Origin of the sequence: Klebsiella sp. 141161 (genome assembly GCF_050600815.1) — a bacterium.
Lineage (GTDB): Bacteria > Pseudomonadota > Gammaproteobacteria > Enterobacterales > Enterobacteriaceae > Klebsiella > Klebsiella aerogenes.
In genome coordinates, this window is sequence record NZ_JAQIRN010000008.1 from 57,672 (window position 1) to 239,888 (window position 182,217).

Here is a 182,217-nt window from a genome sequence, read left to right on the forward strand (position 1 = left end):
GGGACGGTGTTTACTTCATTTTTTATTTCGGTGTTACCTATTTTTATTGTGTTGAAGTAATAGAAAAAAGGTGTCGGATTGTTAATGAACAATTTATTGCCTGATTTACGCCATTGGAGTTTTGCCGCTTCTGTATTTGGCTTCATATCAAACAGCGATTTTGGCCGGTATACCAGACGCATACGGTGGCGAACCGCTAGCTGAATCGTATTGTTTTTGGCATTGGTGTCATCAGCTGGCGGGATAGCCATAATATTGAAATAAAATATAGATTCTCGATCTGTTGGCGCAGTAACATTATTGGTTGAAAACAAACGCACGGTATTTTGCTGTTTTGCTTCGAGTCGGAATAGTGGCGGAGTCGCCGTGAAAGAGGGTATTTGCCCTTTTGGGGTCTCAATCCACGACTTAATTAAGTAAGGAATACCGTCTTTGTTCTCAATCTGCGCGGTGATTTCGCGAGCGCCCTCTTTGTAAAGATAGCGAGTTGACTCGATAACGATACCAGCATGTGCAATACCGCTAATCAATAAAAAAAAGGGAATGAAAAGTTTAAATAAGGTGCTTGACATAGCATTTCTCTAAACGGAAAAAGGGCTCGCCAGATGGCGAGCCCTCTAAAATAGAATTAGATGGTGTAGTCGATAGTAAAGGTTGCAACGCCTTTAACCGGACCTTCGGTTACAGCAGTTGTGGCATTTACTTTCACATAACCAGCGTAGTAGTTCAGGGAAGTGACGGAACCGTCAGTGTAGGTTTCGGACATGGTTTGGGAACCATCGAAGGCTACGCGAGAACCATCGCTGACTTTCGCGATACCGATACCGATACCGGCAGCGCCGTCGTCAGCGGTGTTGTCCAGAATGGTCGCGTTGCTGCTGGTGGTACCAGTAACAGCAACAGTCAGGCCAGTTGCCGGATCTTTGCTGCCTTGGGCGCAATCAGAAACATCAAAACCAAACTTCTGGCTTTTGAAAAGGGTGTTTGCAGCCTGAGCGTTCGCTTCGCTGGTGGTAACAGAAGTCAGACGAACGATGCCGTTGTTCAGAGTACCAGTCGGGGTGACTACGCAAGAAGCGGAGGAGTCATTGACTTCACCCAGAACGGTCACTTCAGCAGTGTTAGCGGCCATTGCCTGAGCACTCAGAACTGCAGATGCAGCAACCATTACAGCTACGATTGTTTTTTTCATTTATTTGTCCATGTATAAATACGTAATCCTTGAAATAGATATCGCTCTAATTGCTAATTATTGGTTGGTCTAATAATTCAATAATTGCCCCAAGAACTACACTATCCCATCTCTGTACTCCTTGTTGTCCCTTACGCTAATAAGCAGGTGTTAGCCTGCATTTAGCTTAAGACGGGAGCACTGAGGAATCTAATTCGCCGTTGGTGAAAATGCATGTGAATTTTAATTGAATAATCTTTTTAATGACTAAAGGAACGATTCACATTTTTATTCGAACTATAAGTGATAGCGTTGATTCGATGAATGTTGTGCGGTATCTCTGGCTTCCATTCAGTTTAAATATCATGTTAGTCTTATCTTTGATGCAAAATCGAGACTCAATGATTGATATATGAAGCCATCTAATAGCAGGCCTGTTCAAGGCTATTCGCGCAACATTAAAGATGGGATTTCATTAATTTCATGTTTATTTCACATAGCTAATGAAAAAGGGAAGACATTATGGCATTTAGTGAATTCATCATTAATGATGAAGTTATTTTTGACGTGAATATGAGTGAGTTGCGAACTGTTAATGAAAATGGCACTACCGTTAACTTAAATGGACCAACGGCGCGTTGTTTATTGTTGCTGATAGAAAGTAATGGCAGGATCATTTCACGTGAGGAATTTCTGGAAACTGTCTGGAAAACAAGGGGGGTAATAGTTGCGCAAAACACGTTTTACCAAAATATCTCATTGCTCAGAAAATCACTGGTAAAGGCCGGACTATCTCAGGATATCATTATTACCGTCAGGCAGCGCGGGTTTATCCTTGCCACGGATGCGGTAATCACTCCAGTTACCACAACGCAAGAGATAATAGCGAGCCCATCAACGAATGTAGATGATTCTGCAAGTGATAGGGAGAGCATAGAGAGCGAAATGTACGAAGTTAAAAATACCGTTAATGCTAATCGAAGCGAAAGTCGCAGAGGAACTACGTTTAAATTACCTAAATGGATCGTGGTGATGTTTATTGTTATGGTCGCAACTAATATACTTTCACTGCTTTTTTAGATGCTCTATTAGCGCATCATTTAATAGATACGCGTATATATAATTATAAATGTTAAGCAAACACCGCTTTCTGGATAACGCTGGTGAAAAATGTTATATCTTTTATTTGCCAGGCGAACATACTTGTCATTTAAGTATCTGCCGGACAGGGCCGGCAGAAAAACTTAGTTTTGTTGCTTTAAACCTAAATCCAGCGGCGTTTTACTCGGTTCGCCGCCGATTTCACGTGCCAGCCTTGGCACCATATATCCGGATACCAGCGTTAATAGCTTACGCATGATTGCCCGGGCCTCCTCGTCTTCGACCATGAAGTGGGCTGCGCCCTGGACTTTATCAAGCACGTGCAGGTAGTAGGGCATCACCCCGGCATCGAACAGCGCGTTGCTGAGGTCCGCCAGGGTTTGTGCGTTGTCGTTAACGCCGCGCAGCAGGACGCTTTGGTTGAGCAGCGTCACGCGCGCTTGCCGTAGCAGCGCCATTGCCGCCCGAAATTCCGGGCCGATCTCATTGGCATGATTGATATGGTTAACCAACAGGATCTGCAGCGAGGAGGCGTTAAAGCGAGCCGCCAGCCCTTCGGTGATCCGCGCCGGAATGACAATCGGCAAGCGGCTATGGATGCGTAACCGTTTAATATGCGGGATAGCTTCCAGTTGCGTCAGTAACCAATCCAGTTCGTGGTCTTTGGCCATCAACGGATCGCCGCCGGAAAAAATAATTTCATCAAGCTGCGGATTGGCGGCAATGTACTCGAGCGCTGCCTGCCAGTTGCGTTTATTGCCCTGGTTCTCGGCATAGGGGAAGTGGCGGCGGAAGCAGTAGCGGCAGTTGACCGCACAGCCTCCTTTCACCAGCAATAGCGCCCGGTTGCTATATTTATGCAGCAGGCCTGGTACAACGCTGTGTTGTTCTTCCAGCGGATCGGTGGAAAAACCAGGGGCGGCAACAAACTCTTCTTGTGCGGTAAGTACCTGACGAAGAAGGGGATCGTTTGGGTTGCCCTTTTCCATACGTGCAATAAACGCGCGCGGTACGCGCAGCGCGAAGAGACGCTTCGCATCACGTCCCGCCAATAGGTTTGCATCTGTTTCCAGATCTAAAAGATGCAATAGTTCATCGGGACTGGTCACAACATCGGCAAGTTGCGTGATCCAATCTTCTCTGGATGGGGTATTTAGGGTTACAATATGCGCCATTTTGTGGCTTAGCTACCAAGTTAAACAATTTCAGAGGGCCTTATGGCGACTTACTATAGCAACGATTTTCGTGCTGGTCTTAAAATCATGATGGATGGTGAACCGTATGCGGTTGAAGCCAGTGAATTCGTTAAACCAGGTAAAGGTCAGGCATTCGCACGCGTTAAGCTGCGTCGTCTGCTGACCGGCACCCGTGTAGAAAAAACGTTCAAGTCCACCGACTCTGCAGAAGGCGCGGACGTTGTCGATATGAACCTGACTTACCTGTACAACGATGGTGAGTTCTGGCACTTCATGAACAACGAAACCTTCGAACAGCTGTCCGCTGATGCTAAAGCTATCGGCGACAACGCGAAATGGCTGCTGGATCAGGCTGAGTGCATCGTGACCCTGTGGAACGGTCAGCCTATCGCTGTCACGCCGCCGAACTTCGTTGAACTGGAAATCGTTGAAACCGATCCAGGTCTGAAAGGCGACACCGCAGGTACTGGCGGCAAGCCGGCGACTCTGTCCACTGGCGCTGTGGTTAAAGTTCCGCTGTTCGTTCAGATTGGCGAAGTCATCAAAGTAGATACCCGCTCCGGCGAATACGTATCTCGCGTGAAGTAATTCATGCTGTGAGACGGTGGGCGCAGCCATGCTGCTGCGCCTCCAGTTTCATGTCAGGATTAACATGAACCGGACGCTCAAATTTCTCATTTTGCTGCTGCTCAGCGGCGCGCTGCTTACTGGATGTAATACCGCCCGCGGTTTTGGCGAAGATATCCAGGGGTTAGGGCACGCGATTTCTCACGCCGTCAGCTAGTCTCATTTCATCTGCCTTCCCTGCAATTCATTTTGCGCAGTTCAGCCTGAACCTCTTTTTCTCTTAAAAAACGCGACTATCCCTTCATTCTGAATCAGTTTGGCTATGCTTATAGGGCAAGAAAACAAAAACTGTTTATAAGGATGATATTATGGTGAAAAAAACGATTGCGGCGTTCTTTACTGTTTTGGTCCTTTCCTCCGTGCTCACCGCATGTAACACCACGCGTGGTATCGGTGAAGACATTTCTGACGGCGGCAGCGCTATCTCTGGTGCGGCGACCAAAGCTCAGAATTAAACATTACCGGTACGGCCTCGCGCCGTACCGGTCTTCACATTCACGGCGCCGTTGTTTATAATCCCGGCGTTTTCAACCACCTTGCGGGACGACCCGTGAGCGTATCTCATTCGGGGACGGCCCCATTACTGGAGCCATATGTCCTGGATCATTCTCTTTATCGCCGGTTTGCTGGAAGTCGTGTGGGCCGTCGGCCTCAAATACACCCATGGGTTTAGCCGTCTGCTGCCAAGCGTGATTACCATCGCCGCTATGGTCGTCAGTATGGCGCTGCTATCGTGGGCGATGAAATCACTGCCGGTGGGTACCGCCTATGCGGTGTGGACCGGGATCGGCGCCGTAGGCGCAGCGATAACCGGCATCGTGCTGCTGGGTGAATCCGCAAGCCCGATGCGTATCGCAAGCCTGGCTTGTATCGTCATCGGCATTATCGGGCTGAAAATCAGCGCACATTAATAGCGCTGGTTAACCCAAATCAGTTTGCTCACGTCGAAGCCCTGCCGGGTGGCGATATCCAGCATCTGCTGTTTTACCTGCGGCGAAATCTTCGGCGTACGCGCCAGTAGCCACAGGTAATCGCGATCCGGCCCGCAAACCAGCGCATGGCGGTACTCTTTATCCAGCGCAATCACGTTGTAGCCGCCATAGAAAGGGCCGAAGAACGAGACTTTTAGCGCCGCGCGGTTCGGATCGCCGGTGAACCAGGCCACGCCGTCTGTTTTCTGCCAGATGCCGCGGTCAGGGTTATAACCTTTATTGACCACATCAATGCCGCCATCGCCGCGCAGGCTGTAAGTCGCCGTAACCTTTTCCAGTCCGCTTTCGAAATGATGATCGAAGCGGCCTATTTCATACCAGGTGCCGAGGAAGCGTTGGCTTTCGAATGGGCTGACGACGGTCACGCCAGCGGGAGGAACGGGATTGCTGCACGCAACGCTCAGCAACGACGCGATAACCACGGTTAACACTGGCAGCAGACGCATAGGTACCTTCCTTACCGCTTTTTCTCTAAGTGTAGATAGCGGCAGGAAAAAAGTAGGGAGATTTTGTCGATAAGCGAGCCCGGTAACAGATTGCTACCGGGCGAGATGTCGCATCAGATAAATAACACGCCGACCAGGGTAACGACGGTTAAAATCGCCGCCAGGCCATAGAAGACCCATTTGCCGTTCGGTACGTGGATTTTCAGATCATGCATCGCATGGTGGATACGGTGCAGGCCGCACCACAGCGGCAGAACAATCATCAGAAAGATGAAAAGGCGGCCGATGAAGCTATGGGCGAAGGCGTAAACGCGTTCGTAGCTAAAAGCATCGCCAGGGGCGAGTCCCAGCGGCAGCAGAATGCCGACCAGTAGCACCATCACCGGCGCGATAATCGCCCCCCACATGCCGCCTGCGCCAAACAGCCCCCAGAACACCGGTTCATCGGAACGTTTGGGATTGGGATTAATCATATCAGCCTCCTTACCAGAACAACGCGACAAACAGGATCACGATGCTAACCAGCGCCGTTACCGCCCACAGCCCTTTAATCAGCGGCTCAGGCCCCATTTTCTCGCCTTTAATAATGATGTTGGCGGCTTTCGGCGCCAGCTCAAACCAGGTTTTGGTGTGCAGCAGCGCCGCTGCCAGGGTGATCAGGTTGAGGATCACCACAATCGGGTTTTGCAGGAATGCCACATAGCCATCCCAGCTTTCGGCGCCGTGCTTAAGGGCGAACAGGCCGTAAATCAGCACGATGCTGAACCAGACCGTCGGCACCGCCGTCCCTTCACGCAGCATATAGAAGCGATAAAATGGCAGCTTCTTCCACCAGGTGGAGGTCATGGGCCGCACGTAGGGTTTGCGTTTAGTCGTCATAGTGCACTCCTTAGCGTGGTTTCAGGGTGGCGATCAGGAAGTCTTTCGAACTTTCTACCTTGCCCTGCTGAATGGCGGCCGCCGGATCGACATGCTTCGGGCAAACTTCGGAGCAGAAGCCGACAAACGTACAGCTCCACACGCCGTTCTGGCCGTTAAGCTGCGCCATACGTTCCTTTTTGCCGTGGTCGCGGCTGTCTTCGTTGTAGCGATGGGCGAGGGTGATCGCCGCCGGGCCGATGAACTCCGGGTTCAGACCAAATTGCGGACAGGCGGCATAGCACAAACCGCAGTTGATGCAGCCGGAGAACTGATGGTATTTCGCCATCTGCGCGGGAGTCTGCTTATTCGGCCCCTGCTCCGGCGTGCGGTTATTTCCGATGATATACGGCTTAATCGCTTCCAGACTTTCGATAAAGTGGGTCATATCGACCACCAGATCGCGCTCGATCGGGAAGTTGGCCAGCGCTTCTACCTTCAACCCTTTGGTATAGTCGCGCAGGAAGGTTTTACAGGCCAGTTTTGGCACCTTGTTGACCATCATGCCGCAAGAGCCGCAGATCGCCATGCGGCACGACCAGCGGTAGCTTAAATCCGGCGCGAGGTTGTCTTTGATATAGCCCAGCGCGTCGAGCAGCGAGGTTTGTTCGTCGTAGGGGACTTCATAGAAAGCGCTGTGCGGCGCGGTATCGACTTCCGGGTTGTAGCGCACCACTTCAATTTTCAGTTTGTTCATCTCAGCCATGGGTCGTCTCCTTCTTCTCAGCGGCTTCCGCTTCGGCGCCATACACGCGTTTAGCCGGCGGCAGAGTGGTGATCTTCACATCGCCATACTCCAGACGCGTGCTGCCGTCGGCCTCACGGAAGGCCAGCGTATGCTTGAGGAAATTGACGTCGTCGCGTTCAGTACAGCCTTCATCGAGACGTTGGTGGGCGCCGCGGGACTCTTTACGCGCGATAGCGGAGTGCGCCATACATTCGGCGACGTTGAGACCATGGCCCAGCTCAATGGTGTAGAGCAGGTCGGTATTGAATACGCTGGAGGTGTCGGTGATACGCACGCGCTTAAAGCGCTCCTGCAGCTCGGCCAGCTTATCGATGGTTTTTTGCATCAGCTCCGGCGTGCGATAGATACCGCAGCCTTCTTCCATCGACATACCCATTTCATCGCGGATTTTGGCCCAGTTTTCATTGCCTTGCTGGTTAACGAGGTCTTTAAGACGGTTTTCAACGTCGTTGACCTGCGCATCCAGCGCCGCGTTGTTAGCTTCGCCCGCGGCCATCGCGCGCTGCATGGCTTGCTCACCGGCAAGGCGGCCAAAGACCACCAGCTCGGCAAGCGAGTTGGATCCCAGACGGTTGGCGCCATGGAGACCGACGGAGGAACATTCGCCGACGGCGAACAGGCCCTTGATGCGGGTTTCGCACTGCTGGTCAGTTTCGATGCCTCCCATCGTGTAGTGGGCGGTCGGACGCACCGGAATGGGTTCTTTTACCGGATCGACGCCGACATAGGCTTTCGCCAGTTCGCAGATGAACGGTAGGCGTTCAAGCAGTTTCTTCTCGCCGAGATGGCGCAGGTCGAGATAAACCACGTCGCCGCGCGGCGTCGAAATGGTGTTGCCTTTGCGCCACTCGTGCCAGAAGGCTTGAGAAACTTTATCGCGCGGGCCGAGTTCCATGTATTTGTTTTTCGGCTCGCCGAGCGGCGTTTCCGGCCCCATACCGTAATCCTGCAGGTAGCGGTAGCCGTTTTTATTCACCAGAATACCGCCTTCGCCGCGGCAGCCTTCGGTCATCAGGATCCCCGAACCCGGCAGGCCGGTTGGGTGATACTGGACGAACTCCATGTCGCGCAGCGGGACGCCGTGGCCCAGCGCCATGCCCATGCCATCGCCGGTGACGATGCCGCCGTTGGTGTTATAGCGATAGACGCGGCCAGCGCCGCCGGTAGCCATGACGACCGCATTGGCGCGAATTTGCACCAGCGTGCCTTCCATCATATTCATTGCCACCAGGCCGCGGGCCTGGCCGTCATCGACGAGAATATCCAGCACGAAGTGCTCGTCGAAACGTTGAATTTGCGGGAACTGGAGGGAGGTCTGGAAGAGGGTATGCAGCATATGGAAGCCGGTTTTATCGGCGGCGAACCATGTACGTTCGATTTTCATCCCGCCGAAGCGGCGAACGTTGACGCTGCCGTCCGGACGGCGGCTCCACGGGCAGCCCCACAGCTCAAGCTGGGTCATTTCCGTGGGGCAGTGGTGTACGAAATAGTCTACGACATCCTGTTCACAGAGCCAGTCGCCGCCGGCGACGGTGTCGTGAAAATGGTATTCAAAGCTATCGTGATCCTGCGCGACCGCCGCAGAACCGCCTTCGGCGGCGACGGTATGGCTACGCATTGGATAGACTTTTGAAATCAGTGCGATTTTGGCTTTTGGATTAGCCTGCGCAGCGGCGATGGCTGCGCGAAGACCTGCTCCGCCTGCGCCAATGACGACAAGATCGGCTTGAAAAGTTTGCACGACATTCCTCCAGTTTTTGTGTATTTCGCCGCCGGGCTGGCGAAAAAGTATCACTGCTCCTTTATAGGTAAATGAGTATAGCCATAGGGATGTTGGGGAAAATTGACGCGTTCGATTTTTTTATCAATCCGTGCGCTGATTTATCAATTTTATTTATGCAATTAAGTTAGCAATAAATTATCAGGATGTAATATCGCCGCCGGATTGCACAAAATTTGTTTCACTCGACGGTTGCGAGTAGACTTCGTGCCCTTGTATGAAATCGGAGAAAAGTACCATGAGCGAGACGGCAACCTGGCAGCCGAGCGCATCCATTCCAAATCTGTTAAAACGTGCGGCTGTAATGGCGGAAATTCGCCGTTTCTTTACCGACCGCGGCGTGCTGGAGGTGGAAACGCCTTGTATGAGTCAGGCAACGGTGACCGATATCCACATGTTCCCGTTTGAAACCCGTTTCGTCGGCCCCGGCCACTCTCAGGGTCTGAATCTGTATCTGATGACCAGCCCGGAATACCACATGAAGCGGCTGCTGGCCGCCGGGTGCGGGCCGGTTTTCCAACTGTGCCGTAGCTTTCGCAATGAAGAGATGGGCCGTCACCACAATCCAGAGTTCACCATGCTGGAGTGGTACCGTCCGTGCTACGACATGTATCGTCTGATTAACGAAGTTGACGATTTACTGCAGCAGGTGCTCGAGTGCCAACCCGCGGAAAGCCTCTCTTATCAACAGGCCTTCCAGCGCTATCTGGAGATCGATCCGCTGTCGGCGGACAAAACCCAGCTGCGTGAAGTGGCGGCAAAACTCGATCTCAGTAATATCGCCGATACGGAAGAAGATCGCGATACGCTGCTGCAGCTGCTGTTCGCCATGGGCGTAGAGCCGCACATCGGTAAAGAACGTCCGACTTTCGTCTATCACTTCCCGGCAAGCCAGGCTTCGTTGGCGCAGATCAGCACCGAAGATCACCGCGTCGCCGAGCGCTTTGAGGTCTACTACAAGGGGATGGAGCTGGCGAACGGCTTCCACGAGCTGACCGACGCACGCGAACAACAGCAGCGTTTTGAGCAGGACAACCGCAAACGTGCGGCCCGCGGCCTGCCGGAGCAGCCCATCGATTATAACCTGCTGGCCGCGCTGGAAGCCGGACTGCCGGATTGTTCCGGCGTCGCGCTGGGTGTAGACCGCCTGGTGATGCTGGCGTTAGGTGTAGAGACCATCGGCGAAGTGATCTCATTCACCGTCGATCGCGCCTGATTAATTACGCTTCCCTTTCATGAGGAGAGGGAAGCCGTTTCCCGCCGTTAGCGTTATCCCCTTCATTCAAAGATTTTTACAGTTCTCTCCGCTGCATTAGCCCTAATAACCACAATTTCAAACTGGATTATTGCTAGGATCCGCGTTCAATTTCTGCTTACCTGGCGACGTTGTTCGGCGACGCTCACGTTTGGATCGATTTATGCCTCAACAAATCAAGAAGATGAGCCTGATTGGGCTGATATTAATGATCTTCACTTCGGTGTTTGGCTTTGCCAACAGCCCTTCGGCGTTTTATCTGATGGGTTATAGCGCGATGCCGTTTTATCTTTTCTCGGCGCTGTTTTTCTTTATTCCTTTTGCCTTAATGATGGCGGAGATGGGCTCGGCCTATCGTAAGGAAGAGGGCGGGATCTATTCGTGGATGAACCGTAGCGTCGGGCCGCGCTTTGCATTTATTGGCACCTTTATGTGGTTTTCATCCTATGTGGTGTGGATGGTCAGTACCGCGGCGAAAATTTGGGTCCCGTTTTCGACCTTTCTCTTCGGCGCGGATAAAACCCAGAGCTGGGCTTTTGCCGGCTTAACCTCGACGCAAACCGTCGGCGTGCTGGCCGCCTGCTGGATGGTGCTGGTGACGCTGGTGGCGGCGAAAGGGATAAATAAGATTGCCAAAATTACCGCCGTGGGCGGCATCGCGGTGATGTGCCTTAATCTGGTACTGCTGCTGGTGAGCGGGGCGATTCTGCTGCTGAACGGCGGCCATTTCGCACAATCGCTGGATTTCACGGCGTCGCCGAACCCGGGATATCAATCCGGGCTGGCGATGCTGTCTTTCGTGGTGTTCGCCATTTTTGCCTATGGCGGGATTGAAGCGGTCGGCGGACTGGTGGATAAAACCGAGAAGCCGGAAAAGAACTTTGCCAAAGGCATTATCATCGCCGCGCTGGTGATTTCGATCGGTTACTCGCTGGCTATTGTGCTGTGGGGCGTCAGCGCCAACTGGCAGCAGGTCTTGAGCAACCACAGTACCAACCTTGGCAATATCACCTACGTGTTGATGACCAGCCTCGGCGCGACGCTTGGACAAGCGCTTCATCTGTCGCCGCAGGCGGCGGCGCTGACCGGCGTATGGTTTGCGCGCATTACCGGGCTGTCGATGTTCCTTGCCTATACCGGCGCATTCTTCACCCTGAGCTATTCGCCGCTGAAGGCGATCATTCAGGGGACGCCGAAAGCGCTGTGGCCGACGATGATGACCAAAGTCAACGCTAACGGCATGCCGGCTAACGCCATGTGGCTGCAGTGTCTGCTGGTGAGTCTGTTTATTTTGCTGGTCTCTTTCGGCGGCGATACCGCTTCAGCGTTTTATAACAAGCTAACGCTGATGGCTAACGTCTCGATGACCTTGCCGTATCTGTTCCTGGCGATCGCGTTCCCGTTCTTTAAGGCCAAAGCCGATCTCGATCGTCCATTTGTGATGTTTAAAAGCCGGGTGAGCACGCTGCTGGCGACGACGATAGTGGTACTGGTGGTAGCGTTCGCCAATATCTTTACCGTTATTCAGCCGGTGATGGATTCCGGTGACTGGAACAGTACGCTGTGGATGGTCGGCGGGCCGATTTTCTTCTCGCTATTGGCACTAGGGATCTACGAGAACTATCGTCAGAGAACGGCGGTACAGGTAGCGCTGGCGGAGGGTTAAGAAAGAGAATGCCCGGTGAAGCGCTCACCGGGCTAGTTAATGCTTACAAACTTCCTGGCGTACGGCTGCTTTTACCCGCTGAGTTCAGCGGCTGGCTGCTGCGCAGACCATCCAGGCTTTCCAGGCGCATCTGGAACGGTGGGAACGGCATGTCGATGCCGTGTGCGCGGTAACCCGCCAGAATCAGCTGATGCAGCTCATGACGCAGCGGCATACGGTGACCCATCTCGGCGGCGTAAATACGCAGCTCGAAAATCTGTATCCCCTGCTGCAGGTCAACGAGAAACGCTTCCGGCGCCGGGGTATCAATCACCAGCGAGCAGCGATGAGCGGCGGTCAACAGAATCTGCGTGACCTCTTCCGTATTGGCCTCCGCGGGCGCCGGGATAGTCAACACCACGCGAGTGACCGAATCCGACAGCGACCAGTTGATGAACTGTTCGGTGATGAACGCTTTGTTCGGCACGATGATTTCTTTACGGTCCCAGTCGCTGATGGTGGTGGCGCGGGTATTAATTTTCGTCACGCTACCGGTCAGGCTGCGGATAGTGACCGTATCGCCGATACGGATCGGTTTTTCAAACAGGATGATCAGGCCGGAGATAAAGTTGGCGAAAATTTCCTGTAGACCAAAACCAAGACCGACGCTGAGCGCCGCCACCAGCCACTGCAGTTTCGACCACTCAATACCAATCATCGAGAAGCCGACCAGCCCGCCAATTAGCATCAACAGATATTTGGTGATGGTGGTGATGGCGTAGCCGGTACCCGGCGTCAAATCCAGATGTTGCAGAATCGCCAGCTCCAGCAGCGCCGGGAGATTGCGCACCAGCTGGGTGGTGATAATCAGCACCAGAATGGCGATCAGGACGGCGCCAAGAGTAATGGGTTCAAGACTTTCGACGCCCTGTACCGTGGAGGTCACATCCCATAGCGAGATATTTTCGAGGAAGCCGAATGCCGAGTGAATTTCCGACCACAGAATAATCACCGACAGCAGGGCGATTAGCATCAGCAGCGAGCGGACCAGGCGCAGGGACTGGGTACTGATGGCGTCGAGGTCGACTTCGCTGACTTCCGCTTCGACCGAGCCTTCTGTGCTGGTGGAGTGGGCGGTATCTTCTTCGCCGCGGGCGCGCTGGGCGAGGATTTCCGCACGGCGGTGTTTGGCGCGATCGAAGGCCAGACGCCGACGCTGAATCAACATCCAACGGCGAATAATATGGTAAACCACCAACAGCAGGAACCAGATGGCGACCGAGGTTTCCAGTCGCGCCAGTAGCGCCTGCGAGGTGGCAAGATAGCCCACTGCCGCCGCCAGCATCGCGATCAGCGGCGCGCCGAGCAGCAGGTTCCACAGCAGACGGTTCACCATGTTCTCGCCGTCGCCTGCTTTATCAAGATACAGCGGGATCCCGGCGTGCTTCAGGCTCAAGGTAACCAGCGCCAGCGCGCCGCATATCAGCATGAAGCACAGGCGGCCCAGAGAGGCCGAGAATTCACGGTCGTTGAGATTATCGAACATGATCAGCGCCATAATCAGCGGTACGATCAACCCGATGCTCATCAGGTAGTAGCGCATGGCTTTGGCGACGCGGTTACGCGGCCAGCCGAAGTGGGCGATGAACAATCCATTCGGCCGGGCGAAGGTGGCGCAAATCATCACCACCCACAGCAGCGGCACGGTGGCGGTCACGCCGTCGCCAATGGCGACCGCCAGCGGGAAGGGCCAGGCCGCCTGCAATCCGTAGCCGAGCGTCATCCACAATACCGGCAGCGGAGATGCCACCAGAATTGACCAGAACACGGTACGCAGCGTCAGCCAGAAGTGATCCTGCGTCACCTTGCCAATCCGCGCGCTGGAGCGCTCAAGGAAGCGGGTAAAGTGGCGTCGCGAATAGATACTGAAGCCCACCAGCACCAGCGCGCCAAAAAGCGGGAACAGCGTCTCTTTGCTGGTCAGCATCATGACGCTGGCCTTGCCGAGCTGGTTGATGGTATCAAGCGAGATCAGACGACGCAGATCCTGCACCACTTCCAGCGGCCAGGAGAAGCCAATTGGGCTGACGTCCGAGGTCCAGAACAGATAGCGGTGGGTTGCTTCGTTAATCTCTTTCAGCGCGTCTTCTAACTGGCCGTTGGCGACCTTCAGTTTCGTCAGTTCGAGCAGCAAGGTATCGCCGCCGCGTAGAAGCGAGTTAAGCAGCTCGCTCTGGGTACGCAGCTGCGCCTGCAGGATGCGGTTTTGTTCCGCGGTGAGCGGCTCGCCGTCGGCCTGGCGAATCAGCCGTAGCTGCGCCTGCTTGCTGAGCAGGTCTTCGTAATGCAAGCGCTGCACGCGCAACTGGGCCGTTTCAGTATCTAACTGCTGTGGGCGCGGGCGCTCCGGCAGACGGGCGACCTGGGCGCGTAGCGCTTCGCCGAGTAGATTCGATGATCCCAGCCACTGCGACTGTTCGCGCAGGGTGTTCAGCGCCTGGCGCACCTGGAGCGTTTGATTGGTTGCTTGCCGCTGCTGCGAGGCCACCAGATCCAGGCGCTGAACCTGCTGGTTGAGCGCCTGCGATAGTTCGCGGTTAATTTTGAACTGGTCGGTGATCCCCGGCGGCAGGTTTTCGCTGTTTTCCGCCAACAGCTCGGTGCTTTCCAGCGCCTTTTCCGCTTCGCGTTGGCGCTGGCTATTCTGCTGATTACGCAGCGCCTGCAGGTAGGCATCGAGCTGTTCGCTCTGTTTCTGCGCCAGCTCAGAGCGGATGCGCGACAGTTCCTGGCGGTTGTTAGCGGAGAGTTGGGCCAGATCCAGCTCGTCGACCAGCGCTTTCAGACGCGCGGATTCCGCCTGCAGACCGAGATTTTGCGCCTGCGCCAGCGGCGTATTGCCGGGCTGCGCGCCGACGCGACGTTCAATCTCATTAAGCTTGCGGCGGGCGTCGGTTTGCTGCTGTGGTAATTGATTAAGGGAGTCGGCGATTTCCCGCGCCCGATCCTGCTCCTGCTGCGCCTGGCGGCTGGCTTCCAGCAGTTGGCTGCTGACCTGCAGGATCTCCTGATTCAGCGCGTCGGCGGTGAGGGCGGTAGGTACCTGGTGCGGCGTTTCGCTGACATTCGCTAACTGAGCGCGGAGCGTTTGAAACAGTTTGGGGAAATTATCGATAACGTCCTGGTACTGGCGAGCGCGCTCAACGGAGGCGTTGCGCTCCTCCAGCGCATTCAGCGCGGCTTGCAGGACTTCGACGGTTTCAGGCTGGGCGGGTTTCGCCGCCTTCGCCTGTTCCAGTTCCTGGGTAATTTGTTTGACGTCCGGGGCCGTCGCTGCGTACGCCCCGAAGCTGAGGCTCAAGGCCAACAGAAAAGTGTATATCAGGCGCACGGCGTAACCCTTTGTCGTCCGGAATTAACCTTCGTCTTGTTTATCGTCAACCAGCGGGCTGGCGCGGTGTTCGGCGCGGATCTCTTCTTCCGGCAACGGCGCAGGTTCCACGGAGATATCAGCTTCTACGGCCGTCGCCAGCGGTTCGCCGATTTTGGTGACTGACAGGCTTTGCAGTTGTTCAACCAGCTTCACCTGGCCTGGCGCAAACAGGTTAATCACCGTTGAGCCCAGCTTAAAGCGGCCCATCTCCTGGCCCTTCAGCAGCGCAACGGAGCCTTCGCTTTCGCCTGCAGGCCAGGTCCAGCGTTTAATAATACCTTCCCGCGGCGGCGTTACGGTGCCGGACCAGACGGTCTCGATGCTGCCAACAATCGTTGCGCCGACCAGAATCTGCGCCATCGGACCGAATTCAGTATCGAACAGGCAGATAACGCGCTCGTTGCGGGCAAACAGGTTCGGTACGTTTTGCGCCGTCAGGTGGTTGACCGAGAACAGATCGCCTGGGACATAGATCATCTCGCGCAGGATGCCGTTGCACGGCATATGCACGCGGTGATAGTCGCGCGGCGACAGATAAGTGGTGGCGAAGCTACCGTTACGGAACAGGTCGGCCATCTGGTAGTTACCCGCCAGCAGGGCCTCCAGGGTGTAATTGTGGCCTTTGGCCTGCAGAATTTTGTCATCTTCGATAGCGCCAAGCTGGCTGATAACGCCGTCAGCCGGCATCACCAGCACGTTGGGATCGGTGTTGAGCGGGCGAACATCGTCACGCAGCGGGCGGACGAAGAAGTCGTTGAAGGTGCGGTAAGCGGCAGTATCCGGCTTCTGCGCCTCTTTCATATCGACTTTGTAGTATTTGACGAACAGATCGATAACCAGTTTAGTCAGCCAGCCTGCTCGTTTACTTGCCCCCCAGCCTGCGAGGCGGGTGAGCCACAGTTTAGGCAGAATGTATTGCAGTGAGAGTTTAAACGAGTTTAACAAGGTAGCCTCCAGGCCGTTAATTGTCGTTCCTGACCCCGCTTTGGCGCGGGGTACTGAAAAGGGGGACGATTCTATACGTAAACTTCAGCGAATTGTATCCGCGCCGTCTTGCCGGCAAAGCGATTACGTATAGCGACGACAGCTTAAATGTCAGTCGTCGGTTGATGAAAAGCTTTTACGCGTTTTTACCTGCACCTGTTCCATACTTTCCAGGATGCGGTGATAGTTGGCGAAACGGCTTTCGGCGATAGCGCCTTTTTCTACCGCTTCGCGAATGGCGCAGCCTGGGTCGGTGTCGTGCTTGCAGTCGCGATACTTGCAATGGCCTAAATAATCATGGAATTCGACAAAGCCGTTGGTGATTTGTTCCGCGTCAAGATGCCACAGGCCGAACTCGCGCACGCCTGGGGAGTCAATCACATCGCCGCCGTGCGGGAAGTGATAAAGACGTGCGGCGGTGGTGGTGTGCTGGCCGAGCCCTGAAACATCAGAGACGTCGTTCGTCAGGATTTGCTCATCCCGCAGTCCCAGCAGCGTGTTCAGCAAGCTGGATTTACCCACCCCGGACTGGCCGGCAAAGATACTGATACGCCCGGTCAGGGCCTCTTCAAGCGGCTTCAGGCCGTCCTGAGTCTGGCTGGACACCATCAAAACCGGATAACCGATCTGGCGATAGATATCCATCTGCTCATTGACGAAGGCCATACCCTCCTCGTCCAGCAGGTCTATCTTATTCAGTACCAGCAGCGGTTCGATATTCTGCGCTTCGCAGGCCACCAGATAGCGGTCGATAATATTGAGCGACAGTTCGGGTAAAATGGCCGAAACCACGACGATTTGGTCGATATTTGCCGCGATAGGCTTCACGCCGTCGTAAAAGTCCGGGCGCGTCAGCACCGAGACGCGTTCATGTACCGCTTCGACGATGCCTTTGACGTTGACCCCGTCGGCGGCGTCTTTGCCTGGCCGCCAGACCACGCGGTCGCCGGTTACCAGAGAACGAATGGTCCGGCGAATGTTGCAGCGGTGGGTCGTGCCATCCGCGGATTCGACATCGGCATGCATACCAAAACGGCTGATGACGATACCTTCAGAAGGCTCGCCAAACAGGTTGTCATCGTAGTCGGCCTTCTCCGAAGTCGTTTTCAGGCGGCGCTGGTGGTTGGCCTTAACGCGGCGCTGCTGGCCTTTGGAGAGCTTATTTTTACTCAATCGAACTGGCTCCTGGTCGCCCTGATGGGGCAAAACCTCTATGATACACGCTATTTTAGATGAATATAGTCACGCAAGAAGGGTGGAAAATAGCATGAGTGCAGATGAAAACAACCTGATTTGGATCGATCTTGAGATGACGGGGCTGGATCCCGAGCGCGATCGCATTATCGAAATCGCCACCCTGGTCACCGACGCGAATCTTAATATTCTGGCAGAAGGCCCGACCATTGCCGTGCACCAGTCTGATGCTCAGCTGGCGCTAATGGACGAATGGAACGTGCGCACTCATACCGGCAGCGGGCTGGTCGATCGCGTGAAGGCCAGTACCGTGGGCGACCGTGAAGCGGAACTGGCCACTATTGAGTTTCTCAAGCAGTGGGTGCCGGCGGGGAAATCGCCAATTTGTGGCAACAGCATCGGTCAGGACCGCCGCTTCCTGTTCAAATATATGCCGGAACTGGAAGCTTACTTCCATTATCGCTATCTCGACGTCAGCACCCTAAAAGAGCTGGCGCGCCGCTGGAAGCCGGAAATCCTTGATGGGTTTAAAAAGCAGGGCACTCACCAGGCGATGGACGATATCCGCGAATCCGTCGCCGAGTTAGCCTATTATCGCGAGCATTTTATTAAGCTCTGAAGCGTCAACGGGGCCGACATGGCCCCGTTCTTTTTGATGTGTTACTTAAACCACTTTTGTTCCATCTGCTGGAACTCCGGCGACGCCTTCACGACCTCCAGCGCGTCATTAATCTGCTTAAGCAACTCCGGGTCGTCTTTGCGTACCGCGATGGCATATTGTTTGCCGTAGTAGGCCGGGTCGGTGGCGCGCTCTTTCATCTCGGCGTAATCAGGATTATCCGCCAGCCACTGGTCCATCGTCGCTAAATCGCCGATCGCGCCGTCGACTTCGCCGCTTTTCAACGCCATCAGCGCCTCGCTATCGCTGCCAAAGGCGACGGTTTGAATGCCTTTTTGTTTATCGCGTAGATAACGCTGATGAACGCTGCCCTTGACCACGGCGAGCTTTTTACCCTGCAGGTCGGCAAACCCGTGGGCGGCGTCTTTTGCCGTGACTACCACCCCGGAGAGCTCCTGGCGATAAGGCTGAGTGAAGGCGACCTGCTTTTCACGCATCGGCAATACTTCAACGCCGGCGATAATAGCGTCGAACTTTTTAAAGCGTAGCGCCGGGATGAGCGTATCAAAGCGCTGCGGCGTGAATTTACATTCCGCCTGCATCTGTTTACACAGCGCATTGGCCAAATCAATGTCAAAACCCGTAGGTTGGCCTTTGCCTTTGACGGTCTCAAACGGCGGATTGGCGGTTGTGGTGCCAAAATGGAGCGTCTCGGCAGAAGCTGTTCCGATGATTGATGTGGTCAGCAGCAGGACGGAAAGCGCTTTTTTCATTCTGAATCCCTGATAGTCGTCATGGTGGACCTTTTCGCGGATAGCCACCGCGGTGTCATGCGGGCGATTTTGCGCCATTCGCGCGGGGGGAAAAAGATATTTTGCTAATTATGGCGGTTATTTATACAATTCAGTGGGCTGTATGGCGAGAAAATGTCCATTCAAACAAAAAACGAAAAAAAGTGCTCGCCAGGGGGTTGCAGGTGAATCGAATTCTCGTATAATGCGCCTCCCGTAACGACGCAGAAATGCAAATTACGACGCCATCGAAATATGGCAAAAAAGCAGTAACGCGGGAATAGCTCAGTTGGTAGAGCACGACCTTGCCAAGGTCGGGGTCGCGAGTTCGAGTCTCGTTTCCCGCTCCAAAATTTGAAAGCAGCACCATACCAAAACATAGTTTTCAGGTTACCGACAGGTAGATTGAAAACCAATGTAAGCGGGAATAGCTCAGTTGGTAGAGCACGACCTTGCCAAGGTCGGGGTCGCGAGTTCGAGTCTCGTTTCCCGCTCCAAAATTTGAAAGACACACCATACCAAAGCATAGTTTTCAGGCTACCAGCAGGTAAATTGAAAACCGATGTAAGCGGGAATAGCTCAGTTGGTAGAGCACGACCTTGCCAAGGTCGGGGTCGCGAGTTCGAGTCTCGTTTCCCGCTCCAAATTTCTTCCTTTATCCAATTTATCCACAGTGCGAAATCGCGCCGGGGATGATTTTCATTACCTATCCAAAAATACTGTAAACAGAGTTATCCACAGGCTGTCGTTTGGCTGACTGCGCGACAAATGCTTCACTTTGTAAATAGTATTATTGTATCTGATTGAAATTTAACATTTAAATTTCATTTCAAACTGTTAATTCGATCACTTGACGTACGTCTGCCCGTTGAAACGCAATGTTTTTTTGTTTTTATTCACAGCCTGTGAATGAATCAGGCGTCGCGCGGTAATCCTTTCTCGACCACCCGGACCAGGCGTAGTTTCTGCGGCAACTGCACTTCGACAACGTTGGCGTTTCGCTTTTCTATCTGCTGCGCAACCGCCCATTCAATGTGTTCATCGAGAAGTGGGTGCTCACCTCGGCGACTTTCCAGCGCGACCAGATTGGCTTCATTCCACGGGGCATTACCGAGCGCGACGGCGATATTGCGTAGCCAGCGTAAGTGACCGATACGGCGTATCGCCGATCCCTCAGTGACTTTCAGAAACCAGGCTTCGCTCCAGGCGAACAGCTCAATCAGCTGCGGCGCATGTAGCGCTTTACGCGGGCTGAAGTCCTCTTCATCGGTAAGCTGTGAAAAACGGTTCCACGGACAAATCAACTGGCAATCATCGCAGCCGTAAATACGGTTGCCGATAAGCGGACGAAATTCTTCCGGGATAGCGCCTTCTAGCTCGATGGTCAGATAGGAGATGCAGCGCCGTGCGTCAACGGTATAGGGCTCGACGATGGCGCCGGTGGGGCAGATAGTCATACAGGCGACACAACGCCCGCACTCTTCGGCAACCGGCTGGTCTATCGGCAGTGGCAGATCGATAAGCAACTCGCCCAGGAAGAAAAACGATCCGGCGTCGCGGCTTAAGATAAGTGAGTGCTTACCTGTCCAGCCAAGGCCCGCTTTTTCAGCGATTGGCCGCTCCAGGATAGGCGCGGAATCGACAAACGGTCTAAAATTGAGCGAAGCACACTGTTCCTGAATCATCTCGCCGAGTTTTTTCAGGCGGTTACGTAGCAGCTTATGATAATCACGCCCCAGGGCATAACGGCTGACGTAACCCAGCGTGGGATCTTTCAGAGTGCTGGCGAAAGCAGCATTGGCGGGCAGATAGTTCATGCGCACGCTAATCACGCGTAGCGTACCGGGCAGCAGTTCATGCGGCCGGGCGCGCATCATGCCGTGGCGAGCCATCCATTCCATTTCGCCATGGTATTGTTTATCCAGCCATGCCTGTAGTTTAGGTTCGCTGGCGCTGAGATCGGTATCGGTAATACCGACCTGCTGGAAGCCAAGCTCGGTGCCCCATTGTTTGATTTGCTGCGCTAACTGATTGAGATCGAGGGGCTGTGACATGATGGACCATACAATGACGAAAAACCCTGACAGTATACCACACATCGTGTGGCCAGCGGAGACGCTGCGCCAGGCGGAAAGAGAGGCGGCGGATAGTCTCGGGCTGACGCTTTTTGAATTGATGCGGCGTGCCGGCGAGGCGGCGTTTCAACTGGCCCGAAGCCTTTATCCCGCCAGCCAGCACTGGTTGATTCTTTGCGGCCACGGCAATAACGGCGGCGACGGCTATGTCGTCGCGCGACTGGCGCAGGCGCAGGGCATCGCGGTAACGCTACTGGCGTTGGAAAGCGATAAGCCGCTGCCGGAAGAGGCGCAGGCCGCGCGGGAAGAGTGGCTCAATGCCGGCGGCGTCATCCACGCCGCCGATAGCGCCTGGCCGGATGATATCTCATTGATTATTGATGGCCTGCTCGGCACCGGTCTGCATAGCGCGCCGCGTGTTAACGTCGCCGGGCTGATTGAACTGGCGAACGCCTATCCCGCGCCGGTTATTGCGCTTGATATCCCCTCCGGGCTGAACGCGCAAACCGGCGCGACGCCTGGCGCGGCGATTCACGCCGCCCATACCCTGACGTTTATCGCGCTAAAACCTGGACTGCTGACCGGCAATGCCCGCGACGTCGTCGGGCGCTTACATCATCATGCACTCGGCCTGGAGCGCTGGCTTTCCGGGCAAAACACCGCTATTCGTCGTTTTTCCGCAGCGCAGCTGGCAGGATGGCTGCCGCCGCGTCGCCCGACGTCGCATAAAGGCTCGCATGGTCGGCTGGTGATTATCGGCGGCGATCGCGGCACCGCTGGCGCCATTCGTATGGCGGGTGAGGCCGCGCTGCGTGCCGGCGCGGGTTTAGTACGCGTGCTGACCAGGGCGGAAAATATCGCGGGGATCGTGACTGCCAGGCCGGAATTGATGGTTCATGAGCTGAACGGCGACACCCTTACCGAGAGCCTGGAGTGGGCGGATGTCGTGGCGATTGGCCCCGGTCTTGGGCAAAGCGAATGGGGGAAAGCGGCGCTGCGGCAGGTAGAGAATTTTCGCAAACCAATGGTCTGGGATGCCGACGCGTTGAACCTGCTGGCAATCAATCCCGATAAACGTCACAATCGCGTGTTAACCCCGCATCCTGGCGAAGCCGCCCGTTTATTGAATATCAGCGTGGCAGAAGTTGAAAGCGATCGCTTACATTCTGTACAACGTCTGGTAAAACGGTATGGCGGCGTGGTGGTGCTAAAAGGCGCAGGAACCGTAGTGGCGAATGACGCGGGTGAAATCGGTATCATTGATGCCGGTAATCCCGGAATGGCCAGCGGCGGGATGGGCGATGTGCTCACCGGCATTATCGCCGCGCTGTTGGGACAGGGGCTGACCCCGTATGATGCCGCTTGCGCAGGCTGCGTGGCGCACGGCGAAGCCGCAGACCGGCTGGCCGCCAGAGATGGCGCCCGCGGGATGCTGGCGACCGATCTTTTTTGCACGCTAAGGCGTGTTGTTAACCCGGATGTGATTGACCTAGACCATGATTAACCGTGTGATTCCTTTACCCGACGAGCAGGCGACATTAGACCTTGGCAACCGCGTAGCGCAGGCCTGTACCGGCGCGACGGTTATCTATCTGTATGGCGATTTAGGCGCGGGTAAAACCACCTTCAGCCGCGGTTTTCTACAGGCCCTTGGCCACCGCGGCAATGTCAAAAGCCCAACGTATACGCTGGTGGAGCCTTACACCCTCGAAAATCTGATGGTGTATCACTTCGACCTGTACCGCCTGGCGGATCCTGAGGAGCTCGAATTTATGGGGATCCGCGATTACTTCGCTAACGATGCCATCTGCCTGGTGGAATGGCCGCAGCAAGGCGCGGGTGTACTGCCTGACCCGGATGTCGAAATTCACCTGGATTACCAGGCGCAAGGGCGTGAGGCGCGCGTAACGGCGGTCTCTTCATTGGGTGAGTCTTTATTGGCGCGTTTAGCCATTTAGCCTAAAGGATGACGGGATGAAGTATCGTATAACCAGTTGGCTGGCCGCCGCTCTGATGCTGTTCGGCACTCAGGCGTCCGCGGCAAGTTTATCCGATATCCAGGTCTCAAACGGCGATCGGCAGGCCCGCATCACGCTAAGTTTTGTCGGCGATCCCGAATATTCCTTCACCCCGCAAGGTAAGCGCGTGGTGGCGTTGGATATCAAACAAACCGGCGTGCTTCAGGGGCTGCCGCTGCAGTTTAGCGGTAATAATCTGGTCAAAAGCATTCGCTCTGGCTCGCCTCAGGATACGCAATCGCTGCGTCTGTTGGTCGATCTGACGGAAGATGGTAAAACGCGGGCGGCGAAGCAGCAAAACGGCGCCAACTATACCGTCGTCTTTACCATTAACGCCGATGTGCCGCCGCCCCCTCCGCCGCCGCCAGTGGTAGCGAAACGGGTCGAAGCGCCGGTTGTGGCGCCGCGTCCGAGCGAGCCGCCTCGCAATCCGTTTAAAAACTCTGGTAGCGACAGAACCACGGTGGTCACCAGCAGTCAGCCGGCGATGACTAACAACCAGACCATCAGCCGACCGGCGGCGCGTACCGTCTCATCTGACGAAAAAATAATTATCGCTATTGATGCCGGTCACGGCGGCCAGGATCCTGGTGCTATTGGGCCGGGCGGCACCAAAGAGAAAAACGTCACGATTGCTATCGCCCATAAGCTACGGGCGTTGCTCAACAACGATCCACAGTTTAAACCGGTGCTGACCCGCAACGGCGACTACTTCATCTCGGTCATGGGGCGTTCGGACGTGGCGCGCAAACAAAACGCCAATTTCCTGGTCTCTATCCATGCCGATGCGGCCCCGAATCGCGATGCGACTGGCGCATCGGTGTGGGTGCTTTCTAACCGCCGCGCTAACAGCGAAATGGCCGGCTGGCTTGAACAGCATGAGAAACAATCCGAACTTCTGGGCGGCGCGGGCGATGTGCTGGCGAATAGCCAGTCGGATCCTTATCTGAGCCAGGCGGTGCTGGATTTACAGTTCGGCCATTCCCAGCGCGTCGGTTATGATGTGGCGACCGATGTACTCAGCCAGCTCCAGCGGGTTGGTAATCTGCATAAACGCCGCCCGGAGCATGCCAGCCTTGGCGTTCTGCGCTCGCCGGATATTCCGTCGATCCTCGTAGAAACTGGCTTTATCAGTAATAACGGCGAAGAGCGCCTGCTGGGTAGCGATGATTACCAACAGCAGATTGCAGAGGCGATTTATAAAGGGCTGCGTAACTATTATATGCAGCACCCGCTGCAATCAGCGCCGCGCGGCACGGCTGCGCAAACCGCCAGCGCCAGTTCGCCTGGCGGGTCGTTGATTAACTAAGGAGAAGGTCATGCCGATTCAGGTTCTACCGCCGCAGCTCGCCAACCAGATTGCCGCTGGCGAGGTGGTGGAACGTCCGGCGTCGGTCGTTAAAGAGCTGGTCGAAAACAGCCTTGATGCCGGCGCGACCCGTATCGACATTGATATCGAACGCGGCGGCGCGAAGCTTATCCGTATTCGCGATAACGGCTGTGGGATCAAAAAAGATGAGCTGGCGCTGGCGCTGGCTCGTCACGCCACCAGTAAAATCGCCTCGCTGGATGACCTTGAGGCGATCATCAGTCTTGGCTTTCGCGGCGAAGCGTTGGCCAGTATCAGCTCTGTCGCCCGCCTGACGTTGACTTCGCGTACCGCGGAGCAGCAAGAGGCATGGCAGGCCTATGCTGAAGGGCGCGACCAGGCGGTGACGGTGAAACCGGCGGCGCATCCGATAGGCACCACGCTGGAAGTGCTGGATCTGTTTTACAACACTCCCGCGCGACGCAAGTTCATGCGCACCGAAAAAACCGAGTTTAATCATATTGATGAAATCGTCCGCCGCATCGCGCTGGCACGTTTCGATGTAACGATTAATCTCAGCCATAACGGCAAAATGATGCGCCAGTATCGCGCAGTGGCGGAAGGCGGCCCGCGTGAACGCCGCCTCGGCTCGATTTGCGGCGCGGCGTTTCTGGAACACGCGTTGGCCATTGAGTGGCAGCATGGCGATCTGACGCTGCGCGGCTGGGTTGCCGATCCGTTGCATACCAATCCGGCATTAGCGGAAATCCAGTACTGCTACGTCAACGGGCGTATGATGCGCGACCGGCTGATCAACCATGCCATTCGCCAGGCCTGTGAAGACAAGCTGGGCGCTGACCAGCAGCCGGCGTTTGTGCTGTATCTGGAGATTGACCCGCATCAGGTTGATGTCAACGTGCATCCGGCGAAGCACGAAGTACGTTTCCATCAATCGCGGCTGGTGCATGATTTTATCTATCAAGGCGTACTGAGCGTGCTGCAGCAGCAACTGGATGCGCCGTTGGCGGAAGAAGACGAAGCGCCCGCGTCGCGGCCGGTGCCGGAAAATCGCGTAGCGGCGGGCGCTAACCATTTCGCTCGCCCATCGCCTGCCCGGGAACCGGCGGCGGGTTATGATACCCGCGCGCCGCGTGAACCTGCCGCCTCCGGCGGCGGCTATAGCGCAGGCGGCGCCAGCTGGCCCCACGCGCAGCCGGGCTATCAAAAACAGCAGGGGGCGCTTTACCGTCAACTGCTGCAAACCCCGGCGGCGGAAAAGCCACCCGTTGCGCCGGCGCCTGCGGAAAGCCTGGCAGCCCACAGCCAAAGCTTTGGCCGGGTGCTGACTATTATCGGCAGCGATTGCGCGCTGCTCGAGCGCGGCGGCACATTGGCGTTGTTGGCGCTGCCGGTGGCGGAGCGCTGGCTGCGTCAGGCGCAGCTAACGCCGGGCGCGGAAGCGGTTTGCGCGCAGCCGCTGCTGATCCCGCTGCGTCTTAAAGTGAGTGAAGCAGAACGTAAGGCGCTGGAAAAGGCGCAGCCAGCGCTGGCGCAATTGGGTATCGATTTACAAGCAGATGCTCAGCACGTGACGGTCCGCGCGGTGCCTTTACCCTTAAGACAACAAAATTTACAAATCTTGATTCCTGAACTGATAGGCTACCTGGCGCAGCTAACGGCATTCGACGTCGGCGACATTGCCCAGTGGACGGCGCGTAATCTGACGAGCGAGCACGCGCAGTGGAGTATGGCGCAGGCGATTTCGGTGCTGGCGGACGTTGAGCGTTTATGTCCGCAACTGATTAAAGCGCCGCCGGGTGGTCTGTTACAACCTGTTGATTTACATTCGGCGATGACAGCCCTGAAAGATGAGTGATGTAACTGAGGCGAGCCTGCCTAAGGCAATTTTTTTAATGGGGCCGACGGCCTCCGGTAAAACCGCATTAGCTATCGCCTTGCGTAAAGTTTTGCCCGTAGAGTTGATTAGCGTCGATTCCGCCCTCATCTATCGAGGAATGGATATCGGTACGGCCAAACCCGATGCCGCGGAGCTTAGCGCTGCGCCGCATCGGTTGCTGGATATCCTTGATCCGGCAGAGTCTTACTCGGCGGCGGATTTTCGTCGCGATGCGTTGGCGGAAATGGCGGATATCGTCGCCGCCGGGCGCATACCGCTGTTGGTCGGCGGAACGATGTTGTATTTCAAAGCGTTGTTGGAAGGGTTATCGCCGCTGCCTTCGGCGGATCCCGCAGTCAGGGCCAGAATTGAGCAACAAGCAGCAGAGCAGGGGTGGCACGCATTGCACCGGCAGTTACAGGAGATCGATCCCGTGGCCGCCGCGCGTATTCATCCAAATGATCCGCAAAGACTTTCCCGAGCACTGGAAGTTTTTTTCATTTCGGGTAAAACTTTAACGGAACTGACGCAAACGTCAGGAGAGGCTCTGCCGTATCAGGTGCATCAGTTCGCCATCGCCCCGGCGAGCCGTGAACTGCTACATCAACGCATTGAGCAGCGTTTTCATCAGATGTTGGCTTCAGGTTTTGAAGCAGAAGTGCGGGCGCTATTTGCCCGTGGAGATTTGCATACGGATATGCCTTCCATTCGTTGTGTTGGATACCGCCAGATGTGGTCATACCTTGAAGGCGAGGTCTCGTATGATGAAATGGTTTATCGAGGTGTTTGCGCGACGAGACAGTTAGCGAAACGTCAGGTCACCTGGCTGCGCGGTTGGGAAGATGTTCACTGGTTAGACAGTGAGCAACCTGAACAAGCGCTCAACAAAGTATTACAGGTTGTTGGTGCTAGCCAGAACTGAACGTGTACAATTGAACGGTATCGTGCGTAATTTTTTTTAAGAATCGTAAGGTTCTGAGTACAAAACAAGCATACATATAAGGAAAAGAGAGAATGGCTAAGGGGCAATCTTTACAAGATCCGTTCCTGAACGCTTTGCGTCGGGAACGTGTTCCGGTTTCTATTTATTTGGTGAATGGTATTAAGCTGCAAGGGCAAATTGAGTCTTTCGATCAGTTCGTGATCCTGTTGAAGAACACGGTCAGCCAGATGGTCTATAAGCACGCAATTTCTACTGTTGTCCCGTCCCGTCCGGTGTCTCACCACAGCAATAATGCTGGCGGCGGTGCAAGCAACTATCACCACGGTGGTAGCGCGCAAGGTTCTTCTGCGCCGCAGCAAGACAGCGACGACGCCGAATAAGGCTAATGCTGTTTTTCCACGTCGGGGAGCCAGGTTTTCTGCGTTCCCCGCTGGTATTTTATAAGGGGTTTACGCTTGTTTGACCGTTATGATGCCGGTGAGCAGGCGGTACTGGTACACATCTATTTTTCGCAAGACAAAGATATGGAGGATCTCCAGGAGTTTGAATCCCTGGTCTCTTCCGCCGGTGTCGAAGCAATGCAGGTGATTACCGGTAGCCGTAAAGCACCGCACCCGAAGTATTTTGTTGGTGAAGGTAAGGCTGTTGAAATTGCGGAAGCCGTAAAAGCGACCGGCGCCTCGGTCGTGCTGTTCGATCATGCCTTGAGTCCGGCCCAGGAACGTAACCTGGAGCAGCTATGCGAATGCCGGGTTATCGATCGCACCGGTCTGATTTTAGATATTTTTGCCCAGCGAGCGCGTACCCACGAAGGGAAACTGCAGGTTGAGCTGGCGCAGTTGCGCCATCTGGCCACGCGTCTGGTACGCGGCTGGACCCACCTTGAAAGGCAGAAAGGCGGGATTGGTTTGCGCGGACCGGGTGAAACCCAGCTCGAAACCGACCGTCGATTGCTGCGTAACCGTATTATGCAGATCCTGTCGCGACTGGAAAAAGTAGAAAAACAGCGCGAGCAAGGTCGGCGGTCACGCGCCAAGGCCGATATCCCTACCGTCTCGCTGGTGGGATATACCAACGCCGGAAAATCAACGCTGTTCAACCAGATAACCGAAGCGGAAGTCTATGCCGCGGACCAACTGTTCGCCACTCTGGACCCGACGCTGCGCCGTATTAACGTCACAGACGTCGGCGAAACGGTACTGGCAGACACCGTAGGTTTTATTCGTCATCTGCCGCACGATTTGGTGGCGGCGTTTAAAGCGACTCTGCAGGAGACGCGTCAGGCGACGCTGCTGCTGCACGTTATCGACGCGGCGGATGTCCGCGTGCAGGAAAATATTGATGCAGTAAATACGGTCCTTGCTGAAATCGAGGCCGATGAAATTCCGTCATTGCTGGTGATGAACAAAATCGATGTGCTTGACGATTTTGAACCGCGCATCGATCGGGATGAAGAGAATAAACCGATTCGGGTCTGGCTCTCCGCCCAGACCGGGATTGGCGTACCACTGCTTTTTCAGGCGTTAACAGAACGTCTTTCCGGCGAAGTGGCGCAGCATACGCTGCGTTTACCGCCGCAGGAAGGTCGTCTGAGAAGCCGGTTCTATCAGCTTCAGGCGATAGAAAAAGAGTGGATGGAGGATGACGGCAGCGTAAGCCTGCAAGTGCGCATGCCCATCGTGGACTGGCGTCGCCTCTGCAAACAAGAGCCTGCGTTGGTCGACTACGTGGTTTGACCTGGCCTGAAGATATTAACCCCTGTGGGGATATCAAAAACAAATATGGAGCATATACATGGCGTGGAATCAGCCCGGTAATAACGGACAGGACCGCGACCCGTGGGGAAGCAGCAAGAATGGCGGCAACTCTGAGGGAAATGGCAACAAAGGCGGTCGCGATCAGGGGCCGCCCGATCTGGATGATATCTTCCGCAAGTTAAGCAAAAAACTTGGCGGTCTCGGCGGCGGTAAAGGCGGCCAGGGTGGCGGTAATGTGACGCAGGGGCCGCGTGGCCCGATGGGCGGGCGCATTGTCGGCATCGTTGCTGCAGCGGCGGTGATTATCTGGGCAGCCAGCGGTTTCTATACCATCAAGGAAGCGGAACGTGGTGTGGTGACACGCTTTGGCAAGTTCAGCCATCTGGTTGAGCCAGGTCTGAACTGGAAGCCAACTTTTGTCGATAATGTGCAAGCGGTGAACGTCGAGTCGGTTCGCGAACTGGCAGCGTCCGGCGTCATGCTGACTTCCGATGAGAACGTCGTGCGCGTTGAGATGAACGTACAGTACCGGGTGACCGATCCGGAGCGCTACCTGTTTAGCGTGACCAGCGCCGACGATAGTCTGCGTCAGGCCACCGACAGCGCCCTGCGTGGCGTCATTGGTAAGTACACCATGGACCGTATCCTGACCGAAGGTCGTACCGTTATCCGTAGCGATACCCAGCGCGAGCTGGAAGAGACCATTCGTCCGTACAACATGGGTATCACCCTGCTGGACGTCAACTTCCAGACGGCGCGTCCGCCGGAAGAGGTGAAGGCCGCGTTTGATGATGCCATTGCCGCGCGTGAGAACGAGCAGCAGTACATCCGCGAAGCGGAAGCTTATACCAACGAAGTTCAGCCGCGTGCTAACGGTCAGGCGCAGCGTATCCTCGAAGAGGCGCGTGCGTATAAAACCCAGACCGTACTGGAAGCGCAGGGTGAAGTCGCTCGCTTTGCGAAGATCCTGCCGGAATATAAAGCCGCGCCGGAAATTACCCGCGAGCGTCTGTATATCGAAACCATGGAAAAAGTGCTGAGCCATACCCGCAAAGTGCTGGTTAATGACAGCAAGGGCGGCAACTTGATGGTTCTGCCGTTGGATCAGATGCTGAAAGGCGCCACTGGTGCGCCGGCAAAGAGCGATAGCAGTGGCGCAAGCGATCTGCTGCGCCTGCCGCCTGCGTCCAGCTCAAGCAGCGCCAGCACTTCATCAACCTCGAGTTCAACCGGGGGTACCATTATGGACCAACGCCGCGCCAACGCGCAGCGTAACGACTACCAGCGTCAGGGGGAATAACGATGCGTAAATCTGTTATCGCGATCATTGTCGTCGTGCTGGTAGTGCTCTACATGTCTGTCTTCGTGGTGAAAGAAGGCGAGCGTGGCATTACGCTGCGCTTCGGCAAAGTTCTGCGCGACGATGAGAACAAGCCGCTGGTGTATGCGCCGGGTCTGCACTTCAAGATCCCGTTTATTGAATCCGTGAAAATGCTGGATGCGCGTATCCAGACCATGGACAACCAGGCTGACCGCTTTGTTACCAAAGAGAAGAAAGATCTGATCGTCGACTCCTATATCAAGTGGCGCATCAGTGACTTCAGTCGTTACTATCTGGCGACCGGCGGCGGCGACGTCTCCCAGGCCGAAGTTCTGCTGAAACGTAAGTTCTCTGACCGTTTGCGCTCTGAGATTGGTCGTCTGGACGTGAAAGACATCGTGACTGATTCACGCGGTCGTTTGACCCTGGAAGTGCGTGATGCGCTGAACTCAGGTTCTGCAGGTACAGAAGATGAAGTTTCGACGCCGGCAGCCGATGACGCTATCGCTAAAGCGGCAGAGCGTGTAGAAGCTGAAACTAACGGTAAGGTTCAGGTGATCAACCCGAACAGTATGGCGGCGCTGGGTATTGAAGTCGTTGACGTACGTATCAAGCAGATCAACCTGCCTGCTGAAGTGTCTGAAGCGATCTACAACCGTATGCGCGCCGAGCGTGAAGCGGTTGCTCGTCGCCATCGTTCACAAGGTCAGGAAGAGGCGGAAAAACTGCGCGCGACCGCGGACTATGAAGTGACCAAGACTTTGGCGGAAGCAGAGCGTCAAGGGCGTATCCTGCGCGGTGAAGGCGATGCCGAGTCGGCAAAACTGTTTGCCGATGCATTCAGTCAGGATCCGGGCTTCTATGCCTTTATCCGTAGCCTGCGTGCTTACGAGAAGAGCTTCCAGAGCAACCAGGACGTGATGGTTCTCAGCCCGGATAGCGATTTCTTCCGTTACATGAAGTCACCGGATTCCGTGCGTAAATAAGCCGGGTCGGTGTGAAATCAGAAGGCGCCTTGCAAGAGGCGCCTTTTTTCATGCCATTGATTGTGATTTTTCTCTCAGCTAGTGGTTTCATATTGCCTATGAAATGCCGGAGAATGTGAAGAAAGAAAAAGGGTTTGCGGTAATACTCACCGGCGCCAAACTGGCGGCGGTTTTGTTTTTCTATAAGGGTCATCAATAATGAATGCAACAATTTGGCTGGCACTGGCGCTGGTTTTAGTTCTCGAAGGTCTTGGCCCACTGCTTTATCCCCGCGCCTGGCGCAAGATGGTAGCGACCATGAGCCAACTGCCGGATAATTTATTGCGTCGCTTTGGCGGCGGTCTTGTGGTAGCTGGCATCGTCATCTACTACATGTTGAGGAAATCGATTGGCTGATCAAAAAATAATCGGATTACCCTCATTTTGAGTGCAAAAAGTGCTGTAACTCTGAAAAAGCGATGGTAGAATCCATTTTTAAGCAAACGGTGATTTTGAAAAAATGGGTAACAACGTCGTCGTACTGGGCACCCAATGGGGTGACGAAGGTAAAGGGAAGATCGTCGATCTCCTGACTGAACGGGCTAAATATGTTGTGCGCTACCAGGGTGGCCATAACGCAGGCCATACTCTCGTAATCAACGGTGAAAAAACCGTCCTCCATCTTATTCCATCAGGTATTCTCCGCGAGAATGTAACCAGCATCATCGGTAACGGTGTTGTGCTGTCTCCGGCTGCGCTGATGAAAGAGATGAAAGGTCTGGAAGACCGTGGTATCCCTGTTCGTGAGCGTCTGCTGCTGTCCGAAGCCTGTCCGCTTATTCTCGATTATCACGTTGCGCTGGACGTGGCGCGTGAAAAAGCACGCGGTGCGAAAGCTATCGGTACGACCGGTCGCGGTATCGGCCCGGCTTACGAAGATAAAGTCGCTCGTCGCGGCCTGCGCGTTGGCGACCTGTTTGATAAAGCCACCTTCGCTGACAAACTGAAAGAAGTGATGGAATATCACAACTTCCAGTTGGTGAACTTCTATAAAGCAGAAGCGGTTGACTACCAGAAAGTGCTGGACGATGTGATGGCGATTGCCGACATCCTCACCGGCATGGTCGTTGATGTTTCCGATCTGCTGGATCAGGCGCGTCAGCGCGGCGACTTCGTGATGTTCGAAGGCGCGCAGGGCACGCTGCTGGATATCGACCACGGTACCTATCCGTATGTAACTTCCTCCAACACCACTGCTGGTGGCGTGGCGACCGGTTCCGGCCTGGGCCCGCGTTATGTGGATTACGTTCTGGGGATCATCAAAGCTTACTCTACTCGTGTAGGCGCGGGTCCGTTCCCGACCGAGCTGTTTGATGAAACCGGCGAGTTCCTGTGCAAGCAGGGTAACGAATTCGGCGCCACTACCGGCCGTCGTCGTCGTACCGGCTGGCTGGACGCTGTTGCGGTACGCCGCGCGGTGCAGATTAACTCCCTGTCCGGCTTCTGCCTGACCAAACTGGACGTCCTGGACGGCCTGAAAGAAGTGAAAATCTGCGTCGGCTACCGTATGCCGGACGGCCGTGAAGTGACCACCACTCCGCTGGCTGCCGACAACTGGGAAGGTATCGAGCCTATCTACGAAACCATGCCGGGCTGGTCCGAAACCACCTTCGGCGTGAAAGAGCGCAGCGGTCTGCCGCAGGCAGCGCTGAACTACATCGCTCGTATTGAAGAGCTGACCGGCGTGCCGGTTGATATCATCTCTACCGGTCCTGACCGTACTGAGACTATGATTCTGCGCGACCCGTTCGACGCGTAATCATCATCCAGGGGCGCCGTTCGGGCGCCCTTGTTTTTGCAGTTCGCCCGCCCCATTTCAAATAAATTAGCGGCCTGAGCGCTGGCTGGTTTATCATCAATAGAGTTAATACCCGCGGATTCACCGCTTTCCCCTTACCCTGAGGTTGATGTGCAGTTAACGAGTTTCACCGATTATGGATTACGCGCGCTGATTTACATGGCGTCGTTGCCGGATGACCGAATGACCAGTATTTCCGAGGTGACGGATGTCTATGGCGTTTCCCGTAATCATATGGTCAAAATAATCAATCAGTTAAGCCGTGTTGGCTACGTGACGGCCGTGCGGGGAAAGAATGGGGGGATTCGCCTTGGCAAGCCGGCTAAAATGATTCGCGTGGGTGATGTTGTACGCGATCTGGAGCCGCTATCGCTGGTGAATTGCAGCAGCGAATTTTGCCACATTACTCCCGCTTGCCGCCTGAAACAGGCACTTGCCGAAGCCGCGCAAAGTTTCCTGAAGGAACTGGATAACTACACGCTGGCCGATTTGGTTGAAAAGAATCAACCGCTATATAAATTATTACTGGTGGAAGAAAAGCGCTGAGTGATTCGCGCCGCAGCGTAAAGAGAACTCACAAAGCGGCGGCGTGCGCCACCCAGAGACTTTCATCGGAGATGACAACGGAGGAACCGATATGTCACAAGACCCATTCCAGGAACGCGAAGCTGAGAAGTACGCGAATCCAATCCCGAGCCGGGAATTTATCCTCGAACATTTAACCAAACGTGAAAAACCGGCCAGCCGTGATGAGCTGGCGATTGAGTTAAATATTGAGGGCGAAGAACAAACTGAAGCGCTGCGTCGCCGCCTGCGTGCGATGGAACGTGACGGCCAGTTGGTCTTCACTCGTCGTCAGTGCTATGCGCTGCCGGAGCGTCTCGATTTAGTCAAAGGCGTCGTTATTGGCCACCGCGACGGCTACGGCTTTTTACGCGTCGAAGGGCGCAAAGACGACCTGTATCTTTCATCTGAGCAGATGAAAATGTGTATTCATGGCGACCAGGTACTGGCCCAGCCGCTGGGCGCGGACCGCAAGGGCCGTCGAGAAGCGCGTATCGTTCGCGTTCTGGTGCCGAAAACCAGCCAGATCGTCGGCCGTTACTTCACCGATGCCGGTGTAGGCTTCGTGGTGCCGGACGACAGCCGTCTTAGCTTCGATATCCTGATCCCGCCTGAAGAGATTATGGGCGCGCGTATGGGCTACGTGGTGGTGGTCGAGCTGACCCAGCGTCCAACCCGTCGTACCAAGGCGGTAGGCAAAATAGTTGAAGTGCTGGGCGACAATATGGGCACCGGCATGGCCGTTGATATGGCGCTGCGTACCCATGAGATCCCTTACGTTTGGCCGCCGGCGGTGGAAAAACAGGTTTCCGGCCTCAAAGAACAGGTGCCGGAAGAGGCAAAAGCCGGGCGCGTTGATTTGCGCTCCCTGCCGCTGGTTACCATTGATGGCGAAGATGCCCGCGACTTCGATGACGCGGTGTACTGCGAGAAAAAACGCGGCGGCGGCTGGCGTCTATGGGTGGCTATCGCCGACGTGAGCTACTATGTGCGCCCTGGTACGCCGCTGGACGGCGAAGCGCGCAGCCGCGGGACGTCAGTCTACTTCCCTTCGCAGGTCGTACCGATGCTGCCGGAAGTGCTGTCCAACGGCCTGTGCTCGCTGAATCCGCAGGTCGATCGCCTGTGTATGGTCTGCGAAATGACGATCTCGTCAAAAGGTCGACTGACCGGCTTTAAATTCTATGAAGCGGTGATGAGCTCTCACGCCCGTCTGACCTACACCAAGGTTTGGCATATGCTGCAGGGCGATCAAGAGCTGCGCGAGCACTATGCGCCGCTGGTGAAGCATATTGAAGAGCTGCATAACCTCTACAAGGTGCTGGACGGCGCCCGTGAAGAGCGCGGCGGTATCTCATTTGAAAGTGAAGAAGCTAAATTCATCTTCAACGCCGAGCGCCGTATAGAGCGTATTGAACAGACTCAGCGTAACGATGCGCACAAGCTGATTGAAGAGTGCATGATCCTGGCGAACATCTCAGCGGCGCGTTTCGTTGAGAAAGCGCAGGAGCCGGCGCTGTTCCGTATTCACGATAAGCCAAGCACCGAAGCGATTACCGCCTTCCGTACCGTGCTGGCGGAGCTGGGGCTGGAACTACCGGGCGGCAACAAGCCGGAGCCGCGCGATTACGCTGAGCTACTGACTTCCATCGCCGATCGCCCGGATGCGGAAATGCTGCAGACGATGCTGCTGCGTTCCATGAAACAGGCGGTCTACGATCCGGAAAACCGCGGCCACTTCGGCCTGGCGCTGCAGTCATACGCCCACTTCACCTCGCCGATCCGTCGTTATCCTGACCTGTCGCTGCATCGCGCTATTAAGTATTTACTGGCGAAAGAGCAGGGACATAAAGGCAATAGCACCGAGACCGGCGGCTGGCACTACAGCATGGAAGAGATGCTGCAACTGGGCGAGCACTGCTCGATGACCGAGCGCCGCGCCGATGAAGCGACGCGCGAAGTGTCCGACTGGCTGAAGTGCGACTTCATGCAGGATCAGGTGGGCAACACCTTCTCCGGCATGATCGCAAGCGTCACCGGCTTCGGCTTCTTCGTCCGCCTGAACGATCTGTTTATCGATGGCTTGGTACATGTCTCCTCGCTGGATAATGACTACTATCGCTTCGATCAGGTAGGGCAGCGGCTGATCGGCGAGTCCGGCGGCCAGACTTACCGCCTGGGCGACCGCGTGGAAGTGCGCGTCGAAGCGGTCAATATGGATGAGCGTAAGATTGATTTCAGCCTGATTTCCAGCGAACGCGGCCCGCGTAATGTCGGCAAAACCGCACGCGAAAAAGCGAAGAAAGGCGCGCCGGGTAAAAACGGCGGCGGCCGTCGTCGTCAGGTTGGCAAGCAGGTAAACTTCGAGCCGGATAGCGCCTTCCGTAAGGAAAAAGATAAAGCTAAAGCCAAACCGAAAGGCGAGAAGAAAGCGAAAAAGCCTTCGGCGAAAACGCAGAAAATCGCCGCCGCGACCAAAGCCAAGCGCGCGGCGAAAAAGAAGATCGCCGAGTGATTGACGCCCCTTCACCCTGAAGTCTGCTGGCGCAGGACAGGGTGAAGGGGGCGGATAACAGAACCTAAAACGAGTACATCAATGAGTGAAATGATTTACGGCATCCATGCGGTGCAGGCACTGCTGGAACGCGCACCTGAGCGTTTTCAGGAAGTTTTTATTCTGAAAGGCCGTGAGGATAAGCGTCTGCTGCCGCTGATCCATGCCCTTGAAGCGCAGGGCGTGGTGATTCAGGTTGCCAGCCGCCAGTACCTCGATGAGAAAAGCGAAGGCGCGGTGCATCAGGGCATTATTGCCCGCGTGAAGCCGGGACGTCAGTATCAGGAAAACGATCTGCCGGATCTGCTGGCGCAGTTCGATCAACCGTTCCTGCTGATCCTCGACGGCGTCACCGATCCGCACAACCTCGGCGCCTGCCTGCGTAGCGCCGACGCCGCTGGCGTGCATGCGGTGATTGTGCCGCGCGATCGTTCCGCTCAGCTCAACGCTACGGCGAAGAAAGTCGCCTGCGGCGCGGCGGAAAGCGTGCCGCTGATTCGCGTCACCAATCTGGCACGTACCATGCGTCTGTTGCAGGAAGAAAACGTGTGGATCGTTGGTACCGCGGGCGAAGCCGACCATACGCTCTACCAGAGCAAAATGACCGGCCCGATGGCGCTGGTGATGGGCGCGGAAGGCGAAGGCATGCGCCGTTTGACCCGTGAGCATTGTGATGAGCTGATCAGCATCCCGATGGCGGGTAGCGTCTCTTCGCTGAACGTCTCCGTCGCCACCGGTATCTGCCTGTTTGAAGCGGTGCGCCAGCGCAGCTAAGCCGCCGCTGGCGAGGTGGGTTAGTCATCCAGCGCCCGCAGATGATCGTTCTTATTGAGCGTCATTAGCGCAGCGATGCTGACGACGGCTGTCGCCATCACGTAGTACGCCGGAATGTCCAGATTACCGGTCTGTTTAATCAGGCCGGTAATAATCAATCCGGCGCAGCCGGAAAACACGGCATTCGATAGCGAATAGGCTAACCCCAGCCCGGTATAACGCACCTTGGTAGGAAACATCTCCGCCAGCATAGCCGGTCCAGGCCCGGCCAGAATCCCCACCAGTCCACCCGCAATCAGCACCACGATACCTTTCACCAGCAGCGTGCTGCTTTCCGCCTGCAATATTTTCAGCAGCGGCAGCGCCAGTACCAGCAGCAATACCGCAGCCGCGACCATTACCCGCCGACGTCCCCACTTATCGCTGAGCATCCCGGCAGGCAAGATGGTGATGGCGAAACCAATGTTGGAGATCACCGCAATTAGCAGCGCCTGATTAAAACCGGTGTGTAGCGCGGACTGGAGGTACGAGGGCATGATCACCAGGTAGGTATAACCCGCCGCCGACCATACCATCAGCCGGCCAATGCCGGTGAGAATCGCTTTGAGCGTCTGGCGCAAACTGGCGCGGGTTTCCAGGGACGGCGTAGCCTGCTGCTGGCGCAAAAAACCCGGCGTCTCTTCCATTTTTACGCGTAGCCACAGCGCGACGATGCCCATCGGTATAGCGAGGAAGAAGGGGATTCGCCAGCCCCAGTCATGCAATGCTTCGGGGCTGAGCGCGGTGGAAATCAGGGCGACCACGCCAGCGCCTGCCAGCAGCCCCAGCGCGACGGTAAAAGATTGCCATGCGCCATACAGTCCGCGCTTACCTTTAGGGGCGAACTCGGTCATCAGCGATACCGCCCCGCCGTACTCGCCGCCGGCAAAAAGCCCCTGAAGAATACGTAATCCGGTCAGAATAAGCGGCGCGGCAATACCGATGCTGGCGTAAACCGGCACCAGTCCGATAGCCGTGGTGGCGAGCGTCATCAGTACCAATACGATAATCAGCGTCGGCTTGCGGCCGATACGGTCGCCGAGGCGGCCAAAAACGATGGCGCCCAGCGGGCGAAAGAAAAACGCAATCGCGAAAGAGGCGTAAGTCAGAATCAGCCCGGTCAGCGGCGCTTCTCCGGTCATTTGGAAAAAATTTTTCGCAATTACGGTCGCCAGAAAGCCATAGACCGCGAACTCGTACCATTCAATAAAGTTACCGATAGAACCGGCGATCAGCGCGCGTTTTTGCGCTGCCGATGTTGTGCTGGCGGTGTGCATAGGAAGCCCCGACTAATACAAAACAGTAACGAATGAATAAATTATTCCATACATTTTTAATGAGAAAATTTTAAATTCTTATGCCTGTGATGGGCTTCACGAAGGCGGAGCGGTTTTTTTGTGAGCGTCTATGCGGGCGACCATACTTACTGTCAGAGCCATTGACGGAGGGAGACATTATGCACTGGCAAACGCATACCGTATTCAATCAACCGACGCCGCTGTGTAACAGCAATCTGTTTTTGTCTGATACCGCGCTTTGTGAGGCGGTGGTGCGTGAAGGCGCCGGCTGGGATGGCGATCTGCTCGCCAGCATCGGCCAGCAGTTGGGCACGGCGGAATCGCTGGAGTTGGGGCGCCTGGCCAATAGTAATCCGCCGGAACTGCTACGCTACGACGCCACCGGCGCCCGATTGGATGACGTGCGGTTTCATCCCGCCTGGCATTTGCTAATGCAGGGACTGTGCGCCAACCGGGTGCATAATCTTGCCTGGCAGGAGGATGCCCGCGCGGGTTCGTTTGTTGCTCGTACCGCCCGCTTTATGCTGCATGCCCAGGTGGAGGCGGGAACGTTATGCCCGATAACCATGACCTTCGCCGCAACGCCGCTGCTGCAGCGCGCGCTGCCCACCGTCTTTAGCGACTGGCTGCCGCCGTTGCTCAGCGACCGCTATGACCCGCATCTGGCGCCCGGCGATCAGAAGCGTGGGTTGCTGATTGGTATGGGAATGACCGAAAAACAGGGCGGTTCCGATGTGCTCAGTAATACCACCCGGGCGGAAAAAACGGCGGAGGGATTCTATCGGCTGGTGGGCCATAAATGGTTCTTCTCGGTGCCGCAGAGCGATGCGCATTTGGTATTAGGCCAGACGCCAGGCGGGCTCTCCTGTTTCTTTGTGCCGCGTTTTTTACCCGATGGTCAACGCAATGGCGTGCGTCTTGAGAGGCTGAAAGATAAATTAGGCAACCGCTCTAACGCCAGTAGCGAAGTGGAGTTCTTTGACGCCTGCGGGTGGCTGATAGGCGAAGAAGGCGACGGCGTGCGGCAAATTCTCAAGATGGGCGCGTTGACCCGCTTCGACTGCGCCGCCGGTAGCCATGCCCTGATGCGCCGCGCTTACTCGGTGGCGCTGTATCATGCGCTGCAGCGTCAGGCGTTCGGCAAAAATCTGGCCGATCAGCCGATGATGCGTCAGGTGCTGGGCCAGATGGCGCTGCGTCTTGAAGGACAAACCGCTTTTCTGTTCCGTCTGGCTCGCGCCTGGGATCGGCGCGACGATGCGCATGAAGTGCTATGGGCTCGTTTATTTACCCCGGTCGCCAAGTTTGCTATCTGTCGCGCCGGTATACCGTTTGTCGCTGAGGCGATGGAAGTGCTGGGCGGTATCGGTTATTGCGAAGAGAGCGAACTCCCGCGCTTATACCGTGAGATGCCGGTGAATAGTATCTGGGAAGGCTCCGGCAATATTATGTGTCTCGACGTGATGCGGGTGCTTGGCAAGCAGCCGGCGGCGTTAGAAATGCTGGCAGCGGAGTGTGCTGAGGTTAAGGGGCAGAACCGGCATTATGACCGCGCGTGGCGACAGCTTCAGCAACTCTTACGGCGACCTGTTGAGGCGCAGGGACGAGAAATAGCGCGTCTGGTGTATTGCTTGGGGGCGGGCGCGCAGATGCTGCGCTTTGCGTCGCCGCCGCTGGCCCAGGCATGGTGCCGGATGATGCTGGATCCGCGAGGAGGTATCCGCCTGGACGCGCAACTGCTGGACGATGCGCTGCTGCGGGCGATGGGGCGCGGACGACAGCCTTCTCAGGCGTAGAGAATAGCCTGCACTCGCCAGCTATCCGGCTGCGGCTCTTCATACATCTGAACGATACGATACCAGGAAGCGCCCTGCTCATCGGCTTTTACGGCAATGGCGTGCTCGACATCCTGCTGACTGCCGGAAATATTATTGACGGAAATCAGACCAATTTCGTTCAGGCCGGTGACGCAATCCGCACTGGCGAATTCGGCTGACTGAGCGGAAGTATTGGCCGTCGCGGTGGTCAGCAACAGGCTGGGTAAGGTCAGTGATCGTTTCATCGTCAGCTCCATTTCACGTAATCCCGAGGGCAGTCCGTTTGCTAACGTTCTGCCAAAAGGCTGGCTGAACGTTATTATGCGCAGGAGAACGTGAATGGACGCAAAGCAGTGTAAAGCTGGTTAAAAACGCATCACACCGCTATTTATGATACAGAACCGCTTGCGAATACCACTGGCCGGGAACCATGGTGTCATCGATCATGACGATGACGTAGTAATCCGCTTTTGCGGCTTCTGCTTTGGCTTTCAACGCGGTCTCGACATCCATCGGCGAACCGTACATCAGAACGCTGACGGTACCTATCTTTTGCAGGCCCTCAGTCTGATTGCGACGAATCTCCTGCGGATGATCGCTTGCCGGCGGCGGCGCCTCCGGCGTACCCTGCAGGACGCTACATCCGCTTAAGGCGAGAGCCAGTAACCACGGTGTAAACCTACGCATGACCATATCTCGTTTCCTGATAGTGATAGTGTAGTGGTAGCCTGAACATCATTTCTGGGGAATGTTCCCGAATTGTTATCTATCGCGCGATTTTCGAATGAAAATGTTATGAAAGCGTAACCGAGCTCTCAACATTATAAATCGTGCTCAACGCAAAGCTTTGACGAATGTTTTGGTGCGAGACGCCGTGCCACTATAAAGAAGGAGACGATAGTTGATTACACTCGAAATGCGCAATCTGGCAGGCGGTGAAGTGATTCACGCCTGTCCGGCTGGGATGGCGGATAAGCCTCTGCCGGTTATCGTCTTCTATCACGGTTTTACCTCTTCCAGGCTGGTCTACAGCTACTTCGCCGTCGCGCTGGCCGAAGCCGGGTTCCGGGTGATTATGCCGGATGCCGCCGAACATGGCGCACGTTTTCGCGGCGACGAGGAGGGGCGAATGCAGCGTTTTTGGCCGATCCTGCGACAGAATTTTCTTGAATTTCCCGCCCTGCGAGACGCGATTATCGCTGAGGGATGGCTGGAAGATGAACGGCTGGCGGTGGCCGGCGCATCAATGGGCGGCATGACCGCGCTCGGTATCATGACCCATCATCCAGAGCTAAAATGCGTGGCCTGCCTGATGGGCTCAGGCTATTTCAGCAGCCTCGCGCAGACGCTGTTTCCGTCGCCCGGATTCGATACGGCAAGCCTGGCGGAGTGGGACGTGACTCATCAGTTAGCGGCGCTAGCCGACAAGCCGCTGCTGCTGTGGCACGGCGACGCAGACGACGTGGTTCCGCCCGGCGACACATTTCGCCTGCAGCAGGCGTTAACGCAGAGCGGCCTGGCAACTAACCTGACCTGCCAGTGGCAAAAGGGCGTGCGCCACCGCATTACACCGGAAGCGCTGGACGCGACCACCGCCTTTTTTTTACAGCACCTTTAAACGCGGATAACCTGCACGCCCTGATCCTCAAGCTGCTTGAGGATCGTTTCATCGGCCTGCTTGCCGGTGATAACCAGGTCGATTTGGCTGGCCTGGCTGAACAGCATCCCGGCGCGTTCGCCGACTTTGCTGCTATCGACCAGTACCGCCAGTTTGCCAACGACGTTAAGCATTTTCTGCTCGGCCATCGCGGTCAACATATCGGTTTTGTACAATCCCTCGGCGGTTAACCCTTTGCCGCTGGTGAACATCCAGTGCCCGGCATACAGGCTGTTTTCGCTACCCTGCGGGCTGAGGGTGATGAAGTGGCTGTGGTTATATTGCCCCCCCATAATGATCACGCTGTCATGCTCCTGGTCAATCAGATAGTTGGCCAGCGGCAGGTAGTTGGTGATGATCTGCACCGGTTTGCCGCATAATTCGCGGCCAAGCAGGAAGGCGGTGGAGCCGCAGTTGATAACGATGCTTTCGCCCGGAGAAACCAGTTGCGAGGCGGCGCGGGCAATCCGCACTTTCTCATCGTGGTTTTGCGCCTGATGAATGTTCATTGGCGACCAACGTGGGCGCTGTTCGCTGATGGCTTCCGCGCCATTACGGACCTTTTTCAGCTTGCCGTTTTCATCCAGCTTATTGATATCGCGTCTTGCCGTCGCCGGAGAGATGCCGAGGCGGGAGATTACCTGTTCAACGGTGACAAATCCCGTTTGCGCCAGCAAATCCAGTAAAATTTGATGTCTTTGCGCTTCAGTCATGAGCGAATCCGATTAAAAGTGACAAGCAAAGATGATATTTGAAATTAACGCTAAATACTAATGTGGAAAGGGAATTCCGGCGGGCGCGCCCGCCGGAATACGCTTACAAGAAGGATTTGAACGGCAGGTCCGGCTCAATGGTAAAGCAGTCATCGAATCCGCGTGGGTAGTGGTATTCGAAATTGTCTTTATCCAGCGGCCAGGTAAATTTACCGCCGACCTGCCAGATAAACGGCTTGAAGCCGTATTTCAGACGATCTTTTTTCATCTCCCACAGTACGCGGATCTCTTGCGGGTCCGCCTGGAAGTTAGACCAGATATCGTGGTGGAACGGGATAACCACTTTGGCATTTAGCGATTCCGCCATGCGCAGGATATCGGCGCTGGTCATTTTGTCGGTGATGCCGCGCGGGTTTTCCCCGTAGGAACCGAGGGCGACGTCAATCTGATGATCGTTACCGTGCTTTGCATAGTAGTTGGAGTAGTGGGAGTCGCCGCTGTGGTACAGGTTGCCGCCCGGCGTTTTGAACAGATAGTTGACCGCGCGCTGGTCCATGCCGTCCGGCAGCACGCCGGCGGCTTTTTGATCGGCAGGCAAGGTAATGAGGGCCGTACGATCGAATGCGTCGAGCGCGTGGATCTCAATGTCTTTGATCTTCACCACATCGCCCGGCTTCATGACGATGCAACGTTCTGCCGGAACGCCCCAGCCAATCCACAGGTCAACGCAGGTTTTTGGTCCAATAAACGGCACATCGGCGGCGCAGTTTTGCATCACCGCGGCGGCGACGTTAACGTCGATATGATCGTTGTGATCGTGCGTCGCCAGCACGGCGTCAATTTGGCGGATGGCGAAAGGATCGAGCACGAATGGCGTAGTGCGCAGGTTCGGCTGTAGTTTTTTCACCCCGGCCATGCGCTGCATCTGGTGGCCGGTTTTCATCAGCGGATTACCGTGGCTCTGCTTACCGGTACCGCACCAAAAATCGACGCAAATATTAGCGCCGCCTTCCGATTTTAGCCAAATGCCGGTGCATCCCAGCCACCACATGGCAAAGGTGCCCGGCGCAACCTGCTCTTGTTCGATCTCTTCATTCAGCCAGCTACCCCATTCCGGGAAAGTGCTCAAAATCCAGGATTCACGGGTGATGGTTTGCACTTTACTCATCGATCTCTTCCTCTTTTATTTCAAAAGTAATCAATTGGTGATTTGTTTTGATTGATACTGGCACTGTTTTTTCAGGAATGCAATCGGCTATTTTCAAGAAAAAGCGGTGAGAGCGTTGCGCTAACGCGCTGATAAACCCTGAATTTAATATCAAGCATGTATGTATATTGTTGATATTAGTGGTTTGTTTGGTTATGTCGTGACGTAATGGAAAATACACGCACAAAAAATATGATTATTTGCGTGATGCGTCACATTTAATCAAATTCAATCTTGTTGTGATTGTTTTTGATTATTAGAGTGAGGGCGACGACAACTGCTGAGCGTCATGCGCGTTCAAAGCCTTCCTCTTCTGGAGTGTGTTATGGAGATCCTCTACAACATCTTTACCGTCTTCTTTAATCAGGTAATGACTAATGCCCCGCTGCTGCTGGGTATCGTGACCTGCCTTGGCTATATCTTGTTGCGTAAAAGCGTCAGCGTGATTATCAAAGGCACGATCAAAACCATCATTGGTTTCATGCTGTTACAAGCCGGCTCCGGCATTCTTACCAGCACCTTTAAGCCGGTGGTGGCGAAAATGTCAGAGGTTTATGGCATCAATGGCGCGATTTCCGATACCTACGCCTCAATGATGGCGACCATCGACCGGATGGGCGAGGCCTACAGTTGGGTGGGGTATGCGGTGCTGTTGGCGCTGGCGCTAAACATCTGTTACGTCCTGCTGCGCCGCATTACCGGCATCCGCACCATCATGTTGACTGGCCATATCATGTTTCAGCAGGCGGGGCTGATTGCGGTCTCTTTCTTCATCTTCGGCTACTCCATGTGGACGACCATTATCTGCACCGCGGTGCTGGTCTCCCTGTACTGGGGTATCACCTCCAACATGATGTTCAAGCCGACTCAACTGGTTACCGACGGCTGCGGCTTCTCTATCGGCCACCAACAGCAGTTTGCCTCGTGGATTGCCTATAAAGTGGCGCCGTATCTGGGGAAAAAAGAGGAGAGCGTCGAAGACCTCAAGCTGCCGGGCTGGCTCAATATCTTCCACGACAACATCGTCTCTACCGCGATTGTGATGACCATTTTCTTTGGCGCCATTCTGCTCTCGTTTGGTATCGATGTTGTACAGACGATGGCGGGCAAAACCCACTGGACGGTCTATATCCTGCAGACTGGTTTCTCCTTCGCCGTGGCCATTTTCATCATTACCCAGGGCGTGCGCATGTTCGTCGCCGAGCTGTCCGAAGCCTTCAACGGCATCTCTCAGCGCCTGATTCCCGGCGCCGTGTTGGCGATTGACTGCGCCGCTATCTATAGCTTCGCGCCGAATGCCGTGGTCTGGGGCTTTATGTGGGGCACCATCGGTCAACTGATTGCCGTTGGTATTCTCGTCGGCGTTGGCTCCTCCATTCTGATCATCCCGGGCTTTATCCCAATGTTCTTCTCTAACGCGACGATTGGCGTTTTTGCTAATCACTTCGGCGGCTGGCGCGCGGCGCTCAAGATCTGTCTGGTGATGGGCATGATTGAAATCTTCGGCTGCGTATGGGCGGTGAAGCTGACCGGGATGAGCGCCTGGATGGGCATGGCGGATTGGTCAATCCTGGCGCCGCCGATGATGCAGGGCTTCGCCTCGATAGGGCTGGCGTTTATGGCCGTCATTATTCTGATTTCACTGGCTTATATGTTCTTCGCCGGCCGCGCGCTGCGCGCCGAGGAAGATGCGGAAAAACAACTGGCAGAAGCCTCTGCTCAATAAGGAGTTCTGATTATGACCGTACGTATTCTGGCTGTGTGTGGCAACGGGCAAGGTAGTTCCATGATCATGAAAATGAAGGTGGACCAGTTCCTGACGCAATCAAACATCGACCACACGGTGAACAGCTGCGCGGTAGGTGAGTATAAAAGCGAGCTAAACGGCGCGGATATCATTATTGCCTCGACCCACATCGCAGGCGAAATCACCGTTACTGGCAATAAATACGTGGTTGGCGTGCGCAACATGCTGTCGCCTGCGGATTTCGGCCCAAAACTGCTTGAAGTGATCAAAGCCCACTTCCCGCAGGACGTGAAATAAGGAGCCGCCATGAAACTTCATGATTCTCTGGCGCAGAACCACTCCATACGCCTGCAGGCGGAGGCGGAAAGCTGGCAGGAGGCGGTGAAAATCGGTGTCGATCTGCTGGTGGCCGCCGACGTAGTGGAACCGCGTTACTACCAGGCGATCCTCGATGGCGTCGCGCAGCATGGTCCCTATTTTGTTATCGCGCCGGGGCTGGCGATGCCGCACGGCCGTCCGGAAGAGGGCGTTAAGAAAACCGGCTTTGCGCTGGTGACGCTCAAAAAACCGCTGATTTTCAATCACGAAGATAACGACCCGGTCGACATTCTGATCACCATGGCGGCAGTTGACGCCACCACCCACCAGGAGGTGGGCATCATGCAGATCGTTAACCTGTTTGATGACGAAGCCAATTTCGACCGTTTACGCGCCTGCCGCACCGAGCAGGAAGTGTTGGATTTAATTGAAAACGCCACTGCGGCGGCTGTTTAAGAGGGAGTTTATACGATGTCTCAGTTACCAATGTTGCAGGTTGCGCTGGATAACCAAACCCTGTCTCACGCCTATGAGACCACCCGACTGATCGCCGAAGAGGTGGATATCATTGAAGTCGGTACTATTCTCTGTGTTGGCGAAGGGGTGCGCGCGGTGCGCGATCTGAAAGCGCTGTACCCGCATAAAATCGTGCTGGCGGATGCCAAAATCGCCGATGCCGGAAAAATCCTGTCGCGGATGTGCTTTGAGGCCAACGCCGACTGGGTGACCGTGATCTGCTGCGCCGATATCAACACCGCCAAAGGGGCGCTGGATGTCGCCAAAGAGTTCAACGGCGACGTGCAAATTGAACTGACCGGTTTCTGGACCTGGGAGCAGGCGCAGGCGTGGCGCGACGCGGGCATTCAGCAGGTGGTCTATCACCGCAGCCGCGACGCGCAGGCCGCGGGCGTGGCGTGGAGCGAGGCGGATATCAGCGCGATTAAGCGCCTTTCCGATATGGGCTTCAAAGTCACCGTGACCGGCGGGCTGGCGCTGGAAGACCTGCCGCTGTTCGCCGGTATCCCTATTCACGTCTTTATTGCCGGGCGCAGTATCCGCGATGCCGCCTCGCCGGTGGAAGCGGCTCGCCAGTTTAAACGCTCTATCGCCCAGCTGTGGGGTTAAGGAGCGGCTATGTTGTCGAAACACATTCCGCTCGGTATCTATGAAAAAGCGCTCCCCGGCGGGGAGTGCTGGCTGGAGCGGTTACAGCTCGCGAAAACCCTCGGTTTTGACTTTGTCGAAATGTCGCTTGATGAAACCGATGCTCGTCTCGCCCGGCTGGACTGGAGCCAGGAGCAGCGCCTGGCGCTGGTCAAGGCGGTAGCCGAAACCGGCGTCCGGGTACCATCGATGTGCCTTAGCGCCCATCGTCGTTTTCCGCTCGGCAGCGAAGATGACGCGGTGCGTAATCAGGGACTGGACATCATGCGTAAAGCCATCCAGCTGGCGCAGGATGTGGGGATTCGGGTGATCCAACTGGCGGGCTACGATGTTTATTATCAGCAGGCGAATGATGAGACTCGACGCCGTTTTCGCGAAGGCCTGAAAGAGAGCGTAGGGATGGCCAGCCGGGCCCAGGTGACGCTGGCGATGGAAATCATGGACTATCCGCTGATGAACTCGATCAGTAAGGCGTTGGGCTATGCTCACTACCTGAATAATCCGTGGTTCCAGCTTTATCCGGATATTGGCAATCTGTCGGCGTGGGATAACGACGTACAGATGGAATTGCAGGCCGGCATGGGGCATATCGTGGCGGTACACGTCAAAGATACGAAGCCCGGCGTCTTCAAAAACGTGCCGTTTGGTGAAGGGGTCGTCGATTTTGAACGTTGCTTCGAAACGCTCAAGCAGACAGGTTACTGTGGTCCGTATCTGATTGAAATGTGGAGCGAAACCACCGATGACCCGGCGGCGGAAGTCGCAAAGGCTCGTGACTGGGTGAAGGCGCGGATGGCCCGCGCAGGCCTGACGGAGGCGGCATAATGCAGCAGCTTAAACAGCAGGTATTTGCAGCTAATATGGATCTGCCGCGCTACGGGCTGGTGACCTTTACCTGGGGCAACGTCAGCGCAATCGACCGGCAGCGTGGGCTGGTGGTGATTAAGCCCAGCGGCGTAGCCTACGAGTCAATGACCGTCGATGATATGGTGGTGGTCGATTTGCAGGGCAACGTGGTGGAGGGGCGCTGGCGTCCCTCTTCTGATACCGCTACCCACCTTGCGTTGTACCGCCGTTATTCCGGCCTCGGCGGGGTGGTGCATACCCACTCGACGCACGCTACCGCCTGGGCGCAGGCGGGGCTGGCAATCCCGGCGCTCGGTACCACCCACGCGGACTACTTCTTCGGTGATATCCCCTGCACCCGGGCGCTCAGCGCACAGGAGGTGGAAGAGGCCTATGAGCTGAACACCGGGAAGGTGATTATCGAAACGCTGGGCGAGGCTAACCCGTTACATACGCCAGGGATTGTGGTCTATCAGCACGGTCCCTTTTCCTGGGGGAAAGATGCCCACGAGGCGGTGCACAATGCGGTGGTGATGGAAGAAGTGGCGCGAATGGCGTGGATCGCCCGCGGGATTAATCCGCAGCTACAGCCCATCGACGGCTGGCTAATGGAGAAACATTTTCTGCGTAAACACGGGCCTGACGCCTACTACGGGCAGAAGTAAGCTACGCGCTCCGGGGCTTTCACCTCAGGGTGAAGCAACTGGTCTGGCCCCGGAGCCGTTTTTAACCCTGACGATAGGACGATGGCATACAGCGCATGCCGATGAGCGTGACCACGCAAATCATCGCGCCGGCGTAAAACGTCGAGGCTGCGCCGAAGGTTTCCCACAGTACCCCTGCGCCGGTACTAGCCAGCAGCAGCGCCAGGCCGCTCATCAGGTTAAACATGCCGAATGCCGTACCGCGTAGTTCCGGCGGCGCGGTATGCGCAACCATGGCCGCCAGTAGGCCTTGAGTCATCCCCATGTGAATCCCCCACAGCGCGACGCCGATCAGCAGCGTGCTCCAGTGGCCGCTGAGCGCCAGCACGATATCGGCGAGGATCAGCACCAGCAGCCCCCATTGCAGCAGTTTACTGTGACTCATGCTGTCAGAGAGCTTACCGAACGGGTAAGCCGTGAGGCTGTAGACCAGGTTCATCGCGACCATGACCAGCGGAATAGTAAACAACGGGATCTCCATCTGCTGGGCGCGCAGCACCAAAAAAGCTTCGCTGAAGCGGGCGAGGGTGAAGATACTGCCGATCGCCACCACCCACCAGTAGGCGGCGGAGAGCTTTTTCAGGTTTTCGCGCTTCAGCGGATTGCTACGTTTGTGCGCGATGGCGGATTTCGGCTCCTGCAGGCCAAAGCCCAGTAGAGCAATGGATAGTACGGCGGGAATGACCGCCACCCAGAAGATAGCGTGAAAATCGTTGGCCCAGATGAACATCAGCAGCACCGCCAGCAGCGGGCCGAGAAAGGCGCCGACGGTATCCAGTGCCTGACGTAGCCCGTAGGCCGCGCCACGGATCTCCGGCGGCGTTACGTCGGCGACTAGTGCATCGCGCGGCGCTCCGCGGATACCTTTTCCGACGCGGTCGATCATGCGGGCGCTAAATACCACCCCGGCGCTCGGCGCGAGGGCAAACAGCGGCTTGCTGATCGCCCCCAGCCCGTAGCCAAGCAGCGCCAGCCCTTTGCGTTTGCCAACGTAGTCGCTAATAACGCCGGAGAAGACTTTGAGAATTAAGGCGGTGGCTTCGGCCAGCCCTTCGATAAGACCGATGATAATGACGCTGGCGCCGAGCGTGGTGGCCATAAACAACGGTAGTAGGCTGTGGATCATCTCTGACGAGACATCCATTAACAGGCTGACGCCGCCGAGTACCCAAACTCCTTTAGGGATGCGACCTAACGTCGCGAAACGCGGGACCATCAATCACTCCTGATTAACAAACGGTGAATTGATGATTAAATCAGGTTGCGATGACGCTGGTAAGTCAGTTTGGAAAATAATTCTCAATTGCGTTTACGTAGGCTTTCGCTTCGCCCCTCATGAGGAGAGGCGAAGCATCGACCTGGGTTAGCGGTAAATAGCGGCGCTGGCATGAATAAGGCCATTGCTCTGCGGTTCGTGAATCAGGATTGGCTGGAAGTACTTCGCTCCCAGGGCATCGCTTTCCTGGTTCAGGGCCTGGTCGGCCTCTTGTTCGCTAGCCATATTATGGTTGATATAGATTACGCCCAGACTCTGCACATCATCCATGTTGCGAGCCTGACGCCCATCGATTTTGATGGCTGCCAGCGCGTTGGCGCTAAGGAGTAGCGCAGCCATTACGGCGATGATAATGCTTTTCATAGAACGCTCCTTACTGACAGTACGGGTAAAACGCTGGACTCCTCTTGCTGGTGTCTGGCTATTGATTAAATTGTAATCGCTGGCGCGTCGCCTGATAGCGACCTTTTCTGATGCAGTTGTTCAAAAAAATGCCGCGTTCGTTATTGGTTAATTTTAAATCACTCACTTAGCCCAGCTTGGCGCTTAGTGCGAATTATTTGTGCAAATGCGCTTGTGTTCCTGGGGGGGCGCAATTAGAATGACGCGTCAATTTTTCAGCCGCCCTTTAACACGTTCCTTGCCTCCATGGGCCGCGGCTGACCCAGACAGGAGGCTGAATAATCCGTAAGGAGCAATTCGATGCGTCATTACGAAATCGTTTTTATGGTCCATCCTGACCAGAGCGAACAGGTTCCGGGCATGATCGAACGTTACACTGGTGCAATCACTGCAGCAGAAGGTACGATCCACCGTCTGGAAGACTGGGGCCGCCGTCAGCTGGCTTATCCGATCAACAAACTGCACAAAGCTCACTACGTTCTGCTGAACGTTGAAGCGCCGCAGGAAGCGATCGATGAGCTGGAAACTAACTTCCGCTTCAACGACGCCGTTATCCGCAGCATGGTAATGCGTACTAAGCACGCTGTTACCGAAGCATCTCCGATGGTTAAAGCGAAAGACGAGCGCCGTGAGCGTCGTGAAGATTTCGCTAACGAAACCGCAGATGATTCTGAAGCTGGGGATTCTGAAGAGTAATCCTGATGACCAACCGTCTGGTGTTGTCCGGCACCGTGTGCAGGATGCCCCTTCGAAAGGTCAGCCCGTCAGGAATTCCTCATTGCCAGTTCGTGCTTGAGCATCGTTCTGTGCAGGAGGAAGCCGGTTTTCACCGGCAGGCGTGGTGCCAAATGCCCGTTATTATTAGCGGACACGAGAACCAGGCCATTACTCACAGTATAACGGTCGGTAGCGCAGTCACCGTTCAAGGGTTCATTAGTTGCCATAAGGCAAAGAACGGCTTGAGTAAAATGGTTCTGCATGCCGAGCAGATTGAATTGATAGATTCTGGAGACTAGCCATATGGCACGTTATTTCCGTCGTCGCAAGTTCTGCCGTTTCACCGCGGAAGGCGTTCAAGAGATCGACTATAAAGATATCGCTACGCTGAAAAACTACATCACCGAAAGCGGTAAGATTGTCCCAAGCCGTATCACCGGTACCCGTGCAAAATATCAGCGTCAGCTGGCTCGCGCTATCAAACGCGCACGCTACCTGTCCCTGCTGCCGTACACTGATCGTCATCAGTAATCGGTCACGGTCCATTAATACGACTTTGAGAGGATAAGGTAATGCAAGTTATTCTGCTTGATAAAGTAGCAAACCTGGGTAGCCTGGGTGATCAGGTAAACGTTAAAGCGGGCTATGCTCGTAACTTCCTGGTACCACAGGGTAAAGCTGTTCCAGCTACCAAGAAAAACGTTGAGTTCTTCGAAGCGCGCCGCGCTGAACTGGAAGCCAAACTGGCTGACGTTCTGGCCGCTGCTAACGCACGTGCTGAAGCAATCAACGCACTGGGCACCGTTACCATCGCGTCCAAATCTGGCGACGAAGGTAAACTGTTCGGTTCCATCGGTACTCGCGACATCGCTGACGCTGTTTCTGCAGCTGGCGTTGCCGTTGCGAAGAGCGAAGTTCGCCTGCCGAACGGCGTTCTGCGCACCACCGGTGAGCACGAAGTAGACTTCCAGGTTCACAGCGAAGTCTTCGCTAAACTGGTTGTTAACGTTGTAGCTGAGTAATTTTTTACTCAACTCACGTCGATGCGCCGGCCTTGTGCCGGCGTTTTGCTTTTTAGCGCCTGCCTGATTTTTATCTGGTATGGTAGCTATTCTCGCCACTTTCTGGATGATAAAATAAAACATGATTTTATTTCCGGTAAAGTTAATGGACGCTTCCTCTCCGACCCCCTCGATTTTTGCTAATAAAAAAGTAGCTTATGTCTGCGCGACGCTATGCTGTCTGCTGTGGGGCAGTTCTTATCCCGCGATAAAAAGCGGTTATGAACTTCTGCACATCGCCACCGATGATGTCCCCTCAAAAATTGTTTTTGCCGGCTATCGCTTCCTCTTTGCGGGCTTATTGTTGCTGCTGTTTGCGCTGGCGCAGCGCAAACCCATCGCCCGACTCAATGGCCGCCAGTGCGGGCAGCTGGCGATGCTGGGGCTAACGCAGACCGCTATCCAGTACGCCTTCTTCTACGTCGGCCTGGCATTCACCACCGGAGTGAAGGGATCGATTATGAATGCCACCGGGACGTTCTTCAGCGTTCTGCTGGCGCATTTTATCTACCAGAATGACCGGCTCAGCTATAACAAAACTATCGGCTGTGTGCTGGGCTTCGTCGGCGTGATGTTGGTGAACTTCAACACCTCATTGGGCGATTTTAATTTTGTCTGGCAGGGCGATGGATTTGTCGTGCTGGCGGCGTTCATCCTCTCGGCGGCGACGCTCTACGGCAAACGCATCTCGCAAACCGTCGACCCAACGGTGATGACCGGCTGGCAACTGGCCTTCGGCGGCCTGGTGCTGGTGGCGGGCGGGTATTTGACCGGCGGGGAGCTACGGATGCACAGCCTGACCGCAGCGATGATCCTTGGCTATTTAACTCTGCTGTCGTCGATAGCTTTCGCACTATGGAGCGTGCTGCTCAAGCACAACCGCGTCAGTATGATTGCGCCGTTTAATTTTGTTATCCCGGTGGCCGGAACGGTGCTGTCAGCGGTCTTTCTTGGCGAGAATATCTTTGAGTGGAAGTACGCGATCGCGCTGGTGCTGGTGTGTGTAGGGATCCGCTGGGTGAACAAAAGCCAGGCGCGTTAGGCCGGGAGTACAACCCGGCCTAAGCGAAGCGTTTATCGCGCGCGCACGAAGCTGCCGTTCGACTGGCGGGTGAACAGCACCTGCTGGCCGTTGCCGGTATCAATAGTGAGGCCGGTGACCACGCCGTTGGCGTTCTGGCGAATTTGCACTGTTTGTCCACTTTGCAAGGTGCTTAATGGTTTGCCGGCGCCTTCGACCTGCGCCATGGCATAGACGTCAGTGGCTGGCAGTCCGTGGTCGCGGAACAGCTGCGCCAGCGTTTTGCCGGATTCAATCCGGTAGGTGCGCCACTGCTGTTCAATGCCCGGAGCAGACTGCTGCTGCGCCGGTTGTTGATACGGCTGAGAAGAGGAAGCGGTTTGCGTCTGGTCTGGCTGTTCATCCTGAATGGCTTCAGGCGCCACAGGCGCAACCTGGTCGGCATCGCTGACCGTCGGTGTATTGGTGATTGGCGGAAGCGGCACGGCCTGATTGCCCGAACCTTGCGGCTGAGACTGGGACTGCAGATCGAGATTAGCTTCGCGGCTGGCCTGGGTCGGCGTGCTGTTATCGCCGGAGGGGAGCAGGAAACCAATAATGACCAGCAGGAAGCCGGCAATGATGCCGCGGCGATGCATGGGCGGTAGCGGATCCATGAGACGAAGTTGATCCGGGGCGTGCCAGATCTTCGCCAGGGTAGATGTCAGTTCAAAGCGCCCGGGCATGGCTTTCCTCCTGCTCCGCATATTTTTATCCTGCTTATGAGTATAGACGGCTAACGTCCTGAAGGTAGAGGTTAACCTGATATCGCCTATTGTTTCTGTTTCGCTGAGATTTGTCATCATCCACCGACAAAGTTTTACCCATTCCTCTATGGCTGTTATGCTTTCGAACGCTTTTCTCAAGATGTTTATCACCCAAAAAAGGAACAAAGATGGCAACCCCGACTTTTGACACTATCGAAGCGCAGGCAAGTTACGGTATCGGCTTGCAGGTTGGACAACAACTGAGCGAATCCGGCCTGCAGGGGCTGCTGCCGGAAGCGCTGGTTGCCGGCATTGCCGATGCGCTGGAAGGTAATCAGCCGCAGGTGCCGGTTGAAGCCGTACACCGCGCGCTGCGTGAAATCCATGAACGCGCTGACGCCGTGCGTCGCGAGCGCTTCCAGGCGATGGCCGCTGATGGCCAGAAATACCTCGATGAAAACCGTGAAAAAGAAGGCGTGAACAGCACTGAATCCGGCCTGCAGTTCCGCGTACTGACGCAGGGCGAAGGCCCGATCCCGGCGCGCACCGACCGCGTACGCGTTCACTACACCGGCAAACTTATCGACGGTACCGTGTTCGATAGCTCCGTGGCCCGCGGCGAACCGGCTGAATTCCCGGTGACCGGCGTGATCGGCGGCTGGATCGAAGCGCTGACCCTGATGCCGGTGGGTTCCAAATGGGAGCTGACCATTCCGCACAACCTGGCTTACGGCGAGCGCGGCGCGGGTGCTTCTATCCCGCCATTCAGCACCCTCATCTTCGAAGTTGAGCTGCTGGACATTATATAAGCACCAGGGGCTTCCTCTCCTGTCAGGGGGAGGGAGCCAACAAAAATAGTGCAAAATCCTTAAGTTATAAATTTATTGGAATTTTGTATTGCATATAAGTTCGTTGAGTGTATTTTTGTGAGCTGTTTCGCGTTACATTGGTGATATAACACTCACTTTAAACATAAAATTAACATTATATCTAAATCATAGTATTCATCCCTCCGATTCTTACCTAATATCGATAAACCCTCTTGCCAGGGTTGCGACAAATGACAGGCCAACAGAGCCTGAACAACACAGACAGGTACAACAGGAAGAAAATCACATGGTAGATCAGGTCAAAGTCGTTGCCGACGAGCAGGAGACGACTGAACAATCGCTACGGCGAAATCTCACTAACCGGCATATTCAGCTTATTGCTATCGGCGGGGCGATCGGCACCGGGCTGTTTATGGGTTCCGGCAAGACCATCAGTCTCGCCGGGCCATCCATTATTTTTGTTTATATGATCATCGGTTTTATGCTGTTCTTCGTCATGCGCGCGATGGGCGAATTGCTGCTGTCAAACCTCGAATATAAATCATTCAGTGATTTCGCCTCCGACCTGTTAGGGCCGTGGGCGGGGTATTTTACCGGCTGGACCTACTGGTTCTGCTGGGTGGTCACCGGGATGGCGGACGTTGTCGCCATCACCGCCTACGCGCAGTTCTGGTTCCCCGGACTTTCTGACTGGGTCGCTTCGCTGGCGGTTATCCTGCTGCTGCTGGGCCTGAACCTCGCTACCGTGAAGATGTTTGGCGAAATGGAGTTCTGGTTCGCGATGATCAAAATCGTCGCCATCGTGGCGCTGATCGTGGTCGGCCTGGTGATGGTGATGATGCACTTTAAATCGCCGACCGGCGTTGAAGCCTCATTCGCGCATCTGTGGAATGACGGCGGCTGGTTCCCGAAAGGCCTCAGCGGCTTCTTTGCCGGTTTCCAGATAGCGGTATTCGCCTTCGTGGGTATTGAGCTGGTGGGTACCACCGCGGCGGAAACCAAGGACCCGGAAAAATCGCTGCCGCGGGCGATCAACTCCATTCCGCTGCGTATCATTATGTTCTACGTCTTCGCGCTGATTGTGATTATGTCGGTGACACCGTGGAGCTCCGTCGTGCCGAGCAAGAGCCCGTTCGTTGAACTGTTTGTTCTGGTCGGCCTGCCGGCTGCCGCCAGCCTGATCAACTTCGTGGTACTGACTTCCGCCGCCTCTTCCGCTAACAGCGGAGTGTTCTCCACCAGCCGTATGCTGTTCGGTCTGGCGCAGGAAGGTCAGGCGCCGAAAATGTTCGCCAAGTTGTCTAAACGTGCGGTGCCGGCGAAGGGCTTAACCTTCTCCTGCATGTGCCTGCTGGGCGGCGTGGTGATGTTGATGGTCAACCCGAGCGTGATTGCCGCGTTCACCATGATCACCACGGTGTCGGCAATTCTGTTCATGTTCGTCTGGACCATTATCCTCTGCTCTTACCTGGTCTATCGTAAAAAGCGTCCGCAGCTGCACGAGAAGTCCATCTATAAGATGCCGCTGGGTAAAGTGATGTGCTGGGTGTGCATGGCCTTCTTCGTCTTCGTACTGGTGCTGTTGACGCTGGAAGATGATACCCGCGAGGCGCTGATGGTCACCCCGCTGTGGTTTGTTCTGCTGGGCGCAGGCTGGCTGTTTGCCGGTAAAAAACGTCTGGCGAAATAAAAAAGGCCACCCGGAGTGGCCAATAAACTGACAATGTCGAGAGGGCGCCTGCGGGCGCCTTTTTTTATGATTTTCCGGCGAGGGCACGCGGGAACAGCACGTTATTTTCCAGACTGATGTGCTCCATCAGGTCGTCAATCATCTCGTTAATGCCGTTGTACATCGCTTTCCAGGTGGTGCAGGCTTCCGGCGGCGGTGTCACGTTATGGGTGATGTGCTTGATGACTTCCAACAGTTCGCCCGCCTCGTCGTGCTCGCTTTCCATCACGCTGATAGGACCACCGGCCTGGGTTCCCATCCCCTGTTTGATCATCGGGAACAGAATCTGCTCTTCTTTCATCATGTGGCTGGAGAGCTCCTGGTGCAGCATGGTCAGGTATTTAGTTAGCCCTTTTGGCACGTTCGGTTTATCGGCGTGGACGCGTTCAACCTTGGTTGCCTGCAGGATCAGTTCCGGCAGCTGTTCACGGTGACGATCATGATAGCGAACGATGATGTGGTCGATGATGTCGGTGAACGGCGCGGCGCGCCAGTCGCGCTCGATCGGCTGCTCGGCCAGTTTTGCCAGTTCGGCTTCAATCGCCGCGACGTCCAGCGCTTTGCGCGCCGCCGCGCGATCCAGGGTTTGTTTGCCGCCGCAGCAGTAATCCATATCGTATTTACGGAACAGCGCGGAGGCGCGCGGGATGCTCAGCGCCAGCTCGCCTAAAGGTTGGTCACGGAAAGCCATAGCAGTTACCTCGTCATCAAGAATATAAGATGTATATTAAATGCATCTTTAATCCATGGGAATACCCCTTTAGGATACCAGGCTATTTTTTTGGCTCGACGCGCAGTTCCTGCAGAACCGGTTTTTCCGGGCGGGCGCGAACCGCCGACACCACACCGAGCACCAGCAGCAGGATCCCGCTCAGCGTCAGCAGCGGAGGCAGACTCTGGCGTAGCAGGAAGGTGTACAGCAGACCGGCCAGCGTCTCGAAGACGATCAGCGGCCCGAGGATCACCGTCGGCAGGCGCTGGCTGGCAATGTTCCAGCACAGTGCGCCGACCCACGAGCAGAGCACGGCGATCGCCAGCATCAGGACGATGAACACCGCCGGGCGCGGGCCGAAGGGGAGCGGGAAGTCGCTATGCTGGCCCTGCAGCCATCCGCAGGCGGCAATATAACCGACCAGCGATACCGGCAGGGTGACCAACGCCTGCGCGGTGGCCCACATCATCGGCGGCTTATCCGGGTTTTCACGCAGCCAGCGGGCGTTGCGCAGGGCGTACCACGCCCAGCAGACGACGGCGATCAGCGCGAGAACAATGCCCGAACCATAGCGCCACGGGCTGAAATCAGGAAGCCCGTGCTGCAGCTCCGCCACGTTGACGCACACCAGCCCCAGGGCGATACAGATTAGCGCCGGAAATAGCCGCCGCCACGGTAGCTTGCCATCGCGCTGGCTATACAGTAGGTTGGCGCACACCGGCAATACTACCGGCAGGGTGCCGATAATCATTGTCGAGACCGGCGCGCCGGTGCGCTGAATGGCGCTGGCAAGACAGAAGTAATAGATCAGGTTCCCCATCATGGTCAGCGCCAGCGCGGTCCACCAATCCTTGCCGTTCAGCTGCCGCAGACGCGCGCGGCCGAGCCACGCCAGCGGCAAGGCGATAAGTCCCAGCGCCAGATAGCGCCCCATCGACTGCAGCACCGCGGGATATTCCGGCACCAGCAACGGGCCGACGAAAATCAGCCCCCACATTAACCCCGCCAGCAGGGCATACAACACGCCGCTAATCATGATGACATCCATCTTCAGTTTGCTTGCGCCAAGTGTAGGAGGGCGCGAGGGTAAGAATATTGTATGAGATTGCGCTTTAGCGCCCGGCGACCTGTTTTTGATAACGCACCGGCGTGATGCCGTAGCGACGGGTGAAGGCGCGGGTTAAATGTGACTGGTCGGTTAATCCGGCGGCGATGGCCACTTCGGCGGCGGGCATGCCGTGGGTCAGAAACGCCTTGGCGCGCCACAGGCGAATCGCCATCAGCATCTGGTGCGGGGTAACGTGAAAGTGGGCTTTAAACTGGCGCTGGAAGTGATAGGGGCTGAGCGCTGCCACCTGCGCCAGTTCATCAAGGCTGACGGCGCGCATATAGTTATCGTGCAGGTAGTCGCGTACCCGATCGAAGCGGTGCGCCGCTTCCGGCGCCATTGGCGCATGGTGAGCCAGCGGGCGGAAGGTATCAACCAGGTCGAGTAGCATCCCTTGCTGCGCCAGCGGATCGTCAGCGTGCCACAGGCCGTAAATCAGTTGGCCGATTTGCCGGGCGCGCTGCGGCTCCTGGCGCACGACCTCACTGAACCACCAGTGGCGAACGCCGGTGAAGGCTTCCAGCCGATCCGGCTCCAGATAAATCATCCGGTAGCGCCAGCCTTCGGCGGTTTCCGCCTCGCCGGTATGGAGCTCATCCGGATTCATGGTGACGATGGAATTGGCTGAAGCGACGTGCTGACTACCGCGATAGCGAAAGCGTTCGGCGCCTTGTTCAATCACGCCGATGCCGAAGGCTTCGTGGGTATGCGGTTCAAAGGCATAACGAGAAATATGGGCGTGATAGAGCTCTACGCCGGGAAGTTGTTCGAGATGGCGAAAGCGCGCGCGGTCTTTTTCATCGCTAAATTGTGGTGGTACGCCCTGCATGCCGTGTCTCCCGACGATTCATCCCTTCAATATTAGAGATGAAGCGCCGGGACGCAACCGCAAAAACTGACAGGGATTGGTTAGATGATGCCTTTTACGCTATCGGCAAGCGACGTGGTCGGGCGGCCAATCAGTTTGCTCAGGGTGCGGCTGTCGTCAAACAGTCCGCCTTTCGACGCGCCGGTATCGGAATCCGCCAGCATATCGGCAAGCCCGGCCGGCAGGCCGACGTTCTTCAACGCGGCGGCGAAATCGGCTTCGCTGAGGTTCTGATAAACCACATTTTTCCCGCTTTGCTTGCTCAGCTCGGCAGCCAGTTCGCTCAGAGTCCAGGCGTTGTCTCCCGCCAGTTCGTAAACTTTCCCGGCATGGCCCTCGCCGGCGATAACGTGGGCGGCGGCGGCGGCATAATCGGCACGGGTGGCGGAGGCGATTTTACCCTCCCCGGCGGCGCCAATAAACACGCCGTGTTCCAGCGCCGGCGGCGCGCTGGCCAGATAGTTTTCGGTATACCAGCCGTTGCGCAGCAGCGCGTAAGGAATACCGGAATCAGCCAGCATTTGTTCGGTTTCGATATGTTCACCGGCCAGGCCCAGCGGTGAGGTATCGGCGTGCAGCAGGCTGGTATAGGCGATAAATTTCACCCCAGCGGCTTTGGCGGCGTTGATGACGTTACGGTGCTGGACGGCACGCTGGCCGACCTCGCTTGATGAGATTAATAGCAGTTTATCAACCCCCTGCAGCGCGGCAGTAAGCGCGGCTTCATCGCCGTATTCGGCCTGGCGCACAATCACGCCCTGCTGGCTGAGCGCTTGCGCTTTCGCCGGGTTGCGGACAATCGCCACAATCTGGCTGGCGGGGACGGTTTTTAACAGATCATGCAGTACGTGCTGGCCAAGCTGGCCGGTGGCGCCGGTAATCGCGATCATAGTTCTTCTCCTTCGTGTTCATTGGCAGTTGTGGTAAGCTAACACCTTAACTAACTTTTAGTAAGTACGTACAAAAAGGTAAGTATAAAATGGCCGAACCGACGCTGAGCGACAAACTGCGCAACGGGGATCTGTTTGCTGAACAGTGCCCGTCGCGTGATGTGCTAAAACACGTGACCAGCCGCTGGGGCGTGTTGATTCTGGTGGCGCTTCGCGAGGGGACTCACCGCTTTAGCGATCTGCGGCGCAAAATGGGTGGCGTCAGCGAAAAAATGCTGGCGCAATCCTTACAGGCGCTGGAACTGGATGGCTTTATCGACCGCGTCTCGTATCCGGTGGTGCCGCCGCATGTTGAATATAGCCTGACGCCGCTCGGTCTGCAGGTGAGCGAGAAGGTGGCGGCGCTGGCGGACTGGATCGAGCTGAATCTCCCCGCGGTGCTGGCTAACCACGGGGAGTGAAAAAGTATCACTCTCTGTAACCCCGGATAGTGGCTGGCGCCTTATCCGGGCTACCAGCCACCTCCGCTTTGTAGCCCCGGTAAGCGCAGCGCCACCGGGGAGCTGTACCCGGATAGCGGCTGGCGCCTAATCCGGGCTACCAGCCAGCTCCGCTTTGTAGCCCCGGTAAGCGCAGCGCCACCGGGGAGATATACCCGGATAGCGACTGGCGCCTAATCCGGGCTACCAGTCAGCTCCGCTTTGTAGCCCCGGTAAGCGCAGCGCCACCGGGGAACAGGCATTATTGACTCAAATCCAGCTGATAAATAGCGAAACCGATATCATCGGTCGCTACCTGCCGCATCGGATACTGTGCTTTCTCTTTGATAAACGCCGCGGCTTTGTCGCCAGGCGAGGTCTCAAAGCGAATATCCAGCGGCGTTTTGCTGTGAATCGGCGCCAGACGCCAGTTGTTATCCGCCGCCGGATGGATCGCACCATCCTTCTTCGACTGCGCGCCAATCCACGCCGCCAGCACCGAACGGTTTTCGTCCGGGGAGGCAAAAGCGATATGGTCGTCGCCGGTACCGGCGAATTTGCCGCCGTAGGCGCGATAGTTATTGGTGGCGACGAGGAAGGTGGCCTGCGGATCGATAGGCTTACCGTTAAAGGTCAGGTCTTTAATGCGTTCTGACTGCGGGTGAATCATCTGGCACTCGCCGTCGTAGCGCGCCGGTTGACTCACATCGATCTGGTAATTTACGCCGTCAATCACGTCGAAGTTATAGGTGCGGAACCCGTCCCAGTTAATCAGCGACTGCGGTTTGCTGCTGGCGGGGTCAATCTGGTTAAACTGCCCGGCTGAGCATTCGAGCCACTCCTTGACCTCTTTACCGCTTACCTTCATCACCACCAGCGTGTTCGGGTAGAGATAGAGGTCGGCGGCGTTACGGAAGGTGAGCTGGCCTTTTTCCACTTCGACAAAGCTTGCTGGATCGTTTTTACGCCCGCCTACTTTAAACGGCGCGGCGGCGGAGAGTACCGGCAGTTTAGCCAGATCCGGATCGCCCTGGATGTAGTGCTCGACATAGGCCTTTTGCGCCATGTTGACCACCTGCACCGTCGGGTCGTCCTGCACCAGCGCCAGGTAGCTGTACATGTTGTCGGCGGACTTGCCGATAGGCTTGCTGACGAATTCGCGTGTGGCGTCGTGATCGGCTTTCAGCACCGCCACCATTTTACTATCTTCCGCCGCCAGCGACTTTTTCGCTACCGCGTCGTAAATAGGTCGCGCTTCGGCTTTGGCCTGAGCCACTTGCCATTTACCGCTATCGTTATTCAGCACTAAATCGACCACCCCGAGATGATCGCCCCACATTCCCGGCATCACCGCCGGGATCCCGTTCAGCGTACCTTTGGCGATATCTGCGCCTTTAATGGTGGCGAAGTCTTTACCGGGGAACACCGCGTGGGCGTGGCCGAACATGATGGCGTCAACGCCGGGTACCTGGCTTAAGTAGTAGACCGAGTTTTCCGCCATTGCCTGATACGGATCGGCGGAGAGCCCTGAATGCGCGACCACCACGACCACATCAGCGCCTTTCGCGCGCATCTCCGGCACGTACTTGCGCGCGGTTTCGGTGATGTCGTTGACCTTCACCTTGCCGTTGAGGTTGGCTTTATCCCAGGTCATGATCTGCGGCGGCACAAAACCGATGTAGCCGATGCGCAGGGTATGGGGCTGACCATCGCTATCCTGAACCTGGGTATCCTGAATCAGGTAGGGCGTAAACATCGGTTTCCCGGTTTTTACATCAATAATATTGGCATTAACGTAAGGGAACTTCGCCCCGGCTAGCGCTTTATGCAGGAAGTCGAGGCCATAGTTAAATTCATGGTTGCCCAGGTTGCCGACGGCGTAATTCAGGGTGTTCATCGCCTTGTAAACCGGATGCACATCCCCCTCTTTGAGCCCTTTTGCCGCCATATAGTCGCCCAGTGGACTACCCTGAATAACATCACCGTTATCCACCAGCACGCTGTTTTTCGCTTCCGCGCGGGCTTGTTCAATCAGGCTGGCGGTTCTGACCAGGCCGAATTTTTCCGTCGCGGCATCTTTGTAGTAATCGAAATCCATCATATTGCTGTGCAGATCGGTGGTTTCCATGATCCGCAGGTCGACCGTCGCCGCGTTGACGCTGGCCGCCACCAGCGTGGCCAGCAGCGTTGCGCTAAACTTAATCATCAGAGGCGTCCTTTTTTATGAGCAATGGCACAAAAGAAAATGTATTTACATTCTGTTGCTTACAGAATTGTGAATTCTGCCAGAAAAGCGTGAATGGAAACCGCTAGTGTTATCACAGATAGCGGAACTGGTGATGATGCGATATAAATAAAACAACGAGTTAACGCCACTGTAACCAGAAGAGGTGGAGAATGTTAGAACAAGTATGTCAGCTTGCACGGACCGCGGGCGATGCCATCATGGATGTCTACGATGGGAACCAGCCGATGGATGTGAGCAGCAAAAAGGATGATTCTCCGGTTACCGCGGCGGATATCGCCGCGCATAAAGTCATTGTCAGCGGCCTGCAGGCGCTGGATGCCACAATCCCCATCCTCTCCGAAGAGGATCCGCCGGCGTGGGAAGTGCGTCAGCACTGGCAGCGCTACTGGCTGGTCGACCCGCTGGACGGCACCAAAGAATTTATCAAGCGCAATGGCGAATTCACCGTTAATATCGCGCTGATTGAAAACGGTAAACCGACGCTGGGCGTGGTGTACGCACCGGTGATGAAAGTGATGTACAGCGCGCAAAATGGCAAGGCGTGGAAAGAAGAGTGTGGCGTGCGCAAGCAGATTCAGGTTCGCGATGCTCGCCCGCCGCTGGTGGTGATTAGCCGCTCCCATAGTAATGACCCGGAGCTGCAGGAGTATCTGGAGCAACTGGGCGAGCACCAGACCACCTCAATCGGTTCGTCGCTGAAATTCTGCCTGGTGGCGGAAGGCCAGGCGCAGCTCTATCCGCGCTTCGGGCCGACCAGCACCTGGGACACCGCTGCCGGTCATGCGATCGCGGTAGCCGCCGGGGCGCATGTTCACGACTGGCAAGGCAAAACTCTTGACTACACGCCGCGTGAATCCTTCCTCAACCCCGGCTTCCGGGTCTCTATTTATTAAGCAGCTTATGCAGCAGGTCGACGACCTGCTGCACCTCTTGCTGGGTCAGCGCGCCGTCTTTTGCCCACTGAACACGGCCGTTTTTATCTAACACCACAATTGCCGAACTGCCTTCATCGAGCTGCCAGGCTTTGCGCGCGAGGCCATTGCTGTCGACGATAAACTGCGACCACGGATAGAGCTGCTTGTTGCTCTCGATGCTGCTGCGCACGAACATCCCGGAGCCGGGGATCGCGTCGTCGGTATTGACGATGGTGGTGGTCTGGTAGCGGTCGTGCGGCAGGCCAGCCGCCTTAATCGCCTCAATCAGATTGGCATTTTTCTCTTTTGCCGAGGTGCGCCCGGCAATATGCTGGATGACGCGCACTTTTCCCGCCAGCTGCGAGCTATTCCAGTTTTTGTAGCTAAACTTATCGTTATTCAGTATCAGTTCTCCGCGATCGGCGATGCCTACCGGCGCGACGCGCTGACCATCGACAAAATTATGCGCCGAAGCCATAAGCGGTAACAGGAGGGCGGAAACCGCCAGCAACTTACGTAGGGTCATGAGATATCCTTTTTTATATGCAGGTGATCCGACCACTTGGTCTTGTTTAATGATAAGTGCGAATTGTCGCCATTACCCGCAAGCGTGATGCCAGTTTGCGTGCCAACGCACACATTCAATAAAAAACGGAAACTTATACTAACAACTACGTATGCCTGAAACGAAAATTCTGAATTATTGTCATCAAAGGGTAAAAAAACTTCTACAGACTGGGTGACTTCGGAAATCTGGACTATAGTTTTAGGGCATTAAAATTTGCGCTCCCGATACGCGGGCTAACTGTGGCACCGCAGGAGCGTAACCCTGGCAGGAGACAACAATGAAAATTTTCCAACGCTACAATCCGCTGCAAGTGGCGAAGTACGTGAAGATCCTGTTTCGTGGACGGTTGTACATCAAGGACGTTGGCGCTTTTGAATTTGATAAGGGCAAAATCCTTATCCCGAAGGTTAAGGACAAGCTGCATTTCTCAGTGATGTCCGAAGTCAATCGTCAGGTTATGCGTCTGCAAACTGAGACCGCATAACGTGGTATGACGGCACGAAAAAAAACGGCTCCCGATGGGAGCCGTTGATGTTTTCAGGGCCGCTTACGCCGCGCCTTTTTCTTTCTTCGCCGCTTCTTCGATATCAGGCAGTTTCGGTACCAGCACCGTTGGTTTGTTGTCGATACGGGTAACCAGTAGTTGGTCGATACGGTAGTTATCGATATCCACCACTTCAAACTTGTAGCCAGAGAACTTCACCGCATCGGTGCGTTTCGGGATCTTACGCAGCATGAACATCATAAAGCCGCCGATGGTCTCGTAATTATCGGACTGCGGGAATTCATCGATATCCAGCACGCGCATTACGTCGTCGATCGGCGTCCCGCCGTCAATTAACCATGAGTTCTCATCGCGGGCGACGATTTGCTCTTCCAGCCCCTGGCCGACCAGGTCGCCCATCAGGGTGGTCATGACGTCGTTGAGAGTGATAATCCCCACCACCAGCGCGTATTCGTTCATGATCACCGCGAAGTCTTCGCCGGCGGTTTTAAAGCTTTCCAGCGCTTCAGAGAGCGTCAGGGTATCCGGCACGATCAGCGTATTGCGGATCTGCACGCCGCCGGTTAACACCAGGCTCTGATTTGCCAGCACGCGGTTCAGCAGGTCTTTTGAATCGACGTAGCCGATGATGTGATCGATATCCTCGTTACATACCAGGAACTTGGAGTGCGGATGTTCCGCCACTTTATTCTTCAGGCTCTGCTCGTCTTCGTGTAAATCGAACCAAATCACGTTTTCGCGCGGCGTCATCGAAGAGGGGACGGTACGGGATTCCAGCTCAAAGACGTTTTCAATTAATTCGTGTTCCTGTTTACGCAGCACCCCGGCCAGCGCGCCGGCTTCCACCACCGCGTAGATATCATCGGAGGTGATGTCGTCTTTACGCACCATCGGGATTTTAAACAAGCGGAAGATGTTGTTCGCCATGCCGTTAAACAGCCACACCAGCGGGCGGAAGACCAGTAAACAGAAGCGCATCGGGTTGATGATGCGCAAAGCCACGGCTTCTGGCGCAATCATACCGATGCGTTTCGGCGTCAGGTCAGCAAACAGGATGAACAAGCTGGTGACCAGGGTGAAAGAGAAAATAAAGCTCAGCTGCTCGGAAAGCTCCGGCGACATGTAGCGGCTCAATACGCTGTGAAACGCGGGTGAAAATGCGGCATCGCCGACGATACCACCCAGAATGGCCACGGCGTTGAGGCCGATCTGCACGACGGTGAAGAAGGTGCCAGGGTTTTCCTGCATTTTGAGAACGCGCTGCGCATTCACATTGCCTTCATCAGCCAGCAATTTGAGTTTGATTTTACGTGATGCGGCCAGTGAGATTTCAGAGATCGAAAAAAATGCACTGACGGCAATAAGGAAAAGTATTACTAAAATACTGTTTAACATATCTTTTCTGACCGTTGAGGCCAGATCCTCGGAAGGGAAGTGGATAACTCTTTTAATGTGGAATACATAAAAAACCGGTCCGAAGGCGCTGGACCGGCTATGACACAGCGTAGTATAGCGTAAATGTCTGTAAAGCCACCAGAGCGATAATTATTCTCGCCAGCGGCCTCTTCTACAGGATTACGCCTGCGGAGGGAGGCAAACGCCAATCCCGCCGATACCGCAGTAGCCGTACGGATTTTTGTGCAGGTACTGCTGATGATCGTCCTCGGCATAGTAGAACGGTTTTGCCGTGGCGATTTCAGTGGTGATCTCGCGGGTATCGTTGGCGTCGCGCATCGCTGCCTGGTAACGCAGCATGCTGGCCTGCGCCGCTTCAAGCTGTTCCGGCGTCAGCGGGTAGATAGCCGAACGGTACTGCGTGCCGTGGTCGTTACCCTGCTGCATCCCTTGCGCTGGATCGTGGTTCTCCCAGAAAACCTGCAGCAGTTGTTCATAGCTGATGACCTGCGGGTCATATACCACGCGCACCGCTTCCGCATGCCCGGTATCGCCGCTGCACACTTCACGATAGGTAGGGTTTGGCGTGTAGCCGCCGGTATAGCCCGCCGCGGTGCTGTAGACCCCCGGCAATTGCCAGAACAGACGCTCGACGCCCCAGAAGCAGCCCATCGCGAACAGCGCTACCTCCATTCCTTCAGGAACGTTGGTCATTGAGTGGCCGTTAACGGCGTGGAGTGTTGCTACCGGCATCGGCGTGTTGCGCCCCGGCAGCGCATCCGCCTGGGCGACAAGATGCGTTTTATCAAATAGACTCACGGTTGGCCTCGCAATTTGTGGTTAAGGTTGTAACGTCGCGTATCTTTTTAGACAATAAACACGCTCAATACGTCTAAATTTAAACATAAGAATTATTTGGGTTACCGTCACTTTTTCAACCCTTAGTTGTTAGGGTTTTGTTAAGCCGTGGAGCGGCACTTGCGTTTCCTTCGGGGGGAAACAAGGATATTCAGGAGAACACGTGCAACAAATCCGCCAGATATGCGTTACCAGCCTTTTGCTGGTCAGCGGGGTCGCCAGCGCAGCGAATGTGCGTTTGCAGGTTGAGGGGTTATCCGGGGAACTGGAAAAAAACGTCCGCGCCCAACTATCCACGATCCAGAGCGATGAGGTCACGCCGGACCGTCGTTTTCGCGCGCGCGTCGATGACGCCATCCGCGAGGGCCTGAAAGCGCTGGGTTACTATGAACCCACCATCGATTTCGATCTGCGTCCGCCGCCCAAAAAAGGGCGTCAGGTGCTGATTGCCAAAGTGACTCCCGGCGAGCCGGTGCGCATTGGCGGCACCGAGGTGATCCTGCGCGGCGGCGCGCGCACCGACCGCGATTACCTGGATCTGCTGAAAACGCGTCCGGCAATTGGCACGGTGCTCAATCACAGTGATTATGACGGCTTCAAAAGCTCGCTCACCAAGGTGGCGCTGCGCAAAGGCTATTTCGATAGCGAGTTCAATAAAAGCCAGCTCGGCGTGTCGCTCGATCGCCATCAGGCTTTCTGGGACATTGACTACAACAGCGGCGAGCGCTACCGCTTTGGCCCGGTAAGCTTTACCGGTTCGCAGATCCGCGAAGAGTACCTGCAAAACCTGGTGCCCTTTAAACAGGGTGATTATTACACCTCGCAGGATTTGGCGGAGCTGAACCGCCGCCTGGCGGCGACCGGCTGGTTTAACTCGGTGGTCGTCGCGCCGCAGTTTGATAAATCACGTAAAACCAAGGTGCTGCCTCTGCAGGGCGTCGTTTCGCCACGCAAAGAGAACACCGTGGAAACCGGGGTCGGCTATTCGACAGACGTCGGGCCGCGCGTGAAAGCAACGTGGAAAAAGCCGTGGATGAACTCCTACGGCCACAGCCTGACCTCCAGCGTTAGCCTCTCCGCGCCGGAACAGCAGCTCGATTTCAGCTATAAAGTCCCGCTATTAAAAAGCCCGCTTGAGCAGTATTACCTGATGCAGGGCGGTTTTAAGCGTACCGACCTTAACGATACCAAGGCCGATTCCACCACCCTGGCGCTGTCGCGCTATTGGGAGATGTCGAGCGGCTGGCAGCGCGCGATTAACCTGCGCTGGAGTCTGGACCACTTTACCCAGGCTAACGTCACCAATACCACTATGCTGCTTTATCCCGGCGTCTCGGTAAACCGCACCCGCTCCCGCGGCGGCCTGATGCCGACCTGGGGCGATTCCCAGCGCTATTCGGTGGACTACTCCAACACCATGTGGGGCTCGGACATTAACTTTATCGTCATGCAGGCGCAGGACGTGTGGATCCGCACCCTCTATGACCGCCACCGCTTCGTGGTGCGCGGCAACCTCGGCTGGATTGAAGCCGATGACTTCAGCAAAGTCCCGCCGGATCTGCGTTTCTTCGCCGGTGGCGACCGCAGCATTCGTGGTTATAAATACAAGTCGATCTCGCCGAAAGATGACGACGGCAAGCTGATCGGTGCGTCAAAGCTGGCGACAGGCTCGCTGGAGTATCAATACAACGTCACCGGAAAATGGTGGGGGGCGATGTTTATTGACAGCGGCGAAGCGGTGAGCGACATCCGTAAAAGCGATTTTAAAACCGGCGCGGGCGTCGGCGTGCGCTGGCAATCGCCGGTCGGGCCGATCAAGCTGGATATCGCCAGACCTATCGGCGACAAAGAAGAACACGGTTTACAGTTTTATATCGGTCTGGGGCCTGAATTATGAATTTATGGAAGAAGATAAGCCTCGGCGTATTACTCTTTTTAGTGTTGCTGATTGGCGCGGTCGGCTTTTTAGTCGGCACTACTACCGGTTTGCATCTGGTACTGAAAGCGGCGGACCGCTGGGTGCCGGGGCTGGAGATCGGCAAGGTTACCGGCGGCTGGCGTGACCTGACCTTACAGAACGTACGCTTCGAACAGCCGGGCGTAGCGGTGACGGCCGGCCAGTTCCATCTCGGCGTCAAGCTGCGCTGCCTGTGGGATAGCAGTCTGTGCGTTAACGATATCTCGCTGCGTGATATCTACGTCGCTATCGATACCAAAAAGATGCCGCCTTCGGCGCCGGTAGAGGAAGAAGATTCCGGCCCGCTGAACCTCTCGACGCCATACCCCATTACCCTCAGCCGCGTGGCGCTGCATAACGTCAATGTCAAAATCGACGACACCGCCGTTTCGCTGCGCGATTTCTCCACCGGCCTGAACTGGCAGGAGAAAAACCTGACACTGACGCCGACCTCGCTGCAGGGGTTACTCATCGCCCTGCCGAAGGTGGCGAAAGTGGCGCAGGAGCAGGTTGTGGAGCCGAAAATTGACCATCCGAAACCGGAAGAGAAGCCTCTCGGCGAGACGATGAAAGATCTGTTCTCGCAGCCGGTGCTGCCGGAAATGGTCGATGTGCATCTGCCGCTGAATCTTAATATTCAGGAGTTCCGCGGCGAACAGCTGCGCCTGACCGGCGATACCGATATGACCGTCTACAACCTGCTGCTGAAGGTCAGCAGCATCGACGGGCAGATGAAACTTGATGCGCTGGACGTCGATTCCGACCAGGGCAAGGTTACCGCTTCCGGCACCGCGCAACTGCAGGATAACTGGCCGGTCGATATTACTCTCGACAGCACGCTGAACATCGACCCGCTGAAAGGCGAGAAGGTGAAGCTGAAAGTAGGCGGCGAGCTGCGTAAAAAACTGCAGGTCGGCGTTGATTTAGCCGGCTCGGTGGCCATGACCCTGCGCGCCGAAGCGCAGCTGGCGGAAGCCGGTCTGCCGCTGAATATGGAAGTGAAGAGTAAGCAGCTGTACTGGCCGTTTACCGGCGAGAAACAGTTCCAGGCGGATGATCTGCATCTGAAATTCAGCGGCAAAATGACCGACTACACCATGGCGTTTAGTACCGCGGTGAAAGGACAGTCGCTGCCGCCGGCTAAAATTACCCTTAATGCTAAAGGCAATGAACAGCAGGTGAACCTGGATAAGCTGACCGTAGCGGCGCTGGAGGGGAAAACCGAACTGAAAGCGTTGCTCGACTGGCAGCAGGCGATCAGCTGGCGCGGCGAATTGACCCTCGATGGCATTAATACCGCCAAAGAGGTGCCGGACTGGCCGTCGAAGCTGAACGGGATTATCAAAACCCAGGGTAGCCTGTATGGCAGCAGCTGGCAGATGGCGGTTCCTGAGCTGAAAATTACCGGCAACGTGAAACAGAATAAAGTGGATGTCCACGGCTCGCTGCAGGGTAACAGCTATATGCAGTGGAAAGTGCCTGGACTGCATCTGGCGCTTGGCCCAAACAGCGCCGATGTGAAAGGCGAGCTGGGGGTGAAAGACCTCAATCTCGACGCCACCATCGATGCGCCGCATCTCGATAACGCGTTGCCGGGGCTCGGCGGTACGGCGAAAGGTCTGCTGAAGGTGCGCGGCACCATCGATGCGCCGCAGCTGCTGGCGGATATCACCGCTCGCGCTTTACGCTGGCAGGAACTGACGGTAGCTCAGGTCAACGTCAAAGGCGACGTCAAATCCAGCGACCAGATTGGCGGTAATCTTGACGTACGCGTCGATCGTATCAGCCAGCCGGGCGTTAACATCAGCCTGGTGCAGTTGAATGCCAAAGGGACTGAGAAGCAGCATGATTTACATCTGCGCGTACAGGGCGAGCCGGTGTCTGGCCAGTTGACGCTGGCGGGCAGCTTCGATCGTAAAGAGGAGCGCTGGAAGGGCACCCTGAGCAATACCCGTTTCCAGACGCCGGTCGGGCCGGTAGCGCTGACGCGCAACATTGCGCTGGATTACCGTAATCAGGAACAGAAAATCAGCATCGGGCCACATTGCTGGAGCAACCCGAATGCCGAGCTGTGCGTACCGCAGACCATCGATGCCGGCGCCAGCGGGCGCGCGGTGGTCAATCTCAACCGTTTCGATCTGGCGATGCTGAAGCCGTTTATGCCGGAGGCGACCCAGGCAAGCGGCGTGTTTAGCGGTAACGCCGATGTGAGCTGGGATACCACCAAAGAGGGGCTGCCGCAGGGCAAAGTCACCCTCAGCGGGCGCAACGTCAAAGTCACCCAGACGGTCAACGACGCACCGCTGCCGGTGGCTTTCGATACGCTTAACCTCAGCGCCGACCTGCATAACAACCGGGCGCAGTTGGGCTGGCTGATACGCCTGACCAACAACGGCCAGCTTGATGGCCAGGTGGAGGTGACCGACCCGCAGGGGCGGCGTAACCTGGGCGGCAACGTCAACATTAGCAACTTCTCGCTGGCGATGATTAACCCGATCTTCGCTCGCGGCGAGAAAGCAGAAGGCAAGCTTAATGCCCGTCTGCGTCTGGGCGGCAACTTACAGAGCCCGCAACTGTTTGGTCAGATGCAGTTGAGCGGCGTTGATATCGACGGCAACTTTATGCCGTTTGATATGCAGCCGAGCCAGCTGGCGATGAACTTCAATGGAACGCGTTCGACCCTGCAGGGGACGGTGAATACCAAACAGGGGCAGATTGCGCTGAGCGGCAACGCCGACTGGACGCAAATCGACAACTGGCGCGCGCAGATTGCGGCGAAGGGCAGCCGGGTGCGCATTACCGTGCCGCCGATGGTCCGCCTGGATGTTTCTCCGGACGTGGTGTTTACCGCCACGCCAAGCCTGTTTAACCTCGATGGCCGCGTTGACGTACCTTGGGCGCGTATTGTAGTGAACGAGGTGCCGGAGAGCGCGGTGGGCGTCTCTTCCGATGAGGTGATGCTGGATAAAGATCTGAAGCCGATTAAGCCGCAGAGCGCCGGTATTCCGATCAACAGCAACCTGACGATTCACGTCGGCAACAACGTGCGTCTGGACGCTTTCGGCCTGAAAGCGCGTCTGACCGGCGATCTGAAAGTGGCGCAGGATAAGCAGGGGCTGGGGCTCAATGGCCAGATCAATATTCCGGAAGGTCGTTTCCACGCTTATGGTCAGGATCTGATCGTGCGTAAAGGCGAGCTGCTGTTCTCCGGGCCGCCGGATCAGCCGCTGCTCAATATCGAAGCGATTCGTAACCCGGAAGCCACCGAAGACGACGTGATCGCCGGCGTTCGCGTCACCGGTTCTGCCGATCAGCCGAAGGCCGAGATCTTCTCCGACCCGGCAATGTCGCAGCAGGAAGCGCTTTCTTATCTGTTACGCGGTCAGGGTTTAGGCAGCGAACAGAGCGATAGTGCGGCGATGACCTCAATGCTTATTGGAATGGGGGTTGCACAAAGTGGTCAGGTTGTGGGTAAAATCGGCGAGACGTTTGGCGTAAGCAATTTGGCGCTGGATACCCAGGGGGTAGGCGACTCCTCCCAGGTGGTAGTCAGCGGCTATGTGCTGCCAGGTCTTCAGGTAAAATACGGCGTCGGCATCTTCGACTCTTTGGCGACGCTTACTCTGCGTTATCGCCTGATGCCTAAGCTATATATGGAAGCGGTGTCTGGCGTAGACCAGGCTCTCGATTTGCTCTATCAGTTTGAGTTTTAGCAATGCGAATATTTGTTTACGGCAGTTTACGACGCAAACAAGGCAACAGCCACTGGATGACCAACGCCCAGTTGCTGGGCGCTCATAGTGTCGACGATTATCAGCTGTACAGCCTGGGCCACTATCCAGGCGCGGTGCCGGGCGAGGGCACAGTACATGGTGAAGTGTATCGTATCGACGCATCGACGCTGGCCGAGCTGGATGCGCTGCGCACCAAGGGCGGTGAATACGCGCGCCATCTGATCCAAACGCCTTACGGCAGCGCGTGGATGTATGTCTACCAGCGCTCCGTCGAGGGGTTTGCGCAGATTGAGAGCGGAAACTGGTTGGACAGAGACCAGTAATTGAAAACGGCAACGCCACCTTCGGGTGGCGTTGTTTTTTGGCCGTCTGAAACCAGAACAGGCCCATACAAAAACACCGCCCGGAGGCGGTGTTTTTTATGCTGGATAAACAGAATTACTTCTGTTTAGCGCGCTCGAAGGAAGCAACGATTTCAGCTTTAGCCGCTTCAGCGTTGTCCCAACCGTCGACTTTAACCCACTTGCCTTTTTCCAGATCTTTGTAGTGCTCGAAGAAGTGAGTGATCTGGGCTTTCAGCAGTTCCGGCAGGTCGTTCACATCTTTGATGTGATCGTATTCTTTGCTCAGCTTGGTGTGCGGTACCGCAACCAGCTTGGCATCTTCACCGGACTCGTCGGTCATTTTCAGTACGCCAACCGGACGGCAGCGGATAACTGAACCTGGTTCCAGCGGGTACGGGGTCGGGACCAGCACGTCAACCGGGTCGCCGTCCAGAGACAGGGTGTGGTTGATGTAGCCGTAGTTGCACGGATAGAACATCGCAGTGGACATGAAACGGTCAACAAACAGCGCGCCGCTCTCTTTGTCAACTTCGTATTTGATTGGGTCTGCGTTAGCTGGGATTTCGATAACGACGTAGATGTCTTCCGGCAGCTCTTTGCCCGCAGGTACGTTGAGTAAGCTCATGTCTGTTTCCTTTAAAAATGTTTGGCAAACAAGTGCCCGGTATTATAGCCAACTCACATCGAATGTCTTCGCTTCTTTTTGCCTTGATACAGGGGGAAGCGTCTGAATTTCTCTTCCTCAGATAACCCTAAAATCCATAAAGATAGCCACATTCTGAATAAATTTGTGTAACCGTTTTCAATGTCACAAGCCGCGGTTATCCAGAAGGCAAATTTTCGTCATTGGCGCAGGGCATGCCGTTGGGCGGGAAGCCTTATCGCCGCTCAGCTCAGACAAATTGCACCACTTAACATTTTATTTACTTTTTCGAAGTGTGATGTAACGCATTCAGTTACATAACGGATTGTCTATAGTTTGTTCGCAGGTGAGCATTTAACCAACAATAACCCTACGAGGAACATCTTATGTGGAAGCGCTTACTTCTCGTCACCGCGGTTTCGGCAGCTATGTCGTCTATGGCGATGGCCGCCAACCTGACCGTAGGATTTTCGCAGGTCGGCTCTGAATCGGGCTGGCGCGCGGCCGAAACGAATGTTGCTAAGGAAGAAGCGGCGAAGCGTGGTATCACCCTGAAGATTGCCGACGGTCAGCAAAAACAGGAAAACCAGATTAAAGCCGTGCGCTCGTTCATTGCCCAGGGCGTGGACGCGATCTTTATCGCGCCGGTGGTGGCGACCGGCTGGGAGCCGGTGCTAAAAGAAGCGAAAGAGGCCAATATCCCAGTGTTCCTCCTCGACCGTTCGATCGACGTTAAAGATAAGTCGCTGTATATGACCACCGTCACCGCCAACAACGTGCTGGAAGGCCAACTGATTGGCGACTGGTTGGTGAAAACCGTCGATGGCAAACCGTGTAACGTCGTAGAGCTACAGGGCACCGTGGGCGCCAGCGTCGCTATCGATCGTAAGAAAGGCTTCGCCGAGGCGATTGCCAAAGCGTCCAACATCAAGATTATCCGCTCGCAGTCCGGCGACTTCACCCGCAGTAAGGGGAAAGAGGTGATGGAGAGCTTTATCAAGGCGGAGAATAACGGCAAGAACATCTGCATGGTCTACGCCCATAACGATGACATGGTCATTGGCGCGATTCAGGCCATCAAAGAGGCCGGTCTGAAGCCGGGCAAAGATATCCTCACCGGGTCTATCGACGGCGTGCCGGATATCTATAAAGCCATGATCGCCGGCGAGGCGAATGCCAGCGTTGAGCTGACGCCGAATATGGCCGGTCCGGCGTTTGATGCGCTGGAAAAATACAAAAAAGACGGCACCCTGCCTGAGAAGCTGACCATTACCAAATCGACCCTTTACCTGCCGGATACGGCAAAAGAAGAGTTAGAGAAGAAAAAAAATATGGGTTACTGAGCCTTCATGAAAATGCCGGGGGCGCTACGCTTGCCCGGCCTACATTTCGCTCTTTTGTAGGCCGGATAAGCGCAGCGCCATCCGGCGTGATGCAGGGGGAACCATGACCAGCGACCAACACCAGGAGATCCTTCGTACCGAAGGACTCAGCAAATTCTTCCCCGGCGTGAAGGCGCTGGATAACGTCAATTTCAGCCTGCGGCGTGGCGAAATCATGGCCCTGCTGGGCGAAAACGGCGCCGGAAAATCGACGCTGATTAAAGCGCTTACCGGCGTGTATCATGCCGACCGCGGGGCGATTTGGCTGGAAGGGCAGCAAATATCGCCGAAAAACACCGCCCACGCTCAGCAGTTGGGTATCGGTACCGTCTACCAGGAAGTTAACCTGCTGCCGAATATGTCGGTGGCGGATAATTTGTTTATTGGTCGCGAGCCGAAGCGCTTTGGCCTGCTGCGGCGCAAAGAGATGGAAAAGCGCGCCACCGCGCTGATGGCCTCTTACGGCTTCTCGCTCGACGTGCGCGAACCGCTGAACCGTTTTTCGGTGGCGATGCAGCAAATCGTCGCCATCTGCCGGGCCATCGACCTGTCGGCGAAAGTGTTGATCCTCGATGAACCAACCGCCAGCCTGGACACTCAGGAAGTGGAGATGCTGTTCACCCTGATGCGCCAGCTGCGCGATAACGGCGTCAGCCTGATTTTCGTGACCCACTTTCTCGACCAGGTCTATGCCGTCAGCGACCGTATTACCGTGCTGCGCAACGGCAGCTTCGTCGGCTGTCGGGAGACCCGCGAGCTGCCGCAAATCGACCTGGTCAAAATGATGCTGGGGCGCGAGCTGGACCATCAGGCGCTGCAGCGCGCCGGGCGCACGCTGCTTAGCGATAAGCCGGTGGCGGCGTTTGAAGATTTTGGCAAGAAGGGCACGATTGCGCCGTTTACTCTGCAGGTGCGGCCGGGCGAGATCGTCGGCCTGGCCGGGCTGTTGGGATCCGGGCGCACCGAAACGGCGGAGGTCATTTTTGGCATCAAGCCCGCCGACAGCGGTAAAGCGTGGATCAAGGGCAAGCCGCAAACGCTGCGCTCGCCGCATCAGGCTTCCTGCCTCGGCATTGGCTTCTGTCCGGAAGATCGTAAAACTGACGGCATCATCGCCGCTGCTTCGGTGCGGGAAAATATCGTGCTGGCGCTGCAGGCGCAGCGCGGCTGGCTGCGGCCGATCCCGCGCCGTGAACAGCATGAGATCGCCGAACGTTTTATTCGCCAGCTCGGGATTCGCACTCCCAGCGCTGAACAACCGATCGAATTTCTCTCCGGCGGCAACCAGCAGAAGGTATTGCTGTCGCGCTGGCTGCTTACCAAACCCCAATTCCTGATCCTCGATGAGCCGACGCGCGGTATCGACGTCGGCGCCCACGCCGAGATTATTCGCCTGATAGAAACCCTCTGCGCCGATGGCCTGGCGCTGCTGGTTATCTCCTCCGAACTGGAAGAGCTGGTGGGCTACGCCGACCGGGTGATCATCATGCGCGATCGCCAGCAGGTGGCGGAAATCCCGCTTGCCGAGCTATCGGTCCCGGCGATCATGAACGCGATTGCGGCATAAGGAGCCCAGCATGATGCCCAGAACCGTACCACAAAGCGGACAGCCAAAACGGCGCTTTAGCTGGCCGAAAGGGATGCCGCAAATTATCGCTCTCCTGCTGGTATTAGCGGTGGATAGCCTGGTGGCGCCGCATTTCTTCCAGGTGCTGCTGCAGGATGGGCGGCTGTTTGGCAGCCCGATTGACATTCTCAACCGCGCGGCGCCGGTGGCGCTGCTGGCGATTGGCATGACGCTGGTCATCGCCACCGGCGGCATCGATCTGTCAGTCGGCGCGGTGATGGCTATCGCCGGGGCGACCGCCGCCTCAATGACCGTCGCCGGGCACAGCCTGCCGGTGGTGCTGCTCGCCGCATTGGGCGCAGGCGCGCTGGCCGGCCTGTGGAACGGCATTCTGGTGGCCGTGCTGAAGATCCAGCCTTTTGTGGCCACGCTTATCCTGATGGTCGCCGGGCGCGGCGTCGCGCAGCTGATTACCTCCGGGCAGATAGTCACCTTTGATTCACCGGCGCTTTCCTGGCTCGGCAGCGGCTCCCTGTTGCTGCTGCCGACGCCGGTGATTATTGCCGTCGCAACGCTACTGTTGTTCTGGCTGTTTACCCGCCGGACCGCGCTCGGCATGTTTATTGAGGCGGTGGGGATCAATATCCGTGCGGCAAAGAATGCCGGGGTGAATACCCGCATCGTGGTGATGCTGGCCTATGTACTAAGCGGTATTTGCGCGGCGATTGCCGGCATTATCGTGGCGGCGGATATCCGCGGCGCCGACGCCAACAACGCCGGATTGTGGCTGGAGCTGGACGCCATCCTGGCGGTGGTGATCGGCGGCGGTTCGCTAATGGGCGGGCGCTTTAATCTGCTGCTGTCGGTGGTGGGGGCGTTGATTATCCAGGGGATGAACACCGGGATTTTACTCTCCGGTTTCCCGCCGGAGCTCAACCAGGTGGTGAAAGCTGTGGTGGTGCTGTGCGTACTGATCGTTCAGTCGCCGCGCTTTATCGGTCTACTGAAAGGGGTACGCGGCCGTGATAAAACGTAATTTACCTTTGATGATCACCCTCGCGGTATTCGTGCTGGGTTATCTCTACTGCCTGACCCAGTTTCCGGGTTTTGCTTCGACGCGGGTGATTTGCAATATCCTGACCGATAACGCTTTCCTTGGGATCATCGCCGTCGGCATGACCTTCGTGATCCTCAGCGGCGGTATCGATCTGTCGGTCGGGTCGGTGATTGCCTTCACCGGCGTGTTTCTTGCCAAAGCGATCGGCTTTTGGGGGATCTCGCCGCTGCTGGCCTTTCCGCTGGTACTGGCCATGGGCTGCGCCTTCGGCGCGTTTATGGGATTGCTGATCGATGCGCTGAAAATTCCGGCATTTATCATCACCCTCGCCGGTATGTTTTTCCTGCGCGGCGTGAGCTATCTGGTCTCGGAAGAGTCGATTCCTATTAACCATCCGCTGTATGACACTCTGTCCGGGCTGGCGTGGACCATCCCCGGCGGCGGCCGCCTGAGCGCGATGGGGCTGCTGATGCTGCTGGTGGTGGTGCTGGGAATTTTCCTCGCCCATCGTACCCGCTTTGGCAACCAGGTTTATGCTATCGGCGGCAACGCCACGTCGGCCAATTTGATGGGCATTTCCACGCGTAGCACCACCATTCGCATCTATATGCTGTCGACCGGCCTGGCGACGCTTGCCGGCATTGTCTTCTCTATCTACACCCAGGCGGGCTACGCGCTGGCGGGCGTCGGCGTGGAACTAGATGCCATCGCTTCGGTGGTGATAGGCGGCACGCTGCTGAGCGGCGGCGTCGGAACGGTACTGGGGACGCTGTTCGGCGTGGCGATTCAGGGGCTTATTCAGACCTACATCAACTTTGACGGTACGCTCAGTTCATGGTGGACGAAGATTGCCATCGGCATTCTGCTGTTTATCTTCATTGCGCTGCAGCGCGGGCTGACGGTGCTGTGGGAAAATCGCCAGAATGCGGCGGTGACTCGCGTGGGTGGGGTGGTGAATCGCTGACAGGGAACTCCCTTCCCGCAGGGCGGGAAGGGAAGGCAGAAATTAAGCGTCCGGGAACTCTTTAATGAAGTTCTCGACGTCTTCTACCATGTGGTCGTTGCCGACGAAGAACGAACGGCGCTGGTGCAGGCTTTCCGGGATGATATCGAGAATACGCTCTTTACCATCGCTGGCTTTGCCGCCAGCCTGTTCCGCCAGCATCGCCATCGGGTTGCATTCGTACAGTAAACGCAGTTTACCTTGCGGGTGGCTGGCGGTGCTTGGATACAGGTAGATGCCGCCTTTCAGCAGATTACGGTGGAAGTCAGCCACCAGAGAACCGATATAGCGCGAGGTGTACGGGCGCTGGGTCTCTTTATCTTCTTCCTGACAGTACTTGATGTACTTCTTCACGCCCATCGGGAACTTGATGTAGTTGCCTTCGTTGATGGAGTAGGTTTTGCCTTTCTCCGGGAAGCGCATCCGCTCCTGGCTCAGGCAGAAGACGCCGAGTGACGGGTCGTAAGTAAAGGCGTGCACGCCGCAGCCGGTGGTGTAGACCAGCATGGTGGAGGAGCCGTAAACCACATAACCCGCGGCAACCTGTTTGTTACCCGGCTGCAGGAAGTCTTCTTCGGTGACCGGCGTACCGACCGGCGTGACGCGGCGGTAGATAGAAAAGATAGTCCCCACGGAGACGTTAACGTCAATGTTGGAGGAGCCATCCAGCGGATCCATCAGCACAACGTATTTGGCGTGTTCGCACCCTTCGAAGACCACGATTTCATCTTCTTCTTCCGAGGCGATACCGGCGACGATATCACGTGCGCGCAGTGCAGCTTTTAATTTTTCATTCGCGAACAGGTCCAGCTTCTGCTGAACTTCACCCTGAACGTTTTCCGCACCGCTGGCACCCAGGATATCGACCAGACCGGCCTTATTGATATCGCGGTGGATGATCTTGGCGCCCAGTTTTATTGCCGACAACAAAGCAGTCAGCTCACCGGTAGCGTGGGAGAACTCGTGCTGCTTTTCGACAATAAATTCACCTAACGTTTTCATAACTCGTTCCCTGCATTTTTATGTTGAGTAAAACGAACGCAACAATCTTAACAAATAATAAAAAAACTGCGCACAGGTGAATCGCGCCAGCAAATGCAGATTTGCCTGAAATGCATTTCTCAGGGGGCATACATATGGGTAAAATGCGGGTCAGATTAATGAGGGAAGTAACGAATGCGCATTCATATTTTAGGAATCTGTGGCACGTTTATGGGGGGGCTGGCAATGCTGGCACGTTCCCTCGGGCATCAAGTAACCGGCTCGGATGCTAACGTTTATCCGCCAATGAGCACCCTGCTGGAAAACCAGGGCATCGATCTGATTCAGGGCTACGACGCCAGCCAACTGGACCCGCAGCCGGACCTGGTGATTATTGGTAACGCCATGACCCGCGGTAATCCGTGCGTCGAAGCGGTGCTGGAAAACAACATTCCGTACATGTCCGGTCCGCAGTGGCTGCACGATTTCGTGCTGCGCGACCGCTGGGTGCTGGCCGTCGCCGGTACCCACGGTAAAACTACCACCGCCGGTATGGCGACGTGGATCCTCGAAGCCTGCGGCTATAAGCCGGGCTTCGTTATCGGCGGCGTACCGGGGAACTTCGAAGTTTCCGCACGCCTGGGCGATAGCCCGTTCTTCGTGATTGAAGCCGACGAATATGACTGCGCCTTCTTCGACAAGCGTTCTAAGTTCGTTCACTACTGCCCGCGCACGCTGATCCTCAATAACCTTGAGTTTGACCACGCGGATATCTTTGACGACCTGAAAGCGATTCAGAAACAGTTCCACCACCTGGTGCGCATCGTGCCGGGCAAAGGCAAGATTATTCTGCCGGAGAGCGACATCAACCTGAAGCAGGTGATGGCGATGGGCTGCTGGAGCGAACAGGAGCTGGTGGGCGAGCAGGGGCACTGGCAGGCGAAGAAACTCAACGCCGATGCCTCGCAGTGGGAAGTCCTGCTCGACGGCGAAAAGGTCGGCGAGGTGAACTGGGCGCTGGTCGGCGAGCATAATATGCATAACGGCCTGATGGCGATTGCCGCGGCGCGTCATGTCGGCGTGGTGCCGGCGGATGCCGCTAACGCGCTGGGCAGCTTTATCAACGCCCGTCGCCGCCTTGAGCTGCGCGGCGAAGCCAACGGCGTGACCGTCTACGACGATTTTGCCCACCATCCGACGGCCATTCTCGCGACGCTGCAGGCGCTGCGCGGCAAAGTCGGCGGCACCGCGCGTATTCTGGCGGTGCTGGAGCCACGTTCCAACACCATGAAAATGGGCGTCTGTAAAGACGATCTGGCGCCGTCTCTGGGCCGCGCCGATGAAGTCTTCCTGCTACAGCCGCAGCATATCCCATGGCAGGTGGCGGAAGTGGCGGAAGCCTGCGTACAGCCGGCGCACTGGAGCGCCGACGTCGATACGCTGGTGGATATGATCGTGAAAACCGCGCATCCGGGTGACCATATTCTGGTGATGAGTAACGGCGGCTTTGGCGGCATTCATCAGAAGCTGCTGGATAAACTGGCGCAAAAAGCGGCCGCGGCAGAGTAAACGCGAACGCTTCCGGTTACTGCCCTCCGCGTGAGGGCAGTTTTGTTTTCGCCACCAGGGATTGTGTGATGCTGACCTGTGAAAGAGTACTTTCTACCGATTCGCCCCATTTCGCCGCGCTTGACGCGCTGTACGCCCGCGCCTTTCCATGGCACGAACAGCGCGAAAGCGACGCCAAACTTCAGGCGCTGAGCAACCCGCACTATGCGCTGGAAGCGTGGTTTGATGACGGGGGATTTATTGGCCTGAGCGGCTGCTGGCAGTTTGCCGGTTATAGCTATATCGAACATCTGGCGATTGACGACACCCTGCGTTCGCGCGGCTATGGCAAACAGCTGCTGGCGCAGATCCTGACGCGTGCGCCGCTGACTATTCTGGAAATCGATCCGCTCACCAGCGAAATCGCCCATAAGCGGCTGCGTTTTTATCAGTCGATGGGATTCCATGCCAATACCTGGGCGCACCGCCATCCGACCTATCATCAAGGGATCGACGATCATGAACTGCTGGTATTGAGCTATCCGCAACCGATTGATGCGGCGCAGTATCAGCAGTTTGCCGAGGATTTAGGGCGTGAGGTGATGGGGTAGCCCGGATAAGGCGCAACGCGCCGCCATCCGGGAGATGGCGGTTAGCGTGGGGACTAGCCTTCGTTTTCGGCCAGTTCGCGCAGATACTGGAAGATCAGGCGCGCGGATTTCGGCGGCTTGTTGCCTTCTTTCTCTTTCTTGGCATTGCGGATCAGTGAGCGCAGCTGCTGACGGTCAGCGTCTGGCCACAGGTTCAATACCTCTACGACAGCATCATCGCCATTATCAATCAGGCGATCGCGGATTTGTTCCAGCTTATGGAACAGCGCAACCTGCTGGTTGTGACGGTTCTTCAGCTTATCCAGCGCCTGGCGAATCGGATCGACGTCGCGGTTACGCAGCATTTTACCAATCAGCTGCAGCTGGCGGCGGCGGCCTTCTTTCTTGATACGCTGGGCGAGTTCAATGGCGTCGCGCAGGTCGGTATCGAGCGGCAGCTTATCCAGCGCGTTCTTACCAAGGTCTACCATTTCCGCGCCAAGACGCTTCAGTTCTTCCGCATCGCGCTTAATTTCACTCTTGCTGACCCAGATAATTTCATCATCTTCATCTTCAACGTCATCACCGGGCACGTCGTCGAGCCAGTCTTCGGGCTGCTTTGTCATCTCAGGCTCCTTAAAAAAGAGGCTAATGTTACCAGTTAAGGCGCGCACTGAAAAACGGTTCTCTGTTAGACTTCAGTTAACTCCTTCTTACATTATGGCATTAGCAATGAAAGTCATCTCTCAAGTTGCACAGCAGCGTAAGACGCTGGAAGAAGCCGTTAGTACGGCACTGGAACTGGCGGCAGGCAAATCCGACGGTGCGGAAGTCTCCGTCAGCAAGACCACCGGCATCGGCGTCAGCACCCGCTACGGTGAGGTGGAGAATGTTGAATTCAATAGCGACGGCGCGCTCGGCATCACCGTTTATCATCAAAACCGTAAAGGCAGCGCCTCTTCGACCGACCTGAGCCCGGACGCTATCGCCCGTACCGTGCAGGCGGCGCTGGATATCGCGCGTTACACCTCGCCGGACCCGTTTGCCGGCGTGGCGGATAAAGAACTGCTGGCCTTTGACGCCCCGGATCTGGACCTGTTCCATCCGGCGGAGGTCTCCCCCGATGAAGCCATCGAGCTGGCGGCCCGCGCCGAGCAGGCCGCCCTGCAGGCCGACAAACGTATCACCAATACCGAAGGCGGCAGCTTCAACAGCCACTATGGAATTAAAGTGTTCGGTAACAGCTATGGCATGCTCCAGAGCTATTGCTCTACCCGCCACTCGCTCTCCAGCTGCGTGATTGCCGAAGAAAACGGCGATATGGAACGCGACTACGCCTACACCATTGGCCGCGCCCTTGGCGATTTACAGACCCCGGAGTGGGTCGGCAACGAATGCGCCCGCCGCACTTTGTCGCGCCTGGCGCCGCGTAAGCTGTCGACGATGAAAGCGCCGGTTATCTTCGCCAACGAAGTGGCTACCGGGCTGTTTGGCCACCTGGTTGGGGCGATCGCCGGCGGCGCGGTCTACCGTAAATCGACCTTCCTCCTCGACTCCCTCGGCAAACAGATCCTGCCGGAGTGGCTGACCATCGAAGAACATCCGCATCTGCTGAAGGGGCTGGCTTCCACGCCGTTCGACAGCGAAGGCGTGCGCACCGAACGTCGCGACATCATCAAAGACGGCGTGCTGACCCAGTGGCTGCTGACTAACTACTCCGCGCGCAAGCTGGGTATGAAAAGCACAGGCCACGCCGGCGGCATCCATAACTGGCGCATCAACGGCCGCGGCCTGAGTTTTGCAAAGATGCTTAAAGAGATGGGCACCGGGCTTGTGGTCACCGAATTGATGGGGCAGGGTGTCAGTGGCGTGACCGGCGACTACTCGCGCGGCGCATCCGGTTTCTGGGTAGAAAACGGCGAGATTCAGTATCCGGTCAGTGAGATCACCATCGCCGGAAATCTGAAAGAAATGTGGCGTAATATTGTCACCGTCGGCGACGATATCGAAACGCGCAGCAATATTCAGTGTGGTTCCGTGCTGCTGCCGGAGATGAAAATCGCCGGTCAATGACCTGTGTGCCGGGCGCGTCCTGCCGCGCCCGCTTGATATCTTCATAATAAAAAGGAAGTGAGCAATGCGTAAAAAACTGTTAGCGATGCTGGCCGTCTCTGCTTTTGCGCTCGGTTCGGCATCGGCGTTCGCCGACCTTGGCGAAGACATGGACACCCTTGCGGAAAACCTGCAGGTGGTACAGAAAACCTCAGACATTGGCGAGCTGAAAGCGGCGCTGAATAAGATGCGTACCGCTGCGGTTGACGCCCAGAAAGAGACGCCGCCAAAACTGGAAGGCAAAGCGGCCGATAGCCCGGAGATGAAAGATTTCCGCCACGGTCTGGAGACGTTGGTCGGCCAGATCGACGGCGCGCTGAAGTTAGCTGACGCCGGTAAGCTGAAAGAGGCGCAGGCCGCCGCGGAGGACTTCAAAACTACCCGCAATACCTACCATAAGAAGTATCGCTAATCGCCGTTTTCGGGAGGCGTCAGCCGATGTCTCCCGCCTAAAAACCTACCTGTATCACATTTTTCCCTTTTCTTTTTCCGGTCTTTTTCCGCTCAACCTCGAGCATTGTTGTGATGCGTATCACGTCATATCGCCTGTTTTTACATTTATCCGGTGAATATGTGGAGTCGATCACCTAAGCCTTCTCCCTTTCCACTTCGAAGTGGAAAACAACTCGCTACAAACTCCTGACCCCCGGCGCTACTTTGGATTCCAGAGACATCAGCGGGGTAACACAAGTGAATAACGGAGCGGTAATAAACGACGTAGGGGAGCAGGCGGCGCAGACCGAACGCCTGGCTGACAAGATGTTACAGCAGGTCTTCGCCCTGTTAAGCCGTCACGACATCGTCCCTAACGACGTTCAGGAGCAAATGCTGACTTCCCACGTGCGGGCCATGGCCCACCGGTCAATCAGCGGCGAACCGCTACCGGAAGTGGATGCCAGTCTGTTCGAAGAAATTTCTGAAGATTCAATGATGCTGGCCCGCGAAGTGGTCGCGCAGTTCGGCAACCTGCCTGATGAAGAGGCCTGGTTGCTGTCCGTCCACTTCGAAGTCGCAAAAGAAAACCTGTAAGGAGCAAAACATGGAACAAATCACCGTAGTTATTGGCGACCGTCTGGGTAAAGGACAAAAAGTCGCGGCAGGCGCAGAAAAAGCCGGCGCACGTGCAGTGGTCGTCCCTGGCGTTGCTGCAGACATGAAACTTGGCGACATGATGAAAGCGGAAAACGCCTCTTTCGGCATATCCTTCTGCGGCAGCGGCGGCGCAGGCGCGATCACCGCGCAGACCAAGTACGGCTACAAAGCAAAATACGGCATGCGTTCTATTGAAGAGGGCGTCACCGCCATCAACGAAGGCTGCAACGTGCTGGGCTTCGGCTTCATGGATAAAGAAGAGCTGGGCGAGCGTCTGGTTGAAGCCTGGAAAAAGAAATACGGCGCATAAGTATGAAAGAGCAATTCACCACCACGGTGAGGGTTGCAGGCAAAGGCGAAAGCAAATCACGGGCCTTCGCCGATGCCCTGAACCATGTGCAGGCTGCGGTGATGAAGTCATCATCGCGCATCCTACTGCGTATTGAGCCACAGGACGTGACGGTTGTTCATGCGCGCGAAGCGGTACGAAAAGAGGCGTTTCTGTTCATCTTTTTGCGCCGTGAACGACGGACCTACAGCGTGGAGCTGGACGTCACCGTCAACGTGACCGCCATCGATCTCGATAAAGTGGATTTCGTCACGCAAACCTGATTGTTACCAAAGGGTCAGATTATGTTCCTGATAATTTTAATAAAATCGCTCATCATCGGCGGCCTGGTCGGCGTCGGCGTGGGCGCCGGAGCGGCACGCATGTTTCACGCGCCCACCACGCAAGGGATGGGCGCGTTTCGTACCTTGGGCGAGCTGAATTCCTGCGAAGGCGATCCAGCTTCTCACTTCTCTTTTGGTCTCGGCTTCTTCTTTAACGCCTGGGCCTCTTCCGTTGCAGCAGGCTCCTTCACCCAGGACGTTGACCACCGCATTATCCCGAACTGGGGCGCGGCGGCGTTGATGGTGAAAAATCGTAACGTTGGCGAAACGCTACACGATCCGAAAAAAATGGCGATTGCCTGCGGCATCATCGGCATGATCGTCGTCGCCTTCCTTAACCTGACCGCCTCTTCCGTACCGGAAGCGCTGCAGGTCACCGCCGTTAAGGTATTGGTTCCGGCGGCAAACCTGCTGGTGAACACCGTGATGCCGGTGATTTTCTGGCTGGCGGCTATTGATGCCGGTAAGAAATCAGGCTTCTGGGCGACGATTTTCGGCGGCGCGGCGCAGCTGATTATGGGTAACGCCGTACCGGGTCTGGTACTGGGGATCCTGATCGGTAAAGGCGTAGAAGAGAGCGGCTGGAACCGGGTAACCAAAGTGATGATGATCGCCATTGTCGCGCTGTTTGTCCTCAGCGGCTTCTTCCGCGGCTTCGACATGAAGATGCTCGAATCCTTCCATCTGACCGTGCCGAACTGGCTGGACATGATCCACAACTCACTCAGCGGCAAGTAACGGGAGCCTGATAATGGAACAGAATAAAGGTTTTTGGTATGCCGACTGGTCGTTCCCGATCTTTGTTGGCCTGCTCTCCTCCGGCGTCTTCGCCGGGACGCACATGTACTATCTGTACGGCATCGGCGCCTTTAACGAAGTGGCCTTCGTGGCGATGTTGAAGGCAGGGATTGATACCGGCGCGTACGGCGCGGTGGCGGCATTCGGCGCGAGCTTCCTGTTCGCCCGCATCATCGAAGGTTCGCTGGTGGGGATTCTGGATATCGGCGGCGCCATTCAGACCGGTATCGGCCTCGGCGTACCGGCGCTGCTGCTCGGCGCGGGCTTTGTCTTCCCGGTGGCGAACTTCGCCGCGTCGCTGGCAACCGGCCTGATCCTCGGCCTGGCGGTCGGCTACATCATCATTCTGGCGCGTAAGTTCACCATCAACCAGAGCGACTCCACCTACGGCGCTGACGTGATGATGGGGGCCGGTAACGCCTCCGGCCGCTTCCTCGGTCCATTGATCATCCTCAGCGCGATGACGGCGTCTATTCCTATTGGGATTGGTTCTTTGGTTGGCGCACTGCTGTTCTACATCTGGCAGAAACCGATCACCGGCGGCGCCATCCTCGGCGCGATGATCCTCGGTTCCATCTTCCCGATTGCGATTAGCTAATTGCCCGATGGCGCTGCGCTTATTGGCCTACAAGTCAGCGCGATTTGTAGGCCCGATAAGGCGGTACGCCGCCATCCGGCAACAGATTCACTCTTTCATCAGGAGATAGCTATGTTTGATTTACTCCTGCGCCGTGCGCGCCTCGTCGACGATACCCTGACTGATATCGCCATCCAGGACGGGAAAATCGCGGCGCTGGGCGAGATTAGCGCGCCCTCCCGTAAAACCATTGAGCTGAACGGCAACGTTTACGTCAGCGCTGGCTGGATTGACTCTCACGTTCACTGCTACCCGAATTCACCGATTTATCACGATGAGCCGGATAGCGTCGGCATCGCCACCGGCGTCACCACCGTGATCGATGCCGGCAGCACCGGCGCCGACGACGTTGATGACTTCTATCAACTGACCCGCAAAGCGGCGACGGAAGTTTATGCGTTGCTCAACATCTCCCGCGTCGGGCTGATTGCGCAGAATGAGCTGGCGAATATGGCCAATATCGACGCCGCCGCGGTGCAGCAGGCGGTGCAGCGTCATCCTGACTTTATCGTCGGCCTGAAGGCGCGGATGAGCAGCAGCGTCGTCGGCGAAAACGGCATTACGCCGCTGGCGCGCGCCAAGGCCATTCAGCAGGAAAACGGCGATCTGCCGCTGATGGTGCACATCGGCAATAACCCGCCGAACCTCGATGAAATCGCCGATCTGCTGAGCAGCGGCGACATCATTACCCACTGCTATAACGGCAAGCCGAACCGTATTCTTAATCCTGCCGGCGAGCTGCGCAGCTCCATTACTCGCGCTCTGCAGCGCGGCGTGCGACTCGATGTCGGCCACGGTACCGCAAGTTTCAGCTTTGAAGTGGCGCGGCGGGCGATTGCGATGGGCATTCTGCCGCACACCATTAGCTCCGATATTTACTGCCGTAACCGTATCGATGGCCCGGTGCGCTCGCTGGCGCTAGTGATGTCGAAGTTCCTCGCCATCGGCATGACCCTGCCGCAGGTGATTGACTGCGTGACCGTCAGCGCCGCCGAGGGGCTGCGCCTGGCGCGTAAAGGGCGCCTGGAAGCGGGCTTTGATGCCGATTTAACGCTATTTAGCCTGCAGCATCAGCCCACGTTGCTGGTGGATGCCGAAAAAGAGAGCCTGCAGGCTGACAACATTCTGGTGCCGCTGGCCGCGATTCGCGCGGGCAAGGGCTATCTGACCGAACAAGGGAGCGCGGAACATGCCTTCGATTTTTGAGAAATACCATTTAAAACAAGTTATTAATACTTCAGGCCGGATGACGGCGCTGGGCGTCTCCACGCCGCGCCCGGAAGTGGTTGAAGCCGCGATGGCCGGTATGAACCAGTACTTTGAAATGAAAGACCTGGTGAATAAAACCGGCGAGTACATCGCCAAACTGCTGGATGTGGAAGGGGCGACCGTTGTCTCCTGCGCGTCGGCGGGGATTGCCCAGTCGGTAGCGGCGGTGCTGGTGAAAGACAGCGACTGGCTGCTGGAGAACCTGCACGTTACGCCAGTTGAAAATAACGAAATCGTGTTGCCGAAGGGCCACAACGTCAACTTCGGTGCGCCGGTTGGCACGATGGTGGCGCTGGGCGGTGGTAAGCTGGTGGAAGCGGGCTACGCCAACGAATGTTCTGCCCAACAGCTGGCGGCGGCGATCACTCCGCGCACCGCGGCGATTCTGTACATCAAATCCCACCACTGCGTGCAGAAAAGCATGCTCAACGTCGCGCAGGCCGCGGAAGTGGCGCGCCAGCATAACTTACCGCTGATCGTCGATGCGGCGGCGGAAGAAGATCTGCAGTGCTACTACCGCATGGGCGCCGATTTGGTTATCTACAGCGGCGCGAAAGCGATTGAAGGGCCGACCAGCGGGCTGGTCATCGGCAAAACCCAGTACGTCGAGTGGGTTAAGCGCCAGTCGATGGGGATTGGCCGGGCGATGAAAGTGGGAAAAGAGGGCATTCTCGGCCTGACCTGCGCCATTGAACACTACCTGACGGCGACTAAAGAGAGCGGTCAGCAGATGGTGGACAAGATGACGCCGTTTATCGAACAGCTCAACACTCTCAACGGCGTGACCGCGCGGGTGGTGTGGGATAGCGCGGGCCGCGATATCGCTCGTGCCGAAATTAAATTTGATGAAGCGACCACCGGCGTGAATACCGGCGATCTGGTTAACGCGCTGAAGCAGGGCGAATACGCCATTTACTTCCGCGGCTATAAAGCGAATGAAGGCATTATCGAAGCCGATGTCCGCAGCGTGAACGCGCAGCAGCTGGAGGTGGTCGCTCGCCGCATCGCAGAAGTTCTGAATAAGGAGAAAAAAGCATGAAACTGACCCCAAACTTTTACCGTGACCGCGTGTGTCTGAACGTACTGGCGGGCAGCAAAGACAACGCCCGTGAAATTTACGACGCGGCGGAAGGTCACGTACTGGTTGGCGTGCTCTCCAAAAACTATCCGGACGTCGCCAGCGCGGTGGCCGATATGCGTGAATACGCGAAGCTGATTGATAACGCGCTCTCCGTCGGGCTGGGCGCAGGCGACCCAAACCAGTCGGCGATGGTGAGCGAGATTTCTCGCCAGGTGCAGCCGCAGCACGTCAACCAGGTCTTCACCGGCGTGGCTACCAGCCGCGCGCTGCTCGGGCAGAATGAGACCGTGGTGAATGGCCTGGTCTCGCCGACCGGCACGCCGGGAATGGTGAAGATCTCAACCGGCCCGCTGAGCAGCGGCGCGGCGGATGGGATTGTTCCGCTGGAAACCGCCATCGCGCTGTTGAAAGATATGGGCGGCAGCTCTATCAAATACTTCCCGATGGGCGGCCTGAAGCACCGCGCTGAGTTCGAAGCCGTCGCCAAAGCCTGCGCCGCGCACGATTTCTGGCTGGAGCCGACCGGCGGTATCGATCTGGAAAACTACAGCGAGATCCTGAAAATCGCGCTGGATGCCGGCGTGAGTAAAATCATCCCGCATATTTACAGCTCGATTATCGATAAAGCCAGCGGCAACACCCGCCCGGCCGATGTGCGCCAGTTGCTGGAGATGACCAAACAGTTAGTGAAGTAGTGCCTTTGCCCCTCACCCTAACTTTCTCCCGGAAGGAGAGGGAACCATCTGGTTTTCTCCCTCTCCCTTTGGGAGAGGGCCGGGGTGAGGGGAAACTTATCCCACCGAACCATCAAGGAGTTACCATGCCAACCGCTCGTCACCTGCTTGTTGCTTCACTGTCTTTGCTTGCCGCCGGCGCCGCCGCGCAAACCCACTACGCCTGGATTGGCACCTATAATCCTAATGGCGAAGGTCTGTATCGCTTTACCGTCGATGCCAAAACCGGCGCTCTGCGCGATAAGGCGCTGGTAAGTTCGTTGCCGAACGTCGCGCAGCTAACCGTGTCGCGCGATGGCAAAACGCTGTATGCCGCCAGTGAAGTCGAAAAAGGCGTGGTGCAGGCGTGGCGAATTGACAAGAACGGCGAGCTGACGGAACTCAACCAGGTTACCTCCGGCGGCGCCGGGCCGGTGTATCTCTCCCTGACGCCGGATGGTAAATATCTGTTGGTGGCCAACTACGTTAGCGGCAGCACCGCCGTGCTACCGGTGAAAGAAGATGGTAGCCTGGGCGAAGCGGTGGATGTGCATCAGGATGAAGGTCCGGCCGGCGCCGAACGTCCGGCGGCGGCCGTCGAGGGCAGCTTTGCTATTAGCGATCACAATGGCCCGCATGCCCATATGATCGCCGCCGATCCCAGCGGAAAGTTTGTTTACTCCACCGATCTCGGGCTGGATCGGATCTATCAGTATCGGCTGGATAGCGCCAGCGGCAAACTGGCGCCAAACGATCCGCCGTTTATCGCCGCCTCGTCGCCGGGCGCCGGTCCGCGCCACTTCGTCTTTACGCCAAAGGGCGACGGTCTGTGGCTGATTAACGAAGAAGCGTCGACGCTGACCTTCTATCATCTTGATAAGCAAAGCGGCCTGCTGCGCGAAGGCAAAACCGTCTCCGCGCTGCCGAAAGAGTATAAGGGCACCAGCTTTGCCGCGGGCCTTGTGCTGAGCAACGATGGCAAACAGCTATACGTCGCCAACCGCCTGCATAACAGCATTGCTCACTTTAGCGTGTTGGCTGACGGCAGCCTGAGCCACCAGGAGGATATCTGGACGCGTGGGGATTACCCCCGCACGCTGACGCTGGATAATCAGGGGCAGTGGCTGTACGTCATGAACCAGCGTAGCGATAATATTACCCGTTTTAGCGTGGCGCCGAAGGATGGCAAATTAACCTTTGCCTCAGACTACACGCCGGTCGGTAGCCCATCGCAGATGGTGATATCCGCCCAACCCTGAGCCGTAACAACAAGGAACTGACATGCGATTTCCCAACCAACGCTTAGCGCAACTCTTCACCCTGCTGCGAAATGAAACGCTGCCGCAGGATGAACTGGCGCAGCGGCTGTCGGTTTCTACCCGTACCGTGCGCGCTGATATTACCGCGCTGAATGCGCTGTTGGCGCAGTATGGCGCGCAGTTTACCCTCAACCGCGGTAGCGGTTATCAGCTGAAGATTGACGACCGATCGCGTTTTCAGGCGCTGGAGGAGACGGCGCCGAAGACGCAGCACGTGCCGCGTACCGCCCAGGAGCGCATCCACTTTTTGCTGGTGCGTTTCCTGACCTCGGCGTTCTCCATCAAGCTGGAAGATCTGGCCGATGAGTGGTTCGTCAGCCGCGCCACGCTGCAGAATGATATGGTCGAGGTGCGCGAGCGCTTCCAGCGTTATCAGTTGACTCTTGAAACCCGCCCGCGCCACGGCATGAAGCTGTTCGGCAGCGAGGTATCGATTCGCGCCTGCCTGACCGATTTACTGTGGGAGCTGACGCTGCAGGGCGGCATTAATCCGTTGATTAGCGCCGAGGCGCTGGAAGCGGATGTTCCTGCGCAACTGGAACCGGTGCTGCAGGAGACGCTCACGCGGCATCATATTCGCCTCACCGATGTCGGCGAGCGCTTTATCTGCCTGTACGGCGCGGTTGTGGTGCGCCGCGTGAGTGAAGGCTACCCGCTGGCCGATTTTAGCGCCGAAGATGTGGCGCAAAACGTCCGCGACGCCGCGCGTGATTTGGCGGGTGAGCTACAGCGGTTGGCCGGAAAACCCTTCTCGCCCGCCGAAGAAGAGTGGCTATGCGTGCATATCGCCGCTCGCCAGGTACAGGATGTCGACCCGGAAACGATCAGCGCCGACGATGATGAAGCACTGGTCAATTACATTCTGCGTTACATCAACAGCCAGTATAACTACAACCTGCTGGACGACGCCCAGCTGCACGCCGATCTGCTGACCCACATTAAGACCATGATCACCCGCGTGCGCTATCAGATAATGATCCCCAATCCGCTGCTCGATAACATCAAACAGCACTATCCGATGGCATGGGATATGACACTTGCCGCGGTATCGAGCTGGGGTAAATACACTCCTTATACCATCAGCGAAAACGAAATCGGCTTTCTGGTGCTGCATATCGGCGTCGGGCTGGAACGCCACTACAACATTGGCTACCAGCGCCAACCGCACGTACTGCTGGTATGTGATACCAGCAATGCGATGGTGCGGATGATCGAAGCGATCCTGCAGCGCAAATATCCGCAGTTGGAGATCGCCGCCACCATTTCCCAGCGCGAGTACGAACAGCGAGAAGCGGTCGATGAGGACTTTGTTATCTCAACGGTGCGGATTAGCGAAAAAGATAAACCGGTGGTGACCATCGCGCCGTTCCCCACCGATTACCAGTTGGATCAGATTGGCAAGCTGGTGCTGGTGGACCGTACCCGTCCGTGGATGTTGAATAAGTACTTCGATGCCGCCCACTTCCGGGTGATCGATAAGCCGATGGATCAGCAAACATTGTTCGCCGAGCTGTGCCAGCAGCTGGAGCAAGAAGGTTTTGTCGATGCGGAGTTTCATGATTCGGTGGTTGAGCGTGAAGCGATCGTCAGTACCATGCTGGGTGACGGTATTGCGCTGCCGCACGCCCTCGGCCTGTTAGCGAAAAAGACGGTGGTCTATACCGTTATTGCCCCGCAGGGAATCGCCTGGGGCGACGAAACCGCCCATATCATCTTCCTGCTCGCTATCAGTAAGAGCGAGTATGAAGAGGCGATGGCGATTTACGATATTTTCGTGACGTTCCTGCGCGAGCGAGCCATGAGCCGCCTCGCCGCGACCCGCAGCTTCGATGAGTTTAAAACGGTGGCGATGGAGTGCGTCAGCCGGTTTTGAGAGGCGTTTTCCAGATTCGAATGTAATTCAAATGTAATGCTATACTGCATTACAAAATTCCCCTTTCTGGAGGCATAATGGCCACGCTCAATGTTCGACTGGACGATAAGCTCAAAAAAGAGGCTTATGCCGTGCTGGAGAAACTCGATATGACACCAACGGAGGCGGTACGCTTGCTGTTTCAATACATTGCGGAAAATGGCCGCATGCCGGTGAAAAGTATGACCATCAGCGATGGCGAAGCGGCGTTATTACGCACCGTTCGCGAACGGCTGGAAAACCCACGGCCGGGGGTTAAGGTGAGTCTGGATGACCTATGAACTGGAGTTTGATCCACGAGCCTGGCGCGAATGGCAGAAGCTTGGCGAGACGGTCAAAAAACAGTTCAAAAAATAAGCTCCTGCAGATTGTGCAGAATCCGCGAATGGAGTCGGCCAGGCTGAGCGATTTACCGGATTGCTACAAAATCAAGCTTAAGGCGTCAGGTTATCGGTTGGTGTATCAAGTACGAGATAGTGTGGTGGTGGTTTACGTTATTGCCATTGGCAAAAGAGAGAAAGCTGCCGTTTATCATCAGGCGAATAAACGGCTCTAAACGCTATCGCAAATGATGCACGACCTGGTTGCTGCTGCCGCGCCAAATAAGCGCCGGGTCTTTTAAATCCTGCACAAACTTACCGTCGACCAGCACGTTAATCAGGTTCACGACTTCCATCTGCTCGGCGTTCAGTTCGTCAAGCTTATAGCCGGTCCAGACCCAGATATCTTTACCGGGGCATTCGGTGCGTACGCGCTGCACCAGATTGAGGATCTCCGCGACGTTTTGCGGATGCAGCGGATCGCCGCCGGAGAGTGAAAGCCCCTGGCGTTTAATGCGGGTATCGTTGAGGTCGGCGATGATGCGGTCGGCCATCCCGGTTGTGAAAGGCATACCGGAATTTACCCGCCAGGTGCTTTTGTTGTAGCAGCCGGGGCATTCGTGGACGCAGCCGGAGACAAACAGGGTGCAGCGGGTGCCGGGGCCGTTGACGATGTCGACGGGGTAATACTGGTGATAATTCATTTTCGCTTCTCAATTAACGCCATAGCGGCGTTGGCTGCGCTCACTCACCCCAGTCACGTACTGAATGTACGCTCCTGGGGATTCCTTCGTTTGCCGCCTTGCTCTGACGTTAATTGCTTTGCGAAAACGGAGGAGTGGGGCCATTTCCCGGCGTCGCTGCGCTCGGCCGGGCTACGACAGTAGTAGTGGTAGCCCGGATAAGGCGCTGCGCGCCGCTATCCGGGAAAAGCGCATTGGTCTTTAACCGATCTGTCCATTGCCCAGGTGCTTCACGCGGCGCTTCACTTCTTCCTGCTTGCCGGCATTGAACGGACGCGCGTCCGGGCTGCCGAGATAACCGCATACCCGGCGGGTCACCGATACGCGGGCGGCGTCGTGGTTGCCGCATTTCGGGCAGGTAAAGCCCTTGCTGGTGCACTCGAACTCGCCGGTAAAACCGCACTCGTAGCATTCATCGATCGGCGTATTGGTGCCGTAATACGGTACGTGCTGATAGCTGTAATCCCACACGTCTTCCAGCGCCTTGAGGTTATGCTGGATATTCGGATATTCGCCGTAGCAAATGAAGCCGCCGTTGGCCAGCGGAGGATACGGCGCTTCAAAATCGATCTTGTCGTACGGGTTAACCTTCTTCTCGACGTCGAGATGGAAGCTATTGGTGTAGTAGCCTTTCTCGGTCACGCCCGGAACCACGCCGAATTCGGCGGTATCGAGGCGGCAGAAGCGATCGCACAGGTTTTCGCTCGGCGTGCTGTACAGGCTGAAGCCGTAGCCGGTCTCTTCCTTCCACTGTTCAACGGCGTCGCGCAGACGCTGAACGATGGCGATGCCTTTTTCACGCAGCGCTTCGCTATCGTACATATGCTGATTGTTGTACAGCGCGTTGATGGTCTCGTGAATCCCGATGTAGCCCAGGGAAATGGACGCGCGGCCGTTCTTGAAAATTTCCGCGACGTCGTCGTCGGCTTTCAAACGCACGCCGCAGGCGCCTTCCATATACAGAATCGGCGCGACGCGGGCTTTCACCCCTTCCAGACGGGCGATACGGGTCATCAGCGCTTTGCGCGCCAGCAGCAGGCGCTCGTCCAGCAGCGCCCAGAAGGCGGCTTCGTCGCCTTTCGCTTCCAGCGCGATACGCGGCAGGTTCAGGCTGATAACGCCGAGGTTGTTGCGCCCATCGTGTACCTGTTCGCCGTTCTCGTTTTCCCACACCCCGAGGAAACTACGGCAGCCCATCGGCGTTTTAAACGACCCGGTGACTTTCACTACCTGATCGTAGTTGAGAATATCCGGATACATGCGCTTGCTGGCGCACTCTAAGGCCAGCTGTTTGATGTCATAGTTCGCATCGCCGAATTTATGGTTCAGGCCGTCGCGAATAGCGAAGACCAGTTTCGGGAATACCGCCGTTTTGCGGTTTTTGCCGAGGCCGGCGATGCGGTTGCGCAGAATCGACTGCTGGATCAGGCGCGACTCCCAGCTGGTGCCGAGGCCAAAACCAAAGGTGACGAACGGCGTCTGGCCATTGGCGGTATGCAGCGTGTTGACCTCATACTCCAGCGACTGGAACGCGTCGTAGCACTCTTTCTCGGTACGCGTACGCGCATAGCCTTCGGCATCCGGGATCTGCCACTCTTCGGCAATTTTACGATGCTTTTTGAAGCTCTCGGTGACGAACGGCGCCAGCACTTCATCGATACGGTTAATGGTGGTGCCGCCGTAAATATGGCTGGCGACCTGGGCGATAATCTGCGCCGTGACCGCGGTGGCGGTAGAGATAGACTTCGGCGGCTCAATTTCGGCATTGCCCATTTTAAAGCCGTGCGTCAGCATGCCTTTCAGGTCGATCAGCATGCAGTTGAACATCGGGAAGAACGGCGAATAGTCGAGATCGTGGTAGTGGATCTCGCCGCGCTCGTGCGCCTGTACGACATCGCGCGGCAGCAGATGCTGACGGGCATAGTGTTTGGCTACGATACCGGCCAGCAGATCGCGCTGGGTCGGGATCACTTTACTGTCTTTGTTGGCGTTCTCGTTGAGCAGCGATGAGTTGGTTTGCTCGACCAGACCACGAATTTCCTGGTTCAGACGGCCGCGCTTTTCACGCTCGATATCGCGATCGTGGCGATATTCAATATAGGCGCGCGCCAGCTGTTTCCACGGACCGGACATCAACTGGTTTTCCACGGCGGTCTGGATATCGTTGATATCGACCTGCGCGCGGCCCTGCATTTGCTGGCTAACGACTTCTGCGACGGTGGCGCAATAGTCTGCGTCATCGACTCCCGCTGCTTTAGCTGCACGCAGAATTGCTTCTTTAATGCGCTCTGACTTGAACGGCACTTTACAGCCATCACGTTTCATCACATGCGGTGTCATGATCACTCCATATATAGAACAGGTTATCCACAGAGGCGGAAGGTCTCCCAAAAGCGCGCCACGCTACGAGTAGCGGCGTTTGCCTTCGGATCCGGCCCTTTTTATCCACATCTCATCACCGCCCAACAACGACAAGATATGGTGACATAATAGACGATTAATACAATATGTAGGGCCGGGGCGCATTTTAAGTTCTATATGTAGTGATTTGCATCAAAGATGTTTGCGATTTTATTGACCCAGAACAAGGTAAAAAGGTGAGAGTACGGATGATGGGCGCTGGCGTAAATGTAAATTTAGGCGCTTAAAATATAAGCAAAAATTGGGCCCGAACGCTAAAGGAACGGGCAGAATATTCAGGCAATCAATGTATCGTTAAGCAGATCGACCAGCAGCAGCAGGGCGTAGCGGGCATGCAGCGGGTTGGCTGGCAGCGGAAGCACGGCGCTTGCCATATCGGCCAGCGCATGCTGTTCCGGGGTCAGAGCGATAATCGTCACCCCTTGCGTACGCGCCTGCAGCGTCGCGCTCTGCAATACGGTATTGGCTTCGGCGGTGGCCAGTACCAGCAGCAGGTGATCGTCATTAAGGGTACTGGCGGTCATTCGCATCAGCGCCGCATCCTGGCAGAGATTAATCGCGATGCCGGATGGCAGCAGCTGGTGCTGCAGCAGCGCCGCCAGCGCCACATCCTGGGCGCCGAGGGCGAAGCAATGCACCGCGCGGGCGCTCAGCAGGCGCGATTTGCACTTCTCCACCGCCGCTTCGGCGGTGTGGCCGAGCTGGCGGGTTAGCGTATCGCCGAGGCTGCTAAGTTTGTCGCGCCAGGCGACGGGCAGGGCGGCGCTATCCGGCGTGAGCCAGCTGGTGCGTCGTTCGCTGGCCTGCGCCAGCTGTTTACGTAAATCGCGAATATCATCACAGCCCACTGAACGGGCGAAGCGGGTGATGGTGGCCGGGCTGACCCCCACGCTGGCGGCCAGCTCATCAATGGAGGCGCTGGCGGTAAAGCTAAGATTTTCCAGAATAAAGGCGGCGACGCGCGACTCCTGAGCGCTAAAGCGGATCAATCCTTCCTGTAGCTGACCTACGATATCCATCCTGATGTTCCCTTTGGCAGTACCCGGAATTGAAAATATTTTTCACTTAATGAATAGCCGTTTTTATAGCATCTGCGCAGGCGATTTCCTATGTCTGGCGTCGATATTTCGCAATGGCACGAAGAAATAGTGCGCAAAAATTGAGCCTCGATCACATCGGTGAAAATTATTTTCATATAGCCTTCACTATCACACAATATTAACAATATAGTCGCATAGGCCGTGAGGGCTGAAGCGATAAACACGCAAAGGGGAAGCGCAATGCCACGAATCGTACTCTGTTGTGCCGCAGGCATGTCGACCAGCATGCTGGTGAACAAAATGAAAGCGGAAGCCCAGCAGCGCGCGCTGGCGCTGGAAATCTACGCGGTGGCGGTGGCGGAATTTGAACGCGAACTGCCGAACGCCGATGTCATCCTCCTCGGGCCGCAGGTCAAATACGAAGCCGGACGGCTAACCGCGCTGGCGGCCCCGCAGGGCAAAGCGGTGGCGGTGATCGATATGGCCGACTACGGCATGATGCGCGGCGCCGCGGTGCTGGATAAAGCGCTGGCCCTGCTCGAACGCTAATTTTCTAATCCCGTTTTTATCACCCTCACGCGCGGTCCTGGCGATCGCGCGCGGCGATCTGCATGCCGAAAAATGCGAATAGAGGTCACTATGCAAGCACTGAAAATCGCCGTTATCGGCGGCGGCAGCAGCTACACGCCGGAGCTTATTGAAGGGATTATCGTTCGTTATGAGCAGCTTCCGGTCACCGAGCTGGCGCTGGTGGATGTCGAATCCGGCAGGGAAAAAGTTGAGATCATTGCCGCGTTGGCCCGGCGGATGTTGAAACATAAAGGGCTGGATCAGGTGGCGGTCAGCGTCCACTTTACGCTCGATGAGGCGATCCGCGGCGCCAGCTTTGTGCTGACGCAGCTACGCGTCGGGCAACTGGCGGCGCGCGCCGCCGATGAACGGCTGGGTCTCAAATATCATCTGTTGGGCCAGGAGACCACCGGCGTCGGCGGGTTCGCCAAGGCGCTGCGGACGATCCCGGTGATCCTCGAAGTTGCGCGCAAAGTGGAACAGCTGGCGCCGGAAGCGTTCATTCTTAACTTTACCAACCCGGCGGGGATCGTCACCGAGGCGGTCAGCCGCTACAGCAAGGCGAAGATCATCGGCCTGTGCAACGTGCCGATCAACATGCAGCACATGATCGTCGGCATGTTGGGCGCGCAGGAGTCCGAAGTAAAACTGCGCTTTGCCGGGCTCAACCATATGGTTTGGGTGCATAAGGTGCTACAGGGGCGCGAGGATGTCACCGGTAAAGTGATCGATATGCTCTGCGACGGTAAGGCGCTGTCGATGAACAACATTAAAGAACTGCCGTGGCCGTCGGAATTCCTCCGCGCGCTAAAGGCGATTCCGTGCCCTTATCATCGTTATTTCTGGCTGACGCCGGCGATGCTGGCGGAAGAGATCGCCGCAGCGAAAACCAAAGGCACCCGCGCCGAGCAGGTGATGAAGGTCGAGCAGGAGCTGTTTGCGCTGTACGCCGACCCGCAGCTGGAAGAAAAACCAGAGCAGCTGAGCTTTCGCGGCGGCGCTTACTACTCGGAAGTGGCCGTTGAGCTTATTAACGCGATTCACAACAACCTGGGCGCGGAGATGGTGGTAAACACCCGCAACAACGGCGCGATTCACGGCCTTGATGATGATGCGGTTGTGGAAACCAACAGTATTATCGATGCGCAAGGGGCGCGGCCGCTGGCGTTCGGCCCGTTGCCGCCGGCGATGAACGGCCTGACGCAGCAGGTAAAGGCCTTTGAAAGGCTGACGATCGAAGCCGCGGTACACGGCTGCCGCGAGAGCGCGCTGCTGGCGCTAGTGGCTAACCCGCTGGTCGGTAACGTCACCGATGCCCAGGCGCTGCTGGATGAAGTGTTAACGATAAACCGTCAATGGCTGACGCAATTTAACTGACCGCTATTTCCCTCGGGAGCACATCATGTCGAATACAAGCTGGATTGAACGTTACGTCATGCCGGCGGCGCTGAAAATCGCCGGTCAAAAGCACGTCCTGTCGGTACGCGATGGCATCATTCTGAATATGCCGTTTATGCTGATTGGCTCGTTTTTCCTGATTTTCGCCTACCTGCCGATCCCCGGCTATGCCGACATGATGAGCGGCCTGTTTGGCGAGGTCTGGCGCGATAAAATGCTGTACCCGGTGAAAGCGACCTACGACATTATGGCGCTGATTTCCAGCTTCGGCATTGCCTATCGGCTGGCGGAGAAGTACCGCACCATCGACCCGCTGAGCGCCGGGGCGATGTCGCTGGTGGCCTTTGTGATGACTATCCCGCAGAACACCCTCTTTACCCCGGTACACGGCGCGGCGGAGGTGATTAAAGGGGTGATCCCGGTGAGCATGGTCGGCAGCCAGGGGTTGTTTGTCGCTATTGTCATTTCGCTGCTGTCGACGGAGATTTATCGTTTGGTCGCCAGCCGTAACCTCGTTATCCGCATGCCTGACGGCGTGCCGCCGGCAGTGGCGAAATCTTTCCTCGCTCTGATCCCCGGCTTCTGTGTTCTGGCGGTGGTGCTGGCGCTGCGCCTGGCGGTTGAGGCCTCGCCGTTCGGCGACATCAACAGCATGATTGCCACCCTGATCGGTATTCCGATGCACCACGTCGGCGGTACGCTGCCGGGGATGATTATTTCGGTGATTGTGATCGGTATTTTGTGGACGCTGGGCCTGCACGGCGACGCGATTGTGCTGGTATTTATCCAGCCGGTGTGGCTGTCGAATATGTCAGAGAACCTGACGGCGTTTCAGAACGGCCAGCCGATCCCGCATATCATTACCCAGCAATTTTACGATCTGTGGATTGCGCCCGGCGGCACCGGCGCGCTGCTGGGGCTGGTGATATTTATGTTGCTGCGCAGCCGTAGTCAGCAGATGAAACAGCTGGGGAAAATTGCCGCGCCGGGAGCGTTGTTTAACATCAGCGAGCCGATGGTGTTCGGCATCCCGCTGGTGATGAACCCGTACTTCTTCCTGCCGTTTATTTTAACGCCGGTGCTGCTGGTTATCGTGTCCTATACCGCAATGGCGACCGGGCTGGTTGCGCCGCCGGCCGGAATCGCGCTGCCGTTCACTACGCCGATCTTCATCAGCGGCTATCTGGCGACCGGCGGCCATATTTCCGGCACCATACTGCAGGTCGTGAATTTAACCATTTCGCTGGTGGTTTACTATCCGTTCTTCCGCGCCTGGGATCGGCTGAAGGCCAAAGAGGAGCACGCCTCAGCGCAGCCGCAGGAGAGCGTTATCCTTCCTGACGCTGACCGCGCGTAAACTCCAGCCCCACGAACCGGTAGCCCCGGTGAGCGTAGCGCCACCGGGGAAAAGCTTTACGCCTGCAACCACCATACCGCTTCGAACGGCCGCAGCGTCATTGCCGCCGGGCGGTTGGACGTTTCCGCATAGTTACCAATCAGCGCCCGCCAGTCGCCGGACATCTCCGGCGGCTGCCACGGCTGGAACTCACGGCTCAGGTTGGCGGCCACCACCAGGGTCTGCCCCTGCCACTTGCGGCGATAACACCACAGCGACGGATGGTCCGGCAGCAGATCCTGATAATCCCCCCATGTCAGCACCGGCGTGGTTTTTCGCAGCGCGATCAGCTGCTGATAGGTGTAAAACACCGATTCCGGATCCGCCAGCGCCGCCTCGACGTTAATCTCGCGATAGTTATCACCCAACGCGATCCAGGGTTTTCCATCGCTGAAACCGCCGTTATCGCCGTCGTGCCACGGCATCGGCGTGCGGCTATTGTCGCGCGATTTGCTGGCCAGAATCGCCAGCAGTTCATCGGGGCTTTGCCCCTGCGCCGCGCGCTCGATAAACATGTTATGGCTTTCCACATCGCGATAATCGCTGATATTGCTGAAATGCGGGTTGGTCATACCAATCTCTTCGCCCTGATAGATATAGGGCGTGCCCTGCATGCCGTGCAGTACCATCGCCAGCATCTTCGCCGCCGGCACCCGGTACTCGCCCTCGTCGCCGAAGCGCGACACGATGCGCGGCTGATCGTGGTTACACCAGAACAGCGCATTCCATGCCCGGTTATGCATCCCTTGCTGCCAGTGGCGGAATAGCGCTTTCAGCGCGACGTAGTCTGGACGGGCGAGGGTCCATTTTTCGCCGCCGGGATAATCGACTTTTAAGTGATGAAAATTAAACGTCATCGACAGTTCGCGTCCGTCCAGCGCGGCGTACTGCTGGCAGTGTTCAAGCGAAGTGGAAGACATTTCGCCGACGGTCATCAGGTTACGCGGAGTGAAAACATCGCGGCTCATTTCCTGCAAGAACTCATGCGCCCGCGGTCCATCGGTGTAAAAGCGCCGTCCATCGCCAATGGTATCAGACGGGAAGTTCTGGTCTTTTGATATTACGTTAATGACGTCCAGACGGAGGCCATCAACGCCGCGATCGGCCCAGAATTCGCAGACTTTTTTCAGCTCGGCGCGTACCGCCGGATTTTCCCAGTTGAGATCCGCCTGTTCGGTGGCGTAGAGGTGTAGATAGTACTGTTCGCTTTCCGCATGCCATTGCCAGGCGTTACCGCCGAATTTTGAGCGCCAGTTATTCGGCGGCGTTCCCGGCTCGCCGTCGCGCCAGATATAGAACTGGCGGTACGGGCTCGCCTTATTTAACGACTGGCGGAACCATTCATGCTCTGTCGAAGTATGGTTCAGTACCATATCCAGAACGATACGGATACCGCGCGCCTTCGCTCCGGCGACCAGTTGGTCGAAATCCTCCAGCGTGCCGTAAGAGGGATCGATAGCGGTATAGTTCGCCACGTCATACCCGTTGTCCACCTGTGGCGAAACATAGAACGGCGTCAGCCAGATAGCGTCGACCCCGAGCTTTTGTAGGTAGTCGAGACGGGCGGTGACGCCGCGTAAATCGCCGGTACCGCTGCCGGTGGTGTCCTGAAAACTCTTCGGATAGATTTGATAAATAACGCCGTTTTGCCACCAGCGGGGAAGAATATTCATATTACGTTCCTGCGAATAAAGGGGGCGCAAGCGGCGCCCCGAAAGAAGACGTTAGATAATCTGCAAGGTGCCCTGACGGTACTTGCGTTGATAAACTACGGTGGTGAGGATAATCGGCACTATCACCGCGATGGCCATCGCCATGGCATAGACCTGCCAGTAGCTTGGCTGAATCGACAGGATGCCAGGCAGGCCGCCGACACCGATGCCATTAGCCAGCACGCCGTTCAGGCCGCACAGCAGGCCAGCAAGGCCGGATCCGACCATCGCGCACAGCATCGGGAAGCGGTACTTCAGATTGATACCGTACATCGCCGGTTCGGTGACCCCGAGATAGGCGGAGATCGCCGCGGGTACCGAAATTTCGCGTTCATTTTGTTTACGGCTGGCAATAATAATGCCGACCACCGCCGATGCCTGAGCAATATTAGATAGCGCAATCAGCGGCCATACCGGCGTACCGCCGATGCTCTGTACCATCTGCATATCGATAGCAAGAGTGGTCTGATGTACGCCGGTTATTACCAGCGGCGCATACAGGAAGCCGAACAGCGCAGCGCCGATCGGCGCGAAGCTGCCGGTTAACAAATGGCGCACCGCGAAGGCCACGCCGTCGCCGATTAGACGGCCAAACGGGCCGATAACCGCATGGGCAAGGAACACCGCCAGAATCAGCGAGCACACCGGCACCACCACCAGATAGAGGTAGTCAGGCACGATGCGCTTGAGGCGCGTTTCGATAAAGCCCAGCGCCAGCCCCGCCAGCAGAGCCGGGATCACCTGCGCCTGATAGCCGACTTTCGCAATGGTAAACAGGCCGAAGTTCCACACTTCCGGCACCTGCTGGCCGAGCAGGTAGGCGTTCATCAACTGCGGAGAGACTAGCGTGACGCCAAGCACGATCCCGAGGATCGGCGTGCCGCCCATTTTCTTCACCGCTGACCAGCAGATCCCCACCGGCAGATAGAAGAAGATAGCCTCGCCAATCAGCCACAAGAAGTCATAAATCGTTTTCAACGACGGGTGCATTTGCGCCAGCGTCTGGCCGTTGCTCATGGGTAGATCGCCGATGACGTTACGGAAACCGAGGATCAGACCGCCGCTGATAAGCGCCGGCAGGAGCGGGAAAAAGATCTCGGCAAAGTGCGAGATCAACCGTTCATGCCACTTCATGTTTTGCCGCGCGGCCTGTTTGGCCTGCTCTTTGTCGGCGGACGCCTGGCCGGTGGTGGCCAGCAGCGCCTTATAGTAATCGCCGACTTCGGTGCCGATGACCACCTGGAACTGCCCGGCGTTAGTGAAGCATCCCTTCACCATGCGCAACTGCTCAATGTCTTTCGGTTTGGCGATGGCCGGATCGTTTAGCACAAAGCGCAAACGGGTAATACAGTGGCTGACGGTGGCAATGTTGCCGCGCCCGCCCACCAGTTCGATCAGTTTATCGATGTCCTGCTGGTTTACTTTGCTCATGATGAAGCCTCAAAAACAGAGGGGAGAGATGCCGTTTTTACCTTGCATGCATCCTAACCGTTCCGTTGGGAATGCAAAATGGGAACGTTCCCGAAACTCGGCGAAGATCACATAAATCGCCCGAACGAGATTAATTCAGGGCAGCGGGAATGACGATTTGGCGGGGTTCGGCGTGGCCGGCGATCTGGTCGATCAGCTGCTGCGCCGCCTGGCGCCCGGCTTCGGCGTAGCCGGGATCGACGGTGAGGATCTCCGGATGCAGAAACTTCATCAGCGGCGTGCTGCCGACGCTGGCGAGCTGTAAAGTTTCAATACGTTGTTCCTGCAGATATTTACTGGCGCCGAGAGCGAGAGTATCGGTGGCGCAGACCAGCGCGCGGGTCTCGGGAGTCAGCACGCTGGCGACGCTTTCATACCCCTGCTTCATCGCCAGTCCCGGCAGCGCAGCGGTTGGCGTGAGCTTCTTTTGCGCGCAGAAATCGAGATACGCCTGATGACGGCGTTCCCCAGTGGTGACGTCGCTGTGCGGTACGCCGAGGAAGCTTATATGCCGGTGTCCGCGTTCATAGAGACGCTGCATCAGTAACTTGATCGCGCCATGATCGTCATAGCACACCGAAGCGAAGCCGGGGGCATCGCGCGCCAGCAGCACCAACGTTTCGCGCCACGGCGCGAGCATCTCCTCGCTAATACCGGTAAAGCCGAACAGCACCACGCCGTCGATATTGCGCCGGGCGAGCATGCCCAGATGTTCTTCCACCAGCGCCGGAGAAAACTGGCTCTCCATCATGATAGGATCGTAGCCCTGCTGATAAAAGGCGGGCAGCATGGTCTGCACCGCTAAATTTTCCGACAGCGAATCCAGACGGGTGACGATAATCGCCACCACCTTATCGCTCTGACCGCGCATGGCGCGGGCGGAGCGGGAAGGGGAGAAACCGTGCTGCTGCATCACCGCTTCCACCCGTTCGCGGGTGCGCTCGCTGACGCCGCTTTCGTTATTCAGCACGCGCGACACCGTCGATTTTCCGACGCCGCTTAAACGCGCGATATCTTTGATTGTTAGCCGGTTTTGCATACGAGGTTCTCGCCGTCGTCCGATTTGAGTGAGTCTAATGCTACTCAACGAATCCTCAATGAGCAAAGACTGGTTGATGTCCGGTTTAGTTGCCGGACGGTATGATAGCCATAATAGCCACAAATAGTTTCCTGGTCGCGGTATACTCCGCGCCGTCTTGAGTTACTTACCGGAGAATTTTATGGACCCCGATCCCACTCCTCATCCTCGATGGAGCAACCTTTCTTTCCGGTAAGCCTGTTTAGCACTGCTTTACCGGAAAGCGTAAAGCAGTGACGTCCTCGATGTCCCTGCCCTATAAAAATAATGCCTGACAGGTAAGGCTTTGCCACGCCTGTTGGCAACGCTGCGTTCGCTCGCGCGAGCGCGGAGGGACTGTTTATGCTGAAAAATTTTACCCGGCAGCTGTTCGCGCAGCTTAGCCGTCATTTACCACATCGTTTGATCCAGCGCGATCCGCTGCCCGATGCCCGTAACCTGGCCAGCGCGCCGATCCCGGATTCACTCGGCAAGCGCTGTCTGGACGTCGCGGCTATGGATGAGCAGGAGATCTGGCGCGCGTTCGATAGCCACCCTGAAGGGCTGAACGACGCCGAAGTGGCGGCGAAAATCGCCCTGCACGGCGATAACCAAATCCCGGCGCAGAAGCCGTCGCCGTGGTGGGTTCATCTGTGGACCTGCTATCGCAACCCGTTCAACCTGCTGTTGACGGTGCTCGGCATCGTCTCCTATTCAACTGAAGATCTATTCGCCGCGGGCGTTATCGCGCTGATGGTCGGCATCTCGACGCTGCTTAACTTCATCCAGGAAGCGCGCTCGACCAAAGCGGCGGATGCGCTGAAGGCGATGGTCAGCAATACCGCCACGGTGCTGCGGGTTATCAACGAGCAGGGCGAGAGCCGCTGGCTCGAACTGCCCATCGACCAACTGGTGCCGGGCGATATCGTCAGGCTATCGGCGGGAGATATGATCCCGGCGGACCTGCGCATCATTGTGGCGCGCGACCTGTTTGTCGCTCAGGCCTCGCTGACCGGCGAATCGCTGCCGGTTGAGAAAGTCGCGCGCACCCGCGATCCGCTACAAACCAATCCACTGGAATGCGACACCCTGTGCTTTATGGGGACCAACGTGGTGAGCGGCTCGGCGCAGGCTATCGTCTACGCCACCGGCGGCAACACCTGGTTCGGCCAGCTTGCCGGGCGCGTCAGCGAGCAGGAAAGCGAGCCGAACGCCTTCCAGAAAGGCATCAGCCGGGTCAGCATGCTGCTGATCCGCTTTATGCTGGTGATGGCGCCGGTGGTGCTGCTGATCAACGGCTACACCAAAGGCGACTGGTGGGAAGCGGCGCTGTTCGCGCTGTCGGTGGCGGTCGGCCTGACGCCGGAGATGTTGCCGATGATCGTCACCTCGACGCTGGCGCGCGGGGCGGTGAAGCTGTCAAAACAAAAGGTTATCGTCAAACACCTCGACGCCATTCAAAACTTTGGCGCGATGGATATCCTCTGCACCGATAAAACCGGCACCCTGACCCAGGATAAAATCGTGCTGGAGAACCATACCGATGTTTCCGGTAAATCCAGCGAGAGAGTCCTGCACACCGCCTGGCTCAATAGCCATTACCAGACCGGGCTTAAAAACCTGCTCGACACCGCGGTGCTGGAAGGCGTGGAGCTGGATGCCGCTCGCGGTCTCGCGGAGCGCTGGCAGAAGGTGGATGAGATCCCGTTTGATTTCGAACGCCGCCGCATGTCGGTGGTGGTGAAAGAGCAGGACGAGGCGCATCAGCTGATCTGTAAAGGGGCGTTGCAGGAGATCCTCAACGTCTCGACCCAGGTGCGCTACAACGGTGAAATCGTACCGTTGGACGATACCATGCTGCGCCGTATCCGCCGGGTGACCGATACCCTGAACCGTCAGGGGCTGCGGGTGGTGGCGGTAGCGACTAAATACCTGCCTGCGCGGGAAGGCGACTATCAGCGTGCGGATGAATCCGACCTGATCCTCGAAGGCTACATCGCCTTCCTCGATCCGCCGAAAGAGACTACCGCCCCGGCGCTGAAAGCGCTGAAGGCCAGCGGCATTACGGTGAAAATCCTCACCGGCGACAGCGAACTGGTGGCGGCGAAAGTGTGTCATGAAGTGGGGCTGGATGCGGGCGAAGTGGTGATTGGCAGCCAGATTGAAGCCATGAGCGACGACGAACTGGCGGCGCTGGCGAAACGCACCACGCTGTTCGCGCGCCTGGCGCCGCTGCATAAAGAGCGCATCGTGACGCTGCTGAAACGCGAAGGTCACGTGGTGGGCTTTATGGGTGACGGTATTAACGACGCCCCGGCGCTACGCGCGGCGGATATTGGCATTTCCGTTGACGGGGCGGTGGATATCGCCCGCGAGGCGGCGGATATCATTTTGCTGGAAAAAAGCCTGATGGTACTGGAAGAGGGGGTTATCGAAGGCCGCCGCACCTTCGCCAACATGCTCAAGTACATCAAAATGACCGCCAGCTCCAACTTCGGCAATGTCTTCAGCGTGCTGGTGGCCAGCGCCTTCCTGCCGTTCCTGCCGATGCTGCCGCTGCACCTGTTGATTCAGAACCTGCTGTACGATGTCTCTCAGGTGGCGATTCCGTTTGATAACGTCGATGATGAGCAGATTCGTAAACCGCAGCGCTGGAACCCGGCCGATCTCGGGCGTTTTATGGTCTTCTTCGGGCCGATCAGCTCGATTTTCGATATCCTCACTTTTGGCCTGATGTGGTGGGTGTTCCACGCCAACAGCGTCGAGATGCAGACCCTGTTCCAGTCCGGCTGGTTCATTGAAGGGCTGCTGTCGCAGACGCTAATTGTGCATATGATCCGTACCCGCCGCATTCCGTTCGTCCAGAGCCGCGCCGCGTGGCCGCTGTTCGCGATGACGCTGCTGGTGATGGCGGTGGGTATCGCGCTGCCGTTCTCGCCGCTGGCGGGCTACCTGCAGCTGCAGGCGCTGCCGCTCAGCTATTTCCCGTGGCTGGTGGCGATTCTGGCGGGTTACATGGTGTTGACCCAGACCGTTAAAGGTTTCTACAGCCGCCGCTACGGCTGGCAGTAGTGGTTTCGCCCCTTTGCCGTTCGGCAGAGGGGCATACCGGTATTTCTCTTAAATCTCATTAAGTTGTGACGCCCGTCATCGCCATGTATTGACGCAATTTTGTGCGCATGTTAACCCAATGTTTTGCTTTTTTTGGCCCGTCATAAAAAGGAACATTGATGATTAACACCGTGCGTTACAGTCTGCTGACCGGCGGAATATTACTGAGCAGCATGGCGCTTGCCGCCCCGGCGGGCGATCTGCCGCTGATGCCGTGGCCCGCCCATGTGGAGCGCCCGCAGGCGCAGGGGGCGCTGGCGTTGAATAACCAGCTGACGATCAACGTCAGCGGCGACGATCTGGGCGAGGCGGCAAACCGCTGGCGCGAACGTCTTGCGCGGCAAACCGGCTGGACGCTTCAGCCGCAGACGGCGCCGGCGAAAAGCCCAACCATTAACGTGATCGTCAGTAAAAAAGTGCCTTTCCTGCCTCAGCCGGATAGCGACGAAAGCTATCAGCTAACCGTTAACGCAGACGGCGCGACCCTGAAAGCCAATACGCGTTTTGGCGCGCTGCGCGGCATGGAAACGCTGCTACAGCTGGTACAAAACGGCCCTGACGGCACCACCATTCCTTATGTCGCCATTAACGATGCGCCGCGCTTCCCGTGGCGTGGACTGCTGCTGGATTCCGCCCGCCATTTTATGCCGCTGTCGGCGATCAAACGGCAGATTGATGGTATGGCGGCGGCGAAGCTTAACGTACTGCACTGGCATCTGACCGACGATCAGGGCTGGCGTTTCGCCTCCAGCCGCTATCCGAAGCTGCAGCAGCAGGCCAGCGACGGCCTGTTTTATACCCAGGCGCAGATGAAAGACATTGTGCGCTATGCCGCCGAACGCGGTATTCGCGTGGTGCCGGAAATCGATATGCCGGGCCACGCCTCGGCGATCGCCGTGGCTTATCCGGAGCTGATGAGCGCGCCGGGGCCTTACGCGATGGAGCGCCACTGGGGCGTGCTGAAACCGGTACTCGACCCAACAAAAGAGGCCACCTACGCGTTTGCCGAGGCGATGGTCAGCGAACTGGCGGCTATCTTCCCCGAGCCGTATCTGCATATCGGCGGTGATGAAGTCGATGACAGCCAGTGGCGCGCCAATCCGGCCATTCAGAAATTCCTCAAAGAGAAGGGGCTGGCGGACAGCCACGCGCTACAGGCGTACTTTAACCGGCGCCTGGAGACGTTACTTGAAAAACATCACCGGCAGATGGTCGGCTGGGATGAAATCTACCACCCTGATTTACCGAAGAGCATTCTGATCCAGTCGTGGCAGGGGCAGGACGCATTAGGCGACGTCGCTAAACACGGCTATCGCGGCATTCTCTCCACCGGTTTTTATCTCGACCAGCCGCAGTACACCGCCTATCACTATCGTAATGAAATTATCCCGCAGGGGCTCAACGGCGTGGATACGATTACCGATAACGACAGCGCCCAGAGCTGGCAGTTTTCGATGCCGCGCCTGAAGGGCAGCGCGGTTGAGGGCAGCTTTACGCTGGTAAAAGGCGATAGCGGCTGGCGTGGATTCATTGATTTTAAAGGGAAATCACGGCGTGCCGTGCAGGAGATTGAATGGCTCGGCGACAATCAGGTCACGTTCCGCGTTGATACCTGGATGGGCGAGACCCGCCCGGTGCTAACCATTAACGACGACAAGCTCGCAGGCTACTTCCTGCTTGGCAACACCCGTTATCCCATTGACGGCAAGCGACTGGATGCCGTGCCGCAGGGCATTCAGCCGACGCTGCCCGACGCGCAGCAACAGAAGAATCTGCTCGGCGGCGAGGCGGCGCTGTGGGCGGAAAATGTCGCCGCGCCGGTCATCGATATCAAGCTGTGGCCGCGCGCTTTTGCGGTGGCGGAGCGGTTATGGTCGGCCGAAGACGTCAAAGACAGCGACAATATGTATCAGCGCCTGCAGGCGATGGACAGCTGGTCAACGGTCTCCGTCGGCCTGCAGCAGCACGCTCAGCAGCTGGAGCAGTTCACCCGGCTGGCGAACAGCAGCCATACGCTGGCGTTGCAGATCCTCGCCGAGGCGCTGGAGCCAGCGCATTACTACACCCGTCAACATCTCAAGTTCCAGGCGAACAATTACCATCAATTTGAACCGCTTAACCGACTGGCCGATGCGCTACCCGCGGAGAGCGACACCGTACGCAGCCTGAACCAGTGGGCGGAGCGGCTAATCAGCGATGCTGAAGATACAGAGAGCGCCGATGCGCTGCGCCACGTTTTTACCCGCTGGCAGAACAACAGCGGCGATGCGCTGGCGCTGACCGACAATAACTATCAACTGGCGGCGATTAAACCGGTGGTGCAGCAGGTTGATAAGCTGGCGAGCCTCGGGCTGCGCTTGACCGATCTGGTGGCGCGGCAGGGAACGCTGGACGATAAAGAGTACGCCTCAATCCAGGCGCAGCTGGATACGGCGGCGAAAACCCAGGATGAGCTGGTGATTGCGGCGGTCTATCCGCTGGAGAAACTGCTGCGGGCAACGAAGATAAAATAGGGCATTTCCCTCACCCCGCGGATGACGCAAGCGCCTGGGGTGAGGGCAGAGAAGCGCTTAGCGACGGATCGCGATAGCTTCAATCTCAATCTTCACGTCTTTCGGCAGACGCGCGACTTCTACGCAGGAACGCGCCGGGAAAGTGGCGTTATGCTCGGTGAAGAACGCTTCATACGCGGCATTCACGGTGGCGAAATCGTTCAGATCTTTCACGAAAACGGTGGTTTTCACGATATCGCCCACTTTCAGGCCAGCGGCTTCAACGATAGCTTTTACGTTGTCCAGGGACTGACGCGCCTGCGCGGCGACATCTTCCGGCACGCTGCCGGTTTTCGGGTCTACTGGGATCTGGCCGGAAGTGATGATCATGCTACCCAGATCAACGCCTTGTACATAAGGGCCAATAGCTGCTGGTGCTTTTTCCGTCGCAATAGTTTTGCTCATAATATCTCCAGATGAACTGCAGTAATTAGGTCGTAGCCATTATAGGGAGGGCCGGTATTAATACCAACCGCAATTAGTTGGCCAGCACCACATAATGGGAAAACTCTTTTTCACAGTATTTGCATTTGAGTGCAATGTCATCGGCGCGTTTTTTCACTGCGAAACTCGACGAAACCGGCTCAGCGTGACTAATGCAGTTGCTGTTCGGACAGACCAGCACGCTGTTGATGCGCTCAGGCAGGCTCGGGCGGGATTTGCCCACTACTTCGTAATCATCAATACGGTTAACCGTTGCGTCCGGCGCATACAGCGCCAGCTGATTGACCTGCTCATCGGTCAGGAAGGTGTTCTCAATTTTAATCAAATCTTTACGGCCCATCTCGCCGGACGGCAGGTTCAGGCCGATGGTGATGCGCTGGTCGGTTTCGGTCAGCTTGAACAGGGTCAACAACTTGAAGCCGACCTGGGCCGGGATATGGTCGATCACGGTGCCGCGTTTAATGGCTTCTACTTGCAGTTTATTGTCGTGTGTCATCTCTCATTCCCCCTTATTGTGCCAGCTCGCTATTCAATACCAGTGCCAGTAACGCCTGGCGGGCGAAGATGCCGTTGCCTGCCTGCTGGAAGTACCAGGCGTGCGGCGTTTTATCGACATCGGTGGTGATTTCATCAACGCGCGGCAGCGGGTGCAGCACTTTCATATTGGCGCGCGCGCCTTCGAGATCCGCGGCGCGCAGCACGAACTGCGCCTTCACGTTGGCGTATTCCGATGGATCCAGGCGCTCTTTCTGCACGCGAGTCATATACAGAATATCGACCTCAGCCATTACTTCGTCGATGGCGCTATGCAGGCTCCAGGCGATGCCTTTTTCATCCAGCATATCGAGAATGTACTGCGGCATCGCCAGCGCGTCCGGGGCGATGAAGTAAAAGCGGTTGCCGTTGAATTTCGCCAGCGCCTGGGTCAGCGAGTGTACGGTACGGCCATATTTCAGATCGCCGACCATCGCGACATTGAGGTTCTCAAGGCGGCCCTGAGTTTCCTGAATGGTGAACAGGTCGAGCAGGGTTTGCGTTGGATGCTGATTGGCGCCGTCGCCGGCGTTGAGAATCGGTATGCCGCCGGAGAACTCGGTTGCCAGACGCGCGGCGCCTTCTTGCGGATGGCGCATCACGATAGCGTCGACGTAGGTGCTGATCACCGAAATGGTGTCGGCCAGGGTTTCGCCTTTCTTACCGAGCGAGGTGTTGCTGCTGTCGGAGAAGCCGACCACGCTGGCGCCGAGGCGGTGCATGGAGGTTTCAAAAGAGAGGCGAGTACGGGTGGAGGCTTCAAAGAAACAGCTGGCGATAACCTTATGCTTCAGCAGCTCGGGTTGCGGATTGGCTTTCAGCTTTGCGGCCGTCGCCAGCACCAGTTCGAGGTCTTCGCGGCTGAGATCGTTTATGGAAATGATATGTTTTTGATATAGCGGGTTAGCCATGCTTATCTCCTGACGCCTGAGCAAAAAAAAAGCCCCTTAAATAAGGGGCTTCGAGAATTCATTGAGCAACGGAAAGAAAAACGCCAGGCCAGCGCCTGCTTTCAGACGCGGTAAGACACAGCAATGTCGTACGCAATTGACCATATTTCCTCCCGGCAAAACGGCTGGCATTATACGCAGCTTTGATGAGCAATCAAGCGATTAATCCACAATCAGGGAAACGTTTGCCTGCGAAGGCTGCGCCAGCGCAAAAAACCGCGATAAAAATGTGGTCTGGCAGTGGTAAGCGGCGTATAAAACCAAAATGAAAAGCTGTTTTATATTTGAGGGCTCTTATGATTATCGGCAACATTCATCATCTGCAATCCTGGCTGCCGGACGCGCTGCGTCAGGCGATTGAGCATGTTAAAGCCCACGTTAGCGAATCGACGCCGCTCGGCAAGCACGACATCGACGGTAATAATCTGTTCTATCTGATTTCTGAAGACAGCACCGAACCGCAGGCCGAACGTCGCGCCGAGTTTCACGCCCGCTATCTGGATATCCAGATTGTACTTCGCGGTCAGGAAGGGATGACTTTCAGCACCTTACCCGCAGGCGAGCCGCAGATTGACTGGCTGGCGGACAAAGACATCGCCTTCCTCGCCGAGGGCGCGCAGGAGAAAACCGTTATCCTTAACGAGGGCGATTTTGTGGTGTTTTATCCAGGCGAAGTACATAAACCGCTCTGTGCCGTCGGGGCGCCGGCGAAGGTGCGCAAAGCAGTGGTGAAGGTGTTGATGGCTTAAAACGGGTAGCCCGGATACGCGTAGCGCGTTATCCGGGAATCTACCGTGATTAATGGTTATTTTCCAAGCGTCGCCACCATCACCGCTTTGATGGTGTGCATACGGTTTTCCGCCTGATCGAAGACGATGCTCGCTGGCGACTCAAATACCTCGTCGGTCACCTCCATGCCGCCGTGCAGTCCATACTCCGCCGCCATCTGTTTGCCGAGAATGGTCTGGTCATCGTGGAACGCGGGCAGACAATGCAGGAATTTCACCTGCGGGTTGCCGGTCAATTGCAGCATGGTTTTATTCACCTGGTAACCGCGCAGCAGGGCGATACGCTCCGCCCATTTCTCTTTCGCCTCACCCATCGACACCCACACGTCGGTATAAATGAAATCAGCGCCTTTTACGCCCGCGGCGATATCTTCCGTCAGGGTAATATTGCCACCGTGCTTTTTCGCCAGCGCAGTGCATTCCGCCACTAAACCCTCTTCCGGCCAGCAGGCTTTCGGCGCCACCAGGCGCAGGTCCAGCCCGGTCAGCGCGGCGGCTTCCAGCATGGAGTTACCCATGTTGTTACGCGCGTCGCCGGCGTAGACCAGCGTCATTTCATTAAATGCCTTACCCGGCAGGTGCTCTTGCATGGTCAGCAGGTCGGCCAGGAGTTGCGTCGGGTGGAATTCATCGGTCAGGCCGTTCCACACCGGCACGCCGGCATACTCCGCCAGGGTTTCTACCAGCTCCTGGCCGTAGCCGCGATATTGAATACCGTCATACATGCGGCCCAGCACGCGGGCGGTATCTTTCATGGATTCTTTGTGGCCGATCTGGCTACCGCTGGATCCGAGATAGGTCACGCGGGCGCCCTGGTCGTAAGCGGCAACTTCGAAAGAGCATCGTGTACGGGTTGAGTCTTTTTCGAAGATGAGCGCGATGTTTTTGCCCTTTAGTTTCTGGGCCTCGATGCCGTTTTTCTTATCGGCTTTTAATTGCGCGGCCAGGTCGACAAGGCCGGTAATTTCTGCAGCAGTGAAATCCAGTAATCTCAAGAAATGCTTCTGATATAACGCGGACATAATTCCCTCACCTGGCAAACGCCACTATTGAATTAAAATTCACTTTATATGTATGAATATTCATTTGCAACCCCGAGTAAGAAATCTTTTACACAGAAGGTGGAGGCAATCACGGCGGTATGTGACAATAGGAGTATCTGCCGCACATTATGAGGAACGAGCCATGGCAAACCCGGAACTACTGGAAGAGCAGCGTGAGGAAACGCGTCTGATTATCGAAGAGCTGCTGGAAGATGGCAGCGATCCGGACGCGCTGTATACCATTGAGCATCATCTCTCTGCCGACGATTTCGAAACGTTGGAAAAAGTGGCGGTAGAGGCCTTCAAGATGGGTTATGAAGTCACCGAGCCGGAAGAGCTGGAAGTCGAAGAAGGCGAAGTGGTGATCTGCTGCGATATTCTGAGCGAAAGCGCGCTCAACGCCGATCTGATCGACGCCCAGGTTGAACAGCTGATGAACCTGGCGGAAAAATTCAACGTCGAGTACGACGGTTGGGGTACCTATTACGAAGACCCGAACGGCGAAGACGATGACGGCGAAGATGACGAAGATTTAATTGACGAAGACGACAACGGCGTACGCCACTAAGTCGTCAACGGATACGGCGGCGTCTGCCGCCGTATATACCCGTCCTGATTAGGGTATAGCCTGGAGCTTCAATGGATTACCCGCAAATACTCTCCCCGATTTTAGCATTCCTGCACTGCCCAACGCCGCAGGCGTGGATTGACGAAGCCCGTAAACCGGAAAACCTGCCGCTGCTGCTGACCGACCACATGGTATGCGAGCTGAAAGCGGCGCAAAACGCCATGCTGCTGGTGCGCCGCTACGTCGCCGATAAAGACGGCGCCGACGAGCTACTGGAATGCCTGAAACCGTACGAAGACTTTACCTATCGCCGTGGGCCGGAGCCGGATTTTGTCGCTCTGCATAAGCGGATCAACAAAAGCGCTATGCCGCGAACCAACGACCCGTGGGGCAGACAGTTGCTCGACAGCATGATTCTGCTTATCAAAGAGGAGCTGCACCACTTCTGGCAGGTGCGCGAGATCATGCTGGCGCGAGATATCCCTTACGTCAAAATCACCGCCAGCAACTATGCCCGCGGTATGCGCCGGGAGGTGCGATCGCACGAGCCGGTGATGCTGATCGATAAGCTGATTTGCGGCGCTTATATCGAAGCGCGCTCCTGTGAGCGGTTTGCCGCGCTGGCGCCGTGGCTGGATGATGATCTCCAGAAGTTTTATCTGTCGTTGCTGCGCTCCGAGGCCCGTCATTATCAGGATTACCTGGACCTGGCGCAGCAGATAGCGGGGGAAGATATCAGCGAGCGCGTACGCCAGCTTGGCGAGGCGGAAGCGGCATTGATTCTCCGCCCGGAGTCCGAGTTCCGCTTCCACAGCGGCGTACCGACGGCGCCGTAGCCCGCGGTTTCCGGACTCTGTAGCCCCGGTAAGCGCAGCGCTACCGGGGACGCCTACGGTAGCGAGGCGTTAAAGCGGTTTCAACATTCGTACTTCGCAATCGACGTGGCCGGTGCAGCCCAGCGGCTCGTCGATATGCTCAAAGCCGAGATGCTCATAAAGGGCAATCGCTTCTTTCAAAAAAGCGGTGGTCTCCAGATAGCAGCGTTTAAAACCCTGTTCGCGGGCGTAATCCATCGCCATCAGCGCCAGCTTTTTCGCCAGCCCTTTGCCGCGCGCCGAGGTCATAAAGTACATTTTCTGCAGCTCACAGATATCGGACTCGCTACATGAGAGCGCCGCCACGCCGCCGCCGCCGACCACTTCGCCATTTTGCTCCACAACCCAATAGGCGGAGCCCGGTTGGCTATAAAGTTCGTACAGTTCATCCAGGTTGGGGTCAGCGACCGTATAGCCTTTATCGGCGGTCAGGCCGTATTCCGCTGAGACCTGGCGGATAACTCGGGCGATGGCGGCATTATCTGCCGCCGTAATGCGGCGTAAAGTAAAGGTCTGTGGCGCAGCAAGATTCATAGAATCACTCAATTTTAGCTTAAATAACCATACATTGTTTTAATACCATTATTCTTTGATCGACGCAAGATGTGCATAAATATATTGCTGAGTAATTTCCAGATAATATATTCTGTATGCTTAATGGAAATTATTCTGGCTTATTATTTATATATATACTTTAAAATGCAAGGACGGCGAGGTATGGAGATTTTTTCAGGGGAAAAACAAAGCAATAGTCATTTTTTTGTTTTTCACGGTCGGGCAAAGAGTTATTTTTTTATTTGTTTGGTTAATATTATACTGTCTGTAATTACTTTAGGGATATTCATTCCCTGGGCATGGGTACGTAGTCGCCGTTATTTTTGTGAAAATATGGAAGTTAACGGTAACCGTTTTGCTTACCACGGGCGCGGTTTCACGATTTTACTTAGCTGGCTGCTGATGTTTATCGTGCTGGTTTTACTTAGTCTGGCGCTTGCCATTTTCTCTCCCGGTAGTGAAGGGCTCGAGACGCTGGCATTTCTTATCCTGCTGCCGGTCATGGTAATGAAGGGGTTAAGCTATCACGCGAATATGACCTCATTCGCTAATATTCGTTTTGGGTTTAAATGTAATCTACTGCGCGCATGGTGGATTATGCTCGGGTTACCTTTGCTGATAGTCGTGCTAATGGCGGTTATCCTCTTCATTCCCGGAAGCCGTCTCTGGTTAGGTTTTAGCATAAATGGCATGTTAGTGGGTTTCGTTGCCCTGCTTTTACTGGCACTGTGTGTCATGGCCGCCGCCAATGGGGTGGTTTACAGTCACTGGCTTGAGCTGATCGGCAAAGGCGGAAACTTAGGTAAAACTAAATTTAATATTTATATCAGCACGAAGCGTTGCATCGTGGCGTTTTTATGGGCAACGGTAATTTTGTTGCCGTTTATGTTACTGTTTTTAGGTTTTTTCATTTCCGCATTTATGCAATTTTTCACAGGATGTATGTTCGGCATGTGTAATGAAAATACAGCGCTGTTTATGGCATTGCGGCATCTTAGTGCGGTATTGAGTGGATATTTATCTCTCACCATTGGTATCGTATTAGCCATGGCATTTATCCGGGTGGCCTTACGTAATCACGCGTGGAATAATTTGGTGCTTGGCGACAGCATTCGTTTTCGTTCTACCCTGACGTTTTTTGGACTTGCTCCGCGTTTATTGGCTCTGACGTTTCTTTCTCCGCTGACATTGGGTCTGGCGTATCCCTGGTTAAAGATTAATTTGATGCGCTATATTGCCGCCAACACTGAGGTGATTGGTGACTTTGAAACGCTCGACCTGCAGCAAGATGAGACCTGTCAGCCGCCAGTAGCTGGTAAATTGTGCAGCGGTTTTTTACCTAACCTGCCGTTCTTATAATGTAAAAAAGCCGGAGCAAGCTCCGGCTTTTTTCTATCGCGAGTTTTTACAGCGCGGCGATCACGGCCTGCTGTTCGATAAGCTTCGCTTTCGCTTCCGCGTAGCCTTCCAGCTTCTCACGCTCTTTGGCGATAACTGCCTCCGGGGCGCGAGCAACAAAACCTTCGTTGGACAGCTTGCTTTCGATACGGCCGATTTCCGCTTCGACTTTCGCCACTTCTTTCGCCAGACGCGCCAGCTCGGCTTCTTTGTCGATAAGACCCGCCATCGGGATCAGCAGCTCGGCGCCGTCGATAATCTTGGTCACGGAAACCGGACCTTTATCATCGGCAGGCAGCACGGTGATGCTTTCCAGACGCGCGAGGTTCAGCAGGAAGCTGCGGTTGTCGTTAACACGACGCTCGGCATCTTTGCTGCAGCCGCGCAGCAGCAGTTCCAGCGGTTTACCTGGCGCAATGTTCATCTCCGCACGGATGTTACGTACGGCGACGATCGCCTGCTTCAGCCATTCGGTATCGGTCAGCGCCGCTTCATCAACCTGAGAAGCCTCATACTGCGGGAACGGCTGCAGCATGATGGTATCGGCGGTGATACCGCAGATTACTTTCACGCGCTGCCAGATGGTTTCCGTGATGAACGGGATGATCGGATGCGCCAGGCGCAGCAGACCTTCCAGCACGGTCACCAGCGTATGGCGAGTCCCGCGCAGCTCCGCTTCGCTGCCACCGTTCATGACCGGCTTGGTCAGTTCGAGGTACCAGTCGCAAAACTGATTCCAGGTAAACTCATACAGGATGCCCGCGGCGATATCGAAGCGGAAGTTATCCAGCGCTTCGCGGTACGCTTTCACGGTCTGGTTGAATTCAGCCAGGATCCAGCGGTCGGCCAGGGACAGCACCATCTCGCCGCCGTTGAAACCGCAATCCTGATCTTCGGTATTCATCAGTACGAAGCGGCTGGCGTTCCACAGTTTGTTGCAGAAGTTACGGTAACCTTCCAGGCGCTTCATATCCCAGTTGATGTCGCGGCCGGTAGAGGCCAGCGCCGCCAGGGTAAAGCGCAGGGCGTCAGTGCCGTGTGGCTCGATGCCGTTCGGGAACTGTTTCTCGGTGCGCTTACGGATTTTTTCCGCCAGCTGAGGCTGCATCATGTTGCCGGTACGTTTTTCCAGCAGCTCCGGCAGGGTGATACCGTCGACCATATCCAGCGGGTCAATGACGTTACCCTTGGATTTGGACATCTTCTGGCCTTCGTCGTCGCGGATAAGGCCGGTCATGTAGACGGTCTTAAACGGAACCTGCGGCTTGCCGTTTTCATCTTTGATGAAGTGCATGGTCATCATTATCATGCGGGCAATCCAGAAGAAGATGATGTCGAAGCCGGACACCATCACGCTGGTCGGGTGGAACTGACGCAGCGCGTCGGTGTTTTCCGGCCAGCCGAGGGTGGAGAAGGTCCACAGCGCGGAAGAGAACCAGGTATCCAGAACGTCTTCGTCCTGACGCAGGGCAACGTCGGCGCTCAGGTTGTTTTCCTGACGCACTTCGTCTTCGCTACGGCCAACATAGACGTTGCCGTCGTTGTCATACCATGCCGGGATGCGGTGACCCCACCACAGCTGACGGGAAATACACCAGTCCTGAATATCGCGCATCCAGGAGAAGTACATGTTTTCGTACTGCTTCGGCACGAACTGGATGTCGCCATTCTCAACGGCTTCAACTGCCGGCTTGGCCAGCACGTCGGCACGCACGTACCACTGGTCGGTTAGCATCGGTTCGATAACCACGCCGCCGCGATCGCCGTAAGGCACGGTCAGGTCGTGCGGTTTGATCTCTTCCAGCAGGCCCAGCGCGTCGACGGCGGCAACCATCGCTTTACGCGCGGCAAAACGTTCCATCTTCTGGAATTCAGCCGGGATCTCGTTGGAATAAACGTCGGATTCGTTGCCTTTGGTATCGTAAACTTCCGCGCTTTCGCGGATGTCGCCATCAAAGGTCAAAATATTAATCATCGGCAGCTGATGACGGCGGCCAACTTCGTAGTCGTTAAAGTCGTGCGCCGGGGTGATTTTCACGCAGCCGGTGCCTTTTTCCATGTCGGCGTGTTCGTCGCCAACAATTGGAATGCGGCGGTTAACCAGCGGCAGCACTACGAATTTACCAATCAGGTCTTTGTAACGCGGATCTTCCGGGTTAACGGCCACGCCGGTATCGCCCAGCAGGGTTTCCGGACGCGTGGTGGCGACCACCAGGTAATCTTTACCGTCAGCGGTTTTCGCGCCATCGGCCAGCGGATAGCGAATGTGCCACATGGACCCTTTCGATTCGCGGTTTTCCACTTCGAGGTCGGAAATGGCGGTACGCAGTTTCGGGTCCCAGTTGACCAGGCGCTTGCCGCGATAAATCAGGTCTTCTTTGTACAGGCGAACGAAGACTTCTTTCACCGCGTTGGACAGGCCTTCATCCATCGTGAAGCGCTCGCGCTCCCAGTCGACGGAGTTGCCGAGGCGGCGCATCTGACGGGTAATGGTGCCGCCGGATTCCGCTTTCCACTGCCAGATTTTGTCGATGAAAGCATCGCGGCCGTAGTCGTGGCGGGTTTTACCTTCTTCAGCGGCAATCTTACGCTCAACCACCATTTGGGTAGCGATACCCGCGTGGTCGGTACCGGCCTGCCACAGGGTGTTTTTACCCTGCATGCGCTGGTAACGAATCATGGTATCCATGATGGTTTGCTGGAAGGCATGACCCATATGCAAACTGCCGGTGACGTTCGGCGGCGGGATCATGATGCAGAAGCTCTCCTGGCTTTCATCACCATTCGGTTTGAAATAGCCCTGCTTTTCCCAGTGCTCGTAAAGCGGCTGTTCGATATCTTGTGGGTTGTATGTCTTTTCCATTATTTCCAGGTTGCCGTGTTCAGGTTGAAACCAGCCATGCGGTACGCTTTATAGCGTTCGCGCGCCAGTTGTTTCAAAGAATCTTCGTAAGGGACAAAGTCTATCACTTCTGTGAAAGCGGTGGCAAAATCTGCAAAGTTTAGCCGCAGGCTGATAAGAATATCCCGCGGACTGCTGTTGCGCTTTTGCGGCCAGGCAATTTCCACCGGCGCGCCGCCTCTCGGGCCTTCGCCCGCCAGATTATGCGGCACAAAGCTCTCCGGAGGACGCGTCCACAGCGCTTCGTCGAGGCGAATAGCCTGCTGTTCATCTTCACAGGCGATCAGTACGCGCTTGCCGTTGCGCCAACGTTCTGCGGCAATTTCGCACACCAGCTGTTCGACGGCGCTGAGCTCGTCGACGGTGTCTTCGTTGTCCAGAAGATAGAACGTTGCGTTTTTCATATATGGGGCTTCTTGTTGTGGATTTAAATGCAAAGCCGGGCGGCGCTACGCTTACCCGGCCTACAAACGGCATCATTCCGTAGACCCGGTAAGCGTAGCGCTACCGGGCATCAGACGGCAATCACTCTTCGCCGTTAAAACCCGCACGATTGAGCAGGAACTGCGACAGCAGCGCCACCGGGCGGCCGGTTGCGCCTTTGGCTTTCCCGGAACGCCAGGCGGTACCGGCGATGTCAAGGTGCGCCCAGTTGTACTTGCGGGTGAAGCGTGACAGGAAGCAGCCAGCGGTAATCGCGCCGCCAGGACGGCCGCCGATGTTGGCCATATCCGCAAAGTTGGACTCCAGCTGATCCTGGAACTCGTCGGCCAGCGGCAGACGCCATGCGCGGTCGCCGGCCAGTTCGGAGGCGCCGATCAGCTCATGAGCCAGCGGATTATGGTTCGACATCAGGCCGGTGATGTGATGGCCGAGGGCAATCACGCAGGCGCCGGTCAGCGTCGCAATGTCGATAACCGCTTCCGGCTCGAAGCGCTCAACGTAGGTCAGCACGTCGCACAGCACCAGACGGCCTTCGGCATCGGTATTCAGCACTTCAACGGTCTGCCCGGACATGGTGGTCAGAACATCGCCTGGGCGATACGCGCGACCGCCAGGCATGTTTTCACAGCCCGCCAGCACGCCGATGACGTTCAGCGGCAGCTGCAGCTCGGCAACCATCCGCATTACGCCGTAAACCGCCGCCGCGCCGCACATGTCGTACTTCATCTCGTCCATGCCTTCGGCAGGCTTGATGGAGATACCGCCGGAGTCGAAGGTCAGGCCTTTACCGACCAGCACGATAGGGCGCGCGTCTTCAGACGGGTTGCCTTTATACTCGATGACCGACATCAGCGACTCGTTCTGCGAGCCGTTGCCGACGGCAAGATAGGAGTTCATCCCCAGCTCGCGCATCTGCTGCTCGCCGATCACGCGGGTGATGACGTTCTTGCTGTAGGTGTCAGCCAGTTGGCGCGCCTGGGAAGCCAGATAAGCCGCGTTACAGATATTCGGCGGCATGTTGCCGAGATCTTTCGCCGCTTTGATGCCGGCGGCAATCGCCAGGCCATGCTGAATGGCGCGTTCGCCGCTGGTGAGCTCGCGGCGGGTCGGCACGTTAAAGACCATTTTACGCAGCGGACGACGCGGCTCGCTTTTGTTGGTCTTCAACTGATCGAAGCTGTACAGCGTCTCTTTGGCGGTTTCAACGGCCTGGCGAACTTTCCAGTAGTTGTTGCGCCCTTTAACGTGCAGTTCGGTCAGGAAGCAGACGGCTTCCATCGAGCCAGTGTCATTCAGAGTATTAATGGTTTTCTGAATAACTTGTTTATACTGACGTTCATCCAGTTCGCGCTCTTTACCACAGCCGATGAGCAGAATGCGCTCAGACAGGATGTTCGGCACATGGTGCAGTAACAAGGTCTGGCCAGGCTTGCCTTCGAGCTCGCCGCGACGCAGCAGGGCGCTGATGTAACCGTCGCTGATTTTATCGAGTTGTTCGGCGATGGGGGAGAGGCGACGTGGTTCGAAGACGCCGACCACGATACAGGCACTCCGCTGCTTCTCCGGGCTACCGCTTTTTACACTGAACTCCATGCACTATGCTCCTGAATCTTAAAGACAACAGTGGTGGCTACGGCTATACTCGTCGCCTTTCCAGTTGCAGATGCGTTGGCTACGCCTGCTTACCCCTGACGCTGGCTGATGCCGCTTTGGGGCTTCACAGTCCTGCCGCCTTTCTACAACTCGAAATCCATTGAGTATATAATTGCAAGCTTTCGTAACTCATGTCCGCTGTTGCGGTGACTTCGTGTTAATCTTAACGTTATTACGGCCTTGGTTCGTCAGAAAAGATCCTGATACGCAGAACCGATGAGTCATTTAATCTTAGCGATGTTTTCGACGATAAAAGAGAATAAATGACGTTTAAGCCATGAAACAAGCAATTTTCCTGCAATAAGACGGGTTTTTACGGGCGTATTTATAGTGATAATCATAAGATATCTGGTTCGTGAGACGCTGAAAAGCCAGTTGGCGATCCTATTCATCCTGTTACTGATTTTCTTCTGTCAGAAACTCGTCAGGATCCTCGGCGCCGCGGTAGATGGCGATATCCCGACCAACCTGGTGCTCTCGCTGTTAGGGCTGGGCGTACCGGAAATGGCGCAGCTCATTCTGCCCCTGAGTCTTTTCCTCGGGTTGTTGATGACGCTGGGCAAACTGTATACCGAAAGTGAAATTACGGTGATGCACGCCTGCGGCTTGAGTAAAGCCGTATTGATTAAGGCGGCAATGATCCTTGCCCTGTTTACCGGCGCTGTCGCGGCGGTCAACGTGATGTGGGCGGGGCCGTGGTCGTCGCGCCATCAGGACGAAGTGCTGGCGGAAGCCAAAGCTAACCCCGGAATGGCGGCGCTGGCTCAGGGCCAGTTCCAGCAGGCCAGCGACGGCAGCGCGGTGTTGTTTATCGAAAACGTCAACGGTAACCGCTTCAACGACGTGTTCCTGGCGCAACTGAGGCCTAAAGGCAACGCGCGTCCTTCCGTGGTGGTTGCGGATTCCGGCGAGCTGTCGCAGAAAAAAGACGGCTCCCAGGTGGTCACGATGACTCAAGGGACGCGTTTTGAAGGTACAGCGATGCTGCGCGATTTCCGTATTACCGACTTCAAAAACTACCAGGCGGTTATTGGCCATCAGGCGGTAGCGGCCGATCCTGGCGACACTGAACAGATGAATATGCGCACCCTGTGGCATACCGACACCGATCGCGCCCGCGCCGAGCTGCACTGGCGATTTACGCTGGTGGCGGCGGTGTTCATGATGGCGCTGATGGTTGTCCCGCTCAGCGTGGTGAACCCGCGTCAGGGCCGCGTGCTGTCTATGCTGCCGGCGATGCTGCTGTATCTGGTGTTCTTCCTGCTGCAAACGTCGATCAAATCGAACGCGGGTAAAGGCAAAATGGACCCCGCCATCTGGATGTGGGGCGTGAACCTGCTCTACTTCGCGCTGGCGGTGCTGCTTAACCTGTGGGATACGGTGCCGATGCGTCGTTTCCGTGCCCGGTTTAATAAAGGAGCGGTGTGATGCAGGCGTTTGGCGTACTTGACCGCTATATCGGTAAAACCATTTTCAACACCATCATGATGACGCTGTTCATGCTGGTGTCGCTCTCCGGAATTATTAAGTTTGTCGACCAGCTGAAAAAAGCCGGGCAGGGCAGCTATGATGCGCTGGGAGCAGGACTCTATACCATTCTCAGCGTGCCAAAAGATGTGCAAATCTTCTTCCCAATGGCGGCCCTGCTTGGGGCTTTGCTGGGGCTGGGTATGCTGGCGCAGCGCAGCGAACTGGTGGTGATGCAGGCTTCCGGCTTTACCCGTATGCAGGTGGCGCTGGCGGTGATGAAAACGGCGATCCCGCTGGTGTTGTTGACCATGGCGATGGGTGAATGGGTGGCGCCGCAGGGCGAACAGATGGCGCGTAACTACCGTGCGCAGCAGATGTACGGCGGTTCGCTGCTGTCGACCCAGCAGGGGTTGTGGGCGAAAGACGGGCATAATTTTGTCTACATTGAACGCGTAAAGGGTAACGATGAGCTGGGCGGGGTGAGCATCTACCAGTTTAACGATAACCGTCGTCTGCAATCTGTCCGTTACGCCGCTTCCGCTAAGTTTGATAATGACGCCAAGATCTGGCGCCTGTCGCAGGTGGATGAATCTAATCTGACCGATCCGAAACAGGTTACCGGCACGCAAATGGTCAGCGGAACCTGGAAGACCAAACTGACGCCGGACAAACTCGGCGTGGTTGCGCTGGATCCGGACGCGCTATCAATCAGCGGCCTGCATAACTATGTGACCTATCTGAAGTCCAGCGGCCAGGATCCTGGCCGTTACCAGCTCAACATGTGGAGCAAGATCTTCCAGCCGCTGTCGGTGGCCGTGATGATGCTGATGGCGCTGTCGTTCATCTTTGGTCCCCTGCGGAGCGTGGCAATGGGCGTGAGAGTCGTTACCGGGATTAGCTTCGGCTTTATCTTTTACGTACTCGACCAGATATTTGGCCCGCTAACATTGGTTTACGGCATACCGCCGATAATCGGCGCGCTGCTGCCAAGCGCAAGCTTCTTCCTGATAAGCCTTTGGCTGATGATGAGAAAAGCGTAGTTCGATAAATGACCCGGCCAAGCGCAAGCAACGCCGGGTTTTTTGTGCCCGCGGTTTGAGTGGCGATCCGCAGTGTAATGCCCTGTATTGTTGTCGCCCGGATCGGACGCAGCGCGCCGCAATCCGGGGCTCGACACTGACGTTAACGGCGCCTTCCGCCTAGCAGGCTTCCCAGCATGCCGCGGACGATCTGGTTGGTGACCTGACGTACGGCGCTTTTGGCGGCGGTCTGCACAATACCATCTCGTTTACCACCGCGCGGGCCGGTAGTGCCGAACAGAATATCTTTCAGTCCCCCGAGCAGCCCGTCGTCATCGCCGCTTTGTTGGCCTTTTGCCGGCGGCGCCGACTGCTGCTCGGTGGCGACCTGCACCCCTTTTTGCAGCATTTCGAAGGCCGATTCGCGGTCAATCTCTTCTTCATACTTGCCGTACAGCGCCGAGTGGTTAATCAGGCCATTTCGCTCATCGTCGCTGACCGGCCCCATCCGCGAGCATGGGGCGATAACCATCGCTCTTTCTACTATTGATGGGCTGCCTTTTTCGTCGAGGAAGGAGATCAGCGCTTCGCCGGTACCGAGCTCCTGAATGGCCTGCTCGGTACTGAACGCCGGATTGGCGCGCATGGTTTGGGCGGCGGTCTTCACCGCTTTTTGATCCTTCGGGGTAAAGGCGCGCAGGGCATGCTGCACGCGGTTGCCCAACTGGCCGAGCACGGCATCCGGGATATCCGACGGATTCTGCGAAACAAAATAGACGCCGACCCCTTTAGAACGGATAAGGCGAATCACCTGCTCGATTTTATCCAGCAGTACCTGCGGCGCATCGTTAAACAGAAGGTGGGCTTCGTCGAAGAAGAACACCAGCTTCGGTTTTTCGAGGTCGCCGGCTTCCGGCAGGCGCTCGTAGAGTTCGGAGAGCATCCACAGCAGGCTGGCAGCGTAAAGCTTCGGCATCTGATAGAGCTTTTCGGCGCTAAGGATATTAATCACCCCTTTACCGCTGGCATCGACACGCATCCAGTCCTGAATATCCAGCATCGGTTCGCCGAAGAAGTGCTCTGCGCCCTGCTGCTCCAGGGTTAACAGCCCGCGCTGGATAGCGCCGACCGAAGCGCTGCTGATGTTGCCATACTGGTTCTGGAAGGCTTTGGCGTTATCACCGATAAACTGGGTGATGGCGCGGAGATCTTTAAAGTCCAGCAGCAGCAGACCGCGATCGTCAGCGATACGGAAAATAATGTTTAGCACGCCGCTTTGTACTTCATTCAGGTTGAGCAAGCGGGCGAGCAGCAGGGGGCCGAGATCCGATACCGTGGCGCGCACCGGGTGGCCCTTTTCACCAAAGATATCCCAAACAACCACCGGGTTGGCGTGCGGCTCCCAGTCGGTAACGCCGATTTTTTCCAGACGCGCCTGAAGCTTCTCAGAGCTCTGGCCTGCCTCCGCAATACCGGTCAGGTCGCCTTTCACATCGGCCATAAAGACCGGCACGCCGATCTCGGAAAATGACTCCGCCAGTTTTTGCAACGTTACGGTTTTACCGGTACCGGTGGCGCCGGTAATTAGGCCGTGACGGTTAGCCATTGCTGGCAGCAGATGGAGCTGTTTGTCCAGCGTGCGTGCGATTAGCAAGGGTGAGCTCATGATCGATTCCTCCATTTATCCTGCGTCGATTATAGGCAACCTGACAGCAAAAAGAGGGAGGAAATCGATAACTCTCAACGTTTAATCTTACGCGCAGTGGCGCTGAATCAGCGCAATGCTCTGTTCAATCTCGCGGCGAATATCCTCTTCGCGCCATGACGCCAGCTGCGGAGCGAAAGGCTCGAAGGCGTAATCCCCCTGGTATCCGCGGGCTTCGAGATGCCGCACCTGTTGACAGGTCAGCAGCCGGTCATGCGGCGTCAGCATGATGCGCTCGTCGTCGGTCAACTGTTCTCGCGGGCGGGAATCGTCAACGCCGGAGAGATGAACCAGACCTATCTCAGCAATGTCCAGCTGGCTGAATTCCTCTTCTGCTTGTGGATAAAGATGATGGTGGAAAGTATCAATTAACAGCTTAAACGGCACCTGAGCATCGCGAATGAGCGCCTGAGCCTGCGCCGCCGAGCGCAGCGAACTTTGTGGGAAGCCCAGCGGCTCGACCAGGCCCTGAATGCCATATTGTTCGAACAGCGGCGCCAGCTCGCGCATAGCGGCAAGCGTTTCTTGCGGCGCTACCGTGGTGCCATCATTTAACGGGCACATCACCAGCGATTTGGCGCCAATAGCCTGCGCCTCTTTCAGCAGCGACTCCGTCAGGTGACGTACTTCAGCGCTGTGGCGGTTGAAGGGATAGACGGCGTTGATCGTCAGAATCTCAAGCTGGTAACGGTCGGCCAGCCTGCGCACCTGCTGGTGGGTGAGCGCGTCGGTGACTTTACCGCTGGGTAAATCATTACGCAGCTCGACCTTGTGCAGCCCGAGTTCGCTCACCAGACGGAAAAACGCCTCAATGCTGAGCGACGGCGCAATTTTACGATTGATACAGAAACGCTGCAGGGCAATGGCCATTTGACACTCCTGACAAGATGTTGACTGGTTTAGTTCGCTTGCCAGATAGTTAAAATGTTTATTTCATCATTGGCAATGGATGAAATGATGGTTGTTTGAGCACGATCGCAAAAAAGTTGCTGCGCCATTTCATGGTTTACATCAAAGATAACCGCATAAAATCTCACCTTCGCTACTGCTGTGATTTGAAATTGTATGGAGAGTGGTTTGCTGAAAAATGCGACAACCATCACCAAAGTAGAATTTCATTTTATCTGATTATTGAAATATAAATTTCATTTTACTACGGTTATAGCACAGCACAATCAGCGACGGGCCGTAACTTGAACGGCCTTCTACACTATGAGGCGAGAAGATGACTATCACAGGTAACTTTATTGGTGGGAAAACGGTAACCAGCAGCAGCCGGGAAACGATGCCGGTGTACGATCCGGCTACTGGCGATGTGGTTCGCGAAGTCACGCTTTCCACCGCGCATGAGGTTTCCGATGCAATCCAGGTCGCTCGCGACGCTTTTGACAGCTGGTCCCGCACCACGCCGCTGCGCCGCGCCCGCGTGCTGTTCAATTTCAAAATGCTGCTCGAACAGCACGTCGATGAACTGGCGGGCATTATCGTTAGCGAGCACGGCAAAGTATGGTCCGATGCGTTGGGCGAGCTGACCCGAGGCATGGAAGTGGTTGAGTTTGCCTGCGGCATTCCGCACCTCATTAAAGGTGAGTTTTCTTCCGACGTGGGTACCGGCGTCGACAGCTATTCGCTCATGCAGCCGCTGGGCGTGGTGGCGGGGATAACGCCGTTTAATTTCCCGGCGATGGTGCCGATGTGGATGTTCCCCATCGCGCTGGCCTGCGGCAACAGCTTCGTGCTAAAACCACCTGCGCTGGCCCCGACCGCGGCGGTACGCATGGCTGAGTTACTGAAAGAAGCCGGTCTGCCGGATGGCGTCTTTAACGTCATTCACTGCAGCAATGAAGATGCCGAGCAGCTTTATACCGACCCGCGTATTGCCGCCGTCAGCTTTGTCGGCTCCTCCGGCGTGGCGGAATATATCTATAAAACCGCCAGCGCTCACGGAAAACGCGTCCAGGCGTTTGGCGCGGCGAAAAACCATGCCATCGTGATGCCGGACGCCGATCTTGATGCGACCGTGAATGCCATTATGGGCGGCGCGTATGGTTCCGCTGGCGAGCGCTGCATGGCCCTGCCGGTAGTGGTGGCCGTCGGTGACGAGACTGCAGATAAGTTGATTGCCCGCCTGAAACCATTAGTCGAGTCGCTGAAAGTCGGTCCTGGCTGCCTGCGCGGCAAAGACGAAAACGAAATGGGGCCGGTGGTATCCGAAGCGCATCAGAAAAAAGTACTTGGCTATATTGATAAGGGCGTCAGCGAAGGGGCGTCATTGGTGGTGGATGGTCGCAGGCTGCGCGTGGCCGGGCATGAGGACGGATATTACGTTGGCGGTACGCTGTTTGACCACGTCACTCCGGAAATGACCATTTGGCGCGAAGAGATTTTTGGTCCGGTGCTGGGGATTGTCCGCGTCGCTGATTACCAAAGCGCGCTGTCGCTGGTTAACAGCCACGAATTCGGTAACGGCAGCGCCGTCTTTACCAGCAGCGGCCATACCGCCCGCGAGTTCGTCCATGACGTACAGGCCGGCATGGTTGGCGTCAACGTACCGGTGCCGGTGCCGATGGCCTTCCATAGCTTCGGCGGCTGGAAGCGCTCGGTATTTGGCGCGCTGAACGTCCACGGGCCGGACGGCGTCCGCTTCTATACCCGTATGAAAACTGCCACCGTGCGTTGGCCGCAGGGGCAGCAAACCGTATCTGAATTCAGTATGCCGACGTTAGGTTAATCGGCGAAGGAGAACGCTATGTCGTTATTGGCTAAAGCGCAAAAAGAGGGACATATCCAGCACATCACCCCGCAGAGCGCGGGGTGGCATTATATTGGCTTTGATGTCTGGATGTTAAAACAGGGGCAAACCGTGACCCTGGAGAGCGGTGATCGTGAGCTATGTCTGGTTCTGGTCTCTGGGCTGGCCTCGATCAAAACTCAGCACGCCGATTTTCCCGACCTTGGTAAACGCATGTCGCCATTCGAGCGTACGCCGCCGTGGTCGGTCTATGTGCCGCCGCACGATAAGGTCGAGGTCACTGCAGATTCCGATCTTGAGCTGGCGGTCTGCAGCGCGCCGGGCAAAGGCAGCTTCCCGGCGCGAGTGATACGGCCTGAGGATGTCGGCGTAGAGCATCGCGGTAAAGGGCGCAACCAGCGGCTGGTACATAATATTCTGCCGGATAATGCGCAGGCGGATTGCCTTCTGGTGGTGGAAGTCTACACCGAAGAAGGGGCGACCAGCTCCTGGCCATCGCACAAGCACGATACCGCGCTGCCGGGGCAGGAAACCCAGCTGGAAGAGACCTACTACCACCGCTTCGATCCGCCGCAAGGCTTTGCCTTTCAGCGAGTGTACACCGATGACCGCAGCCTGGATGCCTGTATGGCGCCCTATAACCATGATGTGGTGATGGTGCCGCGCGGCTACCATCCGGTAGCGGCGATCGCCGGTTACAACAGCTACTATCTGAACGTAATGGCGGGGCCGGATCGTAAGTGGCTATTTACCTGGGAAGACGATCACGCCTGGATCAACAGCGATCGCTATTCATAGTGCGCGATAAACGAGAAAAGCCGGGGATGTCCCCGGCTTTTTTGTCTGTTGATTGCCGTTGTATACAGCGTAGCGCAACGGGTAATCAGGCGCGGTGCTGCTGCGGCTCTTTGCTGCTATTCAATGCCAGCGATACCGCTAGCGTCTGGGCCAGGCACAGCGAGGCCACCTGCGAGCGGAAACCATCAACCTGCGCTTCACGCACCACAAAGCACACATCACTGAAGGCGGCAAGCGGGCTTACCTGGCTATCGGTAATGGCGATTTGTCGCGCCTTGCGCTGGGCGCCAAGCTCAACCAGTTCCACCACTTCACGGGCGTAGGGCGAGAAGCTCACCGCCACAACCACATCCTTCGGCCCCACCAGACTGAGCTGCTCGGTGAACATCCCGCCGAGGCCGTCGATCAGGAAGGCTTTGCGATCCAGATGGCGCAGCGCGTAGGTCAGGTAAGAAGCGACGCTAAATGAGCGACGCAGGCCGATGACATAGATATTTTCCGCATCCGCCAGTAAATCTACCGCCCGGTTGAGGTCTTCGCCGGAGGTCTGCATTGCCAGTTGCTGCAGCGCCTGGGTATTGACCATGCTGAACATGTTGAGGATTTCCGTCGGCGTTTCCGGCGGCGTCGTTTCGTCGTTAGTGGTCTGGCGGAACAGACGCGCGCGCTCGGTGTAGTTGGCGGTCTCTTCCATCAGATGCTGCCTGAACATCTGCTTCATTTCGTTAAAGCCGCTGAAGCCAAAGGCGTTAGCGAAGCGAATCAGCGTTGAGGGCGGAACGTCAGCCTGTTGCGCAATGGAGGCTACTGTATCGAAAGCAACGCTATTACTGTTATCCAGTATATAGCGCGCCACCTGCTTCAGACGTTTGCTGAGCGTGTCGTAGCGCCGTCTGATTTCATCCTGCAGGATGGTCAGTTGGGTCGGATTATTAGCCATAAGTTGCGCTCTGAGAAAATGGAAGGAATATGGCTTCCAGTGTACCAAATGAAGCGAATTTTTCATTTTTTGCGATGAAATACGCGATTCATTTCACGAAGAAACCGCAGGCCCGCCGCTTTCAAGGAAGAGGCGGGCCTGAAGGAGGTTAGCCGCGCGCTTCGCGCCAGTAGCCGATGAGCCGTAGATAGTTGCGTTTCACTTCATCGATTAGCGCGGCGTCATCCAGTTCGCCCTGCATCCAGCGGCGCGAAGGCTGGCCAAATATGGTTCGGCCGACGGCAAAACCCTTGATCATCGGGTGCCCGGCCGCTTCGGCGAAACCTGAACGCAATCGATCCGATGGCGCATCCAGCCCCAGGAGCAGGATGCCCCGGCACCATGGGTCTTCGCGCTCGATAAGCGCTGAAATCCGCTCCCACTGGGCGCTGGCCAGCGGCGGCAGCTTCCACCAGTCCGGCTGGATGCCCAACTGATAGAAATGCTCCAGCATAGTGTGGTAGTGGCGTTCATCTTTGTCCGGTCCGTTCTCCGGCAGGATCACTTCCAATAGCAGCTCGTGCCCCGACTTATTGCAGGCCTGCCAGACTTCCAGCAGCAGCGCGTCCTGCTCGGCGCGCAGCGCTGCCGGGTCATCCGGGTGGTAAAAGACCAGGCATTTGACGACGTGCTCAAGCGGCCAGTCGATCAGCTGTGAGCCAATATTGCCATGTTCAAGACGTAGCGGACGCGAGCTGGGGAGCTCAATCGGCCGACCGATCCACCAGCCTTTACCGGTAATGGCGTTAAGTGAACGTTGACCATAGGTTCCATCGGCGAGGATGCCGCTACGCCGATCCAGTCCGGCCTCTGTGGCTGCCGCCTCGGCGGCGGCCAACAGTAGCAGTTTGAGTTCGGGAATACAGGCCGGGTCGCGCCCGGTTTCTAATGCCAAATCCGCCAGCTGTTTACGATGGTCAAAGGCGAAGATACACAGTTCCGGCCACGACTGGCGTCGGCTGGTCACCCGGTGCAAATGATTAAGCCGCGCGTCGATATCCGGGCGTGGAACGGCACCGGCCCGCGATAGATAATCATCAAGCTCCACTTTCGTCGGCATCGCCGGCGCGCAGCCGTGACGTGACACCACCAGCGCGCCGCAGGCGTTGGCGTAGCGGCAGGCCTGTTCCCAGCCTTCATCATTAAGCCAGCCGCGCAGCAGTCCGGACATAAAAGCGTCGCCGGCACCGAGTACGTTGAGTACTTCGACGCGAACGCCTTGCTGCAGCGGCACTTCGTCCCAGCTATCCGGGATGGCGCCCTCCAGCACCACGCAGCCCATCGGCCCGCGCTTGCAGACCAGCGTCGCGTTGGTGGCATGGCGAACGTTTTTCAACGCGGTGAGGGTATCGGTGCTGCCGCCGGCAATATGAAACTCTTCTTCAGTGCCGACGACTAAATCGAACAGGTGCAGAACTTCCTGCAACTGACGGGTCACCGGACCCGACTCAATGAAACGCGTTTCACCGTCGCCCAGCGAAGTGAGCCCCCACAGCACCGGACGGTAATCGATATCCAGTGCGGTACGCAGGCCGTGGCGGCGGGCGTATTCCAGCGCCTTCAGTACCGCATCGCGGGTATTGGCGTGTGAAAGGTGGGTGCCGGTCACCGCCAGAGCGCGTGAAGAGGCGATGTACTCTTCATTGATATCGTCAGGCGTCAGCGCCATATCGGCGCAGTTGTCGCGGTAGAAAATCAGCGGGAAGGTATCCTGATCCTTAATGCCCAGCATCACCAATGCGGTCAGCCGTTCTTTATCCGTGATCAGATATTCGGTATCGACACCTGCGCGGCTGAGGGTTTCACGCAGAAACCGGCCGTTGTGCTCATCGCCCACCCGCGCCAGCATCGCCGATTTTAATCCCTGAATCGCGGTACCAAAGGCGACGTTGCCCGAGGAGCCGCCGAGATACTTGGCGAAACTGGCCACATCTTCCAATCTTGCCCCTATCTGCTGGGCGTAGAGATCGACGGCCACCCGGCCAATACAGATGACGTCGAGCCGCTTAACTGCTGCATTCATCGCTAGGGTTTCCTTTTGCAAATCTGCTGCCAGGAGAAGGTCGCATGAGTGACAGTCTGCCGTGAACAGCCTGATGGTTATTAGTTATCTCTAGTTTGAGAAATAAATATTTCATTTTCAAATCTAATCGAAATTAAAAAACCAAAAGTGTGAAGGATCTACCACTCTGCGCGGATGAGCGGCTGCCCACCCATACATGTTGTATGCATCCCGCTTATCCATGTTTCCCTTTTTTTAATATCAATATTATCCATAATTTTCATGTAGATAATCTTATATTCACCCTTTCGTTTGGAAACCTGCTCGCGAAGGAGATGTAAGTGAAACGTGTGAAATGGGTAGAGAGTTTGATCCTTCTCGCAAAATGAAACATTTCTTCTGTATTTGTGTTTAATGAAAAAAATGTTTGCCTATAATCCAAAAATATTCCAGTGGACGTTAACGGCTTTCCCTCACCTACGCCATCTTCTCTGGCGAGCAAAGCGCTAACTCACACGACAAATACTGAACGATAAGGATTAGGCAACATGGGCAAACTGAGACTGACAATGGCGCAGGCGCTGGTGAAGTTCCTTGATAACCAGTATCTGGAGGTGGACGGCGAAGCGCAGAAATTCGTGAAAGGGATTTTCGCTATTTTTGGTCACGGCAACGTGTTGGGCTTAGGCCAGGCGCTGGAAGAGAACAGCGGCGAACTGCGGGTTTACCAGGGGCGTAATGAACAAGGCATGGCCCATGCGGCTACAGGCTTTGCCCGTCAATCACTGCGCCGGCAGATCATTGCCTGCACTTCTTCCATCGGTCCGGGGGCGGCCAACATGATCACCGCCGCGGCGACGGCGACAGCCAACCGTATCCCGTTGTTATTACTGCCGGGCGATGTCTTTGCCACCCGCCAGCCGGACCCGGTACTGCAGCAAATCGAACAGAGCCACGATCTGAGTATCACGACTAACGACGCATTTCGCGCGGTGAGTAAGTACTGGGATCGAATTACACGCCCGGAACAGCTAATGAGCGCCTGCATTAATGCCATGCGCGTGCTGACGGATCCGGCGGAAACCGGCGCGGTCACCTTGTGTCTGCCGCAGGACGTGCAGGGTGAAGCCTGGGATTATCCCGAGTCCTTTTTTGCCCGCCGCGTCCACCGTCTGGATCGCCGTCCGCCAAGCGCAGCGCAGCTGTCGGATGCGGTAGCGGCAATTAAAGCCAGCCGTAAACCGCTCATCGTCTGCGGCGGCGGCGTGAAATATTCCGCGGCAGGCGAAGCGCTGGTGAGCTTCGCCGAACGTTACGGCATTCCGTTTGCGGAAACACAGGCCGGTAAGGGTACGGTGGTTTCATCGCATCCGCTGAACGTCGGCGGCGTTGGCGAAACGGGCTGTCTGGCTGCCAATTTGTTGGCGAAAGAGGCCGATCTGGTCATCGGTATCGGCACGCGCTTTAGCGATTTCACCACCTCCTCGAAATGGATATTCCAGTCCCCGGGCGTGCGCTTTCTTAACGTTAACGTCAGTAATTTTGATGCCTGGAAACTGGACGGCATCCCAATGCTGGCGGACGCCCGCGAGGCGCTAAGCGCGCTCAGCGCTGCGCTGGCGAACGAGTCCTGGCAGGCAGGATGGGGCGCGCAGATTGCAAGCGTGCAGAGCCGGCAGATGAAAGAGACCCAGCGCGTCTACCAGGCTGTCTGGCAGGAAACGGATTTCGTACCAGAAATTGACGACCATATTGACCGTGAATCGGTATATCGCGAATTCCGTCAAATCACGGATTCCACCCTGACGCAAAGCAGCGTTCTTGGCCTGCTGAACGAGTCGCTGGCGGCGGATGCGGTCATTGTGGCGGCGGCGGGTAGCCTGCCGGGGGATTTACAACGCGTCTGGCGCAACCGGGCGGTGAATACCTATCACGTCGAGTACGGCTACTCGTGCATGGGCTATGAAGTCAACGCCGCTCTCGGCGTGAAGCTGGCGCAGCCGCAGAGCGAGGTCTATTCGCTGGTCGGCGATGGCTCCTTCATGATGCTGCATTCTGAACTGGTCACCTCCCTGCAGGAGCGGGCGAAGATCAACGTCATTCTGCTCGACAACATGGCGAATGGCTGCATCAACAACCTGCAGCTGGAACACGGTATGGATAGCTTCGGCACCGAGTTCCGCTACCGCTCGGCGGAAAACGGCCGGTTGCAGGGCGGGCTGGTGCCGGTGGATTTCGCCACGATCGCTTCCGGCTACGGCTGCAAGACCTGGCGGGTCACCACCCTTGAAGAGCTACGCCACGCGCTGGATGCCGCTCGCCGTGAAACCGTCAGCACGCTCATCGACATTAAAGTACTGCCGAAAACTATGGTCCACAAATACGGTAGCTGGTGGAACGTCGGCGTGGCGCAGACGGCGCTGTCGGAACGTATCCGTAAAGTCGCTGAAATGATTAATGAAAAACGCGCCCAGGCGCGGGATTACTAACAAAGAACACGAACCCTGAACCCTACAGAACTACGGAGAGAACCATCATGTCACTCAAATTAGGTGTCATCGGCGCAGGCGCCATCGGTAAAGAACATATCCGTCGCTGCACCCAGGTCCTACAGGGGGCGACCGTGGTCGCCGTTTCCGATATCAACGCCGATAACGCCCGTGCGGCAGTAGCGCTGCCGGGCGTGCAGGCGGAAGTCTACGCCGACGGTCATGATGTGATTAAAGCCAGCGACGTTGACGCCGTGCTGGTGACCTCCTGGGATCCAACCCATGAAGAGTACACCCTGGCGGCTATTGAGGCCGGTAAGCCCGTATTTTGCGAAAAGCCGTTGGCGATGAGCGCGGAAGGCTGCCGCCGCATCGTTGATGCTGAAATGAAAGCCGGGCGTCGCCTGGTGCAGGTCGGCTTTATGCGCCCGTACGATGAAGGCTATCTGGCGTTGAAGAAGGTCATCGACGACGGTGATATCGGCGCGCCGCTGATGCTGCGCTGCGCCCACCGCAACCAGTCGGTCGGCGAGAACTACACCACCGATATGGCGATCACCAACACCCTGATCCACGAGCTGGACGTGCTGCGCTGGCTGCTAAATGACGACTACCGCTCCGTACAGGTACGCTTCCCGCGTTCGACCTCCCATACCCATGCGCGGCTGAAAGATCCACAGATCGTCTCGTTTGAAACGAAAAAGGGCACCCTGATCGACGTCGAAGTCTTCGTAAATTGCCAGTACGGCTACGACATTCAGTGCGAAGTCGTTGGCGAAACGGGCATTGCGCGCCTGCCGGAACCGTCGGCGGTGGAGATGCGTAAAGCCGCCAGCCTGTCGACCGCCATCCTCACCGACTGGAAAGACCGTTTCATCAAAGCCTACGACGTCGAACTGCAGGCATTTATCAATGATGTGAAAGCCGGCAAGCTGCAGGGCCCCTCAGCCTGGGACGGCTATGCGGCATCGGTTGCCGCCGACGCCTGTCTGAAGGCGCAAGAGTGCAACGAACCGGTAGCAGTATCGCTACCTGAGTGCCCGGCATTCTACCAACGCTAAATCCTCCTTCACCGACGTAACGTTTCAAACAGGTAACGACGATGAAAATTGCTTTTGATGTCGATGTGATTCGCGATCTCGGGATCACCAGAATGGTTCAGCAGGTGGCCGAGTGGGGCTACAAATACATTGAACAGTCGCCGCACCCGCAGATTAACCCATTCTACAAACATCCGCGCGCCAGCCGAGAGATCATGGCCGAGTACAAGCAGGCGCTGCGCGACAACGGCGTTGAGCTCTCCTCGTTCATCTGCGTATATCGCTGGTCCGGCCCGGATGAGCTGCGCCGTCAGGCGGCGGTGAAGAACTGGAAGCGGTTAATCGAAGTGGCGGTGGAGATGGGCGTGCAGGTTATCAATACCGAATTTTCCGGCGATCCTAACCAGCCGGAAATTTGCGAAGAAATGTTCTACCGCTCGATGGAAGAATTACTGCCGATATTCGAACGTGAAGGTATCCGCGTCGAAATCCAGGCTCACCCGTGGGACTTCTGCGAAGAAAACAACGAGACGGTGGATATCGTGAAGTCCTTTCGCAGCGACAACGTGAAGTATGTCTACAGCGTGCCGCACACCTTTTTCTACGACAAAGGCAAAGGTGAAGTTGAGAAGATGCTGCGCTATGCCGGGCAGGACCTGTCGCACGTGTTGATTGCCGATACCCGCAACCACACCAAACACTGCCGCTATATCGTTAATCCGCCGGGCGTTGACGCCGCCGTACACCAGCACGTCGGCGTCGGTGAGGGGGATGTCGATTTCGATGCCCTGTTCCGCACCCTGCGCGATATGCGCTTCGCTGAACAGACCTTCAAAGTTGGCGGTGAACCGATCGTCTGCACCTCGCTGTTTGGTTACCCGGAAAAGATGAAATACCAGGCCGTGGAAACGCGTGAACTTATCGAACGTGAACTGCTGCGCCGGTAAGGCGCAGCGGCAGGAGCATCAAAATGAACAAAGACAATGTCAAACTGGCTATCGCCCCTATCGGTTGGACTAACGACGATATGCCAGAGCTGGGAAGCGAAAACACCTTCCAGCAAACGGTCAGCGAAATGGCGCTGGCCGGGTTTACCGGCAGCGAAGTCGGCAGCAAATATCCGCGCGATCCGGCGGTGCTGAAGCCGATGCTGGATATTCGCGGCATGCAAATTTGCAACGCCTGGTTCAGCACCTTCTTCGCGAATGGCCAAAAAGAAAAAACCATCGATGAATTCGTTAATCACATGAATTTTCTCCATGCGATGGGCGCGAAGGTGATTGGCTGCTCTGAGCAAAGCGGCAGTATCCAGGGGCTCGATAAACCGATTCTCGGCGATGTGAAGCCGTGCTTTAGCGACGAAGAGTGGCAGCGGGTAGCCGAAGGTTATAACGCGCTTGGCAAGCTGGCGGCAGAGAAGGGGATGCAGGTTTGCCTGCATCACCATATGGGCACCGGCATTCAGACTACCGCGGAGATCGACAAGTTTATGTCGCTGGTGGATGAACGCGTCTTCCTGCTCTACGACACCGGTCACGCCTGGTATTCGGAAGGGGGCGAGGCGCCGACGCTGGCGATCCTGAAAAAATATCTGCCGCGCATTAACCACGTACACCTGAAAGACGTCCGCCCCGCGGTGATCGAGCAGGTGCGCCGCGAAGGGCTCTCATTCCTCGACGGCGTCAAGAAAGGCACCTTTACCGTACCGGGAGATGGCGAAATAGATTTCCGTCCGGTCTTCCAGTTGCTGGATGACTACGGCTACAAGGGCTGGATGGTGGTGGAAGCCGAACAAGACCCCGCGCTGGCGAACCCCTTCGAATACGCCGTAAAGGCGCGTAAATACATCCGCGAAACGGCAGGAATCTGATCGTTGATGCATTTCGGGCCACACAGCTGCGTGGCCCGCTTTTTCTAAACCTCAAGAGAACCACACGAGAACGACACGTCCGTGAGGCAGGAGGCCTCTGTATTCAGACAAGAGCATATCTTCCCCCTACAAGGTAGGTTACTGGAGTCTTCTATGTCACAGGAACAATATCTCACACTCAATAAAGCGTCGGGGCCGAATAGCGACGCCCCGGCAACGCCGTTTGTTAAGATCGTCGCGTTGATTGCGACCTTAGGCGGTTTACTCTTTGGCTACGACACCGGGGTGATTTCCGGCGCCCTGCTGTTTATGGGTAAGGAACTGCATCTCACGCCGTTTACCACCGGGCTGGTGACCAGCTCGCTGCTGTTCGGCGCCGCATTCGGCGCACTGCTTTCTGGCCATCTGGCCAGCGCCGCAGGCAGAAAGAAAATCATCCTCTGGCTGGCGGTGATCTTCGCTATCGGCGCGGTGGGAACCGCCCTCGCGCCGGACGTCAACTGGATGATTTTCTTCCGCCTGGTTCTCGGCGTAGCGGTTGGCGGCGCGGCGGCAACGGTGCCGGTTTACATTGCTGAGATGGCGCCCGCCAACAAACGCGGGCAACTGGTCACGCTGCAGGAGCTGATGATCGTCTCAGGCCAACTGCTGGCCTATATTTCTAACGCCACCTTCCATGAGCTTTGGGGCGGTGAAAGTACCTGGCGCTGGATGCTGGCGGTGGCGACGCTACCTGCCGTGCTGCTGTGGTTTGGCATGATGTTTATGCCGGATACCCCGCGCTGGTATGCGATGAAAGGCCGACTGGCGGAAGCGCGCCGGGTGCTGGAGCGTACGCGGCGTAAAGATGATGTCGAATGGGAGCTAATGGAGATTACGGAAACTCTCGACGAGCAGCGCAATCTCGGTAAGCCCAAAATTCGTGAAATCATGACCCCGTGGCTGTTTAAGCTGTTCATGATCGGTATCGGCGTGGCGGTTATTCAGCAGCTGACCGGCGTCAATACCATTATGTACTATGCGCCGACGGTGCTGACCTCGGTCGGTATGACCGATAATGCCGCGCTGTTCGCCACCATTGCCAACGGCGTGGTTTCGGTGCTGATGACCTTTGTCGGCATCTGGATGCTGGGGAAGATAGGCCGTCGCCCGATGACCATGATCGGCCAGTTCGGCTGTACCGCCTGCCTGGTGTTTATCGGCGCGGTGAGCTACCTGCTGCCGGAAACGGTCAATGGTCAGCCGGATGCGCTGCGCGCCTATATGGTACTGGCGGGAATGCTGTTGTTCCTGAGCTTCCAGCAGGGGGCGCTGTCACCGGTGACCTGGCTGCTGTTGTCGGAAATTTTCCCAACCCGGATGCGCGGGATGTTTATGGGTGGGGCGGTGTTCTCAATGTGGATTGCCAACTTCCTGATCTCGCTGTTCTTCCCGATGCTACTGTCGTGGGTCGGCCTCTCCGGAACCTTCTTTATCTTTGCGGCAATCGGCATCTTCGGCGCGATCTTCGTGATCAAATGCGTGCCGGAAACGCGCAACCGCAGCCTTGAGCAGATCGAGCACTATCTGCGTGAGAAGCTGGATACCAGCCCGGCGGGAAAAGCCTACGCGCGTAAATCCTGGGCTTCGTCGCAGGCGGATAAAATCTAAGGCTTCGCAAAAACTCTCCGGCGCATTCTGCGCTGGGGGCGGTTGGTCACCCGGCTTGGGCGTTTACGCCGCAAGCCGGGCGCCCCGCTACAGACCTGTGCTACTTCACTTCTCCCAGCGCGGTCTTATCAACATAAGGTTTCATTAGCGCGTCAGCTTCCTTCTGTGCCGTCTGTACCGCAGCTTCCGGCGTTACTTTGGCATCGTTGACCACCGCCGCCAGCTGGTTCTCCATCGCCTTACGCACGGCGACGGTTTCCCAGGTGGAGTACCACGGATGCGCGTACTTCAGCTGTTCAAGGGCGATCGCCGCCCGTGGATCCTGCTGCAGATATGCTTTCATCTCCGGCGTATCGTAAGAAGCCTTGCGCGGCGAGAAGTAGCCGGTAAAGCGGCTCCACGCGCCGTTCACCTGCGGGCTCACCAGATAAGTCAGGAACTGGTAGGCCGCTTTCTTCTGCGCGTCGTTGATGCCTTTAAAGCTCACAAGGCTGGCTCCGCCGATCGGCACCGCGCGCTGCTCTTTGGCTGGTAGCATGGCGACACCGAGTTCAAAATCTTTACTGTTCTCGCGCATAAAGCCCAGTGCGCCGGTGCTGAGCGTCGCCATTCCGAGCTTGCCGGAGAAGAATGCGGCGCTGATCTGCTTCGAATTCAGTACCCCGGAAGGCATCACTTTGTCTTTGTAGATCAGATCCTGCCAGAAGCGCAGAGCGCCGATAGCGGTCGGCGAGTTGTAATAAACCTCACCCGGATAGTCTTCATTGAAATATTTACCGCCGTTGGCCCGCACAAGCGCCGAGAAGATCCAGCCGCCGTAGTCGTCGTTGGTCGACGGCAGCATGATCCCCCACTGGCCTTTGCTCTCATCGGTCAGCTTTTTGGCATCGGCCAGCAGCTCGGCCCAGGTCTGCGGCGGCTGGGCGATCCCAGCCCGATCGAACAGCGTCTTGTTGTAGTAGAGGATCGGCGTCGAGTTATGGAACGGGATCGCATAGGTGGTGCCCATCACCTGGGCGTTCTTATGCATCGCGGGCCAAAATTCCTTTTGCAGAAAATCGCCGGCCTTTTGATCGCCATATTTAAACAGTTCGTCCATCGGCAGGATCTCACCCTTCAGCGCCAGATCGGTGGTGAAATTAGCGGACATGATCACCAGCGCCGGCGGTTGTCCGGCCTTCTGTGCGGATTCGGCTTTGATCTTGGTGGTGTCATAGTTGCCGGTGAAGATGCCGCGTACTTCGACATCCTGCTGCGAGTCGTTGAACGCTTTAATAACGCGGGTCATCTCCATCGTCAGCTTGCCGTCTACCGGGGCCGGAAACATAAAGTCTATTTTCTCTTTCGCCAGCGCCGCGCCGCTCAGAGCGAGGCTGAGCCCAACCGTCAGGGCGGTGAGGGGTTTAAACATGATTACACTCCATCAGTAAATTATGCTGGGTCTCAGCATGAAAAAGATGCACATCGGCAGGCGAGAAGCCGAGGATCAGCGATTCGCCTTTTTCCGGCACTGCGCCGCGGTGGCGACGGCTGAAGCGCAGGGTGCCGATCGGGGTGCTGACGTGGAGCAGATAATCGGCTCCCATCAGTTCTCGTTGCAGGACGGTGCCCGGCAGGCGCAGATGGCCTTGCTCCACGCGGTCGGTAATATGTTCCGGGCGAATGCCAAGCCAGACGCGGGTCTGGCTGCGGTGGCTCGACGGTAGCGGATGGCGTAGTTCGCCAAGCTGAACGTTACCGTCAACGCAGGGGAGCGATAGCAGATTCATTGCCGGCGAACCGATAAATCCAGCCACGAACAGATTGGCCGGGTTGGCATACAGATGCTCTGGCCGCCCCACCTGCTGCACGTGGCCGCCGTTCATCACCACGATGCGGTCGGCCATCGACATCGCCTCGGTTTGATCGTGGGTGACGTAGACGGTACTGGTTTTTAACTGCTGGTGGAGGTCCATAATGCTGTCGCGGACTTCGCTGCGCAGGCGGGCGTCGAGGTTGGAAAGCGGTTCATCCATTAAGAACAGCCGCGGATTACGTACGATCGCCCGCGCCATCGCTACCCGCTGCCGTTGGCCGCCGGAGAGCTTCGCCGGTTTGCGATCGAGCAGCGCCTCCAGCTGCAGCATCTGCGTGACTTTATCTACCCGCGGCTGCCAGCCGCTTTTCTCTTCCTTGCGTACCTTCATGCCGAAGGTGATGTTGTCGCGCACCGAAAGATGTGGAAACAGAGCATAGTTCTGGAAGATCATCGCAAAATTGCGCTCGCGCGGCGTGGTGTCGGTGATGTTCTCATCATGCAACCAGATTTCGCCTTCGCTGACCTGATCCAGCCCGGCAAGCAGGCGCAGTAGGGTGCTTTTACCGCAGCCGGAGGGGCCGACCAGCACCACAAATTCGCCTTCGTGGATATCAAGCGACAGCGCGCTGAGCGCCGGTTTACCGTCGAAATGTTTACTGATGTTTTGCAGACTGAGCATGGCGGTTAGCGCTCTTCCGTTGGACAACTGATGTTTTCGTCGTACAGCCACGGCCCGGCGTAGTGGGCCAGCGAGTGCTGGTAGCTTACCCACTGCTCGCCGACCTGGCGGTGCATCAGGCACGAAGCCGGCGAGAGATCGTAATACGGACGAGTGTCTTCGTGGCAGTACGGTACCTGATGGACGGTGCCGGGGAGGGTGGAGATCAGCGCCTGGCGATACTGGGTCATGGTCAGGCTATGGTTATGGCCGCAGAAGATGCGCGTCAGCGACGGGAAACGCTCCACTAGCGCCAGCAGACGGTGGCCGTTTTCGCAGGCAATCGGGTCCATCTGCGCGTTGCCCAGCGGCAGCGGCGGGTGGTGCATAAATATCGTTGCCGGTTTGTCGCCGCCGTCGAACAGCTGCGCTTCCAGCCAGCTAATGGTCTCGTCGGTCAGCCAGCCTTTTGAAGTGCCGGCGCGGCTGGAATCGATAAACAGCAGGCGGGTAGCGAAGCCGTCAGCCGCATAGCGCATATTATTGGCATCGTTGCCGAGCTGCGGGCACAGCGGCTGCAGGTACTCCAGAAACAGCGCTTTATCATCGTGGTTGCCGGGGATGAGATACAGCGGATAGTTCAGGCTGCCGAGGATCTGGCGGGCGACCTGATACTCCTCCGGACGGCCGCAGTTGACGATATCGCCGCTCACCACCACCGCATCCGGGCGTTCGCGCAGCGCGTTAAGTTGAGAAACCACATCAGCGTTGGCGGCGTTGACGTCGATAAAACCGTACAGCTTTTCGCCGCGGCTGCGGAAATGGGTATCGGAAATGTGCGCTAACAGCATGAATAACTCCTTATTTGATCCCGGAGAAGCCGAAGCTTCGCAGGAACTGTTTCTGGAAAAGGATGAACGCCAGCATCAGCGGCAGGCAGACCATCAGCGTCCCGGCGCCGATGGTGCCCCACTGGCCGCCGGATTCAGCGCCCATGGCGAAAGAGACCAGCCCGACCGTCAGCACCTGCTTATCAGGATCGTTAAGCATCATCAGCGGCCACAGGTACTCGTTCCAGTGGTAGGTAATGCTGACGGTGGCGAAGGCCAGCACCGACGGCCAGGACATCGGCAGCAGTACGCGGAATAGCACCTGCCACCAGCGGCAGCCCTCCATCAGCGCTGCCTCTTCCAGCTCTTTCGGGATGGCGAGGAACGCCTGGCGCATCAGAAACACGCCGAACGCTGAGGTGAAGTAGGGCATCATCACGCCGGTCAGGGTGTTGAGCAGGCCGAAGGTTTTCAGGGTCAGCATGTTCGGCACCATCATCACCACCGGCATGATCATCAGCTGGACGAGAAACAGCAGAAATAGCGTTTTCTTACCGCGAAATTCGTGGCAGGCGAAGACGTAGCCGGCGGTGGTGATGGTGAGTAGCTGCACGAAGAAAGTGCCGAAGGTAAAAATAAGGGTGTTGGCGTACAGGCTCAGCCAGTCGGCGCTGTCCCAGGCGTCGCGGAAGTTATCGAGAGTCAGCGGCAGGCGCGGCAGCAATGAGGCCATATCTTCGCCGAAGGTGGTGGCGCTGAACGAGGTCGCCAGCATCCAGATAAACGGGCTCACCCATAGCAGCGCCAGGCAGCACATGATGACCGTCAGGGTAAAGGGCTGCGAGCGACGCAGGCGCAACCACAGCGGACGCGCAGCGGCGGGCGAGCGGACCATCAGCGGTGAGATTTCAGCGCTCATAGTGGGCTCCTTTTTCCAGCAATTTCAGGTTAATCAGCGAGAAGGCAAACAGCCCGGCCAGCGTCAGGAAGGTGGCGGCGGAGGCTTTGCCGAGGTCGTGGGTATCCCACGCGAGATTCTGGATGTAATAGAGCAGCACGGTCGTGGCGTTATCCGGCCCGCCGCGCGTCATCACCGCGACGTGATCAATCTGGGTAATGGAGTAAATCAGCGCGGTGGTGATTACAAAGCTCAGCGTCGGGCGCAGCAGCGGCAGCGTCACTTTAAAAAATACCTGGGTGCGGGTGGCCCCTTCCATCAGCGCCGCTTCCCGCGTCGAGGCCGGAATGCTCTGCAATCCGGCGAGGAAAAACAGCATGTAATAACCGGCGAACTTCCATACGCCAATCAGCGCCAGCGCCAGCAGCGCGCTGTTGCTGCGCCCCAGCCAGTTGTTGTTCAGCGGGCCAAATAGCTTCGCCAGATAGTGATCGAGCAGGCCGAGGCCGGGCATAAAGATAAACAGCCACAGCGCGGCGGCGCTAACCATCGGGATAATCATCGGGAAGAAAAAGGCGGTGCGCAGCCAGCGGTTGACGCGGTGATTCTCGCTCAGCGCCACCGCCAGCAGCAGAGCAAGCGTCACGCCAGGTACCACCGTCAGCAGGATATAGAGCAGGTTATTGACCAGCGATTGCCAGAACACGCCGTCGGCAAACAGGCGGGTGAAGTTATCCAGTCCGACGTACTGCGCGCCATCGCTGGCCATGCGGGTATCAAACAGGCTGTCATAGACCGAACGGCCAAGCGGAAACCAGGTAAACAGCAGTAAAAACAATAGAGAAGGCGACAGTATCAGCCAAGGGAGCCAGCGCTTATTCATGGTGACGGGCGTCTCGTTCAGGCGTTTATGGAAGCCCGGATTGTGGGAAGCGATGACTACAGAGGAATGGCGGGGAGATGACGGTTTGATGAAGCAAGGAGAAAAGCGCCGGGCGAACGGGACGCCCGGCGATAAATACCAATCAGAAGTCGGCTTTTAATACCGCGCGATAGCGGGCTTTGCCTTCGCGCACGTGCTTCAGGGCTTCGTTAATTTGCGACATCGGGAACAGTTCGGTGGTTGGCGCCACTTTGCTACGCCCGGCGAATTTCATCAGCTTGCGCAGTTCGGACGGATTACCGGTCGCCGAGCCGGAGATGCTGCGGTCGCCGCCGATCAGAGTAAAGGCCGGAACCGGGAAAGGTTTCATCACCGCGCCGACGGTGTGGAAGTTGCCGCCGTAGGCCAGCGCCTGGAAGTACGGCTGCCAGTCGAGATCCACCGCCACGGTGTTGATGATCAGATCGAACTGACCGGCCAGCGCGGTTAGCGCCTGCGGATCGCGGCTGTTCACTACGCGGTCGGCCCCCATTGCCAGCACTTCCTGCTCTTTAGCCGGGTTGGAACTGAAAGCGGTCACTTCCGCCCCCATCGCCCGCAGCAGTTTAATGGCGATATGGCCGAGGCCGCCGATACCAATCACGCCGACGCGGCTGGTGGCGGTCACGTGGTGGGTCAGCAGCGGTTTGAAGACGGTGATGCCGCCGCACAGCATCGGGCCGGCGGAAGCCAGATCGATGCTCTCCGGCAGCGGGATCACCCATTGCCAGTCGGCGCGCAGCTTATCGGCGAAGCCGCCGCGGTTCATAATGGTCGGTACCGAGCCTTCCAGGCAGTTGATCTGATTGCCGCTGATACAGGCGTCGCAGTGGCCGCAGCTGCGCGCTGTCCAGCCGATCCCGACCTTCTGACCAATCTTCAGCCCTTTATCCTGCGCCGCGCTGCCCAGCGCCGCCACCCGGCCAATCACCTCGTGACCGGCGACCAGCGGGTAGCTCGACATGCCCCATTCGTTGTCGATCATCGACAGGTCCGAATGGCAAATCCCGCAGTACTCCACTTCGACTTCGACATCTTCCGGCAGCAGTTCGCCGGCATCGTACTCCCACAGCGACAGATCGGCGCCCGCTTCTTTGGCGGCGTAACTTTTAATGATGCTCATGTTTGTTTCCTTGGGGTTGGCGTAGTAACGAAGAAAGTGTAGAGCATGGCAACAGGCGTCGCTTGGCATTAGGAGGGGTGGATAAGCGGGCGGACCAGCCGCCCGGGAGACGGTCAGCGGCTGGCAAGCGGCCACTGATTGAGGCGGATGCCGCGCTGCGGCGCGCTCTCGGCAAAATCATCCAGCACCGCCTGCACATCCGGGTCAAGATAGCCGACGTTATCGTGCTCGACGATCACCACGCTCTTTTCCGGAATTTTCGCCAGCAGCGCCAGCAGATGTGGATTGTGTAAAAAGGTCAGGTTCTGCTGGATGCGCAGCACGTAGTGGTCGTCGTAGCGCGCCAGCTGTAGTGAATGGCGATGGCTACGCCAGATGCTGAACGCCACCTGGGTGGCGAGACCAATCCCGATCCCCGCCAGCATGCCGAAGCCGATAATCCCACCAATGGTGGCAAGGAAGGGGACGTACTGTGCGGCGCCCTGGCGGAACTGTTCAATGAACAGCCGCGGCGTCGCCAACTTATAGCCGGTATACAACAGCACGGCGGCGAGGCTGGCAAGCGGGATTAACGTCAGCAGGCCGCTAAACCACAGTCCGCAGATCAGTAGCAGCACGCCGTGGATAAAGATCGACAGTTTGCTCTGTGCGCCGTTGCTGACGTTGACCGAGCTGCGGACGATGACTGCGGTGATCGGCATCGCCCCGAGTATGCCGGAGAGCAGGTTGCCGACGCCCTGGGCGACCATTTCGCGGTTCGGCGAAGGCGGCGGATTTTGCGGACGCAGTTTTTTCAGCGCCTCCTGGCTGAGCAAGGTTTCAAGGCTGGCGACCAGCGCGAGGGTCAACGCCACTACCCACACCGACGGATTACGCCACGCGCTCCACGCAGGAGATTCCAGCTCGCCCAGCAGATCGCCGAGGCTACCGAACTCCGGCAGGGTAATGCGCGGCAGAGCGGCAAGCTGCTGCGGCGCGGCCTGGGTCATTAATACGGTGGTGGCACAACCGAGTAGGACAGCGATCAGCGGGCCGGGGATCCAGCGCAGGCTCTTCACCCGGCGGATAGGCGGCGAACCCCACAGCCATAGCACCAGCAGGCCGCCCAGGGCGACGGCGATAGCACTGAGGGAGAAGGTGGCGTTACCCTGCACGATATCGGCGAGCCCGGTCTCTTCTGCGCTGCCAAGCGCGACGGGGATCTGCTGCATAATCAGCAGGATGCCGATCGCCGCCAGCATACCTTTGATGACGCTGGCGGGAACCAGCGAGATAAAACGCCCGGCCCGCAGAATGCCGAACAGCAGCTGCAGGACGCCGGCCAGCACCAGCGCCGTCAAGAAGACGGAGAAGGAACCCAGGGATTCAATGGCGGCGACGACGATGGTGACCAGTCCGGCGGCGGGGCCGCTGACGGCGAAGCGGGAGGGGCTGAGGGCGGTGACGACCAGGCCGCCGATGATACCGGTTAGCAGACCGACAAAGGGCGGTAAGCCGCTGGCCTGGGCGATGCCGAGGCACAGCGGCAGGGCGACAAGGAAGACGACAATGCCTGCGAGAGAGTCCTGACGAAGAGTATTCATGGGGCATGCTCCTGAGGTGAGAGGTGTTCGACGAGAGTGGTCAGATGGCCGGATGCCAGATCGTAGACGCAGCCGTGCAGGCTGAGCGGCCGTCCGCTGGCGAGCAGCGTCTGCACGGGGTCACAGTCAAGCAGGCGGCTGAACTGGGCGCGAACGTTGGCCTCCACCAGGGCATTGAGCGCCGCGGTCGCGTCGGCGTCAGTGTCAGTGTGCGTCAGAGCAGCGATATCACTCTGCAGGGTATCGCGCAGCGAGCCGATGCGGCGGGCCAGCGCCGAGGACTCGTGGGCCAGCGGCATCTCCGGCAACGAGAGCGCCGCCTGCACGCCGCCGCAGCCGTAGTGGCCGCAGAGCACCACCCGTTCGACCTCAAGGTAGTGGAGGGCATATTGCAATACGCTCATAAAGTTGTCGTCGGCGGGGTCAATCATGTTAGCGATATTGCGGTGGACGAAGAGTTCGCCGGGATGGCTGCCGGTGAGCACTTCGGCGGGAACGCGGCTATCGGAGCAGCCAATCCACAGCGAGTGTGGCCGCTGCCCGGCTACCAGTTTTTCAAAATATTCCGGGTCATGCTGGCACTTCTGCAGCGCCCAGCTGCGGTTACGCGCCAGTAAAGGTTTTAAGGTAGTCACAGTCTTTCTCCTGAGTAAATTCACCGAGTGAAGATGTCCATCGAGACTCGTACAGCGACTAGTAAAAATAGTATTTACCGGAACTTTCACGCCTGAGGAAATTCCTGGAATAAAGAGCGAAAACAAAACTTTTCATTAATGTAAAGTTATAAAAATATTGACGTAATTAATAAATCCTTAAGGATTGCGGTAATAAGAAAAAGCGATGGGGTAGTTTTTTCTGGAATATATAAATCAACTACATTAATTATTCTGGAATCTTATATTGAGTGTTTGAGGAAGCGTAAATGCTTATGGTTGGCGGCGATAAAACGTTGGCGCGATGAGAGTGTAATGTGAGATGGATTTGAGAAAAAATTGGCGCGGAATTGGTGATGTGTTGGTCGTAGGGGCAGGGAAGTTAAGGTCAGGAAGCTGGTTTGCTGCGCATTGATGGGTAAAAAATGTGACGCCACACCGCTCGTTTGTAGGATTACGCTGTTTTTTTCAACACTTAGCACGACTGATGCACGCTGTTGCTTGCATGGCGGCCAGCGGCAGGTATAATCCAAAACGTTTTCCGTATCCCTTCAGTGCCGAAGTGGCGAAATCGGTAGACGCAGTTGATTCAAAATCAACCGTAGAAATACGTGCCGGTTCGAGTCCGGCCTTCGGCACCATCGGAACATCAATAGACGTCAACGGACGTCTTTTTTTGTGCCTGAAATCCAGTATCCGCAAGGCTTTCCTCGCTTTTGCACTCAACCTAAGTCAACCTGATTCAATCTATATCAACTTACTGATGCGGGTACAACTGCGGGTATATCGCGGTTCGATAATGTTTGTACCCACACAGAACCCTTGAAAGGATACTCATCATGGCTCTGAGTGATGTGAAGGTTCGTTCGGCTAAGCCTGAAGCAAAAGCCTATAAGCTTACTGATGGTGAAGGCATGGTTTTGCTGGTTCACCCTAACGGTTCCAAATACTGGCGGCTTCGTTATCGCTTTGGTGGTAAAGAGAAGATGCTGGCGCTTGGTAAATACCCTGAGGTTTCGCTGGCGGATGCCCGGGCACGCAGGGATGAGGCCCGTAAGCTATTAGCTAATGACGTCGATCCCGGTGAGAACAAGAAAGCCGTTAAGGTAGAGCAGGAGCAAGAGGCTATAACGTTTGAAGTGGTTGCAAGAGACTGGCATGCCAGTAATCAGAAGTGGTCGGCATCGCATAGTGCTCGTGTATTGAAAAGCCTGGAAGATAATCTCTTTGCTGCTATTGGTAAGCGGAACATTGCTGAATTGAAGACGCGAGATCTGCTCGTACCTATCAAAGCAGTTGAGTTATCAGGACGGCTTGAAGTCGCAGCCCGTTTACAACAGCGTACTACCGCGATTATGCGGTTTGCCGTTCAGAGCGGCTTAATCGACTACAACCCTGCGCAAGAGATTGCCGGTGCGGTTGCTACGGCGAAAAGACAGCATCGTGCTGCTCTCGAACTTAATCGCATTCCTGAATTGCTTCACCGCATTGATCACTATTCTGGCAGAACCTTAACTCGATTAGCTGTTGAACTCACTTTGTTGGTCTTCATTCGTTCGAGTGAACTGCGTTTTGCTCGCTGGTCAGAAGTGGATTTTGAAACGGCTATGTGGACGATTCCTGGTGAGCGTGAACCGCTGGAAGGTGTTAAGCATTCTCAACGTGGTTCGAAGATGAGGACTCCTCATCTTGTTCCCTTGTCGCGTCAGGCCTTAGCTATTTTGGAAAAGATCAAAAGCATGAATGGAAACCGAGAGCTGATTTTCGTGGGCGATCACGATCCGCGTAAGCCGATGAGTGAGAACACGGTTAACAAGGCCTTGCGTGTGATGGGCTACGATACGAAGGTTGAGGTTTGTGGGCATGGTTTCAGGACGATGGCATGTAGCTCGTTGATAGAATCGGGATTGTGGTCGAGGGATGCGGTTGAACGGCAGATGAGCCATATGGAGCGTAACTCTGTGCGTGCGGCTTATATTCATAAGGCCGAGCATCTGGATGAGCGCAGACTGATGCTGCAGTGGTGGGCTGATTTTCTTGATGCGAATCGTGAGAAGGCGGTGAGTCCGTTTGATTTTGCCAAATTAAGCATGGAATGATTAGATATATTTAAGGTATGTGTCTGACATACTTTTTTTTCTTTAACATGGCTTCTGATGCGGTGTTTGTTTTTGTAATGAAATCTGTTGTTCAATGCCAAAAACTCATATTGTAAGCTTGGTTCAAGTGATAGGTAGTTTTACACTGTTTCATCAGAAAGCAGCATCTGAGATTTAGCCATTCATTCAGATGGAAACGTTCTTACTGTTACATTAAAGGCAGGAGCCATGACTAGTCGCCCACAGATGATTATTAATGTTCTTCAGGCTAATCCTGATGAGCAATTTACAGCCCGTCAGCTTGCCCAAAAAATCATTGATCACTATGGCGCAGAGCTTGCTGTAAAGCGTCAAAATCCTCGATTCGCCAGTGATGAAGATTTCTTGAGTCAAATAGCTGCTGAAGTCGGTGGGAGCAGAACCGTTCAGGCAAAAGCGATGTGTCCTCAGGTTATGACGCGTGACAAACCTCGGCCCAGACTTTATTACTGGGGTAAGGAAATCGATAATGGCGTGCAACAAAAGTCATCTTTTGATATTGCTCCGACTCCGTCTGCTGAGACGGTAGCTTTTTCTGAGCATGCTCTTTACCCGCTTTTGATTGAGTACCTTTCTGAAGAAGAAGAATTGCTTTGCCGTCGTATCGATGAAAAGCGTTCAAGCAACAACAAAGGTCTTGGGGCAAACCATTGGCTTTATCCGGATATTGTTGCTTTGCAGCCTCTCGATAAAGGTTGGGATAGCGTTGTGCAAAACTGCGTACGGTATAGCGAAGGGCGTTTAACCCGTCTGTGGTCTTTTGAGGTAAAACGTCAGCTTAACCGTAGCAATGTTCGAGAATGTTTCTTCCAGGCAGTGAGCAATTCAAGCTGGGCCCATTTTGGTTATCTTGTCGCGACCGAAATAAATGAAGATAAGCAGCGTGGTGTAGAAAGAGAGCTGCAGATGTTGTGTGCATTGCATGGTATTGGCGTGATCCTTCTTAATCCGCAAGATCCCGGTAATAGCCAAACGCTGATTCCTGCACGAGAGCGAACAAGTATTGATTGGCAATCCGTCAACCGCTTGGTGGTAGAAAACAAGGATTTTAAAGAGTTTATCGATCTGGTTTCCGATTATCACCAGACAGGAAAAATACACAAAGCTCTCTGGAATAAATAATCTACTCTAATGCTACTTAATAAAATATTAGAGTAGATTAAAAATATAGATTAATGAACAGTGAGCTATTTAGAATTAGTGATATTTAAAAACTCTGTCTGCAAATCGATGGAGTAGTGAATATAATAAAAGTGAGAAAATTCAGTAAACCACTTCAATGTAGATCTAAATTGTATTGGCTAAGATTTTACCTGACACAGCTATGGCACAGATCAAAACCTAATCTGACAAGAAGCTCTGTGCCAGAAGCGGACTCTGTTAACGAAAAGAGCTTGAGGCGGTCGAAGTCAGTATAGGTGCAACCAATGTAGTAAATGAGGGTTGAAAAAATGAGAAGCAAAAGCTATTTTCGTCTATGTAAGATATATCTCCTAGGTAGCTTAAGATTCCTCGATGGAAGCATGGTAGTATGGTTTTGATAATTAGAACAGCGAGCACATTAGGCACTCTATTCTAATGATTTTATTAGGGAACAATGACAATGCTTAAAACTTGGAATGATTTAGAAACTTATACCCAATATGTCTACTCGACTTTGCTTAACCCACGAGATAATGGAGTGGAAGTTAGTCGTAACGTTGTCCTTAAGGGATTAAAAGGTGAATATCAAATTGATGTATTTTACCAATTTGAACATGCAGGCTTTATACATCGTGTAGCGATAGAGTGTAAATATCACAATCGCCCACTTGATCGCGATACTATTATGCCATTTTGCAACAAAATTACAGATATTGGGAATATTATCGGGGTTATAGTCAGTAAGTCTGGTTACCAAAGTGGCGCAAAAGAATACGCAGAAAAACATGGCATTACTTTACTGACAACTGAAGATTTACCAAAATTTAACATATTGGTTGCCGATTACTTGATAAATTCAATTTTACCTACAAAAGACTGGATCGGTGAGCCTTTTTGGATTTTGATGGAAAGAGAGGAAGATAATGTATCAGGTTCATACTACAAGTTTACACAAAAACACAACGGAAGAGATGTAATACCCTTATTCTTTTCAAAGCGTGAAGCAATTGACTTTCTAAATGAATCTGAGCAGTCACTGCATTTTGCAATAAGAGGTGTTCCACAACATTATTTGAAGCGTTTGGTCGCAATAACAGAGCAGTTAAAACCTTTATTCTTCTTAATGCTTCCTGCTTTAAATGAAGAACAAGCCAAAGGTTTATTAATTGAACCAACTGAATTAATGAAAAGATACCTACTATCAGAAATATCAACTGAGGAATATCAAGAGTTTTACGTTAAAAGGAAGTCGCGTTACAAGAATGAGCTTACTCTTTTAAAAATATTAAAAGCAATGAAAGGTAAAATTGGTGAAGAATTGGCCGACAAAATTTTAAAAAATAAAAAAAGGTAATTGCGGAGTCGTGATCACGGGAACCGTTCAACCTGATGTGCTGGCGTAGAAGGTAAAGTGGAGGGCCATTTGCTGAAAAAAAGATTAAGATTTCGATGTAAAGCAAACGGTCCGCTGTGTGCCAGAAGCAGACATTGCTGCCTCCGGATAATCTAAAAACCAGCCATAAATTAATAGGCTTCTAATGAAAATGTTCAAACCCATAGTGGTCTAGAATTTTGTTTAATAGATGTATGATCTCTATTCTAAATGCATTCATCTTTCCTATAATGACACTATTACTAATGATTAACCACTCATTCTGCTGTGTGATAGCGCCTGTACGTACCTCCTGCGTAGTATAATCCCTTAGATTTTGAATTTTTTTCTTCAATTGTTGATATTCAAGAGGTAATTTTCTTTTATCGGGTATACGAACTTGATTTTGTACATGCCCGTCTCGGTTTACAAGATTTCCTGTAGTTAATGCTTGTTGAATACTCTCAAGTGCCTGCAAAAAGTTGTCTATATTGTTTTCACAATAGAATTCAGTATGAAAGGCAGGTCGATCAAAAGCAGAATGAAGCATTTCACAGAACAATTCTTCAGAGCTATATTCACTGCGAAACTTAACAATATCGTGATAATATTTTGCTTCTATTTTAGGGTTTTCACTTAACCATTCACTATATTCATCCCAGAACCAGATATTTACTTCAAAAGTATTAACTTTAGAGTCATTTATGGAGTCAATATGATTCTGAAGTGATTTATCCCTCAACCCCGTAATTGCTATAATATAACGATCAGCAATTTTCCCTGAATTAATGAATTCTTTTATTTCATCATCGATTTCTTGAATTGTTAGAGAGCTAGCTGGTGTTTCCTTTGAAGCTACAGTTTTCCACACCCTTTTTTTACACTGAACCACAACTCTCTGACCATTATGATTATTATCACGGCCAGATATATCAATTCCTCCCTGAGCCTGCCCAGCTCTTCCATGCCGCTGTGTGCCTGGATCGTCCCATAGCGCGCGGCACAATTCGCATGTCAGTCTTTCAAAGTCCTGCCAGTAGGCGGGGAGCGGATAATCCATCATTATATCTCTTGCCATCATTGTCTCCCAATCATTACATATAAAATATTTAATTTTTATTTCATGACACTAACATATTTGTCTAAACACGTTTACGATTTTCTAAGTGAATGAGGCTAAACAACCTTAACTAGTTAATGATATCGTAATGTTAGCTCCTCGCTCAAAGCAGACTGTCATATTTGATTGTGTGCTGCCAGTGAAAACCGTCAGATCAAGTCTGAGCTAATATATCTAAATATATCAATTTAAAAATAGACCGCGTCTATTAACGATGGTTTTATCGATCGTTATCTAATAACCCGGAATATGCACTTCAGTCAATAAGAATATATTTATCACTGACAGTTGTATCGAACACTGGCATAGGTCAGGGGGACCATTTTGACCCCCTATGTGCCCACGACTAAATTTGTCCACCCACCCCTTTAAACTTCTCAATAAACTCACCAATTTTCTGAAAAACGGTTTGTTTTTTCGTTTTGTACTGAGGGTTTAACGGACTAAGCTTTGGTAAAGTCTCGTTTAACTCAGTACCATTTTCGGTGGCATATTCGCGTTTTAACGATGTACGGATATAGCGCTTCGCTGCCTCTTCATTAAGATTTTCTTCTTTTATCAACGCTTCAGCTTCACGCAGCTGCTCACGCTGAGCAAAAATGAAGAATGCATCAATGATGCTAGCTTTGTCCGGCATGTCATCAAGGTTAGTCTGCTGAATAAAGTCAACAATCAGACCTTCTTTTGCCCTATTACCTAGACTTGAGCGAATTAACCGTCTGACCTCTTCAGTCAATGCCTCTTTACCTTTCTTCTGCCTGTTATGTTCAAAAATCAGACCAAGAATATAATCCAGGTTAATTTCCTGAGATTTCAACAGGTCGATTTCAAACACGACATCATCCCAGTCAGTGGTTGACTTATCCTTGTCATTAGCCACTTTCTCGCGACGCTGCCAGTCACGGATATCATTGTAGGCTGAACGATAGTCCTGAATCTTACGTTCTGTGGGGAGACGAATGGTCTGTAATTCGGCAAACTTTTCATCGTCAAGATAATGCGCTGTCTTGAAGGTTTTCACGGCATCGGAATCGCTGATATCGACTTTTTGCAGATCTTTCAGCATGGCAAATTCGTCGTAGTTTTGCAGGATATTTTCAGCCCGCAGGTATTCACCAAACAGTTTAACGAAGGCTTTTTTCCCCTTCTCGCTATCAATGCTAGCCGGATCAGGGAACTGGTGTTCCAAGGTCGTCACAATATCCATAAAGCCGCGCTTGGCCTCACCTGTCACGATATCAGTAAAGCCCTCCATGTACTCTTTGTAGCTTTTCTCCAGCACCACATTTTTGGTGTTCTTATCACCAAACAGCGTAATAGCATCAATGGTTGCGCGTTCAAGATCCCTGAACGTCACTATATTGCCGAAGGTCTTGGTGGCATCAAAGATACGGTTGGTGCGGGAGAATGCCTGCATCAAGCCGTGATAACGCAGGTTTTTATCGACGAACAGGGTGTTCAGCGTCGGAGCGTCAAAACCGGTTAAAAACATTCCCACCACAATGAGCAGGTCGATGTCCTGATTTTTAACTCGCAGGGCCAAATCACGGTAATAGTTTTGAAAGCCGTTGCTGTCAGTGCTGAAATTGGTTTTAAAGTGAGCGTTATAATCATCAATGGCTGCATCCAGAAACTCTTTGGCGCTGCTATTCATTGCACTGGTATCAAAGCTTTCATCAGTAATGTCACCGATAGCACTTTGTTCTTCATTAGCCGCAAAAGAGAAGATAGTTGCCACCCGCAACGGTTTATAGCTGGCTGATTTATTAGCCACCTCTTTCTGTAGCTCTTTAAACGTCGCGTAATACGCTTTTGCCGCATCCACGCTACTTACTGCCAGCATGGCATTAAAACCTCTGGCACCAGGGAAAGTGCGATGTGTTTTCTGGCGGAAGTTGTTCAGTATGTACTGTGTGATTTCCTGGATGCGCAGCGGGTGAAGAAAAGCCTGCTGATTTTCCGCGGCACTGAGTTTTTTCTCGTCGGTTTCGGTTTCCAGCGCCTTAAACTGCGGGCGGACATCGTTATAGTCCACCTTAAACTTCAGCACCTTTTCATCACGAATGGCATCGGTAATCACGTAAGAATGTAACTCACGGCCAAAAACGCTGGCGGTCGTTTCCGACCCTAATGCGTTTTGCGGGAAAATTGGCGTGCCGGTAAAACCGAACTGGTAATACCGTTTGAATTTCTTTTTTAAGTTCTTCTGTGCTTCACCAAACTGACTACGGTGACATTCATCAAAAATAAACACCACCTGCTGCTGATAGACGGACAAGTCCGCTTCCGCCTTCATCAGGTTATTCAGTTTCTGAATAGTCGTGACGATAATTTTATTATCGTCTTTATCCAGATTCCTTTTAAGGCCTGCAGTATTGTCAGAACCATTGACGCTGTCCGGCGAGAAACGCTGGTACTCCTTTATGGTCTGGTAATCGAGGTCTTTCCTGTCGACCACAAAGAAAACTTTGTCAATAAAGCTCAGTTCCGTTGCCAGACGTGCGGCCTTAAAGCTGGTCAGGGTTTTGCCCGATCCGGTGGTGTGCCAGATAAACCCCCCACTTTCTGGCTTGGACCAGTTCTTCGCGGTAAAGGCACTGTTAATTTTCCATAAGATTCGCTCGGTGGCAGCAATCTGATAGGGGCGCATTACCAGCAGCGTCTGGCTACTGTCAAACACGCTGTAGTTAAACAGCACATTGAGCAGGGTATGCTTCTGGAAGAACGTGGCGGTGAAGTCCTTCAGGTCTTTAATCAACGTGTTGTCGGACTTCGCCCAGTTCATGGAGAAATCAAAACTGTTTTTATCCCGCTTGGTGGTATTGGCAAAGTAACGGGTATCGGTGCCGTTGGATATAACAAACAGTTGCAGGTACTTAAACAGAGAATTGTCACTGTTAAAGCTTTCCTTGCTGTAACGGTGTATCTGATTGAAGGCTTCACGTATAGCGACACCGCGTTTTTTCAATTCAATTTGCACCAGCGGCAGGCCATTGACCAGAATGGTGACATCGTAGCGATTGGCATGCGTGCCTGCTTGTTCAAACTGCTTGATGACCTGCACTTTATTGCGAAGGACGTTTTTTCTATCCAGCAGATAGATATTCTGAATACGGCCATCGTCGAAGACGAAATCATGAACATAATCATCATGAATTTTGCGGGCCTTTTCGACAACGCCATCGCTGGGCTTGTCCATCCAGGTTTCTACAAAGCGATGCCATTCAGCCTCCAGGAACTCCACATTGTTAAGGCTTTGCAACTGTTCCCTGACATTGGCGAGCATAGCCTTGGTGTTGTTCAGGGTTGGCAGGTATTCATAGCCCTGGTTAACTAAATCCTGAATCAGCTCACGCTCCAGATCACCTTCGCTCTGGTAGCTCTCGGTAATCTTCCAGTCCGGGTTGTATTTGTCCAAAATGATAAAATTATTGGACTCAGCAATTGGCTTGGTGCAATCAACCATTTTTTTGTTCCTGCTGCCAGAAGTTATAGTTATCTTTCAAGTGTTCGAGCAACAGTTTGACCGTTGCTTTCTCCGCTGGCGTTGGTTCTGCAACGGCTTCATTCGATAGCGTACAGTGGCTTGTGAACTGCATAATTCTATTCAAATAGAGTTCTTTGTCGTCTGGTAAAAGTAGGGACCATCTAGGGTAGCCCAAAAAACTGGCCGTTTTCTCATACAGATTGCGCAGTAACGTGAAGTGATATCTTTCCACGTTGTTGTTAACAATGGCCTGTTCGATGGTTTGCTTTAGGTGGAGATGATAGGAAAAACTCTTGTTAGAGTCGCCATGTTTTTCTGTGAGGGCAAATGTACCATCCTCAAAACTCTCCAACATGTAACAAGCTTTTCCGTTCAGCTCATTGAAAAGCACATTATAAAATAGTGGATTATGCGTCGTGATAATGAACTTCAAATCGGATTCACTGGATTTGATCAGCCCTGCAAGATTGACTGCTAATTCAATCAAATGGTTATCATCAAGGGAGCTAACGGGATCATCAATGAATACATATTCCAGTTGATCAAACTCTCGGTTCTCACGTACATCCGGATCGGCGACATTGAGAATTGTGACGACTTGATCCAGCAAGGTGTAAAAAACACTCCAGATGAAGTTGCTCTCTTCGCCTTTAGATAACTTGATATGGGCGGAACGTTCATCGTTGCCGCGCTCCATGGAAAAAGTAACTTCGGTAAAATCTGGATTGAAGTGTGGCGTTAGCTTGTCGTTCGCATAGCGCTGGAAATAACGGACGATATTACCATCCTGTCCCAAATCTTTTAGCAAGGTCAGCAACCAGTTGGTATAGGAATTCGGCTGCACCTTCAACTTCGGTTCTGCGTCTTCTTGCAGATCGTTATCCCAGTAAAACAAGTCCTCAGTGAAAGCATTGTAATAAAGGATTTTTTTGCGCGACAACTCCGACTGTTCAGCTTCGTCATCACCTTCTCCGTCAATAACTTTGGACGTAATCCATTGCTTGAAATCCCGGGAAAGACGTGTCTTGCCTGTGCCATTGAAAGCGTAGATTAACTGCACCTTTGGCACGGGCCTGGTCTCTTCAACTTCCTTTGTTTTTTCAGAGACAGTTTTCTTGACTTTCTTAGGCGTACTTAGCTGTTGGGCTATTTCCAGGAGTGTCTTGCTCATGTCACGCCTCTACCACATCCGGCTTCGGGAAGCTAAATAACATGTCCCGATAATATTCGTACTGTTTCTGGCGCAGCTCGATTTCGCGAGGAAGGCCTTCAGTGATGGAGTTTGTCAGTGTGTCGAATTTATCGAGAATAGTTACGATGCGGACTTGTTCGGCAAGAGGAGGAATAGGTACATCATATGACTCAAATTCTTTTACTCGAACATGAGGAACACCGGCACCTTTTTTCATCGCGTGAATATGCTCTTGTTTGTTCTGTAGAACATAGTAAAGAAACTTTGGCTTTACAATTTTTAGGTTGGGGTGAACACTGAAGGCATCAGTTAAAAATATTGGCTGATTCCAAAAACTCACATACCCTGCATAGGCACCTGATCTAGCGATGACAATAGTTTCATCTTGTCTATTGCTCTCGCTGTGAAAGTATGTTGGCGTTGGTCCATTGGCAACTACGGGTATGTCACCAGGTGTTGTTTGCTTCTGAGTAATTGCCGTACCTCGCCGAAAGGTTGCCACCTCTCCCAATGTCTTCCACTCAACCTCACCCTCTTTAAAACTCAGCAACTGGTCGCGATAGTAGTTGTACTGCTTTTTACGCATGGTAAGCTCAGCGGTAAGCTCAGCGGTAAGCTCAGCGGTAAGAGCAGTAAATTTATCCAGAATCCGGACGATTTCAGACTGGATAGCGAGGGACTTTTCCGGGTTGTCCGGGCAAGGGACAGGTACTTTTTTCTGAGCATAATTGCTAATCCATTGACGCTTGTGGTCACCATCTACAAGCTCGTTTGGCAATGTGTTTAGCCAATAGTAAACATACTTTAGTGAAAATTTAATATCATCACTTGAAGTAATCATTTTCATAGCCGATGACTTTGCTTTGAAGTCAAAATCAACCCATTTATTGGCTGTAGTGAAATCATCAAAAATGATTACAGGGGTTTTCGATGCTTCATAGATACCATGTGTTTCATCGGTATATCCAAGAATGAATGTCTTCCCTGCGGTAAGAACAGGTATGCTAAACGTATCGTGATAATCCTTAGCCTTTACCAGATACTTTGTTGGTTGTTCATATTTAGTGACATTACCCAGTGGTAACCATTCAACTTTAACCCCATCCAGCAGTTTTTCCAGATAACTCAGTTCGCTCATTTCTGCTCCTCGCCACTTTCAATCTCAGCCACAATCGCATCAATATCTTTACGTAACTGATCGATTTTGCTGACGGTAGTTTTCAGCTCGGCATTTAGTTCCGCAATATGAACGATCTCTCGGGTGTCTTTGGCTTCCACGTAGCTGCTGACAGAAAGGTTGTATTCATTCCCGGCCACTCTTTCAAAGGGCACTGATTTTGCCAGATGGTCAACATCTGATTTGCTGCTGAACACCTGCATGATCTGAGCGATATGGGCATCGGTGAGAATGTTGTTATTGGTTTCTTTCTTAAACAGCCCACTGGCATCAATAAATTGCACGCTGGTATCGGTTTTGTGCTTTGACAGCACAAGAATATTGACGGCAATGGTGGTGCCGAAGAACAAGTTGGGTGCGAGAGAAATCACCGTTTCAACATAGTTGTTATCAACCAGATACTGGCGGATTTTCTGCTCTGCGCCGCCACGGTAGAAGATCCCCGGGAAGCAGACAATTGCCGCCCGGCCTTTGGCGGAAAGATAGTTCAGCGCATGAAGCACAAACGCAAAGTCAGCTTTTGATTTTGGAGCCAGCACACCTGCCGGAGCAAAACGCTCATCGTTAATCAAAGTCGGATCGTCACTGCCAATCCATTTCACCGAATAAGGCGGGTTAGAAACAATCGCATCAAACGGCTTTTCGTCGCCAAAGTGTGGTTCAGTCAGGGTATTGCCCAACCTGATATCAAATTTGTCGTAGTTGATATTGTGCAGAAACATGTTCATACGTGCCAAGTTGAACGTCGTATGGTTGATTTCCTGACCAAAGAAGCCTTCTTCGATGATGTGGTTATCAAAATGTTTCTTCGCCTGTAGCAGCAGTGAGCCCGAGCCTGCTGCCGGGTCGTAGATTTTGTTAACGTGTGTCTGACCGTGCATTGCCAGTTGAGCAATCAGCTTAGAGACGTGCTGTGGCGTGAAGAATTCCCCGCCTGACTTACCGGCATTCGCAGCATAGTTGGAAATCAGGAACTCGTACGCATCACCGAACAAGTCAATCTGGTGGTCATTAAAGTTACCCAGTTTTAAACCTTCGACACCTTTCAGCACGGCGGCCAGACGGCTATTTTTGTCTTTTACCGTGTTACCCAGACGGTTACTGGTGGTGTCAAAATCAGCAAACAGGCCTTTGATATCGGCTTCAGATGGATAGCCATAAGCTGAACTTTCAATGGCGACAAAAATGCTGTTTAAATCAGCATTCAGCCTGTCGTTGGTATTGGCTTTAGCTGCAACGTTGCAGAATAGCTGGCTCGGGTAAATGAAATAGCCTTTGGTTTTGATTGCATCATCTTTGATGTCATCGGTAATGATACTGTCATCCAGCGCAGCATAGTGGATGCTGTCATCACCAGCTTCGATGTAACTGGAGAAGTTTTCACTGATAAAGCGGTAGAAAAGTGCACCAAGGACATACTGCTTAAAGTCCCATCCATCTACCGAGCCTCTGACATCGTTGGCGATAGCCCAGATTTGGCGATGTAGTTCTGCACGCTGTTGAAAGCTTGTCATTTTTTATCCTGTGTTCGATTCTTAGCAACTGCTGTTGACGAGATTTTACCGCAATTTGTTCACAACGACTGTATCTATATCAGATTCAGTTATGACTCTTCCGATAAGTGGTTTCACGATGGCAAAAAGGCTATGCCAGTTACCTCTATCTGTGTGCATTAGTAAAATTTGATTATTTGCTGTGCTGCAGCAATCGTTTTCTGGTCTGCCGTATTGGGCATTAGAGCGTATCCTGCAGCAGATAAACCTGCATACCTGTTCAGTTGAGTTGCAGGGGAAGTCGTGGACGACCTGTCAGTGGACGCTCAGGTACTTCATTGCAGCCGTGGAGTAGCAACCCCTCCTTCTGTTGGATTTTTGTCATATAGGCGAGTACCTGCCGTATGTTGGTAATACTTCCAGGATCGTTGTAGTGAACAGGGATATTAATATTTGCTCGATAGTGTTCCTTGTATTCGCAACGGTGATGCCAGCCTTCCCTGTCTGTAATGTTGCTCCATAGCTCGCCCGCTTTCGCAGCCCATGGATAAGTTATCTGGGTCCGATTACCATCTAACCAGAAGACTGCATGGGCGTGGTAGCGGTGATCCTCAGTCCACTCTATGACCCAGAAATAACCTACTACGGCTCGCAGGCTCATCATGTTATTCATTAACAAGTGGATATCCCGCTCCAGTCGGCGGTGTCCAGGTTGTGCGAATCTAGGCGTTCCATTTTTGTAGAACAGATCTATTCGAATAGCCGAAGGCAAGCATACCGGTCGATCATACTATCCGTATGCCAGTTCAAGACAGACTCCAGAAGCCAGTCTGGTGTCCAGGATCGTTCAATATTCATAGGGTTGGTTATTTCCTGACCGCTGTTTGGAGCAGCCATGTAGAGGAGGGTAATCCCCCGGCAATAAGCTGAGGGATGGATTATTAATGGGCAGATCTGTAGACAGGTTTAAGAGGAATATAAAAAGGGAGTGCCTATTAATTATATTAATTAACCGATATTAATTTTAACTCCCTGAACATTTCTTAGCCCTTACAGAACAAGGCTTGAGGCTCAAATCAGCGGATCGAGTACAGTGCGGTAGGCAAAACAGACGTACTCATCCATCATGCTGGTAAGCATATGGTTCTCAGCCTGTCGGTCATTGACCCAGTTATTGACCTCCTCGCTTGAATCGCCACGGATAATCTAGACACTTCCGAGCCGTTGATAATACTGGTTTTCATATTCTGCCGGTGACATTTGATCGCTAGAACCATGCCGACGCTTACTGTTATAAAACATTTCGATGTAATCAAAAATATCGTTGCGGGCTTCTTCCCGCGTTCCGTAGATCTTTTTCTTTATCCGCTCACGCTTCAGCAACTGGAAAAAGCTTTCTGCAACCGCATTATCATGGCAGTTACCGCGACGGCTCATACTGCCCTCTAGGCCGTGTGATTTCAGGAAAGACTGCCACTCATGGCTTGTGTACTGACTGCCCTGATCCGAGTGAACCAGCACCTGTTTTTGGGGATTACGCCGCCATACGGCCATCAGCAATGCATTCAGGACAATGTCCTTTGTCATCCGGGGTTGCATTGACCACCCGATAATTTTACGTGAGAAAAGATCGACAACCACGGCAAGATACAGCCAGCCTTCGTGGGTTCTGATGTAGGTTATATCCGTTACCAAACGCTCATCCGAAGTATCCGGATTGAACTGTCGCTGGAGCCTGTTGGGCGACACTATACTGGCCTCGCCTTTACGTGGCCGCGGGCTTCGGTATCCAACCTGAGCCTTTATTCCGGCACATTTCATCAGTCGCCAGACTCTGTTAACTCCGCACTGTTGTCTGGTATCCCGCAGATCCAAATGGATCTTGCGATAACCATAGACGCATCCCGACTCCAGCCAGAACTGTTTAATCTGTCCTGTCAGTCTCAGGTCTGTCTGATGACGTTGTGAATGCGGCTGCTGAAGCCAGGCGTAAAAACCACTGGGATGAACATCCAGCACCCGACAGAGCAGGCGAACAGGCCAGCAACAGATGTTGTCACGGATGAAGGCGTACCTCAGTCGGACAGCTTTGCGAAGTACGCCGCGGCTTTTTTTAATATATCCCGTTCGTCAGTAACCCGCTTCAGCTCTTTCTGGAGACGGCGGATCTCGGCCTGAGCATCTGACTGTTCTTTACTAGTGGAAGAATCCGGACCGTATTTCTTTATCCAGGCGTAAAGGCTGTGGGTGGTGATATCGAGACGTGTTGCAACGCTGGAAACAGAATAACCACGATCAACAACCTGTTTGACTGCTTCAATTTTAAACTCTTCGGGATAACGTTTACCGCTCATGGGCACCTCTCTTTTAAGTCATCTTAAATGACTCTGAGGTGTCTGTTAAACCCGTGGCGATTCAAATCGTACAGCAGCTTTTCCCAATAACTTGAACTAGATCATACCATCTAACTAAATGTTCTTTATAAGTAATGGTAGGATTGATAGGTAGCCTGAGCGAGGGGATCGTAGTGGATAAAGCTTTCTGTACTATTGATGAAAAAGAATGGATTGCAGATGCATTTTACGCATTGCCTCTTGCCGAGATCCAACTGAAGAGACGGAGTTTGCTTTGTACTGAATGTAAGGGGGATGCATGGTTCAGACGATCAAGTTACGGAAATGACTCACCGCATTTTTGCGCCCATCACCACGAAAACTGCTCACTGGGGACTTCATATGAGGCTGTAGGGGAGGGGGATGAAAATAAAGGATTGCCTGCATCAGATGCCGACAGCGGCATAGTACTAGATTTGGGATTAACGCAAGGCTATGACATTAATGTCAAAACAGCGGCAGATAACACTGAGACTACACCCCAGGGGCAAAAGTTCACGGGTGAAAAAACTGCTGATGGTGGGAGTTTAAAATATCCAGCTCATTTTACTTTAAAAAACCTACTTTACAAGTTAGTGCAGTCAAAAGGACTATGCTACGCCGATAAAAAGGTGGGGTTTAAAGATCAATCTTTTAACGATTTACCGGACCGTGGGGGAGAACTGTTTGTCGAGTTTATTAATGTTGCACCATGGATGGACGGTGCTCGTAGAATATTTTGGGGATTTATTAGTGATGTTGGACAAACAAGAGATGGCAAAATTTGGTTAAATGCAGGTAATATCAAGTCCGGGTTAAGTATTTGTATTAATAGTGAAATATCAAGTGAGTTTAAAGAGCAGTTTAAGGTTAAAAATAGTCTTGATGAATTAGATGGATGTCATGCACTAATTATTGGTACTTGTACATATGCTACAACAGGTAAACCAATACTGTGGTGTGGTGATCTTAGTTATATAGTGCTGAGAAGATATAAATTAGATCAAGATTTATAACATTAGTCTGTGTAGTAAATGCTAATGAAAAGTACGCTAATTTACGAACGTAGGAGATTCTAACCGGTAGGTTACTGACCGTTCCGTGTATTCGATACACTTTGAAGTAATACAGATAAGTATACAACTGAGTATACATAATCATTACTTTGGTGATTAATCAATTAAAATTCAGATGATTAGCTTTGAAATTCGAGTCCGGCCTTCGCACCAAACCGATCACATAACCGTCCAATCGCCTCTTTTTTGTCTAATGACCAGTATCTGTTTAAACACTCCGTGTAACGAATGCGAATACTGCATTCCCACCAAATACGCTAAGTCGGCTGCAATTTTTTTCGGATAAAAATCTTTCCCTTGTCGATTGCATTGGCGTACGATAAATAAACAATACCGCTGCAATTCAGAGGGATTTTGAATGCCTGTAAACGAGAGGATTAACGCGACATCCGGGACACGTATTAAGCCCGGTGGAACGAGGCTTATAACCACTGGTGAGATTGGGTTAGCAAGAACGCTATTTAGCTACGGTCTCCGGTACAATACAGTGTGGATTCATCGGGAAAGTTATTTGCCGTTCAATCTGCAGCCTACTGATATTGCTATGAGTCCTAACGGAGAAATGTGGTTTAGGGAAGACACCTACTCCCATGATTTTTCAATGGAAGTTGATGTGCAGAAAAAACATAGATTCATGCATGAGTTAATGCATGTATGGCAAGCGCAGCACGGAATGTTTGTTAGAACCAGAGGGTTGTTCTCCCGATTTGCTGATTACAGTTACAGTTTAGACAAGGAGAACATACGACATTATAGCTTAGAACAGCAGGCTTCACTAGTTAGTGATTACTGGTTGTTGCAAGCTTACGGTTTTAAAAATTATCTGTATCTGCCTGCATTACGAGATTATGATCATAAAGAATCTGACTATACATTGCTTCAAAAATATAAATTAGTTATGAAAGGATTTCCACAATGAAGAGATTCGCTATCTTACCTTTAACTTTTCTTATTTCCGGTTGTCCTGGTGGTAATCCTGCGCCACACCCAAGAGATACCATTATTAATGGAGAGCATCTTTGCTTTAGTTTGGATAAAAGGGATGTATTGAATTACTACACTATTGATTCAGGCGAAAACGGTAAGACGCAAACGGTAATGAGTTCTGGTTATGACAAGTTAATGTCATCATATCCTGACAATTGCATCGATATTGAATGGAAGAAGAATCATACTTATGTCATTAACTACGGTTTAAATAATAAAAAATATGTTCATGAATTCTTTATTGATAGTGTTGGGACGTTGACTAAATAGCGGAGGGGTGACTCCGTGACATTTAGTCGCGTGCCTTACCTCACCCCCTAAATACCTCTCTCCTGTGCCACTCCACAAATCCCTCTTTCGGGTAACAGTCCTTCCCCTGAGGCAATCCAATTTGCTTACCATCAAAATCCCAGAACAGCTTTCCGACAATCCCGCCGCCGTTAACCGCGGGAGAAATCTGTACCCGCATATGCTCATCCAGGCCAATCGAACCTTTATCAAATGCTTTGTGGTGAATGGCGCATAGCGCCAGGCCGTTGGGAATTTCACATGGGCCGCCGTGCTGCTTCCATTTGATATGCGCAGCCTCCAGCGCGACGGAGGTGTTGTCATGGCGCATATTAAAGCCGCAGATAGCGCATTCATAGTTATAAGCGCGTAGCACCTGCTGGCGGAACAGCGGGTCGCGTTCTTTGCGAATTTGCTGGATATCAAACCCCATCTCGTCGGCGATCTCTTCCTGAATACTCTCCGGGAAATGGGCCTGCAGGATCTGATGCGCCAGGGTGTTAATCAGCCTCTTATTCTTGCTCAGCAGCGCGAAGTGCTCTTCGTCAAAGCCGCCCGCGACGTGATAGGTTTCCAGTTCTTTAGAGGGTGGCTGTCTGCTGCCTTCAGTTGAACATTGCTCAGCGTTGCGTAATTCCCAGAAGCCGTCGCCTTTTAGACGCCAGAAAGGCATATCGGGGCGGTATTGCGCGCGCTGTGGACCAAAACGCTCCAGCAGGCTATGTAACTCATCACGAACCTCTGAGGCGTAATCGAACATCCGCGGATGTCCGTGCTGGTAATGCGACAGCACGTGCAACAACAGCAGAGGTTTATGCGGCGCGCGCTGTTCGCCTTTGCGCCAGATAGTGATATTGGCGATCGCTTGTTGCAGAGTTTTACTGGAAGGCATCGCGTTACGTATTTTGCTAAATAATTGCGATGATGCTCGCAAAACTGCTGTCGATCAAGCCACCGGGATTCGATATCCAACCCAAGTCTCTTTTCAACTATCACCATGATTTATCTATTCGAAAGTTTTTCCGCTTTCTATCTATAATGAGGTCACTCATCATCAAATAGCTCAGCCATATGAAACGGTTGCCAGATCATCTATCGCGAGAATGCATCATCGAAGCCATCCGCGCATACAACGAGGGTATAGCGCATCAGTTTAAAGACGCGCGTCTGTATGAAGTCGAATTCGAAGGACGTCGTTATCCCTCTAAAGCTATCGTTGGGATAGCGGCCACCATGGCGACGAAAACGGAGTTCACGCCGGCGGATTTCAGCGGTGGGATCAAATCCAAATGCGTCCGTCTGTTGCTGGAGCAAGGATTCAAGATCGTTCAGGAGCGAGTAGATGATGCTGGTATTACCCCTTTCCCCGACGAGCTACAGACGAAAAGTGAGTTTGTAGAAGGGGCTGCGGTTCAGGTTATGGTTAACCGCTATGAGCGCGATCGCCAGGCCCGCGAGGCCGCGTTGCGCTACCACGGCACCCAATGTCAGGTGTGCGGCCTTGATATGGCTAAGCGCTATGGTGATATCGGCCAGGGCTTTATCCACATTCATCATCTGGTGCCGTTATCGGAGATTAAACAGGACTATCGTCTGGATCCGAAAACTGACCTGATCCCAGTTTGCCCCAACTGTCACGCGATGCTGCATCGGCGAAACCCGCCATATACGCCGGAAGAGCTTAAAGCGCAGATGCTGGCAGAGTGAGGTAGCGACTGAATGGCGTTGTTATACAGAGAGACCACTATCTATTTGTTTGATGAGATATTTTTTTCTGCAGCCGGTTAGCTTTCCAGGCCAGAAATGGTGAGAATGTACCCCAGGTAATAGCCAGTACTACAACAGTACCCAGACCTCCAGAGATGAGGTATTTCGGGGGGGCGCATAAGGTGGTTAAGAACATAACCACAACCACGGCAACGGTAACCCAGAATGCCACCCGGAATCGGCGGGATAGCACCGAAATCAGTTCATCCAAAGTTCCTTCTGCTGCCGCAAGCCTGCGATGTAGACTCTCGACATCGCTCTCAGTGAATCCGGCATCGAATAGATCTCTTTCTTTGATGGTCATTATAATTGCCCTTTTTTGTATAATAAATATGAGCCTATTATTCCCCTATGATTGCAGATAAAAGTTACTGTTAACTAATCTGCTAATAGTTCTGTGATGTGGTTGATTAATAATTTATATAAAATGATCCGTTAATTATCATCTTTGATAGCTTGTTTTTGATAAGAGCAAGAAAAAAGAAAGCATGAAATCATAACTATTAATCAGTTAGTATGGTGTTTTACCACAATGGTCTCTCGGAAGTGAAAATTATCTTATTCGCCGTCGCATTAATTGCCAGCATAAATCTCATCCCAGATGCTTGGGTTGGTGACACGTTTATGACTCACATATCCATTTCTGGCGATGGGGAAGAGGCTATGAATGATTACGAATTTACGTTATTAATGATTAAGTTTGGGATATCCACCGGGCTTGCTCTTTTAGTTGTAGAGGGCTATCGACGGCTTAGGCGTTGATAGCATTTGCTTAACCAAGATTCAACTCACCAACCCTACACCCCATAACCCCGGTACAGCCAATACCCGCCAACCAGCACCACAACATTCAGCACGATGCTAATAATGAAATACGTCCTGAATGGCTGCTTCTGGGTTTTGTGGCGAAAACACTGCTGCCCGACAATCGCGCCGGGCCATCCGCCAAGCAGGCCGAACGTCAGCAGGGTGGATTCCGGGATCCGGCTCCAGGCTTTACGGGCGGCTAGTTTGTCGATGCCGTAGATAAGCCAGGTTAGCACGTTCGCCAGCAGGAACCACATGGCGATGGAATAGGGCAGTAACAGGCTGCCGACGGCAGCAAGGGCCAGCAGGAAGTAACAAAAATAACCGAGCTTCATACGATATCAATAGCGCTTAGCAGTGGCAGAGACGGCAACTATACCCAATTTTAATGGCCGGATGTAGGATGGCTATGGTAACAAAACGGAGTCCAACGATGATTTCCTGCGAACAGGCTATTGCGATAGCTAAAGTCTATGCCGCTAAAACCGGTCGTGGTTGGGATGAGCATTATCATGAAGCCCAGCCGATGATGCTGGATGGCGAGCCGGTGTGGTGGGTGGCGACCACTGATTGCGAATATTCAGCTGAGCAGCCGTGGCTGATGGAGCAACTACCTAACCCTTCTCATTATTACATCAGTATGGTGAGTGCATGTTGTGTGGCCGTGGGGTCAAGGGATAACGACTTTCAGTGCGTGGACTGAAAGGGGCGACCGACGCCGCCCCAGCCCTGAACTTCACTCAGCGACGCTTCCCGCCGATCACTCCAATAAACTCAGCGATCTGCTTCTGCTTTCTCGCCGACAGCTTGCTCGCCTGGCGCAGCGCTGCCTCCAGTTCCGGTTCCTGTGATTTTGCCGTCAGCACGATGCAGCCCTCCATCACCCGCACTTCTACTTTGCTGCCGGTGGTGAAACCGGCCGCCTCCAGCCATTGCCCCTTCATGGTAACCGCTGGAATACGCTGATAATCAGGATAACGGCTCGCATAACTTACGGTCAGCTCGCGCATATTTACCGGCAGGACTTCTGGATCAAACGAATCTACACTACAATCGCGATCAGTCATGATTGCTATTCCTTGTAAATAGTAATTGTGATGAGCGGTGCGGATGTGTTGGCGCACATCCGCACCGCGTTAAATAACACCTGTAAACCTAACCAGTAATAAAGGCAAAGTCCAGCTGATAATAAAACATAATAAGCAGCTTTAAAGCGCTATTCAGAATAATACAAATATGTTTGTACTTATTGTGAATATATTTATTGTGATTATATTTTGTTGCCTTATTTCATTTTTATTATTGGCAACCCATTTCCCGCGCCAACCTCCCCGGCTGCGTTTTTAAGGTTGCGGCAATGGCCGCCGGCAATGCCGGCCACAGCGTCAAATGCGGACTGGTGCGGCGTTCGATCTCCGCCACCGTCACCTGATGGTCGCAAAAATTAGCATCGCGCGGCGTTGCCTGGTCCAGCACAAATGCCGCGTACTGGCCGCTCTGCGGACCATCATTGAGGAAAATAATCTTCCAGTAGCCGCTGGGGATCTCCACGCCCGGCGCGGCGGGCAGGGTGGCAATATGCCGTTCGAACAGCGGCCCGGTAACCGTATAAACCGCCGTCACCTCCGGGCGCTCTGCTAACGCGCGCTCTGCGTCTTCCAGTCGCGCCCATGCTCCCTGATTCAGCGCCGCTTCCTGCGGGGTGATATTCGACAGATAGTTCAGCGCAGGCCAGTCCGCCGCGCCGCCGAGGCTCGCCAGCGGCGCCTGATGGCCGCGATCGACCGCCAGTAAAGTATTAGCCCGGCGATAGTCGGCGGGCGCCAGGGTATCGGCAGCGGGGAGATCGGGGTCCTGTTTCCACACTCTCTTACGGTTGCTTGCCTCGCTGGCGCGGGTGATTTTATACGCTACCCAGTTGGCCAGCTTACGGTGAGGGTTGTTGTTCAGCGTGTAGGCCGCGCGGAAGAGCGTCTGTTGGCTGCCGCCGGCTGGGCAGCCAACTTCGCAATTATCCACCTTTGCTGTCGCGGCATGGCTGGGTGATATCGTGCTCAGGGCAGAAAGTAATAACAGCAAAAATAAACAGGGTGGAAAAGGATTCAGGTTCATCGATAGCGCTCATTGAATTAAGGCCCACCTTTTCTCCGCGTGATAAATACGCAGCCAGGGTGAGCAGGAAAATCAATGAAGCTAAAGGGAATAATGTGGCGTGAAGGCCGATTGGCGCAGAGGATGAGATAATATGAGAACGGGTGATGGTTAAATGAGGTAATTGCTTGTAGGCCTAATAATAAAAAAGCCCGCCGGTGAAATACCAACGGGCCTGCCTTTATTTATTCTCCGCGCTTGCCCCGATGCCGGTACAGCCACATCAGCTTATATGCCGCCGGAATGATAAATAGCGACAGCAGCGGCGCGGTGATCATCCCGCCAATCATCGGCGCGGCGATACGGCTCATCACTTCTGACCCGGCGCCGGTGCCCCATAAAATCGGCAGCAGGCCGGCGATAATCACCGCCACGGTCATTGCCTTTGGCCGCACGCGCAGCACCGCGCCCTGATACAGCGCCTCGTCGAGCTTATCGGCGCTGAAGGTCTGCGGGTTCTCCAGCGATGGCTCCGCCTCGATGGCATGGCGCAGGTACATCAGCATCACCACGCCAAATTCTGCCGCCACCCCGGCGAGGGCGATAAAGCCGGTACCGGTGGCCACCGACAGATGGAACCCCATCCAGTAGAGGAACCAGATCCCGCCGACGAGGGCGAACGGCACGCTGGTGATAATCAGCAACGCCTCGCCGAAGCGGCGGAACGCCAGGTACAGCAGCACGAAGATAATCATTAGCGTCATCGGCACCATCAGCTTCAGCTTCTGATTGGCGCGCTCCAGCAGCTCAAACTGCCCGGAGTAGGAGACGCTGATGCCCGGCTTCAGCTTCACCTCTTTGCCGATGGCCTGCTGCAGATCGCGCACCACCGACACCATGTCGCGGTCGCGAGCGTCGATGTAGATCCAACTGGTCGGGCGGGCGTTCTCGGTCTTCAGCATCGATGGCCCGGTAACGACCTTAACCTCGGCGACGTCGCCGAGCACGATCTGCTGCTTCAGCGGCGTGAGGATCGGCAACTGGCGGAGGGTCTCCGGGCTATCGCGATAGCTCTGCGGGTAGCGGATGTTGATCGGATAGCGCTCGACGCCCTCTACCGTTTCGCCGACCATCGCGCCGCCGATGGCGGACGAAACAAACAACTGCACGTCGCCGACGGTCATGCCGTAACGGGCCGCCTTCTCACGCTGAATATCAATGTTGAGGTAGCGCCCGCCGACCAGCCGCTCGGCTAATGCCGAAGTGACTCCCGGCACGGTGCGCGCCACCACTTCAATTTGTTCGGCGATGGCGTCGATATCGGCCAGGTTAGTGCCGGAAACTTTAATGCCGATCGGGCTCTTGATGCCGGTGGAGAGCATGTCGATGCGGTTGCGGATCGGCGGCACCCACAGGTTCGCCAGCCCCGGCAGACGCACGGTTTTATCCAGCTCCTCGACGATCTTCTCCATGGTCATCCCCGGTCGCCACTGGTCCTGTGGCTTAAGCTGAATCGTGGTCTCTACCATCTCCAGCGGCGCCGAGTCGGTGGCGGTTTCGGCCTTGCCGGTTTTGCCGAACACCCGCGCCACTTCCGGCACCGTCATGATCAGCTTATCGGTCTTTTGCAGCATATCCGCCGCCTGCGCAGCGGAGATCCCCGGCAGCGTTGACGGCATATACAGCAGATCGCCCTCGTTGATCTGCGGCAGAAACTCGCCGCCGACCCGGTTAAGGGGCCAAATCACCGTCAGGATCGACAGAAGCGCAATCAGCAGGGTAGTCTTCGGCCAGTGCAGTACCTTCAGCAACAGCGGGTGATAAATGCGGATCAAAAAGCGGTTCAGCGGATTGCTGTTCTCCGCCGGGATCTTGCCGCGGATCCAGAAGCCCATCAGGATCGGGATCACCACGATCGCCAGCAGCGCCGCCCCGGCCATCGACCAGGTTTTGGTGAAGGCCAGCGGGCCGAACAGTTTGCCCTCCTGGCCTTCGAGGGTGAAAATCGGGATAAACGACAGAGTAATGATCAGCAGGCTGATAAACAGCGCGGGGCCGACCTCCACCGACGCATCGGTAATGATTTTCCAGCGGATGTCGTTGCCGAGCTTCTCTCCCGGGTGCTGATGTTCCCACTCCTCCAGCCGCTTATGGGCGTTCTCGATCATCACGATGGCGGCATCGACCATCGCCCCTACCGCAATGGCGATCCCGCCCAGCGACATGATGTTGGCGTTGAGCCCCTGGAAATGCATCATGATAAAGGCGAAGCACAGGCCGAGCGGCAGCGAAATAATCGCCACCAGCGCCGAGCGCACGTGCCACAGGAACAGGGCACAGACCAGCGCGACAACGATAAACTCTTCCAGAAGCTTGTGGCTGAGGTTGTCGATGGCGCGGTCGATAAGTTGGCTGCGGTCGTAGGTGGTGACCACTTCAACCCCTTCCGGCAGGCTGCTTTGCAGCGACGCCAGCTTCTCTTTGACCGCCGAGATCACCTCGCGGGCGTTCTTGCCGGAGCGCAGGATCACCACGCCGCCGGCCACTTCGCCCTCGCCGTTAAGCTCGGCGATACCGCGGCGCATCTCCGGGCCTATCTGCACCTGCGCGACGTCGCCGAGATAGACCGGCACGCCGTTATCGCCGGTTTTCAGCACGATATTTTTGAAGTCGTCGAGCGTTTGCAAATAGCCGCTGGCGCGCACCATATATTCGGCTTCCGCTAGTTCGACGGAAGAGCCGCCCGCCTCCTGGTTAGAGGCATCCAGCGCCGATTTCACCTCGCCGAGGCTGATGCCGTACTGGGTCAGCTTCATTGGGTCGACGACAATCTGATACTCCTTGACCACGCCGCCTACCGAAGCCACTTCCGAGACGTTAGGAATGGTTTTCAGCTCATATTTTAAGAACCAGTCCTGCAGCGAGCGCAGTTCGGCGAGGTCGTGTTTGCCGCTGCGGTCGACCAGCGCGTACTCGAAGACCCAGCCAACGCCGGTGGCGTCCGGGCCCATTTCGGCGCTGACCCCGGCGGGCAGTTTGCCCTGCACCTGGTTGAGATACTCCAGCACCCGCGAGCGCGCCCAGTAAGGATCGGTGCCGTCTTCAAAAATCACGTACACGTAGGAGTCGCCAAACTGCGAGAAGCCGCGCACCGTTTTGGCGCCGGGGACTGACAGCATGGTGGTGGTCAGCGGCCAGGTAACCTGATTTTCGACGATCTGCGGCGCCTGCCCCGGATAGCTGGTTTTGACGATCACCTGTACGTCGGAGAGGTCCGGCAGAGCATCCACCGGGGTATGGACGATGGTCCAGGTCCCCCAGATGCTGAGAAACAGCGCCGCCATCATCACCAGGAAACGGTTGGCCACCGAGCGGCGGATAATCCATTCAATCATTGTTCCGTTCCTCAGTGCGCGTGGGCGGCGGGGGCCGCTGTATCGGGATCCTGCGCGCGCATGCGCTCCAGCGCGCCGGAGATATTGGCTTCCGAGTCGATCAGGAACAGGCCGCTGGTGACCACCTGCTCACCCTCTTGTAGCCCGCTACGAATGGCCGTAACGCCATTGGATTCGTGGAATACCTGCACGAGCTTCGGCACGAAGCGCCCCTCGTTATCCACGGTAATCACTCGCTGCTCGTTGCCGCTGTCGATCAACGCTTTTGATGGGATCAGCAGCATCGGCGCGCTTTCGCTGGTCAGTTTCAGATAGGCGTTCATCCCCGGCTTCAGCGCGTCATCCGGGTTGTTGACCTGCAGGCGCAGCTGCAGGGTACGGGTGGCGCTATCGACGCTGGGGAGAATGGTCCATTTGTTGATGCTGAAGGTTTTGCCCGGCCAGGCGGGAACCTGAATGGCGAACTGCGAGGCGTCTTTAATCAACCAGGCGATGGATTCCGGCACCGCCACGCTGACCCACACCGGGTCCATGCCCTGAATTTTCGCCACCACATTATCTTTGGCGATATTCATTCCGGCGCGCAGATCGAAGGCGGTAATAACGCCATCGATCGGTGCTTTGAGGGTAAAGCGGGTCTGGATTTTGCGCGTGGTTTTCAGGCGGCGGATATCGTCATCCGGCATTCCGGCGAGGCGCAGACGCTCGAGGATCCCCTCGACCTGCGTAGCGGTGCCCCCGGTCTCCTGCAATAAAAGATATTCGCTCTGCGCTTCCACCCAGTCCGGGATGGTCAGCTCGAGTAACGGCGTGCCTTGCTTGACTTTGTCGCCGACGGTCAGCGGATAGACTTTATTGATAAAGCCCGCCGCCCGCGCCTGCATAATCACGTACTGATACTCGTTATAGCTGATGTTGGCCGGGAAGGTCTGGGCGTAGCGCAGCGGCCCGCGGGTGACCGCGGCGGTTTTTACGCCGAGGTTTTGGGTCTGCGTCGGGTCGATACGTACCCCCGGCGCACCGGCGGCGGCACTCTCCTCATCAGCGTATTTCGGCACCAGGTCCATATCCATAAACGGCGATTTACCCGGTTTATCAAAGCGAGTATTCGGGTACATCGGGTCGTACCAGAACAGCACTTTGCGCTGCTGCTCGGTCGCGGATGCGCTATTCAGGGGCGGCGTCAGTCGGGTATACAGCGCCGCGGTAAGCGCGCCGCCAATCAGCATGCTGCCAAGGATCAGCGCCGTATTTTTCAGTGTCAGGGATGCCATGTGTCGTCCATTCAGTTGTTGAGGAGCCTACCGTCGCCGGGCCGTTATTGGGCGCGGATATCCTGTAACAGCGACAGATTGCCCTGCTGAACGAAGGTGAAATCCACGCTGTCGCCGTTCTTCACATTGTTGAGCTGTGTCTGCGGGGTGATGGTGAAGCGCATGGTCATCGGCGGCCAGTTCACCGCCGGGATGGCTTCGTGGGCGATAGTGATTTTTTTATTATCCATATCAATGGCTTTAATGATGCCTTTGCCAGTGATGCTTTGCGTCTGCGCGGCTGCGGGCTGCTCGTGCATTGCCATACCGGCGTGCGGGTCGGCGGCCTGGGCCGCGAACACTGCGCCAGAGAACAGGGTGAACAGGGCGAATTTAGACAGTGAATTCATAATCAAAACTCCTCGGGTTATTCCATCCAGCCGCCGCCGAGGGCGGTGAACAGGGTGATTTCATTAGCCTGACGGGAATAGTTGAGTTCCAGCAGGGTTTGTCGGGTGGTGAAAATGTCGCGCTGGGCGCTCAGGACTTCGATGTAGCTGACCGCGCCGTGACGATAGAGCGCAGTAGCGCGCTGCAGGGTGATATTTAGTGAAGCGAGATAGCGCTCCTGGGCGGCAATTTGATCGGCCAGGCTCTGGCGCAGGGCCAGCGCGTCGGCCACCTCTTTAAAGGCGGACTGTATTTTTTGCTCATAGTTGACCACCTGCTGCTGCTGGCGGATCTCCGCCAGGTCAAGGTTGGCCTGATTACGCCCGGCGTTGAAAATCGGCAGTTCAATTTTGGGGATAAAGTTCCACATCGCGCTGCCGGCGTTAAACAGGCTGGAGAGCTCGCTGCTGCTGCCGGAGAGCGAGCTGGTCAGGGTAATCGATGGGAAGAAGGCCGCCCGCGCGGCGCCGATATTGGCGTTGGCCGCCAACAGGCTGTGTTCAGCCTCTAAAATATCCGGCCGCTGCAACAGGATCTCTGAGGAGAGCGACGGCGGCAGGGTTACGCCTTTCAGGTCCACCGCGCTGCTGGCGCTATCGTCCGGCAGCCGTTGATAGCTGCCGAGCAGTAGTTGCAGGGCGTTATTGGCCTGCGCCAGTTGACCTTGCCGTTTGGCGATATCGGCGCGGGTGCTTTCGATCATGCCGCGCGCCTGTTCCAGCGCCAGGACGGTGGTGCTGCCGGTCAGCAGCTGTTTTTCAACGAAGGCGTAAGACTGCTGATAGTTCTGTAAGGTGTCGTTCGCCACCTGTAGCTGCGCCGCCGCCAGACGCTGGTTGAAGTAGCTTTGTGAAACGTTAGCAATCAACAGGATATGCACCGCGCGCCGCGCCTCTTCGCTGGCGAAGAAGTTCTGCCGGTCGGCCTCGCTAAGGTTTTTCAACCGGCCAAAGAAGTCGAGATCGTAGCTGAGATTCAAGCCAGCGGCATAATCGCTGCTGGTGGTGGTGTCGCCTTTGAGCTTGCCGCCATAGGTGGTGCTGCCGTCGCCGTTAAGCTGTGGGTAGCGGTCGGCGTCGGTGACCCGGTACTGGGCGCGGGCTTCCTGCACTTTCAGCGCCGCCATCCGTAGATCGCGATTGTTGGTCAGCGCGGTACTAATCAGGCTTTTTACCTGCGGGTCGACGAAAAAGCTGCGCCAACCGGTCTCCTGGTAGCCCGCCGTCGCGGTAACCAGTTTGTTCTGGCTGAGAGAGAACTGCTGCGGCACCGGCGCGGTGGGGCGCTGGTAGTCCGGAGCAAGTGACAGACAGCCGGTTAAGGCGAATATCACGCTGAGAGAAAGAAGCTTAATTGGGCGCATGACGGCAGACGGTTTTCGGCGATTTATCAATGGCGGATACTTTACGCAGCGGGCTCTGTTCAACGCGTGACAGGAAAATGACAAAGCTGTCATTTTCCTGATATTTCATTGCTATCCGGAGGGGCTCCTCTAAAATTGAATACCCGCACAGAGTGCGCGTGAAGGAGCCAGCCGTGAAGATTTTGATTGTCGAAGATGAGAAGAAAACCGGGGAGTACCTGACCAAAGGGCTTACCGAAGCCGGATTCGTCGTCGACCTGGCCGACAACGGCCTTAACGGTTATCACCTGGCGATGACCAGCGACTACGATCTGCTGATCCTCGACATCATGCTGCCGGACGTCAACGGCTGGGATATCGTGCGCATGCTGCGCGCCGCCAATAAAGGGATGCCGATCCTGCTGCTCACCGCGCTTGGCACTATCGAGCATCGGGTGAAGGGGCTGGAGCTGGGCGCCGACGACTATCTGGTGAAGCCCTTTGCTTTTGCGGAACTGCTGGCGCGGGTGCGCACTCTGCTACGTCGCGGGGCGGCAGTAATAGTAGAAAGCCAGTTTCAGGCGGCCGATCTCAGCGTTGATTTGGTCAGCCGCAAGGTGATGCGCGGCGCGACTCGTATCACCCTGACCAGCAAAGAGTTTACCCTGCTGGAATTCTTCTTGCGCCATCAGGGTGAGGTGCTACCCCGCTCGCTGATCGCGTCGCAGGTGTGGGATATGAATTTCGACAGCGACACTAACGCCATCGACGTGGCGGTGAAGCGGCTGCGCGCCAAAATCGATAACGACTTCGAGCCGAAGCTTATCCAGACCGTGCGCGGCGTCGGCTATATGCTTGAGGTGCCGGATGGCCGCTAAGCGCCCCTTTTCGCTGGCCACCCGGCTGACCTTCTTTATCAGCCTCGCCACCATCATCGCTTTCTTTGCCTTCACTTGGATCATGATCCATTCGGTGAAGGCCCACTTTGAAGAGCGCGACGTTCACGATCTCAAGCAGCTCAGCACCACGCTTGAGACGGTGCTCAACCACGCCGACTACCCGCAGGAGCGGAGGCTGGAGATCTTAAAAAACGTGATTGGCGGCTACGCTAACGTCTTTATCTGTCTGGATGATGCCGAGGGCAATATCTTATTTCAGTCGCCAGACGGCCCGGAACTCAGCCATATTATGAGTACGCCGGGGCTGGCGATGAAGTTGCGCGACGGTAATGTGATTTCATGGACTGACCCGCAGCCGCGGGAAATGGTTCATGATAATCATCAAATGGAGACCCGCTCCTGGCGGCTAATCATGTTGCCGCTCGGCAAGCAGTCGGACGGTAAACCGGCCTGGCATCTGCTGATGGCTTTATCGATCGACTTTCACCTGCACTATATTAATGAACTCAAAGCGAAGCTGATTTCCGCGGCGTCGATAATCAGCCTGTTGATTATCGCCATCGTGCTGTTTGTGGTCTATCAGGGGCATAAGCCGATCCGCCAGATTAGCCGCCAGATCCAGAATATTACCTCGCGGGATCTCGATGTGCGCCTCGACCCGCAGGCGGTGCCCATCGAGCTGGAGCGGCTGGCGCTGTCGTTTAACCATATGCTGGAGCGGATAGAGGATGTCTTTACCCGCCAGTCTAATTTCTCCGCCGATATCGCCCATGAAATCCGTACGCCGATTACCAACCTGGTGACGCAAACCGAAATCGCCTTGAGCCAAAGCCGCAGCCAGCAGGAGCTGGAAGAGGTGCTCTATTCCAATCTCGAAGAGTTCTCGCGCATGTCGCGGATGGTCAGCGATATGCTGTTCCTTGCCCAGGCGGATAATAACCAGTTAATCCCTGAACAACGGGCGCTGGATCTGGCCGAGGAAGTGAATAAGGTGTTTGAGTTCTTTGAAGCGTGGGCGGAAGAGAAAGAGGTGGCGCTGCGTTTTGTCGGTAGCCACTGCCGGGTGATTGGCGACCCGCTGATGCTGCGGCGGGCAATCAGCAACCTGCTGTCGAACGCGATCCGCTATACGCCGGCCGGACAGGCGGTGACCATTCAGTTGAGCGAAAGTGCCGAAAAGATCCGTCTGGTGGTGGAGAACCCCGGCGCGCCGATTGCTGCTGAACATTTGCCGCGCCTGTTTGACCGTTTCTATCGCGTCGACCCGTCGCGCCAGCGCAAAGGCGAGGGCAGCGGCATCGGTCTGGCGATTGTAAAATCGATTGTCAGCGCCCATCACGGCAGCGTAGCGGTGCAGTCCGATCTGCGCTCTACGCGCTTTATTATCGTGCTGCCGAAATATGCGCAATAACGGCTGAAAGCAAGCGGGCAGCGCCAGGCGGCTGCCCGCAGTATTGCCGTTCTTTTACTCTTCGAAGTACCAGTAGCCCTGATTAATCAGCCGCGTCAGCTCGCTCACGAATTCTGGATTTTGCAGGCCGCTGCCGAGCTCTTCTTGACCTAATGAGGTATAGCGGCACAATGCATCCAGCGCCTCGGCATCGGTGGTATCCAGCTGTTCGCTATGTACGAAGAAGCTGTCGCCGATATGCAGAACGCGCAGTCCGCTCAGGCGAGAAAGCTTTTCGCCGCCCAGCAGCGCATCGACCACTTCCTCTTCTTCATATGCCGGTTCCGCCGGAGCAATATCCAGCTCGTGACGCGGCGTGGTGACGAAACTGCCGAACCACTGCTTGAAGTCTTCTGGTTGGCGAATCATGTCGATCATCATGTTGCGCAGACGGTCGAGTTCATACTCTTCAACCCGGCCCGGATGGTCGCGGCAGGTGAGGTCCGGATCGCTGTAGTGTTCGCCGCCGAGATCGTTTTCCAGCACATAGTCGGCGAAGCTGCTGATCAGGTCGCGGCCATTTGGACCGCGGAAGCCGACGGAGTAGTTCAGCGCCGTTTCGTGAGTTACGCCGTCGTGCGGGAATCCCGGTGGAATATAGAGGATGTCGCCCGGCTCCAGATCTTCATCAATGATCGGTGGGAACGGATCGACGTGCAGCAGTGCCGGATGCGGACAGAACTGACGCATCGGCAGTTTATCGCCCACGCGCCAGCGGCGGCTGCCCATGCCCTGAATAATAAAGACGTCATACTGATCGATATGCGGGCCTACGCCGCCGCCGGGGACGGAGAAGGAGATCATCAGGTCGTCTAAACGCCAGTCAGGCAGCACGCGGAACGGGCGCACCAGCTCGGCGGCCGGCATATGCCAGTGGTTTACCGCCTGGGCCAGCAATGACCAGCCGCTTTCGCCCAGCCCGTCGAAATGCTCAAATGGACCGTTACTGGCCTGCCATTTACCGTTGACCAGGCTGACCAGCCGGCTATCGACTTCCGGCTCCATGGCTAACCCGGCCAGCTCGTCTGGCGTGATGGGGTCGATGAAGTTCGGAAACGCCTTCTTTAATACGACCGGCTGCTTTTGCCAGTACTTCTCTAAAAACTCGGGCCAGTTAATGTTGAGTTGATAAGCCATAGATTATTACCAATAGGAAGAAACGGCTCTGATTATAGAAAGATGACGAAGCGGGGCGCTTTGTCATGGGTCAAGAGTGGTGCTTAATTCACCATTGGCGTGATAGCGGCGGTGGGGAAACGAGAAAAATCGCGTTTTCGCAAAAAAGTGGTTTCGGTAGGGAATGCGCTGCAGGCCGCATGAATACTGGGTTTTGTCGATTCGGTCTTCCCGAGGATAAACGTGAAAAGCTTAATAAATGAGCGCTTGATAAGTTTTTTGTATTTTAAGGCTTGCTATATCTCAGCAGCTCCCTATAATGCGCTCCCACTGACACGGCAGATGTGAATCACTTCACACAAACAGCCGGTTCGGTTGAAGAGAAAAATTCTGAAATTCAGGGTTGACTCTGAAAGAGGAAAGCGTAATATACGCC

General features: G+C 55.3%; 168 protein-coding genes, 4 tRNA genes and 2 pseudogenes (1 of these 174 cut by a window edge). 96 read left to right on the forward strand and 78 right to left on the reverse strand.

Features of this window, described 5'->3' with window-relative positions; all coding sequences use genetic code 11:
* On the reverse strand, positions 1 to 572 hold the 5' portion of the coding sequence (locus PGR79_RS19450) for a fimbrial biogenesis chaperone (protein WP_113374737.1). It extends 115 nt beyond the left edge of the window; 572 of the gene's 687 nt are visible here — the first part of the coding sequence; it begins with the start codon at positions 570 to 572; the stop codon falls past the left edge of the window.
* 56 nt (positions 573 to 628) lie between these two features.
* The gene (locus tag PGR79_RS19455) at positions 629 to 1,192 is read right to left on the reverse strand and encodes a fimbrial protein (protein WP_113374738.1); all 564 of its coding nucleotides are present in this window, start codon (positions 1,190 to 1,192) and stop codon (positions 629 to 631) included.
* Positions 1,193 to 1,693: 501 nt separating this feature from the next.
* On the opposite strand from PGR79_RS19455, the gene PGR79_RS19460 reads away from it, so the two are divergent.
* Positions 1,694 to 2,251 carry a winged helix-turn-helix domain-containing protein gene (locus tag PGR79_RS19460; protein ID WP_087859212.1) on the forward strand — a complete coding sequence of 186 codons (558 nt, stop codon included), beginning with the start codon at positions 1,694 to 1,696 and terminating at the stop codon, positions 2,249 to 2,251.
* A gap of 164 nt (positions 2,252 to 2,415) precedes the next feature.
* On the opposite strand, the gene epmB is transcribed toward PGR79_RS19460, so the two are convergent.
* Positions 2,416 to 3,447 (reverse strand): EF-P beta-lysylation protein EpmB, encoded by a 1,032-nt coding sequence (epmB, locus tag PGR79_RS19465; protein WP_113374739.1) that lies wholly within the window; start codon positions 3,445 to 3,447, stop codon positions 2,416 to 2,418.
* 42 nt (positions 3,448 to 3,489) lie between these two features.
* Here epmB and efp point away from each other — a divergent pair, with 42 nt between their 5' ends.
* The 4 genes from efp to sugE all read left to right on the forward strand — a co-directional run bounded on the left by efp (position 3,490) and on the right by sugE (position 5,006).
* The gene (efp, locus tag PGR79_RS19470; protein WP_003855940.1) at positions 3,490 to 4,056 is read left to right on the forward strand and encodes an elongation factor P; all 567 of its coding nucleotides are present in this window, start codon (positions 3,490 to 3,492) and stop codon (positions 4,054 to 4,056) included.
* A gap of 64 nt (positions 4,057 to 4,120) precedes the next feature.
* Positions 4,121 to 4,252 carry an entericidin A/B family lipoprotein gene (locus tag PGR79_RS19475; protein ID WP_087859224.1) on the forward strand — a complete coding sequence of 44 codons (132 nt, stop codon included), beginning with the start codon at positions 4,121 to 4,123 and terminating at the stop codon, positions 4,250 to 4,252.
* 151 nt (positions 4,253 to 4,403) lie between these two features.
* Positions 4,404 to 4,550 (forward strand): lipoprotein toxin entericidin B, encoded by a 147-nt coding sequence (ecnB, locus tag PGR79_RS19480; protein WP_015368653.1) that lies wholly within the window; start codon positions 4,404 to 4,406, stop codon positions 4,548 to 4,550.
* A gap of 138 nt (positions 4,551 to 4,688) precedes the next feature.
* Positions 4,689 to 5,006 carry a quaternary ammonium compound efflux SMR transporter SugE gene (sugE, locus tag PGR79_RS19485; protein ID WP_015368652.1) on the forward strand — a complete coding sequence of 106 codons (318 nt, stop codon included), beginning with the start codon at positions 4,689 to 4,691 and terminating at the stop codon, positions 5,004 to 5,006.
* Here sugE and PGR79_RS19490 read toward each other — a convergent pair.
* The 5 genes from PGR79_RS19490 to frdA form a co-directional block, all read right to left on the reverse strand.
* Positions 5,003 to 5,533, reverse strand: coding sequence for a lipocalin family protein (locus PGR79_RS19490; RefSeq protein ID WP_430922319.1), 531 nt, complete (start codon positions 5,531 to 5,533; stop codon positions 5,003 to 5,005). The genes sugE and PGR79_RS19490 overlap by 4 nt on opposite strands.
* Before the next feature lie 113 nt (positions 5,534 to 5,646).
* Positions 5,647 to 6,006 (reverse strand): fumarate reductase subunit FrdD, encoded by a 360-nt coding sequence (gene frdD, locus PGR79_RS19495; protein WP_015368650.1) that lies wholly within the window; start codon positions 6,004 to 6,006, stop codon positions 5,647 to 5,649.
* 10 nt (positions 6,007 to 6,016) lie between these two features.
* A complete protein-coding gene (gene frdC, locus PGR79_RS19500; RefSeq protein ID WP_045362549.1) occupies positions 6,017 to 6,412 on the reverse strand; it encodes a fumarate reductase subunit FrdC in 396 nt (131 codons plus the stop codon).
* Between the two features lie 10 nt (positions 6,413 to 6,422).
* Positions 6,423 to 7,157 carry a fumarate reductase iron-sulfur protein gene (frdB, locus tag PGR79_RS19505; protein ID WP_087859210.1) on the reverse strand — a complete coding sequence of 245 codons (735 nt, stop codon included), beginning with the start codon at positions 7,155 to 7,157 and terminating at the stop codon, positions 6,423 to 6,425.
* The gene (frdA, locus tag PGR79_RS19510; RefSeq protein WP_113374740.1) at positions 7,150 to 8,940 is read right to left on the reverse strand and encodes a fumarate reductase (quinol) flavoprotein subunit; all 1,791 of its coding nucleotides are present in this window, start codon (positions 8,938 to 8,940) and stop codon (positions 7,150 to 7,152) included. The genes frdB and frdA overlap by 8 nt, the downstream gene beginning before the upstream one ends.
* A 277-nt stretch (positions 8,941 to 9,217) precedes the next feature.
* On the opposite strand from frdA, the gene epmA reads away from it, so the two are divergent.
* Together epmA and yjeM are read left to right on the forward strand one after the other, a co-directional pair.
* Positions 9,218 to 10,195, forward strand: coding sequence for an elongation factor P--(R)-beta-lysine ligase (gene epmA / locus PGR79_RS19515; RefSeq protein ID WP_015368646.1), 978 nt, complete (start codon positions 9,218 to 9,220; stop codon positions 10,193 to 10,195).
* Positions 10,196 to 10,397: 202 nt separating this feature from the next.
* Entirely contained in the window at positions 10,398 to 11,900 is a 1,503-nt protein-coding gene (yjeM, locus tag PGR79_RS19520; RefSeq protein ID WP_087859208.1) for a glutamate/gamma-aminobutyrate family transporter YjeM, read from the forward strand.
* Positions 11,901 to 11,943: 43 nt separating this feature from the next.
* On the opposite strand, the gene mscM is transcribed toward yjeM, so the two are convergent.
* The 3 genes from mscM to rsgA form a co-directional block, all read right to left on the reverse strand.
* Positions 11,944 to 15,270, reverse strand: coding sequence for a miniconductance mechanosensitive channel MscM (gene mscM, locus PGR79_RS19525; RefSeq protein WP_087859207.1), 3,327 nt, complete (start codon positions 15,268 to 15,270; stop codon positions 11,944 to 11,946).
* A 24-nt stretch (positions 15,271 to 15,294) separates the two neighbouring features.
* Positions 15,295 to 16,257, reverse strand: a complete 963-nt coding sequence (gene asd, locus PGR79_RS19530) for an archaetidylserine decarboxylase (protein ID WP_113374741.1) — start codon at positions 16,255 to 16,257, stop codon at positions 15,295 to 15,297.
* A 150-nt stretch (positions 16,258 to 16,407) separates the two neighbouring features.
* On the reverse strand, positions 16,408 to 17,469 hold the full coding sequence (gene rsgA, locus PGR79_RS19535) for a small ribosomal subunit biogenesis GTPase RsgA (protein ID WP_430922322.1): 1,062 nt from the start codon (positions 17,467 to 17,469) through the stop codon (positions 16,408 to 16,410).
* Positions 17,470 to 17,563: 94 nt separating this feature from the next.
* Between rsgA and orn the strand changes: the two genes are divergently transcribed.
* Positions 17,564 to 18,109 (forward strand): oligoribonuclease, encoded by a 546-nt coding sequence (gene orn, locus PGR79_RS19540; protein WP_015704162.1) that lies wholly within the window; start codon positions 17,564 to 17,566, stop codon positions 18,107 to 18,109.
* A gap of 41 nt (positions 18,110 to 18,150) precedes the next feature.
* Here orn and PGR79_RS19545 read toward each other — a convergent pair whose 3' ends face one another.
* Positions 18,151 to 18,882: an arginine ABC transporter substrate-binding protein gene (locus tag PGR79_RS19545; protein ID WP_162750235.1), complete on the reverse strand. Its 732-nt coding sequence runs from the start codon at positions 18,880 to 18,882 to the stop codon at positions 18,151 to 18,153.
* A 292-nt stretch (positions 18,883 to 19,174) separates the two neighbouring features.
* Between PGR79_RS19545 and PGR79_RS19550 the strand changes: the two genes are divergently transcribed.
* The 3 genes from PGR79_RS19550 (at position 19,175) to PGR79_RS19560 (ending at position 19,544) form a co-directional block, all read left to right on the forward strand.
* Positions 19,175 to 19,250, forward strand: a tRNA-Gly gene (locus tag PGR79_RS19550).
* Positions 19,251 to 19,321: 71 nt separating this feature from the next.
* Positions 19,322 to 19,397, forward strand: a tRNA-Gly gene (locus PGR79_RS19555).
* A gap of 71 nt (positions 19,398 to 19,468) precedes the next feature.
* A tRNA-Gly gene (locus PGR79_RS19560) sits at positions 19,469 to 19,544 on the forward strand.
* A 270-nt stretch (positions 19,545 to 19,814) separates the two neighbouring features.
* Here PGR79_RS19560 and queG read toward each other — a convergent pair.
* Positions 19,815 to 20,954, reverse strand: a complete 1,140-nt coding sequence (queG, locus tag PGR79_RS19565; RefSeq protein ID WP_015704164.1) for a tRNA epoxyqueuosine(34) reductase QueG — start codon at positions 20,952 to 20,954, stop codon at positions 19,815 to 19,817.
* Positions 20,955 to 20,967: 13 nt separating this feature from the next.
* Here queG and nnr point away from each other — a divergent pair, with 13 nt between their 5' ends.
* The 14 genes from nnr to rlmB all read left to right on the forward strand — a co-directional run bounded on the left by nnr (position 20,968) and on the right by rlmB (position 36,935).
* Positions 20,968 to 22,479 carry a bifunctional ADP-dependent NAD(P)H-hydrate dehydratase/NAD(P)H-hydrate epimerase gene (nnr, locus tag PGR79_RS19570; protein ID WP_162750234.1) on the forward strand — a complete coding sequence of 504 codons (1,512 nt, stop codon included), beginning with the start codon at positions 20,968 to 20,970 and terminating at the stop codon, positions 22,477 to 22,479.
* Positions 22,472 to 22,933, forward strand: a complete 462-nt coding sequence (gene tsaE / locus PGR79_RS19575; RefSeq protein WP_087858285.1) for a tRNA (adenosine(37)-N6)-threonylcarbamoyltransferase complex ATPase subunit type 1 TsaE — start codon at positions 22,472 to 22,474, stop codon at positions 22,931 to 22,933. The genes nnr and tsaE overlap by 8 nt, the downstream gene beginning before the upstream one ends.
* Before the next feature lie 16 nt (positions 22,934 to 22,949).
* Positions 22,950 to 24,302, forward strand: a complete 1,353-nt coding sequence (gene amiB, locus PGR79_RS19580; protein ID WP_113374744.1) for an N-acetylmuramoyl-L-alanine amidase AmiB — start codon at positions 22,950 to 22,952, stop codon at positions 24,300 to 24,302.
* A gap of 10 nt (positions 24,303 to 24,312) precedes the next feature.
* Positions 24,313 to 26,178 (forward strand): DNA mismatch repair endonuclease MutL, encoded by a 1,866-nt coding sequence (gene mutL, locus PGR79_RS19585; protein WP_113374745.1) that lies wholly within the window; start codon positions 24,313 to 24,315, stop codon positions 26,176 to 26,178.
* Entirely contained in the window at positions 26,171 to 27,121 is a 951-nt protein-coding gene (miaA, locus tag PGR79_RS19590) for a tRNA (adenosine(37)-N6)-dimethylallyltransferase MiaA (RefSeq protein ID WP_087858288.1), read from the forward strand. Before mutL ends, miaA begins: the two co-directional genes overlap by 8 nt.
* A gap of 92 nt (positions 27,122 to 27,213) precedes the next feature.
* A complete protein-coding gene (gene hfq / locus PGR79_RS19595) occupies positions 27,214 to 27,522 on the forward strand; it encodes an RNA chaperone Hfq (protein ID WP_045396870.1) in 309 nt (102 codons plus the stop codon).
* A gap of 75 nt (positions 27,523 to 27,597) precedes the next feature.
* Positions 27,598 to 28,878, forward strand: coding sequence for a ribosome rescue GTPase HflX (gene hflX, locus PGR79_RS19600; RefSeq protein WP_032713510.1), 1,281 nt, complete (start codon positions 27,598 to 27,600; stop codon positions 28,876 to 28,878).
* 58 nt (positions 28,879 to 28,936) lie between these two features.
* Positions 28,937 to 30,199, forward strand: a complete 1,263-nt coding sequence (gene hflK, locus PGR79_RS19605) for an FtsH protease activity modulator HflK (protein ID WP_015368631.1) — start codon at positions 28,937 to 28,939, stop codon at positions 30,197 to 30,199.
* Between the two features lie 2 nt (positions 30,200 to 30,201).
* Positions 30,202 to 31,206, forward strand: a complete 1,005-nt coding sequence (gene hflC, locus PGR79_RS19610; protein WP_015368630.1) for a protease modulator HflC — start codon at positions 30,202 to 30,204, stop codon at positions 31,204 to 31,206.
* A gap of 198 nt (positions 31,207 to 31,404) precedes the next feature.
* The gene (locus PGR79_RS19615; RefSeq protein ID WP_015368629.1) at positions 31,405 to 31,602 is read left to right on the forward strand and encodes a DUF2065 domain-containing protein; all 198 of its coding nucleotides are present in this window, start codon (positions 31,405 to 31,407) and stop codon (positions 31,600 to 31,602) included.
* Positions 31,603 to 31,705: 103 nt separating this feature from the next.
* On the forward strand, positions 31,706 to 33,004 hold the full coding sequence (locus PGR79_RS19620; RefSeq protein WP_087858289.1) for an adenylosuccinate synthase: 1,299 nt from the start codon (positions 31,706 to 31,708) through the stop codon (positions 33,002 to 33,004).
* Positions 33,005 to 33,154: 150 nt separating this feature from the next.
* Positions 33,155 to 33,589 (forward strand): nitric oxide-sensing transcriptional repressor NsrR, encoded by a 435-nt coding sequence (nsrR, locus tag PGR79_RS19625; RefSeq protein ID WP_045379682.1) that lies wholly within the window; start codon positions 33,155 to 33,157, stop codon positions 33,587 to 33,589.
* A 91-nt stretch (positions 33,590 to 33,680) separates the two neighbouring features.
* Positions 33,681 to 36,122 (forward strand): ribonuclease R, encoded by a 2,442-nt coding sequence (gene rnr, locus PGR79_RS19630; RefSeq protein ID WP_430922325.1) that lies wholly within the window; start codon positions 33,681 to 33,683, stop codon positions 36,120 to 36,122.
* A gap of 81 nt (positions 36,123 to 36,203) precedes the next feature.
* Positions 36,204 to 36,935, forward strand: coding sequence for a 23S rRNA (guanosine(2251)-2'-O)-methyltransferase RlmB (rlmB, locus tag PGR79_RS19635; RefSeq protein ID WP_087858291.1), 732 nt, complete (start codon positions 36,204 to 36,206; stop codon positions 36,933 to 36,935).
* A 20-nt stretch (positions 36,936 to 36,955) separates the two neighbouring features.
* On the opposite strand, the gene PGR79_RS19640 is transcribed toward rlmB, so the two are convergent.
* The gene (locus tag PGR79_RS19640; protein ID WP_087858292.1) at positions 36,956 to 38,251 is read right to left on the reverse strand and encodes an MFS transporter; all 1,296 of its coding nucleotides are present in this window, start codon (positions 38,249 to 38,251) and stop codon (positions 36,956 to 36,958) included.
* A 179-nt stretch (positions 38,252 to 38,430) separates the two neighbouring features.
* Between PGR79_RS19640 and PGR79_RS19645 the strand changes: the two genes are divergently transcribed.
* On the forward strand, positions 38,431 to 40,068 hold the full coding sequence (locus PGR79_RS19645; protein WP_430922327.1) for an isovaleryl-CoA dehydrogenase: 1,638 nt from the start codon (positions 38,431 to 38,433) through the stop codon (positions 40,066 to 40,068).
* Here the strand turns inward: PGR79_RS19645 and yjfN are convergent.
* Positions 40,059 to 40,334 carry a DUF1471 family protease activator YjfN gene (gene yjfN / locus PGR79_RS19650; RefSeq protein ID WP_020079815.1) on the reverse strand — a complete coding sequence of 92 codons (276 nt, stop codon included), beginning with the start codon at positions 40,332 to 40,334 and terminating at the stop codon, positions 40,059 to 40,061. The genes PGR79_RS19645 and yjfN overlap by 10 nt on opposite strands.
* 139 nt (positions 40,335 to 40,473) lie before the next feature.
* Entirely contained in the window at positions 40,474 to 40,782 is a 309-nt protein-coding gene (gene bsmA / locus PGR79_RS19655; RefSeq protein WP_113374748.1) for a biofilm peroxide resistance protein BsmA, read from the reverse strand.
* 208 nt (positions 40,783 to 40,990) lie between these two features.
* Between bsmA and yjfP the strand changes: the two genes are divergently transcribed.
* The gene (yjfP, locus tag PGR79_RS19660; protein ID WP_430922329.1) at positions 40,991 to 41,707 is read left to right on the forward strand and encodes an esterase; all 717 of its coding nucleotides are present in this window, start codon (positions 40,991 to 40,993) and stop codon (positions 41,705 to 41,707) included.
* On the opposite strand, the gene ulaR is transcribed toward yjfP, so the two are convergent.
* On the reverse strand, positions 41,704 to 42,459 hold the full coding sequence (gene ulaR, locus PGR79_RS19665; RefSeq protein ID WP_015368619.1) for an HTH-type transcriptional regulator UlaR: 756 nt from the start codon (positions 42,457 to 42,459) through the stop codon (positions 41,704 to 41,706). The two genes, yjfP and ulaR, sit on opposite strands and share 4 nt — an antisense overlap.
* 103 nt (positions 42,460 to 42,562) lie before the next feature.
* Complete coding sequence (gene ulaG / locus PGR79_RS19670) at positions 42,563 to 43,627, reverse strand: L-ascorbate 6-phosphate lactonase (RefSeq protein WP_411325462.1); 1,065 nt, start codon at positions 43,625 to 43,627, stop codon at positions 42,563 to 42,565.
* A 364-nt stretch (positions 43,628 to 43,991) separates the two neighbouring features.
* Here ulaG and ulaA point away from each other — a divergent pair, with 364 nt between their 5' ends.
* The 6 genes from ulaA to PGR79_RS19700 are packed head-to-tail and all read left to right on the forward strand — an operon-like array spanning position 43,992 to position 48,406.
* Positions 43,992 to 45,392: a PTS ascorbate transporter subunit IIC gene (ulaA, locus tag PGR79_RS19675; RefSeq protein ID WP_430922331.1), complete on the forward strand. Its 1,401-nt coding sequence runs from the start codon at positions 43,992 to 43,994 to the stop codon at positions 45,390 to 45,392.
* 12 nt (positions 45,393 to 45,404) lie between these two features.
* The gene (gene ulaB, locus PGR79_RS19680; RefSeq protein WP_001577590.1) at positions 45,405 to 45,710 is read left to right on the forward strand and encodes a PTS ascorbate transporter subunit IIB; all 306 of its coding nucleotides are present in this window, start codon (positions 45,405 to 45,407) and stop codon (positions 45,708 to 45,710) included.
* Positions 45,711 to 45,719: 9 nt separating this feature from the next.
* Positions 45,720 to 46,187, forward strand: a complete 468-nt coding sequence (gene ulaC / locus PGR79_RS19685; protein WP_015368614.1) for a PTS ascorbate transporter subunit IIA — start codon at positions 45,720 to 45,722, stop codon at positions 46,185 to 46,187.
* A 15-nt stretch (positions 46,188 to 46,202) separates the two neighbouring features.
* Complete coding sequence (ulaD, locus tag PGR79_RS19690; RefSeq protein WP_015368613.1) at positions 46,203 to 46,856, forward strand: 3-keto-L-gulonate-6-phosphate decarboxylase UlaD; 654 nt, start codon at positions 46,203 to 46,205, stop codon at positions 46,854 to 46,856.
* 9 nt (positions 46,857 to 46,865) lie between these two features.
* Positions 46,866 to 47,720, forward strand: coding sequence for an L-ribulose-5-phosphate 3-epimerase (locus PGR79_RS19695; protein WP_113374751.1), 855 nt, complete (start codon positions 46,866 to 46,868; stop codon positions 47,718 to 47,720).
* Entirely contained in the window at positions 47,720 to 48,406 is a 687-nt protein-coding gene (locus tag PGR79_RS19700; protein WP_087858300.1) for an L-ribulose-5-phosphate 4-epimerase, read from the forward strand. Before PGR79_RS19695 ends, PGR79_RS19700 begins: the two co-directional genes overlap by 1 nt.
* 61 nt (positions 48,407 to 48,467) lie before the next feature.
* On the opposite strand, the gene PGR79_RS19705 is transcribed toward PGR79_RS19700, so the two are convergent.
* Both PGR79_RS19705 and PGR79_RS19710 read right to left on the reverse strand, forming a co-directional pair.
* The gene (locus PGR79_RS19705; protein ID WP_213317440.1) at positions 48,468 to 49,661 is read right to left on the reverse strand and encodes an MFS transporter; all 1,194 of its coding nucleotides are present in this window, start codon (positions 49,659 to 49,661) and stop codon (positions 48,468 to 48,470) included.
* A 147-nt stretch (positions 49,662 to 49,808) separates the two neighbouring features.
* Positions 49,809 to 50,084: a DUF1471 domain-containing protein gene (locus PGR79_RS19710; RefSeq protein WP_020079809.1), complete on the reverse strand. Its 276-nt coding sequence runs from the start codon at positions 50,082 to 50,084 to the stop codon at positions 49,809 to 49,811.
* A 339-nt stretch (positions 50,085 to 50,423) separates the two neighbouring features.
* Here PGR79_RS19710 and rpsF point away from each other — a divergent pair, with 339 nt between their 5' ends.
* From rpsF to PGR79_RS19735, 5 genes are all read left to right on the forward strand, one after another.
* Positions 50,424 to 50,819 carry a 30S ribosomal protein S6 gene (rpsF, locus tag PGR79_RS19715; RefSeq protein ID WP_004098001.1) on the forward strand — a complete coding sequence of 132 codons (396 nt, stop codon included), beginning with the start codon at positions 50,424 to 50,426 and terminating at the stop codon, positions 50,817 to 50,819.
* Positions 50,820 to 50,824: 5 nt separating this feature from the next.
* Positions 50,825 to 51,139, forward strand: coding sequence for a primosomal replication protein N (gene priB, locus PGR79_RS19720; RefSeq protein WP_015704181.1), 315 nt, complete (start codon positions 50,825 to 50,827; stop codon positions 51,137 to 51,139).
* A 4-nt stretch (positions 51,140 to 51,143) separates the two neighbouring features.
* Positions 51,144 to 51,371, forward strand: coding sequence for a 30S ribosomal protein S18 (gene rpsR, locus PGR79_RS19725; RefSeq protein WP_000135199.1), 228 nt, complete (start codon positions 51,144 to 51,146; stop codon positions 51,369 to 51,371).
* Positions 51,372 to 51,412: 41 nt separating this feature from the next.
* Complete coding sequence (rplI, locus tag PGR79_RS19730; protein ID WP_015368607.1) at positions 51,413 to 51,862, forward strand: 50S ribosomal protein L9; 450 nt, start codon at positions 51,413 to 51,415, stop codon at positions 51,860 to 51,862.
* Positions 51,863 to 52,007: 145 nt separating this feature from the next.
* Positions 52,008 to 52,943: a DMT family transporter gene (locus tag PGR79_RS19735; protein WP_213317441.1), complete on the forward strand. Its 936-nt coding sequence runs from the start codon at positions 52,008 to 52,010 to the stop codon at positions 52,941 to 52,943.
* 32 nt (positions 52,944 to 52,975) lie between these two features.
* Here PGR79_RS19735 and PGR79_RS19740 read toward each other — a convergent pair whose 3' ends face one another.
* Entirely contained in the window at positions 52,976 to 53,647 is a 672-nt protein-coding gene (locus PGR79_RS19740; protein WP_015368604.1) for a LysM-like peptidoglycan-binding domain-containing protein, read from the reverse strand.
* Positions 53,648 to 53,856: 209 nt separating this feature from the next.
* On the opposite strand from PGR79_RS19740, the gene fklB reads away from it, so the two are divergent.
* On the forward strand, positions 53,857 to 54,477 hold the full coding sequence (gene fklB / locus PGR79_RS19745) for an FKBP-type peptidyl-prolyl cis-trans isomerase (RefSeq protein WP_002886687.1): 621 nt from the start codon (positions 53,857 to 53,859) through the stop codon (positions 54,475 to 54,477).
* Positions 54,478 to 54,784: 307 nt separating this feature from the next.
* The gene (gene cycA / locus PGR79_RS19750; RefSeq protein ID WP_015368603.1) at positions 54,785 to 56,188 is read left to right on the forward strand and encodes a D-serine/D-alanine/glycine transporter; all 1,404 of its coding nucleotides are present in this window, start codon (positions 54,785 to 54,787) and stop codon (positions 56,186 to 56,188) included.
* A 64-nt stretch (positions 56,189 to 56,252) separates the two neighbouring features.
* Here the strand turns inward: cycA and ytfE are convergent, their stop codons facing one another.
* From ytfE to PGR79_RS19770, 4 genes are all read right to left on the reverse strand, one after another.
* The gene (ytfE, locus tag PGR79_RS19755; protein ID WP_213317443.1) at positions 56,253 to 56,918 is read right to left on the reverse strand and encodes an iron-sulfur cluster repair protein YtfE; all 666 of its coding nucleotides are present in this window, start codon (positions 56,916 to 56,918) and stop codon (positions 56,253 to 56,255) included.
* Positions 56,919 to 57,000: 82 nt separating this feature from the next.
* Complete coding sequence (locus PGR79_RS19760) at positions 57,001 to 57,975, reverse strand: DMT family transporter (RefSeq protein ID WP_162750236.1); 975 nt, start codon at positions 57,973 to 57,975, stop codon at positions 57,001 to 57,003.
* Positions 57,976 to 58,051: 76 nt separating this feature from the next.
* Complete coding sequence (locus tag PGR79_RS19765; protein ID WP_020079805.1) at positions 58,052 to 58,876, reverse strand: AraC family transcriptional regulator; 825 nt, start codon at positions 58,874 to 58,876, stop codon at positions 58,052 to 58,054.
* Positions 58,877 to 58,956: 80 nt separating this feature from the next.
* On the reverse strand, positions 58,957 to 59,805 hold the full coding sequence (locus PGR79_RS19770) for an SDR family oxidoreductase (protein ID WP_045386747.1): 849 nt from the start codon (positions 59,803 to 59,805) through the stop codon (positions 58,957 to 58,959).
* A gap of 89 nt (positions 59,806 to 59,894) precedes the next feature.
* On the opposite strand from PGR79_RS19770, the gene PGR79_RS19775 reads away from it, so the two are divergent.
* Positions 59,895 to 60,266: a winged helix-turn-helix transcriptional regulator gene (locus tag PGR79_RS19775; RefSeq protein ID WP_087858307.1), complete on the forward strand. Its 372-nt coding sequence runs from the start codon at positions 59,895 to 59,897 to the stop codon at positions 60,264 to 60,266.
* 280 nt (positions 60,267 to 60,546) lie between these two features.
* On the opposite strand, the gene PGR79_RS19780 is transcribed toward PGR79_RS19775, so the two are convergent.
* Positions 60,547 to 62,490, reverse strand: coding sequence for a bifunctional 2',3'-cyclic-nucleotide 2'-phosphodiesterase/3'-nucleotidase (locus PGR79_RS19780; protein ID WP_430922335.1), 1,944 nt, complete (start codon positions 62,488 to 62,490; stop codon positions 60,547 to 60,549).
* A 191-nt stretch (positions 62,491 to 62,681) separates the two neighbouring features.
* Here PGR79_RS19780 and cysQ point away from each other — a divergent pair, with 191 nt between their 5' ends.
* Complete coding sequence (gene cysQ, locus PGR79_RS19785) at positions 62,682 to 63,425, forward strand: 3'(2'),5'-bisphosphate nucleotidase CysQ (RefSeq protein ID WP_430922337.1); 744 nt, start codon at positions 62,682 to 62,684, stop codon at positions 63,423 to 63,425.
* On the opposite strand, the gene PGR79_RS19790 is transcribed toward cysQ, so the two are convergent.
* Positions 63,415 to 63,972: a YtfJ family protein gene (locus PGR79_RS19790; RefSeq protein ID WP_430918867.1), complete on the reverse strand. Its 558-nt coding sequence runs from the start codon at positions 63,970 to 63,972 to the stop codon at positions 63,415 to 63,417. The two genes, cysQ and PGR79_RS19790, sit on opposite strands and share 11 nt — an antisense overlap.
* 319 nt (positions 63,973 to 64,291) lie before the next feature.
* Between PGR79_RS19790 and PGR79_RS19795 the strand changes: the two genes are divergently transcribed.
* Positions 64,292 to 64,498 carry a DUF1107 domain-containing protein gene (locus PGR79_RS19795; protein WP_015368594.1) on the forward strand — a complete coding sequence of 69 codons (207 nt, stop codon included), beginning with the start codon at positions 64,292 to 64,294 and terminating at the stop codon, positions 64,496 to 64,498.
* A gap of 63 nt (positions 64,499 to 64,561) precedes the next feature.
* Here the strand turns inward: PGR79_RS19795 and PGR79_RS19800 are convergent, their stop codons facing one another.
* Complete coding sequence (locus PGR79_RS19800; protein WP_015368593.1) at positions 64,562 to 65,914, reverse strand: hemolysin family protein; 1,353 nt, start codon at positions 65,912 to 65,914, stop codon at positions 64,562 to 64,564.
* A gap of 180 nt (positions 65,915 to 66,094) precedes the next feature.
* Positions 66,095 to 66,733, reverse strand: coding sequence for a peptide-methionine (S)-S-oxide reductase MsrA (msrA, locus tag PGR79_RS19805; RefSeq protein ID WP_015368592.1), 639 nt, complete (start codon positions 66,731 to 66,733; stop codon positions 66,095 to 66,097).
* Between the two features lie 202 nt (positions 66,734 to 66,935).
* On the opposite strand from msrA, the gene tamA reads away from it, so the two are divergent.
* The 3 genes from tamA to PGR79_RS19820 are packed head-to-tail and all read left to right on the forward strand — an operon-like array spanning position 66,936 to position 72,786.
* The gene (gene tamA, locus PGR79_RS19810; RefSeq protein ID WP_063443878.1) at positions 66,936 to 68,669 is read left to right on the forward strand and encodes an autotransporter assembly complex protein TamA; all 1,734 of its coding nucleotides are present in this window, start codon (positions 66,936 to 66,938) and stop codon (positions 68,667 to 68,669) included.
* Positions 68,666 to 72,442, forward strand: coding sequence for an autotransporter assembly complex protein TamB (gene tamB / locus PGR79_RS19815; RefSeq protein WP_430922339.1), 3,777 nt, complete (start codon positions 68,666 to 68,668; stop codon positions 72,440 to 72,442). The genes tamA and tamB overlap by 4 nt, the downstream gene beginning before the upstream one ends.
* Positions 72,443 to 72,444: 2 nt before the next feature.
* Positions 72,445 to 72,786: a gamma-glutamylcyclotransferase family protein gene (locus PGR79_RS19820; RefSeq protein ID WP_015704194.1), complete on the forward strand. Its 342-nt coding sequence runs from the start codon at positions 72,445 to 72,447 to the stop codon at positions 72,784 to 72,786.
* 115 nt (positions 72,787 to 72,901) lie between these two features.
* On the opposite strand, the gene ppa is transcribed toward PGR79_RS19820, so the two are convergent.
* Complete coding sequence (gene ppa / locus PGR79_RS19825) at positions 72,902 to 73,432, reverse strand: inorganic diphosphatase (RefSeq protein WP_087858319.1); 531 nt, start codon at positions 73,430 to 73,432, stop codon at positions 72,902 to 72,904.
* 404 nt (positions 73,433 to 73,836) lie between these two features.
* Here ppa and ytfQ point away from each other — a divergent pair, with 404 nt between their 5' ends.
* The 4 genes from ytfQ (at position 73,837) to yjfF (ending at position 78,420) form a co-directional block, all read left to right on the forward strand.
* A complete protein-coding gene (gene ytfQ / locus PGR79_RS19830; protein WP_020079801.1) occupies positions 73,837 to 74,793 on the forward strand; it encodes a galactofuranose ABC transporter, galactofuranose-binding protein YtfQ in 957 nt (318 codons plus the stop codon).
* A gap of 103 nt (positions 74,794 to 74,896) precedes the next feature.
* Complete coding sequence (gene ytfR, locus PGR79_RS19835; RefSeq protein WP_430922341.1) at positions 74,897 to 76,399, forward strand: galactofuranose ABC transporter, ATP-binding protein YtfR; 1,503 nt, start codon at positions 74,897 to 74,899, stop codon at positions 76,397 to 76,399.
* 10 nt (positions 76,400 to 76,409) lie between these two features.
* A complete protein-coding gene (ytfT, locus tag PGR79_RS19840; protein ID WP_015704197.1) occupies positions 76,410 to 77,435 on the forward strand; it encodes a galactofuranose ABC transporter, ATP-binding protein YtfT in 1,026 nt (341 codons plus the stop codon).
* Positions 77,422 to 78,420: a galactofuranose ABC transporter, permease protein YjfF gene (gene yjfF, locus PGR79_RS19845; protein ID WP_430922343.1), complete on the forward strand. Its 999-nt coding sequence runs from the start codon at positions 77,422 to 77,424 to the stop codon at positions 78,418 to 78,420. The genes ytfT and yjfF overlap by 14 nt, the downstream gene beginning before the upstream one ends.
* A 42-nt stretch (positions 78,421 to 78,462) precedes the next feature.
* On the opposite strand, the gene fbp is transcribed toward yjfF, so the two are convergent.
* Positions 78,463 to 79,461, reverse strand: coding sequence for a class 1 fructose-bisphosphatase (gene fbp, locus PGR79_RS19850; RefSeq protein WP_015368583.1), 999 nt, complete (start codon positions 79,459 to 79,461; stop codon positions 78,463 to 78,465).
* A gap of 174 nt (positions 79,462 to 79,635) precedes the next feature.
* On the opposite strand from fbp, the gene mpl reads away from it, so the two are divergent.
* Positions 79,636 to 81,009 carry a UDP-N-acetylmuramate:L-alanyl-gamma-D-glutamyl-meso-diaminopimelate ligase gene (mpl, locus tag PGR79_RS19855; protein WP_087858324.1) on the forward strand — a complete coding sequence of 458 codons (1,374 nt, stop codon included), beginning with the start codon at positions 79,636 to 79,638 and terminating at the stop codon, positions 81,007 to 81,009.
* Between the two features lie 68 nt (positions 81,010 to 81,077).
* Positions 81,078 to 81,599, forward strand: a complete 522-nt coding sequence (locus tag PGR79_RS19860; protein ID WP_430922345.1) for a GNAT family N-acetyltransferase — start codon at positions 81,078 to 81,080, stop codon at positions 81,597 to 81,599.
* Between the two features lie 53 nt (positions 81,600 to 81,652).
* On the opposite strand, the gene yjgA is transcribed toward PGR79_RS19860, so the two are convergent.
* Positions 81,653 to 82,204: a ribosome biogenesis factor YjgA gene (gene yjgA, locus PGR79_RS19865; RefSeq protein ID WP_015368580.1), complete on the reverse strand. Its 552-nt coding sequence runs from the start codon at positions 82,202 to 82,204 to the stop codon at positions 81,653 to 81,655.
* A 94-nt stretch (positions 82,205 to 82,298) separates the two neighbouring features.
* Here yjgA and pmbA point away from each other — a divergent pair, with 94 nt between their 5' ends.
* The 14 genes and pseudogenes from pmbA (at position 82,299) to PGR79_RS19935 (ending at position 93,739) form a co-directional block, all read left to right on the forward strand.
* Entirely contained in the window at positions 82,299 to 83,651 is a 1,353-nt protein-coding gene (pmbA, locus tag PGR79_RS19870) for a metalloprotease PmbA (RefSeq protein WP_045360325.1), read from the forward strand.
* Between the two features lie 64 nt (positions 83,652 to 83,715).
* Entirely contained in the window at positions 83,716 to 84,102 is a 387-nt protein-coding gene (gene cybC / locus PGR79_RS19875) for a cytochrome b562 (RefSeq protein WP_015368578.1), read from the forward strand.
* Positions 84,103 to 84,380: 278 nt separating this feature from the next.
* A complete protein-coding gene (locus PGR79_RS19880; RefSeq protein ID WP_015368577.1) occupies positions 84,381 to 84,719 on the forward strand; it encodes a PRD domain-containing protein in 339 nt (112 codons plus the stop codon).
* A 10-nt stretch (positions 84,720 to 84,729) separates the two neighbouring features.
* Positions 84,730 to 85,092, forward strand: a complete 363-nt coding sequence (locus PGR79_RS19885) for an SFCGS family glycine-rich protein (RefSeq protein ID WP_015368576.1) — start codon at positions 84,730 to 84,732, stop codon at positions 85,090 to 85,092.
* A gap of 2 nt (positions 85,093 to 85,094) precedes the next feature.
* Entirely contained in the window at positions 85,095 to 85,394 is a 300-nt protein-coding gene (locus tag PGR79_RS19890) for a DUF4312 family protein (RefSeq protein ID WP_015368575.1), read from the forward strand.
* A gap of 21 nt (positions 85,395 to 85,415) precedes the next feature.
* Positions 85,416 to 86,192 (forward strand): DUF4311 domain-containing protein, encoded by a 777-nt coding sequence (locus PGR79_RS19895; protein WP_015368574.1) that lies wholly within the window; start codon positions 85,416 to 85,418, stop codon positions 86,190 to 86,192.
* 13 nt (positions 86,193 to 86,205) lie between these two features.
* Positions 86,206 to 86,850: a DUF4310 family protein gene (locus PGR79_RS19900; protein WP_015368573.1), complete on the forward strand. Its 645-nt coding sequence runs from the start codon at positions 86,206 to 86,208 to the stop codon at positions 86,848 to 86,850.
* A 111-nt stretch (positions 86,851 to 86,961) separates the two neighbouring features.
* Positions 86,962 to 88,095 carry an amidohydrolase/deacetylase family metallohydrolase gene (locus PGR79_RS19905; protein WP_213317456.1) on the forward strand — a complete coding sequence of 378 codons (1,134 nt, stop codon included), beginning with the start codon at positions 86,962 to 86,964 and terminating at the stop codon, positions 88,093 to 88,095.
* A complete protein-coding gene (locus PGR79_RS19910) occupies positions 88,079 to 89,197 on the forward strand; it encodes a DgaE family pyridoxal phosphate-dependent ammonia lyase (RefSeq protein ID WP_015704202.1) in 1,119 nt (372 codons plus the stop codon). The genes PGR79_RS19905 and PGR79_RS19910 overlap by 17 nt, the downstream gene beginning before the upstream one ends.
* Positions 89,194 to 89,934: a 2-dehydro-3-deoxy-phosphogluconate aldolase gene (gene dagF, locus PGR79_RS19915; RefSeq protein ID WP_020079796.1), complete on the forward strand. Its 741-nt coding sequence runs from the start codon at positions 89,194 to 89,196 to the stop codon at positions 89,932 to 89,934. Before PGR79_RS19910 ends, dagF begins: the two co-directional genes overlap by 4 nt.
* Positions 89,935 to 90,059: 125 nt before the next feature.
* Positions 90,060 to 91,211 carry a lactonase family protein gene (locus PGR79_RS19920; RefSeq protein ID WP_430922347.1) on the forward strand — a complete coding sequence of 384 codons (1,152 nt, stop codon included), beginning with the start codon at positions 90,060 to 90,062 and terminating at the stop codon, positions 91,209 to 91,211.
* 22 nt (positions 91,212 to 91,233) lie between these two features.
* Positions 91,234 to 93,144 carry a BglG family transcription antiterminator gene (locus PGR79_RS19925; RefSeq protein ID WP_430922349.1) on the forward strand — a complete coding sequence of 637 codons (1,911 nt, stop codon included), beginning with the start codon at positions 91,234 to 91,236 and terminating at the stop codon, positions 93,142 to 93,144.
* A 77-nt stretch (positions 93,145 to 93,221) separates the two neighbouring features.
* Positions 93,222 to 93,464, forward strand: a complete 243-nt coding sequence (locus PGR79_RS19930; protein WP_002886901.1) for a type II toxin-antitoxin system RelB/DinJ family antitoxin — start codon at positions 93,222 to 93,224, stop codon at positions 93,462 to 93,464.
* Positions 93,454 to 93,739 (forward strand): annotated as a pseudogene (locus tag PGR79_RS19935) (type II toxin-antitoxin system RelE family toxin). The gene PGR79_RS19930 and the pseudogene PGR79_RS19935 overlap by 11 nt, the downstream one beginning before the upstream one ends.
* Positions 93,740 to 93,742: 3 nt before the next feature.
* On the opposite strand, the gene nrdG reads toward PGR79_RS19935, so the two are convergent.
* From nrdG to PGR79_RS19950, 3 genes are all read right to left on the reverse strand, one after another.
* Complete coding sequence (gene nrdG, locus PGR79_RS19940; protein WP_430922351.1) at positions 93,743 to 94,207, reverse strand: anaerobic ribonucleoside-triphosphate reductase-activating protein; 465 nt, start codon at positions 94,205 to 94,207, stop codon at positions 93,743 to 93,745.
* A 240-nt stretch (positions 94,208 to 94,447) separates the two neighbouring features.
* Positions 94,448 to 96,586: an anaerobic ribonucleoside-triphosphate reductase gene (gene nrdD / locus PGR79_RS19945; RefSeq protein ID WP_087858331.1), complete on the reverse strand. Its 2,139-nt coding sequence runs from the start codon at positions 96,584 to 96,586 to the stop codon at positions 94,448 to 94,450.
* A 356-nt stretch (positions 96,587 to 96,942) separates the two neighbouring features.
* Positions 96,943 to 97,686 (reverse strand): MurR/RpiR family transcriptional regulator, encoded by a 744-nt coding sequence (locus PGR79_RS19950; RefSeq protein WP_430922353.1) that lies wholly within the window; start codon positions 97,684 to 97,686, stop codon positions 96,943 to 96,945.
* A 261-nt stretch (positions 97,687 to 97,947) separates the two neighbouring features.
* On the opposite strand from PGR79_RS19950, the gene PGR79_RS19955 reads away from it, so the two are divergent.
* The 3 genes from PGR79_RS19955 to celB all read left to right on the forward strand — a co-directional run bounded on the left by PGR79_RS19955 (position 97,948) and on the right by celB (position 101,032).
* Entirely contained in the window at positions 97,948 to 98,256 is a 309-nt protein-coding gene (locus PGR79_RS19955; RefSeq protein ID WP_020079792.1) for a PTS sugar transporter subunit IIB, read from the forward strand.
* Between the two features lie 90 nt (positions 98,257 to 98,346).
* A complete protein-coding gene (locus tag PGR79_RS19960; RefSeq protein WP_411325473.1) occupies positions 98,347 to 99,654 on the forward strand; it encodes a 6-phospho-beta-glucosidase in 1,308 nt (435 codons plus the stop codon).
* Between the two features lie 25 nt (positions 99,655 to 99,679).
* Positions 99,680 to 101,032, forward strand: coding sequence for a PTS cellobiose transporter subunit IIC (gene celB, locus PGR79_RS19965; RefSeq protein ID WP_015704207.1), 1,353 nt, complete (start codon positions 99,680 to 99,682; stop codon positions 101,030 to 101,032).
* A gap of 56 nt (positions 101,033 to 101,088) precedes the next feature.
* On the opposite strand, the gene treC is transcribed toward celB, so the two are convergent.
* The 3 genes from treC to treR all read right to left on the reverse strand — a co-directional run bounded on the left by treC (position 101,089) and on the right by treR (position 105,292).
* Complete coding sequence (treC, locus tag PGR79_RS19970) at positions 101,089 to 102,744, reverse strand: alpha,alpha-phosphotrehalase (protein ID WP_430922355.1); 1,656 nt, start codon at positions 102,742 to 102,744, stop codon at positions 101,089 to 101,091.
* Positions 102,745 to 102,795: 51 nt separating this feature from the next.
* Positions 102,796 to 104,214 carry a PTS trehalose transporter subunit IIBC gene (treB, locus tag PGR79_RS19975; RefSeq protein WP_213317467.1) on the reverse strand — a complete coding sequence of 473 codons (1,419 nt, stop codon included), beginning with the start codon at positions 104,212 to 104,214 and terminating at the stop codon, positions 102,796 to 102,798.
* Between the two features lie 130 nt (positions 104,215 to 104,344).
* Positions 104,345 to 105,292: a trehalose operon repressor TreR gene (gene treR / locus PGR79_RS19980; protein ID WP_087858337.1), complete on the reverse strand. Its 948-nt coding sequence runs from the start codon at positions 105,290 to 105,292 to the stop codon at positions 104,345 to 104,347.
* 181 nt (positions 105,293 to 105,473) lie between these two features.
* On the opposite strand from treR, the gene mgtL reads away from it, so the two are divergent.
* The 3 genes from mgtL (at position 105,474) to PGR79_RS19995 (ending at position 110,934) form a co-directional block, all read left to right on the forward strand.
* Positions 105,474 to 105,527: a mgtA regulatory leader peptide MgtL gene (mgtL, locus tag PGR79_RS19985; RefSeq protein ID WP_219340445.1), complete on the forward strand. Its 54-nt coding sequence runs from the start codon at positions 105,474 to 105,476 to the stop codon at positions 105,525 to 105,527.
* A 146-nt stretch (positions 105,528 to 105,673) separates the two neighbouring features.
* Entirely contained in the window at positions 105,674 to 108,382 is a 2,709-nt protein-coding gene (mgtA, locus tag PGR79_RS19990; RefSeq protein ID WP_047080044.1) for a magnesium-translocating P-type ATPase, read from the forward strand.
* Positions 108,383 to 108,540: 158 nt separating this feature from the next.
* Complete coding sequence (locus tag PGR79_RS19995) at positions 108,541 to 110,934, forward strand: beta-N-acetylhexosaminidase (protein ID WP_430922357.1); 2,394 nt, start codon at positions 108,541 to 108,543, stop codon at positions 110,932 to 110,934.
* Between the two features lie 57 nt (positions 110,935 to 110,991).
* Here the strand turns inward: PGR79_RS19995 and ridA are convergent, their stop codons facing one another.
* From ridA to PGR79_RS20015, 4 genes are all read right to left on the reverse strand, one after another.
* Positions 110,992 to 111,378, reverse strand: a complete 387-nt coding sequence (ridA, locus tag PGR79_RS20000) for a 2-iminobutanoate/2-iminopropanoate deaminase (protein WP_020079786.1) — start codon at positions 111,376 to 111,378, stop codon at positions 110,992 to 110,994.
* 73 nt (positions 111,379 to 111,451) lie between these two features.
* A complete protein-coding gene (gene pyrI / locus PGR79_RS20005) occupies positions 111,452 to 111,913 on the reverse strand; it encodes an aspartate carbamoyltransferase regulatory subunit (RefSeq protein WP_015368555.1) in 462 nt (153 codons plus the stop codon).
* Between the two features lie 13 nt (positions 111,914 to 111,926).
* Positions 111,927 to 112,862 carry an aspartate carbamoyltransferase gene (gene pyrB, locus PGR79_RS20010; protein WP_087858340.1) on the reverse strand — a complete coding sequence of 312 codons (936 nt, stop codon included), beginning with the start codon at positions 112,860 to 112,862 and terminating at the stop codon, positions 111,927 to 111,929.
* A 36-nt stretch (positions 112,863 to 112,898) separates the two neighbouring features.
* Positions 112,899 to 113,033: a pyrBI operon leader peptide gene (locus PGR79_RS20015; RefSeq protein ID WP_072201274.1), complete on the reverse strand. Its 135-nt coding sequence runs from the start codon at positions 113,031 to 113,033 to the stop codon at positions 112,899 to 112,901.
* A gap of 164 nt (positions 113,034 to 113,197) precedes the next feature.
* On the opposite strand from PGR79_RS20015, the gene PGR79_RS20020 reads away from it, so the two are divergent.
* Positions 113,198 to 113,650 carry a YhcH/YjgK/YiaL family protein gene (locus tag PGR79_RS20020; protein WP_348854234.1) on the forward strand — a complete coding sequence of 151 codons (453 nt, stop codon included), beginning with the start codon at positions 113,198 to 113,200 and terminating at the stop codon, positions 113,648 to 113,650.
* Positions 113,651 to 113,706: 56 nt separating this feature from the next.
* On the opposite strand, the gene argF is transcribed toward PGR79_RS20020, so the two are convergent.
* Positions 113,707 to 114,711, reverse strand: a complete 1,005-nt coding sequence (argF, locus tag PGR79_RS20025) for an ornithine carbamoyltransferase (protein WP_087858342.1) — start codon at positions 114,709 to 114,711, stop codon at positions 113,707 to 113,709.
* Positions 114,712 to 114,874: 163 nt separating this feature from the next.
* Between argF and rraB the strand changes: the two genes are divergently transcribed.
* Positions 114,875 to 115,300, forward strand: a complete 426-nt coding sequence (gene rraB, locus PGR79_RS20030; protein WP_015368550.1) for a ribonuclease E inhibitor RraB — start codon at positions 114,875 to 114,877, stop codon at positions 115,298 to 115,300.
* Positions 115,301 to 115,371: 71 nt separating this feature from the next.
* On the forward strand, positions 115,372 to 116,136 hold the full coding sequence (gene miaE, locus PGR79_RS20035; RefSeq protein WP_087858343.1) for a tRNA isopentenyl-2-thiomethyl-A-37 hydroxylase MiaE: 765 nt from the start codon (positions 115,372 to 115,374) through the stop codon (positions 116,134 to 116,136).
* 69 nt (positions 116,137 to 116,205) lie between these two features.
* Here the strand turns inward: miaE and PGR79_RS20040 are convergent, their stop codons facing one another.
* Positions 116,206 to 116,709 carry a GNAT family N-acetyltransferase gene (locus PGR79_RS20040; protein WP_087858344.1) on the reverse strand — a complete coding sequence of 168 codons (504 nt, stop codon included), beginning with the start codon at positions 116,707 to 116,709 and terminating at the stop codon, positions 116,206 to 116,208.
* A gap of 183 nt (positions 116,710 to 116,892) precedes the next feature.
* Here PGR79_RS20040 and PGR79_RS20045 point away from each other — a divergent pair, with 183 nt between their 5' ends.
* Positions 116,893 to 118,089, forward strand: a complete 1,197-nt coding sequence (locus tag PGR79_RS20045) for a YjgN family protein (RefSeq protein ID WP_430922359.1) — start codon at positions 116,893 to 116,895, stop codon at positions 118,087 to 118,089.
* Positions 118,090 to 118,135: 46 nt separating this feature from the next.
* On the opposite strand, the gene PGR79_RS20050 is transcribed toward PGR79_RS20045, so the two are convergent.
* The 3 genes from PGR79_RS20050 to pepA form a co-directional block, all read right to left on the reverse strand.
* Entirely contained in the window at positions 118,136 to 120,991 is a 2,856-nt protein-coding gene (locus PGR79_RS20050; RefSeq protein ID WP_430922361.1) for a valine--tRNA ligase, read from the reverse strand.
* Positions 120,991 to 121,434, reverse strand: coding sequence for a DNA polymerase III subunit chi (gene holC / locus PGR79_RS20055; RefSeq protein WP_020079783.1), 444 nt, complete (start codon positions 121,432 to 121,434; stop codon positions 120,991 to 120,993). The genes PGR79_RS20050 and holC overlap by 1 nt, the downstream gene beginning before the upstream one ends.
* Positions 121,435 to 121,555: 121 nt before the next feature.
* Complete coding sequence (gene pepA / locus PGR79_RS20060; RefSeq protein WP_430922363.1) at positions 121,556 to 123,067, reverse strand: leucyl aminopeptidase; 1,512 nt, start codon at positions 123,065 to 123,067, stop codon at positions 121,556 to 121,558.
* A gap of 390 nt (positions 123,068 to 123,457) precedes the next feature.
* Between pepA and lptF the strand changes: the two genes are divergently transcribed.
* The gene (gene lptF / locus PGR79_RS20065; protein WP_213317475.1) at positions 123,458 to 124,555 is read left to right on the forward strand and encodes an LPS export ABC transporter permease LptF; all 1,098 of its coding nucleotides are present in this window, start codon (positions 123,458 to 123,460) and stop codon (positions 124,553 to 124,555) included.
* On the forward strand, positions 124,555 to 125,637 hold the full coding sequence (lptG, locus tag PGR79_RS20070) for an LPS export ABC transporter permease LptG (protein ID WP_087858348.1): 1,083 nt from the start codon (positions 124,555 to 124,557) through the stop codon (positions 125,635 to 125,637). The genes lptF and lptG overlap by 1 nt, the downstream gene beginning before the upstream one ends.
* 142 nt (positions 125,638 to 125,779) lie before the next feature.
* On the opposite strand, the gene PGR79_RS20075 is transcribed toward lptG, so the two are convergent.
* The 3 genes from PGR79_RS20075 to PGR79_RS20085 all read right to left on the reverse strand — a co-directional run bounded on the left by PGR79_RS20075 (position 125,780) and on the right by PGR79_RS20085 (position 128,424).
* Positions 125,780 to 127,282 (reverse strand): helicase HerA-like C-terminal domain-containing protein, encoded by a 1,503-nt coding sequence (locus PGR79_RS20075; RefSeq protein WP_087858349.1) that lies wholly within the window; start codon positions 127,280 to 127,282, stop codon positions 125,780 to 125,782.
* A gap of 87 nt (positions 127,283 to 127,369) precedes the next feature.
* Complete coding sequence (locus tag PGR79_RS20080) at positions 127,370 to 128,191, reverse strand: TIM barrel protein (RefSeq protein ID WP_087858350.1); 822 nt, start codon at positions 128,189 to 128,191, stop codon at positions 127,370 to 127,372.
* A gap of 29 nt (positions 128,192 to 128,220) precedes the next feature.
* Positions 128,221 to 128,424, reverse strand: a complete 204-nt coding sequence (locus PGR79_RS20085; protein WP_213794696.1) for a hypothetical protein — start codon at positions 128,422 to 128,424, stop codon at positions 128,221 to 128,223.
* 122 nt (positions 128,425 to 128,546) lie between these two features.
* Here PGR79_RS20085 and PGR79_RS20090 point away from each other — a divergent pair, with 122 nt between their 5' ends.
* Together PGR79_RS20090 and iolB are read left to right on the forward strand one after the other, a co-directional pair.
* Complete coding sequence (locus PGR79_RS20090) at positions 128,547 to 130,052, forward strand: CoA-acylating methylmalonate-semialdehyde dehydrogenase (RefSeq protein ID WP_430922365.1); 1,506 nt, start codon at positions 128,547 to 128,549, stop codon at positions 130,050 to 130,052.
* 18 nt (positions 130,053 to 130,070) lie between these two features.
* A complete protein-coding gene (gene iolB, locus PGR79_RS20095; RefSeq protein WP_015368537.1) occupies positions 130,071 to 130,871 on the forward strand; it encodes a 5-deoxy-glucuronate isomerase in 801 nt (266 codons plus the stop codon).
* 85 nt (positions 130,872 to 130,956) lie between these two features.
* On the opposite strand, the gene PGR79_RS20100 is transcribed toward iolB, so the two are convergent.
* Together PGR79_RS20100 and PGR79_RS20105 are read right to left on the reverse strand one after the other, a co-directional pair.
* On the reverse strand, positions 130,957 to 131,811 hold the full coding sequence (locus PGR79_RS20100) for a MurR/RpiR family transcriptional regulator (protein ID WP_015368536.1): 855 nt from the start codon (positions 131,809 to 131,811) through the stop codon (positions 130,957 to 130,959).
* Between the two features lie 148 nt (positions 131,812 to 131,959).
* A complete protein-coding gene (locus PGR79_RS20105) occupies positions 131,960 to 133,873 on the reverse strand; it encodes a bifunctional 5-dehydro-2-deoxygluconokinase/5-dehydro-2-deoxyphosphogluconate aldolase (RefSeq protein ID WP_316425330.1) in 1,914 nt (637 codons plus the stop codon).
* 527 nt (positions 133,874 to 134,400) lie between these two features.
* Between PGR79_RS20105 and iolD the strand changes: the two genes are divergently transcribed.
* The 5 genes from iolD (at position 134,401) to PGR79_RS20130 (ending at position 140,901) form a co-directional block, all read left to right on the forward strand.
* Positions 134,401 to 136,341, forward strand: a complete 1,941-nt coding sequence (gene iolD / locus PGR79_RS20110; RefSeq protein WP_430915317.1) for a 3D-(3,5/4)-trihydroxycyclohexane-1,2-dione acylhydrolase (decyclizing) — start codon at positions 134,401 to 134,403, stop codon at positions 136,339 to 136,341.
* Between the two features lie 47 nt (positions 136,342 to 136,388).
* A complete protein-coding gene (locus tag PGR79_RS20115) occupies positions 136,389 to 137,402 on the forward strand; it encodes a Gfo/Idh/MocA family protein (RefSeq protein ID WP_015704222.1) in 1,014 nt (337 codons plus the stop codon).
* 41 nt (positions 137,403 to 137,443) lie between these two features.
* Positions 137,444 to 138,328, forward strand: coding sequence for a sugar phosphate isomerase/epimerase family protein (locus PGR79_RS20120; RefSeq protein ID WP_015368532.1), 885 nt, complete (start codon positions 137,444 to 137,446; stop codon positions 138,326 to 138,328).
* 23 nt (positions 138,329 to 138,351) lie between these two features.
* Positions 138,352 to 139,251, forward strand: a complete 900-nt coding sequence (iolE, locus tag PGR79_RS20125) for a myo-inosose-2 dehydratase (protein WP_430922368.1) — start codon at positions 138,352 to 138,354, stop codon at positions 139,249 to 139,251.
* Between the two features lie 153 nt (positions 139,252 to 139,404).
* Positions 139,405 to 140,901: a sugar porter family MFS transporter gene (locus PGR79_RS20130; RefSeq protein ID WP_015368530.1), complete on the forward strand. Its 1,497-nt coding sequence runs from the start codon at positions 139,405 to 139,407 to the stop codon at positions 140,899 to 140,901.
* 100 nt (positions 140,902 to 141,001) lie between these two features.
* Here the strand turns inward: PGR79_RS20130 and PGR79_RS20135 are convergent, their stop codons facing one another.
* From PGR79_RS20135 to PGR79_RS20170, 8 genes are all read right to left on the reverse strand, one after another.
* On the reverse strand, positions 141,002 to 142,312 hold the full coding sequence (locus PGR79_RS20135; protein WP_430922370.1) for an ABC transporter substrate-binding protein: 1,311 nt from the start codon (positions 142,310 to 142,312) through the stop codon (positions 141,002 to 141,004).
* Positions 142,305 to 143,378, reverse strand: coding sequence for an ABC transporter ATP-binding protein (locus tag PGR79_RS20140; RefSeq protein WP_430922372.1), 1,074 nt, complete (start codon positions 143,376 to 143,378; stop codon positions 142,305 to 142,307). The genes PGR79_RS20135 and PGR79_RS20140 overlap by 8 nt, the downstream gene beginning before the upstream one ends.
* 5 nt (positions 143,379 to 143,383) lie before the next feature.
* Positions 143,384 to 144,208 (reverse strand): phosphodiesterase, encoded by an 825-nt coding sequence (locus PGR79_RS20145; RefSeq protein ID WP_430922374.1) that lies wholly within the window; start codon positions 144,206 to 144,208, stop codon positions 143,384 to 143,386.
* 10 nt (positions 144,209 to 144,218) lie between these two features.
* Positions 144,219 to 145,106, reverse strand: a complete 888-nt coding sequence (locus PGR79_RS20150; RefSeq protein ID WP_046654732.1) for a carbohydrate ABC transporter permease — start codon at positions 145,104 to 145,106, stop codon at positions 144,219 to 144,221.
* Complete coding sequence (locus tag PGR79_RS20155) at positions 145,096 to 145,968, reverse strand: carbohydrate ABC transporter permease (RefSeq protein WP_113374809.1); 873 nt, start codon at positions 145,966 to 145,968, stop codon at positions 145,096 to 145,098. The genes PGR79_RS20150 and PGR79_RS20155 overlap by 11 nt, the downstream gene beginning before the upstream one ends.
* Before the next feature lie 142 nt (positions 145,969 to 146,110).
* The gene (gene ahr, locus PGR79_RS20160) at positions 146,111 to 147,130 is read right to left on the reverse strand and encodes an NADPH-dependent aldehyde reductase Ahr (protein WP_032709732.1); all 1,020 of its coding nucleotides are present in this window, start codon (positions 147,128 to 147,130) and stop codon (positions 146,111 to 146,113) included.
* Positions 147,131 to 147,243: 113 nt separating this feature from the next.
* Positions 147,244 to 148,713 carry a SulP family inorganic anion transporter gene (locus PGR79_RS20165; protein WP_430922376.1) on the reverse strand — a complete coding sequence of 490 codons (1,470 nt, stop codon included), beginning with the start codon at positions 148,711 to 148,713 and terminating at the stop codon, positions 147,244 to 147,246.
* Positions 148,710 to 149,348 (reverse strand): carbonic anhydrase, encoded by a 639-nt coding sequence (locus PGR79_RS20170; RefSeq protein WP_430922378.1) that lies wholly within the window; start codon positions 149,346 to 149,348, stop codon positions 148,710 to 148,712. The genes PGR79_RS20165 and PGR79_RS20170 overlap by 4 nt, the downstream gene beginning before the upstream one ends.
* Before the next feature lie 574 nt (positions 149,349 to 149,922).
* On the opposite strand from PGR79_RS20170, the gene PGR79_RS20175 reads away from it, so the two are divergent.
* The 4 genes from PGR79_RS20175 (at position 149,923) to PGR79_RS20190 (ending at position 154,001) form a co-directional block, all read left to right on the forward strand.
* Positions 149,923 to 150,007 (forward strand) — tRNA-Leu (locus PGR79_RS20175).
* Between the two features lie 198 nt (positions 150,008 to 150,205).
* Positions 150,206 to 151,465, forward strand: coding sequence for a tyrosine-type recombinase/integrase (locus PGR79_RS20180; protein ID WP_430922380.1), 1,260 nt, complete (start codon positions 150,206 to 150,208; stop codon positions 151,463 to 151,465).
* Between the two features lie 228 nt (positions 151,466 to 151,693).
* Positions 151,694 to 152,626 (forward strand): COG2958 family protein, encoded by a 933-nt coding sequence (locus PGR79_RS20185; RefSeq protein ID WP_430922382.1) that lies wholly within the window; start codon positions 151,694 to 151,696, stop codon positions 152,624 to 152,626.
* A gap of 481 nt (positions 152,627 to 153,107) precedes the next feature.
* On the forward strand, positions 153,108 to 154,001 hold the full coding sequence (locus PGR79_RS20190; protein WP_430922384.1) for a restriction endonuclease: 894 nt from the start codon (positions 153,108 to 153,110) through the stop codon (positions 153,999 to 154,001).
* 181 nt (positions 154,002 to 154,182) lie between these two features.
* On the opposite strand, the gene PGR79_RS20195 is transcribed toward PGR79_RS20190, so the two are convergent.
* From PGR79_RS20195 to PGR79_RS20225, 7 genes and pseudogenes are all read right to left on the reverse strand, one after another.
* Positions 154,183 to 155,082, reverse strand: a complete 900-nt coding sequence (locus tag PGR79_RS20195) for a restriction endonuclease (RefSeq protein WP_430922386.1) — start codon at positions 155,080 to 155,082, stop codon at positions 154,183 to 154,185.
* A gap of 403 nt (positions 155,083 to 155,485) precedes the next feature.
* A complete protein-coding gene (locus PGR79_RS20200; protein ID WP_032413264.1) occupies positions 155,486 to 158,605 on the reverse strand; it encodes an HsdR family type I site-specific deoxyribonuclease in 3,120 nt (1,039 codons plus the stop codon).
* The gene (locus PGR79_RS20205) at positions 158,598 to 159,797 is read right to left on the reverse strand and encodes an anticodon nuclease (protein ID WP_430922388.1); all 1,200 of its coding nucleotides are present in this window, start codon (positions 159,795 to 159,797) and stop codon (positions 158,598 to 158,600) included. The genes PGR79_RS20200 and PGR79_RS20205 overlap by 8 nt, the downstream gene beginning before the upstream one ends.
* Position 159,798: 1 nt before the next feature.
* Positions 159,799 to 160,956 (reverse strand): restriction endonuclease subunit S, encoded by a 1,158-nt coding sequence (locus PGR79_RS20210; protein WP_430922390.1) that lies wholly within the window; start codon positions 160,954 to 160,956, stop codon positions 159,799 to 159,801.
* The gene (locus tag PGR79_RS20215) at positions 160,953 to 162,509 is read right to left on the reverse strand and encodes a type I restriction-modification system subunit M (protein ID WP_043018264.1); all 1,557 of its coding nucleotides are present in this window, start codon (positions 162,507 to 162,509) and stop codon (positions 160,953 to 160,955) included. Before PGR79_RS20215 ends, PGR79_RS20210 begins: the two co-directional genes overlap by 4 nt.
* 259 nt (positions 162,510 to 162,768) lie before the next feature.
* Positions 162,769 to 163,346, reverse strand: a pseudogene (locus PGR79_RS20220) (hypothetical protein).
* A gap of 348 nt (positions 163,347 to 163,694) precedes the next feature.
* A protein-coding gene (locus PGR79_RS20225; RefSeq protein ID WP_430922392.1) for an IS3 family transposase occupies positions 163,695 to 164,842 on the reverse strand; the annotation gives its coding sequence in 2 pieces (ribosomal slippage) (positions 163,695 to 164,605 and positions 164,605 to 164,842; 1,149 coding nt in all).
* A 173-nt stretch (positions 164,843 to 165,015) separates the two neighbouring features.
* On the opposite strand from PGR79_RS20225, the gene PGR79_RS20230 reads away from it, so the two are divergent.
* The 3 genes from PGR79_RS20230 to PGR79_RS20240 all read left to right on the forward strand — a co-directional run bounded on the left by PGR79_RS20230 (position 165,016) and on the right by PGR79_RS20240 (position 167,193).
* Complete coding sequence (locus PGR79_RS20230; protein ID WP_023301399.1) at positions 165,016 to 165,876, forward strand: hypothetical protein; 861 nt, start codon at positions 165,016 to 165,018, stop codon at positions 165,874 to 165,876.
* A gap of 418 nt (positions 165,877 to 166,294) precedes the next feature.
* Positions 166,295 to 166,855, forward strand: coding sequence for a type IV secretion protein Rhs (locus PGR79_RS20235; protein ID WP_171829914.1), 561 nt, complete (start codon positions 166,295 to 166,297; stop codon positions 166,853 to 166,855).
* Positions 166,852 to 167,193, forward strand: coding sequence for a putative T6SS immunity periplasmic lipoprotein (locus tag PGR79_RS20240; RefSeq protein WP_087858371.1), 342 nt, complete (start codon positions 166,852 to 166,854; stop codon positions 167,191 to 167,193). Before PGR79_RS20235 ends, PGR79_RS20240 begins: the two co-directional genes overlap by 4 nt.
* A 40-nt stretch (positions 167,194 to 167,233) precedes the next feature.
* Here PGR79_RS20240 and PGR79_RS20245 read toward each other — a convergent pair whose 3' ends face one another.
* Positions 167,234 to 168,103, reverse strand: a complete 870-nt coding sequence (locus PGR79_RS20245; protein ID WP_045394768.1) for a phosphorothioated DNA-binding restriction endonuclease — start codon at positions 168,101 to 168,103, stop codon at positions 167,234 to 167,236.
* Positions 168,104 to 168,282: 179 nt separating this feature from the next.
* On the opposite strand from PGR79_RS20245, the gene PGR79_RS20250 reads away from it, so the two are divergent.
* Entirely contained in the window at positions 168,283 to 168,918 is a 636-nt protein-coding gene (locus PGR79_RS20250) for an HNH endonuclease (protein ID WP_430922395.1), read from the forward strand.
* 37 nt (positions 168,919 to 168,955) lie between these two features.
* Here PGR79_RS20250 and PGR79_RS20255 read toward each other — a convergent pair whose 3' ends face one another.
* Complete coding sequence (locus tag PGR79_RS20255; RefSeq protein ID WP_430922397.1) at positions 168,956 to 169,282, reverse strand: hypothetical protein; 327 nt, start codon at positions 169,280 to 169,282, stop codon at positions 168,956 to 168,958.
* 493 nt (positions 169,283 to 169,775) lie between these two features.
* Positions 169,776 to 170,120: a DUF1294 domain-containing protein gene (locus PGR79_RS20260; protein WP_348850589.1), complete on the reverse strand. Its 345-nt coding sequence runs from the start codon at positions 170,118 to 170,120 to the stop codon at positions 169,776 to 169,778.
* 68 nt (positions 170,121 to 170,188) lie between these two features.
* Here PGR79_RS20260 and PGR79_RS20265 point away from each other — a divergent pair, with 68 nt between their 5' ends.
* Positions 170,189 to 170,488, forward strand: coding sequence for a hypothetical protein (locus PGR79_RS20265; protein ID WP_142369181.1), 300 nt, complete (start codon positions 170,189 to 170,191; stop codon positions 170,486 to 170,488).
* A gap of 37 nt (positions 170,489 to 170,525) precedes the next feature.
* Here PGR79_RS20265 and symE read toward each other — a convergent pair whose 3' ends face one another.
* From symE to PGR79_RS20300, 7 genes are all read right to left on the reverse strand, one after another.
* Complete coding sequence (symE, locus tag PGR79_RS20270; RefSeq protein WP_049035244.1) at positions 170,526 to 170,852, reverse strand: endoribonuclease SymE; 327 nt, start codon at positions 170,850 to 170,852, stop codon at positions 170,526 to 170,528.
* Between the two features lie 232 nt (positions 170,853 to 171,084).
* Positions 171,085 to 171,804 (reverse strand): DNA/RNA non-specific endonuclease, encoded by a 720-nt coding sequence (locus PGR79_RS20275; protein ID WP_430922400.1) that lies wholly within the window; start codon positions 171,802 to 171,804, stop codon positions 171,085 to 171,087.
* 317 nt (positions 171,805 to 172,121) lie between these two features.
* Entirely contained in the window at positions 172,122 to 175,271 is a 3,150-nt protein-coding gene (locus PGR79_RS20280; RefSeq protein WP_430922402.1) for a CusA/CzcA family heavy metal efflux RND transporter, read from the reverse strand.
* Between the two features lie 11 nt (positions 175,272 to 175,282).
* Positions 175,283 to 176,545, reverse strand: coding sequence for an efflux RND transporter periplasmic adaptor subunit (locus tag PGR79_RS20285; RefSeq protein ID WP_430922404.1), 1,263 nt, complete (start codon positions 176,543 to 176,545; stop codon positions 175,283 to 175,285).
* A gap of 44 nt (positions 176,546 to 176,589) precedes the next feature.
* Complete coding sequence (gene cusF / locus PGR79_RS20290) at positions 176,590 to 176,934, reverse strand: cation efflux system protein CusF (protein ID WP_430922406.1); 345 nt, start codon at positions 176,932 to 176,934, stop codon at positions 176,590 to 176,592.
* A gap of 17 nt (positions 176,935 to 176,951) precedes the next feature.
* Positions 176,952 to 178,337 carry an efflux transporter outer membrane subunit gene (locus PGR79_RS20295; protein WP_430922408.1) on the reverse strand — a complete coding sequence of 462 codons (1,386 nt, stop codon included), beginning with the start codon at positions 178,335 to 178,337 and terminating at the stop codon, positions 176,952 to 176,954.
* A complete protein-coding gene (locus tag PGR79_RS20300) occupies positions 178,324 to 178,446 on the reverse strand; it encodes a hypothetical protein (protein WP_257394921.1) in 123 nt (40 codons plus the stop codon). Before PGR79_RS20300 ends, PGR79_RS20295 begins: the two co-directional genes overlap by 14 nt.
* A 64-nt stretch (positions 178,447 to 178,510) precedes the next feature.
* On the opposite strand from PGR79_RS20300, the gene cusR reads away from it, so the two are divergent.
* Entirely contained in the window at positions 178,511 to 179,194 is a 684-nt protein-coding gene (gene cusR / locus PGR79_RS20305; RefSeq protein WP_047046104.1) for a copper response regulator transcription factor CusR, read from the forward strand.
* The gene (locus PGR79_RS20310) at positions 179,184 to 180,626 is read left to right on the forward strand and encodes a Cu(+)/Ag(+) sensor histidine kinase (RefSeq protein ID WP_087858381.1); all 1,443 of its coding nucleotides are present in this window, start codon (positions 179,184 to 179,186) and stop codon (positions 180,624 to 180,626) included. Before cusR ends, PGR79_RS20310 begins: the two co-directional genes overlap by 11 nt.
* Before the next feature lie 54 nt (positions 180,627 to 180,680).
* Here PGR79_RS20310 and PGR79_RS20315 read toward each other — a convergent pair whose 3' ends face one another.
* The gene (locus tag PGR79_RS20315; RefSeq protein ID WP_087858382.1) at positions 180,681 to 181,802 is read right to left on the reverse strand and encodes a cupin domain-containing protein; all 1,122 of its coding nucleotides are present in this window, start codon (positions 181,800 to 181,802) and stop codon (positions 180,681 to 180,683) included.
* Positions 181,803 to 182,217: the final 415 nt, after the last annotated feature.

Coding starts and splice junctions, on each gene's coding strand:
- PGR79_RS19695 (WP_113374751.1), top strand. CDS start 46,866: ATGTTGTCGAAACACATTCCGCTCGGTATCTATGAAAAAGCGCTCCCC.
- cysQ (WP_430922337.1), top strand. CDS start 62,682: ATGTTAGAACAAGTATGTCAGCTTGCACGGACCGCGGGCGATGCCATC.
- rplI (WP_015368607.1), top strand. CDS start 51,413: ATGCAAGTTATTCTGCTTGATAAAGTAGCAAACCTGGGTAGCCTGGGT.
- efp (WP_003855940.1), top strand. CDS start 3,490: ATGGCGACTTACTATAGCAACGATTTTCGTGCTGGTCTTAAAATCATG.
- PGR79_RS20120 (WP_015368532.1), top strand. CDS start 137,444: ATGAAAATTGCTTTTGATGTCGATGTGATTCGCGATCTCGGGATCACC.
- ulaR (WP_015368619.1), bottom strand. CDS start 42,459: ATGACTGAAGCGCAAAGACATCAAATTTTACTGGATTTGCTGGCGCAA.
- PGR79_RS20135 (WP_430922370.1), bottom strand. CDS start 142,312: ATGTTTAAACCCCTCACCGCCCTGACGGTTGGGCTCAGCCTCGCTCTG.
- tsaE (WP_087858285.1), top strand. CDS start 22,472: ATGATTAACCGTGTGATTCCTTTACCCGACGAGCAGGCGACATTAGAC.
- nrdG (WP_430922351.1), bottom strand. CDS start 94,207: ATGAATTATCACCAGTATTACCCCGTCGACATCGTCAACGGCCCCGGC.
- PGR79_RS20075 (WP_087858349.1), bottom strand. CDS start 127,282: ATGAGCTCACCCTTGCTAATCGCACGCACGCTGGACAAACAGCTCCAT.
- ahr (WP_032709732.1), bottom strand. CDS start 147,130: ATGAGCATCATTAAAAGTTACGCCGCCAAAGAAGCGGGCGCCGATCTG.
- ytfQ (WP_020079801.1), top strand. CDS start 73,837: ATGTGGAAGCGCTTACTTCTCGTCACCGCGGTTTCGGCAGCTATGTCG.
- PGR79_RS19920 (WP_430922347.1), top strand. CDS start 90,060: ATGCCAACCGCTCGTCACCTGCTTGTTGCTTCACTGTCTTTGCTTGCC.
- lptG (WP_087858348.1), top strand. CDS start 124,555: ATGCAGGCGTTTGGCGTACTTGACCGCTATATCGGTAAAACCATTTTC.
- symE (WP_049035244.1), bottom strand. CDS start 170,852: ATGACTGATCGCGATTGTAGTGTAGATTCGTTTGATCCAGAAGTCCTG.
- PGR79_RS19925 (WP_430922349.1), top strand. CDS start 91,234: ATGCGATTTCCCAACCAACGCTTAGCGCAACTCTTCACCCTGCTGCGA.
- epmB (WP_113374739.1), bottom strand. CDS start 3,447: ATGGCGCATATTGTAACCCTAAATACCCCATCCAGAGAAGATTGGATC.
- PGR79_RS20260 (WP_348850589.1), bottom strand. CDS start 170,120: ATGAAGCTCGGTTATTTTTGTTACTTCCTGCTGGCCCTTGCTGCCGTC.
- frdC (WP_045362549.1), bottom strand. CDS start 6,412: ATGACGACTAAACGCAAACCCTACGTGCGGCCCATGACCTCCACCTGG.
- ulaC (WP_015368614.1), top strand. CDS start 45,720: ATGAAACTTCATGATTCTCTGGCGCAGAACCACTCCATACGCCTGCAG.
- PGR79_RS19955 (WP_020079792.1), top strand. CDS start 97,948: ATGCCACGAATCGTACTCTGTTGTGCCGCAGGCATGTCGACCAGCATG.
- PGR79_RS19950 (WP_430922353.1), bottom strand. CDS start 97,686: ATGGATATCGTAGGTCAGCTACAGGAAGGATTGATCCGCTTTAGCGCT.
- rraB (WP_015368550.1), top strand. CDS start 114,875: ATGGCAAACCCGGAACTACTGGAAGAGCAGCGTGAGGAAACGCGTCTG.
- PGR79_RS20190 (WP_430922384.1), top strand. CDS start 153,108: ATGCTTAAAACTTGGAATGATTTAGAAACTTATACCCAATATGTCTAC.
- PGR79_RS19910 (WP_015704202.1), top strand. CDS start 88,079: ATGCCTTCGATTTTTGAGAAATACCATTTAAAACAAGTTATTAATACT.
- PGR79_RS20180 (WP_430922380.1), top strand. CDS start 150,206: ATGGCTCTGAGTGATGTGAAGGTTCGTTCGGCTAAGCCTGAAGCAAAA.
- PGR79_RS19960 (WP_411325473.1), top strand. CDS start 98,347: ATGCAAGCACTGAAAATCGCCGTTATCGGCGGCGGCAGCAGCTACACG.
- nnr (WP_162750234.1), top strand. CDS start 20,968: ATGACGAAAAACCCTGACAGTATACCACACATCGTGTGGCCAGCGGAG.
- PGR79_RS20315 (WP_087858382.1), bottom strand. CDS start 181,802: ATGGCTTATCAACTCAACATTAACTGGCCCGAGTTTTTAGAGAAGTAC.
- rpsF (WP_004098001.1), top strand. CDS start 50,424: ATGCGTCATTACGAAATCGTTTTTATGGTCCATCCTGACCAGAGCGAA.
- PGR79_RS20210 (WP_430922390.1), bottom strand. CDS start 160,956: ATGAGCGAACTGAGTTATCTGGAAAAACTGCTGGATGGGGTTAAAGTT.
- PGR79_RS19895 (WP_015368574.1), top strand. CDS start 85,416: ATGTTCCTGATAATTTTAATAAAATCGCTCATCATCGGCGGCCTGGTC.
- PGR79_RS19905 (WP_213317456.1), top strand. CDS start 86,962: ATGTTTGATTTACTCCTGCGCCGTGCGCGCCTCGTCGACGATACCCTG.
- PGR79_RS19765 (WP_020079805.1), bottom strand. CDS start 58,876: ATGCAGGGCGTACCACCACAATTTAGCGATGAAAAAGACCGCGCGCGC.
- miaE (WP_087858343.1), top strand. CDS start 115,372: ATGGATTACCCGCAAATACTCTCCCCGATTTTAGCATTCCTGCACTGC.
- PGR79_RS19710 (WP_020079809.1), bottom strand. CDS start 50,084: ATGAAAAGCATTATCATCGCCGTAATGGCTGCGCTACTCCTTAGCGCC.
- tamB (WP_430922339.1), top strand. CDS start 68,666: ATGAATTTATGGAAGAAGATAAGCCTCGGCGTATTACTCTTTTTAGTG.
- ulaD (WP_015368613.1), top strand. CDS start 46,203: ATGTCTCAGTTACCAATGTTGCAGGTTGCGCTGGATAACCAAACCCTG.
- PGR79_RS20250 (WP_430922395.1), top strand. CDS start 168,283: ATGAAACGGTTGCCAGATCATCTATCGCGAGAATGCATCATCGAAGCC.
- PGR79_RS20105 (WP_316425330.1), bottom strand. CDS start 133,873: ATGAATGCAGCAGTTAAGCGGCTCGACGTCATCTGTATTGGCCGGGTG.
- PGR79_RS19930 (WP_002886901.1), top strand. CDS start 93,222: ATGGCCACGCTCAATGTTCGACTGGACGATAAGCTCAAAAAAGAGGCT.
- ulaA (WP_430922331.1), top strand. CDS start 43,992: ATGGAGATCCTCTACAACATCTTTACCGTCTTCTTTAATCAGGTAATG.
- PGR79_RS20090 (WP_430922365.1), top strand. CDS start 128,547: ATGACTATCACAGGTAACTTTATTGGTGGGAAAACGGTAACCAGCAGC.
- PGR79_RS20215 (WP_043018264.1), bottom strand. CDS start 162,509: ATGACAAGCTTTCAACAGCGTGCAGAACTACATCGCCAAATCTGGGCT.
- PGR79_RS20295 (WP_430922408.1), bottom strand. CDS start 178,337: ATGCGCCCAATTAAGCTTCTTTCTCTCAGCGTGATATTCGCCTTAACC.
- ytfT (WP_015704197.1), top strand. CDS start 76,410: ATGATGCCCAGAACCGTACCACAAAGCGGACAGCCAAAACGGCGCTTT.
- PGR79_RS19645 (WP_430922327.1), top strand. CDS start 38,431: ATGCACTGGCAAACGCATACCGTATTCAATCAACCGACGCCGCTGTGT.
- nrdD (WP_087858331.1), bottom strand. CDS start 96,586: ATGACACCGCATGTGATGAAACGTGATGGCTGTAAAGTGCCGTTCAAG.
- bsmA (WP_113374748.1), bottom strand. CDS start 40,782: ATGGTCATGCGTAGGTTTACACCGTGGTTACTGGCTCTCGCCTTAAGC.
- PGR79_RS19790 (WP_430918867.1), bottom strand. CDS start 63,972: ATGACCCTACGTAAGTTGCTGGCGGTTTCCGCCCTCCTGTTACCGCTT.
- PGR79_RS19780 (WP_430922335.1), bottom strand. CDS start 62,490: ATGATTAAGTTTAGCGCAACGCTGCTGGCCACGCTGGTGGCGGCCAGC.
- pmbA (WP_045360325.1), top strand. CDS start 82,299: ATGGCATTAGCAATGAAAGTCATCTCTCAAGTTGCACAGCAGCGTAAG.
- PGR79_RS20150 (WP_046654732.1), bottom strand. CDS start 145,106: ATGAGCGCTGAAATCTCACCGCTGATGGTCCGCTCGCCCGCCGCTGCG.
- PGR79_RS19860 (WP_430922345.1), top strand. CDS start 81,078: ATGCTGACCTGTGAAAGAGTACTTTCTACCGATTCGCCCCATTTCGCC.
- PGR79_RS20020 (WP_348854234.1), top strand. CDS start 113,198: ATGATTATCGGCAACATTCATCATCTGCAATCCTGGCTGCCGGACGCG.
- pyrB (WP_087858340.1), bottom strand. CDS start 112,862: ATGGCTAACCCGCTATATCAAAAACATATCATTTCCATAAACGATCTC.
- PGR79_RS20255 (WP_430922397.1), bottom strand. CDS start 169,282: ATGACCATCAAAGAAAGAGATCTATTCGATGCCGGATTCACTGAGAGC.
- PGR79_RS20140 (WP_430922372.1), bottom strand. CDS start 143,378: ATGCTCAGTCTGCAAAACATCAGTAAACATTTCGACGGTAAACCGGCG.
- iolE (WP_430922368.1), top strand. CDS start 138,352: ATGAACAAAGACAATGTCAAACTGGCTATCGCCCCTATCGGTTGGACT.
- PGR79_RS20235 (WP_171829914.1), top strand. CDS start 166,295: ATGCCTGTAAACGAGAGGATTAACGCGACATCCGGGACACGTATTAAG.
- priB (WP_015704181.1), top strand. CDS start 50,825: ATGACCAACCGTCTGGTGTTGTCCGGCACCGTGTGCAGGATGCCCCTT.
- mutL (WP_113374745.1), top strand. CDS start 24,313: ATGCCGATTCAGGTTCTACCGCCGCAGCTCGCCAACCAGATTGCCGCT.
- PGR79_RS19775 (WP_087858307.1), top strand. CDS start 59,895: ATGGCCGAACCGACGCTGAGCGACAAACTGCGCAACGGGGATCTGTTT.
- pyrI (WP_015368555.1), bottom strand. CDS start 111,913: ATGACACACGACAATAAACTGCAAGTAGAAGCCATTAAACGCGGCACC.
- hflC (WP_015368630.1), top strand. CDS start 30,202: ATGCGTAAATCTGTTATCGCGATCATTGTCGTCGTGCTGGTAGTGCTC.
- treC (WP_430922355.1), bottom strand. CDS start 102,744: ATGAATATTCTTCCCCGCTGGTGGCAAAACGGCGTTATTTATCAAATC.
- PGR79_RS19705 (WP_213317440.1), bottom strand. CDS start 49,661: ATGGTCCCGCGTTTCGCGACGTTAGGTCGCATCCCTAAAGGAGTTTGG.
- ulaB (WP_001577590.1), top strand. CDS start 45,405: ATGACCGTACGTATTCTGGCTGTGTGTGGCAACGGGCAAGGTAGTTCC.
- hfq (WP_045396870.1), top strand. CDS start 27,214: ATGGCTAAGGGGCAATCTTTACAAGATCCGTTCCTGAACGCTTTGCGT.
- PGR79_RS19740 (WP_015368604.1), bottom strand. CDS start 53,647: ATGCCCGGGCGCTTTGAACTGACATCTACCCTGGCGAAGATCTGGCAC.
- PGR79_RS20280 (WP_430922402.1), bottom strand. CDS start 175,271: ATGATTGAATGGATTATCCGCCGCTCGGTGGCCAACCGTTTCCTGGTG.
- treB (WP_213317467.1), bottom strand. CDS start 104,214: ATGAGCAAAGTAAACCAGCAGGACATCGATAAACTGATCGAACTGGTG.
- PGR79_RS19760 (WP_162750236.1), bottom strand. CDS start 57,975: ATGATTAGCGGCGTGTTGTATGCCCTGCTGGCGGGGTTAATGTGGGGG.
- PGR79_RS19475 (WP_087859224.1), top strand. CDS start 4,121: ATGAACCGGACGCTCAAATTTCTCATTTTGCTGCTGCTCAGCGGCGCG.
- PGR79_RS20045 (WP_430922359.1), top strand. CDS start 116,893: ATGGAGATTTTTTCAGGGGAAAAACAAAGCAATAGTCATTTTTTTGTT.
- rnr (WP_430922325.1), top strand. CDS start 33,681: ATGTCACAAGACCCATTCCAGGAACGCGAAGCTGAGAAGTACGCGAAT.
- PGR79_RS19615 (WP_015368629.1), top strand. CDS start 31,405: ATGAATGCAACAATTTGGCTGGCACTGGCGCTGGTTTTAGTTCTCGAA.
- celB (WP_015704207.1), top strand. CDS start 99,680: ATGTCGAATACAAGCTGGATTGAACGTTACGTCATGCCGGCGGCGCTG.
- pepA (WP_430922363.1), bottom strand. CDS start 123,067: ATGGAGTTCAGTGTAAAAAGCGGTAGCCCGGAGAAGCAGCGGAGTGCC.
- hflK (WP_015368631.1), top strand. CDS start 28,937: ATGGCGTGGAATCAGCCCGGTAATAACGGACAGGACCGCGACCCGTGG.
- PGR79_RS20200 (WP_032413264.1), bottom strand. CDS start 158,605: ATGGTTGATTGCACCAAGCCAATTGCTGAGTCCAATAATTTTATCATT.
- yjfN (WP_020079815.1), bottom strand. CDS start 40,334: ATGAAACGATCACTGACCTTACCCAGCCTGTTGCTGACCACCGCGACG.
- yjgA (WP_015368580.1), bottom strand. CDS start 82,204: ATGACAAAGCAGCCCGAAGACTGGCTCGACGACGTGCCCGGTGATGAC.
- iolD (WP_430915317.1), top strand. CDS start 134,401: ATGGGCAAACTGAGACTGACAATGGCGCAGGCGCTGGTGAAGTTCCTT.
- PGR79_RS20100 (WP_015368536.1), bottom strand. CDS start 131,811: ATGGCTAATAATCCGACCCAACTGACCATCCTGCAGGATGAAATCAGA.
- PGR79_RS20050 (WP_430922361.1), bottom strand. CDS start 120,991: ATGGAAAAGACATACAACCCACAAGATATCGAACAGCCGCTTTACGAG.
- fklB (WP_002886687.1), top strand. CDS start 53,857: ATGGCAACCCCGACTTTTGACACTATCGAAGCGCAGGCAAGTTACGGT.
- PGR79_RS19490 (WP_430922319.1), bottom strand. CDS start 5,533: ATGCGTCTGCTGCCAGTGTTAACCGTGGTTATCGCGTCGTTGCTGAGC.
- iolB (WP_015368537.1), top strand. CDS start 130,071: ATGTCGTTATTGGCTAAAGCGCAAAAAGAGGGACATATCCAGCACATC.
- PGR79_RS19770 (WP_045386747.1), bottom strand. CDS start 59,805: ATGATCGCGATTACCGGCGCCACCGGCCAGCTTGGCCAGCACGTACTG.
- PGR79_RS20195 (WP_430922386.1), bottom strand. CDS start 155,082: ATGATGGATTATCCGCTCCCCGCCTACTGGCAGGACTTTGAAAGACTG.
- PGR79_RS19545 (WP_162750235.1), bottom strand. CDS start 18,882: ATGAAAAAAGCGCTTTCCGTCCTGCTGCTGACCACATCAATCATCGGA.
- PGR79_RS19735 (WP_213317441.1), top strand. CDS start 52,008: ATGGACGCTTCCTCTCCGACCCCCTCGATTTTTGCTAATAAAAAAGTA.
- dagF (WP_020079796.1), top strand. CDS start 89,194: ATGAAACTGACCCCAAACTTTTACCGTGACCGCGTGTGTCTGAACGTA.
- frdD (WP_015368650.1), bottom strand. CDS start 6,006: ATGATTAATCCCAATCCCAAACGTTCCGATGAACCGGTGTTCTGGGGG.
- PGR79_RS19890 (WP_015368575.1), top strand. CDS start 85,095: ATGAAAGAGCAATTCACCACCACGGTGAGGGTTGCAGGCAAAGGCGAA.
- PGR79_RS20130 (WP_015368530.1), top strand. CDS start 139,405: ATGTCACAGGAACAATATCTCACACTCAATAAAGCGTCGGGGCCGAAT.
- PGR79_RS20300 (WP_257394921.1), bottom strand. CDS start 178,446: ATGAAATATCAGGAAAATGACAGCTTTGTCATTTTCCTGTCACGCGTT.
- PGR79_RS20285 (WP_430922404.1), bottom strand. CDS start 176,545: ATGGCATCCCTGACACTGAAAAATACGGCGCTGATCCTTGGCAGCATG.
- orn (WP_015704162.1), top strand. CDS start 17,564: ATGAGTGCAGATGAAAACAACCTGATTTGGATCGATCTTGAGATGACG.
- ytfE (WP_213317443.1), bottom strand. CDS start 56,918: ATGGCTTTCCGTGACCAACCTTTAGGCGAGCTGGCGCTGAGCATCCCG.
- mgtA (WP_047080044.1), top strand. CDS start 105,674: ATGCTGAAAAATTTTACCCGGCAGCTGTTCGCGCAGCTTAGCCGTCAT.
- PGR79_RS20185 (WP_430922382.1), top strand. CDS start 151,694: ATGACTAGTCGCCCACAGATGATTATTAATGTTCTTCAGGCTAATCCT.
- PGR79_RS20165 (WP_430922376.1), bottom strand. CDS start 148,713: ATGAATACTCTTCGTCAGGACTCTCTCGCAGGCATTGTCGTCTTCCTT.
- PGR79_RS20145 (WP_430922374.1), bottom strand. CDS start 144,208: ATGCTGTTAGCGCACATTTCCGATACCCATTTCCGCAGCCGCGGCGAA.
- miaA (WP_087858288.1), top strand. CDS start 26,171: ATGAGTGATGTAACTGAGGCGAGCCTGCCTAAGGCAATTTTTTTAATG.
- ecnB (WP_015368653.1), top strand. CDS start 4,404: ATGGTGAAAAAAACGATTGCGGCGTTCTTTACTGTTTTGGTCCTTTCC.
- PGR79_RS19800 (WP_015368593.1), bottom strand. CDS start 65,914: ATGTTAAACAGTATTTTAGTAATACTTTTCCTTATTGCCGTCAGTGCA.
- PGR79_RS19795 (WP_015368594.1), top strand. CDS start 64,292: ATGAAAATTTTCCAACGCTACAATCCGCTGCAAGTGGCGAAGTACGTG.
- cycA (WP_015368603.1), top strand. CDS start 54,785: ATGGTAGATCAGGTCAAAGTCGTTGCCGACGAGCAGGAGACGACTGAA.
- frdB (WP_087859210.1), bottom strand. CDS start 7,157: ATGGCTGAGATGAACAAACTGAAAATTGAAGTGGTGCGCTACAACCCG.
- PGR79_RS19620 (WP_087858289.1), top strand. CDS start 31,706: ATGGGTAACAACGTCGTCGTACTGGGCACCCAATGGGGTGACGAAGGT.
- yjeM (WP_087859208.1), top strand. CDS start 10,398: ATGCCTCAACAAATCAAGAAGATGAGCCTGATTGGGCTGATATTAATG.
- ridA (WP_020079786.1), bottom strand. CDS start 111,378: ATGAGCAAAACTATTGCGACGGAAAAAGCACCAGCAGCTATTGGCCCT.
- PGR79_RS20155 (WP_113374809.1), bottom strand. CDS start 145,968: ATGAATAAGCGCTGGCTCCCTTGGCTGATACTGTCGCCTTCTCTATTG.
- argF (WP_087858342.1), bottom strand. CDS start 114,711: ATGTCCGCGTTATATCAGAAGCATTTCTTGAGATTACTGGATTTCACT.
- queG (WP_015704164.1), bottom strand. CDS start 20,954: ATGTCACAGCCCCTCGATCTCAATCAGTTAGCGCAGCAAATCAAACAA.
- PGR79_RS20205 (WP_430922388.1), bottom strand. CDS start 159,797: ATGAGCAAGACACTCCTGGAAATAGCCCAACAGCTAAGTACGCCTAAG.
- rlmB (WP_087858291.1), top strand. CDS start 36,204: ATGAGTGAAATGATTTACGGCATCCATGCGGTGCAGGCACTGCTGGAA.
- holC (WP_020079783.1), bottom strand. CDS start 121,434: ATGAAAAACGCAACGTTCTATCTTCTGGACAACGAAGACACCGTCGAC.
- PGR79_RS19700 (WP_087858300.1), top strand. CDS start 47,720: ATGCAGCAGCTTAAACAGCAGGTATTTGCAGCTAATATGGATCTGCCG.
- PGR79_RS20265 (WP_142369181.1), top strand. CDS start 170,189: ATGGCTATGGTAACAAAACGGAGTCCAACGATGATTTCCTGCGAACAG.
- PGR79_RS19460 (WP_087859212.1), top strand. CDS start 1,694: ATGGCATTTAGTGAATTCATCATTAATGATGAAGTTATTTTTGACGTG.
- epmA (WP_015368646.1), top strand. CDS start 9,218: ATGAGCGAGACGGCAACCTGGCAGCCGAGCGCATCCATTCCAAATCTG.
- PGR79_RS19900 (WP_015368573.1), top strand. CDS start 86,206: ATGGAACAGAATAAAGGTTTTTGGTATGCCGACTGGTCGTTCCCGATC.
- ulaG (WP_411325462.1), bottom strand. CDS start 43,627: ATGAGTAAAGTGCAAACCATCACCCGTGAATCCTGGATTTTGAGCACT.
- PGR79_RS20015 (WP_072201274.1), bottom strand. CDS start 113,033: ATGCCAGCCGTTTTGCCGGGAGGAAATATGGTCAATTGCGTACGACAT.
- PGR79_RS19885 (WP_015368576.1), top strand. CDS start 84,730: ATGGAACAAATCACCGTAGTTATTGGCGACCGTCTGGGTAAAGGACAA.
- mpl (WP_087858324.1), top strand. CDS start 79,636: ATGCGCATTCATATTTTAGGAATCTGTGGCACGTTTATGGGGGGGCTG.
- PGR79_RS19820 (WP_015704194.1), top strand. CDS start 72,445: ATGCGAATATTTGTTTACGGCAGTTTACGACGCAAACAAGGCAACAGC.
- PGR79_RS20080 (WP_087858350.1), bottom strand. CDS start 128,191: ATGGCCATTGCCCTGCAGCGTTTCTGTATCAATCGTAAAATTGCGCCG.
- sugE (WP_015368652.1), top strand. CDS start 4,689: ATGTCCTGGATCATTCTCTTTATCGCCGGTTTGCTGGAAGTCGTGTGG.
- PGR79_RS19995 (WP_430922357.1), top strand. CDS start 108,541: ATGATTAACACCGTGCGTTACAGTCTGCTGACCGGCGGAATATTACTG.
- PGR79_RS20115 (WP_015704222.1), top strand. CDS start 136,389: ATGTCACTCAAATTAGGTGTCATCGGCGCAGGCGCCATCGGTAAAGAA.
- cusF (WP_430922406.1), bottom strand. CDS start 176,934: ATGAATTCACTGTCTAAATTCGCCCTGTTCACCCTGTTCTCTGGCGCA.
- PGR79_RS20245 (WP_045394768.1), bottom strand. CDS start 168,103: ATGCCTTCCAGTAAAACTCTGCAACAAGCGATCGCCAATATCACTATC.
- PGR79_RS20310 (WP_087858381.1), top strand. CDS start 179,184: ATGGCCGCTAAGCGCCCCTTTTCGCTGGCCACCCGGCTGACCTTCTTT.
- PGR79_RS20240 (WP_087858371.1), top strand. CDS start 166,852: ATGAAGAGATTCGCTATCTTACCTTTAACTTTTCTTATTTCCGGTTGT.
- PGR79_RS20040 (WP_087858344.1), bottom strand. CDS start 116,709: ATGAATCTTGCTGCGCCACAGACCTTTACTTTACGCCGCATTACGGCG.
- ppa (WP_087858319.1), bottom strand. CDS start 73,432: ATGAGCTTACTCAACGTACCTGCGGGCAAAGAGCTGCCGGAAGACATC.
- PGR79_RS19455 (WP_113374738.1), bottom strand. CDS start 1,192: ATGAAAAAAACAATCGTAGCTGTAATGGTTGCTGCATCTGCAGTTCTG.
- amiB (WP_113374744.1), top strand. CDS start 22,950: ATGAAGTATCGTATAACCAGTTGGCTGGCCGCCGCTCTGATGCTGTTC.
- treR (WP_087858337.1), bottom strand. CDS start 105,292: ATGCAAAACCGGCTAACAATCAAAGATATCGCGCGTTTAAGCGGCGTC.
- ytfR (WP_430922341.1), top strand. CDS start 74,897: ATGACCAGCGACCAACACCAGGAGATCCTTCGTACCGAAGGACTCAGC.
- fbp (WP_015368583.1), bottom strand. CDS start 79,461: ATGAAAACGTTAGGTGAATTTATTGTCGAAAAGCAGCACGAGTTCTCC.
- rpsR (WP_000135199.1), top strand. CDS start 51,144: ATGGCACGTTATTTCCGTCGTCGCAAGTTCTGCCGTTTCACCGCGGAA.
- cybC (WP_015368578.1), top strand. CDS start 83,716: ATGCGTAAAAAACTGTTAGCGATGCTGGCCGTCTCTGCTTTTGCGCTC.
- PGR79_RS19640 (WP_087858292.1), bottom strand. CDS start 38,251: ATGCACACCGCCAGCACAACATCGGCAGCGCAAAAACGCGCGCTGATC.